The organism is Ensifer sp. 38_S197 (assembly GCF_056924495.1).
This window is the reverse complement of sequence record NZ_JBXOVZ010000002.1, coordinates 3810314-3993600: the sequence shown is the minus strand read 5'-3', so window position 1 is coordinate 3993600 and position 183287 is coordinate 3810314. Positions and strand designations below refer to the sequence as shown.

The window sequence follows — 183287 nt, the reverse complement described above, 5'->3', positions numbered from 1 at the left end:
AAATCTTCTAAAAACACCCGCCGTCATGGCGGGTTTTTTGTTGCCAACAAAGCAAAACAGAAACAAAGCCCGCAAGGTGAAAACCTGCGGGCTTTTCCGCGTTTTAGGGATCAAACGCCAGCGGATATCATCCACGCGAAATTCTCCGAGGCTCAGCTCGGGCCCCGTCGACCGATCTTGCCTGGCCGCGGCCGCAATCTTTGCGCGGCCTTAGGTAAACAGCGCGCCACGCTAACCAAAGCTACCATCCAGTACAAAAGCCCCTTACGTAATGCACCGGGCTTTAGGCGTTCTAAGGGGCAGAACGGGAGAGGGGAGAACACCGAGTATCAGGCGATCTCGGCCGCCTCAGTTGCTCGGTGATCCTGGGGCGAAAGCCAGGTGCTGGTCTCCTTGAGGATTTCGTTCGACAGATCCGGATCGTCGGTCATTCGTGCCAGGATCAGGGCGCCGACCATGGTCGACCACGTTCCGATCGCGGCGCGGCGCCGATGCGCTTCGTCTGGGCCGGGCGCTACTTTGCTGAGGCGCTCGAATTGCCGCCTGAGACCCGCTGTCATTTCGGCGCGCGCTTCCGCTGGTTGACGGATGACTTCCGATGCCAGAGCGGCAACCGGACAGCCATGGCCGAAATCGTCTCGATGTTCCGGCGAAAGATAACGGCTCGCCACAGTCGCCAGGTCCACGGACAGAGGTTCGCTTCCCCCCTGCAGTTCGGCAAGCGTCTGGGCAATCAGATCGTCCTTGGATTTGAAATAGCCGTAGAAACCGCCATGCGTAAGGCCGGCCGATTTCATCACATCCGTCACCGTGACGGACTCGAAACCACGCTCCCGGAATAGCCGGCCGGCGGCCTCCAGGATGGTTCGCTTGTTCTCTTCAACCTGTTGGCGGCTCACGCGCATCATCGTCTCCCAAATTTCTATTGACATTATACATGATGTCTATCATATATCCAAATACATGATGATCATCATGTATAAATCAAAGGAGCACACCCGATGAGCAAGAAGCCTGCAGTCCTCGTAACCGGTGCTTCCACCGGTATCGGCGCCGTCTATGCGGAGCGATTTGCGCGCCGCGGTCACGATCTCATTCTCGTCGCCCGCAATGCGGAGCGCATGGCAGCGCTTGCCGAGCGCTTGCGGAGCGAAACCGGTGTCAATGTGGACGTCGTCCCCGCCGACCTGACGGACGAGCAGGATCTAGCCAAGGTCGAGCAGCGCCTGAGAGAAGACGAGCATATTGGCGTTCTGGTCAACAATGCCGGGACATCGATCCCGCGCGGCTTCCTTCAGCAGAAGAGCGAGGACATCTCGAAACTGATCGCGCTCAACATCACGGCCGTCACCAGGCTCGCGCATGCTGCAGCACCTCGTTTTGCCGAGAAGGGGGACGGGGCGATCATCAACATCGCCTCGGTCGTTGGTCTTGCTCCGGAGATGGGCGCCACCGTCTATGGCGCCACCAAGGCCTTCGTGCTGTTTCTTTCCCAGGGGTTGAACGTCGAGCTGGCAGCCAAGGGCGTCTATGTGCAGGCGGTACTGCCGGCTGCGACGCGCACCGAAATCTGGGATCACGCGGGCGTCGATGTCGAGACGCTTGCCGGCGTGATGGAGGTCGGTGATCTCGTCGACGCAGCCTTGGTCGGCTTTGATCGTCGCGAGTTGGTGACGATCCCGCCGCTGCCGGACGCGAGCCAGTGGAACGGGTTCGACGCCGCGCGCCAGGCAATGCTTCCGAATTTCGCACAGTCCGAACCGGCTCAGCGTTATCGCTCTGCTGCGTGATCAGATGGCGGACTGGAAGCCGACGACCCGTCGGCTCCCACGACGATAGGACAGCAAGGCGCTGGCCGGTCGGCCCAGCGCTTGGCTTGTCTTGCCACCCGCCGTTACCACCGTCGACCATGTCCGGGCGTTTGCCAAGCGCCCCCGGACTGGTAGAGATTGAGGGGCAAGAATCGCCATTGCAGGCTGCTTGTGGCTGCCGGCGGGAAATCCTCTTTCGAAACGACGTTGATGATGATGCGAGCGTAAACCGATGAAAAAGTTCAACCTGGGAACAACCGATCTCTCCGTTTCATCCGCCGTTCTCGGCCTCATGCGGATCGCCGATCTCAGCGACGATGCCATTCGCCGGCTCTATGGCAAGGCGCGCGACGTCGGCATCAACGTCTTCGATCACGCCGACATCTACGGCGGTGAATTGCACGCCTGCGAGCGTCGCTTCGGCGACGCGCTCCAACTAAAGCCGGCCGAGCGCGAACAGATCGTCGTCCAGAGCAAATGCGGGATCCGGCGCGGTTACTTCGATTTCTCCCGCGATCATATTCTCCAGTCGGTCGACCGGTCGCTCACGGCACTGAAGACCGATTATCTCGATCTTCTGCTGCTGCATCGCCCGGATGCGCTGGTTGAGCCCGAAGAGGTGGCGGACGCCTTCGACAAGCTACAGGCGGCCGGCAAGGTCCGGCATTTCGGCGTGTCCAACCATACGCCACGGCAGATCGATCTTTTGAAGACGGCCGTGCGCCAGCCGCTCGTCGCCAACCAGATCCAGCTCAGCATCGCGCATGCTCCGTCTGTTGCCTTCGGGATTGCCGCGAACATGGCGGGCCTGGAGCAGTCGATCGATCGCGACGGCGAGGTCGTGGTCTATTCGCGGATCAACCGCATGACGCTGCAGGCCTGGTCGCCGTTCCAGCAGGGCTTTTTCGGCGGCGTCTTCGTCGGCGACGAGACCAATTACCCGGAGCTCAACCGTGCGCTGGACGAACTCTCCGGGAAATATGCGGTGTCACCGTCGGCGATCGCCTATGCCTGGATAGCCCGGCATCCCGCCAACATCCAGGTGGTCTTGGGAACGACGAGCCCTGAGCGTCTGGCAGACATCGCGCCCGGAGCAGACATCACCCTGTCGCGCGAGGACTGGTATCGCCTTTTCACCGCCGCGGGCCACGTGCTCCCCTGACATCCATCTTGCTGTGCAGAACATACGAAAGGCCCGCTCGGAAGTGAGCGGGCCTTTGGCTTTTTGGCGCAGTACGCTGGTGGATCAGGTGCGCGGCTTCAGGTTCTCGGGATCGTAGAGCGGCTTGTAGCCGACACCGACGACTTCGACCGGATAGGTCTCGGCGAAATACTCGACATTCAGCTTGCGGCCTACCTGGCAATGGGACCAGGGCAGGTAGGCAAGCGCGATGTTCTTGCCGATCGTAGGCCCGAAAGCGATGGAGGTGGTGTAGGAGCGGCGGCCGAGTTCGTCGATCAGAACCTTGCCGGTTTCCGGATCCATCACCGGCAGGTTGCCGACCGGGTAGCGCTTCACGCCGTTCCTGTCGGTATTCTCCGTCATGACCAGCGTGCAGAGCATAGCGGGCTGGTGCTCGCGCGCCTTGTACTCCAGATGCTTTGCCTTGCCGCGGAAGTCCACGTCCTTGACCTTCGGACGGGCAAGGTCGGCCTCGATGAGGTTGTACTGGGTGAGGAGGTCGGCGTTCTGCAGGCGCAGGCTCTTTTCCATGCGGCGCGAGTTCGCATAGGTTTCGACGCCGAAGGCCATGACGCCGGTTGCGCGCAGCGCGTCCCAGACGGCAAGACCATCCTCGTACTTCATGTGCAGTTCCCAGCCCTGCTCGCCGACATAGGAAATGCGGAAGGCCGTGACCTTCTTGCCGGCGATCTCGATCGGCTTGATCGCGGCGAAGGGGAAGTTCTCGATATCGAGGCCGGCCGGATCGGCAACCACCTTCTTCAGCGTTTCGCGGGCGTTGGGGCCCCAGATACCGATGGTGATGAACTTCTCCGAGACGTCCGTGATGGTGACGTCGAGGCCCCGGTCTTCGGCGACACGGCGCATGTAATGGAAGTCGCGCGGCCCGGCATCGGCGCCGTTTACCAGGCGGCAGCGGTCGGCCATGCGGAAGACGGTGAAGTCAGCCCGCACCATGCCCTCGTCATCGAGGAAGTGCGTGTAGATGCCCTTGCCGATGTTGCCGTCGCCGCCGATCTTGGCGGCGCAAAGCCATTCGAGCAGCTCGACATGGTCAGGGCCTTCGATATCGACCATATGGAAATGCGAGAGGTTGACGATGCCGCAATCTTCGCTCATCGCCAGATGTTCGGCGTTGGAAACGCGCCAGAAATGGCGGCTGTCCCACTCGTTCTCGCGCACCGGGACGCGGTCACCGTATTTTTCGAGCAGATGCTCGTTGGCGGCGTAGCCGTGGGCGCGCTCCCAGCCGCCGAGCTCCATGAAGTAGCCGCCGAGCTCCTTCTCGCGCTCGTAGAAGGGCGAGCGCTTGACGTCGCGGCCGGTCGCATAGGGCTCGCGCGTGTGCACGGCCGGGAAGTAGATCTTCTGCGCCGCCTCGAAGCAGCGGCCTTCGATGAAGTTCTCCTCGAGCTGGTGCGGATAGAAGCGGGAATAGTCGATCGAGGCGTGGTCGATCTCGGTGCGGCCGTCGGTCATCCAGTCGGCGATCAGCTTGCCGTAGCCGGGGCCGTCCTTCACCCAGATGGCAACGCAGTACCAGAGGCCGCGCACCTTCTGGCTTTCGCCGCAGGAAGGGCCGCCGGCGGCCGACACCTGCAGGAGGCCGTTGAAGGAGTGGCTCTCGTTATAGCCGAGTTCGCCGAGGATCGGCGTCAGTTCCATGGCGCGCTCGAGCGGCTCGATGATCTGCTCCATCTCGAGGTCGCGCTGCGAGGGCGAAAGCCGTGCCTCGTGCTTTTCGAGGATGTCGCGCGGATGGCAGAGGCGGGGATTGGTGGTCTCGTAATAGCCCCACTCGATCTGGCCGCCTTCGGTGGTCTTCGGGTCGCCGGTGTCGCGCATATAGGCCGAGTTGCCCTGGTCGCGCAGCAGCGGGAAGCCGATTTCCTTGCCGGTGCCTTCGAATTCGTTGTACGGGCCGAAGAAGGTGAGCGGATGGTCGACCGGCATGACCGGAAGGTCTTCGCCGACCATTTCGGCAATGAGCCGGCCCCAGATGCCCGCGCAGACGACGACATGGTCGGCCATGATCGTGCCGCGATGGGTGACGACACCCTTGATGCGGCCGTTCTCGACGATGAGCGACTTTGCCGGCGTATTGCCGAAGACCTGCAGCTTGCCGGACTTCTCCGCCGCATCGACGAGCTTGCCCGCAACCGTCTGCGAGCGCGGGATGACGAGGCCGGCATCCGGGTCGAACATGCCGCCCATCACCTGGTCTTCCTCGATCAGGGGGAACATCTTCTTGATCTCGGCCGGCGAGACATAGTGTGCGCGGGTGCCGAAGGCCTTAGCGGAAGAAAGCTTGCGTTTGATCTCTTCCATCCACACGTCGTCGCCGGTGCGGACGACTTCCAGGCCGCCGATGCGGGCGTAATGGCCCATCTTCTCGAAGAAGTCGATCGAATACTGCGTCGTCCAAACCGACAGATAATCGTGGCTGGTCGTGTAGCAGAAGTCGGAGGCGTGTGCCGTCGAACCGATATCGGTCGGGACGCCGGATTTGTCGATACCGACGATATCATCCCAGCCGCGCTCGATCAGGTGGTGCGCGATCGAGGCACCCACGATGCCACCCAGCCCGATGATTACGACCTTCGCCTTTTGCGGAAACTCTGCCATTGATTGCGACCCTAGTTGGATTGGATGCCGGATTTTAGGGCTTGATCCGCCATGACTAGAGCCTGTCTACGACATTATCATCAAACTGCACGACCAGAGCCGGGCAATCTGTGGATGGCGAAACGAGAGCTGTTGAGACGGTCATGCCACTGATTTCGTGAGAAAAAGCGCCTGATAGTAGCGAAGCGATTTTCCTTAGCATACGGAAGAAGCGGCCGCACTCGAATGCGTCATTGCTCAGGGCAGGAAATGTCGGCTTTACGGCTTCGCTATCCAGGCGATCCGCGAAAGCAGGTGCGCGGTAATCAAGGCGCAGCGCCGAAGAAGGCGAGGCGCGTGAACAGCACATAGTGCGATTCCGAAACCATGAGCGCCACAAGCACGAGCACCAGCAGGGGCGGCAGAAGGATCGCATAGATCAGCGCCAGCCGCTCCCAGGCCATGTGCATGAAGATCGCCACGATGAGCCCGGCCTTCAGCACCATGAAGATCAGGATCAGAGACCATCTGAGATAGCCCTGCAGCCCGAGATAGTCGACGAGATAGGAGAAAGTGCTGAGCACGAAGAGTAGCAGCCAGACGACCAGGTAGAGCCCGATCGGGTGCTGCTGGTGTTCATGCGCTGGCGCCTGCACCTGCGTCTGAGCTTGCGGTACCGTGCCGGTGTGTGCCGTCGTCTCTGCCATGGCCATGCCTCACCACAGATAGAAGAACGCGAAGATGAAGACCCAGACGAGGTCGACGAAGTGCCAGTAGAGGCCGGTGATCTCGACGATCTCGTATTGTCCCTTGCGGCTCGTGAAGAAGCCACGCTTGCCGGTGTCGAAGTCGCCGCGCCAGACCTTGCGGGCGATGATCAGCAGGAAGATGACGCCGATCGTGACGTGCGTGCCGTGGAACCCGGTGATCATGAAGAAGGTCGAGCCGAACTGGGCCGCGCCCCAGGGGTTGCCCCAGGGCCGCACACCCTCGGTGATCAGCTTTGTCCATTCGAAAGCCTGCATGCCGACGAAGGTGGCGCCGAAGAGGGCGGTCAGCAGCATGAGAAGCGCGGTCTTCTTGCGGTCCCGGCGATAGCCGAAGTTGACGGCCATCGCCATGGTTCCGCTGGAGGAGATCAGGACGAAGGTCATGATGGCGATGAGGATCAGCGGCACGTCGGTACCGCCGATGTGCAGCGCGAACACCTCGCTCGGATTGGGCCAGGGAACGGCGGTCGACATGCGCGCCGACATGTAAGCGATGAGGAAGCAGCCGAAGATGAAGGTGTCGCTGAGGAGAAAGATCCACATCATGGCCTTGCCCCAGGAGACGTTCTTGAACGCCCGCTGATCGGAGGCCCAGTCCGCGGCAAAGCCGGCAAGGCCCGTCGGGCGATGGAGCGATTGTCTCACAGGCGAATGTGTCTCGGCGGACATGCCACGGCTCCTCAGGTCACGAGTTGCCGGCAGAGCTCGACGAAATCATTGGCCCAGCCGGAAAAGAACGCGAAAAGCACCAGCCAAACGGCCAGCATGAAATGCCAGTAGGTGGCGCAAAGCGTGATCGACAGCACGGCCCTTTCGTCCATCGGGCCGGTGCGCGTCTTAACGATCACCCGGGTCAGCGCGAACAGGCCACCGAGGATATGGAGGCCATGCATGCCAGATATCATGTAGAAAAAGCTGTTGGCCGGATTGTCGGCGAGCAGATAGCCGGCATCGGTGAGCTCGCGCCATGCGAAGACCTGGCCGGCGAGGAAGGCCAGCCCCGCGGCGAGGGCGGCGATCAGTGCCGTGCGGCTCGTGTCGTCCTGGCGACGCTCGGCCGTCACCCGCGCCGCGTGGAGCAGCAGGCTGCCGAGCCCGAGGATGGCGGTGTTGAGCCAAAGGATCCGGGGCATCGGCGTCGACCACCAGTCGGTGGACGCCATGCGCATGAAGTAGGCGCTCATGAAGAGGGAGAAAAGGGCTGCGACGACCGCGAGGAAAACGCCAAGGCCGATCTTCGCGGGCGGGATCGAAGGCCGATCGTGCGGGCGGGGGTCGTGGGCATGGCCGACCTCCAGCCACGGCTTGGAGAAGAGCCGCTGTCGGCTGAGCCACCAGCCGGCGATCGCGAGGATCACCGCCAGGAAGATGAAGGCGACGGTCATGAGGCCCCCTCCGGCGCAAGGCCGATCGAACCCGGCTGGTTCTGCGGAATGAAGTCTTCAGGCGCTCCGGGCACGCTGTAGTCATAGGCCCAGCGATAGACGACCGGCAGTTCCTTGCCCCAGTTGCCGTGACGCGGCGGCGTTTCCGGCGTCTGCCATTCGAGCGTCGTTGCCCGCCAGGGATTGCCGCCGGCCTCGCGGCCATGGCGGATGCTCCAGACGAGATTGAACAGGAAGACGATCTGCGCGGCCCCGACAACCAACGCCATGATGGTGATGAATTCGTTGAGCGTATGGGCCGAGGCCGGGACGAAGGCGGTCTCGCCCATTTCATAGTAGCGACGAGGCACACCGATCAGGCCAAGATAGTGCATCGGAAAGAAGATCAGGTAGGCGCCGATGAAGGTGATCCAGAAATGGATCTGCCCGAGCGTTTCGTTGAGCATCCGGCCGGTGATTTTCGGGTACCAGTGATAGATCGCGCCGAAGATGACGAGGATCGGTGCGACGCCCATGACCATGTGGAAATGGGCGACGACGAACATCGTGTCGGAGAGCGGCACGTCGACGACGACGTTGCCGAGGAACAGGCCTGTCAGCCCGCCATTGACGAAGGTGACGATGAAGGCGAGTGCAAAGAGCATTGGCAGGGTCAGGTGGATGTCACCGCGCCAAAGCGTCAGCACCCAGTTGTAGACCTTGATCGCCGTCGGCACGGCGATGATCAGGGTGGTCGTGGCGAAGAAGAAACCGAAATAGGGGTTCATGCCGCTGACATACATGTGGTGCGCCCAGACGATGAAGGAGAGCGCGCCGATGATGACGATCGCCCAGACCATCATACGGTAGCCGAAGATGTTCTTGCGGGCATGGGTGCTGATGAGGTCGGAGACGATGCCGAAGGCAGGCAGCGCGACGATATAGACCTCCGGATGGCCGAAGAACCAGAAGAGGTGCTGGAACAGGATCGGGCTGCCGCCGCCGTGTTGCAACTGCTCGCCCATCTCGACGATCGCCGGCATGAAGAAGCTGGTGCCGAGCACGCGGTCGAAGAGCATCATGACGCAGGCGACGAAGAGGGCGGGAAAGGCAAGCAAGGCCATCACCGTCGCAGTGAAGATGCCCCAGACGGTGAGCGGCATGCGCATCAGCGTCATGCCGCGCGCGCGTCCCTGGAGCACGGTTACGACATAGTTGAGGCCGCCCATGGTGAAGCCGATGATGAAGAGAATGAGGGATGAAAGCATCAGGATGATGCCCCAGTCCTTGCCGCCGGGCGTGCCCGAAAGTACCGCCTGTGGTGGATAGAGCGTCCAGCCGGCGCCGGTCGGTCCACCGGGCGCGAAGAAGCTCGTGACGAGCACGATCACGGCGAGCAGATAGAGCCAGTAGCTCAGCATGTTGGCATAGGGAAAGACCATGTCGCGCGCGCCGAGCATCAGCGGGATCAGGTAGTTGCCGAAGCCGCCGAGGAAAAGCGCGGTCAGAAGGTAGATCACCATGATCATGCCGTGCATGGTGATGAACTGATAGTAGCGGTCCGCGTCGATGAAGGCGAAGGCACCGGGAAAACCGAGCTGCAGCCGCATCAGCCACGACAGGACCAGCGCGACCATGCCGATGGCGATCGCGGTCGAGGCATATTGCACGGCGATGATCTTGGCATCCTGGCTGAAGACATAGCGCGTCCACCAGCTATGGGGATGGTAGAGCTCGACATCCTCCACTTCCGCTGGGCCTATCGGTTCGCCCGTACCTGACCGGATGTCGACCATCTGCGAGAACCTCCTGACACCGGATCATTTCGGTGAATGATCCAACGCTTTGAAACTACGCAATTCCGAAACGCCGAACGTCGGAATCGCCTTCGCTCACGAGCGGGATGCGGGGTCGAAATCCGCAATTACTTTTCCTCATCCCGCTTGGCCGCCGGGGCGCCTCCTATTGCGCCGGGGCGGCATTTGCTGCCTGTACCGTCTGTTTCGGCTCCGCCGCTGCCATCAGTTGCGAAAAGGTCTGTTGCTGCGAAAGCCACGCCTGGTAGTCGGCGGCGGTATCGACGACGACGGTGCCGCGCATCTGTGGGTGTCCGACGCCGCAGAGCTCGGCGCAGAGAACCTCGAAAGTGCCGGTGCGTGTCGGCGTCAGCCAGAAATAGGTGACCATGCCCGGGACCATGTCCATCTTGGCGCGGAACTCCGGCACGTAGAAATCATGGAGCACGTCGATCGAGCGCAGGAGGATCTTCACCGGCTTTCCGACTTCCAGATGCAGCTCGCCGCCTTCGATGACGACGTCGTCAAGGGCTGCGGCATCGTTGCGGTTGAGGCCGAGCGAATTCTCCGGGGTGACGTCGCGCGTTTCGGAGGTTCCAAGCTTGCCGTCGGCGCCGGGCAGGCGGAAGCTCCAAAGCCATTGCTGGCCGACGACCTCAACCTCTGCAGCACCGTTTGGCACGGTGACGAACTGATGCCAGACGAAAAGGCCGGGTGTCAGCATGGCGGCGACGCCAAGCGTCGTGCCGCCGGCGAGCCATCCCTCGAGCCTTCGGTTTTCCGGTTCATAGGCCGCCCGGTTCCCCGGGCGATGGCGAAAACGGAGAACGCAATAGGCCATGAACAGCACCACGGCGACGAAGACGACGCCGGTGATCCAGAAGGTGATGATCAGCGTATTGTCGATGTAATTCCAGTTGGACGCGATCGGCGTCCACCACCACGGGCTCAACAGATGGAACAACACCGATCCGACAGCCAGCAATACCAGAATAACTACCACGGCCATTTCTTGTCCCTCCTCGCCGCGAGCGGCTGTGGGCATGAATACGCAATCCGTAGAGCTCCAACTGCAATTATTGCACGAACGTCAAATAGTCGCAATTCGCCGTCTCGTCTCTGACGGCGCCTGCTTCTAATCTTTCTCGGCTACTGCGAATACTGCTTGAGGTAGGCGAGGAGGTTGGAGATGTCCGTGTCGTCTTTCAAGCCGGGAAAGGCCATCTTCGTGCCCTTCACCTTGGCCTTGGGATTGTGGAGATAGTCGCGTAGCGTCGTCTCGTTCCAGACCAGGCCACCCTTGCCGGCATCGACCATTGCCGAGGAGTAGCTGAAGTTGGGATGGGTGCCGGCAGTTCGCCCCAACACATGGTTGAGCGAGGGGCCAACCTTGTTGGTATCGCTCTCGGCGATATGACAAGTGGCGCATTTCTTGAAGACCGTGGCGCCGGCGGCGGCATCGCCCTCTTGCGCGAAGGCTGCGAACGGACAGAGCATGGTTGTCGAAAAGGCAAGGGCAACAACAAAATTTCGCATGACACTTCCTCATAATCGCCGGGCGCAGGCAAGGAAGGCTATCGTCAGTTCGTCGTCTTGGCGGTGCTTGCTTCTCTCAATTGGCGCCACGGGCGGTTGATACTTGCGACAGTGAAACGGTACGCCTCGCTTTGTGGAAGTCAACCGCCGCAGCCGACCGTTCGCCGGCTGCGCCTAAATTTTCACCAGAGGAACCGGCAATCAGACGCGATTGCCGGCGGCGTTGAAGAAATGCAATCGCTCAACCGGCAGCCGTACGGGAAGCGAACCCGAGGCATTCAGGAACCTGCGGTCGTTGGTGAACGCCTTGAATCCGGAGCGGCCGAAGGAGAGATGCAGGATGATGCCGAAGCCGGTCGGCTCGACCAGGTCGACGGTGGCCTTGAGCGCATCCGGTCCTTCAGCGCCGATTTCCACATGCTCCGGGCGGATGCCGAGGGTCGCCTGGGCCCCGTCGGTCAAGGCGGGATGGGGCTGTGCCGGGATGACAATGCCGCCTTCCGTTTCGAAGCGCGGGGCGGAGCCATTGCGGTAGGTACCCTCGAAGAAATTCATTCCGGGCGAACCGATGAAGCCGGCGACGAAGAGGTTGGCCGGCCGGTCATAAAGATCGAGCGGGCTGCCGACCTGCTGCACGAAGCCGCCGTTCATGGCAACGATCCGGTCCGCAAGCGTCATCGCCTCGATCTGGTCATGGGTGACGTAGATCGAGGTCGCGCCGAGATCCTTGTGCAGTTTCTTGATCTCGGCGCGCATCTGCTCGCGCAGGCGGGCATCAAGGTTCGAGAGCGGCTCGTCGAACAGGAACGCCTTCGGCTCGCGCACGATGGCGCGCCCCATGGCGACGCGCTGGCGCTGGCCGCCGGAAAGCGCGCGGGGCCGGCGTTCGAGCAGCGGATCGAGGCCGAGCTTGGCGGCCGCACTGGAGACGACGTTCGCGATCTTCTCCTTGGCGGTCTTTCGGAGCCTCAGGCTGTAGCTCATGTTCTTGGCGACCGACATGTGCGGATAGAGCGCATAGGACTGGAACACCATGGCGATGTCGCGGTCTTTCGGCGCCAGCTCGTTGACGCGTTTGCCCGCGATGCGGATCTCGCCCGAGGTCACGCTCTCAAGGCCGGCGATCATGCGCAACAGCGTGGACTTGCCGCAGCCGGACGGGCCGACCAGCACGACGAATTCGCCGTCGCCGATCTTCAGGTCGACATCGTGCAAGACCGGGTGGATGCCGTAGGATTTCTGGATGTTGGCGATATCGATGGAAGCCATTGGTACAATCCTCAGCCTTTGACCGCGCCGGCCGTGAGGCCCTGGACGAGATAACGTTGAATGAGCAGGAAGAAGAGGCAGGCGGGGATGAGCGCGAGCACGCCGGCGGCCATCATCTGCCCGAAGTCGACGGAGAACTTCGACACGAACGACAGTAGTCCGACGGGGAAGGTTGCCTGGTCGTTGCCGGAGATCAGCATCAGCGAGAACAGGAGCTCGCTCCAGGCGGCGGTGAAGACGAAGCCGAGCGTCGCGGCGATGCCGGGCAGCGTCAGCGGCAGGATGATCTGGCGGAAGGCGACGAACTGCGTTGCGCCATCGATCATCGCCGCCTCTTCCAGATCCTTCGGAATGCCGTCGAAGAAGGACTGCATCAGGAAGGTGGCGAAGGGTACGTTGAAGGCGGTGTAGACGATGACGAGGCCGGTCAGGCTGTTCGTCAAACCGAGCGGCGACAGGATCTTGAAGATCGGCGCCACCAGCATCACCAGCGGGAACATCTGCGTCAGAAGCATCAGCGCCACCAGCCAGTATTTGCCGCGGAAGTTGAAGCGCGACAGGGCATAGCCGGAGAGCGAGGCGAGGATGGTGACGATGACGGCCGTCGAGCCGGAGACGATCAGGCTGTTCCTGAAAAACACCGGAAAGGCGCTATGGCGCAGGACGAAATCGAAATGTTCGAGGCTGGCGTGCGACGGCCAGAGCCTGATGCCTTCGGAATAGAGCAGGTCGTTCGGGGTGACTGCGACCTTCAGCAGCCAATAGAGCGGGAAGAGCGCGAAGGCGATATAGGCGAGGATGGCCAGCCGGTGCGTGATCGTGAGGAACAGAGGTTTGGCGCGCATCGGTCTCAATCCTTGCTCAAGAGCCATTGCCGCAGGATGACGATCAGCATCGAATAGCCGAGCAGCAGCGCCAGAAGCACGAGCGCGATCGCCGAGGCATAACCGAAATCCAGCCGCTTGAAGGCCTGGGTGAAGATATAGCTGGCGACGATCTGGGTGCGGTCGGCGGGTCCGCCATTGGTCATGACGATGATCAGGTCGGCGAAATTCGAGATCCAGACGGTGCGGAGCAAAATGGTGATGGCGATCGTTGGTGCCAGGAACGGCAGGGTGATCGACATGAAGCGCTGGACCGGCCCGGCGCCGTCGATGCTCGCGGCCTCATAGAGATCGCGCGGGATCGCCTGCAGCGCGGCCAGCAACGTGATCGCGAAGAAGGGAATGCCCCACCAGACATTGGCGACGATCGGGCCCCACATGGCAAGCTGCGGATCGGAGAGGATGTTGCTCGGCTCGTTCATGATGCCGAGGCTAAAGAGCCAGTGCGGCAGCGGACCGACGACCGGATTGAACAGCCAGGCCCAGTTGAGGCCGGCGAGGAAGCTCGGAACCGCCCAGGGCAGGAAGACGAGGGCCTGTGCCAGACCGCGGCCATAGAAGGGCTTATCGAGCAGCAACGCCAGAATCAGGCCGAAGACGAACTGGAGGAGAACCGAGGCGCCTGTCCACCAGAGCGTGTTGCGTAATGCCCGGTAGAAGGCCTGGTCCTCGGAGAGTGCGCGGAAATGATCGAGGCCGACATAGGCACCGGAGAACGGATTCAGGAGCTGGATGTCGCGAAAGGCGTAGGAGACACCGAGCACCAGCGGCACCAGCATGACCGTGACGATCAGGATCAGCGCCGGCGCGCTATAGAGATAGGGCGCGGCGCCTTCGGCGATGCGCTTCATCAACGGCGTCCTGCTTTTGGGCAGGCCGCTTTGGCGGGCGACATAGTCCATCGATCGAGTTTTCCCCTGTGCGGCCGCCGGTTGTTCGGGCGTGCCTGTTTTCACGAATGAAGGGCCGGCGGCGGCAAGCCGCCGCCGGCCGAAGGCTTACTTCTTGCTGGCCAGGAACTTCTGCTGCGCCTTGGTCAGGTAGTCAGCCCACTGGTTGGCGAGTTCCTCCGGCGTGATGTCACCGAGCAGGGCTTCCTGGGTGGTCTTGATGGCGAGCGAATCCTTGAAGAAGGCGAATTCTTCGAGGTAGGTCGGCATGACCGTCAGCACGACGTCCTTGTCGGCGAGCTCGTCGAACCAGCCCTTGAACTGCGGGCTTGCATAGAAGGGATCCTTCTCGGCCGACTTGTGCACCGGCAGCGCGCCGGTGCGCTTGTTCCACTCGATGTTACCTTCCGGCCCTTCGAGCGTCTCGATCAGCTTCCAGGAAAGGTCCTTGTTCTGGCTGGCGGAGAGCATCGACCAGCCGGCGAAGCCGATGGTGGTGAAGGCCTTGCCGCTCGGGCCCTTCGGCATGGTCGTGACGCCGAAGTCGTCGGACTTCATGCGCTCGGCAATGGCGATCAGCGCGTCCGGATCCTGGTCGAGGAAGGCGCAGGTGCCGCTGTAGAAGCCGGCGACGATCTCGTTGAAGCCCCAGTTGACGCTGTCCTTCGGTGCCAGCCCCTTCTTGTAGAGGTCGACCACCCAGGTCAGGCCCTTGACCCAGCCTTCGCTGTTCATGGTCGAGGTGCCGTCCTCGTTGAAGAAGGTGTTGCTGCCGGCCATGGTGGCGCCGAACATCACCCAGCCGTTGAGGCCACCCGGACCGCCGCGCAGGCAGTAGCCGGATTTGCCCGGAAGCTTGGAGACGGCTTCGGATGCCTTGACGAAATCGTCCATGGTCTTCGGCGGCTCGCTGACGCCGGCCTCCGACAGCAGCTTCTTGTTGTAGAACATCGCCCGCAGATAGAAGCCGTAGGGCAGCATATAGGCGGTGTCGTTGATGTCGCGGCCGAGTTCGAGCGCGCGTTCGGTCAGGCCGCCGGTGTGTTCCCACTTGGCGAGGTAGGGCTCAAGGCTTTCGAGCATGCCATTGTTGGCATAGAGCGACAGCCAGGTGTCGGGCATTTCCATCACGTCGGGCAGTTCGCCGGCCGAGACCATGGTGGCGAACTTCTGGAAGGCTTCGCCCCAGGGCAGCGAGATGATCTCGACCGTCGTGCCGGGATTGGCCGCCTCGAACTTGGCGACGATCGACTTCAGCGTCTCGGTGCGCTCGGGGCTGGTGATGACCTCGACGAGCTTCAGCTTGGTGTCGGCGAGTGCGCTTCCGGCCATCAGGCTGGCGAGAAGCGTGGCAGTGATCAGTTTCTTCATTTCTGTTCCCTCTTTTCTTCGTTGGTTTTGGTTCAAAGTGGGCAGAGCGGGATCTGCATCCCGCTCCTGTCAGCCAGTCGAAGCGACGGCGAGCGCCGCCTCGAGATCGCTCCAGAGGGCCTCCGTTCCCTCCAGGCCGACATGGAGCCGTACCGACCGCGGCGAGATGCCGAAGGCGGCTGCGGAATTGGGCTGGGCTTTCTGCGACAGCACGACTTCGCCCGGCACGATGAGGCTTTCATGTCCGCCCCAGGAAACGCCGAGCTTGAAGAGTTCGAGATGATCCGCGAAGCGCCTGACGTCGACGCCCTCGCGGAAGATGAAGGAGAACAGGCCCGAGGTGCCGGAAAGGCCCGGCGGCAGCGTATTGCCGAGGCCGGGATGGCAGACCGTTTCGACCAGCGGATGGGCCTGCAGCCGCCGCGCGACTTCAAGCGCCGAGCGCTCATGCGATCTCATGCGGATCGGCAGGGTGCGCAGGCCCCGGATCAAGAGCCAGGCGTCGAAGGGCGAGAGCTTGCCGCCGAGATAGGGATAGGCTTCGGAGCGGATACGGCCGATCAGTTCCTTCGATCCGGTGACGACACCGGCGACGACGTCCGAGTGGCCACTGAGATATTTGGACGCCGAATGGATGACGAGGTCGACGCCGAGCGAGATGGGCCGCTGGAAGATCGGGCTCGCCCAACTGTTGTCGATCGCGGTGATGATGCCCTGGTCCTTGGCGAGGCGGGTAAGTGCGGCGACGTCATGGGTATCCATCACCCAGCTCGTCGGGCTCTCCATGTAGAAGAGCTTGGCGCCCGGCAGCGCTTTCGCGACCGCTTCCTCGTCGCGGCCGTCGACATAGGTTACCTCGATCTTCATGCGCTTCAGATGCGTACCGAACAGGCGGAAGGCATCGGGATAGACGTGGTTGACGGCGACGATGCGGTCGCCCGGCTCGACGAAGGAAAGCACGGTGGAGGAGATCGCCGACATGCCGCTGGCAAAACCGATCGCGTCTTCGCCGCCTTCGAGTTTCGCCAGCATCTCCTCGAACATGCGTACCGTCGGATTGAGGCCGCGGGTATAGATCGGCCGCACGCGCTCGCCCCGGTAGGAGGCGACCATGTCGTCGTAGTCCTTGAAGGTGAAGAGCGAGGTCTGCACGATCGGCGGCACGACGGCATCGAAGGCGTTGCCTTCGTCATGCGCGACGATCAGCGAGGCGTGGTCGAACGGATCGAGGCCGTAGGTCATTTGGACATTTCCTTGATGTCTTCCTCAACGATCGCGAGGATTTTCAGCGTTTCTTCGCGCGCGGTGTCAGGATCCTGAGCCGCAATCGCGTTGAAGAGGGTGCGGTGGAACGGGAAGGAGCGGCGGGCGAAGTCCGACCGGTCGAACGGTTCGTCCCAGAAGCGCTCGAAGGCCTCGCGCATCTGTTCGAGAAGCTGGCGGAAGAGCGGATTGTGCGTGGCGTCGTAGATCGCCAGGTGGAAGGCGAGGTCTTCCGGACCCGACGTGCCCTTGGCGATATGCACCCGCTCCATCTCGTCGAGCTTCGTTTCGATGATCTTCAGGTCTTCGTCGGTGCGCCGGCGGGCCGCGAGCATGTTGGCCTCGACCTCGATGCCGCGGCGGACCTCGAGCGTCATCAAGAGCACGTCGCGCAGATGCGCGGCGTCGAGGGTGAGCGGCATATGGACGGTGGCACCGGAGATTGTGCGCAGGAGATAGGTGCCGCTGCCCTTGCGCGCCTCGACAACGCCGAGCGCCTGGAAGTGGCGGATGACTTCGCGGATGGTGGAGCGGCCGACGGCCAGAGCCGTCATCAGCTCGCGCTCCGCCGGCAGGCGTTCGCCGGGTTTCAGGCCCGATTGTTCGATGTAGTCAGCCAACGCAGCAATCACCTGCTGGGCCCGGTCGGCCGGGGGCAGGGGCATCAGCGCCACTCTTGCCGGTTCACTCATTCGGCTTCCTCCCAGAGGCCAAATTGGTCTGACATCTGAGCACTATGACCACGGCGGCGGAGATCGTCAAGCAGGAACTGATGGACGCGCAGGTGTTGACCGCGTGCGCTCCCGGCGTAGACATGGAGGTAAGGAGTTTGGTGATGATGAAATCGGAATGTCTGTTCGTGATGGCAGCCGTGTTCGGCGCGTTCTTCATCGTGGTGACGGTCGCGGGCGAGGCCGAAGCGCAGATGCGCACCAGAAAGGGCGAGTATTACGAGGGAATCCGGCGCAAGCCCTATGGCTATTACTGGATCTGGCCGCCCGTCGAGCAGCGCGAACCAGTCTCTAGTCCTCGCCGCGGCAAGGAGGGTGCCGGGAGCGCGATGCCGAAGCCGCGCAAGCGACCGACCCAATAGCCAGGCCGGTAAGGGAATGGCAAAGAAGAGCGGCGCCCGAAGGCGCCGCGAATTTCATGTTTCGTCGAAACAGTGAAGTGAAATGAGCTGACTTTCCGAAACGTCGCAATTCCAGGCGGAAAACCGTTTCACACTTTTCCTGGAAGAGCCTTAGACCTTGGCGACGTGAACTTCGCGGGAGAGCGAGGAAAGGACCTCCGGCCCGTCTTCGCGCAGGATGACGATATCCTCCAGGCGGATGCCGAAGCGGCCGGGCAGGTAGATGCCGGGCTCGATCGAGAAGACCATGCCCTCTTCCAGCACCGTTTCCGAGGTTGCGGTGATGTAGGGCGGCTCGTGGCCGTCGATGCCCATGCCGTGACCGGTGCGGTGCACGAAGTATTCGCCATAGCCGGCATCGCTGATTACTTTCCGGGCGGCGGCATCCACGTCCTTGGCGGGCACGCCAGGGCGTGCGGCTTTCATCGCGGCCTGCACGGCCTTTTCAACGATGGTGTGGATCTGGCCGTATCCCTCGGGCGCGCGGCCGACGATCGCCATGCGGGTGATGTCGCTCGGGAAGCCCTGCTTGCGGCCGCCGATGTCGATCACGACCGCATCGCCTTCCTCGATCACCCGCTCGCTTGCCGAGTGATGCGGGAAAGCGCCGTTGCCGCCGGCGCCGACGATCCAGAAGGCCGGTGCCGCGCCTTCGGAGGAGAAATGTCTGCGGATTTCGGCGGCCAGTTCCTTCTCGGTCATGCCGGGGCGGATCTTCGAAAACGCCGTCTGCATGGCGCGGTCGGCAATGCCGGCGTTCATCTTCAGGAGTTCGTATTCGGTTTTGTCCTTGCGCATGCGAAGGCTGCCAAGCGTTGCCGGCGTGAACTCGCGAGCGGTATCTTCCGGCAGGGCATCGATCAGCAGCAGTGCGAAATCGGCGCGCATGGTTTCGTCGAGCACGACGCGGCCGGGCCTTTCGGCGCCGATATCGGCGAGTGCCGCCGTCAGGGCAGCGGCCGGGCCTTCGTCATCGGCCCAGTTGTGGAAGGCGATGTCGGTGTGTTCGCGCGTGCCTTCGGCGTTGAGCGCCGGCATCAGGAAAGCCTCCTTTTCCGGGCCGATCAAGAGCAGGCAGGGCCGCTCGTCCGGATGCGGATGGTAGCCGATCAGCCAATCCATGTGCGATCCGGGCGCGAGTGCGATGAGGCCGACATCGCTTTCGGCCATCTTGCGGCGGAGTGCGGCAAAACGGGTCTTGGTGAGTTCCGTCATGGGGTTTCCTGTCTTGTTGGAGGCAATGGGATGCCGAACGTCATTCACGTAGCTGGTTGACGGGCGGATGGAGGACAGCGCCGAACGGTTCGGCGCGAAGTGTCTATGGGGAATGCTTGAGGCCGGCGCAGGTGTTGCCCCGGGTTACGGATCTCTGGCTCTTCAAGCGGTCTCCTCCCCCTCGAATGCGCGCGCACAGGCTCGGAAAGTCGGGCTCTTTCCGGCGCTATGCATTTGTATTTGCAAGACTTTGGTGCGGTGCACCGGCATTGTCAATATAGAATTTTAGTCACACTAAAATTTGTGGGTCAGCGATGCCGGCGGCAAGTCAGGCGGCCAATCGCAGGAGACGCGCGACCGCCTGCTGGTCGAAGCCGCCGATGCCCTCCCTGATGTCGGCGGCGATCGCATCGGCGACGGCCTCTTCGTCGCGCCGCCGAAGCGCCTCGATCGCCTCACGATGCCGGTCCACCACATAGAGTTCGGTGACGTGTTCCATGGCAATCCCGAGGATGGGGCCGAGCTGTAGCCAAACACTCTCGATCAGCGGCATGGCCACCGGATCGGGATTGGCCGTGTAGATCTTGCGGTGAAACGCCTGATTGGCGATCAGGGCGGCCACCTTGTCGCCCCTGCGGATTTCCGTCTCGATGCTATCGTCGATCGCCGTGATATTTTCGATCTGGCGCTCGGAAAGATGGGCGACAGCCCGGCGGGCGGCATGGCTTTCGAGCGCGATGCGCAGCGAGATCAGCTCCTCGAAACGGGCGGGTGTAATGTGCGGCACGACGATGCGGCGGTTTTCCAGGAACTGCAGCGCGCCGATCGAGGTCAACTGGCGCAGCGCCTCGCGCACGGGCGTCGGGCTGCTTTCGAGCGCTTCGGCAAGGCCACGGATGGTGACAGAGGTGCCGGGGCGGAAAGCGCCAACCATGATCGCCTGGCGCAACCGGTTGAAGGCGTAGTCGTGTGTCGTCATGCCGTCGGGTCGCGCAAGTGGCGGCAAAACAAGCGGTTTCAAATGCACATGTCCTTCTGCCTGGTCCACGGTGGGAGCGGGATGCGAGCCGCATACACTTTCCGGCGCCCCGCTCTACGTCACATGCCTGATAGCATCGCTCATGCTTGACTCCAATTCCTGAATTATGTCAACTTTCTGATAATGTGATCACAAAAAGAGATTTGCGATATGTCGCTCGACGCGGAAGATCCCAGCGCATTCAAGGCATGGCTCGAGCAGAACGGGCCGATCGAAAGCATTCAAGCCGTCGTTTGCGACCTCAACGGCATTATGCGTGGCAAACGCGTACCCGTGGAGCAGGCGGCGAAGGTGTTGGGCGGCGGCATCCGCATGCCGCTCTCGATCGTTGGCGTCGACGTCTGGGGTGAGGACATAATCAACAGCGAGCAGGTGTTTGCGAGCGGTGACCGCGACGGCATCTGCGGCGTCACCGGCCGCGGCGCGCTGCCGGTCAACTGGACGTCACGGCCGAGCGCACTGGTGCCGCTCTGGCTGCAACTCGAGGACGGCAAGCCGTTCCTTGCCGATCCGCGCCAGGCGCTGGCGGCGGTCGTGCGCGAATACCAGGAACTCGGCCTTCGCCCCGTCGTCGCGACTGAGCTTGAATTCTATCTGATCGATCCGGAGCCGGACAGCGCGGTGCCGCCGATCTCGCCCTATACCGGCAAGCGGCTCGATTCCGACGCGATCCTCTCGATCGACGAACTCGACGATTTCGGCGAGTTCTTCTCCGATGTCTACAAGGAATGCGCCCGGCAGAACGTACCGGCGGACGCGGCGATCGCCGAGAATGGCATCGGCCAGTTCGAGATCAACCTGTTGCACACCGACGATCCCCTGAAAGCGGCCGACGACGCCATCTTCTTCAAGCGCATCGTCAAGGGTGTGGCGCGCAAGCACGGACTCGCCGCCACCTTCATGGCCAAGCCCTACGGCACCCGTTCGGGCAACGGCATGCACATCCATTTCAGCCTGCTCGACGCGGAGGGCAACAACGTCTTCAACGACGGAAGTGACGAAGGTTCTCCGGTGCTGAAGCACGCCGTTGCCGGCCTTCTGCGCGGCATGGCAGAGACGACCCTGCTCTTTGCGCCGCATTTCAATTCCTACCGGCGGCTCCGGCCGGACACGCATGCGCCGACGGCCGTCTGCTGGGGTTACGAGAACCGCACGTCGGCGATCCGTATTCCCGGCGGCAACCCCAATGCGCGCCGCATCGAACATCGCGTCGCCGGCGCAGACGCCAATCCCTATCTCGTCATCGCCGCGATCCTCGGCGCCGCACTCGTCGGCATCCGCAACAAGTGGAAGCCGCCGGCGCCGGTTTCGGGTCGGGCCTATGCAGCGGAGAAACTGCCCAAAATTCCCTCGGAATGGGGGCAGGCGGTCGATAGCTTCGAGGCAGGACCGATCGCCGCCGACATCTTCGACCCCGTGCTGCGTTCGATGCTGATCGCCTGCAAACGCCAGGAGATCGCAGGCTTTGCCGAGCAGGTCACGGATTACGAATTCAGCGCCTATCTGGAAATCGTCTGATGCTTACCAAACAGAAATCCTATGCCGGCGACGGCAGTTACCCGACCAGCTACTACGCCGCCTCCCGCAACATCATCCGCACGCCCGTCCGGCTTCAGGGCCGGGTCGAGACCGACATCTGCGTCGTCGGTGCCGGTTACTCCGGCCTGTCGACGGCGATCCATCTTGCCGAGAAGGGCTACAAGGTGGTCGTCGTCGAGGGTGCGCAGGTCGGCTGGGGCGCATCGGGGCGCAATGGCGGCCAGGTCGTCAACGGCCTCAATGCCAGCCTGTCGACCATCCAGCGCCGCTATGGCGAGGATGCGGCGCGCTTCATCGGCGGGCTGGTGCAGGAGGGCGGCAAGATCATCCGCCGCCTCGTCAGCCAGTATCAGATCGACTGCGACCTGAAGCCGGGCAACATATATGCCGCCTATACGCCTGCGCATATGAAGGAGCTCGAAGCCAAGCAGGCGCTCTGGCGCAAATACGGCATGGACGACCACCAGCTTCTCGACCGCGAAGCGCTCCGCAAGCTGGTCAGATCGGATGCCTATTGCGGCGGCATGCTCGATACGACCGGCGGTCACATGCATCCGCTCAATCTGGTGCTCGGTGAGGCGCGCGCGTTCGAAAGTATTGGCGGGACCATCTATGAACAATCACCCGTGACGCGGGTTGATCACGAGGCAGCGCGGCCGGTCGTCTATACCGACGCCGGCGAGGTTTCGGCGCGCATCGTCGTGCTCTGCGGCAATGCCTATCTCGGCGACGCGGTGCCGAAGCTCGTCTCGCGCGTCATGCCTGTCTCGACGCAGATGATCACCACGGCGCCGCTCGGCGAGGAGCTTGCCCATTCGCTGATCCCGAGCGACATGTGCGTCGAGGACGTGCGCTATATCCTCGACTATTTCCGGCTCTCGGCCGACAAGCGGATGATCTTCGGCGGCGGCACTGTCTATGGCGGCACCGATCCGGCCGATGTGGTTGCGAAGCTCAAACCCAACCTCGAAAAGGTCTTCCCAGAGCTCAAGGGGGTTAAGATCGACTACGCCTGGAGCGGCAACTTCGCGCTCTCCTTCACGCGCGTGCCGCAGATGGGCCGGATCGGTTCTAATACCTACTTCGCCCACGGTTACAGCGGCCACGGCGTCACCGGTTCACACCTCTTCGGCCGCACGCTCGCCGAGGCGATCGATGGCGACACCACACGCTACGACGTCTTCGCGAAGCTGCCCTGGTATCCATTCCCGGGCGGGCGCATGTTCCGCGCGCAATATTCGACGATCGGCTCCTGGTGGTACCAGTTCAAGGATGCGGTCGGATTGTAGGGCGAAAGACCGACGCTCCGTGAAGGGGCGGCTTGCCATGAAGGTGGGCCGCGCCCCTTGCGCGCGAGTCGGAAAATCGATTTCCCGCGGAGCGCAATTCCGCCTCGCCGGCCGTTGCGCTACTATCAAGCCTCTACTGCATGTTTCCTTAAATCGTCGCCGATTTAAGGATAATGACATGCAGCGATTCAAAGTGCTACAGCGACCTGCGCGTCTGAGAAGACGCGCAGCGCTGTAGGGCATCGGCTCGCCCGCTAGAAGGGCCCGTTGCATCTTTGGCATGCGGCCAGCCTGTGGGGTGGCCGCATGCCAACGGATACCAAGGAGGGCCCGCATTCCCGCGGGCAAGACCGGCGGGGAGCATTTGACTCCCGGTTGATCCTGGGAGGTCTCAGATGTTCGTGCGCTTTGGTTATGAGATCGGCATACGCTGTCCGCAACCGACTCCGATGATGACCTATCTTTCCGTGGTGCCCGAGCGGCGAGAGACCCTTCGCCGCGAGCATGGCCCGGTGTCTTCGCCGCTGGTGAAGATGGAGCAGATTACCGATCCGCATGGCAACAACTGTCTGCGGATGACGGTGCCTGAAGGCGATTTCAAGCTGTCCTATGATGCGGTCATCGAGGACGATGGCAGGCTCGATGCCTCAGACCCGCTGGCAGAAGCGGTGCCGGTCGAAAATCTTCCTGCGGCGTGGCTACCCTATCTCGCCGCCAGCCGTTACTGCGAAACGGACCGGCTGGGGGCGCTTGCCTGGCGCTTGTTCGGCGACGTGCCGGCCGGCTGGGAGCGCGTTCAGGCAATCTCGGACTATGTCCACGAGCGGCTCGTCTTCAGCTACGGCTATGCCCAGGCGATGCGTACGGCGCTCGAAGCCCATGAGGATCGCGTCGGCGTCAGTCGCGACTATGCGCATCTGGCGATAACCTTCTGCCGCTGCATGAACATGCCGGCGCGATATGTGAACGGCTACATGGCCGACATACCGAAGAGCGACAATCCGGCGCCGATGGACTTCAACGCCTGGTTCGAGGTCTTTCTTGGTGATCGCTGGCATGTGTTCGACGCCAAGAACAACCAGCGACGGGCAGGGCGCATCGCGGTCGCCCGCGGCCGTGACGCCGCGGATATTCCGCTGATCCAGACCTTCGGCAAACACGAATTGACCGCCTTCACCGTCTGGACCTGTGTCGAAACCGACAGTGCGCTGACGCGCTCGCACCGCGCTTCCGACGTTTCGCTGCTGACGCCGTGGTTCAGCGAGAGCTGGTCCAAGCACCTGAAGGAGCGCAATCGAAACCGGCATTGATGGCTTCTGCTGCGCCGAACCGATTTTTTACGATCCGGGCAATTTGCGAAAAATGATATCTATAAACTCAATGGAGAATATAGGAAAAGAGGATAGTCGAGAGGCTAAAACCCTCGCAGGAACGGAGAGACGCGATGAACGCTGCGAAACCGATGATCCAATCCCGCTACGGTCTTTCCGGGACGACACCGCAACGCCGCTCGCATGTTCACCTGGTTCCCCACGCAATCGCCATCGTTGCCGCCTTTTCCTTCGTCAGCGCCGTGGTCATCGGCGCATTCTGAGGCTGGTCTTCAGCCATGCCGTGACAGATGTTCGTGCACGGCGAGCCATTTTCCTGATGCTATCCGCTCGAACACGATCGTTTCCCGTTCATCCGCGGTCGTCGGCTCTCCATTGAATTCCAGTTCGGTCTCGACGCGGTGGGTGAAGACCGCGACATTGTCCATCACCTGGACGTGCCGCTCGCTCGATCGGCAGGCGCGTACGAGAAAACCGTCGCGTTCCTCCCAAAGCGACCATTCCGCTTCATATTCGGCGCGGCTCGTCAGCGGCCGGTCGAGCGTATGGAAAATGAAGCTGGCGTTTGGTGCAAAGGCAGAGAAGTAGGCGGTCCGGTCGTGCCGTGCGAAGGCTTCGACCAGGTGATCGGCAGCCGCAAGCACCGACTGTTCGAGATCTGACATGGGTTCCCCTTTTGATATCGAGCGAAGCTCGTTCCGGCTTGTCTTTTTTGATGGTCAGCGTGCCGCGATCAGCGTCGCCAGCGGCCGGTTCTGGCGGGAAACGCGCGCCTTCAGGTCGTCGAGCGACATCGTCTCGCGCTTGGCGAACTCGGTGAACATCATGTTGAGATTGTTGAAGAACATCTCGCCGACCGCTTCGACATCGACGTCGATGGCGACGACTCCCTTGGCCTTCAGCTTGAGGATCAGGGTCGAGATCTGTTCGCAGAGCCGGCGATCGAGGTCTGTGTAGCGTTTGCTGAACGGGCTTTCCGGCTGCTGGATGGCGATCGCCATGGCCGTGCGCCACATCTCCTTGCTGAGATAATAGAGCGAGTGGTCGTAATATTCGCCGATCAACGCATCGAGCGCGCCCATGACGGAGGCGGGCGGATTGTCGACGATCGAGCGTCCGGCGGCGAGCACTTCCTCGACTTCCATCGACACGGTGGCAAGCAAGATGTCGCCCTTGTTTTCGTAGTAGTTGTAGAAGGTTCCGACCGAGATCTCGGCGCGTTCGGCAATGTCCTCGATGCGCGCGCTGTCATAACCGACTTCGCGAAAAAGCGCGGCGGCAGCGTCGAGAATACGCCGGTTCCGATCGGCCTTTTGCCGTGCGCGCAGTCCCGTCATCTGATGTTTCCCCGAATTATGAATTGGTTCAAAATTGAGATTGACTTAAAAAATGAATTCATTCAATCTTTTTTTGAAGACGCCGGAACGAGCGTCAAAACAAGAGGGCAACAGCATGATGCAGTCAGTTCGTGACGGTGCGCGCCTGCGCCGTTTTTTCTCCTCCACGGCGGCAATCGCGATCGCGGCCCTGTCGACGGCCGCAGCGCCCGCGCCGGTTTTTGCCCAGGAAGAGCTCAATGCGCTCGTCTGGTGCGACCACACCGATCCGGCACTGCTGGAGCCGTTCGAGAAGGCCAACGACGTCAAGGTGAACGTCAAGGTTTACGAGGGCACCGGGGCAGGGCTCTCGATCCTCGATCAGTCGCAGCCGGGCGACTGGGATGTGCTCGTCATCGACGGCGTCGATGTTCATCGTGCGATCGATCTCGACCTGCTCGCCGAAATGCCTGCCGATGCGCTGCCGACCACTGACATCTTCCCGGAAGTGCGCATGGAGGCGAACAACACTAAGGACGGCAAGATCTACGCCGTCACCGAGAAGTTCGGCTACAACACGATTTCCTACGACAAGACCAAGGTCGATCCGAAGGACATGCAGGACCTGTCGATCATCTGGTCGGACAAGTACAAGGGCCGCATCGCGCTCTATGATTATTACCTGCCGATGATCGGTCTCGTTGGGCTTGGCCTCGGCAAGAAGACCGCAGAGCTCAGCGAAGCGGACATGCCGGCGATCAAGGAAAAGCTCGCGGCGATGCGCGCCGTGTCGAAGCAGGTGAGCGACGTCGTCTCCTCGCAGACGGCGCTTGCGACCGGCGAGGTCGACATTCTCGTCGGCGGCGGCGAGTGGATCACCGCCGTCCTTTCTGCCGACAAGCCGAGCCTCGACTGGACCATTCCCGAACAGGGCGCGGTACGCTGGGCGCAGTCGATCGGCGTGATGAAGGATTCGACCAAGCAGGACCTGGCGCTGAAGTTCGTGCAGTACATCCTGAGCCCGGAGGGCCAGGCACGGCTTGCCACCTCTTCCTGCTACTGGGCCATGCCGGCCAATGCCAAGGCGGGCGAGCACCTCACCGACCAGCAGAAGACGGCGCTACGCTTCGACCAGCAGGCGGAGTACCTGAAGAAGACCCAGCTCTATCCGATCCCGTCGGCCGAACTCGACCAGCAGTTCCAGGACGCCTGGACGGAGATGCTGCAGCAGTAATCATGGACGCGGGCGTGGTTAGCGCCGCGCTCGCCTGATCTTCGTTTTTGAGCCGCTGCGGCGGCCGGGGGCCAAACGTGCCCGCAACCCTTGAGCCCGGGATAGCCATGGCAGACGCCGGAACCTTGACATCAGCGACAGCGCTCGAAGACGCGGACCGGCGCAAGGCCTGGAGTTTCGTCGCGCCGGCGCTTTTGTGGACTATCGCCTTCTTCGTCGTCCCTTTTGCCTTCATGGCCGCGATGAGCCTCTGGAAGCGAGAAGGGCGGGATCTCGTCCGCGTTTGGAACTTCGACAACTATACGCGTTTCTTCTCCGAGAACGCGCTCTTCCAGGGCCTCGTCAATTCGCTGGAAATCACCGTCATCGTCACGGCGATTTCGGTGCTGCTTGCCTATCCGCTGGCCTGGATCATCGCCGAGCGCGTGCCGAAGCGGCTGCAGCGCATGGCACTGATCCTGGCGATCCTGCCGTTCTGGACGTCTTACGTGGTGCGCTCCTATTCCTGGCTGCTGGTCTTGTCGAAAAACGGCGTCATCAACCAGATGTTCATGAGCATCGGCCTGATTTCCGAGCCGCTGGAGCTTGCCAGCACCCGTACGGCCACCGTCATCGGTTTCGTGCATTTCTTCGTCATGCTCTTGACGCTGACGATCTACTCCAACCTGATCCAGCTTTCGCCGAACTATCGCCGCGCGGCAGCCGATCTCGGTGCCAATGCTTTCCAGACCTTCTGGCATGTGGTGCTGCCGCTGACGCTCCCCGGCATCATGACCGGCGCCTTCCTCACCTTCGTTCTCTGCATTGGCGACTACGTCACGCCGCAGATCCTCGGCGGCAACAACGAGCTGGTGCTGCCGCAGATCATTATGCTGCAGCTCGGGCGCCGCGCGGATTTCCCGATGGCAGCGGCGCTGTCGATCGTCTTGATGCTGGCTGTTACCATTGCCTATCTCGCCTGCGCCCGCTGGCTGAAGATCGAGAGGGCCTGACGATGGTGCGCCAGATCTTCGCAAGTGCCCTGTCCTGGACCTATCTCGTCCTCGTCTATGCCTTCATATTCCTGCCTGTCGCTGTACTGGTGCTCTTCTCCTTCCAGGATGGCCGCCTGCCGGTGCCGCCGTTCAACGGCTTTTCGCTGCAGTGGTACGGGGCGGTTTTCGCCGACCGCAAGCTGATGGCGGCGCTCGGCAATTCGCTTGCCGTGGCGCTCGTCTCCTCCGTCATCTCGGTGCTGCTCGGGTTTCTCGCCGCCTATGCGCTGGCGCGCTACAAGCTGCCGGGCTCGGCCCTGCAACGGGGGCTGCTGATCGCGCCGATGACGGTGAGCTACCTGATCATCGCGCTCGGCCTGCTGTCGCTCATGAATGCGCTGCATATCCCGCTGTCACTGATGACGGTCGGCATCGGTCACGTGGTGATCAACCTGCCGCTCTGCTTTGCCATCATCTACGCCTCGATGGGCGACCATCACATCAACATCGAGCGGGCGGCGCGCGACCTCGGCGCCAGCGATTTCCAGGTGATGGCGCTGGTAACGGCGCCGATGCTGATGCCGTCGATCCTTGCTGCATTCTTCCTCTCCGTCACCTTCAGCTGGGACGAATTCATCATCGCCTTCCTGCTGTCGCGCTTCGACGTGACGCTGCCCGTCGAGATCTGGAGCATGCTGCGTTCCGGCCTCAACCCCAAGACCAATGCCATCGGCTCGCTGGTATTTCTCGCCTCGGTGGCCGTGCTGCTCATCCTCGAGCTTTCCCTGTTCGGAAGGACGAAAAAACAATGACCGCTCCCGTCTCGATCGACAACGTCAGCAAGGTCTTCGGTGCCTTCACGGCCCTTGACGCGGTCTCGCTCGATATCCGCGCCGGTGAGTTCATCGTGCTGCTCGGGCCTTCCGGCTGTGGCAAGACCACACTGCTCTCGATCCTCGGAGGCTTCCTGTCGCCGACTTCCGGTCGCGTGACGATCGGCGGACAGGACATGACCTACGTCGTTCCGTCGAAGCGTCCGACGACGACGATGTTCCAGGACTATGCGCTGTTTCCGCATATGCGCCTCGCCGACAACGTCGGCTTCGGGCTCAGGATGCGTGGCCTTGCCAGGGCCGAGCGTGACGAAAAGGCGCTCGGCTTTCTCGATCTCGTCGGGCTGAAGGCGTCCGCCGGCAAGAGGCCGCACGAGCTTTCCGGCGGTCAACGCCAGCGCGTGGCGCTTGCCCGCGCGCTCGCTGTCGACCCGGGCGTACTTTTGCTCGACGAGCCGCTCGGCGCGCTGGACCTGAAACTTCGCCGCCAGATGCAGGACGAGTTGAAGGCGATCCAAAAGCGCGTCGGCACCACCTTCGTGCATGTAACCCATGATCAGGAGGAGGCGATGGCGATTGCCGACCGCATCGTGGTGATGAACCAGGGGCGGATCGAGGATTTCGGCCCGCCGTCGCAGATCTACATGCGCCCGCGCTCGCTGTTTTCGGCGGGCTTCATGGGCGAGGTCAATTTCGTTTCGGGGCGCGTCGCGGCGGCGGATGCGAGTTCCGCCCGGGTCGAAACCGCGCTCGGCAACCTGGCGCTTCCGGCTGATAATTTCACCGCATCCGCGCCGAAGGCCGGCGACCGCATTACGCTCACAATTCGGCCGGAACATTTCCGCGCCGACGATCGGGCGGAAGGGCCGACCGTGACGCTCGGCGAAGCCCGCGTTGCGGGCAGCGCCTTTTTCGGCACGCATTATCGCTGCCATCTGCAGCCGTGCGCCACGGATACCGGAGCCCTGGTCGCTCATCTGCCGCAATCGGCAAGCGTGCGCGAGGGCGAAATTGTGCCGCTTGCGGTGCGCGCCGCCGACGTCGTAGCCTTGCCTGCCACAGGACATGCGTAGCGCGATGCGGAGAATTGCCCATCAGGACTGGTATCGGGTGAGACGGCTCGACGACGACGTCACCGCCATTGACGAGCCCTACATCCAGGAATTCTATCGCTGCAACATCTGGCATGTGCGTGGCCGCGACCGGGACATGCTCGTCGACAGCGGCATGGGCGTCGTGTCGCTCAGAGAATGGGTGCCGCTCGTCACCGAGCGTGCTCTGACCGCCGTCGCCAGTCACACCCATTTCGATCACATCGGCTGCCATCACGAATTCGACTGCCGCTGCGTGCACGCTGCCGAGGCGGATCTTCTCGCCCATCCGACCCGCAAGAACACGCTCGCCGATCCCTATGTGGCCGACGAGATCTTCGACGCGCTGCCGCCCGAGCCCTATGCCTCCACCACCTATGCGGTGAAGGCGGCGCCGGCGACGCGGTTCTTGGAAGACGGCGACCATATCGATCTCGGCGATCGGGTCTTCGAGGTGATCCACACGCCCGGCCATTCGCCCGGTGGCATTGCGCTCTTCGAGGCGAAAACCGGCGTGCTCTTCTCGGGCGACATCCTCTACGACGGCCCGCTGATCGAGGATACCTATCATTCCAACGCCGACGACTACCTGGCGTCGATGGAACGGCTGCTCGCGATCCCCGCGCGTATCGTTCATGGCGGACATTTTCCGAGCTTTTCCGGCGAACGCTATAGAATGCTGATCCGGGACTGGCTGGAGCGCCGTGCGTTCAAATGAACAAAGGCCGCCCCGGTTGTTAGATTCCAGAGCATCTTCTCCGCTCGCGAGCGGGATGCTCAAGTGAAAAACAAAAGACAAACTGACGGGAAGGAGGAGCGAATGCTCGACAAATGCAAGTTCTACATCAACGGCGCCTGGGTGGATCCGGTCGTTGCCAACGATCTGGAGGTCTTGAACCCGGCGACCGAAAAGCCCGTTGCCGTGATCTCGATGGGCACGGCCGAGGATATCGACCGCGCCGTTGCCGCCGCCAAGAAGGCCTTTGCAACCTATAGCCAAACAAGCGTCGAAGAGCGGCTGGCGCTGCTCGAAAAACTGCTCGCCGTCTACAAGCGCCGCTATGACGAGATGGTCGACACGATCACCATGGAACTCGGTGCGCCGAAGACCATGACGCGCGAACAGCAGGCCGATGTCGGCGTCGGCCATCTCCAGGGCTTCATCGACGCGCTGAAGCGTCTGAAGACCCGCGACCGGCTGCCGAACGGCGACGTGATCCTGCGCGAGCCGATCGGTGTCTGCGGCCTGATCACGCCTTGGAACTGGCCGATCAACCAGATCGCGCTGAAGGTGGTGCCGGCGCTGGCGACCGGTTCGACCTGCGTTTTGAAGCCGAGCGAGTTCACGCCGCTGAACGCGATGCTCTATGCCGAGATGGTGCATGAAGCAGGCTTCCCGGCCGGCGTCTTCAACCTCGTCAATGGCGACGGTATCCATGCCGGCGCCGCGCTCTCGAAGCACCGCGACATCGACATGATGTCGTTCACCGGCTCGACCCGCGCCGGCATCGCCGTCAGCAAGGATGCGGCCGAGACCGTCAAGCGTGTGACGCTCGAGCTTGGCGGCAAGTCGCCGAACATCGTCTTTGCCGACGCCGATCTCGAAGACCGCGTCACCGGCAGCGTGCTGGAATGCTTCAACAATTCCGGCCAGTCCTGCGATGCGCCGACCCGTATGCTGGTCGAGCGCAGCGTCTACGACCAGGCGGTCGAGATCGCCAAGCGCGTCGGCCGCGAGGCGAAGGTGGGTGACCCGACGCAGGAAGGCAGCCATATCGGCCCGCTCGTCAGCCATATCCAGTTCGGCCGGGTGCAGGCGCTGATCGAGGCGGGTATTGCCGAAGGCGCGCGTCTTCTCGTCGGCGGTGCCGGCAAGCCCGAAGGCTTCGAGACCGGCTACTTCGTCAAGCCGACGATCTTTGCCGACGTCAACAACGACATGCGCATCGCCCGCGAAGAAGTGTTCGGACCGGTGCTTGCGATCATTCCCTTCGACACCGAGGAAGAAGCGATCGCGATCGCCAACGACACCAACTACGGCCTCGCGGCCTATGTACAGACGGGCGATCCGAAAAGGGCCGAGCGCGTCGCCGCGCGCCTGCGCGCCGGCATGGTGCATATCAATGGCGGACCGCATCGCTACGGCAGCCCGTTCGGTGGTTACAAGCAGTCGGGCAATGGCCGCGAAGGCGGTATCTTCGGCCTCGAGGACTTCCTCGAAGTGAAGACCATCCATGTTCCCGACGCCGCCTGAGCAAGGCATAACGCCCCTTGAAAGACGGCCGTCGCAACCCGCGGCGGCCGTTTTTCTTTCAGGCTTCGGCGCACAAGGACTGTCACCGCAAGCCGCCATCTGATAGCTCGTCTGCTACCCACCTCAGACGACCGCTCCTTTCCGGATGCCTCCCGTGACCCACGCACATCATTCCTCGGCCCAAAATCGCGTCGCCATGGCGGCCCTTCTCATCGGCGGCGCTGCGATCGGTGGCTCGCCGATCTTCGTGCGGCTGTCGGAGGTGGGGCCGATGGCGACCGCCTTCTGGCGCGTGGCGCTGGCCCTGATTCCACTTCTCGCCTGGATCTGGTTTCGCGAGGAGGGCGCCGGAGGGCGGCGTCCGGAAAAGCTGTCGGAATATGCGCTCTTGATCCTGCCCGGCGTATTTCTCGCGATCGATCTCGGTGCCTGGCACTATGCGCTGACCAAGACATCCGTCGCCAACGCCACGCTTCTCGCCAATCTCGCGCCTGTTTTCGTGACGCTTGCGAGCTGGCTTCTGTTCCGCGCGCGGATCAGCGCCATTTTCGCGATCGGCCTCGTAACGGCGGTCGCGGGCGTGGTGATCCTCAAGGGCGGACCGATGGCGCTCGGCGACGGCAATCTGCTGGGTGACGGCATCGCCGTCGTCGCGGCGATGTTCTATGCCGGCTACATCCTGGCGATCGGGCGGCTGCGCAGCCTGTTCAGCACCGTGCGCATCATGATCTGGAGCACGGCCTCGGCGGCGATCTGCATGCTGCCGATGGCGGTGCTCTTCGAGCCGTCGCTCTTGCCGCCGACCGCCTTCGGCTGGGCGATGCTGTTCGGTCTCGCCTTCGTCAGCCATGCCGGCGGGCAAGTCGCGATCACCTATGCGCTCGCCTATTTGCCGCCTGCCTTTTCTTCGCTGACCCTGCTCTTGCAGCCGGTCGTGGCGGCGATCCTGGCCTGGGTCCTGCTTGCCGAGCCGGTCGGGCTGATGCAGGCGATCGGCGGGGCGATCGTTCTTCTCGGCATCCTGATCGCGCGGCGCGGATAACGCCGCGCGCTTTCTTCAGAGCAATTCCAGGAAAGATGTGAAACGGTTTTCCGTCCGGAATTGCGTTACTTCAAAGTCTTAAAGGCCCGGCGGCGTGAAGTTCGCCAGCCGCTCTTCGAGCTTGCGGATCGTTTCGGCATCCGCATTGGCGAAGGCGAAGCGCAGGTAGTTCTCCTGGCCTTCGCCGAAATAATCGCCCGGCAGGCAGACGACGCCGGCGAGCTTGGCGAGCTTCTCCGCGATGAACTGGGAATCGATGTCCGGGAAGGGGTGGCGGACATAGGCGAAATAGGCGCCGACCGCCTGCAGCTTCCACTTCGGCAGGCGGCTCATCACGTCCCTCAACGCGTCGGCGCGCGCGGCGATCTCGGCGCGGTTGCCCTGGCGCCAGTCGGCAAGCGCGGGAAGCGCCTTGGCAACGGCGGCCTGGGCGGAGCGCGGCGCGCAGATCTGCAAGTTGTCCATGATCTTCGCCACCTGTTCGATGACGGCCGGACCGGCGGTAATCGCGCCCAGGCGATGGCCTGGGATGCAGAAGGACTTGGAGAAGCTGTAGAGGCCGATGAAGCTCTCCTGCCAGGCTTCGCCCGCAAGCAGGCCATGCGGCGCGGCAGAGGCATCCGGCAGGAAGTCACGATAGGTCTCGTCGAGGATCAGCCAGACGCCCTTGGCGCGGCAGGCCGCGTGGATACGGTTAAGCAGTTCCGGCGGATAGACGGCGCCGGTCGGGTTGTTGGGCGAAACGAGTGCGAGCGCTCGGATGCCGGGGCGAAGCGCTGCGGCAATCGCGTCGACCTCGGGCAGGAAGCCGGCGCCGGCGTCGCAGGGCACGAGTTCGACGTTGATGCCGAGCATCGCCAGCGTCGTTTCCTGGTTGAAGTAATAGGGGTTGGTCATCAGGACCGTATCGCCCGCGCCGGCGATCGCCATCGCCGCGCAGATGAACGCCTGGTTGCAGCCCGAGGTGATGTGGATGTTGTCGGCCGTGACCGCTGCGCCGTAAAGCCCGGCGACATGGGCGGCATAGGCGTCACGCAGGACCGCTTCGCCCTCGATCGCGCCGTAGCCGGTATAGGCGGTGGAGGCGGCGGCCTCGCCGAGCCAGGCCAGCATGTCCGGATGGGCAGGATAGCCGGGCACCGCCTGCGACAGGTCGATCAATGGGCCACGGGAGCCGTCGTAGGATTTCGCCCAGGCCAGCACGGAGGGCACGGGCGGCGGCGAGAGCTTTTCGACGAGCGGGTTGAAATGCGGCATGGCGGGTGTTCCTGCGTTAGATAGATTCAAGCGGGATGCGGAAAACCGTATACACTTTTCCTCATCCCGCTTTAGGTCTTGGCTTTACGTTTCTGTGGGCGATCGGGGCGGCGGGCACGGCTCGGCGCCGAGACCGGCTGAAAGCCGTCGGTCCTCGATTTACGATCTGTCGGCTCGGATTTCGAGGTGCGGCTGCGAATAATCGTGCGCGCCGAGGTCTGGAGTTCGGGCATCGGGTCGTTTTCGAGCGCCGCGAACATCCAGTCGATGAAGATGCGCACGATCGGGGCTGCCAGCACTTCGTTGCGGCAGGCGACGAAAAAGGCGTCGTTGGCAGGCACGGTCAGGTCGAAGGGGGCGATCAGTTCGCCGCGGGCGATCAGGCTGCCGGCGGTGATCGTATCGCCGAGCGCCACGCCCTGGTTGTGCAGCGCCGCCTCGGTCGAAAGCCGCGCGTCGCTCATGAAATGCTGCTGGCCGCGTTGCAGGTCGCTGGCGTCGGCCGCAGCGAGCCAGGTGTTCCACTCGCGACCGTCGTCGCCATGCAGCATCACGTGATCGCGCAGGTCCCGCACCGAACGCAGTGGCCGCATGTTGAGGAGCGTCGGGCTGACGACCGGGAAAAGTTCCAGCCGGCTCCAGAGCTTGGCCCAGGCGCCCGACCAATTGCCGTCGCCGTAGATCACGCAGACGTCGACATCGGGCGAATGCAGATAGGCTTCGTCGTTGGAGGCGATCAGCGTCAGGCGCACATCCGGATACTGCTCGGTGAAGAGGTGCAGCCGCGGGATCAGCCAGAAGGAAAGGAGTGCGGGGACGCAGGTTATCCGGAGTTCGCCGCTCGTCGTCGGCCGCGTCATTGCTGCGGTCGCCGCGGCGATCTCGGCGAAGGCATGGGTCACGGCCGGCAGCAGCAATGCGCCCTGTGGCGTGAGCTTCAGCCGCTTGCCGCCGCGCTCGAAAAGGGCTGCCTTCACCGAGAGTTCCAGCGCGCGGATCTGGTGGCTGATCGCGCCGTGGGTGACGTTCAGTTCGCGTGCGGCCGCCGACACGGAACCCCGCCGCGCCGTCGCTTCGAAGGCGCGCAAGGGGTTGAGCGGTGGCAGGCGGCTGGACAAAGCGGCGGGTTCCGGCGAGGTTTCGTTATGTGAATTTTTCTCACACGAAACGCTATAACAATGTCAATTGATTTTCCAGAGGAATTGCCGCCTAATATTCGTCAACAAAGGCGAAAAAGCCTGGGGAACATGATCGCGCCGGACGAACCGGCTTCATCCGCAGTGAGATATCTGTGGCGCTTTTCAGCGCATGCCCGGGCTATGGATGACGGAGGACTGCACCAATGGCCTGGGACGACAACAAGCTTGCCGAACTGAAGGCGAAATACGGCGAAAGCCATGGCGGCGAACTGTTCGACCCGACCTTCCGCAAGGTTGCCGACAAGATCTTCAACAAGAGCGGCACGCGCCTTGCGCCCTATTCCGGCATCCCGACCTTCCTGACCGCGCCGCACATGCCTGTCGATGCGGAAAACCCGGATTTCGGCAATCTGCAGGTCGCGATCGTCGGCATCCCCATGGATCTCGGCGTCACCAACCGCCCGGGCTCGCGTTTCGGACCGCGGGCGCTGCGTGCAATCGAGCGTATCGGCCCTTACAACCACGTGCTCGGCTGCACCCCGGTGCAGGAACTCCGTGTTGCCGATATCGGCGACGTGCCGTTCCAGAGCCGCTACCGGCTGGAGCTCAGCCATGAGGATATCGAGAAGCGCATCAACCAGATCGTCGATGCCGGCGTGCTGCCGCTCTCGGTCGGCGGTGACCATTCGATCACGCATCCGATCCTGAAGGCGGTCGGCAAGACGCGTCCGGTCGGCATGATCCACATCGATGCGCACTGCGACACAGGCGGCGCCTACGACCTGACCAAGTTCCACCACGGCGGCCCGTTCCGCAATGCCGTGCTCGACGGCGTGCTCGACCCGACCCGCGTGGTCCAGATCGGCATCCGCGGCTCGGCCGAATATCTCTGGGAGTTCTCCTACGAGTCCGGCATGACCGTCATCCACGCCGAAGATGTGACCGGCCTCGGCATTCCCGCGATCATCGAAAAGGCGAAGAAGATCGTCGGCGATGGCCCGACCTATCTCTCCTTCGATATCGACAGCCTCGATCCGTCCTTCGCGCCGGGCACCGGCACGCCGGAAGTGGGCGGCCTTACAACCCGCGAAGTGCTGGAGCTGATCCGTGGCCTCAAGGGCATCAACCTCGTCGGCGGCGACGTCGTCGAAGTGGCGCCGCAGTATGACTCGACCACCAACACGGCCCATGCTGGCGCCCAGGTGCTCTTCGAAATCCTCAGCCTCATGGTCTTCAGCCCGGCGATCACGGGCAAGTCCGCCTGAGGCCTGGCAAATCTTCGTCGGCTGCCGGACCGGAAACGGCAGCCGACCACCAGACGTCACAATCACAAAGCTTCCGGGTAGGGGAATAACCATGACGATCCAGACAAAACTAAAGACAGTATTGGCCGCCGCCCTGATGCTGGGTGCCGCCGCCGGCATCGCCAAGGCCGATGCGCTCGCCGACATCAAGTCCGCCGGCCAGATCAATGTCGGCATCTTCTCCGACTTCCCGCCCTTCTCCTCGGCCAGCGCCGACATGAGCATCAAGGGCTACGACGTCGACGTCGCCCAGCGGATTGCCGACGATCTCGGTGTCAAACTGAACCTGGTCAGCGTCACCGGCCAGAACCGCATTCCCTATCTCAACGACAAGCGCGTCGATATCCTGATGAGCGTCGGCTTCTCCAAGGAGCGCGCCGAGGTGATCGACTTCGCGGCTGCCTATGCACCGTACTACATCGCCGTCATCGGCCCGGCGGAACTGAAGGTCGCCGGCAAGGAAGACCTTGCGGAGAAGACCATCGCCGTCAACCGTGGCACGCTGGAGGATACCTCGCTCACCGAGGCGGCGCCCACCAATGCCGATATCCAGCGTTTCGACAACTACAATGCGGTGATCCAGGCCTTTATCTCCGGCCAGACGCAGCTGATGGTCGTCGGCAACGACGTCGGCGCCCAGGTGCTGGCCCGCCAGGAGGCGCTGAAGCCGGAGCAGAAGTTCCAGCTCTTGACCTCGCCGTCGCATATCGGCCTCAACAAGAACGAAGAGGGCCTGAAGAAGGCGGTCAACGACACGGTCGCCAAGATGCTCGCCGACGGCAAGCTGAACGCGAGCTCCGAGGCCTGGCTGAAGACGCCGCTCAACCCCGAGAACCTCAAGGACTAACAGAGCTTGACGGAGGCGGGGAGCGACGCTCTCCGCTTCTCTCTTGAGGAAGGTTGCGACGATGGGTTACGGCCTCAGCTTCGGTTGGCTCAAGGACGCCGCGGGTGCGATCGCCCATGGCGCGGCCATGACCGTGTTCCTGATTGCCTGCACGACGGTGCTCGGCATCCTGATCAGCATTCTCTTTGCCGCCGCCCGCCGCAGCCGCTACGGTATGCTGCGCAAGGCAGTGGCCGTTTATGTCGAGGTCGTCAGGAACACGCCGTTCCTGGTGCAATTGTTCTTCATCTTTTTCGGCCTGCCGAGCCTCGGCATCCGGCTCGATCCGATCCTTGCGGCGATCCTGGCGATGACGCTCAACATGGCCGCCTACACGACGGAGATCGTCGGCGCCGGGCTCGACGCGGTGCCGAAGGGGCAGAGCGAGGCGGCCTTCGCGCTCGGGCTCAAACCCCGCCAGGTCTTCGTCAAGATCATCCTGCCGCAGGCGCTGAAGGTGATCTTTCCGGCGCTCACCAGCCAGGTCATCATCATGATGCTGGAATCGGCCGTCGTCTCGCAGATCGCGGTGCGGGAGCTTGCGCACGAGGCGGATCTTCTGCAGGCGCGCACCTTCCGGTCCTTCGAGACCTATTTCGTCGTCACGCTGATCTATCTTGGCCTGTCGATGGCGATGCGACGGCTCTTCGTTGCCGGTGGTCGGCGAGTACTCGGAGCCGGCGTGTCATGATCGAATTCACCTTCTGGGACATCCTGCGCAACCTGATCTTCGCCACACGCTGGACGGTGCTTTTGTCGATCGTCGCCTTCGCCGGCGGAGCGGCGGTGGGACTCGCCATCCTGGCGGCCCGCATCGCCGAACGCCCGTGGCTGCGCCGTTTCGGCTCCGGCTACATCGCGCTCTTCCAGGGCACGCCGCTTTTGATGCAGCTCTTCCTGATGTTCTTCGGCCTGCCGATGCTCGGCTTCCGCATCGAACCCTGGACGGCGGCGGCACTCGGGCTCACTTTCTATGCCAGCGCCTACCTCGCCGAGATCTGGCGGGGCGGCGTGGAGGCACTGCCGCGCGGCCAATGGGATGCGGGCGCGAGCCTCGGTCTGCACCGGTTTCAGGAACTGCGCCTCGTCATCCTGCCGCAGGCCTTCGCCATCACCCGGCCAGCGGCGGTCGGGTTCCTCGTGCAACTGATCAAGAGCACGGCGCTCACCTCGATCATCGGCTTCGAAGAGCTTCTCAGAACCGCCAATGCGATCAATAATGCGACCTTCGAACCTTTCACGGTCTATGGGCTGGTCGCGGTCATCTTCTTCGTGCTGTGTTATCCGCTGACGCAATATGCACGGATGCTGGAACGCAAAACACCCGCGCACTGAGACTGAAAATATGCAAGAAATCAAACAGAACAGGGAACAAGGCGGATCACCGCCGAAACAAAGGAGACTGATGATGATCACCACTTCCATCAAGCGGCGGACGCTGCTAGGCGCCGGTCTTGCCGGCGCCTCCATGCTGGCGATGCCGTCGATCCTCAGGGCGCAGGACAAGTCGCTGAAGGTCGGCGTCTATGGCGGCTACTTCAAGGATTCCTTCGACAAGAACATCTTCCCGGAATTCACCAAGGCGACCGGCATTGCGATCGAATCGATCGCCGAACCGACCGGCGAAGCCTGGCTCGTCCAGCTCGAACAGGCCGCTCGCGCCGGTCAGGCACCGGCCGACGTCTCGATGATGTCGCAGGTCGCGATGCTGAAAGGCCAGGCGACGGACCTCTGGACGCCGATCGACACGGCGAAGATCAAGAACGCATCGAACCTGCTCGATCGTTTCGTCAACAAGTACCCCGATGGCCGCATCGCCGGCATTGGAGCAGTTTCCTGGTACATCACGCTGGTGACCAACACCGACGTCTACAAGGAAGCACCGACCTCCTGGTCCGCCTTCTGGGATCCGGCAAACGCCGACAAGCTCGGCCTGCTGGCCCTCGTTTCCAACTCGTTCCTGCTCGAAGTGACGGCCAAGACCTTCATGGGCGGCACCAACGCGCTCGACACGGAAGAGGGTCTGTTGAAGGCGTTCGAGAAGCTTGCCGAAGTCAAGCCGAACGTCCGCCTGTGGTACCGCGACGAGGCGCAGTTCGAGCAGTCGCTGAAGTCGGGCGAAATCCCGATGGGCCAATATTATCACGATGTGACCGGCCTTGCCGCCGCCGACGGCCATCCTGTTCGTTCGACCTTCCCGAAGGAAGGCGGCATCCAGGATTCCGGTTGCTGGGCGCTGTCGCGCGCCTCGCAGAAGTCGGAAGAGGCCCATATCTTCATCGACTACATGTGCCAGCCCTCGATCCAGGCGACGCTGTCGCGTAAGGTCGGCACGTCGCCGACCGTCAAGCGCGAGGTTACGGATCTGACCGACAAGGAATTCGCAGCCGTTTCGTCCGACATCGAGCCGATCATTCCGCGCTACGATCTCTACCAGACGAAGTCGGATTGGCTGAACCAGAAGTGGACCGAACTGATCGTCGGCTGAGCTTGACCGACACCCTTCCTTGATCTTCAGGGAAGGAGTGAACCCAACGACGGGGAGGGGCTGCCGGCCGCTTCCCGCCTCAACCCCTCCCATGAGGAGGAGGGGACCATCCTCGCGGAGAAACAATGTCCGGACTTGCCCTTCAAAACGTCGTCAAGGAATTCGGAGCCTTCAGGGCCGTCAACAATGTCGACCTGACTGTGCCGCACGGCACCTTCGTCTGCATGCTCGGACCTTCCGGCTGCGGCAAGACCACGCTGCTCCGGATGATCGCCGGCCTCGACCTGCCGACGGACGGCGCGATCCGGCTCGACGGCGAGGACATCACTCGCGTCCCGACGCATAAGCGCAATCTCGGCATGGTCTTCCAGTCGCTGGCGCTATTTCCGCATCTGACCGTCGGCGAGAACATCGCCTATCCCTTGCGCATCCGCGGGAAAGCCAAGGAAGAACAGAAAAAGCGCGTCGACGAGCTTCTGTCGATGATCCATCTCTCCGGCTACGCCGACCGTCCCGTCGCCAAGCTCTCCGGCGGCCAGCGTCAGCGCGTGGCGATTGCGCGGGCGCTTTCGATCTCGCCAAAACTCTTCCTGCTCGACGAGCCGCTTTCGGCGCTCGATGCGAAGCTGCGTGAGGCGATGCAGGTGGAACTGCGCCAGCTTCAGCAGAAGCTCGGCATCACCACCATCGTCGTCACCCACGACCAGCGCGAAGCAATGACCATGGCCGACACCGTCGTCGTCATGAACGGCGGCGAGATTCGCCAGGCCGCGTCGCCGATCGAGATCTATCGCCGACCGGCCGACAGTTTCGTCGCCGACTTTATCGGCCAGACGAACCTGCTCGACGTCCAGGCCGACAGCGCTGGCCGCGCCGAAGTGCTCGGCCACGTGGTGCCCGGCCTCGTCCTGCCGGCAGGGGCCAGCAAGGGCACGCTTTCGGTGCGCCCGGAAGACGTGCATCTGACCGCGCCCGGCGCCGGTGCGCTCACCGGCAAGGTCACTTTCGTGCGCGATCTCGGCGGCACGATCGAGACCTTCGTCGACATTGCCGGCCGCCAGATCGTCGCCGTCTCCACGCCGCGCGAGCGGCCGGAGGTCACCGTCGGCCAAGAAGTCGGCATCGCGCTCACCCCTGACGTCTGCGTGGTGCTGAAGAAATGAGACGCGAACCGCCCCAGACCCTTGGCGATCACGCGCCGCTTCTCTTTCCGGCGGGGATGCTCATCATCTTCTTCGTCGTGCCCTTCGGCACGATGATCGCCGTCAGCTTCTTCCAGCGCCAGCAGGGCGGCTTCTATACGCCGGCCTTCGTCTTCGACAACTACGCCCGCTTCCTCTCGGCCTTCTTCGGCGGGGTGCTCGGCTTCTCGCTGATGCTCGCGATCACCGTTGCGATCTGCTGCGTCGTGCTTGCCTTGCCCTTCACCTACATGCTGACGCGCATGGCGCGGAAGGTGCAGGTGGTCTGGCTGGTGGCACTGCTCTCGATCTTGTCGCTCTCGGAAGTCATCATCGGCTTTGCCTGGTCGACGCTGTTTTCGCGCACCGCCGGCATCACCAACATCCTCGTCGCACTCGGCATCATGGCGGAAGCCAAGGCCCTGACGCCGAGTTTTGGGGCCGTTTTGACCGGCATGGTCTATCAGGCCTTCCCCTATACGGTGCTGGTGCTCTTCCCGGCGCTTGTCCGTCTCGATCCGACCTTGACGGAAGCGGCCCGCACGCTCGGCGCCTCGCCGCTGAAGGCGTTTTTCACCGTGGTCGTGCCGGCGCTTCGCAACACCATCACCGCCACCTTGATCATGGTCTTCATCTTCGCGCTCGGCTCCTATCTGTTGCCGCAGCTTCTCGGTCGACCGCAGCACTGGACGCTGTCGGTGTTGATTACCGACCAGGCGATCTACCAGTCGAACATGCCGTTCGCCGCGGCCATGGCCGTGTTCCTCGTGCTCGTGACCTTGGGCCTCGTGGCGCTCACCGTGATCGCCGGACGCAAGGGAGAAGCGGCATGACCTCGATCTTCCGCAAGGCCTATTTCTTCCTGATCGGCCTGTTCCTGTCATTGCCGCTGATCGTCGTTGCCGGCGTCTCGGTCAACCAGAAGCAGACGCTCGCGTTTCCGCCGCAGGGCTTTTCACTCTCCTGGTATGGCGAGATCTTCCTCAATCCGGAATGGCGCAACGCCCTCTTTGCGTCGGTGACGCTGGCCGTGCTCTCGGCAGCACTTGCCGTTGCGATCGCGCTGCCGCTCTCCTGGTTCCTGTGGCGGCGTATCGCGCCCTGGGCAAACATCTTCCAGCTTCTCGGCGTCGCACCCTTCACGCTGCCGCCGGTCATCACCGCGCTCGGCATGCTCACCTTCTGGGCGACGGTCGGCTTCTATGGCCAGCCCTGGACGGCGGTGGTCAGCCACGCGATCTTTTTCGTGACGCTGCCGCTGGTGACGCTCTCGCTTGGCTTCACGTCGATCGACCGTTCCCTCGTTGAGGCAGCCTCGACCATGGGCGCCGACGAGCGCACCATCTTCCGCACCGTCGTGCTGCCGCTGATCCTGCCTTACATCGTTTCCGGTTATGCCTTCGCCTTCGTGCTCTCGCTCAACGAATATATCGTTGCCTACATGACGGTCGGCTTCACCGTGGAAACGCTGCCGATCAAGATCTTCAATGCGCTTCGCTACGGCTACACACCGACCATGGCGTCTGTGACGGTTCTCTTCGTCACGACAGCGGCGGTGATCTTCGGCCTCGTCGCCCGCTTCGGCGACCTGCCGAAGCTGCTTGGCGCCATGTCAACGGACGGAAAATGATGAAGCTCGCCGCCCTTCAGATGCAATCGGCGCCGGGAGACGTCGCCGCCAATCTCGATCGCATCGCGCGCGCCGCGGCTGAAGCCGCGACCCAAGGGGCAACGCTGTTGCTGACGCCCGAACTCGGCATCACCGGCTACGGCGCCGGTGATGCACTGGCGACGGTCGCCGAAGCGCCGGATGGTGCGATCGTGGCGCGTCTCAAGGCGATCTCGTCTGAGGCCGGCATCGCGCTGATTGCGGGTTTCGCCGAGCGGGACGGCGGCGATGTCTATAACAGCGCCGTCTATGTCGATGGCGATGCGGCGCCGGTCGTCTACCGCAAGTCTCACCTCTATGGCGATTACGAGCGCTCGATCTTCAAGGCGCCCGCACCCGAGACCAGGCTGTTCCTGCATCGCGGCGTCACCTGCGGCATGCTGATCTGCTACGACGTCGAGTTTCCGGAGAACGTCCGGCGGTTGGCGCTGGCCGGTGCCGAGGCCGTGCTGGTGCCGACGGCGCTACCGGCCGGCTGGTCCGGTTCCTTCATCGCCGAGCACATGATCCAGACGCGGGCCTTCGAGAACCAGGTTTTCGTCGCCTATATAAACCATCACGGTTCGGATCCGCTGTTCTCGTTCGCCGGGCTGTCGCGCATCGCCGCTCCCGACGGCCAGCTTCTCGCCAAGGCCGATGCCGGTCACGAGACCTTGCTGATCGCAGATATCGACCCCCAAGCCTATGCGATCTCCCGCCTCGAGAACACCTATCTCGGCGATCTGAACCGGCGCTGAAATCTGCGCCGGTCGGCCGTGCGGCCCTGGCCGCGGCCACATCTAGATCGCTGCAGGTTCAGGAACAAAGTCGCCTGGCGATTGTTCACTTCGCGGGAACGTTCCGTTCTTTATTGATCCACTGTCGGAAACGATACGACATCCCATATTGTGCTCAAGAGTAATGCCACGCATTGGAGGCAATCATGAGCTTGCAACTGACCGGGATCCATCACCTGACGGCGATCACCGCCAACGCCCCGGAGAACCTGCGTTTCTACACCGAGACGCTCGGGCTGCGGCTGGTCAAGGAAGCGTCGCTTCGACGACCTCAAGGTCACGGCCGGTGAGATCGCGGAAATCGATGGGCGCGTCTCGCTCGACTTCGAAGACAGCGAAGGCCAGCGCTTCCGGCTGGTCGACGACGGTGGGCTTGAGCCCTCGCATCCGTGGGAAAGGAGCCCGGTTCCGGCCGAGCACCAGATCAAGGGCCTCGGGCCGATCACCATCAGCGTGCCCGATATCACCAACACCCAGTTGGTCCTGACCCATGTGATGAACATGAACGAGGCCCGCACCTATCCATCACCGGATGGTCAGGGACAGGTCCATGTCTTCACGATGGGCGAGGGCGGTCCCGCGGCGGAACTGCACGTTGCGGTCCAGCCGGGCCTGCCGATTACCCGGCAGGGCGCCGGTGCCGTGCACCACGTCGCCTTCCGGGCGCCCGACAACGCGGCACTGACGGAATGGACGGAGCGGCTCAACGGTTTCCGCCTGCCGTCGAGTGGCGAAGTCGAACGCTACTACTTCCGCTCGCTCTATTTCCGCGAGCCGAATGGCGTTCTCTTCGAGATCGCGACAGACGGGCCCGGTTTCGCGGTTGATGAACCGATGGAAACGCTGGGTGAAAGCCTGTCGCTGCCGCCGTTCCTGGAGCCGAAGCGGGCCCAGATCGAAGCGCGGTTGAAGCCGCTGGTCTAACAATTGGGCTCGATCGACAAGCCGGGGATTCTTCCCCGGCTTATTTTTGTCTATCCCTCTGACCCTGTTGGACATCTTCTTCGAGCGGACCCATCATGGCGGCTGTTGCGTTATGCGTCTGAGCGCGAGGAGGAAAAACATGTGCGGATTTCAGCCCGTATTCCGCCCTCACGTATCGAGGCGCACCCGCAAGGTCCCTGCAGAGTAGGAAGGATCAAATCTCATGACGAAAATCCTCGGCATATCCGGGAGCCTGCGCAAGGCGTCGTTCAACACCGGCCTGATGCGGGCGGCTGCGGAGAACGTGCCGGATGGCGTCGACTTCGACGCCGCGACCCTGCACGGGATTCCGCTCTATGACGGTGATATCGAGAAGGAAAGCGGCATTCCCGACGCCGTGACGGCGCTCAAGCAGAAGGTGATGGCCGCCGACGGCGTCATCCTGTTCACGCCGGAATACAATAACTCCATCCCCGGCGTGTTCAAGAACGCGATCGACTGGCTGAGCCGGCCCTCTGCCGATATCGCCAAGGTGTTTCGCGACCGGCCGTTTGCGCTCGCCGGCGCGTCGCCCGGCAATTTCGGCACCATCCTCAGCCAAAACGCCTGGCTGCCTGTCATGCGTACGCTCGGTGCCGAGCTCTGGTCGGGCAAGCGGCTGATGTTGCCCAGGGCGGAGACGCTTTTCGACGCGAACGGGATGCTGACAGATGAGGGCGCGCGCGATCGGCTCACCGCCTTCGTCAAGGCTTTCGCGGATTTTGCGGCGGCTCAGAGCAAGGATTGAGGCGAACGGCGGGCGACGGCAAAGCTCCGGCCGGTTCGCTTCCTCCATCATCGCCACACAAGCGAACTCTCGACGCTCTTCATCGCAACACCTTTCGTCAGGGCATGGACCGATCGCCTCAAGACCAAATCCAGCCTCTGATGTGTCAGCTATCTCCCCGAACACCTGTCTCCACGGACTGAACACCTGACCCGAGGATGACGGAGAGAGGAGCGGCCGCGGGCTGAAGGAGACCCCTCAGAGCCCCTTGTCCTCCAGCCATTGTTGAATGGCCGCAATATCCGGAGCGCCGATTTCATGCCCCATGTCGAGTTCGGCCGCCGTCAGGTCCGCACCCGTGCGTGACAGCTCCGCCTTCAGCCGGGGCGCGAATTCTCCATAGCTGTCGTGCTGGCCCGTGAGCAACAGCACCTTCGTGCCGGTCAAATTCGGCGGCGGCACGTCGTCGATGACGAGCATCGAGCGCATCAGCACGACGTTGCGGATGAGGCCCGGATGTAACAGCATCAGTGCCACCAGCAGGTTGGCGCCATTGGAATAGCCGATGAAGACGGTCTTATCGAGGTCGATCCGGTAGCCGTCCGCAGCCCCTTCGACGAAGGCGGCGAAGGCGTCGGCCTCCGCGCGCACGTCCTTCTGGTCGAAGGTCGTCGGCGAATAGCGCCGGAACCAGCGCGGCATGCCTTCTTCGTTCGCCCGGCCGCGGATGCCGATGAGCGTCGCTTGCCTGTTGACCTGGTGGGCGAGGTGGAGAAGTTGTGTCTCGTTGGCGCCGCTGCCGTGAAGCAGCATGAAGGTGCGGTCATCCAGCACGTCAGGATGATAGAAGCGGTGCACGAAGGGCAGGTCGCGCTCCGTCAGCCGCGGTTCTCCCGGGAGCGCGAATTGCGGCATGGCGAGCAGCATCTCTTCCCTCGCGGCGCTGAAATGCGCGGGGACGAAAAGCTCGGTGCCGAGCGTTTCCTTGGGCTCGTCGACCGTGAAGCCGGGCACGTCGCTTGCCAGTTCGTAGAGCGAGCCGCCCGGCTCGCGCACATAGAGCGAATAGAAGTATTTGCGGTCATGCGCATTGATGGCGCCGGCGCCATCGCGTTGCAGGTCGTCGCGCACCCGTTCCACCGCTGCCCGATCGGGAGCGCGGAAGGCGATGTGATCGATCGTTCCGGTTCCGGGCGCGGACGTCCAGAAGCCGGTCGCGTCGCGCACGTCGATGACGTCGCCGGAGGCGGAGGTGAGGCGACGGATCGTGTCGCTGGAGGCCGTTTCGCTGTAACCGAAATGCGTTTTCAGGAAGCGAACGGACTCTTCCGGCTTCTCGGTGAGGATCGTGGCGCCGCGCAGGCGTCGGATCGCATCTTCCTCCGGGATGTCGCGCGTGCTCCAGGGCGCCGTGGCGGAAACCGCCTCAGTGCCGACGAGCTTGACGATGACGCCGTCCGGATCCTTGAGCCGCAGCACCGGTTCGCCGAACTCCTGCGACGGCCCCGAGGTGGCGATGTTGAATTGCAGCGCGCGGGTCAGCCAGAAGCCGATGCTCTCCGGCCGGATGGCGAAGGCGATTTCGCTTGGCTGGCTGTGACCGACCCGTCCGCGGCCGCCATCCTCCCACATCAGGAAAGTGACGAGCGATCCGGGTGAGCCCTCGGCGTCGCCATAGAAGAGGTGCAACTGGTTGGCATCCTCGTAGCCGCCCGTCCGCTTGACGAGCCGCAAGCCCAGGAAGCCGACATAGAAATCGACGTTTGCCTGGACCTTGCGGGCGATCAGGGTGATGTGGTGGATGCCGCTCGTCATTGTCGGTCCCTCGTTGGTATGTGCTCACAAAACACGAGACGGAGCGTTGGCGCCAGAAGCGCTGCGGAGAACGCTGCGTTTACGCGCGAAGATCAGTCGCGGCTCTTTTCCAGGAATGCCTTGAAGGCATCCGCGTGGTCCGGATGCCAGCGCGACAGCGGCGGCCGGTTCTCGACGATATCGCGGGCGGCCCACAGAATACGGCGCTCGTCGGTGGGGCGGGGGACGTCGTTGTCGGGGCAGAGAATGTAGAAGTCGCCGCGCGCCAGGCTTTCCATCATGAAGTCGACGGTCTGCTCCGGCGTCCAGGCGCCGGCCGGCTTTTCGCTGCGGCCCTGGGCCGTCAGCCCGGTATAGACGAAGCCGGGGATGAGGAGATGCGCGTGGACCTGGCTTCCGGCAGTGTTGCGCAACTCATGCTCGAGCGCTTCGGTGAAGACCTTCACGCCTGCCTTCGAGACATTGTAGGCCGGGTCGCCCGGCGGCGTGGTGATGCCTTGCTTCGAGCCGGTGTTGATGATGACGGCCGGTTTGCCGTGCGCGATCATGCGTGCCGCGAAAACGCGAGAACCGTTGATGACGCCCCAAAGGTTGACGCCAAGCGTCGCTTCCCAGGCAGCCAATGGACCGAGGATCGTGCTGCCGGGCTGGATGCCGGCATTGTTCATCAGCACATGCACCTCGCCGAACCGCTGATGCACGCCGCGTTCGAGCGCTTCCAGGTCTTCGAGCCGCGACACGTCGGTCGGTATTGCCACGATTTGTTGCGCTCGACCGGGCGCGGCGGCGGCGACTTCGGCCGCTGCCTTGTCCAGCTTCTCGCCGGCAAGGTCGGTGAGCACGACGCGCAAGCCGAGCGAGGCGAAGTGGCGAGCGGCGGCCAGACCGATGCCGGAGGCGGCGCCGGTGATGACGGCAAGATTGTCGGGGGCGAAGGCAGGATGTGACATGACGGAACTCCTGTGGCGGGATCGCGTGCAAGACATAGGGCGCCGAAGACGGCCTGTCCATTGGGGTTCCCGGGAACTGCTCCTGAAAACCATGTGTTTTCAAGGCTGTCCCTACAGCGCCATGCGTCTTGTCAGACGCGCAAAGGCCGCAGTAGGATTTTGATTTGCTGCGTGTCTTCGTCCTTGAATCGATGTCGATTTAAGGAGACATGCAGTAGCGCCAGCTCGACCATTTCCGCGCCTTCACAAAGGAGGAACTTGCGTTCGTATCGCATTCAAGACCGACGAGCTCGCAGTCGATGGCGGCGAAACCATCGTCGCCGACGGCGCGCACGGTGCCCACCTGCCGAAGGACGCCGCGAATATTTCTTTCCGATGCGGCGCCGCCGCCGCATCGATGCCAGGTGCCGAAAGGATCAGGCTGCAACGATAGCCCGCAGCATCCATAGCGCTTTTTCGTGGAAATCGAGGCGCTCAGTCAGCATGTCGGTGGTGACGAGGTCGCCGTTCTCGTCGGCCTTGGTGCCGGCCTCGCGCATGCGGCGCGCCGCCGCCTCGTGATCGGCAATCAGGTCCGCCACCATTTCGGCCGCGGTCGTATGACTGACCGAGGCCGCACTGGGCGCGAAAGTCTTTGCTTCGGCAAGTTTCGCCGGGGCGAGATGGCCAAGGGCACGGATGCGTTCGGCGATGATGTCGGTTGCCTTGAACAACGCATTGTAGTGTTCTTCGGTCAGTTCGTGCAGCGGCTTGAACAGAGGGCCAACCACATTCCAATGGTAGATGTGGCTTTTGATCACCAGCTTGTAAGTTTCGGCCAGGATGTCGGAAAGCGCTACGGCCATGTGTTGGCGATAGGCCTTGGTCAGACCGATGTCGAATTCCTCGTCCCTGACCTTGGGCTTCAGCACGGCGGCTGTCTGTTTCATTCTCCTGCTCCAGTTCTGTCTTTGAAAACGTCGAGCGAATGCGGCGGTGGCCGGTCGCCTGTGTTGAACGCCGCGGTGGGGCGGTTGTTCCGGCCGCATAGGCGGCCGTCACATGCCCTTTAAACGCCAGGGTAGGCCAGGGAGACGGCCTGTCGGCTCAGCGCGCGTGCGGGAAAAGGTCCCGACCATGTCACTGTTCCAGCCGGACGCGGAGAGGACCGGGGTTACCCCAAAGTGAAAATATGGTGTGGCCGCAGAACTGCGACGCGTAGATAGCGGCTCCGCCGTAAAGAAAGGAGCAATCAGGGCTTGCCGCGCGAGACGAACCAGGGGTTGGCGAAGTCGCTATCGTCCTTCTGGTTGCGCTTGCCGTAGGTGAGCGGCGCGCCGTCCATCGTCAGGGTTTCACCGCCGGCCGCCCGAAGGATGGCGTCGCCCGCGGCCGTGTCCCATTCCATCGTGCGGCTGAAGCGTGGATAGACGTCGGCAAGCCCCTCGGCGAGAAGGCAGAACTTGAGGGACGAACCGACCGCCCTGTAGTCGACGATGCCGTGCTCGGCGAGGTAGGCGGTCGTTTCGGCGCTGTTATGCGAACGGCTGGCAAGTCCCACCATGCGATCGCCGCAACTGCGGCAGCCAATGACAGTTTCATTGTCGAGGTGGAAGGTCTCGTCGATGACCGCCTTTACTGCCTTGCCGTGGTGGGCGGCATAGAGGATGCCGAGTGCGGGCGCGTAGACGACGCCGGCCACGGGCGCGCCGTTCTCGATCAACGCGATATTGACGGTAAAGTCGTCATGCCGGCCGATGAATTCCTTCGTGCCATCGAGGGGGTCGACCAGGAAGAAGGATCTGCCGGATATATCAGGCACGAAACCGGCGGCGACCGCTTCCTCGGCGACAACCGGAATCTCCGGAAAGGCGCGGGCGAGGTCCGCGAGGATGATGCGCTCGGCGCAGGCGTCGGCGTCGGTGACCGGCGAACAGTCCGGCTTGTAGGTGACCTCCGGGCCAGCGTTATAGATGTCGAGAATGGCCCGACCCGCTGAAATCGCCGATTGTTGCAGTATCTCCAGCATTCGCCCTTACTTTCCGTCCGTCATCAGCCTCATAACATATCGAGAATAGGAAGGTAGTCATGCTTTGGCGGTAGGCGCATTCCGTTCGCGACAATCATCGATTCGTTCCGTCGGCCAGCCAGCTGCATGATGAGCCGGCGAAGGGTTTTTTGCAGCTGCGAGGCGCATGTGTCTTTGCTTCCGCCGCGCGGCTGTGCAAATGTGCCGATGCAACTGAACTGGATGCCTTCATGCGTTATTCCGCCTTCTCGCTCGTCAGGAACGCCCTTTCCGGAAACCTGAATTGGAAGCCGCAATGGCGCCAGCCGCAACCGAAGCCGCACTATGACGTGATCATCGTCGGCGGCGGTGGGCACGGGCTTTCGACGGCCTATTACCTTGCCAAGGAATTCGGCGTGAAGAACGTCGCCGTTCTGGAGAAAGGCTATCTCGGTTCGGGCAATGTCGGCCGCAACACAACGATCGTGCGCTCCAACTACATGCTGCCCGGCAACGAACCATTCTACGAGTTCTCGATGAAGCTCTGGGAAGGGCTGGAGCAGGATCTCAACTACAATGTGATGCTGTCGCAGCGCGGCGTCATCATGCTTTACCACAGTGACGGCCAGCGCGACGCCTATGTCCGGCGCGGCAACGCGATGTGGATGGAGGGGGTGGCCGCCGAACTCATCGAGCGTGAGCAGTTGAAGAAGATGATCCCCTTCCTCAATTACGATCACGCCCGCTATCCAATCCTTGGCGGCCTGTTGCAGCGGCGCGCCGGCACCGCGAGACATGATGCGGTCGCCTGGGGCTACGCCCGTGGCGCCGACCGGCACGGCGTCGACATCATCGAACATTGCGAGGTGACCGGCATCCGCCGCGAAAACGGCGTCGTCACCGGCGTCGAGACCACCAGAGGCTTCATCGGCTGCGGCAAGCTGGCATTGGCGGCGGCCGGGAATTCGTCGCGGGTCGGCGAGATGGCGGGTCTCAAGCTGCCGCTCGAAAGCCATGTGCTGCAGGCCTTCGTCACCGAGGGGCTGAAGCCCTGCATCGACCACGTGATCGTCTATGGCGGCGGCCACTTCTACATCTCGCAATCGGACAAGGGCGGCCTCGTCTTTGGTGCCGAGATCGACGGCTATTCTTCCTACGCCCAGCGCGGCAACCTCGCGACCGCCGAGCACGTAATGGAGGAGGGGGTGGCGATGATCCCAGGCCTGTCGCGGGTGCGGGTGCTGCGCGCCTGGGGCGGCGTCATGGACATGAGCATGGACGGATCGCCGATCATCGACCGCACCTCGATCGACAATCTCTACCTGAACTGCGGCTGGTGCTATGGCGGCTTCAAGGCGACACCGGCTTCCGGCTATTGCTTCGCCCACCTGATCGCCAGGAACGACACGCATCCCGCGGCAAGAGCTCTCAGGCTCGACCGTTTTGCACGCGGCTATGCCGTCGACGAGGCCGGCGCCGGCCCGCAACCCAATCTCCATTGACAGCACGTGGCCGACCTGTCGGCCCGCACGGAATGAACAGGAAGCCGCAACACGGCTTCAGGACACGGAAGACGATGGCAAGCCTGATTACCTGCCCGCACTGCGGGGTCCGACCGAAGGAAGAGTTTGCGATCCGCGGCGACGCGTCGCGCGGCCGCCCGGAACCGATGGATTCGGACGAAGCCTGGCACGATTATGTCTATGTGCGTGCCAATCCGCGCGGCCGCACCTTCGAGCATTGGCATCACATCGCCGGCTGTCGACGCTTCCTCGTGGTCGCGCGCGATACGGGCACCCACGAGGTCTATTCCGTCATCGATGCGGTGGAGTTTCTGCGGAGGACCGAGCGATGACCGGCTATCGTCTTTCCTCCGGCGGCCTCGTCGATCGCAGCCAGGCGCTGAGCTTCACCTTCGACGGCCGACCGCTACGCGGCTTTGCCGGCGATACGCTCGCCTCGGCGCTGCTTGCCAATGACCAGCTGCTCGTCGGTCGCAGCTTCAAGTACCATCGGCCGCGCGGCATCGTCAGTGCCGGGCCTTCCGAGCCGAACGCACTCGTCACCATCGGTTCCGGTGCGCGCACCGACGCAAACACCAAGGTGACGGTCGCCGAACTTTATGGTGGGCTGACCGCCAAGAGCCAGAACCGCTGGCCCTCGCTCGGCTTCGATGTTGGTGCCGCCAACGGCCTGCTGTCGCCGTTCCTCGGCGCCGGCTTCTACTACAAGACCTTCATGTGGCCGAAGCAATTCTGGGAGCGCGTCTACGAGCCCTTTATCCGCCGCGCCGCCGGCCTCGGACGGGCCGTGCTGGAGCGTGACCCGGAGAGCTACGAGAAGTCCTGGGCGTTCTGTGATCTGCTCGTCGTCGGTGCCGGTCCTGCCGGCCTGATGGCGGCGCTGACGGCCGGCCGTGCCGGGCTGCGCGTCATCGTCGCGGACGAGGATTTCCGGTTCGGCGGCTCCCTGCTTTCGACCACCGAGACCATTGACGGCGGCGCGGCTTCGGTCTTCGCGGATCGTGCAGTTGCAGAGTTGCAATCGCTGCCGAACGTCACGCTGCTTCCGCGCGCCACCGTTTTCGGCTGGTACGACGACAATGTCTTCGGGGCGGTCGAACGCGTCCAGAAACACGTCGCCGAACCGTCGTCGAAGCTTGTGAGCGAGCGCGTCTGGCGCATCGTTGCCAAGCGCGCTCTGCTTGCGACCGGCGCAGAGGAACGGCCGCTGGTCTTCGGTGGAAACGATCGCCCCGGCGTAATGATGGCCGGTGCCATGACGACCTATGCCGAACGCTACGGTGTCGCAGCCGGCAAGTCGGTCGCGATCTTCACCAGCGGTAGCGCCGGCTATCGCACGGCGCGCGCGCTTTCTGCCAAAGGCGTCGCCATAGCGGCGATCGTCGATGCCCGGGCGGAATCCGGCGATCGGGCGCCCGATGGCGTCAGGGTCATCCGTTCTGCCTCGATCGTCGATACCAAGGGCCGGCAACGCCTCAAAGGCATCGTCGTCGAACGCTCCGGTTTCGAGGAGCTGATCGCCTGCGACGCGCTCGGCATGTCCGGCGGCTGGAGCCCGGTCGTGCATCTTGCGTGCCAGCGCGGTGCAAGACCGGTCTGGTCGGAGGAATTGAAGGCGTTCGCTGCCCCCGATGTCGGTGCTGGCCTTCGTCCCGTCGGTGCTGCCAATGGCGTCTATGCGCTCGCCGGCTGCCTATCCGATGGCGTGGCAAAGGCCGCAGCAGTGGCGGTGGAACTCGGTTTCAACGTCACACCGGCGGCGCCACCCGTCGTCGATGGCGAGGAAGCCTCTTCCTTTGCGGCGCTCTGGTACGTACCGGGCGCCAAGTCGAAGGCGTTCGTCGACTTTCAGAACGACGTGCATGCGAAGGATCTCGGCCTCGCTCTTCGCGAAGGCTTCGGCCACGTGGAGCATGCCAAGCGCTACACGACCAACGGCATGGCGACCGACCAGGGCAAGCTTTCCAACATCAATGCCGTCGGCATTCTCGCGGGCATGCGCGGCGTCAGCCCGGCCGAGGTCGGCACAACGACCTTCCGGCCCTTCTACACGCCGGTTTCCTTCGGCGCACTTGCGGGCGCGGCGCGCGACGAACATGCGGTGCCGGCACGGAAATCGCCACTGCATGGCTGGGCGACGAAAAACGGTGCGACCTTCGTCGAGGCGGGGCTCTGGTACCGCTCCGCCTGGTTCCCGCGCGCCGGCGAGAAGACCTGGCGCGAATGCGTCGATCGCGAAGTGCTGAACGTACGCGCCAATGTCGGCCTCTGCGACGTCTCGACGCTCGGCAAGATCGAGGTTTTCGGTCCGGACGCCGCGGAGTTCCTCAACCGGCTCTATTGCAACCCGGTCCTGAAACTGCCCGTCGGCAAGGCGCGCTATGGCCTGATGCTGCGCGAAGACGGCTTCGTCTTCGACGACGGCACGGTGAGCCGGTTCGACGAGGAGCATTTCTTCGTGACGACGACAACGGCGATGGCCGGGCCGGTGATGGCCCACATGGAATATTGTGCCCAGGCGCTCTGGCCGGAACTTGAGGTCCGGTTCACCTCGTCTACGGACCAATGGGCGCAGATGGCGGTCGCCGGTCCGAAGGCGCGCGCGGTATTGCAGCAGATCGTCGACGGCGACATTTCCGATGACGCATTTCCGTTCCTTTCCGCCCGGAAGATTGTTCTGAAAAACGGTGTTTCCGCGCGGCTCTTCCGCATCTCCTTCTCCGGGGAACTCGCCTTCGAGCTGGCAGTGCCGGCGGGTTACGGCGAAGCGGTTGCGGACCAGATCATGGAGACCGGCCGGCCGCACGACATCTGTGCCTATGGTGTCGAAGCGCTCAATGTGCTGCGCCTGGAGAAGGGGTTGCTGACGCATGCCGAATTCGATGGTCGCGTCACGCCCGACGACGCCGGCCTCGGTCGCATGCTGTCGATGCAGAAGGCCGATTTCATCGGCAAGCGCCTGTCGACGCGCTACGGATTGACGGCGGCCGACCGCATGCAGCTCGTCGGCCTGAAGCCGGTCGACGCCGATAAGGACATGCGCGCCGGTGCCCATCTCCTGAAGGAGGGAACGAAGCCCTCGACGCTGAACGACCAGGGTTGGGTGAGCTCGGCCGGCTTCTCGCCGGTCCTGGGGCACGCCATCGCGCTTGCCTTCCTGAAGTCCGGGCGCGAGCGCTATGGCGAGAAGGTCATCGTCTTTGACAAGCTGCGCGATCAGGAGATCGTCGCCGAGGTCTGTGATCCGGTCTTCGTCGATCCGCAAAACATGAAACTGAAGGCCTGAGGAGGCGGTGATGGTTCGCGACTACAACAACCGCCACGCATTGGAGCAGAAGTTGCGCTCTGCGCCGACGCCTCCGGCAGCCGATCACCTGATGGTCGGCCATTGGCGCACGATCGCGACGGTTCTCGCTCGCGCCGGGCAGGAAGAGGCGGTTCGGCAGGCGATCGCTTCGGTATCCGAGCTGTCGCTCCGGTTCTCAGGCCCCGGGGAATGGCTGGTGGTTTCGGAGGTGGAGGCGCCGAGTGGACTGATGCGGCACCTTGAAGAGCTTTGCGGTGGGCGGGCCTATGTCGTCGACCAAAGCGACGGACGCGCCGTCTTCCGCCTTGCCGGCCCGAATGCGCGCACCATCCTCGCCAAGGGCGTCGGCCTCGATCTGCATCCTGCCGTTTTCCCACTCGGGGGCAGTGCCAACGTGCTGTGCGGCCACATCCCGGTCAATCTCGCCCGGACGGAGGAAGACGCGTTCGAACTGATCGTGGCGCGAAGCTACGCGGAATCGCTCTTCGACGACCTGATGCGGATGGGACGGGCGTTCGATCTCACGGCCGCCTTTTCGGACTGAACCGGCCTCCGGCGATAGGCTGAAAACAAATGCGGCATGAAATGCCGCAAACGGGTCGCCCATCCGCCAGCAAACGGCGGAAATGGACAAGCGTCCTTCGCAGCCGTGTCTTTATCGCCGCCGCCTTTCTGACTAGGCTGTCATCATTCGCCGCCTGAGCTTCCATGGCGGAAGGCAAGCGGTCGCCGTGCCTGATTTTTTCCTGACAATTTTGGCCATGCCTCCGGCAGGAGCATGGAAAGACGGAGTGTACGCATGAAAAGCCATGCCAAGGTCGTCGTTATCGGAGGCGGTGTCGTCGGTTGTTCGGTGCTTTATCACCTGACGAAGTTCGGCTGGACCGATGCTGTCTTGCTCGAACGATCGGAGTTGACCTCCGGCTCCACCTGGCACGCGGCCGGCGGCATGCACACGATCAACGGCGACCCGAACGTCGCCAAGCTGCAGAAATACACGGTCGAGCTCTATAAGGAGATCCAGGAATTCTCCGGCCAGGATGTCGGCTTGCACATGACGTCTGGCATGATGCTGGCAGCCACCAAGGAGCGCTTCGACTGGATGAAGTCGATCCTCGCCAAGGGCCGCTATATGGGGCTCGAGGCCGAGCTGCTGACGCCCAAGGAAGCGCATGACCTGATGCCGTTGCTCGACCCTGATCAGTTCGTCGGCGCGGTCTTCGATCCGGTCGAGGGCCATCTCGATCCCTACGGCACGACCCATGCCTATGCCAAATCGGCGAAGAAGAACGGCGCGGAGATCTATCTGCACACCAAGGTCGAGGACCTGGTGCAGCGCGAGGACGGCTCCTGGCGCGTGATCACCAATCAGGGCGAGATCATCGCCGAGCATGTCGTCAATGCCGCCGGGCTCTGGGCGCGTGAAGTGGGCCGCATGGTCGGCCTCGAGCTGCCTGTGCTCGCCATGGAGCACATGTATCTCATCACCGAAGACATGCCCGAAGTCATCGAGTTCAACCGGACGCGTGGCAAGGAACTGATGCATTGCGTCGATTTCGACGGCGAGATCTATCTGCGCCAGGAACGCAACGGCATGCTGATGGGTACCTATGAGAAGGCATGCCGCCCGTGGTCGCCGGTGACGACGCCCTGGGACTTCGGCCATGAACTGCTGGCCGAGGATATCGATCGCATTTCGCCGGAACTCGAAGTCGGCTTCCGGCATTTTCCGGCCTTCAACCGGGCCGGCATCAAGAAGATCATCAACGGCCCCTTCACCTTCTCGCCGGATGGCAATCCGCTGGTCGGCCCCGTGCGGGGCTTGCGGAACTTCTGGTCGGCCTGCGCCGTCATGGCCGGTTTCAGCCAGGGCGGCGGTGTCGGCCTGGCGCTTGCCAACTGGATGATCCATGGCGATCCCGGTTTCGACGTCTTTGCCATGGACGTCGCCCGCTACGGCGACTTTGCCACACTCGCCTATACCAATGCCAAGGTGCGCGAAAACTATTCGCGCCGTTTCTCGATCCGCTATCCGAACGAGGAGTTGCCGGGCGCGCGGCCGCTGCTGACGACGCCGATTTACGACAGGCTGAAGGCAGCCGGCGCCGTTTTCGGCGCGTCCTACGGCCTCGAAACGCCGCTGTGGTTCGCGCCCGAAGGAGTGACGGACGCCTTTTCCTGGCGGCGCTCGACGGATTTCGAGACGGTTGGCGCGGAAGCGCGCGCCGTGCGTGCGGGCGTCGGCCTGATGGAGACTTCGGGCTTTGCCAAATATGCGATCACCGGCAACGGCGCCGAGGCCTGGCTCGACCGCATGCTTGCCTGCCGCATCCCGCAGGCCGGACGCATGACGCTGGCGCCGATGCTGAAGGACGACGGCAAGCTGATCGGCGACTTCACGCTTGCCAAGCTCGGGGAGGGGGATTTCCTGCTCATCGGCTCCGGCATCGCCGAGGACTACCACATGCGCTGGTTCGAGGCGCATCTACCCGGGGACGGCTCGGTTTCGCTGAGGCCGCTGAAGCTGGAACTGGTCGGCCTGTCGATCGCAGGGCCGAAGGCGCGCGAGGTGCTTGCCGGCCTCACCCATCTCGACGTCTCGGACGCCGCCTTTCCGTTCCTGGATATCCGCCGAATGGACCTCGGCATGGCACCGGTCATCGTCGGCCGCGTCAGCTACACCGGCGATCTCGGCTACGAGATCTGGATGAAGCCGGAGTATCAGCGTTATCTCTTCGAGCTCCTGATGGAGAAGGGGGCGTCGTCCGGGATCAGACTGTTCGGCCTCAGGGCGCTGAATGCGTTGCGGGTCGAGAAATCCTTCGGTAGCTGGGCGCGCGAGTATCGACCGCTTTACGGCCCGGTCGAGGCCGGACTTGGTCGCTTCGTCGCAACCGGCAAGGAGGCCGATTTCATCGGCAAGGCGGCGGCGATCCAGGAGAAGGCCGACGGCGGCGCGCTGCGTCTCAGGACCTTCGTCCTTGAGGCAAGGGACGCCGACGTCATCGGCGACGAGCCGATCTATCTCGACGGCACCGTGCGCGGCTGGGTGACGTCGGGCGGCTATGCGCATACGAGCGGCGTCTCGGTGGCCATGGGTTACGTGCCGAAGGAGATCGCCGACCGCAGCGATGGCTGGTCGATCGAGCTCCTGGGCGAGATCCTGCCGGCGCGCCTGCAGCCGACCCCCTTGTTCGACGCGAGCGGTCAACGGATGCGCACCTGAGCGCCGAGACGGGCCACTGGTCTGGCCGGTCGGTGGCCGGACCTCCGCAAGTCTCACGGCATTTACGACTAAAGTTGATGATTTTGCGGGCGAAAGCTGCCGAAGTTTCGATTTTTCTGGCTTTAAAAGCGTCAAATCGATTTTATCGAGGAAGATTTTGCCGAAGCCGCGTTTTTTAGCTTTCCTTTTCGTTTGAAAGAGGTATGGAATCGAACAAACACAGCGCTCACAAGAGCTCAAAAAACAAAGAGACCAGACCTTAGGGATCTGGTCCAGGGGAAGATTGATGGAGTATTTCGTCCAGCAGCTCGTCAACGGGCTGACTCTTGGGTCTATTTATGGTATGATCGCAATTGGTTATACCATGGTCTACGGCATCATTGGCATGATCAACTTCGCCCACGGCGATATCTTCATGCTTGGCGGTTTCGCCGCATTGATTGTCTTTCTGATTCTCACAACATTCATCGGGGGCGTCCCGGTTGTACTTGCTCTCTTGCTGATGATGATCGTCGGCATGCTGACGGCAGGGCTGTGGAACTGGACGATCGAGAAGGTGGCTTATCGGCCGCTGCGCGGTTCGTTCCGGCTTGCGCCGCTGATCACGGCAATCGGCATGTCGATTGCATTGTCGAACTTCATCCAGGTGACGCAGGGCCCGCGCAACAAGCCGATCCCGCCGCTCGTCTCCTCGGTCTACGACATTTTCGGCATCACCATCTCGCTGAAGCAGATCATCATCATCATCATCACGGCGATCCTGCTTTCCATCTTCTGGTACATCGTCAACAGGACGCCGCTCGGTCGTGCGCAGCGTGCGACCGAACAGGATCGCAAGATGGCGGCCTTGCTCGGCGTTGACGTCGACCGCACCATCTCGGTGACCTTCATCATGGGCGCGGCACTGGCCGCCGTCGCAGGCACGATGTATCTCATGTATTATGGCGTCGTCGTCTTCACCGACGGTTTCGTTCCTGGCGTCAAGGCGTTCACCGCGGCCGTTCTCGGCGGCATCGGATCGCTGCCGGGCGCCGTTCTCGGCGGACTGCTGATCGGGCTCATCGAGTCCCTCTGGTCTGCCTACTTCACCATCGACTACAAGGACGTCGCGACCTTCTCCATTCTCGCCATCGTCCTGATCTTCAAGCCGTCTGGCATTCTCGGACGACCGGAAGTCGAGAAGGTATAATTCCATGGCAAACATTGCTTCTACGACTGCAAGCGCCGGCACTGACGTGACGGCGCGGGCCCTGCGCGAGGCTGTCTTCGCGGGCCTGATTTCGCTTGGCCTTTTTGTGCTGTTCGTCGGTCTCAAGTCCGACCAGAACATCCGCAACGAGCTCATCCTCAACCAGCGCTGGGGGCTGCTTGCGATCTTCGTGATCGTCGCCGCCGTCGGCCGCTTCTTGATGGTTGCCTATGTCCAGCCGGCCATGGCCCGCCGCAAGGCTGCCAAGGCCGCGGCTGAGGAGGTGTTGAAGGAGGAGGGCTTCTTCAGCCGCAACTTCTCGAAGCTCGCCATTTTGTTCCTGGTCGTCTATCCGCCGATCATCGTCGCGATCTTCGGCGTGCAGGGCTCGCTGAAGTGGGTCGACAATTTCGGCATCCAGATCCTGATCTATGTGATGCTGGCCTGGGGTTTGAACATCGTCGTCGGCCTCGCCGGCCTTCTGGACCTGGGTTACGTCGCCTTCTACGCGGTCGGCGCCTATTCTTACGCGCTGTTGTCGACCTATTTCGGTCTGTCGTTCTGGATCCTCCTGCCGGTCGCCGGCATCCTCTCCGCGTGCTGGGGCACAATCCTCGGCTTCCCTGTCCTGCGCCTGCGCGGTGACTATCTGGCGATCGTGACGCTTGCCTTCGGGGAAATCATCCGCCTCGTGCTGATCAACTGGACCGAGGTAACGAAGGGCACGTTCGGTGTCTCCGGCATCGCCAAGGCAACGCTGTTCGGCATCAAGTTCGATGCGTCGAAGGATGGCTTCGCAGCGCTGATGGGCTTGCCGATCTCGTCGGCCTATTACAAGATCTTCCTGTTCTACCTGATCCTCGGGCTCTGCATGCTGACGGCCTTCGTCACGATCCGGCTGCGCCGCATGCCGATCGGCCGTGCCTGGGAAGCACTGCGCGAGGACGAGATCGCCTGCAAGTCGCTTGGCATCAACACGGTCACGACCAAGCTGACGGCCTTTGCAACGGGCGCGATGTTCGGCGGTATTGCCGGCTCGTTCTTCGCCGTGCGCCAGGGCTTCGTGTCGCCTGAATCCTTCGTCTTCCTGGAATCCGCGGTCATTCTGGCGATCGTGGTTCTCGGCGGCATGGGCTCGCTGACCGGTATCGCAATCGCCGCAGTGGTGATGATCGGTGGCACCGAAATCTTGCGTGAACTGTCCTTCCTGAAGATGGTCTTCGGGCCGGACTTCACCCCTGAACTCTACCGCATGCTGATCTTTGGCCTGGCCATGGTCGTCGTCATGGTCTGGAAGCCGCGCGGCTTCGTCGGATCGCGCGAACCGACAGCCTTCCTGCACCAGCGCAAGGCCGTCTCCGGCAGCTTCACCAAGGAAGGGCACGGCTGATGGCCCGCGAGACAACGACAATGACAAAAGACCCCATTCTCAAGGTTGAGCACCTGTCGATGCGCTTCGGCGGTCTCATGGCCATCAACGACTTTTCCTTCGAAGCCTATCGCGGCGACATCACCGCGCTGATCGGCCCGAACGGCGCAGGCAAGACCACGGTGTTCAACTGCATCACCGGCTTCTACAAGCCGACGATGGGCATGATCACGATGAAGCAGAAGGCCGGTAAAGAATATCTGCTGGAACGGCTGCCGGACTTCGCGATCACCAAGCATGCCAAGGTGGCGCGTACCTTTCAGAACATCCGGATGTTCTCCGGCCTGACCGTGCTCGAAAACCTCTTGGTCGCGCAGCACAACAAGCTGATGCAGGCATCGGGTTACACGTTCCTCGGGCTCCTGGGCTTCCCCGCCTACCGGCAGGCATCGCGCGAAGCGATCGATCTTGCTAAGCATTGGCTCGAAAAAGCGTCGCTGATCGACCGTGCGGACGATCCGGCCGGCGACCTCTCCTATGGCGCGCAGCGTCGTCTCGAGATCGCCCGCGCCATGTGCACGGGACCTGAGCTTCTTTGCCTGGACGAGCCGGCCGCCGGTCTCAACCCGCGCGAATCGCTGGCGCTCAACGAGTTGTTGCAGGGCATCCGCGCCGAGACCGGCACGTCGATCCTATTGATCGAGCACGACATGTCCGTGGTCATGGAGATTTCCGATCACGTGGTGGTCCTGGAATACGGACAGAAGATTTCCGACGGCACACCGGATTTCGTCAAGAGCGATCCGAAGGTCATCGCGGCCTATCTGGGTGTCGAGGATGAAGAGGTTGAAGAGGTGATCGAACAAATCGAGGAAATCGAAGGCGGACAGGGAGGCACCAACTGATGACGGCGCCTCTTCTCCAAGTCAAAGCCGTCGAGACCTATTACGGCAACATCCGGGCGCTCAGCGGCGTCGACGTCGAGGTTCACCGCGGCGAGATCGTCTGCCTGATCGGCGCCAACGGCGCCGGCAAGTCGACCCTGATGATGACCATCTGCGGCAGCCCGCAGGCGCGCACCGGTTCGGTCTTCTTCGAAGGCCAGGACATCACCCGCATGCCGACGCACGAGATCGCACGGATGCGTATCGCCCAGTCTCCCGAGGGACGGCGCATCTTCCCGCGCATGACGGTGTTCGAGAACCTGCAGATGGGTGCGAGCCTCGACAACCTGAAGCACTTCGATCAGGACGTGGAGAAGGTGTTTACCCTTTTCCCGCGTCTGAAGGAGCGCCAGGCACAGCGCGGGGGTACGCTTTCGGGCGGCGAACAGCAGATGCTGTCGATCGGCCGCGCGCTGATGGCCCGGCCGAAGCTCCTGCTTCTCGACGAGCCGTCGCTCGGTCTCGCGCCGCTGATCGTCAAGGGCATCTTCGAAGCGATCAAGAAACTCAACAAGGACGAGGGGCTGACAGTCTTCCTCGTCGAGCAGAACGCCTTCGGGGCGCTTAAGCTTTCGGACCGCGGCTACGTGATGGTCAACGGCCGGGTGACGATGAGCGGTTCCGGCAAGGATCTGCTCGCCAATCCGGAAGTTCGCGCGGCCTATCTCGAAGGCGGCCGTCATTGATCGGCCGCATCTGGAGCAAGTGACATGCAGGGAATTCTCTACGAAGAAACGTCGATCTGGCAGTTTCTTTTCATAAGCTGCGTGCTTGGCGGCTGGACCGCCTGGCGTACGGGCAAGAGCGTGGCCGAAACCTGGGAAGGCATGCCACGGCTGCTGCTCTACGTGGCATTGCTGGGGCTGGGTATCCGTTTCATCCACCATGCCCTCTTCGCGGGCACGATGTTCAACCTGCAATACTATATCGTGGACACGATCGTACTTTTGTTGTTTGCTACCGCAGGTTTCCGGTACTACCGGACCAAGCAAATGACCAATAACTACTATTGGCTCTATGAGAAGGTTTCGCCTTTCTCCTGGAAAGCCAAATAAAGGGAACAGCGCGTGCCGGTCCGCCGCGGCCGGTGCGAAAGAAACACCGGCGCAACTATGGTGGGTGTTGCGCAGGTTGGTAACGAGACCCGCTCGAATAATTGGGAGTAACAAGATGAAAAAGTCTCTTCTGTCGGCGGTCGCGCTGACGGCTATGGTTGCCTTCAGCGGCAGCGCCTGGGCTGATGTTCTCGTTGGTGTCGCCGGCCCGCTGACTGGCCCGAACGCCGCATTCGGTGCACAGCTCCAGAAAGGTGCAGAACAGGCCGCCGCCGACATCAACGCTGCTGGCGGTATCAATGGGGAACAGATCAAGGTTGTCCTGGGCGACGACGTTTCGGACGCCAAGCAGGGCGTTTCGGTCGCCAACAAGTTCGTTGCTGACGGTGTGAAGTTCGTTGTCGGCCACTTCAACTCGGGCGTGTCCATCCCGGCTTCCGAAGTCTACGCCGAAAACGGCATCCTGCAGATCACCCCGGCCTCTACCAACCCGCAGTTCACCGAGCGCGGCCTGTGGAACACCTTCCGCACCTGCGGCCGTGACGACCAGCAGGGCGCCGTAGCCGGTGCCTACCTCGCCGCCAACTTCAAGGACGCGAAGATTGCCGTCGTTCACGACAAGACCCCCTATGGTCAGGGCCTTGCCGACGAAACCAAGAAGGCGATGAACGAAGCCGGCCTAACCGAAGCCCTCTACGAAGGCATCAACACCGGCGACAAGGACTTCTCGGCGCTGATCGCCAAGATGAAGGAAGCCGGCGTCTCGATTGTCTATTACGGCGGTCTGCACACCGAAGCCGGCCTGATCATGCGCCAGATGAAGGACCAGGGCCTCAAGGCAACCGTGATGTCGGGCGACGGTATCGTTTCGAACGAACTGGCCTCGATCGCCGGCGACGCCGTTGATGGCACGCTGATGACCTTCGCTCCGGATCCGCGCAAGAATCCGGCTGCCAAGGAACTCGTCGAGAAGTTCCGCGCTGCCGGCTTCGAACCGGAAGCCTACACGCTCTACGCTTACGCCGCTCTCCAGGTCATCGCCGAAGGCGCGAAGGCTTCGGGCGGCAACGACCCGCAGGCTGTTGCCGAAGCCATCAAGGCAAAGGGTCCGTTCAAGACCGCGATCGGCGAACTCGGCTATGACGAGAAGGGCGACATCACCCGTCCGGACTACGTCATGTACACCTGGAAGAAGGGTGAAGACGGCAAGTACAGCTACTTCCAGAACGAGTAGTTCTGATTTCGGACGTTGCGTCTGATTTGTCAGGCCCGGCGAGCGATCGCCGGGCCTTTCTTTAAGCAAAGCGACCCCCCTCTGGTCGAGGTCATGGCTTTTCGTGATAAGTGTTTCGCCTGTCGAGATGGCTGTCGCGTCGCGCCGTTTCGTGCACTCTCTCCCGAATTCTGTTCCGGAGGCGGTATGAGCTCGAAACCTCGCATTCTCTTCACCCATCGGTCGACAACATCACCGCCTTCTTCGCGGGCGCGAGCCGCTGGATCGGATAGCGTAAGCGATTGCCTGTTTTTCGCGCAGCGCTTGCACGGAAATGCAGCGACTTGACGATTTTCTTTGCAAAACAATAACTTGACTTGTCGTGCCGCGATGCGGACGATAGCGCGAAGGCAAGGCGAGCGGCCCAACGGGTGCGGCGCCAAGGATTGAAGGACACCGCTCGGCGGTCGAGGATGAACAAGGCAGCAAGCATCGCCCCGCAACGGGCCTGGGGTAAGGGCCGGCTGGTCGCCAAGACGGCGCTCGGCCAGAGCCGCATTGCGGAACTCTATCAGGAAGGCTGCGCCAAGATCCGCCTGCCGAAGACCTTCGATGCCTCCATGGAAGCCGTACTCATTAATTCCTCCGGCGGTCTCACCGGCGGCGACCGCATGGTTTGGGAAGTGGTGGCAGGGGCCGGAACCGACCTGACGGTGACGACGCAGGCCTGTGAGAAGATCTACAAGGCGAGCGCCGATACGGTCGCGGTGGCCACGCGTATCGAGGTTGCCGCCGGCGCGCGCGTCGACTGGCTGCCGCAGGAAACGATCCTTTTCGACCATGCCTCGCTGTCGCGTTCTTTGGACGTGGAGCTTGCCGCCGACGCGACGTTCCTGGCGGTGGAGGCGGTTCTGCTTGGTCGCAAGGCGATGGGCGAGGTGGTGCATGCCGGGCTCTTCCGTGATCGCTGGCGCATCCGCGCCGACGGCAAGCTGCTGCATGCGGACAATCTGGCGCTTGCCGGAGAGATCGCCAGCCTCGGTCAGCGACGGGCGGTGCTCGACGGCGCGGCCGCCTTTGCCACGCTCCTCTATGTCGGTCCCGATTGCGAGCCCTTGTTGCCGCGTCTTCGATCGCTCCTTGACGGCGAGGCTGGTGTCGGCATCAGCCATTTTCAGGTCGATGGCCGCGACAAGCTGGTTGCCCGCTTGGTCGCGCCGGATGGGTTCGCGCTCAGAAAAATCCTCATCCCCATCATTTCGCACTTGCGCAAGCAGAAGACAGTGCCGAAAGTCTGGGTTCTCTAGGTCATTTCATATTTTTATTGAAACTGTGAAATGATCTAACACATTGAAACTCTGTAATTCCTGACGGAAAAACGCTCCGCAGACTTCCTGGGAATTGCTTCACGAACAATCGGTGGCGACGCATGAATCTTACCCCGCGCGAAAAGGACAAATTGCTGATTTCCATGGCGGCGATGGTCGCGCGCCGGCGCCTGGAGCGCGGCGTGAAACTCAACCATCCGGAGGCGATCGCGCTGATCACCGATTTCGTCGTTGAAGGCGCGCGCGACGGGCGCTCGGTTGCCGAACTGATGGAGGCGGGCGCCCAGGTGCTGACGCGCGATCAGGTGATGGAGGGCATTCCCGAGATGATCCACGACATCCAGATCGAAGCGACATTTCCCGACGGTACGAAGCTCGTCACCGTTCACGAACCGATCCGCTAGACGAAGGAAACAAGGCCCTTCCGGCCGTCTCGTCCAACCCATGATTTCAGGAGGCAAGCATGCTGGCTTTGCGCCCCAATTGCGAGTGCTGCGACAAGGACCTGCCGCCGGATAGCCGCGAGGCGATGATCTGTACTTTCGAGTGCACCTTCTGCGCGGATTGTGTCGACGCAAAGCTCGGCGGCACCTGCCCGAATTGCGGCGGCGAGTTCACGCGGCGGCCGGTGCGCCCGGCAGCGCTGCTTGAAAAATACCCGGCGTCGACCGAGCGGGTGCTGAAGCCTGGGGGCTGCGCCGGCACCAAGGCGGCTTGAGGAGAGAACCATGATCCCAGGAGAAATCATCGCGGCTGCCGGAGAGATCGAACTCAACGCCGGCCTCGACACGACAACCATCGAGGTTGCCAATACCGGTGACCGCCCGATCCAGGTCGGCAGCCACTACCATTTCGCCGAAACCAACGCCGGACTGCAGTTTGACCGGGAGGCCGCCTACGGTCGGCGACTGGACATTCCGGCCGGCACGGCCGTTCGTTTCGAGCCGGGACAGACGCGCCAGGTGACGCTGATCCCCCTTTCCGGCAAGCGCGAGGTCTACGGCTTCCGTCAGCAGGTGATGGGCAAGCTATGAGCCGCTTCGCTGTCCTTGCCATTGCTCTCGTTCTGCCTCTTGCGCCGGCTCTGGCGCAAGAGGACAAAGTCGACTGCCAGAATGCCGTCACGCAGATGGACATGAACATTTGCGCCAACAAGGACTACGAGGCGGCGGATGTCGAGTTGAACAAGGTCTACAAGCTGGCCTTGGCAGCGACGAAGGCGCAGGACAAGGAGCTTGCCGCGATCGATGCGAACTATGTCGGCGCCGAAGAGGCCCTGAAGAAGGCGCAGCGCGCCTGGATCGCTTACCGTGACGGCCAATGCGAGCTTTCGGGCTTCGAAGCGCGCGGGGGCTCGATGGAGCCGATGCTCGTCTCCGGTTGCCTCGCCGAGTTGACGAGGGCCCGGACGAAGGAACTCCAAGCCATTGTCGAGCCTGACGGAAACTAGACCTTGAGCGGCGGCCGCACCATCATGATCGTGGGCAATGGCGAAGTGCCTGATGTCGCGGGCGCGTCGATCGACTCCGCCGATATCGTCGTCCGTTTCAACGATTGCCGTTCCGTCGGTTCCGGTGGCCACAAGACCGATATCGTCGCCGTCTGCAACACCGGGCGCCCCGGGCTTGCCATGCTCGGCGGCGGCCGCTGGAAAAGGAGTTCGGCGGTGCGCGAGGCGCGAGAAATCTGGTGCGTCCGCTCCGGTGCGAAGTTTGCCGCGATGCGAGGCAGCCTGGCGAAAACGCATCCGGACCTCGACGATTTCTGTGACGACTACACCGTCGGTTTCGAGAGTTTCAGCCGCTCGACCAACCGCCGTTTTCGCATCGTGCCGGCCGCGGTGCATGAGCAACTGGACCATGATCTCGCCAGCTTCTCACCGGATCCCTACGTCGTTCCGTCCAGCGGCCTGATCGTCATTGCCGATATCCTGTCCAATATCGCGACAGCCGATGACGACGTCGTGCTCGCCGGCTTCGGCCATGTCGGGTGGCAATGGCATCCCTTTGCCGCCGAGCGCCGCTATGTCGATGCCCTGGCAGCAAGAGGCCGCCTTCGCCGCCTTCATCCACTTTCTACTTCGTCCCAAGGAGCCTGAACCATGCCCTACAAGATGTCGCGCGCGGCCTATGCCAACATGTTCGGTCCGACGGTCGGTGACAAGGTGCGGCTTGCGGACACCGAACTCTTCATCGAGGTCGAGAAGGACTTCACCACCTATGGCGAGGAGGTGAAGTTCGGGGGCGGCAAGGTCATTCGCGACGGCATGGGGCAGAGCCAGTTGACCCGTGCGGAGGGCGCCGTCGATACGGTCATCACCAATGCGCTGATCGTCGACCACTGGGGCATCGTCAAGGCCGATATCGGCCTCAAGGACGGCCGTATCGCCGGGATCGGCAAGGCCGGCAATCCAGATACCCAACCGGGCGTGACCATCATCGTCGGTCCCGGGACCGAGGTGATTGCGGGCGAAGGCAAGATCGTCACCGCCGGCGGCATGGACAGCCACATCCATTATATCTGCCCGCAGCAGATCGAGGAGGCGCTGGTCAGCGGGCTTACCTGCATGCTGGGCGGCGGTGCGGGGCCGGGACATGGCACGCTTGCCACCACCTGCACCTCGGGGCCGTGGCATCTTGCCCGCATGATCGAGGCGGCCGATGGTTTTCCGATGAACATCGCTTTTGCCGGCAAGGGCAATGCCTCGCGGCCGGGCGCACTGGTCGAGATGGTGCTTGCCGGGGCCACCTCGCTGAAGCTGCACGAGGACTGGGGCTCGACGCCCGCGGCGATCGATTGCTGCCTGGGCGTGGCCGACGAATACGACGTGCAGGTGATGATCCACACCGATACGCTGAACGAGAGCGGCTTCGTCGAGGATACGATCGCGGCGATCAAGGGCCGCACGATCCATGCCTTCCACACGGAAGGCGCCGGCGGCGGCCACGCGCCCGATATCATCAAGATCTGCGGCCAGCCGAACGTCATTCCGTCGTCCACCAACCCGACGCGGCCCTACACCAGGAACACGCTGGCCGAGCACCTGGACATGCTGATGGTCTGCCATCACCTGTCGCCGTCGATCCCCGAGGACATCGCCTTTGCCGAGAGCCGCATCCGTAAGGAAACGATCGCGGCGGAAGACATCCTGCACGACATCGGCGCGTTTTCGATCATTTCCTCCGACAGCCAGGCGATGGGCCGCGTCGGCGAGGTGGCGATCCGCACCTGGCAGACGGCCGACAAGATGAAGCGCCAGCGCGGGCCCTTGCCGCAGGAAACCGGCGACAACGACAATTTCCGGGTGAAGCGTTATATCGCCAAATACACGATCAACCCGGCGATCGCCCATGGGCTCAGCCACGAGATCGGTTCGCTGGAGGTCGGCAAGCGCGCCGATCTCGTCATCTGGAACCCGGCCTTCTTCGGCGTGAAGCCGGACTTCGTGCTGCTCGGCGGTTCGATCGCCATCGCCCCGATGGGCGACCCGAACGCCTCCATCCCGACGCCGCAGCCGGTGCACTACCGGCCGATGTTTGCAGCCTACGGCAAGAACCGCACGAGCTCCTCCGTCACCTTCGTGTCGCAGGCTTCGCTCGATGCCGGGCTTGCCGCCAAGCTCGGCGTTGCCAAGCAGCTCGTGGCCGTCAGGAACACCCGCGGCGGCATCGGCAAGGCGTCGATGATCCATAACAGCCTGACGCCGCATATCGAGGTCGATCCGGAGACCTATGAAGTGCGCGCCGACGGCGAGCTGCTGACCTGTGAGCCGGCGACGATCGTGCCGATGGCGCAGCGCTACTTCCTGTTCTGAGCGAGCAAGAGCCGAGCATGAAGCGCGGCCTGAAATGGGCTTTCTTCGGCCTGCTGGCGGCGGTGCTGGCGGTCGTTCTCGGAACGCTTCTGCCGCGGCCGCTTTTACCAGCGTCCGCCGCCGCGATGGGCGCGGGGGGTACGCGCATCCTGGTGCTCTCAGGCCCGATCCACACGGATATCGCCGTGCCCTTGACGGAGGAAACGAGGGCCCGGTTCGGTTTCATCGAGCCGGCCGGCGTACCGATTGCCGATCCACAGGCACAATGGTTGATCTTCGGCTGGGGCGGGCGCTCCTTCTATCTGGAAACCCCGACCTGGTCGGAGCTGAAGGCCATGCCGGTCTTCAAGGCGCTGACGCTCGACCGCTCGGTGATGCATGTGGATGTCGCCGGCCGGATCGCCGAACCGCAAGCGTCCGTCGCCGGCTTCGAGCTGGACGCGGCAGGCTATGAGCGGCTGCTCGCTTTCATTGCCGAGAGCTTTACGCGTGACGGCGGGGCTGTCGTTCCGATCGATGGCTATTCCTACAATGGCAACGACCGCTTCTTCGAAGCGGAGGGCAGTTTCAATGCGCTTTTCGGCTGCAACACCTGGACGGCGCGGGCACTGCGCGAAGCAGGTTTGAGAACAGGCTTGTGGAACCCGATCCCGCCGAGCCTCGGACTGTCCTTGCGCATCCATAATTGAGGCCCTCGTGGAATGAACAGAAGCCATGCGACTCTTGCATGGCTGCCATGCCCGCATGTGAATCGGGCCGTTTCGTGCTGCGCCGCAGCGCAAGATCAGATAGGAAAGCGGCTGACCTTTTCTCGGTTGCCAGCAATCCTCCCAAGACCTGCCGACCGAGAGCCGCTGGAGCGGGATGAGGAAAAGTGCATGCGGTTTCCGCCCCCATCCCGCTCTGACTTATGAGAAGCGATCACGTCGATGATTTGGGTCGATCCGAACCAAATCATTGTGATCTAAAGGAGATGACGATGCTTGGCAGAAAAGTACCCGCTGTAACGTTCCGCACCCGCGTTCGCGACGAAGCCGTTGGCGGCCCCAACCCGTTCCGCTGGGAGGACGTGTCCACCGACGATTACTTCGCCGGCAAGCGCGTCGTGCTGTTCTCGCTGCCCGGCGCCTTCACGCCGACCTGCTCGACCTATCAGCTGCCGGACTTCGAAAAGCTGACCGCCGATTTCCGCGCCGAAGGCATCGACGAGATCTACTGCATCTCGGTCAATGACGCCTTCGTCATGAATGCCTGGGGCAAGTCCCAGAACCTCGAAAACGTCAAGCTGATCCCGGACGGTTCGGGTGAATTCACCCGCAAGATGGGCATGCTGGTCGCCAAGGACAATCTCGGCTTCGGCATGCGCTCCTGGCGCTACGCCGCCGTCGTCAACAACGGCGTCGTCGAGCAGTGGTTCGAGGAAGAGGGCTACTCCGACAATTGCGACAGCGACCCCTATGGCGTTTCCTCGCCCCAGAACATTCTGGAGACGTTGAAATCTCAGAAGCTTGCTGCCTGATGGCAAGGACATACCGTCCCTGATTTGAGAAAGCCCGAAGATCGGATCCGGTCTTCGGGCTTTTTCTTGCTCGATGCGGGGCAGGCAGACCTTGAAAAGCGGTTCCACGACTGGCGTCGAGGCTTTTTCTTGCTAGACTGGCGGATAGAAAAGATATCGAGGGTTCAATGGTTTACATTATCGCCTACCTGACCGCGCATCCGGGCAAGGGAGATGAGGTCGTGTCGCTGGCAGCACCGCTGATCGAGGCTACGCGGCGCGAGGCCGGTTGCATCACCTATGACCTTTATCGCAAGCCGGCCGATCCCGATGCCCTGGTGTTCGTTGAGACCTGGCAGAGCAAGGCGGCCGTCGATGCACATTTCGAGGAGCCGCATCTGAAAGCCTTCCAGGCGGCGATGGCGGACCTGCTGATCGAGGCGCGCATCGAGCTCGTGACCCCGGAGAAGGTCGAGGTGCTCTGAGATGCCGTACCGCTCGACTGAAGTTCTCTCGCCAGGGCCGGGCGACAAGACGCCGCTCCACAGCGTGACGCTGGCGCACGACGCACGGCACCTGCGGCGCAAGCTCCTGCATCTCGAAAACGACGACGTGGTGATGCTGGACCTCAGGGAACCGGTGATGCTCGCCGACGGCGATCTCCTGGTGCTCGACGGTGGCGGCTATATCCGGATCGTTGCCGCGCCAGAGGCGCTTTACGAAATCCGCCCGCGCGACCCGCTGCATCTCATCGAGCTCGCCTGGCATCTCGGCAATCGCCATCTGTCGGCGCAGATCGAGGCGAAACGCATTCTGATTGCCCGTGATCCGGTCATCCGCCAGATGCTCGAAGGTTTGGGCGCAGAGGTGAGCGAGGTTTCGGAACCCTTCCAGCCGATGCGCGGCGCCTACCACGCCGGCGGTCACAACCATGGCCACGGCCATCACCATGGCTGAACGGGCCGATACGCAGGCGCTGCTGCGGCTTGCGACCTGGCTGTCCCCGGCCTTCCCGGTCGGTGCTTTCTCCTATTCCAGCGGGCTCGAACAGGCGATTCATGATCGTTTGGTCACGGACGCGGCGGAGCTTCGCTCCTGGCTGGAGACGGTCATCTGCCACGGCTCCGGCTGGAACGATGCCCTGCTTCTTGCCGAAAGCTATCGAGCCTGCGGTGATGCTACGCGGCTGGCTGCGGCCGCGGAACTTGCCGAAGCCCTGGCGGGAAGTCGAGAGCGGCATGCGGAAACCATGCTGCAGGGCCAGGCGTTTCTGGCGGCTGCGCGGTCGTGGCCGCATCCGGTCTTCGATGCACTCGGCGAGACTGTCGCCTATCCGGTGGCCGTCGGTGCCGTTGCCGGTGGCCATGAGACCGGTCTCGAGCCGGCGCTTGCCGCCTTTCTCAACGCTTCCGTTTCAAACGGCGCTTCGGTGGCGATCCGCTGCGGCGTCATCGGCCAGCGCGATGGCATGGGCGTCATCGCAGCGCTCGAGCCGGTCATCGCGGCGACGGCGAGCAAAGCCGCAACCGCCTCGCTGGACGATCTCGGCTCGGCCACGATCATCGCCGACATTTCGGCCTTGAGACACGAAACCCTGCATTCGCGGCTCTTCCGTTCCTAGATCATTTCACTGTTTCGGTGAAATGATCTAACCTTTTGAAATTACGCAATTCCGGACGGGAAACCGTTTCACACTTTTCCTGGAATTGCTCTAGGAAGAGATCGCCTCGAAAGGACATCCAGATGGTATCGAAGAACGGTCCCCTTCGCGTCGGCATCGGCGGGCCGGTGGGGTCGGGCAAGACGGCGCTGACCGACAAGCTCTGCAAGGCGATGCGGGAGAAGTACTCCGTCGCCGTTGTCACCAACGACATCTATACCAAGGAAGACGCAGAGGCTCTGGTGCGCATGCAGGCGCTGCCGTCCGAGCGCATCGTCGGCGTGGAAACCGGGGGCTGCCCGCATACGGCGATCCGCGAGGACGCCACGATCAATCTGCAGGCAATCGCTGATCTCAATCGGCGCATACCCGATCTTGACGTCGTCTTCATCGAATCCGGCGGCGACAATCTCGCGGCGACCTTTTCGCCCGATCTTGCCGATCTGACGATCTATGTCATCTCCGTCTGCCAGGGCGAGGAGATCCCGCGAAAGGGCGGGCCGGGCATCACCAAGTCGGATCTGCTTGTCATCAACAAGAAGGACCTTGCTCCCTATGTCGGGGCCGATCTCGACGTCATGCAGCGGGATGCGACGCGGATGCGGGCGGAAAAACCCTTCGTCTTCACCGACATGAAACGCGGCGACGGCGTCAACCGGATCGTTGATTTCCTGGCGCTGCACGGCGGACTGTGACGCTCGCAGGCTACTGACAGCCGAACCTTGTCGGCGCGTCAGAAGCGTTCGAGCGCCTGCCTGTCATGGATCTCGATGACGCGGCCCTTGACTGTAACGCCCGAGCGGCGAAGTGCGGAGAAGGCGCGCGAGAGCGCTTCCGGCGCCAGGCCCAGCTTGCCGGCCAGCACATTTTTCTGGAAGGGCAGGCGGAAGGAAAAGTTCGTGATGCCGTCCGGGCAGTTGCCGAGAATATAGCTTGCCACCCGTTGCGGCGCCGTCAGCAGTCGGTCTTCGGCCAGGCAATCCTCGGCCATCTGCGCGTGCCGGCACAGGAGCTGCATCAGCGCGTCGGCGATTTCGGGTGTCTGCTCGGCGAGCTTGCGCAGCTTGCGGCTGTCGATCCGCGCAAGCATCGTCGTTTCGATCGTCTGGGCGTTGGCGGTGGCGCGGTTTCCGAGGAACATGGCGCTCTCGCCGAAGAGCTCACCTTTCGGAAACACGGCGATATCCGCCTCGCGTCCGTCCTTGCCCAGACGGTAGAGACGGACCAGGCCGGAAAGGACGAAGAAGACGTGATCGAGCGGCTCGCCATGGCCAAAGAGGATGTCGTGCTCTTCATGGGTGGAAACGACCACATCGTCCAGAATTGCGTTCGTTGCCGCCAAGGGCAGCTTCTCGAAGAAGCAAGAACCGAGCAGCACCGCCCTATCGTTCGAGTTCAATCGCAACGTCTTCATCACACCCGTCCTGAGCAAGATCCAGCTGCATGTCTCCTTAAATCGACCTCGATTTAAGGACGAGGACATGCAGCAAATCAAAGTGCTACAGCGACCTTTGCGCGCCTGATCAGACGCGCGGCGCTGTAGGTGCAAGGTAATAAAGCCTGGCGGAAGGCGGTTTGACCTCGATCAAATAATATCAACAAAAAGCCCGCGCTTGCAGGGCGCGGGCTCGTACTTGAATTGTGACAGTTGCGGGCGAAGCGCCGCTTCGGCCGCTACAGCGCCGCGCGTCTTATGAGACGCGCAAAGGTCGCTGTCGCACTTTGATTTGCTGCATGTCTTTGTCCTTAAATCGAGGTCGATTTAAGGAGACAGGCAGTAGCCTATTCGGCGGCGAGCGCCGGATGGTTGATGACCTTGCCGCCGGATCGTCCTTTGGTCTGGTCCGACTCGAGCGTCTTCAGGCGATCTTCCAGGCCTTCGATCGTCTTGCTCTGCTCCTGGACCAGGTCCGTCAGGGTGCCGCGGTCGAGCGGCAGGTTCTCCTCGTCCTTCTGGCCGACGAAACGGCCGAAGATGCGGGCGAGCAGCCGCGAGAGGTCGTCCATGATCAGGAAGAACGACGGGACGATCACAAGGCTCAGCACCGTCGAGACGATGATGCCGCCGATCACCGCGATTGCCATCGGGGCGCGGAACGAGCCGCCTTCGCCGACCCCCAGCGCGGAGGGCAGCATGCCCGCCGACATGGCGATCGAGGTCATGATGATCGGACGGGCGCGCTTGCGGCCGGCCTCGATCATCGCGACCTGACGGTCCATGCCGTGGTGCATCATCTCGATGCCGAAGTCGACGAGCAGGATCGCGTTCTTGGTGACGATGCCCATCAGCATCAGGATACCGATCAGCACCGGCATCGACAGCGCGTTCTGCGTCAGGATCAGAGCGGCGGCGACGCCGCCGATGGCAAGCGGCAGCGAGAACAGGATGGTGAACGGCTGGATCACGTCCTTGAAGAGCAGGATCAGCACCACCAGCACCAGCATCAGGCCAAGCAGCATGGCATTGCCGAAGCTCTGCTGCATCTCCGCCTGGACCTCGGCGTCGCCGCTTTCGAGGAACTGTACGGACTTGGGCAGTTCGGCCTGACCGGCGATCTGCTTGAAGCGGTCCGAGGCAGTGTTGAGCGCAACGCCGACCGGCAGGTCCGCACCGAGCGAGACGACGCGGTTGCGGTCGTAGCGCTTGATCGAGCTCGGGCCTTCCGAATAGTTGATGTCGGCAACGCTCGACAGCGGCACGGTGGCACCCGCTGCCGTCGTGATCTTGAGGTTGCGGATCGCCGCGATATCGGTGCGGAAGTCGCGGTTGATCTGCACGCGGATCGGGATCAGCCGTCCGTCGAGCGCGATCTTGGTCAGCGCCGCGTCGATATCGCCGATGGTGGCGACGCGGATGACCTCCGAGATCTGCGCCGTGGTGATGCCGAGGCGCGACATCTGTTCGTCACGCGGACGGATCTGCAGTTCCGGGCGGGGGAGCGCCCCATCCGGGCTGACATTGGCGAGCAGCGGATCGCTGCGCAGCTTCGCTTCCAGGATCGCGACACCCTGGTCGAGATCGGCCTCGTTGTTGGAGAGCAGGTTGAACGCAAGATCGCGCTGGCCGCGGTCGTTGAGCTTGATGACCCGCACGTCCGGTATGTCGCGAACGCGGGCGAAGATTTCCTTCTCGATCTCCGACTGCGGGACGATGCGGCCGGCGGGGGCCATCTTCGGCAGGTAAGGGCCGATCAGCGGCGTACGGCCGATGACGTCGTTGACGACCTTGTTCACGAGCGAATGGTCGAGCTTTTTCAGAAGCACCGTGACGGTGGCGCGGCGCAGCTCCAGATCGCCTTTCGGCGAGGCTCCGCCGAGGACGAAAATGTTGTCGACCCCATCGATACCCTTGATCCGGTTGTAGATCTCCGTCGTGGTCCGGTCGGTGTCCTCGAGCATGGCATCCGGCGGCAGCTCGATCGACAGGCTGACGCGCGAGGCGTCTTCCGGCGGCAGGAAGCTACCGGGCACATAGAGGATCAGCGCAAAGACGGAGCCGACCGAGAAGGCGATTGCGGCAAGCAGCGTCAGGTAACGTGTGTACCAATGTTTGGTCGTGACCTGCACGAGGCGCGTGTAGTTGCGCATCATGAAGCCGTCTTTGTTGTGGTGGTCGGCGCCCGCGTCCGAAGCACGCATCAGATAGGCGGCCATGACAGGCGTGATCAGGCGGGCGACGAGCAGCGAGAAGAACACTGCGACGGCAACCGTCAAACCGAACTGGATGAAGTACTGGCCAGGAATGCCCGGCATGAAGGACACGGGCACGAAGACCGCGATGATCGTGAAGGTCGTCGCGATAACCGCCAGGCCGATCTCATCCGCCGCCTCGATCGCGGCCCGATAGGGCGACTTGCCCATATGGATGTGCCGCTCGATGTTCTCGATCTCGACGATCGCGTCGTCGACGAGGATACCGGTCGCGAGCGTCATCGCGAGGAAGCTGACGAGGTTCAGCGAGAAGCCGAGCAGGTCCATGATCCAGAAGGTCGGGATGGCCGACAGCGGCAGTGCGACGGCCGAGATCAGGGTGGCGCGCCAGTTGCGCAGAAAGAGCATGACGACGATGACGGCGAGCAGCGCGCCTTCCATCAGCGTGTGCAGTGCCGCTTCGTAGTTGCCGTAGGTGAAGTAGACGGAATCGTCGACCATCTCGATGGTGACGTCGGGGTTCGCCGCACGGATCTTTTCGAGCGACTTGGCGACCGTCTCGGCGACGCTGACCTCGCTGGCGCCCTTGGCGCGGAAGACCGCGAAGGTCACGCCGGGATTGCCGTTGAAGCGCGAGAAGGAGCGCGGCTCCTCATAGGTGTCGGTGACCGTGCCGAGATCGGAGAGGCGCACGAAGCGACCGCTCGGCACCGAGATCATCGTGTTGGCGAGCTGGTTGACGTTGCGGGTGTCGCCGAGGGTGCGGATCGCCTGCTCGCTGCCGCCGACCTGGCCGCGGCCGGAGCCGAGATCCATGTTCATGCGGCGAAGCTGGCCGTTGACGTCGGCGGCGGTGATGCCGAGCGAATTCAGCTTGTCGTCGTTGAGTTCGATCCGAACCTCGCGGTCGGCGCCGCCATAGCGGTCGACACGGCCGATGCCCTTCTTGCCCTGGATTTCGCGCTTGATGACGTCATCGACGAACCAGGAGAGCTCTTCCAGCGACATGCCGGGCGCGGAGACGGAGAAGGTCTGGATCGCCTGGCCTTCGACGTCGACCTTGGAGACGATCGGTTCCTCGATCGAGGTGGGGAGATCGCTGCGGATGCGGTCGATTGCGTCCTTGACGTCCTGCACCGCCTGGGCCGTCGGCACTTCCATGCGGAAGATGACCGCGGTCGTCGACGTGCCGTCGTTGATCGTCGATTCGATGTGGTCGACGCCGGTGACGCTCGCGACCGCGTCCTCGATTTCCTTGGTGACCTGCGTCTCGAGCTCGGCCGGTGAAGCACCGCTCTGCGTCACGTTGATCGAGACGATCGGCACGTCGATATTGGGGAAGCGGGTGATCGGCAGCGATTCGAAGGACTGATAGCCGAGCACCATCAGAACGACGAAGGCAAGGATCGGCGCGATCGGATTGCGTATGGACCAGGCTGAGAAGTTCATGGTCACGGTTCCTGTCAGTTGGTCGCTGATGCAGCGGACTTGACGGGGTTGATGCGGTCGCCGTCGCGGACATAGGCTCCGGCCCTCGCCACCACTTCTTCGCCGGCCTTCAGGCCTTCGAGGACTTCGATGAACTTGCCGTCGGAAATCCCTGTCTTGACGGGCAGGATGCGGATGACGCCGTTTTCGACTTTGCGGACGATGGTGCGGCCGTTCTCATTGGTAACGGCCGTTTGCGGCAGGACCACTGCCTGCTTCTGCTCGGCGGTGATCAGCGCGCTCGCATACATGCCGGCGCGTGCCTTCTCGGTGGCCGTCAGGCTGATGAAAACGGTTCCGAGGCGGCTGACGGGATCGACCGTCGGCGCGATCAGGCGGATCGTGCCCTCGACCTTGGTGTTGCCGCCGGCGAGCGTCACGGTTGCCGGCTGGCCGACAGCGAGCTTGATGATATCGGCTTCGGCAACGTCGGCCTTCATCTCGATCGCGCCATCGCGGATCATGGCGAAGAGCGGTTCGCTATTGCCGGTGGCGATCGCGCCGACCTTGGCGTTCTTGGCGGAGATCACGCCGGCGACAGGCGCCTTGACCTCGGTACGGGCGAGGCGAAGGTCGATGTCGTCGATCTGCGCTTCGGCCACCTTGATGTCGGCATTGGCCACGGCGACGGCCTGCTCGGCGGAAAGGACGCGCGCCTGCGTCGCGATCGCGAGGGCTCGGACGCGGTCGGCCTCGGCCGTCGATACGGTGCCGTTCTTGGAGAGTTCGGCGGCGCGGTCGCTGACCCGCTTGGCCTCGTCCGCGTTCGCCCTGGTTTCGCTGAGCTGTGCATTCAACTGAGCAAGCCCGGCTTCCGCCTTGGCAAGAGAGGCTTCGAGTTCGCTTTTCTGCAGGCGAAGCGCGTCGTCGTTCAGGACCACGAGCACACTGCCGGCTTCGACCTCGTCGCCGACATCGACATTGAGTGTGCGGATGGAGAGGCCGTCGACCATCGGGGCGACATAGACCTGCTCGACGGCCTGAATGGTGCCGGTCGCGACGACGCGGTCGCTGATCGACTGGTCGACCGCCGAGGTCACGACGATGGACGGCAAGCTTTGTGTCTGCTTCGGTTCTGTCGCTTCCTGGGCCCCGGCAACCGGAAGCGAACCAAAGGTCATCGCAGCGCATACGCTGAGAATAGGCAGTACTTTTTGAGCCATCGGCTTCATAATCCCGGCAATGAAAACAACTTAGAGCGGATCACAGCTCGAGGCAGGATCCACGGGCAATCAGGCGATTTTATCACGCCGACATCGCGCCCCGGCTGATCGCGCGGGGACAGGAGACTGCGCTTTTCCTCATTTCGCGCTCCGCGTGCACGGTATCAGACCGTAGACGCCGGCGGAACTGAGACCGGTTACCGCAGGCAATGCATCGGGAAAAGAATGTCCTCCGCCATGCCTGCCTCCAACAAACATCGGGGCCTATGTAATCTCGGCTCTTGACGCTTACAAGAGCGCACGAAGCGATGGTGCCTCAATATTCAACTTGTTCTGCGGTTATGGTTGCGATCTTGACACGATCTTGACAATGGCAAGCAAGGGTAGTGCCGTTGTCAGCCGGGTTACCACCCCCACGCCCGGTATCCGGCGGCAACATGGCGGATGCGAACGGCCGCCTGCTGCATGTTTCCTTAAATCCTGAACGATCTAAGGAGAAAAACATGCAGTAGCGACCTTTGTGCGTCTGAGAGGACGCGCGGCGCTGCAGAAACGGAAGAGGGCCGCACGATCGTGCGACCCTCTTCTGATGTTTTGGCGATCGCCTACTTCAGTGCGGCATCGGTGATCTCATGCGTCCAGGCGCCTTCCGGCTCCTTGGAAATCACGGGATCGGAACCGCCGGCAAGCAGCGACTGCACCGTGCGCTTGTAGTCGGCCTCGTCGAGCGCGCCGTTGGAGCCCGACGTCAGTTTCGCCACTTCGCCCATCATGCGCTTCTGGTGCTTTTCCGTCTGCGCGCCGGTGGAGTCGTTTTCGAGAACGATATCCGCAGCTTCGTCCGGGTTCTCCTCGGCGTACTTCCAGCCCTTCATCGAGGCGCGCACGAACTTGACCATCTTCTCCTTGAAGGCGGCGTCCTTGAGCTTGTCTTCGAGCACATAGAGGCCGTCTTCGAGCGTCGCCACGCCCTGGTCTTCATACTTGAAGGTGACCAGGTCGTCCGGCTTGATGCCGGCATCGATGACCTGCCAATATTCGTTATAGGTCATGGTTGAGATGCAGGCGGCCTGCTTCTGGATCAGCGGGTCGACGTTGAAGCCCTGTTTCAGGACCGTGACCCCGTTCGGGCCGCCATCGGTCGGGATCTTCAGGTGTGACATCCAGGAGAGGAACGGATATTCGTTGCCGAAGAACCAGACGCCGAGCGTCTGCCCCTTGAACTTGTCAGGGCTGGTGACGCCGGTTTCCTTGAGGCAGGTCAGCATCATGCCCGATTTCTTGAAGGGCTGGGCGATGTTGACGAGCGGCACGCCTTTCTCACGGGTGGCAAGCGCCGAGGGCATCCAGTCGACGATCACATCGGCGCCACCGCCGGCGATCACCTGTGCCGGGGCGATATCAGGACCGCCGGGCTTGATGTCGACGTCAAGGCCTTCCTCCTCGTAGAAGCCCTTGTCCTTGGCGACATAGTAGCCAGCGAACTGCGCCTGGGTCACCCATTTCAGCTGCAGCGTCACCTTGTCGGCGGCCTCGGCCTGGAACGCTGCGAGCGAAAAGACGCCTGCGGCGAGAAGCGATGCAAGTCTTTTGTTCATGTCAGTTCCCTCTTGTTTTTACTTCATTTTCTTTCAACTGCGCAGTTCCGGACGGAAAACCGTTTCGCACTTTTCCTGGAATTGCTCAGGCAGTATGCCTCAGGCGCGCCCTCCGCGGATGGAAGGATGCCAGAAGGTGACGGCACGCTCGACGAGCGCGACCACCCCGTAGAAGACGGAGCCGGCGACGGCCGCAACGGCGATCTCGGCCCAGACCATGTCGACATTCATGCGTCCCACTTCCGTGGAAATCCGGAACCCCATGCCGACGATGGGGGTCCCGAAGAACTCGGCGACGATGGCGCCGATCAGCGCCAGCGTCGAATTGATCTTCAGCGCGTTGAAGATGAACGGCCAGGCGGCCGGCAGACGCAGCTTGACGAGCGTCTGCCACCAGGACGCCGCATAGGTCCGCATCAGGTCGCGCTCCATGTGGCTGGCGGCGGCAAGGCCGGCAACGGTGTTCACCAGCATCGGGAAGAAGGTCATGATGACGACGACCGCGACCTTCGATTGCCAGTCGAAGCCGAACCACATGACCATGATCGGCGCCACGCCGATGACGGGGAGGGCGGAGACGAAATTGCCGAGCGGCAGCAGGCCCTTCTGCAGGAAGGGCGAGCGGTCGATCAGGATTGCGACGGCGAAGCCGAGGCCGCAGCCGAGCGCATAGCCTGACAGCACCGCCTTCAGGAAGGTCTGGCGGAAATCGGCACCGAGCGTCGGCAGCGAGTTGATCAGCTTGTGCCAGATCATCGAGGGCGCCGGCAGCAACACCGATGGCACGGAGAAGCCGCGCACGATGCCTTCCCAGAGGACCAGGATGGTGACGCCGAAGATCAGCGGCACGGCAAAGCGCGCTGCGCCCCTGGCGGCTTCGCTCTGGAAGGTCTGGCGCACCAGCCATTCGTTGAAGGCCCAGGCGGCGAGCCAGAAGATGATCGCGGCCGCAAGGATGGGAAGGTTCATGGCTTGGCTCCCATGCGCTTCAGGACGGCCGTGTGGGCGAAGCCGACGATCATGACGAGGACTGCGGCGAGTGCTGCCGCCATGAACAGCGCCGCCCAGATCTGCACCGTCTGTCCGTAGTAGGAGCCGGCGAGCAGGCGGGCGCCGAGGCCCGCGACCGCGCCGGTCGGCAGTTCGCCGACGATGGCGCCGACCAGCGAGATGGCGACGGCAACCTTCAGTGAGGTGAAGAGGTAGGGCATCGACGACGGCCAGCGCAGCTTCCAGAAGGTCTGCGCCGAGGAGGCGTTGTAGGTGTGCATCAGGTCGAGCTGGATCGTCTCCGGGCTCCTTAGACCCTTCACCATGCCGACGACGACGGGGAAGAAAGAGAGGTAGGTGGAGATCAGCGCCTTCGGCAGCAGGCCTGAGATGCCGACGGCATTGAGCACGACGATGATCATCGGCGCCACGGCGAGGATCGGGATCGTCTGACTGGCGATCACCCAGGGCATCAGCGAACGGTCCATCGCGCGGTTGTGCACGATGCCGACCGCCAGCAATATGCCAAGCGCCGCACCGATACCGAAGCCGAGCAGGGTCGCCGAGAGCGTGATCCAGGCATGGTAGACGAGGCTGCGCTTGGACGTGATCGCCTTGTTGACGGTGGTGTCCCAAATCTCGGCGATCACCTGATGCGGTGCCGGCAGTACCGGACGCTCCTGCGCCATGGTGTTGCGCACGATCTCGGAGAAGGCGATCTCGGTGCCGTCGCGTGCCGCCGTGTCACGCTCGAAGGGCGCGTTCAGGAACACCGCGGCGACGTACCAGAGTGCGATCAGCAGCACGATGACGGTGCCAACCGGCAGCAGTTTGTCCCTGAGGAAGCTTGGTTCCTGCATCGTTACGCCTTTCCGCTCGCCGGGATCATCATCAGGCCCATTGCGGCGATGCCGAGAGCGACACCGGCCGCCTGTGTGAGGCTCAGTCTTTCACCGAAGACGGCGAAGGCGATGATGTTGACGAGTACGAGCTGCACCACGGCCGACAGGGAGATCGCAAGGCCGAGGCCGCCATCGCGCATCAGTTTCACCATGATGATGTTGCCGATCATGTAGAGGCCGAGCGCAAGGCTGAGCATGCCGAGATGGTCGTTCGAGACATAGGCGCGAGAGGCCGTCGCGCCGCCGAGGAAGATCGTCGTTGCGAGCAGCAGCCAGAGGCCATAGGCGAGGTTCATGCCTGCATCTCCTTGGTTCGCCAGCGATAGAGGATATCCGGCAGTTGCTCTTCGTTGTCGCCATCGGTGCGGCTCACCGCCTGAAAACCCTGGTGCTCGTAGAAGCGCTGGGCTTCGCGATTGTGTTCGAAGGTCCAGAGACTGAGCTCGTCAGGAGACAGAGCCTTCGCGGCTTCGATCAGTTGGGAGCCAATGCCCGAGCCCCGATGTGATGCATCGATATAGAGCGCGGTGACGTGACCGTCCGAGGAGAGCGAAAGGAAGCCGGCAATGGTGCCGTCATTTTCCGCCAGCAGCACCGTGCGTTCGGCAAAGACCGTATCAGCGTAGAACCGCTCGACGTCGGCATGATCGTGCACGCGCGGCATCCACGGCGTTGCGTCGATCCAGCGGTTGAAGATGCCGGCGCAGGCAGTCATGTCGTCCCGCTCGGCCCGGCGGATCTCGACGCTATTCGTCATAGCTGTGTCCTGCGCGCAGGCCCTCGCGAACGCGGTGGGCGATTTCCAGAAACTCCGGCGTTTCGCGGATGCCGAGTGGTCGTTCGCGCGGCAGCGGCGACTCGATCACGTCGGTCACCCGGCCGGGGCGCGGGCTCATCACCACGATCTTGGTGGAGAGATAGACCGCCTCGGGGATAGAATGGGTGACGAAACAGATCGTCTTGTTGGTGCGGGCCCAGAGCTTCAGCAGCTGTTCGTTCAGGTGGTCGCGCACGATCTCGTCCAGCGCGCCGAAGGGCTCGTCCATCAGCAGGAGGTCGGCGTCAAACGCCAGCGCGCGGGCGATCGAGGCGCGCTGCTGCATGCCGCCGGAGAGCTGCCAGGGATATTTCTTGCCGAAGCCCGAGAGATTGACGAGTTCGAGCGTGCGCTCGATGCGCGCCTTCTTCTCTTCCTTCGAATAGCCCATGATCTCCAGCGGCAGGGCGATGTTGTTCTCGATCGTGCGCCAGGGATAAAGTGCGGCCGCCTGGAAGACGTAGCCATAGGCCCGTTGCTTGCGCGCTTCTTCCGGTGTCATGCCGTTGACGCTGATCTTGCCGGAGGTCGCCTTTTCGAGATCGGCGATCACCCTCAGAAACGTCGTCTTGCCGCAGCCGGACGGGCCGATGAAGGAAACGAAATCGCCCTTGGCAACGTCCAGGTTGACGCCGGTCAGCGCATGGACCGGCCCGTCGGCGGTTTCGAAAGTCAGGCAGAGGTCCCGGGCCGAAACCACGGATGCGGTATTGGACGTCATCGGCGAATACTCATTCTGGCTGGTCTGTGTCAGACTGCTATCCGGACCGGCAACATGCAATCGCGGATTTGGGTGCGGAGCCGTTTGTTGCTGGTTTTTCAGGGAATTCTGGAGAACGTTCATGTCTCGATCATCCAATCCGGGCTGTCGCGTGGTTCGTCCTGAAGGCATCACGGCCGGCCAGCAGGGGCTCAACTATTTCGAGGGCATCGCAGCCGAGACCGTCGGCGCGACCGGGCTCTGCATGCATATCGTCACGATCCCGCCCGGCGCACGCGCCAAGGCGCACCTGCATGAGAGCCACGAGACGGCGATCTACGTGCTTTCGGGCGAGGCCTGGACTTGGTTCGGCGAACGGTTGGAGGAGCACGTCGTCGCGCGCGCCGGCGACATGGTCTACATCCCCGCCGGCATGCCGCACCTGCCGGAGAACCGGTCGAGCGAAGCCTGCACGGCGGTCATCGCGCGAACGGACCCCAAGCAGCGGGAAAGCCTCGTGCTGCTGCCCGAGCTGGACGCGCTCGTTCCCACCTGACGCAACCCGTGCCGAAGCGCCCCGCCGGCCTGGCGGGACATGTCCGATGGGACAGAGCGGCGCGAAGAAATGCAAGCCGCGAAACATGAGACCTCAGACGCCGGTGGCCGGAATGCCGGTGCGCTGGACGGCGCGGGGCGCGGTGACTTCCTTCCAGGTGGAAAGGGCGGAACTGACCGCCGGGAACGGATCGCGGCGGACGAATTCGCCGTGGCCTTCGCGGGTCTTGATCGTGCCTTCCTCGATCGCGACGACGCCGCGGGTCAACGTAAAGCGCGGCAGCCCCTTCACCTCCTTGCCCTCGAAGACGTTGTAATCGATCGCCGATTGCTGGCTCTTGGCGGAGATCGTCTTCGTGCGCTTCGGATCCCAGACGACGAGGTCGGCATCGGCGCCGACGAGGATCGCGCCCTTCTTCGGGTAGATGTTGAGGATCTTGGCGATGTTGGTCGAGGTGACGGCCACGAACTCGTTCATGGTGATGCGGCCAGTGTTGACGCCATGGGTCCAGAGCATCGGCATGCGGTCTTCAAGGCCGCCGGTGCCGTTCGGGATCTTGGTGAAGTCGCCGACGCCGAAACGCTTCTGCTCCGAGGTGAAGGCGCAATGGTCGGTCGCCACCACTTGCAGCGAGCCCGAGGCAAGGCCGGCCCAGAGACTGTCCTGATGCAGCTTGTTGCGGAAGGGCGGCGACATCACGCGGCGAGCCGCATGGTCCCAGTCCTTGTTGAAATATTCGCTTTCGTCGAGTGTCAGGTGCTGGATCAGCGGCTCGCCGAAGACGCGCATGCCCTTGGAGCGGGCGCGGCGGATCGCCTCGTGCGCCTGTTCGCAGGACGTGTGCACGATGTAGACGGGGCAGCCCGCCATGTCGGCGATCATGATCGCGCGGTTGGTGGCTTCGCCCTCGACTTCGGCCGGGCGCGAATAGGCGTGTGCCTCGGGCCCGTTGTTGCCTTCGGCCAGCAGCTTTGCCTGGAGCTGGGCAACGACGTCGCCGTTTTCGGCATGCACCAGCGGCAGCGCGCCGAGTGCCGCGCAGCGCTGGAAGGACGAGAACATCTCGTCGTCATCGACCATCAACGCGCCCTTGTAGGCCATGAAGTGCTTGAAGGTGTTGATGCCCTTGTCCTTGACGATGGTCTCCATCTCGTTGAAGACCTGTTCGCTCCACCAGGTGATCGCCATGTGGAAGGAATAGTCGCAATTGGCGCGGGTGGACTTGTTGTCCCACATGGTCAGCGCTTCGAGCAGCGACTGGTTGGGCGAGGGGAGCGCGAAATCGACCACCATGGTCGTGCCGCCGGCAAGGGCCGCGCGCGTGCCGCTTTCGAAATCGTCCGAGGAGTAGGTGCCCATGAAGGGCATTTCGAGATGCGTATGCGGGTCGATGCCGCCGGGCATGACGTAACAGCCGCTCGCATCCAGCGTTTCGTCGCCCGCGAGGTTCGGCCCGATCTCGACGATCCTGCCGCCCTCGATCTTGACGTCCGCCTTGTAGGTCAGGTCGGCCGTGACGATGGTTCCACCCTTGATGACAGTGCTCATGGTTCTTGATCCTCGCGATTGCGCTTCCGGCGCCTACAGCGCCGCGCGTGTTTCAATATGCGCTAAGGTCGCTGTAGCATTTTAGATTTGCTGCATAATTTGCCCTTAAATCGATCCCGATTTAAGGAATTACGCAGTAGGCGGTCGCCACGAAAAAGGGCGGAACTTACGTCCCGCCCGCAAACTCATTCGACGATTTCGGCCGTTTCGACGACGGCGTGGAAGAGGACGTCGGCGCCGGCGCTGGCCCACTCCTTGGAGATGTCCTCCGCCTCGTTGTGGCTCAAGCCTCCGACGCAGGGGCACATGATCATCGTCGTCGGCGCCACCTTGGCGGCCCAGCAGGCATCGTGGCCGGCGCCCGAGATAATGTTCATATGGCTGTAGCCGAGATGTTCGGCGGCGTTGCGCACGGCGCTCACCAGCTTCGGGTCGAAGGTCACCGGCTCGAAATGGCCGATCGCCTCGATGGAACAGCCAACGCCGAGCGGTTCTGTGATCTTTGGCGCCTCAGCCTCGATCTTGGCCCGCATGCGGTCGAGCTTGGCCTTGTCGGGCGAACGGATATCGACGGTGAAGACCACCTTGCCCGGCAGCACGTTGCGGGAATTGGGCGAGAAGAACACCTGGCCGACGCCGCCGACGGCGCCCGGCTGGTTCTCCATCGCAACGCCCTGGACCATTTCCAGGATGCGGGCCATGGCAAGGCCGGCATTGACGCGCATGTTCATCGGGGTAGAGCCCGTATGGGCCTCGCGACCTGTCAGCGTGAACTCCAGCCACCAGAGGCCCTGACAGTGGGTGACGACGCCGATATCCTTGCCCTCGGCCTCGAGGATCGGGCCCTGTTCGATGTGGTATTCGAAATAGGCGTGCATCTTGCGGGCGCCGACCTCCTCGTCGCCGACCCAGCCGATGCGCTTCAATTCATCGCCGAAGGTTTTTCCTTCCGGATCCTTGCGGCCATAGGCGAAATCTTGGGTGTGGACGCCGGCAAAGACGCCGGAGGCGAGCATGGCCGGCGCGAAGCGCGCGCCTTCTTCATTCGTCCAGTTGGTGACGACGATCGGGTGCTTGGTCTTGATGCCGAGGTCGTTCATCGAGCGCACGACTTCGAGGCCGGAGAGTACGCCGAGCACGCCGTCATATTTGCCGCCGGTCGGTTGGGTATCGAGGTGCGAACCGACATAGACGGGCAGTGCATCCGGGTCGGTGCCGGGCCGGGTAAAGAACATGTTGCCCATGGTGTCGACGCCCATGGTGAGTCCGGCCTCGTCGCACCAGGACTTGAACAGCCGGCGCCCTTCGGCATCCTCGTCAGTCAGTGTCTGGCGATTGTTGCCGCCGGCGACACCAGGGCCGATCTTGGCCATTTCCATAAGTGAATTCCACAGGCGGTCGGCATTGACGCGCATGTTCTCGCCAGGTGCAGCCACGGCGGTCTCCTCATCTTTTCAGGGCTTTGCCTCGATCGGCGCGCCCTCCTGTTCCCGTGGTCAAATCCAGGCTTGGTTTTTTCTGGTGCCCTTCGATCAGCCGTTGCCTTTGGCGGCGAACTGGCTGATAATTTGACCGGTTGGTAAACATTACAACTTCCGTTGCGGCACTCAAGCCGGAAAAACAAAAAAACGAAGTTGTTGCCCAAGAAGATGGCGAGGCCAGAAATTGGGCAGACCGGTTCCTGCGCTACGAATGCGCGGGTATCGCCAGGGGGACAGATGGTATTACCGAGAGCGGCGAAGACCCAGAGGCGGACACGCATCCAGGAGGAGAAGGAAGAGCGCATCCTGGAAGCCGCGCTCGAAGTCTTCTCGGCCAATGGTTTCCGCGGCGCGACGGTCGACCAGATCGCCGAAGTCGCGGGCATGTCGAAGCCGAACCTGCTCTATTATTTCCGCACCAAGGAAGCGATGCACCGGGCGTTGATCGACCGGGTGCTCGATACCTGGCTCGATCCCTTGCGCGAGTTCAACGCGGAGGGAAATCCGGTCGCCGAAATCCGCAGCTATATCCGGCGCAAGCTCGAAATGGCGCGCGACTATCCGCGTGAAAGCCGGCTCTTCGCCAACGAGGTGCTGCAGGGCGCGCCGCATATCGAGGACGAACTCAAGGGGCCGTTGAAGGCGCTGGTCGACGAGAAGGCGGAGGTGATCCGCGCCTGGGCCAAGGCCGGCAAGATCGCCAAATGCGACCCCTACCACCTGATCTTCGCGATCTGGTCGACCACCCAGCACTATGCCGACTTCGACGTGCAGGTGCGCGCCGTGCTTGGCCAGGGCAATGCCGGCGAGGGACGGTTCGAAGATGCGGCCCGCTTTCTCGAACGGTTGTTCGTCGACGGGCTGCAGGTGAGCGAGCAGCCGGCGGCCTGAGCCGCTCCTCCTATTTTAATCGGGCAGCAGCGCCATCAACAGCAGGCCGCAGGCGGTGGTGAGCGCGCCGGCGAGAACCGGCAGGCTGGTCCAGCCGTGGCCGAGCAGGCCTTCGAGCAGAATGATGAAGCTCGGCGTCAAATAGCCGTAGCCGAGTACTTTGGACGCCGGCAGCCGCATCGAGGCGTATTGCAGGAGCAGGAAGGTGATTGCGGTGGTGACCACCGCGAGATAGAGGACGGCGATCCAGACGACCGCAGGCAGGCTTGCAAAGTCCGTGGTGACGAGGCCGACGCCGCCGGGAACCAGCAGCCAGGGCACGGTGAAGACCGCAACCCAGAAGCCGAAGGCGAAGGGGCTTTCCTCGCGGCCGAATTTGCGGATCAGCGGCACATAGACCGCATGGCAGACGACCCCGACGAAGAAGATCAGTTCACCCCGGCCGACGTCGAAGGCAAGGATCGCCTGGAAATTGGCGCGGAAGATTACCCAGACGGCGCCGAGTGCCGCAATGATGAGGCCTGCAAGCACGCCCGGGCGCGTGCGCTGGCCGAGGAGCACATAGGCGAAACCGGCGCTGAGCAACGGCATCAGCGTGAAGACCGCGCCGGTCGAAACCGGATTGGTGAACTCCAGCGCCTTGAACATCGTCAGCATGTAGACGGCGATCAGGCCGCCGAGGATGAGGAAGCGCCACCATTGCTTGGGGAAATGGAAGGGAACCCGCGCATAGCCGAAGGTCATCAGCCCCAGCACGACGACGGTGAGCAGATAGCGCCAGAGCGTCAGCGGGCCGGCGCCCATGTGCTGGGTCGCGAGGCCGCCGAAAGAGAAGGAACCGGCAATCAGAATGGCGAAGGTCAGCATCGCCAGATGTGCCCGGAGCTTCTCGATGCCCCTGGCGTGAACCTGATGAGCCGTTTTCGGGGACACGTCCTGCTTCATTCGAGCTTCCGGGGAGTGTGAGGGCGGGGATCCCAACCTAATCGTTCGATAGCGTTGGTTGCAAGGCCGCGGAGATGCGCGCGGCGTCCGCAACGATCCAGGTTTCGAGCGTTGCCTGCCGGCCGCGCAGGCTGATGTCGAGCCGTTCGTGCCCTTCGATCACGAGACCGGCGCGGTTGACGAGTTCGGCGGAAACGGCGAGTTGCACGTCGTGCTCCTTGGCGAGGCCTTCGAGCCGGCTGGCGGTGTTGATCGTGTCGCCGACAGCCGTCAGCGAGGTTGCCTGGCCGTAACCGATCTCGCCGATGATGGCGGGGCCGGCATGCAGCCCCATGGCGATGCGCAGCGGCTCGTCGAGTTCGCCGCGGAAGGTCTGGTTGAGCGTCTCGATGCCCTTGGATATGCGAACGGCGGCGGCGAGCGACTGCCGGCAGGCCTCGGTGTAGGAACTCTTGAGACCGAAGATCGCAAGCGCGCCGTCGCCGATGAACTTGTCGACGACCCCGCCGGAATCCTCGACCGCTTCGCCGACCATTTCGAAGTAGCGGTTGAGCAGGAACACGGTGTCGAAGGGCAGCTTGTGTTCGGCAATGCTGGTGAAGCCGCGCAGATCGCAGAACAGCACGGCAATCCGCCGTTCCCGGCCTTCGCCGCCCTCGCGCCCGAGCTGCTTCTTGATGCCGAGGCTGTCACTGTCGAGGATCGGCACGACTGTCACGTTGTGGACAGGGCGGAACTGGCAGGCGAGACGGACATTGTCGGGCGCGCCGATACGCGTCAGCGTCGCAAGCTCGGCGTCCTCAGGGGCAGGCTGGTCTTCCAATCCCTGGATGACGCGCACACGGCAGGTCGAGCAACGCCCGCGGCCGCCGCAGACCGAGACGTGCGAGATTCCTGCGGCGCGGCTCGCTTCGAGCACGCTGAAACCGAGATTGACGGTTGCGACCCGGCCATCGGGATAGCGGACGCGTATGCGGCCGCCCTTCGGCATGGCGCGCAACAGGAAGGTGCCGCCGATCAGCCCGCTGAAGCCGAGATAGAGGCCGAGGCGGATATCCTCGAGAAGCGTGAGATCGACAGCCGGCCTGGTGTAGGCCCTGTCGCCGTAGCCGCCATGTTCAGCGTAATCGCTCTCGATCGATCGGGCGCCGCTGACGAAGCCGAGCAGCGCGAAGATCGGCACGAGGATCGCGACGGTGTAGAGCAGGATTTCATAGCGCGGGAACCAGGTCCGGCCGCGCATCCAGAACCAGGCACCGAGGCAGCCATGACCCCAGACGAGCAGCAGGGCGATCGATTGCCTGGCGGCATTGACCGAGTTCGACCAGAGCAACTGCAGCATCTTCGGGTAATCGGCCTCGACACCGGTCAGCAGCGGTTCGATGCGCGCGGCGCTGACGTGGCCGATCAGCAGGAAGGGCAGGCAGAGACCGAAGACGATCTTCAGCGCTTCGCGCGCAGGCATCCTCAACGTCTGGCGGCGATAGATGCTTTCGAGCGCCATGGCGAAATGCAGCAGCAGGGCGCCGTAGAGCAGCACCGTGCCGGGAACGCTGTGCCAGATCAAATTGAAGCCCTTGCGGGCGGACTCCATCGCCTCGATGGAGATCAGGCCGAGCGAATGATTGAAGAAGTGGGCCACCACGAACGAACCGAGTATGGCCCCGGAGACGAGGTGGATTCGCTTGCGTCGGTTGGCCGAAATGATCGTCAAACAGCAGGTCCGGCTCTGCCGGAGCGCCGTCCGGCCGCAGTGTCAAAACTATCGGTGACTGCGCAACGCGTCGCGCACTCCGTATGAGTTCTCCCTTATTATCCAGATCGTGCGAGCCGACAACTTACCATTTTTACACAATCTGTTTCGTTTTCGTGTCCTGTACGTTATCGGCGGGGAACGCTATTCAGCGGGATTCGGCTGCCGGGGTTCGAGCGGGTTGCTGTCATGATCGTAGAGGCGGCCTTGGCGTCGGGAATCGATAACCACGCCCATGCCTGCCGCCCTCGGCATGCCGAACGCCTTTCGGCGGTAGCGGCGGCAATGTCGGAACGAGTCGCACTCGTTTCGTTGCCGTCATTCCATCATGGTAGGCAAGCGCGCGGCAAGCGTATCGATGAGCAGGCGCAGCTTCGGCGGCATGTATTGGGTTTTCGGCCAGACGGCATAGGTGCCGTAGGACAACGCCGGCGCGTCGGTGAGGATCCGCAACAGCGAGCCGGAGGCGATGCGGTTGCCGACGAGCCAGCACGGCAGCCAGGCGATGCCGAAGCCGTCAGCCGCCGCATCGGCGATCGACGTCAGGTCGTCGAGCCGCAGCCGCGCCGGCGGCGTGATGGTCCGCACCTGACCGGCCTTCACCGGAAAGGACCAGGCGAGCGGCTGCCCGCTGCGCCGATAGAGGATCGCCTGAAGCGACATCAGGTCATCGATCGTCTTGGGCGTGCCGTATGCTTCAAGATAGGCCGGTGAGGCGCACACGGTCATGCTCTGGTCGGCAAGCTTGCGCATCATCAATTCCGGTTCGCCACGCAGTGGACCGGTGCGGATGGCAAGATCGAAACCGTCCTCGACAAGATCAACGTTGCGATCGCTGAAGTTGAGGTCGAATTCCAGGCGCGGGTGTAGCCGCAGCAGTTCCGACAGCAGCGGCATGATGCATTGGCGGCCGAAATGCACGGGCATCGACAGGCGCAGACGGCCCTGGATCTCCTGCTTGCCGGATTCCAGCAGCGCCTCGCCGGCCCGGATCTCGCTGAGCGCCCTCAGGCAGTTTTCATAGAACAGTTGCCCCTCGTCGGTGAGGCTCTGCGTCCGGGTCGTGCGATGAAACAGGCGAACGCCCAGCCTCTGTTCCAGCTTGGCAACGGTCTTGCCGACCGCCGAACGCGACAGGTTGAGCCTTTCGGCGGCGGCAGAAAATCCACCGGCGTCGGCCGCTTCCACGAACACGGAGACCCCACTCAGGTAGCTCATTTTTGTATCTCATATGGAACCAATATGGCGAAATCTTATCGCAACTGGAGAGATAATTTCAACGCTATGGTTTCTTCATCAGATCAAACCGATGAAAGGAAAGACCATGGCAAGACTGATGAAGGCGTGGACCATCGACGCGTTCGGCGCATCAAACCTGAAGGTCACCGAGCAGCGTGTTCCGGAGGCCGGTCCGGGCGAGGTGCTGGTTCGAACGACCGCCCTGTCGCTCAACTACCGTGACAAGCTGGTGCTGGAGAACGGCATGGGCATGCCGCTCGTCTTCCCCTTCGTGCCGGGATCCGACATGGCCGGCGTGGTCGAGGCGGTTGGCCGGGGTGTGACCCGCTTCCAGCCGGGCGATCGCGTGATTTCCGTCTTCGATCCCACCTGGATCGACGGTCAGAAGCCGGGGACTGCACGTCATCCGACCTCGTTTGCGCTCGGCGGCCTCAACCCGGGCGTCGCTTCCGAATATGTCGCCTTCCCGGAAAACTGGTTCGTGAAGGCACCCGAGAGCCTCGACGATGGCGAGGCGAGCACCTTGCCCTGCGCCGGTGTGACCGCCTGGTTCGCGCTGGTCGAGAAGGGCCACCTGAAGGTCGGCGATCGCGTCGTGGTGCAGGGGACCGGCGGCGTTTCGCTGTTCGGCCTACAGATCGCCAAGGCGCATGGGGCCGAAGTCATCGTGACCTCAGCCAGTCAGGACAAGCTCGAGCGCGCCCTTGCTCTCGGCGCCGACCATGGCATTGATCGCGTGAAAGAGGACTGGGCGGAGCGTGTTCTGGAAATCACCGGCGACTACGGCGCCGACCACATTCTGGAGCTTGCCGGCGGCGCCAATCTCGGCAAGTCGCTGCAGGCGGTGGCCGTGCAGGGGCGGATATCGGTGATCGGCGTGCTCGAAGGCGGCGAGATCTCGGCGCCAGCACCGTTCGTGCTGCTGAAATCGCCGGTCATTCAGGGCATCGGCGTCGGCCATCGCCGGGCGTTGGAAGATCTGGTCGGCGCCATCGACCGGACGGGCATCAAGCCGGTCATCGATGCCCGCTACCGGTTCGCAGAGTTGCGGGAGGCGCTGGCGCATCTTGATCGCGGGCCGTTCGGGAAGGTGGTCGTCGAGTTCTAGAACCGAACGACAACGCCGCCGGATTGCGGATCCGGCGGCGTTTTCACTGGTTGAGGCGCGATCCGAGCGGATCGCGCGCTGGCTTCCTCACTCCGCGGCCTGGCGGGCCATGGGGTTGTTCGGGTGGGTCGTCCAGTTGGCGTAGTTCGGGTCAACCGGCTTGCCGGTGCGCTGGTCGATCGTGCCCGCCGGCAGCTCTTCCATGGTGATGCAGTTCTCGACGGGACAGACGTTGACGCAGAGATTGCAGCCGACGCACTCGTCTTCCATCACCTCGAAGTGGCGCACGCCGTTGACGAACTGGGTGATCGCCTGGTGCGAGGTATCCTCGCAAGCGATGTGACAGCGACCGCACTTGATACAGGCATCCTGGTCGATCTTCGCCTTGGCGATGTAGTTGAGGTTCAGATACTGCCAGTCGGTGACATTCGGAACCGCGCGGCCGGTGATATCGTCGAGCGTGCGGTGGCCGTTGGCATCCATCCAGTCGGAAAGACCCGAGATCATCTCCTGGACGATCTTGAAGCCGTAGGTCATGGCGGCAGTGCAAACCTGGACGTTGCCGGCGCCAAGCACCAGGAATTCGGCCGCGTCGCGCCAGGTGGTGACCCCGCCGATGCCAGAGATCGGCAGACCGTAGGTTTCCGGATCGCGGGCGATCTCGGCGACCATGTTGAGCGCGATCGGCTTGACCGCCGGGCCGCAATAGCCGCCGTGGGTCCCCTTGCCGCCGACCGTCGGGTTCGGGGCGAAGTTGTCGAGATCGACGGAGACGATCGAGTTGATCGTGTTGATCAGTGACACGGCATCGGTGCCACCAGCCTTGGCGGCGCGCGCGGGCTTGCGGATGTCCGTGATATTCGGCGTCAGCTTGGTGATGACGGGCATGCGGGTGTACTGCTTGCACCAGCGCACGACCATCTCGATGTACTCAGGCACCTGTCCGACCGCCGAGCCCATGCCGCGCTCGGACATGCCGTGCGGACAGCCGAAGTTGAGTTCGATGCCGTCGGCGCCGGTTTCCTCGACGAGCGGCAGGATCGCCTTCCACGCCTCTTCCTCACAGGGCACCATGATCGAGGCGATCAATGCCCGGTCCGGCCAGTTCATCTTCACCTGCTTCATCTCGCGCAGGTTCACATAGAGGTCGCGGTCGGTGATGAGCTCGATGTTGTTCAAGCCCAGCAGCCGGCGGTCGGCGCCCCAGATTGCGCCATAGCGCGGTCCGTTGACGTTGACGACCGGCGGTCCTTCCTCGCCGAGCGTCTTCCAGACGACGCCGCCCCAGCCCGCCTTGAAGGCGCGCTCGACATTATAGGCCTTGTCCGTGGGCGGGGCGGATGCCAGCCAGAACGGGTTCGGGGATTTGATACCGACGAAATTGTTGCGAAGATCAGCCATTGGTTTCTCCTCCCGATCCTTAGGCAACCGCGCTCGCGCGCGGCGCGGCCGCGGCGAAGGCCCGGTTGATCGATTCAGCGGCATCGCGGCCCATGGCAACGGCCGAGACCGTGAGGTCTTCGCCGCCCAGCACGCAGTCGCCGCCGGCCCAGACGTTGTCGATCGAGGTTCGCCCTTCGGCATCAGTGACGATACGGCCGCCTTCGAGCTTCAGGGCGCCGAGGCCACTTCCGAGGAAGCTCTGGCCGATCGCCTTGAAGATCTGGTCGGCTGCAATGATACCTGTTTCGCCCGTCGCCGTCAGCTTTCCGTCTTCGAGCGTCGTGTATTCCAGCTCGATGCCGGCGACCTTGCCGTCCTTCTCGGCAATGCGCTTCGGCTGCAGCCAGTGGCGGATGGTGACGCCCTTGGAAGCCGCCAGATCCTGCTCGAACTCGGAAGCATTCATGTGCTCCTTGCCGCGGCGGTAGCAGATCGTCACCTCTTCGGCGCCGAGCAGCTTTGCCTGAACCGCCGCGTCGATCGCGGTCATGCCGCCGCCGAGAACGACAACCCGGCGTCCGACCGGGATATCGGCCTTGGTCTTCGACTGGCGGAGCGCCGCGATGAAATCGACGGCGTCCTCGACGCCCTCGGCATTTTCGCCTTCGAGGCGCAGCGCGTTGACGCCGGCAAGGCCAAGGCCGAGAAACACGGCGTCATATTGTTCCTGAAGTTCGGCGAGGGTGAAATCGCGGCCGAGTGCCTGGCCGTTGCGCACCTCGATGCCGCCGATCGACAGCACGTAGTCGACTTCCTTCTGGGCGAAGTCGTCGACCGACTTATAGGCGGCGATGCCGTATTCGTTGAGGCCGCCCGATTTCGGGCGGGCGTCGTAGATCACGACGTCGTGGCCCTTGACGGCGAGCCGGTGGGCGGCAGCAAGTCCTGCCGGGCCGGCGCCGACGACGGCAACCTTGCGGCCGGAGGCGGCGGCGCGGGTGTAGAACTGCTTGTTCTCCTTCATCGCCACGTCTGTCGCATAGCGTTGCAGGCGGCCGATCTCGACCGGGCGCTCCTCGGCGGTGTTGCGAACGCAGGCCTGTTCGCAGAGCGTTTCGGTGGGACAGACGCGGGCGCACATGCCGCCGAGGATGTTCTGATCGAAGATCGTCTTCGCCGATCCGATCGGGTTTCCGGTCGATATCTGCCGAATGAACAGCGGGATATCGATGGAGGTGGGACAGGCCGTCATGCACGGCGCGTCATGACAGAAGTAACAGCGGTCGGAAGCGACGAGGGCCTCGTGCTTGTCGAGCGGCGGATGGAGGTCGGAGAAATTGCTCTCGTACTCCCCGAGCGGCAGGCGGCCGCCGAGGATCCCAGATTGTGTCGTTCCCATTTTTAGCTCCCAATGTTTTCTCAGGATGATGGAACGGTAACACGCTTTATTTTTTTATCAAACGGTAAAAGTTTGAGGTCGAACGGGCTCGAATCCCTTGTGATCCCGGCCCTCGGGCAGGTTTGCCAGCCCGTGTTGTTCCGAGGCTCCGTTTGACAGGGCAGGGCAAATAGTGGCAGCAAACTGGAGCGGGATGAGGAAAAGTGTGTGTGGCTTTCCGCCCGCGTCCCGCTCTACTTATGAGGATCGGTAGAATAGGCATGGCACGCAGGGGCGAGGCGAACAACAGGCTTGATGATGCTGCCCGTGCGGGCTGGCTATATTATGTCGCCGGCCGCACCCAGGACGAGATTGCGACCGTCATGGGTATCTCGCGCCAATCGGCGCAGCGGCTCGTTTCGCTCGCCATGTCCGAGCGGCTGATCAAGGTTCGGCTCGACCATCCGATCGCCGCCTGCCTGGAGGCGGCGGCGGGCCTGCGCGACAAATACGGGCTGAAACATGTGGAGGTGGTGCCGAGCGACCCCGGCTCGACCTCGACGATCGTCGGCATCGCCGAGGCGGGCGCCGCCGAAATCGAGCGCTGGCTGAAGTCGCCCGAGCCGCAGGTGCTGGCAATCGGCACCGGCCGCACATTGAAGGCAGCCGTCGACCAGTTGCCACCGATGGAATGTCCGCAACACCGCATCGTGTCGCTCACCGGCAATATCGGCCTCGACGGTTCGGCCGCCTACTACAACGTCATCTTCAGCATGGCCGATGCGGTCAAGGCGCGGCACTTTCCCATGCCGTTGCCGGTTCTTGCCTCCTCGCCGGAGGAGCGGGAAGTGCTGCACAGCCAGAGCCTCGTGCAGGTGGCGCTGAGGCTCGGGGCAGAAGCCAATGTCGCCTTCGTCGGCGTCGGCGAACTCGGCCCGGACGCACCGCTCTGCCAGGACGGGTTCCTGGCGCAGGACGAAATGGCCGAGCTCACCAAGGCCGGCGCCGCCGGCGAGATCTGCGGCTGGATGTTCGACCATGACGGTGCATTGCTTTCGGGACGCTTCAACGAGCGCGTCGCATCGGTGCCGCTTCCATCGCGGGACAAGGCGTCGGTCATCGGCCTCGCCAAGGGCCGGCGTAAATACGAAGCGCTGAGAGCGGCCGTGAAAGGTGGAATCATCAACGGTCTCATCACCGATGAGGCGACGGCGATCTATCTACTCAACGCCTGATCGCAATACGAAACGTTTGAAAAGGCCGGCCGATGCGCCGGCCTTTCGCATGTGCGTAAGGAAAAAATCAGCAATCAAAACAATCATCTAATGTTTCTGTGTGCAACGCAGCGACGATTGCACATTGACATTTTGTCACGAGAAGTGAGTAATTGCTCATGAGCGAGGCAAATGCTCAATTCTTCTGGGAGGAAGTCGATGAACTTGAGAACTTTCCTGCTGGGCACGTGCTCGGCAGTCGCACTGTCGGGTCTGGCCCAAGCAGAAACCCTGACGATCGCGACCGTGAACAACGGTGACATGATCCGGATGCAGAAGCTGACGGGGGATTTCACGTCAAAGAATCCGGACATTCAGGTCGAGTGGGTAACGCTCGAGGAAAACGTGCTGCGCCAGCGCGTGACGACCGATATCGCCACCAAGGGCGGCCAGTACGACATCATGACGATCGGCACCTATGAAGTGCCGATCTGGGCGAAGCAGGGTTGGCTGCTGCCGCTCGACAATCTCGGCGCCGACTACGATGTCGACGATCTCCTGCCGGCGATCCGCTCCGGTCTCACCATCGACGGCAAGCTCTATGCCGCGCCGTTCTACGGTGAGAGCTCGATGGTGATGTATCGCAAGGACCTGTTCGAGAAGGCGGGGCTCACAATGCCCGACGCGCCGACCTGGGACTTCATCGCCGATGCCGCGCGCAAGATCACCGACAAAGGCAACGAGGTCTACGGCATCTGCCTGCGCGGCAAGGCAGGCTGGGGCGAGAACATGGCCTTCCTGACGGCGACCGCGAACGCTTTCGGCGCCCGCTGGTTCGACGAGAACTGGAAGCCGCAGTTCGACCAGCCGGAATGGAAGAAGGCACTCGACTTCTACGTCAAGCTGATGAACGACGCTGGCCCGCCCGGCGCCTCCTCCAACGGCTTCAACGAGAACCTGTCGCTGTTCCAGACCGGCAAGTGCGGCATGTGGATTGATGCGACCGTGGCCGCGTCCTTCGTCACCAACCCGAAGGAATTGACGGTTGCCGACAAGGTCGGCTTCGCGCTCGCTCCGGACACCGGGCTCGGCAAGCGCGGCAACTGGCTCTGGGCCTGGAACCTCGCAATCCCCGCAGGCTCGCAGAAGGCCGCTTCGGCCGAGAAGTTCATCGCCTGGGCCACCAGCAAGGATTATCTGAAGCTGGTGGCCGACAAGGAAGGCTGGGCCAACGTACCTCCGGGCACGCGCACCTCGCTCTACGCAAACCCCGAGTACCAGAAGGCGGCGCCGTTCGCGAAGATGACGCTCGACTCGATCAACGCGGCTGACCCGAAGAACCCGGCTGTAAAGCCCGTTCCCTATGTCGGCGTGCAGTTCGTGGCGATCCCGGAATTCCAGGGTCTCGGTACGGCGGTCGGCCAGCAGTTCTCGGCAGCGCTTGCCGGGCAGATGAGCGTCGACCAGGCGCTTGCCAGTGCCCAGCAGCTCACCGAGCGTGAGATGACGAAGGCCGGCTACATCAAATAGGGCTCCCAAGGGCCCGGGGTGCTGGCCGCAAATGGCCGGCGCCCCGGTAATTCTCCTTCGGGCCTGTGCCTGGAGGCAGGCGCGCGGCAAGCCCGCGCCTGGTCCAAGCTCTCGAAACCGCGTTGAATTCCATCATTGGGGGACGCCATGGCGACCTTGCACACCCGCTCCGCCGCGCGGCTGATGATCGCGCCCTCGGTGCTTTTGCTTCTGGCCTGGATGATCGTTCCCCTGGCCATGACGATCTACTTCTCGTTCCTGCGCTACAATCTTCTGATGCCGGGAATGGAAGAGTTCGCCGGCTTCTCGAACTACAAATACTTCCTGACCGATCCCGCCTTCTTCCAGGCGATCTTCAACACGCTCGCAATCGTGCTCGGCGTGCTGTTCATCACGGTCGTTGGCGGCATCGCGCTGGCGCTGCTGCTAGACCAGCCGATGTTCGGGCAGGGGATCGTGCGCATCCTGGTGATCGCACCCTTCCTGATCATGCCCACCGTGGCGGCCCTCGTCTGGAAGAACATGTTCATGAACCCGGTCAACGGGCTCTTTGCCTGGATCGCCAAGCTCTTCGGGCTGCAGCCCTTCGACTTCCTTGCCAATGCGCCGCTGCTGTCGGTGATCCTCATCGTCGCCTGGCAATGGCTGCCCTTTGCGACGCTGATCCTGTTGACGGCGCTGCAGTCGCTCGACGAGGAGCAGAAGGAAGCGGCGCAGATGGACGGTGCCGGCGCCTGGAGCCGTTTCATCTATCTTGTGCTGCCGCATCTTTCCCGCGCGATTACGGTCGTCATCCTCATCCAGACGATCTTCCTGCTCTCGGTCTTCGCCGAGATCCTGGTGACCACCAATGGCGGGCCGGGCACGCAGAGCACCAATTTGACATTCCTCGTCTATGCGCAGGCACTGCTGCAATTCGACGTGGGCGGCGCATCAGCCGGCGGCATCATCGCGGTCATCCTCGCCAACATTGTCGCATTCTTCCTGATGCGCATGATCGGCAAGACGCTGGAGGCTTGAGAACCATGGCACGCAACGTCTCCACCCAACGAAAGATCGTCATAACGGTCGTCGCCTGGACGATCGGCATCCTGATCTTCTTCCCGATCCTCTGGACGTTCCTGACGAGCTTCAAGACCGAGGCCGAAGCGATCGCTTCGCCGCCGTCACTCCTGTTCTTCGACTGGACGACGGAGAACTATCACGAGGTGCAGAGCCGCTCGAACTATTTCCTGCACTTCATGAACTCGGTCGTCGTCTCCTTTGGTTCGACGCTGATCGGCCTGGTCATCGCCATTCCGTCCGCCTGGGCGATGGCGTTCTCGCCGACCAAGCGCACCAAGGACGTGCTGATGTGGATGCTCTCCACGAAGATGATGCCGTCGGTCGGCGTGCTGGTGCCGATGTATCTGATGTTCCGCAACACCGGCCTGCTCGATACCCGCACCGGCCTGGTGATCGTGCTGACGCTGATCAACCTGCCGATCATCATCTGGATGCTCTACACCTATTTCAAGGAGATCCCCGGCGAGATCCTGGAGGCCGCCCGCATGGACGGCGCCTCGCTCTCCAAGGAGATCATCTACGTGCTGACGCCGATGGCGATTCCCGGCATCGCCTCGACGCTGCTGCTCAACATCATCCTCTCCTGGAACGAGGCGTTCTGGACGCTGAACCTCAGTGCCGCGAAAGCCGCGCCACTGACGGCCTTCATCGCCTCCTATTCGAGCCCAGAAGGCCTGTTCTACGCCAAGCTCTCGGCCGCCTCGACCATGGCGATCGCCCCCATCCTCATACTCGGCTGGTTCTCGCAGAAGCAGCTCGTACGCGGCCTCACCTTCGGCGCGGTCAAATAAGGGATACGACAATGGGAAGCATTACACTCAGCAAGGTTTCGAAGGTTTTCGGCGCCCATGCCGTCATCCCCTCGATCGACCTCGACATCAACAATGGCGAATTCGTCGTCTTCGTCGGACCGTCGGGTTGCGGAAAGTCGACGCTGCTCAGGCTGATCGCCGGGCTCGAAGACGTCAGTGATGGCGACATCGTCATCGACGGCAAAAACGCCACCGAACTGCCGCCGGCGCAGCGGGGTCTCTCAATGGTGTTCCAGTCCTATGCGCTCTATCCCCATATGAGCGTGCGCTCGAACATCGCCTTTCCCCTGAAGATGGCGGGCGAGGACAAGGCCGTCATCGACAAGAAGGTGTCGGAGGCGGCCCGGGTGCTGAATCTCTCCGATTATCTCGACCGCAAGCCGCGCCAGCTTTCCGGCGGCCAGCGCCAGCGTGTCGCGATCGGCCGGGCGATCGTGCGCCAGCCGAAGGCCTTCCTGTTCGACGAGCCGCTGTCGAACCTCGATGCGGCGCTGCGCGTCAACATGCGGCTGGAAATCAGCCAGCTGCACCAGGACCTGAAGACGACGATGATCTACGTCACCCACGACCAGGTGGAGGCCATGACCATGGCCGACAAGATCGTGGTGCTGAATCGCGGCCGCATCGAGCAGGTCGGCTCGCCGCTCGAGCTTTACCACAGACCGGACAACCTGTTCGTCGCCGGCTTCATCGGCTCGCCGCGCATGAACTTCGTAGGCGGTGCCCCAGCGTCCGCCTATCAGGCGCACACGATGGGCGTCCGCCCCGAGCACCTGGCGCTCTCCAAGGACAGTGGCACCTGGCAGGGCACGGTCGGCGTCGCCGAACATCTCGGCTCCGACACTTTCCTGCATGTCAACGTCGACGGCATCGGCACGGTGACGGCGCGCGTCAGCGGTGATTTCGCCGTGACCCATGGCGATCGCGTGTTCCTGACGCCGGATCCGCAGCGCGTCCACAGATTCGATGACAAGGGCCTGGCAATCCGATGAGACGGCTCGAAGGAAAAAGCGCGCTGATCACCGGGTCTGCGCGGGGGATCGGCCGTGCCTTCGCCGAGGCCTATATCCGCGAAGGCGCCACGGTCGCGATCGCCGACATCAACATCGATCGGGCGCGGCAGACGGCCTCCGAGATCGGTGCGGGCGCCTATGCGGTCGAGATGGACGTGACGCAGCAGGCATCGATCGATGCGGCGATCGCGGCGGTCGTCAAGCATGCCGGCGGGCTCGACATCCTCGTCAACAATGCCGCGCTCTTCGATCTCGCGCCGATCGTCGAGATCACCCGCGAAAGCTATGACCGGCTGTTTTCGATCAACGTCGCCGGCACCTTGTTCACCCTGCAGGCGGCAGCAAAGCAGATGATTGCCCAGGGCCGGGGCGGCAAGATCATCAACATGGCGAGCCAGGCGGGGCGCCGCGGCGAAGCGCTGGTCGCGATCTATTGCGCCACCAAGGCGGCGGTCATCAGCCTTACCCAGTCGGCCGGCCTCAACCTCATCAAGCATGGCATCAACGTCAACGCGATCGCGCCCGGCGTGGTCGATGGCGAGCACTGGGACGGCGTCGATGCGCTGTTTGCCAAATACGAGAACCGCCCGCTCGGCGAAAAGAAGAAACTGGTCGGCGCCGAGGTGCCCTTCGGCCGAATGGGAACGGCCGAGGACCTGACCGGAATGGCGATCTTCCTCGCCTCGGCGGAGAGCGACTACGTCGTTTCGCAGACCTATAACGTCGACGGCGGCAACTGGATGAGCTGAGCCTGTGAACGCAGGCAAGGCCTCGAAAGGATACGAGACCATGACGACCAAACTCTCACTTGCCGCCCTCGACACGATCAAGGCCAAGGCCGGCGTGCCGAACTACGACCGGTCGCAACTGACGGCGGGTATCGTGCATTTCGGCGTCGGCAACTTCCACAGGGCGCACCAGGCCGTCTATCTCGATGATCTCTTCAATGCCGGACACGACCTGGACTGGGCCATCATCGGGGCCGGCGTGCTTGCCTCTGATGCAGCGATGCGCGCCAAGCTTGCGGCGCAGGATTTCCTGACGACCGTCGTGGAGCAGGACAACAACCGCACCGGCGCCCATGTCACCGGCGCGATGATCGACTATCTCGAGCCCGGCGACATCCAGGCGATCGTTGCGAAGCTCACCGATCCGGCGATCCGCATCGTGTCGCTGACGATCACCGAAGGCGGCTATTTCATCGATCCGGCCTCAGGCGTGTTCAACCCGACCCATCCGGCAATCGTTGCCGACGCGCAGAACCCGGCGGCCCCGAAGACGGTGTTCGGGCTGATCGTCGCCGGGATGAAAGCGCGCAAGGACAAGAACGTTCCGCCCTTCACCGTGATGTCCTGTGACAATATTCCGGGCAATGGCGAGGTCACGCATGCGGCGGTCGCCGGTCTCGCGCGGCTCTTCGACCCGGCCTTCGCCGATTGGATCGACGCCAATGTCGCTTTCCCGAACGGCATGGTGGACCGGATCACGCCGGCAACCGGCGCACGCGAGATCGGCATCGTCGCCGACGAATACGGCATCGAGGATGCCTGGCCGGTGTTCTGCGAGGAATTCAAGCAATGGGTGCTGGAGGATCATTTCCCGCTCGGCCGCCCGGCGCTGGAGAAGGTGGGCGTCCAGTTCGTGCCTGACGTTGCGCCCTACGAGCACATGAAGATCCGCATCCTCAATGGCGGCCATGCGGCGATCGCCTATCCGGCCGCTCTTCTCGACATTCATTTCGTCCACGAGGCGATGGAGGAGCCGCTGATTCGTGCCTTCCTTGCCAAGCTCGAACACGATGAGATCATTCCGGTCATCCCGCCGGTGCCGAACACCGATCTCGGCGATTACTACAAGCTGATCGAGACGCGCTTCTCCAATCCGAAGATCGGCGACACGATCCCCCGCCTGGCGCAGGACGGCTCCAACCGGCAGCCGAAATTCATCCTGCCTTCGACCGCCGATCGGCTGGCGCGCGGCGAGGACGTCGTCGGGCTGTCGCTGGTTTCGGCGCTCTGGTGCCGCTATTTCGCCGGCACGTCCGACAGCGGCAGGGCGATCGTCTTCAACGACCAGAGCGCCGACCGGCTGAACAAGGCGGCGCTGGCCGCCAAGGACGATCCGATGGCCTTCCTGGCGCTCGGCGATATCTTCGGCGATGTCGCGGGCTCCGATCTCTTCCGCCGCCGTTTCGCTCATGCATTGAAAACGCTCTGGGAAAAGGGTACGCGCGCTACGCTCCAGCTTTATCTGGACGGGAAGCTTACCGCATAATTCCTTGGATCGGATTCGATGCAAGGGCGAATTATGCGCCAATTCAAAGCGTTACGGCGGCCCTTGCGTAATGCGCGTCGCTGTAAGGGGTAGGGTGTTATGGCGGATGCGGCGTCCGGGCTGGTGATCTTCGATTGCGACGGGGTGCTCGTCGATAGCGAGCCGATCTCGCTGGAAGTGCTGGTGGACGTGCTCTCGGCCGCCGGCGTTTCGATGACCACCGAGGAGGCGACGGAACGCTTTCTCGGGCGCAGCCTGAAAAGCATGTCGGCGATCCTGCACGACGAATACGGGCTCGCCACCGACGACGCGTTCCTCGAGGGCATGCGCCTTCGTCTCTACGATCGCTTTCGTTCGGAACTGCAGCCGATTGCAGGCATTCGCGAAGCGGTCGAGGGCCTCGAAGGCGCGTGCTGCGTCGCCTCGTCCAGCCAGCCGGAACGCATCCGCCTGTCGCTGACCGTCACCGGCCTCATCGATCTCTTCGAGCCCAACATCTTCTCCGCTACCATGGTCAAACATGGCAAGCCGGCACCTGATCTCTTCCTGCATGCGAGCCGCGAAATGGGTTTCGCGCCCAAGGATTGCGTCGTCGTCGAGGACAGTCCGGCGGGCATCGAAGCGGCGAAGGCGGCGGGCATGCGGGTCTTCGCCTTTGCCGGCGGCAGCCACGCGCGCACCGACAAGCATCGGCAAAGTCTCTCCGACCTCAGCCCCGACGTGCTGTTTGACGACATGGGCGAATTGTTACAATTTGTCGGCCGATAGCAGGGATGGAACTACAGCGCCGCACGTCTTATCAGACGCGCAAAGGTCGCTGTAGCATTTTGAAGTGCCGCATGTTTTTGTCCATAATCGGAGACGACCAAAGGAAACATGCAGGAGAGCGGGGTGAGGAGAATGTGTGCGGATTTCCGCCCGCATCCCGCTCGAACGAATGACAATCGATCACGGTTTTGATTTTGGGTCGATCCAACCGAAAATCACCGTGATCCAGGGGGCGGGGCATTCATTGATGCGTGAATTCGTCGTTGCGGTCGATGTCGGCACCGGCAGTGCGCGCGCCGGTATCTTTGACCGAAGGGGTACGCTGCTGGCGCGTGCCGACCTGCCGATCGCCATGAACCGGCCGGAAGAAAACCACGCCGAGCATGACTCCGAGGATATCTGGCGCGCCGTCTGCGGCGCGGTCAAGGCGGCCAAGGATAAGGCTGGCATCGCTGCGCAAGACATTGCGGCGATCGGTTTCGACGCCACTTGCTCATTGGTGGTGCGCGACCGGGACGGCAAGCCGCTTTCCGTCAACCGCAAGGGCGAGGCGCGCTGGGACACGATCGTGTGGCTCGACCATCGGGCGCTGGCAGAGGCTGACTTCTGCACGGCCACCGGTCACCCGGTGCTCGATTTTTCCGGCCGTGTCATGTCGCCGGAAATGGAAATGCCGAAGCTGATGTGGCTGAAGCGCAACCTGCCGGGACAGTGGAACAAGGCCGGCTTCTTCTTCGATCTCGCGGATTATCTCTCCTGGCGGGCGACGGGAAGCGCCGCACGCTCGCGCTGCACTTTGACGGCAAAATGGAACTATCTGGCGCATGAGAAGCGTGGCTGGCAGCCCGACTATCTCTCAAGGATCGGGCTCGAGGATCTTATCGAGCGCGGCGGTCTGCCCGAGGAAAGCCTGCCGATCGGAAGCTCGGTCGGCCATTTGAGTGCAGCGGCGGCGGCCGAGCTCGGACTGGACGAAGGCTGCCAGGTGGCGCCGGGTCTGATCGACGCCTATGCCGGTGCGCTCGGCGTCGTTGGCGGGTTCATCGGTGCGCCGGAGAAGCTCGAAAGGCAACTGGCGCTGATTGCCGGCACGTCGAGCTGCATCGTCGCCTTCTCCAAGGACATGAAGCCCGGCTTCGGCATGTGGGGCCCCTATTACGAAGCGGTTCTTCCCGGCGCCTGGCTGATCGAAGGCGGGCAGTCGGCGACCGGTGCGCTGCTCGACCATATCGTGCGGCTGCACGGCGGCGGTCTCGAGCCGACCGCCGAGACGCATGGCCGGATCATCGCCCGGGTGCAGGAACTGCGGGCGGAGCAGGGGACCGCTTTTGCCGATCGCCTGCATGTGCTTCCCGACTTCCATGGCAACCGCTCGCCGCTTGCCGATCCGCACGGGCTCGGCGTTATCAGTGGCTTGCCGCTCGATTCCTCCTTCGATGCGCTCTGCCGGCTTTATTGGCGCACCTGTGTCGCGATCGCGCTCGGCATTCGCCACATCCTCGAGATGATGCGCGAGGTCGGCTATCAGCTCGACACGCTGCACGTTACCGGCGGCCACGTGCGCAACGCACTTCTGATGGAGCTCTATTGCGATGTGACCGGCTGCCGCGTGGTGGCGCCACAGGCGCCGGACGCGGTGCTGCTCGGTACGGCGATGGCGGCGGCGGTTGCCGGCGGCATTCACCAGGACCTCGCAGCCGCGGGCATGGCAATGGCGTCGGACGGACATGAGCGCCTGCCGGATGCAAGCGTTCGTGCCACCTATGATCGCGATTACCGTCGGTTCCTGGCGCTCTACCGTCACCGTGACGAACTCGACAAGATGCTATGAATTGGTAGGCGAAAACAGCCATTGCAAGCGCATGGAACCTTTTGCCGCGTCGCGCATTTTGCTTGCGACCGGACGGTGGCGCGCATAGCCCCCAATGCCGCGCCGGAGGCAGACCGCCGGCCTACAACTCACACTCCCCGAGTGAGTTGCACATACCAGCCAGTGCCTTCCCTCGGCACTGGCTGTCGTGTGTTTGGGGGTAATCGAAAAACGGCTGTCCACCCAAGTACGCTGCGCCGATGCTGCCAGCAGAGTCGGGTGCGTGCGGGCGCCGCTGCCAGGGTCGATTGCGGGAAAATTTGAGATGTTGTCTCGAAGGGTACCGTCCAGCAAAGGTGGTCATTTCGCCGTTTCGGAAACGGCGAAATGACCCGTTGCTCAGGCCGCCGCCTTGGTCGATTCGTTGAAGAACAGCGCTTGGCTGATCAGTGCCTTGACCATGTCCGGGTTGAACGGCTTGGTGACGAGGAAGGTCGGTTCCGGCCGTTCGCCGGTCAGGAGCCGTTCCGGGAAGGCGGTGATGAAGATCACCGGAATGGCGCTTGTCTTCAGGATGTCGTTGACGGCGTCGATACCCGAGCTGCCGTCGGCGAGCTGGATGTCGGCAAGCACCATGCTTGGCCGGGTCTGCTTGTAGAGGGCAATCGCTTCGTCGCGGGTCCGGGCGATGCCGGTGACGCGATGGCCGAGGCTCTCGACCATCTGCTCGATGTCGATGGCGATCAGCGGTTCGTCCTCGATGATCATGATATCGGTTGCGACCTGACGCGAGATTTCCTGCGAGGCGCGGTCGAGCAGGCCGCCGACCTTTTCGGTGGAGACGTCGAGGACTTCGGCGGCTTCCTCGGGACGGAAACCTTCGACCGAGACCAGCAGGAAGGCCTGGCGGGCTAGGGGCGAGACCGTCGCGAGATTGATCGACGCGCGCTGTTCCCAGGCGAAAGGCGAGATCGGCTCCGGCACAAGGACGGATGAGGAGCCGAAAAGTGAGGTGAAGAGTCTGAACAGGCCGACGCGGTCATTGCTTGCTTCCGGGAAAATCGACGTGTCGGCGATCAGCGCTTCGAGAACGGCAGCAACATAGGCGTCGCCGGATGTCTGCGAGCCGGTCAGCGCGCGTGAGTAACGGCGCAGATACGGCAGAAGCGGTGCGATCCGCGTGGACAATGTCATAGGGGGAACTCCCTCGAATATCTTTCTACGGTGACGTTGCGAGAACGCCGGACGTAAAAAAAGGTTCCCCAAGGGAACATTTCAATTTTCTGCCGCGTTATCGCGGCTATGGACACTCGAAGGCGACAGTTTGACAATGAAATATAAAACAGGGGCAGGGCGGACTACCGGCACGACCTTATGGACAGAAGACCCAAACGCGCAAATCGCAGCAAAGCTGAAAGCGCTTTATCAGTCCGTGCAGGAAGAGGCGATACCCGCGCGTTTTCTCGATCTTCTGGAAAAACTCGACGCGGCCGAGCAGAGGTCGGCACTGCAGGGCAGGGAGTAAGTGCCAGAATGTCGTCCGAAAAGAATGATTTCAAGCGAGAGATGCTTGCCGCCTTGCCGAGCCTGCGCGCCTTCGCGATGTCGTTGATCGGTCGCCACGACCGTGCCGACGACCTCGTCCAGGACACGATCATGAAGGCCTGGGCGAAGCAGGACCATTTCGAGATGGGCACCAATATGAAAGCCTGGCTCTTCACGATCCTGCGCAACGAGCTCTACAGCCAGATGCGCAAGCGCGGGCGCGAGGTGCAGGACACCGATGGGCACTTCACCGAGTCGCTGGCCCATCACCCCGAGCAATACGGGTCGCTCGACCTGCAAGATTTCCGGCGCGCGCTCGATATGCTGCCGCCGGACCAGCGCGAAGCGATCATCCTAGTCGGCGCTTCCGGCTTCTCCTACGAAGAGGCGGCGACGATCTGCGGCTGCGCTCTCGGCACGATCAAGAGCCGGGTGAACCGCGCGCGCCAGCGGCTGCAGGACATCCTGCAGGTGAAGGGTGAAAACGACTACGGGCCGGACGAAACCTCGGCTCCGATCACGTCGCGCGCCTTCGTCTCCTGAGGGAAGAATTTCCGGCCGGATACCGTTGCAAAAGTGGCGGTGTCCTGCTTTCACTGACGGCTGGGGCCCGAGGGGATAGGCGGTGACGGCCGACATCGACTGACGAAAGCGCAGTCGTGACGACATTGGGTCGAGACGCTCCAAACCGAGCGGGATGCGGTTGATCCCGGCGGCTTCCTCATCTCGTTCAGATTGAGAATTGAGACCGTATGCACGTGAGGACAGAGAAAACGGATCCGCCTGTGACGAGGCTGCTCGACGCGCCCGAGCGTCTTGGCGTCCTGCACGCGACCGTGCCTGACATGGCCGTCCCGGACCGGGATTTCGACGGGATCGCCGAAATCGCTGCCGGGCTTTTTGACGCTCAGGTCGCACTGGTGACCCTGATCGACCGCCAATGGCAGTGGTTCAAGGCAGCCGTCGGTACCGATGAGACCCGTGCCCCGGCCGAAGACGCATTTTGCACGCATGTAGCCGCTGCGGCCGATGCAAGCCTCGTCGTCCTCGACGCCTCGGCCGATCCGCGGTTCGCGCGCCATCGGCAGGTCAAGGGGCCGCCATTTCTGCGCTTCTATGCCGGCGCGCCGATCATGCTGGAAGGGCAGGCGGTGGGCACGGTTTGCGTGTTCGACGACAAGCCGCGCGCTGACGTATCGCAATCGCTCATCCACCAATTGTGCCGACTTGCCGCGCTCGCAGCCTCGCTTTTCAAGGTCAAGGACGAGGCCCGTCGACGCGCGCTGAAGGAGGCGGCCTTGTCGCGCGAGGAGCAGCGGCACGCGATGGCGCTCGAGGCGGCCAACATCGGTAGCTGGCTTTGGGATATCCGCTCGGGTGCGATCGCCGGCAACAGCGCCTTGAAACGCATGTTCGGACTTTCGGCCGATAGTTCGGTCGGCGCCCGGGACATCTTCGGCGCGATCCACGTCGACGATCGCGGCGCGACTTTCGCCAAGCTTCGCCAGGCGATGAAGGCCGACGACGAATATGACGGCATGTTCCGTATCGGCGACACGGGGCGCTGGCTGCTCGGCCGCGGCCGCGTGCATGACCGGGACGGCAAGGGCAATCCGCTGACATTCATCGGCGTGACGATCGATGTCACCGACCAGCAGGCTTCGGCGCAGCGCACCCGGCTCCTGCTGAAGGAGCTCAATCACCGGGTCAAGAACACGCTCGCCATGCTGCAATCGCTTGCGCGCCAGACGCTTCGCCAGACGAGCGACCCGGCCGAGTTCATGACCGCGTTTGCCGGTCGCTTGCAGGCGATCTCCGAGGCGCATGGTCTGCTGTCCGATCACGAGTGGGGCACGATCCGGCTTGCCGACCTGATCGCCAAGCAACTGCTGCCGCATGTGAGCGCCTATGCGGACCAGATCGAACTGCATAAGGACGAAGTGTCGCTCGGTCCCGACCAGGCCGTCGGCCTGGGGCTTGTGCTGCACGAGCTTGCAACCAACGCCGTGAAATACGGATCGCTTTCGGTGCCGAAAGGCAAGGTTGTGTTGACGGCGCGAAACGTCGTCGAAGACGGCGACACCGTCCTTCATCTTACGTGGAGCGAAGTTGGCGGGCCGCCGGTGCGCGAGCCGAAGCGGCGCGGCTTCGGCTCCATCCTCATCGAGCGCAGCCTCGACAAGGTGCTGGGCAGTTCGGTGAAGGTCGAGTATCTCCCAGCCGGTGTCACGGCGCTTATCCGGTTGCCGCTCTGACGGGACCGCACCCGCCCATCAATCGTCGTGTTTGCGTCCGCGTCGCTTGCCGGTCCCCAAGAGAGCGCCGACCGCGAGAGCCATGGCAACGGCAAGAAGCGGCTGTTTGCGCAGGATGCCGGCTGCTGCGAGCAGCGTCAGATTGGTTTGCATCTGCGTGCGGCGGCGGCGTTCTTCCTGAAGCCGGCGGTCTCGGCTCTGCAGGGCGATGAGGATGGCAATAAGCACCAGGGCTGTGACGACCAGCGCCCCGGCGATTGCCGCTGCAGCCGCGACGGGCGAGTAGCGAACACTAAGAAACAGAAAGGCGGCTGCGAGGGTGAAGACATAGGCGGTGAGGAGCAACAGCCCTATGATGCTCCATAGGGCTGCATTGCGCTTCACGCGAGAGGCAGTGGCGCTGATGTCGGCGGCCAAGAGGCTGGCGAGGGCGGCCGTCAATGGTCCCATGCGTTACTCCCGTCGTGCTCGACGCTTATAGGTTTGGAGGCGAAATACCGGCGGAAAAGCTCCATGCCTTTCCTCATCTCGGCCGGAACCGCGAGCCATTGCGCGCCGGTCCAGCTTGACGGATCGCAAGTCAGCGACGAAGCAGCGCCGCCACGGCGAGCCCGATCAGGGCGGCCGCGCCGAGCGTGGCGACGGGATGCTCGCGAACCGCGTGGCGGACCTGCTTTTCCGTGCCGGCATAGCGGTCGCGAAGCTCGGCCAGCAGGTCTTCGCCGCTTGCCAGCAATTCGCTGATGCCGGCTTCCGCCTGTTCACGGGCATCCTGCACTTTGCCGCGCGCCTGCTTCGAGGCGGCAGATCCGCGATCGGCTAGCAAGGCGACGAGCGTTGCCACATCGCTCCGCAGCTCGCCCAGTTGTTCCTCAATGGAGAGATCGGCGAGCTTGCCATTGCTTTTTGTCGATCGCGATCCCGAACCGGAGAAGAGGCCTGGCGCCATGACGGATACTCCCTTTCACGCATGCGCCGGCCGCAAGCGGTCGGCGCTGTCTGACGGAACCGGCGGGCACAACTAGAGGCCCTTTCCGGCGCTTCGGGAGAACAACGCACAAGTGCAGAAATTGTTTCGTGAAAACTTGACCTTGGCCAGTCAAGCGAATTGCGGCGACAAGGGCTGTTTCGCCCGCGACGCCCCAAGGGTCGGTCAGAGCGATGCTGTCTGCGGCAGGACGAAGGGCACGTGCGGTGCCGGTGCGACACCCACCTGCATGCGGCAGCCGAAAACGGCTTCCATCGTCTCGTCGGTCAGAACCTCGCGGGGGGCACCACTGGCGCGGACCTTGCCGGTCTTCATCATCACCATATGGTCCGCGAACATAGCCGTGAGATTGAGGTCATGCATCACGGCGACGACCCCACCGCCGCGTTCGCAGAACTTGCGGGCGAGCTGCATGATCCCGAGCTGATGACGGATATCGAGGCTCGACACGGGTTCGTCGAGAAGCAGGTAGCGCGGCTCGCCGTCGATTACCGGATCGGTGATCTGGCAGAGGACGCGGGCAAGCTGCACGCGCTGCTGCTCGCCGCCCGACAGTTCCTGGTAGAAACGTCCGGCAAAGCCCGCGAGATCCACTGCTTCCAGCGCCTCGGCCGTGACCCGGTCGTGCGCGGCGGGGTCCGCATTGGCACCGGCGGCAAGGCCCAACCTCACGACCTCGCGCACGGTGAAGGGGAAGGAGATGACCGTCGACTGGGGCAGAACACCGCGCATCAGCGCGAGTTCCCACGGCTTCAGCCCGCTGAGGTCGCGACCATTGATGCGGATCGCTCCGCTCGACGGCGAAAGCTCGCCGGAGATCGCCTTCAGCGTCGTGGTCTTGCCGGAGCCGTTCGGTCCAACGATGGCGGTCAATGCGCCCGGCAAAGCCTTGAGGGATACGCCGTGGATGACAGGTCGCCCGCCGAGTCGGACGGAGAGATTGGAGACGTTGATCATGGCCTTCAGAGTCCCATGTTCGAACGGCCGCGCAGCAGGATCCAGAGGAAGAACGGCGCGCCGATAAAGGCGGTGACGATGCCGATCGGCAGTTCCGCCGGAGATACGATGGTACGGGCGATCATGTCGGCAAGGATCAACAGCGTGCCACCGAGCAGCGCCGAGGCGGGCAGCAGGTAGCGATGGTCGGGGCCGATGACGAGGCGCAGCAGGTGCGGAACGACGATGCCGACGAAGCCGATGCCGCCGCTGACGGCAACGGATGCGCCGGTCGCCGCGGCGACGCTGACGATCGCGATGTTCTTCAGCCGCTGGACGGGAATGCCCATGTGGAAGGCCGTCGCTTCGCCGAGGGTGATGGCGTTCAATCCGCGCGCCAGGAAGGGGGTCACCGCGAGCGACGCGAGGATGATCGGCGCTGCGGCCAGGATCTTCGTCCAGTTGGCGCCTGCGAGCGAGCCGAGCCCCCAGAAGGTGAGGTCACGCAGTTGTTTGTCGTCGGCCCTGAAGACGAGAACGCCGGTGACCGCGCCGGTCAGCGCGCCGAGCGCGATACCGGCAAGCAGCAGGGTGGCAACCGATGTCTGGCCGCTGCGGGTGGCGATACGGTAGAGCAGCAGGGTCGTGGCGAGGCCGCCGACGAAGGCTGCGACCGGCAACGCATAGAAACCGAACAGCGCGAAAAGCGGCCCGAAGGCGGCGGTTCCGAGCACGATCAGCAGCACGGCGCCGAGGCTCGCGCCCGAGGAGACGCCGACGAGGCCGGGATCTGCCAGGGGGTTGCGGAAAAGACCCTGCATGACGACGCCGGAAACGGCGAGCGAAGCGCCGACGAGCATCCCGAGCACGGCGCGCGGCAGGCGGATATCGAGGATAATGATGCGGTCGCGGATGCTTAAGCCCTGATCGGCCTCACCGATCAACCAGTGCCAGACATTGGCGAGCGACGCATCGGCAGCACCAGTCATGATCGAGCCGACGAAGGTCGCGACGGCAAACGCGATCAAGGCGGCGATGACGAGACGCGCCAGCCGCGAGCGGTTGCCCGCGCGCCATTCGTTGCGGATATCGGCGGCGAAAGCGGTCGGGCGCATGCCGCGGTCCACCGCCTCACTGCGCGGCATTGGCCTTCTTCCCGTAAATGGCGGCATTCAGTCCACGCACGGCGCTTGCCGTGCGTGGACCGAAACCGAGCAGGTGCAGGCCGTCCATGCGGATCAGCGCCTTGTTCTTGGCGGCAGGCGTAAGGCTGAGCGCCGGCAGGGCGAAGAGTTCGTCCGCCTTGGCGGAATGTTCGCCGCCACGGTCCATCATCAGGACGACATCGGGTTTGGCCTCGATGATGGCCTCGTCGGTCAGCGCCTTGTAGCCGGGGAAAGTTCCGACCGCGTTTACGGCGCCCGCGAGCTCGATGATGCCGTTGGCCGCGGTGCCCTGTCCCGAGGCCATGACCTTTCCGCCCTGCGTGCTCAGGATGAAGAGCACGCGCTTGCGTTCGGCTTCCGGACGGGCGGCACTCTCGGCGACTGCCGCATCGAGATCGGCTTCCACGCTCTTTGCCAGGGTTTCGGCCTTTTCCTCGACGCCGAGGAAAGTGCCGACGGTGCGGATCTTCGCGGGGATGCCGGCCTTGTCGAAGGTCTCAGGCACGCTGGTGAAGGCGATGTTCGCCTCCTTCAGCACCGCCAGCGCTTCTGGCGGGCCGCTGCCTTCGATGGCGATGATGGCAATCGGGTTGGCGGCGATGATGCCTTCCGGTGCGAGCTGGCGCATGTAGCCGACATCCGGCAGCGCCTTTGCCGCTTCGGGATAGGTGCTCGTGGAATCGCGGCCGACGAGGCGGCCTTCCTCGCCGAGCGCATAGATGATCTCGGTGATCGCTCCGCCGACCGAAACGACGCGCGAGACGTCGGCCTTTTGTATCTCCTCGGCCATCGCCGGCCGGATGAAAGAGGACGCACCGGGTGCCACCGCCGGCAGCAGGAAGGGCGCCGAAAGGGCAAAGGCGGCAAGCGCCAGTTCCCGGGGGCGAAGGCGACGGAAGTCGAGACCGTTGATCATCGAAGTGTTCCTTATCCTGTCCTCAGGCGGCGACAGTCGTTTCGAGACGCGGCAGGCCCTCGGCGATCGCGCGCCATTCCGGACGTTCCGCGAGGCCCTCTTTCCGCTTGCCGAAGAACTGGATGATCATCTCGCCCTTGGCGTCGAGCGCCTCGATCGAAGTGACGTGGCCGTCGGCCGTCGGCTTGCGCACGGCCCAGAGTTCGGCGATGTGGTCGGTGCGCAGGTGCAGGTGGAAGGTCGGGTCCATGACGTTGAGCCAGGGGCCCATCGGCGCGATCCTGGCGATCGGGCCGGAATGGATCTGGATCATGCCGCGGTTGCCGACGAAGCACATGATCGGCAGTTCGATCTCGGCGCTGGAACGCATCATGGTTTCGATGCTGGACGGGTCGAGCTGCCAGGCGAAATCTTCGCCGATGTTGCTGAGCGCCTGGCGGCGGCCGATCTTCAGTTTGCGCAGCATGCCGTGGAACTGATGGGTGTCCGTCATTTTCGTCCAGCGGTCGCGCAGCTCGGCAACATCGACGACGGTCTCTGGCCTGTCGTCGGCGGCGGGCACGCTGGCGTCGGCGGCGAATTCCTGCGTCTGGTCGTCAAGGCGGAAATCCGCGACGATCTTGTCATAGGCCGCCACATTCGATTCCGGGCGCAGGTGCACCTTGTGCACGGCATTGCCCCACTTGTCGAAAAACTGCAGGCTCTTGCGGGTTTCACCCTGGTCGTCGGTCTTCGTCACGGCGAAGGCGTGCGCCCAGGCGCTCGGGAAAACCCGGAGGTCGATCTCACCGCCGAGCACGATGCTTGCCATCTCACCTGTGGTGATCTTTTCATAGACGCCGATCTTTTCGTGGACCGCGCTTTCGTTGCGGGTCAGGGCCATGACTTCGCCGAGTTCCTCGACGCGCGACAGGAAACGGTTGGCATCGGCATCGATACGCACGGTGGTCAGCCCGCATTCGGCAGCGACGAGAGCGGCTTCGGAAACACCGAGCTGGGCTGCGATATCACGCTCGCGCATCTTCGGGTTCTCGGCGCGGTAGGCGCGGATTTCGGAAGGAGTGGGACGGAGGCTCTCGGTCATTTTCATCTGCCTATTTGTTCAGGATCAGTTTGCCTTGGCGGGTGATCTTCATGCGGTAGATCGCGCCGTCGTGGGAAATGAGGATCTCGTTTTCGCTGCCGAAAAGTTCGCGACTTTCAATTATCCGTTGCGCGCGCCCGGCCTGGATCGGCGGCTCGGATGGGCGTGCAAGGTCATTGTCGTTGGTCACTGGGTTGGCCGTTTCGAGAGGGCAGGCCGCGCTGTTTTTCCAGCATTTCCTGCCGTGCAATTCGTTTACTATCTTGACTTCATTACTCATATTTATTTATGGACGCAATACCGGACTTAAAAACTCAAGTTAGTTATTGCCGGCTTGTGGACAAGGGCGTGCGGGCCTCGTTCGGTGGCTCGCTGCAACCCTCTGGAGTGATGTCGTTATGCAGTTTTCCAGCCTTCCGATTGCTTCCGTTGCTCTTGCGACCCTTATCGCGGGGACCAGTGTCAACGCCCAGGAGGCTGTGCCCGCCGGTGGGCTGACGATCGAGTTGAACGATGTCGCGCCGTCGCAGAAGGGCTGCAAGCTCACTTTCGTTGCTGGCAACGCCTTGGCGCAGTCGCTGAGCAAGGTGTCTTTCGAGTTCGTGATCTTCGACCAGAAGGGTCTCGTCGAGCGCATGGCCGTCCTCGACTTCCGCGATCTGCCCGCCGGCAAGACCAAGGTTCGTCAGTTTGATCTCCCCGGCACCAATTGCGATGCGGTGAAGAGCCTGCTGATCAACGATGCGCCGGCCTGTGTCGGCGACGGCGTGCAGCCGGGCACCTGCATGAGCGGGATCAAGACCGGCTCGAAATCGGCGGTGGAACTCAAGGGCTGAGGGAACAGGGGCTGATTGAGACCATAGGGAGCGTGGGTTTGCGCCACCCGGTGCGGCGAAGGTAAGGCAGTAATGAAGCGTATCGTCATCTGGGCTGGGGCCGCCATCATCTCGCTTGCAACGCACGGCGTTGTTCTTGCTACCCTGTTCGCATCTTCGCCGCCGGAGGACGAATCGACGCTCATGATCGGCGGTACGGCGACAGAAGTTGCCGTTCTCGGCGACGCGTTCAATGAAACGCTGCAGGCGGGTGATCCCTCCGAGATCGTCGAGCCGATTGATGATGTCCCTGACGAGGTGAAGCCGGAGGAGCTTGCGCCGGTCGAGGAGCAGACTTCGACCACACCGGAAATCGCCGCGGAAGAGCCGCACGATCTGACGGCGACCGAGCCCGACGTCATTCTGCCGGCCGAAGAGATGCCGCCCCTTGAGGTTGCCGAAGCTGTGGTCACCGCAAGCGTCGCGCCGGTCGAATCCGTCGTGCCGGAAGTAAAGCCCGAGATCGTGGAGCCGAAGAAGGAGCAGGTGGAAAAACCTGAACCGAAGAAGGAACCGGTCAAGAAAAAGAAGGTCACCCGCAAGAAGGCTGGCGACAAGGGTGAGCAGAAACAGACCCAGGTCAAAGGCCAGGCGGACGGCGATGTCAATGGTGCTTCCACGGCCGCCACCGGTCAGGGACGGGCAGCGTCGGTGATCGGCAACGCTGGAGAGGAAAACTACAAGGGCAAGGTCCGCTCAAAGGTCCAGCGCGCTTTCCTCAGGAAGACCCGCGGGATCCGTAGTGGCGAAGGCGATACGGCGACGGTTACGTTCGTCATCGCCGCGAATGGAGGCCTGGCAGGGGTCAATCTCGTTCGCAGCTCCGGATCAGACCGTCTCGACAAGGCGGCCCTGGATTCGGTTCGCAGCGCAGCACCTTTCGCGGCCATCCCGGCCGGTTCCGGCAAGAGCAGTTGGACCTTTACCGTCCCGATGTCCGTAAACTGACGGGCGGACGCACCGCTTTCCGGCCTGCGAGCGAAGAGCTGATTTTTTCTCGAAAAATATGATTATAAAACTCATGTTTATACTTTACTCGGATTATCAAGTTTAATAGGTTGCGTTCGTCACGCAGCCGAAGGGCGTGTGTCGAGAGGATGTCCCGATGCGACCGGCTGCCCCTTGAAGGCCCTTGTCGCGCGATCAGGCGGAGAGGATTGCATGCGCGGCAAGCGTCACCAGAATGCGGCGAAGAATGGCAAGGGTCGTTCGGGTTCGGAAGCGACCGAGGCACGCCAGGAGGTCGGCAAGGCAACGCTTGAAGGACGCAGTTTCCTCTATGTCGGCGGCCGCGATTGTCAGGTGGCGCATCTGCGTGAAATCGCCAGCTCCTTTGGCGCCGAGCTGCTGCACCACGATGGCGGCCTGCGCGAGGCCGTCTCGCGGATCGACCGGGTGCTGCCGTCCGTCGACTGCGTCTTCTGCCCGATCGACTGCATCAGCCATGACGCATGTCTTCGCGTGAAGACCGGCTGCAAGAAGTGGGGCAAGGCCTTCGTACCGCTGCGCAACGGCTCGAAATCGAGCCTGGAGCGCGCGCTTCAGGACCTGACCACCAGCCGCGACGAGCGCTAATCCCCCAAGCAAGACGAGAGTTTGCAATGAACGAAGAACGTCCTGACCTCGCCATGATGCTCGGTCTGCACAAGCTGGCGGTACAGAATGGCGATGGCCTGGTGCCGGAGCTCTACGAGATCCTGACCCGCCGCGCGCGCATGCTGGAAGACACCACCAACGTCGCGGAGTTCCCAAGCTGGCAGGCGCGACCGCTGGTTCGCGATCCTCTCGGCCTTGCGGAGCCGAAAGAAGGAACTATCCTCGCCTTTCCGCGCGCGGCCAGCGATGCCGGTCGCAAGAAAGAAAGTGCCTGAGAGCAAGTCCAGGAAAAGTGCGAAGCGGTTTTCCGCCCGGGATTGCGTAGGCTAAGGAAGCAAGTCCAGGAAAAGTGCGAAGCGGTTTTCCGTCCGGAATTGCGTAGGCTAGGGAAGCAAGTCCAGGAAAAGTGCGAAGCGGTTTTCCGTCCGGGATTGCGCCGTTTCAAAGAGCCGGATTGTTTCGCAGTTTGGCGAAAGAACCTACGGAGACCAAGATGTACGTTGCCATGAACCGTTTTCGTATCGCCATCGGCCAGGAAGAGGCTTTCGAGGCCGTGTGGAAGGGCCGCGATTCGAGTCTTTCTGAAATGCCGGGCTTCGTTTCCTTCCATCTGCTTCGTGGCGACAGCGTGCCGGAGGAGGGCTATACGCTCTTCGTCTCGAACTCGGTCTGGAAGGACAGGGATTCGTTCTCGGCCTGGACGAAATCGGAAAACTTCCGGGCCGCGCACCGGAGTGCCGGCGACAACAAGGCGATGTATCTCGGTCCGCCGAAGTTCGAAGGTTTCACCGCCGTCGAAGGTGCCTGATCCGCGTAGCGCCGGCGTGGGCATAGTCCCTGATGTTGCCTGTCATTCGCCTCCTGGGATGGCCCCATCCGGGAGGCGAATTGTTTCTGGGCTAGGCCTTTCGCGACAGGAAGGCGCCGAGCGAGACGGCGAGCCAGCCCGCCATGATCGTTGTGCCGCCTAGCGGCGCCGACATCGGGAACAGGCCGTGGCCGGAGGCATGGCGCATGGCGAGATCCGCCGAGAATAGCGCCGTTCCCACGGCGATCAGCAAGGCCGCAGCAGGGGCCGTGCGAAAGCTTGGCCAGGCTGCGTAGAGCGCGACCAGTGCAGGCGCGTGCGCCAGACACATCGCGGAAATGCCGGCGAGAAGTCTCGGATCGTCGCCATGCGAGGCCGCGGCCGCGCTGACAACGCCGGTCAGACCCATCAAGCCGGCAACAAAAAGCGTCGTTGCGCGAAATCCGCTCTGCGACATATCACGTCATTCCTTGTTCTGCATATGAAGGGCGAGGCGGGTGATCGGCTCGAGAATGATCTGCCTGAGCTGCGGATGGGCGATCGTTTCCTCAAGCGCGCGGGTGAAACAGAGCAGCCATTCGTCCCGTTCCTCCGGGCCGATTTCGGCGACGAAATGGCGACGGCGCAGCATCGGGTGTCCGCGCTTCTCGACATAGATTGGCGGTCCGCCAAGCCAGCCGGTCAGGTACTCGTAGAATTTCTCCTCGCTGCCCGAAAGGTCGGGCGGATGCACGGCGCGGCATCGTGCCGCTTCCGGCAGCGTGTCCATCAACTCATAGAAGCGGCGCGTCAGCGCACGAACCGTCGGCTCGCCGCCGATCGCTTCATAGAGGGTGGTGGTTTCCGTTTCCGCCATGCTCGCGTCCTTCGTTCCTTCGGTCCTAGCGCGCGGCATCCGGTCCGACAACGGTTTTCCTGGCAACGGCTTTGCGGCGTTTCATCGCGGCCGGCCCGTGTCCCTTACGTCCGTCCGCGCCCGGGTCTCATCGAGTCCGTCTTTGATTGAGGCTGTCAAAGACGGTTCTCACGCATCCTCGGGTGGTGGCGCCGTGGATTCCCGCAGGATCAGTTCGACCGGCCAGAGTTCATGAACCTCTTCGGTTGGTCTGCCTGAGAGAAGCTGCAGCACGAGGTCGGCCGAGCGTGCGCCGGCAGCGCGCATCGAAGACCGTGTCGCCGAGAGCGACGGCACCATGTTTTCCGCGGTCAGGTAGGGAAAGACGTCGTCATGGGCGATCACCGAAACCTCGCGGCCGATCTCCAGACCCATGGACCGGGCCGCTCTGTAGATGCCTAGGGCGGTCATCATCGAGCCGGCGACGAAGGCGGTTGGGCGCGGCGCCTGCTCCAGGAAGGAGCGTGCGAAGCGAAAGCCCAGTTCATCGGTGAAGTTGCCGTGGGCGACGAGACGCGGATCAAACGGAATGCCGCGTGCCTGCAGTGCGTCGCGGTAGCCCTTGTCGCGGTGGAGCGAGAAGGTGCGCCCCTTTCGTCCATTGATCATGGCGATGCGGCGATGGCCGAGATCGATGAGATGCGAGGTCGCCCGGCGGATCGCGCCTTCGTTGTCGATGTCGAGCCAGGCATGCGGCACGTCGATGTCGGATCGACCGTGGACGAGGAAGGGCATGCCGAGCTTGTGGAGGAGTGCTATGCGTTCGTCGTTCGGTTCGGGCGAATGCACGATCACCGCATCGACACGGCCGCTGACGGCGAGCCGGCTATAGAGCTGGATTTCGCCCTTGGGATCCTTATCGTCCATCGGGCTGACGAGGATGTCGATGTCCTCCGTGCCGAGCCGCTCGGCCAGTCCGCCCATGAACTCGGAGAAGTGAAATTCACCCGATCGCCCCATGACGACACCGATGGCGCCGGCGCGACCGGTGGCGAGCCTCACGGCATTGATGTTTGGACGATAGCCAAGGCGCGATGCCTCTTCGGCCACGCGTTTGCGTGTCTTTTCGCTGACCTCTGGGTAACCGCTCAGCGCCCGGCTGACGGTGGTTGGCGAAAGGCCCAGTTGCTGTGCGAACTCCCTCAGTTTCATTCGGTATGCGTTTCCTCAGCCTAACCCCGGTCCCAGAAATATACACCTTCCCCGCCGGTAACAATCAGTTTGTCGGGCCCGTCCCCTGCCTTGCATCCGAAGGGAGTTTTACCAAACCGTTTTAAATTTCTGCATCTCCCCTTGGATTTTATGGGTCGCCGCGCCTTGTGCACGAATTTCGGTCTCTTTTTGTAAGTAATTGAAAATAAATAGATATGCTTGGTAATTCACCGCCGCTCGACTTTTTCCGAGGGATGGATTGACAGTTTTTCCGTCTTCTGCCAACTTTTTCTAAGCCAAACCGCTTTCGATTTTGCTGAGGAGCTTTCGGGCGGTGGAGGGGAACAGGAGGAGTTGACCATCATGAGAACCATGCTCAATGCCCTGAGTTTTTGCGCCGCGATCGTTGCAGCCGGGACGGCCAGCGCCGCCGAGCTTTCGCTCGCCGCCAACACGACCGGCAAGAACGTCAATTTCATCCGCGAGCAGCTCGACATCTTCGAGAAGCAGACGGGACACAAGGTGAGCCTGGTCACCATGCCGCCGTCGAGCAGCGAGCAGTTCAGCCAGTACCGGCTGTGGCTTGCCGCCGGAAACAAGGATGTCGACGTCTACCAGACCGATGTCGTCTGGGCGCCGCAGTTGGCCGACCAGTTCATCGATCTGACGGAAGCAACCAAGGACGTCGTCGGTCAGCACTTCCCGTCGATCATTGCCTCGCAGACGGTCAACGGCCGTCTCGTGGCCCTGCCGGCCTTCACCGATGCGCCGGCACTGTATTACCGCAAGGACCTCCTGGAAAAGTACGGCAAGACGCCGCCGAAGACCTGGGACGAGCTGGCGGCGACCGCCAAGGAAATCCAGGAGAAGGAGCGTGCCGCTGGCCAGGGTGATCTTTGGGGCTACGTCTTCCAGGGCAACGCCTATGAAGGGCTGACCTGCAACGCGCTCGAATGGATCAAGTCCTCAGGCGGCGGCCAGATCGTCGAGCCCGACGGCACGATCTCGATCAACAACGAGAAGGCGGCGGCTGCGATCGACCGCGTCAAGGAATGGATCGGCGCGATTTCTCCGCAGGGCGTGCTCGCCTACCAGGAGGAAGAGTCGCGCGGGGTCTGGCAGACGGGCAATGCCGTCTTCATGCGCAACTGGCCCTATGCCTACGCGCTCGGCAATGGTGACGACAGCGCGGTAAAGGGCAAGTTCGCCGTGGCGCCGCTGCCGACGGCGACCGATGGCGACCAGCCGTCCTCGACGCTCGGTGGCTGGAACCTTGCCGTCTCCAAATATTCCGACGACCAGGAAGCGGCGATCGCGCTCGTCAAGTTCCTCGCGTCCCCCGAGGTGCAGAAGCAGCGGGCCATCCAGCTCTCCAACCTTCCGACCGTTGCCGCTCTCTACGACGATGCGGAGGTCGCCAAGGCGCAGCCGTTCATGCCGGCCTGGAAGCCGATCTTCGAAAGCGCCGTACCGCGGCCGTCGGCTGTCACCAAGGTCAAATATAACGAGGTTTCGGCCAAGTTCTGGAATGCCGTCCACAACACGCTGTCTGGCAACGGCACGGCCACGGAAAACCTCGAACTGCTCGAAGTCGAACTCACGGAGATGAAAGGCGATAGCTGGTGATCCTCCCGGGGGCGAGGGGAGTGCCTTCGGGTCTTCCCTCGCTCCACCGAGCCACCGCCGCCGCCGCGCTCTTCGAACCAGGCAATTCCGGACACGATACCGCGTCACGCCGTGATTTGCCGAGGGCCGCATCGTTCCTCTCGGGCCAACCGTCCGGCCGCACGCCGAACGGCAAGGGTGAACATAGACATGACCGATCTTTCACTCGCAGATCCCCCTTCCGCACTCGAACAGCAGGCAGGGATCCGTTCCGATCTCAACGCCAGCCGCGTTCGCTCCGCCTGGATCTTTCTCGCGCCGACCTTGCTGGTGCTCGCGCTCGTCGCCGGCTGGCCGCTGCTGCGCACCGTCTATTTCAGCTTCACCAACGCGTCGCTGACCAACCTCGAAGGTGCCGAGTTCGTCGGCTTCAAGAACTATCTGAGCTGGATCACGCTGAAGAGCGGGCGCACGATCTATAACGGCCTGCTCGCCGATCCCGCCTGGTGGAACGCCGTCTGGAACACGCTGAAGTTCTCGGCGATCTCCGTCACCATCGAGACGGTGCTGGGCCTCGTCGTCGCCCTGGTGCTGAATGCCAATTTTCCGGGGCGCGGGCTGGTGCGCGCGGCGATCCTCATCCCCTGGGCCATTCCGACCATCGTTTCCGCCAAGATGTGGGCCTGGATGCTCAACGACCAGTTCGGCATCTTGAACGACCTCCTGCTCGGCCTCGGGCTGATCAGCCAGAAGATCGCCTGGACCGCCAATCCGGAGACGGCGATGGTTGCGGTGCTGATCGTCGACGTCTGGAAGACGACGCCCTTCATGGCGCTCTTGATCCTTGCCGGCCTACAGATGGTGCCCTCCGATATCTACGAGGCGGCCAAGATCGACGGGGTCCATCCGCTGAAGGTGTTCTGGCGGCTGACGCTGCCTCTGATCCGGCCGGCGCTGATGGTCGCAGTGATCTTCCGCATGCTCGATGCCCTGCGCATCTTCGATCTCATCTATGTGCTGACGCCCAACAACGCCCAGACGAAGACCATGTCGGTGCTGGCCCGCGAGAACCTGTTCGACTTCGACAAGTTCGCCTACGGCGCAACCGCCTCGACGATGCTGTTCCTGATCATTGCAGCGATCACCGTCGCCTATATGTGGTTCGGCCGCGTCAATCTCGAAGGAGGAGAACGCTGATGGTCGCCACCCTTGCCAAGCGCACGGCGTTCTACGCCCTCGTCGCCGCCATCATCGTCATGGCCGTCTTTCCGTTCTATTACGCCGTGCTGACGAGCTTCAAATCCGGAACGGCGCTCTTCCAGGTCGATTACTGGCCGACGGAGATTTCCTTCGAGAACTATGCCGGAGTCGTGTCGAGCAGTGGATTCCTGCGCAACCTCGCCAATTCGCTGCTGGTTGCAACGATCGTGGTCGCCGTGTCGCTGCTGCTGGCCGTCACCGCTGCCTACGCGTTGGCGCGGGTGCGGTTCCGCGGACGAGGGCTCTTGCTTCTGACGATCCTGTCGGTGTCGATGTTTCCGCAGATCGCCGTGCTTGCCGGCCTGTTCGAGCTCATCCGCAGTGTCGGGATCTTCAACACGCCCTTGGCGCTGATCTTCTCCTACATGATCTTTACGCTGCCCTTCACGGTGTGGGTGCTCACCACCTTCATGCGCGATCTGCCGGTGGAGATCGAGGAGGCGGCGATCGTCGACGGCGCCACACCCTGGGTGATCATCACGCGCGTGTTCATGCCGCTGATGTGGCCGGCGCTGGTGACGACGGGGCTGCTCGCCTTCATCGCCGCCTGGAACGAGTTCCTGTTCGCGCTGACCTTCACGTCGTCCGACAGCCAGCGCACCGTCCCGGTCGCGATCGCGCTGCTCTCGGGGAGCAGCCAATACGAAATCCCGTGGGGCAACATCATGGCCGCATCGATCATCGTCACCGTGCCGCTGGTGATCCTCGTGCTGATCTTTCAGCGGCGGATCATTTCCGGGCTCACGGCCGGTGGCGTCAAAGGATAGAGCGGGATGAGGAAAAGAGTGTGCGGTTTTCCGCCCGCATCCCGCTCTAACCCATTGGAATCGATCACGTTTATTGTTGTGGGTCGGCCTGACCCAAAACAATCGTGATCTGAGGAGGAAAACATGGCAGAACTTCAATTGCGCAACATCCGCAAGTCCTTCGGCGCCTTCGAGGTCATCAAGGGCGTCAGCATGGATATCCGGGCCGGCGAGTTCATGGTCTTCGTCGGGCCGTCCGGCTGCGGCAAGTCCACGCTGCTGCGCCTGATCGCCGGGCTTGAAGACATTTCTTCGGGGACACTCTCGTTCGACGGGCAGGTGGTCAACCAGTTGACGCCGTCGAAGCGCGGCATCGCGATGGTGTTCCAGTCCTATGCGCTCTATCCGCACATGACCGTCTTCGAGAACATGTCCTTCGGCATGCAGCTTGCGGGCAAGGACAAGGAGCAATGCAAGAAGCGCGTGGAAGCGGCAGCGGAGATGCTGCAACTGACGCCCTATCTCAAGCGGCTTCCCCGGCAGCTCTCCGGTGGCCAGCGGCAGCGCGTCGCGATCGGCCGGGCGATCGTGCGCGACCCCAAGGTCTTCCTGTTCGACGAACCGCTCTCCAATCTCGATGCAGCACTCCGGGTGGCGACCCGGATCGAGATCGCCAAACTGCATCGCAGCATGCACAAGACGACAATGATCTATGTCACCCACGACCAGGTCGAGGCGATGACACTGGCCGATCGCATTTGCGTGCTACGGGATGGTCGGGTCGAACAGATCGGCACGCCGCTCGAGCTCTACGAGAGCCCGAACTCGGTGTTCGTTGCCGGCTTCATCGGCTCGCCGAAGATGAACTTCCTCACCGGCGCCCTTGCCGCTCCCTACGATGCGCACACGATCGGCATCCGTGCCGAACATCTGGAGATCAGGGCAGGGGACGGCACGTGGTCGGGCTCGGTGGTGCATTCGGAAATGCTGGGATCCGACAGCTATATCTATCTCGACATCGGCGCTGCAGAACCGGTCATCGTCCGGGAAGGCGGCACCTCGCTTCACCGGCCAGGCGAGACGGTGCAGATCTCGCCGGTCGGCGACAACATCCACCGCTTCGATGCGGAGGGGCAGGCCTTGGGTCGCGTGCCGATGAAAGGAGCGGCCTGACAAAGCCTGATGAACAGCGAGGCAGTCTTGAGCTTCGGGGTCGCCCATTGCCGGCGGCCCCACCTATCGTACGACGACAGGCCCGAAACGGGCAAAACGCAAGGAGAATGAACGTGCCTATCAGAACAGTCGTTTGGGGCGAAAACATCCACGAGCAGACCAACGAGGTGGTCCGCAGCATCTATCCGAACGGGATGCACAACACGATCGCAGCGGCGCTGAACACGGAAAGCGCGATCGAAGCGACGACCGCGACGCTGCAGGAACCGGAGCACGGACTTAGCGTCGAGCGTCTGGCCAATACCGACGTGCTCCTGTGGTGGGGCCATAAGGACCACGGCGCCGTCAGCGACGAGGTGGTCGAGCGGGTCGCCAAGCGTGTCTGGGAGGGCATGGGCCTGATCGTGCTGCATTCCGGCCATTTCTCCAAGATCTTCAAGCGCCTGATGGGAACACCCTGCGCGCTGAAGTGGCGCGAGGCCGGCGAACGCGAACGCGTCTGGGCGATCAACCCGCGCCATCCGATCGCCGAGGGGCTCGAAGAGAATTTCGTGCTCGAGAACGAAGAAATGTATGGCGAGCAGTTCTCGGTTCCCGAGCCGCTCGAAACCGTGTTCATCTCATGGTTCGCCGGCGGTGAAGTGTTCCGTTCGGGTCTCACCTGGCGTCGCGGCGCCGGTAACATCTTCTATTTCCGCCCCGGCCATGAGACCTATCCGACCTATCACGACGCCAATGTGCAGAAGGTGCTGCGCAATTCGGTGAAGTGGGCCTACAACCCCGACAATCGCTACACGGCGATCCATGACGCGCCGAACGTGCCGGTCGAAAAGGCGCTGGAGCCGATCGTCGAACGTGGACCGAAGCTGCACCAGGCCGGCGAAGCAGGATATAGGTGAGAACGATGCGTCTTCTTGTTGTTGGAACCGGCGGCATGGCGAACAGCCATGCCCAGGCCTTTGCCAAGATCGACGGCGTCGAAATGGTCGGCGCCGTCGATGTCGATCCGTCGCGCGCCCGTGCCTTCGCCGAGAAGCACGGCATTGCCGAGGCCTTCACGTCGCTCGACGAGGCGATCGCTTGGGGCAAGTTCGATGCGGCGACGAACGTGACGCCGGATAAGGCGCATCACCCGACGACGCTGGCACTGCTGGCGGCCGGCAAGCACGTGCTCTGCGAGAAACCGCTCGCCGAGAACTACGCCAAGGCGGCGGAGATGGCGGAAGCCGCCGAGCGCTCCGGCCTGGTGACGATGGTCAACCTCACCTATCGCAATGTCGCGCCGCTGCAGAAGGCGCGGGCGATGGTGCTCGCCGGCGAGGTCGGCCAGTTGCGTCATCTCGAGGCCTCCTATCTGCAGAGCTGGCTCGTCTCCAAGGCCTGGGGCGACTGGGCGACGGAATCGCAGTGGCTGTGGCGGCTCTCGACCAAACACGGCTCGAACGGCGTGCTCGGCGATGTCGGCATCCATATCCTCGACTTTGCGGGTTACGGGGCCGGCACGGATGCCGCCCGGATCTTCGCGCGCCTCAAGACCTTCGACAAGGCGCCCGGCAACCGCATCGGTGAGTATGATCTCGACGCCAACGACAGCTTCGTCATGACGGCGGAATTCGGCAATGGCGCCATGGGCGTCATCCATGCCAGCCGCTGGGCGACAGGACATCTGAACGAACTGCGGCTGAGGTTACACGGCGACAAGGGCGCGCTCGAAGTGGTGCACACGCCCGATGGTTCCACGCTGCGCGCCTGCCTTGGCACCGATGTCGAGACCGCCACCTGGCGCGACGTCGATGCAGGCACCGTTCCTACCAACTACCAGCGGTTCGTCGCGGCCGTTCGCGAGGGCAAGACCGAAGATCCGGGCTTCCGCCATGCGGCAAACCTGCAGAAGGTGCTCGACCTGGCGATGGAGACGGAAGCCGGACGGCGCGAACTCGCGGTTTGACGCACTGGCCGGGCCGGCGGCGTAGCCATTGCCGCCCGCCGCCTCGTTCAAGGGCTGATTTCAGCTCCCCCGAAAGCCCATTCGGCGATCCGTGTTTCACAGCACGGACCGCCGAATGCGGTACTGGACCCCGCGTCTTCTAGGGCACGCTAGGGCCGTTGTAACACCCTGAACTGCTGCATAATTTGCCCTCGATTGACGCCAAGGGTCTATGCAACAGGGTCCGCGCGTCAGGGTGTTACCGTTGCGCCGACGGTGTTTTCCACCGACTGGCCGAGACGTCGTACTTGCTCGTTGTAGTTCTTGCGGGTGTTGGGGTCGAAAATCATGATCGGCGTCGAGACCGCGAGGCTCGCCGCGTTGCCGACGGTCTGTGTGGCGCCGAGCGTGACGGCGCCCAGGCGTTCGCCAAGTCCGACGTCGGAATCGGTCACGGTCTGGCCCGCGATCAGGCGGTTGCCGAGCAGGCGCACGACCTCCGGGCTTTCGGCGAACTTGCCATGGTTCAGCTTGTCGCCGCCCTTCAGCGCGGTCAGGTCGATGACGCTGATGCCGGCCTTTTCCAGTTGCGTACGGTAAGGCTCGGCGGTCGGGTCGATCTGCCCAAGGCGGTCGACATTGCCGGAAATGCGCCTGGACAAGGTCAGCGCCCGGTCGTCGCGCGACACGAACAGTGTGAACTTCGGCCGCTTGTCGCCCATGGCGCGGATCTGCTGGCCGAAGACATCGACGTCGAGATCGGGCGACGCCAGGATGACGTCGGTGATCTTGGGCGCGATGCGCTTGTCGCGGATCGCCATCTGGCGCAGGGCCTCGACCGTCAGCCACGAGCCCATGGAGTGGGCCATGACGGTGATTTCGCTGACCTGGGGGTTGCTCGAGGCGCGTCGAAGCAGTTCCTCCAGCGCATCACGCGAATAGTTGGTGCTTTCCTTGTCGTAATTGTAGTCGAAGATGCTGGCGCGCGAGGGCCAGGTGAAGATGACCGGAGCGACGTCCGTGCCGGAATCGTGCACGATCTGGGCAAACCGGTAGACGGCATCTTCGTAGCGGTTGTTGAAGCCGTGCACGAAGATCAGCACACGACGGCTCTTCGGCAGATTTCCCTTCAGCCAGCTTTGGACGTCGTTGCCCTGATGCAGCGGCGTGACGCTGACCGTGGAGAAGTCGCGCTCCGGATTGGCCGGGAGCTTCTTCGGCCATTGCACCTGGCCGACTTCGCGGTTCTTTTCCGGCGGGATGGAAACGACGATTTCCGTCAGGGAAAGCTGGTCCGACCGTTCGCCGCTGAAAAGCACGCCCGGTTCCGCCGTGGGGGCGCGTGTTGTCGCGACCATCAGGTCGACCTCGGAGGCGCCACCCGTCGTGCCCGAAGGAACGAGTACACCCACCGGACGGCCGGCACAGGCAGCGAGGGATACGGCGAGGAGGAGCGTGGCGGCGACGCGGCTCCAATGCCCTTCCGAACCTGCGAGTGAAAACAGACGCAGCAACCAAACCCCCAGTACCGCATCATGCGGTGCGACATCCCGGCCATCGGGACCAAGCTATTTCCTTGCATTAGAAACGGCAGATTTTCATCCCTTGATCGGCATTGCGCACCTGTTGCCGCTGTGTTTGACGGCGAGATTGCGGCAATCATGCAACATTTCGCTACAGGCAGGCCTGGGTAAAACCCCCTGATATTCATTGAAAAGGCTTTGGCCTTTCAATAGCATCGCCACGACTTTCTCCCGGACACGGCGGTAAACGGCCTGTTCGATCTCCCTGAAATGATGAAGGAATTCAGGAATGCAGGCGGTTTTCGATGGCCATAACGACGTGCTTCTGCGCCTGTGGCAGAACGCCCGGAAGGGTTCTGACCCGATCCGCGAATTCGTCGACGGTATCGGCGAGGGCCATATCGATGCGCCGCGCGCCAAGGCGGGCGGCCTCATTGGCGGTCTCTCTGCAATCTATGTGCCCTCAGGCGATCTGATCCTGCAGCCGCCGGATGAAAACGGCCACTATGAAACGCCGCTTTCGGCGCCCCTCGAACACTTGCCGTCGCTGGCCATCGCCATGGAGCTCGCAGACATCGCCGTTCGGCTCGACCGGGCAGGAGCATGGAAACTCTGCCGTTCGACCGGCGAGATCCGCCGTGCGGTCGAGGCCGGCGTCTTCGCTTCCGTCCTGCATATGGAAGGCTGCGAGGCGATTGGTGCTGATCTCTCGGCACTTGAGACCTTCCATGCCGCCGGACTGCGTTCGCTCGGGCCGGTCTGGAGCCGCCACAACGTTTTCGGCCATGGCGTGCCGTTCTCCTATCCGAAGTCGCCGGACACGGCGCCGGGCTTGACCGAGGCGGGTTTTGAACTGGTGCGCGCCTGCAATCGCCTTGGCATCCTGATCGATCTCGCGCACATCACCGAGCAGGGGTTCTGGGACGTCGCAAAGACCACGGACCAGCCGCTGGTCGCCAGCCATTCGAACGCGCATGCGCTGACGCCGGTTGCGCGCAACCTCACCGACAGGCAGCTCGACGCCGTCAAGGAAAGCAAGGGCCTCGTCGGGCTCAACTATGCGACGACGATGCTGCGTGCCGATGGCCAGGAGAATGCGGCGACACCGCTTTCCGACATGGTTCGCCATGTCGACTACATGGTCGAGCGCATGGGCATCGAATGCGTGGCGCTCGGATCGGATTTCGATGGTGCGACGATCCCCGAGGGGATCTCCGACGCAGCCGGTAACCAGGCGCTCGTTGCTGCACTGAGAGGTGCCGGATATGGTGACGCCGAACTGGCAAAGATATGCCGGGAGAACTGGTGGAGAGTTCTGGGGCAGGCTTGGCACGAGGCCGCCTGAACCATGAAGAAGGGGCCCAAAAGGGCGCAAACGAGGGAACTGCAAAAATGATGCACAAGCTCAACGGACGTTTTCGTCTTCTGACCGCTTCGGCGGCGCTGGCCATGGTCATGGCCGCGACCGCGCCGGCCTTCGCCGAAACGCCGAAGGACACGCTGGTCGAAGCCTTTGCGATCGACGACGTCATTTCCATGGATCCGGGCGAAGCCTTCGAGCTGACCGCCGCCGAAATCACCGGCAACACCTACAGCATGCTGGTGCGCCTCGACATCAACGATACCTCCAAGGTCGTCGGCGATCTCGCCGATAGCTGGACCGTGTCCGACGATGGCCTGACCTACACCTTCAAACTCAAGTCCGGCCTGAAGTTTGCCTCCGGCAATCCAGTGACCGCTGAGGACGTCGCATGGTCGTTCGAACGCGCCGTGAAGCTCGACAAGAGCCCGGCCTTCATCCTTACCCAGTTCGGCCTTACCGGCGACAACGTGACGGAAAAGGCGAAGGCTACGGACGAACAGACCTTCGTCTTCACCGTTGACCAGCCCTATGCGCCGAGCTTCGTCTTGAACTGCCTGACGGCGACCGTTGCCGCCGTGCTCGACAAGAAGCTCGTTCTCGAACACGCCAAGGCTGTAACCCCAAGCGACGATTTCAAGTACGACAACGACTTCGGTAACGAATGGCTGAAGACCGGCTATGCCGGCTCCGGTCCGTTCAAACTGCGCGAATGGCGCGCCAACGAGGTCATCGTTCTCGAGCGCAACGGCAATTATTATGGCGAACAGGCAAAGCTCGCCCGCGTCATCTATCGCCACATGAAGGAAAGCTCCGGCCAGCGCCTGGCGCTTGAAGCCGGCGATATCGACGTTGCCCGCAACCTCGAGCCCGGCGATCTCGATGCCGTCTCGAAGAACGCGGATCTGGCCGCCACCAGTGCGCCCAAGGGCACGGTCTACTACATCAGCCTCAACCAGAAGAACGCGAACCTTGCCAAGCCCGAGGTACGCGAGGCCTTCAAGTATCTGGTCGACTATGATGCGCTCGGCTCGACGATCATCAAGGGAATCGGCGAAATCCACCAGAGCTTCCTGCCGAAGGGCGTGCTCGGTGCTCTCGACGAAAACCCCTACAAGCTCGACGTCGCCAAGGCGAAGGAACTGCTCGCAAAGGCCGGCCTGGCCGACGGCTTCACCGTCACCATGGACGTTCGCAACGGCCAGCCGGTCACCGGCATTGCCGAATCCTTCCAGCAGACGCTCGGCCAAGCCGGCGTGAAGCTCGAAATCATCCCCGGCGACGGCAAGCAGACGCTGACGAAGTATCGTGCCCGTAACCACGACATGTACATCGGTCAGTGGGGCATGGATTACTTCGATCCGAACTCCAACGCGGAAACTTTCACCAGCAACCCGGACAATTCGGACGAGGGCAAGAACAAGACGCTTGCCTGGCGCAATGCCTGGGACGTTCCGGAGCTGACGAAGAAGACCAAGGAAGCGCTGCTCGAGCGTGACAGTGCCAAGCGTGCCGAGACCTACAAGGAACTGCAGAAGACGGTGCTCAACGAAAGCCCCTTCGTCATCATCTTCCAGCAGACCGAAGTCGCCGGCTACCGCGGCAACGTCAAAGGCCTGAAGCTCGGTCCGAGCTTCGACACCAACTTCGTTGCCGGTATCACAAAAGAATAAGCCGTCTCGAAGGAGTAAACCGAAAGGATCGTTCCCTTGAGCATGAGCGGAACAGGGACCGTGGACGGGCGCAAACGCGCCCGTCCCGGCAAGATCGCGGCAGCCGTGCTGCGCTTTTTCGTCGTCGTCGTCACGACCTATCTCGGTCTTCTGGCCGTCACCTTCTTCATCGGCCGGGTGATCCCGATCGACCCGGTTCTCGCCGTCCTCGGCGACCGGGCGCCGACGCACGTCGTCGAAAGGACGCGCGAGGCGATGGGGCTGAACCTGCCCCTCTACCAACAGTTCTTCATCTATGTCCGCCAGGCGCTGACCGGTGATTTCGGCGTTTCGGTGCTGACGACCAATCCGGTCATGACCGACATTCGCCGTGTGTTTCCCGCGACGATGGAGCTTGCGACGCTCGGTACGCTCATCGGCGCGCTGATCGGCGTGCCGCTCGGAGTGCTTGCCGCCGTGAAGCGCGGCAGCATCGCCGACCAGATCGTGCGCGTCATCGGCCTCGTCGGCTATTCCGTGCCGATCTTCTGGCTGGCGCTCCTGTCGCTGCTGGTCTTCTATGCGCGGCTGAAGTGGGTCGCCTATCCGGGCCGTATCGACATCGTGTTCGAATACACCTTCACGCCCATCACCGGCTTTTATCTGCTGGATTCGCTCTGGCAGCGGCAGTGGGACGTCTTTTGGGACGTGTTCCGCCACATCATCCTGCCGGCCTCGCTGCTCGGCTATTTCTCGCTTGCCTATATCAGCCGCATGACGCGCAGCTTCATGCTCAACGAGCTGCAGCAGGAGTACATTGTCGCGGCACGCGCCAAGGGATTGTCCGAGACCCGGATCATCTGGGGGCATGCGCTTCGAAACGCGGCGGTGCCGCTCGTGACCGTGATTGCGCTCTCCTATGCCGGCCTGCTCGAAGGCTCGGTGCTGACCGAAACCGTCTTCGCCTGGCCGGGCCTCGGCCTTTACATCACCAACTCGCTGCAGAACGCCGACATGAACGCCGTCCTCGGTGGCACCATCGTCATCGGCTCGGTCTTCATCGGTATCAATCTGCTGTCCGATCTTCTCTACCGGACACTCGACCCGAGGACGCGTCAGCGATGAGCACCATTACCGAAACACGTCCGATGACGCGCCGCGAATGGCTGTTGTCCGATCGCCCGCAGTCGCGCACCCAGGCCCGTCTCGGCCGCGCCTACATGACCTGGCAGCGCTTTGCCGCCAACAGGCTCGCCGTTCTCGGCCTCGTCATCCTGTTGGCGCTGGTCTTTGTTGCGGCCTTCGCCGATTTCCTGGCGCCGCATTCCCCCTATCTCGGCGATCTCGCCAATGCCCGGCTGCTGCCGCCCGGAAGCCCCGGCTACCTGCTCGGCACCGACGATCTCGGCCGCGACATCCTCTCGCGGCTGATCCACGGGTCGCGGCTGACGCTCGCCGTCGTGTTGCTCGTTGCAATCATCGCGGCACCCATTGGCCTGATCGTCGGCGCGGTCGCCGGCTATGCGGGCGGTTGGGTCGATGCGGTGCTGATGCGTATCACCGACATCTTCCTGGCCTTCCCTAAGCTGGTCCTGGCGCTCGCTTTCGTCGCGGCACTCGGCCCGGGCATCGAGAATGCCGTCATCGCGATCGCTATCACCTCCTGGCCACCCTATGCGCGTATCGCTCGCGCCGAGACATTGACGGTGCGCAACTCCGACTATATTGCCGCGGTGCAACTGATGGGCGCGTCGCCCGTTCGCATCGTCTTCCGTCACGTGATGCCGATGTGCATGTCGTCGCTGATCGTGCGCGTCACGCTCGACATGGCCGGCATCATCCTGACCGCGGCGGGCCTCGGCTTCCTCGGCCTCGGCGCACAGCCGCCGCTGCCGGAATGGGGCGCGATGATTGCTTCGGGCCGGCGCTTCATCCTCGACCAATGGTGGGTGGCGACCATGCCCGGCATCGCGATCCTGATCGTCAGCCTCGGCTTCAACCTTCTTGGCGACGGCCTGCGCGATGCCCTCGATCCCCGGGAGAGCGGCCAATGAGTGCGCTTCTGACCGTTGAAGACCTCAAGGTTTCGTTCCCGACCCGCACCGGCCTCGTTGAGGCCGTGCGCGGCGTCTCCTTCACGCTCGGCCGCGAACGCCTCGGCATCGTCGGCGAAAGCGGTTCCGGCAAGTCGCAAACGGGCCGCGCCATCATGGGGCTGACGCCTGGTCATGCGCAGGTAACGGCCAAGCAGTTGTCCTTTGACGGCACCGATCTGCTCTCCGCATCGCCGAAGGTCCGCCGGGATCTCAGGGGCAAGCGCATCGCCATGATCCTGCAGGACCCGAAGTACTCGCTGAACCCGGTCATGAGCATCGGCCGGCAGATCGTCGAGACGCTCAGGCAGCACGAAAACGTCAGCCGGGCGGAAGCCCGGGAGCGGGCGCTCGACATGCTCGCGGCCGTGCAGATTCGCGATCCGAGGCGCGTCTACGATCTCTATCCGCACGAGGTTTCGGGCGGCATGGGGCAGCGTGCGATGATCGCCATGATGCTGGTTGCGGGGCCGGAGCTCCTGATTGCCGACGAACCGACATCGGCGCTCGACGTGACGGTACAGCTCGAAGTGCTTGGTATCCTCGACAAGCTGGTTGCCGAGCGCGGCATGGGTCTGATCTTCGTGTCGCACGACCTGCGCCTGGTCTCGTCCTTCTGCGACCGGGTGATCGTCATGTATGCCGGCAGGATCGTCGAGGAACTGGCAGCCTCCGAACTTGCCAACGCCAAGCATCCCTATACCCAGGGGCTGCTGAACTGCATGCCGGCGATCGGGTCCGATCGTCATCCCCTGCCGGTTCTCGACCGCAAGCCGGAGTGGGCTCAATGACATCAGCCGTTTCCGTTTCCAACCTCTCCGTCACTTATGACGACTTCAAGGCGCTGAACGACGTCAGCGTCGAGATCGCGCCGGGCGAATCCTTCGGGCTCGTCGGAGAATCCGGCTCGGGCAAGTCGACGCTGCTGCGGGCAATCGCCGGTCTGGCACCCGTCACGGGCGGCTCTATCCGAGTCCATGACCGCGTTCTGCGTGGGGCAAAGCGCGACAAGGCCTTCTATCGCGCCGTGCAGATGGTCTTCCAGGATCCCTACGGTTCGCTGCACCCGCGCCAGACGATCGACCGGCAATTGCTGGAACCCCTGGCGATCCACGGCGTGGCCGACGGCGAACGCCGCATTCTGAAGGCGCTTGACGAGGTCGGTCTCGGATCCGGGTTCCGGTTCCGCTATCCGCATCAGCTCTCGGGTGGCCAGCGTCAGCGCGTTGCGATCGCCCGCGCGCTGATCCTCGAGCCATCGATCCTGTTGCTCGACGAGCCGACCTCGGCCCTCGACGCCTCGGTTCAGGCCGAGGTCCTGAACCTGCTGGAACAGGTCAGGCGCAACCACAAGCTCACCTTTATCATGGTCAGCCACGACCTCGGCGTCGTCACCCATATGTGCGACCGGCTGGCGGTCATGCAGGGTGGACGTGTCGTGGAGCGCCTGTCCTCGGCGGATCTCGTCGCCGGGCGGATCGGCGAGGACTACACGCGCAGCCTGATGGTGGCGAGCAAGGGCTTCCAGCGCAAGGACGCTGCAGCGACTGCGTGACGAGACCGCGACAAGCGGGGCAGCCGTCCCGCTTGTATGCTGTTTGTCGCAAGGAACGGCGCCTAAGTCCGGTCCATTTAAGCGCTTTGCCGCCAGACCGAGGTCGAGTCGGTGATCACCTTTTGGATGCGGCGCTGCTCACGCCATTCTCGTCCCATGTCCTTGATGACAGGGCGCGCCTCGGGCGAGAAGATATAGTTGCGGGAGCGGGCGACGTAGGCTTCCATTGCCGGGTTCACGCCCGAATAGAACTGCTTCTCCGGATCGCGGGAGAGATCCATCAGGCCGGCGCAGTGCCGCGCAAACCCGCCACGCAGGATCGACGGAGACGTCGTGAATTTCGGGAAGGTGCGGAAGAGTGGGACCTTGATCCCGAGCAGATGCGCATACTCGTTTCGCCGATGGAAATGACCCTTGCGTCGGATGTCCCAATTCTGGTCCGCCGTATGGAACGACACCTGGGTGACTGCCTGATCGGCGAAGGGCGCCAGCAATTCCTCGCCCATGTCCCTCAAGGCAATCCAATCGTCTTCGAGATGAAAGACATAGTCGCCGCTCGCCGACGACCAGAGTCTCGCGACGGCCGCGCAGAAGCCGGGGCTTTCCGGCTGGAAGACGACCCCGTCGGGGAAGTGGCTGCGGAAGATCTCGACGCAGGCGCCGTGATCGTCCGTCGATCCGAAGATCGGGTCAAGATTGAGAAAGGCGCCGCGCAGCTCGAGTCTGAGAAAGATCTTTTCCCGGAAGCTCGCCAGCGTCTGGGCGAGCAGATCCGGTCGCCGGGTGGCGACAAGGCATAGGTCAATAGTGGACATTGCACCTCCTTGGGGTGCTGATTTGCAACTGTTGGAACCCACGCCGTCGCCGAATTTCAATCCGAAGACGTCAAATTTGGGGCAAACCAACCCAAGGCGATAAACGTTATGGATTTTCGCTGCCCGGTGTACTGTCCGGGCGGAAGGACGTCCATGTTTTCTCCGCCCGGCGCCGGGAAATCAGAAGATTTTCAGCTCCGGAATTGCAACGACGAATTGGCCGCCCCAAGCCCGGATCGCGGCATTGTCGGCGACGATTTCGTCCGTGAGATTCCACGGCAGGATCACGAGATAATCGGGCTTCGCAACCTGCAGATGGGCCGGTGCGTGCACCGGAATGTGGGTGCCCGGCAAGAGCTTGCCCTGCTTCAAGTCATTGCGGTCGACTGCGAAGGCAATGTCGCCCGGCTTCACGCCGCAGACATTGAGAAAGGTGTTTCCCTTGGCCGCGGCGCCATAGGCGGCCACGGTCTTGCCTTCGGCCTTGGCACGCGCCAGGAATTCCTGAAACCCTCTGCAGACGGCGGCGATCCGGTCGTCGAAGGCGGCATAGGTTTCCATCCGCATCAGGCCGGCAGCAGCTTCCTTCTCGCGCACGGCCGCGAGCCTTTCGGTCGCTTCACGCTTACCCGAGGCAAGCTGGGCAAAGACGCGCAGCGAGCCGCCGTGGGTGGTGAGTTCCTCGACGTCGAACACCTTCAGCCCGGAGCTTTCGAAGATGCGTTCGACGGCAGCCAGGGACAGGTAGGAATAGTGCTCGTGGTAGATCGTGTCGAACTGTATGCCTTCCATGAGGCGCAGCAGGTGCGGGAACTCGAACGTCGCCACGCCATCGGGCTTCAGCAGGATCGCGAAGCCGCCGACGAAATCGGCGATATCCGGCACATGCGCCAGCACGTTGTTGGCCGCCGTCAAATCAGCGCGGATGCCGCGGTTGACGAGGGCAGTCGCAGTTTCCCGGCCGAAGAAGGCGACCTCGGTCGGAACCTTGCGTTCCTCAGCGATGCGCGCCGCATTGGCAGCGGGCTCGACGCCGAGAACGGGTACGCCCTTGGCAACGAAATATTGCAGCAGGTAGCCGTCGTTCGAGGCGATTTCGACGACCTGCGACGTGCTGTTAAGCCCGAAGCGCTCGGTCATGGCGTCGGCGTAACGGCGTGCGTGTTCCAGCCAGCTCGTCGAGAACGAGGAGAGGTAGGCGTAGCCGTCGGTGAAGATCTCGTCGGCCGGCACGGTTTCCGTCGTCTGCACCAGCAGGCATTCGGAGCAGACCATCGCCTTCAGCGGAAACGAGCGTTCGCGCGCGATCGCTTCTTCGGTCGGCTCCAGGAACGAATTCGACCAGGGGGTCGATCCCAGGTCGGCGACGACAGTCGCGAGCGGCGTCGAGCAGAAACGGCAGTTGTGGGACATCGAAGTCGTTAGCCTCTCATGAATGCGTCGATTTGGCCGAGCGTCAGGTCGCGGGCGGAGCCGCCGCGACGCCAGCCGTCATACCAGTGCGCGGTCCAGGCGATCGCCTGATCCTGCGAGAGCCTGGCGGTCCAGGACAAGGTCTTCAGCGCGAGTGCGGGATCGAGGCCGAGCGCCTGCATCTCGCGGGGTTGATCCTCCGACGAGCTGTCGCGCCATTGCGCCGGCAGGCCCATGGCGGCCTGGATCGCGCCGGCGACATCGCGCACGGGAATCTGCCGTTCTGCCGGGGAGGGGCCGAAATTCAGCGCCGCAGCATCGGTTCGGCCCTCGTGCAGTGCTTCGGCATAGACGAAATAGCCGTTGAGGCAATCGAGTACATGCTGCCAGGGCCGCGTCGCCATCGGGCTGCGGATATCGAGCATCTCGCCCGACAGTGCGGCACGGACGATGTCGGGGACAAGTCGGTCGACCGAGAAGTCTCCACCGCCCAGCACGTTACCGCCGCGGGCGGTCGCTACCCGGATGCCGCGTTCGCGCAGGAACGAATCCCGCCAGGTCGAAACGACCAGCTCGCAAGCGGCCTTCGAGCCGGAATAGGGGTCATGGCCGCCGAGCACGGCCTCCTCCGGAAAATGCCGGCCGCTTTCGTCGTTGCGGTAGACCTTGTCGGTGGTCACGACGACGATCGTCTTCAGAGCGGGCGCCGCGCGTGCGGCCTCCAGCAGTCGCACGGTTCCCATGACGTTGACGTCGAAGGTTTCGGCCGGTGTCCGATAGCTTTCGCGCACCAGCGGCTGCGCCGCCATATGCAGGACGATTTCCGGGTCGAACTGTCGCATGGCCGTCGCGAGCGTATCGCCGTCGCGGATATCGCTCAGATGTTCGTCGGCGGTTTCGCCGGGCCCGAGCAGCGCGTGCAGGGACGGCTCAGCGGCAGGCGGCAAGGCGTAGCCGGCAACGCGAGCACCCATTCGCGCCAGCCAGAGCCGCGCCCAGCTTCCCTTGAAACCGGTGTGCCCCGTCAGAAGCACGCGCTTGCCGGCCCAGAAGGCGGGATTGGCCAGCCGGCTCATGACCAGACTTTCCAGGGTGCCGAGCCGTTTTGCCAGAGCTCTTCGAGCTGGTTCTTGTCGCGCAATGTGTCCATCGGTCGCCAGAAGCCGTCATGCGGGAAGGCCATCAACTGACCATCGCGGGCCAGGCCTTCGAGCGGCGTTGTTTCGAACGAGGTGTGGTCACCCTCGATGCGATCGAGCACGGCCCTGTTGAGGACGAAGAAGCCGCCATTGATGCGGTTGTTGTCGCCGGCGGGCTTCTCGATGAAACTTTGAACGCGTCCGTCGCTGACGGCGAGCGCGCCGTAACGGCCCGGCGGAACCACACTGGTCACGGTCGCTTCGCGGCCGTGGCTGCGATGGAAATCGGTAAGCGCCTTGATGTCGATGTCGGCAACGCCATCGCCATAGGTGAGGCAGAAAGTATCCCCCAGATGATCGGCGACGCGCTTCAGGCGCCCGCCGGTCATGGAATCCGTGCCGGTGTCGACGAGCGTCACGCGCCACGGCTCGGCCTTGTTGGAATGAAAGAGCGTCTCGCCGGTCGCCATGTCATAGGTGACGTCGGAAGAATGCAGGATGTAGTTGGAGAAGTATTCCTTGATCATATAGCCGCGGTAGCCGAGGCAGATCACGAAATCCGAGAAGCCATAGTGGCTGTAGATCTTCATGATATGCCAGAGGATCGGCCGCCCGCCGATTTCGATCATCGGCTTGGGTCTCAGATGGCTCTCTTCCGAGATGCGCGTGCCGTAACCACCGGCAAGTATGACGACTTTCATGCAGCTACCTCATAGTGACGCGCGTTCGGCGCGCGACGCATTCCTCCCATCGAGATAACCCATGCTACCTTGCGCGTGGATCGCTCGTGCGATGTGGACAATCCAGGCGGTCGAATATCACGGCCGGAACGCGGTTTTCGGGGCGGGCGCACGGTTCTTTGCACGATTTGCCGGCTCAATCAATTGCCGGGACGGACAGGGAACGGCGCTGGCAGGTATCGGGCTGCCGACACATGACGGCGCGGATCTCATCGCTGCGTGCCTCGCGCTCGGGCAGAAGTTCCGGTTCGCCTTGTCGCTTCTCTGGTTTCGCCCATCAATGCGCGACGCAGTCGCGCAACACCTGCACGACCCGGCCGATCTCTTCGGTCGTCATGTCGTGATAGCTCGGCAGATTGATCGCCCGACCGGGGAGGTCATAGGCGACGGTGTTTTCCGGCACGCCTTCGAAGGGTGGCAGCGAGCTCAGCGGCCAGAAGAAGACGCGGGCGTCGATGTTCTCAGCGGCGAAAGCGCCCTGCAGTTTTTCGCGCGTGACGTCGGTTTCCGGCGCGAAAACGACCGTCGGCATCCAGAAGCCGTTCTTCGTATTCGCCGGTTCCGGGTTCATGGAAATGGCGTTCACGCCCGCGAGTTGTTCCTGATAGGCGTAGAAGATCTCGCGCTTGCGCTCGACCAGTTCGTTCACGCGTTCGATCTGGGCGAGACCCACGGCCGCCTGCAGGTTCGACATCTTGTATTTGAAACCGACCTCGTCCGGCCAGAACTGTTTCTTCTGTCCGCGCGCCCGGCCGTGGTTGGAAAGAGTCAGCACCTTTTCGTAGAGCTTGCTGTCACTGGTGACGAACATGCCGCCTTCGCCCGTCGTCACGGTCTTGGTGCCATGGAACGAAAATGCACCGAAGGCGCCGAGCGAGCCGGCCTTGCGTCCGCGCCATTCCGATCCGAGTGCTTCGGCTGCGTCTTCGACAACGGGAATGTTGTGCCGCGCGCCGATCGCGAGCAGGCGGTCCATGTCGCAGAGATTGCCGTAGATGTGCACGGCCATGATCGCCTTGGTCTTCGGGGTGATTGCCGCTGCCGCTTTCTCGGGATCGATGCACCAGCTGTCGGGCAGCACGTCGACAAAAACGGGCTTTGCTCCGAGGTGGACGATCGGGGCGGCGGATGCGGTCCAGTTCGTGTCGGCGAGAATGACTTCATCACCCGGCCCGACGCCGAGGGCGGCAAGGCCCATGTGCAACGCGCCGGTGCAGCTTGATGTCGAGATCGCATGGGTGACGCCGAGATGAGCGGCAAAGGCGGCCTCGAAGCGGTTGATGTAGTCGTAGCAGCGCTCGCCCCAGCCGTTCGCGGCTGCGTCGGTGGCATAGGCGACTTCGCGTTCGGTGATTGAGGGCTTGGTGTAGAGAATACGAGGTTTCGTCATGTGGGCTGCCTGTGCTCAAGCCGATCGGTCGTTGGTTGCCTCTGCGGCAACGATCTTGTCAATCCGGCCGCCGATCTGCGCGCCGAGATAGAGGTTCTCGTAATAGCGGTCCGGGAAGCCGGCCTGCCGCATATGATAGGCCGTCCTGTCGATATCATAGGCGATACGATGGAGCTCGATACCTGCCTCGGAAAGCGTCGCGAAAGCGGCGCGCGGGTCGCCGTCGCGCGGTTGCCCGACCGAGCCCGGATTGCAGAAAGACTTGCCACCGATCTCCAGACGAACCTGCACATGGGTGTGCCCGGCGAAAAGCCGTTCGCACCCGTCGGGAAAATGCGCCTCCGAGATCCTGTAGAGATATTCGTCAACCGGATCCTGCCAGCTGCCATGGACGAAGTAGGTCGATCCGTCGATGACATAGGATCGCGATCCGGCGAGCCAGGCGCGTTGATCGGCCGAGATGATGCCTCTCTGGTACTCGATGATGTCGTTGACCATCTTCGATCGCGGGCAGCCTTCACCGCTGACGATGTAATGGTCGTGATTGCCCAGGATATTCGCAATGCCGCGTGCTTTCAGCGCGTCGATGCACTCGCCCGGTTGGGCGTAGTATCCGACGACGTCACCAAGCGAAAGGACCGAGCTGCAGCCGAGTTCATCGATGCGCGCGAGCACTGCCTCCAGGGCAGGAAGATTGCCGTGAATGTCGGAAATGATGGCGATCATAGGACGACCAGATCTTCTGAGTAGCGCCAGGCACGGCCGGTTTTGATCTCCGGTGCCTCGGGATTTTTTCCGTATACGTAATAGTCGAGGGCCATCGCCGCCTCGTTGTAGCCGAAGGCTGCACGCAGTGACGTGCTGCTCGAGAAGCGGGGATTGATTTCGAGCAGGTAGGGTGTCGTGCCCTCTAGCCGGAACTGATAGTTCGTCGGCCCGAGCGGCTTGAAGTGTTCGGCAAGTTGCTGAACCGCTTTGGTGATAACGGGAGCATCGACGACCTCGGCATATTGCGTGTTGCCGGCGACCGACAATCTCCGCCGGAAGACGATCGGCGGCAGCATCGTGCCGTCGCCGAGGCCGAATGCGCCGACGGTGTATTCTTGATCGTCCGTGCCGACACGTTTTTGAATGAGGAAATCGTCGGCGCTCTTGTGCGTCCAGTAGTCGAAATCCGCCTTGTCACGAAGCAGCACGATGCCGCGTGAGCCATTTCCGCGGCGGGGCTTCAAGAGCAATGGCAAGGGGCCCAGTTCGCGTTCGCAGTCGGCCAGATTGCGGTTGAGCGTGCTCGGGATTGCCGGAAGTCCGGCCTGCAACAGCGCCGTCCCCATGTCCCATTTGTCCTGAGCGAGGGCAATCAGATGGGCCGTGTTCAACGCTATCCGTGTCGCTATCGTGTCGAACAGAGCGCGGTGTTCGTTGAAAAACAGAACATCGTGCTCCAGGCCAGGCAGCACCACCGCGACGTCTTCGCGCTGCAGCAGATCCAGCCAGAAATCGAGATACTCCGGTGAAGCCTCGTCGCAGGCCGGCTTGGCGACGAAATGGTCGCACCAATGCCGGCCGATGCCATCGGCGTCGCGATCGACGCCGACGATGCGGATCGGGCTATCCAGCTTTCGCAGCGATGCGGCGATACCTTGGCCGATGATCGCGCCGACTGCCGTTACGACAACCGTGATCGTCCGCTGCGGCTGCTTATCGGCTGTGTCCATCATTTCACGTCCATTGGTCCGAAAGCGCCGGCCGTACCGGCATCCCGGATGCCGCTGATGCCTTCGTACATGGTGATCAAGGAGAGCTTCCCCAACGTCGCCAGCGTCTCCTCCGCAGCGGGGGTGTCAACAGGCCGGAAGGGCGTCTTTTCCGGTGCGACTTCGACCGCTCCGCCTCGGCCGAACACGGCATAGGCGATATCGGCGATATCACGGTAGCTCAAGGGGGAGGGGTTAACTGCCGCATGGACACCCGACAGCCCTTTTTCCGCCGCACGTATCATCAGATCTGCGGCATCGCGTACATGGAGGAAATTTTGAGAACCCCGCGAACCCGGCATCCGGATGGTTGCACCGCGAGAGGCGTAGGCGATGATCCGGCCGAACCACGGTTGATGGGCGCAGCAGCGACCCTCGGTATCGTACAGTTGTGACAGTCGAAGACTGCAGAAGAGCTTGCCCTGCTTGTGCAACTGCCAGTTCAACATCCGCTCGGCCAGAGCTTTGGTGAGCCCGTAGGATGTGAACCTGTCTCGGTTCAGGTCCTCATAGGACCAGATCGAGCCGGCATAGACCAAGGCTCTTGCATTCAGCCGAAGGACGAGTTCGGCAACGCCCAGGGAACTCGTGGTGTTCGTTGCGTAGTTCTGCCTTAGGCCGGCGTCGCTATCGTCGCCAAAGCTCGAGGCGCAATGGAAGACGATATCGGCGGACGCGCCGGAGGTGCCGGCGGGAGCGCCTTCCAGGTCAAAGAAGAGATCGTCTTCGGACGAGCGCCCGACGCTTAGCGTTTCAACGCCGCACGCCTGAAGCTGTGCAACCACATGACTGCCAAGCATCGATCGTGCGCCGATGACGGCCGCCTTCTTCATGTCGGCTCGGCTTCCATCAACAGACCGACGCATAGATCCGGGAATTCGATGCCGACCTGCAGCATGGCCTGCAAATTGGCCTGGAAGTCGGGAAGTGTCTGTAGCACCGGTAGCGGCAGCGGTTTCAGGTAGATGCCTTCCTCATGCACGACCCGGAACCCATGGTTTTGCAACTCGCTGCGGAACGTGTCGCGGCAGTATTGGCGCTTGTGTCCAAGGGCGAGATCGTTGGCGTTCAGGCTGTAGATGTCATCGATCTTGCCGAGTTCCAGGCCGAGCCGACGGTTCAGGGACTTTGCATTTGGCACGGCAGCAAACAGCCGGCCGCCGGGCTTGAGGAAGCGCTTGAAGCGATCCAGCACGTAGCCGGGATCGTCCACATGCTCGAGGATGAAGCCCATCACGATGACGTCAAAGCGCTCGTCGGTGTCGAAGTTCTCGAAATAGGAGAAGACGATTTCGCCGGCGAAATCGGGGCTCTTCTCCTTGAAGAGGTCGATCACCAGCTGCGATCCTTCGACGATCACATGACGCTCGCAAACCGCATTGAAGAGATGCGGGGTGTAGCCGTGGCCGATGCCGAGATCCAGCAATGAATGGCAGGACCCGAAGCGCTTGACCACACGCTGCGGATACCAGTTGAGGATCAGGTCGTTTTCAATCGCAGTCGGCGCATTCGGAAGGTATTCCGATGCGACGGCATCCAGATTCTCGGAGGTCATTGCGTAAATTCCTTCCAATCAATCGCTCCCGACCGCACGACACTTGCACCTTCCGGCCCGCAATTGGCAACAAGATCCAGCCCGGTGACATAAGGGGTGAACTCGCCATAGAGTTGCGGATAGGGGGTAAGCTCGTAGCTCATGTAGCGCACATTGACGCCGTTGCGCTCGAAGAGTTCGTGGTCGAGATAGTTTTTTGCCCCGTGGCCCGTGACATAGATGGTCCCGTCGAGCCGGGTGACGATATCGTAAAGCCGCTGGCTACCCGAGCCGCCGATGCCGAGCGCGCGCGCGTTCAAGAATTCCGGGGCCGGGAGATCGAAATAGCGCACGAGCTCGAGGATCGAATGACGGGCAAGCTCGGCCAATGTCGGTGCATTCCGATTAAAGACCTTGTCCACGATCTTCAGCATGTCGTCGCGGAATGGGGCCTTCTGGTAGGCGTGCTGCAGGATCTTTCGGTGCTTGCTTCGCCAGTCCTCCCGGTCATCGATGACCACCTCGTCGATCAGGTCGCCCTGGTGATGATCCCGCAACGGAACCGTGATCCAATTCCGACCGCCGCTGGTCTTCACCTGCACCCTATTGAAGAAGCCCCGGGCAAATTGAACGTCGTCGTAGTGCACGAAGACATCCGCCAGGCGGACTTGTTCGAGCAGCCCAACCCAAGGGAAATACATAGATTGCGAGACAACGATGGTGCGGTCCATGAGCTGTTCGTTCGTTACCTTGCCGTGGTGATGGTTTCCTTGGCCCTGGTTGCCGGCGTTAGGCGCCGACGCATTTCAGATAGCCGCGCGGCGAGCTTGAAAGCACAAGCTTGCCGTTCAAAACCTCGTCGGCCTCAAAGCGGGTCGTCTCTGCCATGTAAGCCGTGAGCGCCGCGTAGGGCTCGTCGCCGGCGCGCCAGATTTTCGAGCGCTTGGTGGGGGTCTGCGATGCGTCGGCCCAGCCGAGAACCGTATCCGCCACGACCATGTACTGGCCTTCGGTGACGAGCGGGCCGTAGGCGCGCAATTCGTCCAGCACGTGGTCGCGGCTGTGATCGCTGTCGAGCACGACCATGACCGAAGCGCCCTCCGGGATTTCGGCCTTCACCTTCGCCAGCGTTTCGGCCGTCGTCGACGGGCCTTCGATCAGCGTGATGCGCGAGGACATCGGGTGCTTTTCGATCGAGGCGCGATTGTGGGCGCGGATGTCGATGTCGACGCCGATGACCTTGCCCTTGCCGATCAGTTGCAGCATCGCGGCCATGAAGATCACCGAACCGCCGCGGGCGACGCCCGTTTCGATGATGACGTCCGGCTTGGCGTTCCAGATGACTTCCTGGGTTGCCATGACATCGGCCGGCATCTGGATGATCGGCACGCCCATGAACGACCAGAGGTAGGAATAGTCATATTTGTCGAGCGTCACCAGCGTGTCGAGAGACTGGCGAAAGGCGTCGTCGTCCTTGCCGAGCGCGAGCGACATTTCCTTCTTGTGAGCCTCGAATGCGAGACGATCGTCTGCTACTGCCATAACTGCTGATACCCTTTTCGGATACAATCCACCAATACGCCGGAGGTCGCGATTCGCGGTCTGGCAACCTCGTCGATTCGTAATCGCTTTCCTGTGAACGCTTTCATGTCGGCAATTGCAAATACGGTCAAGGCCGGTTTCTTAAGGGGGGAAAAGAGGGGGCGTCTCGCTCGCTCGTGGAAGTTTCAAATGTCGCGCTTCAACCGAGTTCCTACACCCCTCGCGGGTCTCATTGTCGTCGAACGTCAGCGCTTTGGCGATGATCGCGGCTTCTTTTCACGCTTCTTCTGCCGCGAGGAACTCGCCGATTTTGGCGCAGACGGTTCGATCGCGCAGATCAATCACACATTGACGCAGGCGGCAGGCACGGTTCGCGGCATGCATTTCCAGCGGGCGCCGCACGACGAGACGAAGTTTGTCTCTTGTCTCGCCGGCACGGTCTTCGATGTTGCCGTCGACATGCGGCCGGACTCCCCGACTTACCTCCAATGGCATGGCGAAGTGCTGAGCGCAGAAAACGGGAGGTCGATGATGATCCCCGGGGGGTTCGCGCATGGATTCCAGACGCTTTCCGCCGACTGCGAGCTGATCTACCTGCACGACAAGCCCTATGCGCCGCAGGCCGAGGGCGGGCTCAATGCCCTGGATCCAAGGCTGGGGATCGCCTGGCCCTTGCCGGTCGCGCAGATGTCGACACGCGACCAGGCCTTCCCCATGTTCAGGGCCGAGTGCTGACTGCCGCACGCTGACCGTCGTTGACTTCATGGTGGATGGGTGGACAATGACCTTTCCGCGCCACCACGAGAGAGAAGGGGTGTCGACGATGACGATCGCCAGAAAACTTCAGGACTATATCGATGGTGCGGGTGTCGCCTATGACACCGTCGCCCATCACCGGACAGCCACCACCAGCCAGACGGCGAGAGCGGCACATGTACCCGGCAGCAGGCTTGCCAAATCCGTGGTCGTCCACCACGAGATGGGCTATGTGCTCGCCGTTGTGCCGAGCACGCACCGGGTTGAACTCTCCACCTTGCAGGACGTGATGGACCGGCGCCTCGGTCTCGCTTCGGAGGAGGAGGTCTGCAACCTCTTCGCCGATTGCGATATCGGCGCGGTGCCGCCCATCGGTTCAGCCTATGACGTGCCGGTGTTGCTCGACGAAAGTCTGGGCGACGTAAACGACGTCTACTTCGAGGGCGGCGACCACAAAACGCTGGTGCACATGAGCGGATCGAACTTCCGCAACCTGATGAAGGGTGCGCAGATCGCCCGCTTCAGCCACCCGGCGTAATGGCCGCTCAATGGCGAATTTGCCAAACCGGCGGTTCGCCGGGGCAATGGTTGCGCGCGACTTTCGCCTGGCCCTAAGGTGATAGCCGACCGGTGGTCGGGCTCTGGCGCTCGGATACAACCTCGGGCTTTGCCAAAGCGGCGGCAGGGGCAACTCGCGTGGCCATCGAGCCCGTGATTGGCGGCCGTTGGCTCGGTCCCACAAAGCCGCGACGGCTATCTTCGCCTAAAGGTAATCACCCAATGTCGTGAAATTCGACAATAACCGGCGTGCCGTTATTGCGAATACTGAGTAGAGCCAATCGACCCCGGCGCATTCGCAAGCGTCACGTGCCGCTGTTGCTCACGGGAGGAGCGCTCCGGTGATGAATCTCATGTTCTAACCTGCGGAACATGCAAAAACGTCCGCTGGTCTGCGGCTATCGGCAAAACAATCCTTGCGAAACAGTCACCGAAAGAATCGGTATCCGATAAATTTCCGTTGTGACAAATGAAAAATCTGATTTACTGCACCTCGCTGCTTGGCTTTTCGGGGGATATTGCCGATGGAGTGCACCCGCAGGGATATTATGCTTGGTGGTTTGGCGCTGCTCGGCGCCGGCGCGGTTCAGAGACCGGCCTTTGCCGCAGCGACGTCCTATTTTTCCGACCCGGCAGTCGACAATGGCGTGACCTATCGAAGCACGAATTTCGCCAAGATCGACAGGAAATGGCAGCGCCAGGTTGTCAAGTATTTCAGCAGCGAGCCGATCGGCACCGTCGTCGTCGATACCAGGCACCATTTTCTCTACCTGATCATGGAGAACAAGACGGCCATCCGCTATGGCGTCGGCGTCGGGCGCGAGGGCTTCAAATGGTATGGCCGCGCCACGATCGACCGCAAATCGCTCTGGCCGCGCTGGACCCCGCCGCCGGAGATGCGTGAGCGTCACCCCGAACTGCCCGAGTTCGTCGAGGGCGGTTCGCCGAAGAACCCGCTCGGCCCGCGCGCCATGTACCTGCTTCGCGATGGCGTCGATACCGGCTATCGCTTCCACGGTACGCTGGAGCCAGGCAGCATCGGCAAGGATGCTTCCAGCGGTTGCATCCGCATGTTCAACGAGGATGCGATCGATCTTTATCAGCGATGCCCGATCGGCACCGCCGTGCAGGTCCTGCCGCATATCGCCGACAAGGCCCCCGAGGTCAGCCAAGCAACCCCGGTCGCAACTCCGGTCGAATGAGGAATATCACCCTGATGCCCGCTATGCCCGGATATACGAGGCTGCTTTCTGTTGCGGCCATTTTGCTGACGCTGACCGCCTGCAGCACCACCGAGATTGCCGCGGTCGAAGAACCGTCCGTGGCGCCGATGACCGGACAGACCGACGATCCGGCGCCCGGCTTCGAAACTGTCGCCGCTGGCAGCGAAGAGGATTTCATCCTCAATGTCGGCCGACGGACCTACTTCACGCAGGACTCGGCCACGCTCGATTCCGTCGCCAAGGCAACGTTGGACAAGCAGGCCATCTGGCTCAACAGCAATCCGCGCTGGCTCGTCAAGCTGCAGGGCTTTTCCGACGATTCCGGTTCCGCGTCGAAGATGGCGACCCTGTCGCAGCAACGCGCCGATGCGGTCATGGCCTATCTCAGCTCGAAAGGCGTGGACCCGAACCGCATGTGGGCCAAGGGCTACGGCAACGATCGCGAGGTTCGCGACTGCACGGAGCGCTCCTGCAAGGTGCAGAACCGCCGCGTCGTCTCCAATCTACGCACCGAGCGCGACGCGATCTGATCGCACGTCGCCTGCACGTCTTTCGGAGAGCGCAAGCGGATTTCAGCCGTTGCGCTTCTCGCAAGGAGGACGACCTCTCATCGCGAGTTCGTGACATAGTGGTGGACCCGTCCTTGCTGAACGGGAGCTGCCTGCGACCAGACCACCATCCACTGCCCGCCTCTGCATTCGTCGGTATTCATGTGGCCCCGGAAAATTACTTCGAGTTGCGCGCGGCAGCGGATGACCGCGCAGTCTCCCTGCCTCCGGGCGGCGACAATGTCCCGAACCGGGGTCCGATCTTCCAGAACATCGAGGCTGCAAGTTTCGTGTGTCACATTCGCCGGTGACGCCGATCCATGGTTTTCCTGCAAGCCACGCGAAATCAATCCCCGCTATGCCGCATAGAAACGTTGCACACGAGGGACGTTCTTGGCCACCGCAGACACCCGAATATCCCGCGTCGGACAAACGCTCATCAACATAGCCTTGCGTGCCGCAGTCCCTGCTTTTGGCTTCCTCGCAATGATTGCTCTATGGGCGGCGGGTGTGACGCTATCGGGGGTTCCTCCGTATATTCTTCCGGGCCCGTTGACGGTGGCCGCGACGATGATCGGCGATTGGCACATCTTGGGACCGGCGCTTTGGGCGACGACAAAAACGACGCTGCTTGCCCTGCTTTTCGCCCTGTTCGGCGGATGGGGCATCGCCGTGTCACTGGCGCAGGCACGGTGGATGGAAGCGTTTTTTGCTCCGCTTGCCGTGGCGATCCAGGTGACGCCTATCGTCGCGATTGCACCGCTGATCGCCATCTACGCGCCGACCCCGCTTGTGGCGCAATTGATCTGCGCGTTCATTGTCGCCTTCTTCCCGATCATGCTGAGCACATTGCAGGGGCTGAAAAGTGCCGAGCGCCATCACGCCGACTTGCTCCGCACCTATGGCGCGTCCCGGTGGCAGACATTTCGCTATCTGCAAATTCCTTCCGCCCTGCCGGGCATTTTCGGGGGCGTCAAAATCGGCGCAGGCCTTGCGTTGGTCGGGGCCGTCGTCGCGGAATTTTCCGTAGGACAGGCGGGTGAGCATGCTGGCTTGGCCTTCCGGCTGTTGGAAGCACAAAGCCGACTGTTCACGCCCCGTGTCTTTGCGGCGCTGGTGCTGCTTGCAGGACTCGGGGCCTTGCTTTTTTCCGCGACGGCATTTCTCTCATGGCTAGTTCTTCGGCGCTGGCATGAGAGCGAACGCGCCTCGAAGGGCTAAGGCTGGCAATAGGTTCGGCCGTCGCAGAAGGTTCATCTTTTCAGGTTCAGCCCGACGCCCTTGCAGGAAAAGCGTGTATCGAATGCCCGGGTGTAATCGGTGTCGGCCTTGAGCAGCTTCACCTTTACCAGTTCGTCGGCAAGCTGCTTGTAGCGTTCTGCGGTGAGGCAACCGATGCCCTTGTCCAGCGCATCGCCGCTATCGACGATCCCGTACTGCCTGATCTTCTCGATGGCATATTCGATCTGGCCATCCGTCATCTCGGGGTTGGTGGCCTTGATCAGCGCGTTGGCCGCCGCGTTGTCCCCATAGAGATAGTTGTACCAGCCCTCGATCGAAGCATCGACAAATCGCTGCACGAGATCGGGATTGCCGTCGACGAGGCTTTGCGGCACGGTGATCGTCGTCGCGTAGGGCTTGTAGCCGCTGTCAGCGAGAAGAAAGATCTTCGGTTCCGTGCCGGTCTGCTTTCGCACTTCATAGGGCTCGGCGGTGATCAGTCCCTGTTGGGCCGATTGTCTGTTGGCGAGAAACGGCGCGGGGCTGAAATTATAGGGCTTGAATTGCCCGTCTTGGAAACCGCCGAAGTTGGCCTTCATCCATTCGAAATACGCTCCGAACCCGCCCTGCGTCATGTAGATCGTTTCGAGCTTGGCCAGATCCTGGAATGTCTCGATGCCGCTGTCTGGATGAGCCAAAATGACCTGCGCGTTCTTCTGATAAAACGCTGCGACATCGATAAGGGGAATGCCCTGTTCGATGCCGACGAGTTGCTCCTGCTGGGTTCCGAGATAGAAATCGAGCTTGCCCGCCAACAGCAAGGCACGGTTCTGCGCTCCCGGCCCGCCCTGCAAGATTTCGACATCGAGGCCGTATCTGGCATATGTGCCATCAGCGACCGCCTGATAGAAGCCGCCATGATCGGCCTCGGCGAGCCAGTCGGTGCCGAAGCGGACCTTGTCGAGCGAATAGGCGGGGGAGGCGGCCGAGATTGCTGCGAGTGCAATCATTGCCGCCTTGCCGGAAGCGGTATGCGTGATCATGGGACGTTCCTGATGGGGAGATATGAAACGCAGGGGATTGTCGCTCTTGGTTACTGCCCAGATTCGACCCAGCGGCTCGAAAAGCTGCATCATTTTTCCCCTGCGTCAGCATGCTGCTATATATCTGCCATTCTCTACGGGCTCTCAACATTCCGGCGGCATGGCGTCGCCGGAAATCCTGCGCCCGCTCTCATTTGAACAGCATCATGATGTTGCCGGCGTCGGAATTCGCGATCTGCAGGGCTTGAATGGCAAGCTGCTGTTGCGCCTGAAGGGCTTTGAGCCGGGTTGATGCTTCGTTCATATCGGCGTCGACGAGGCGGCCAATGCCCTTGTCGAGGGTGTGCACAAGGGTTTGCGTAAAGTTGGTCTGCATATCGATGCGGGTCTTGGCCGAGCCGAGCGTGCTTGCGGCGGACGTAACCTTCTGCAACATGACGTTGAGCCCGGACATGTAGTTGTCGAGGCTGTTTGCGGGACCTGTGATATCCACATCGGCTATATCAAAATCGGCAATGGGGCCGATGTTGTCTTTGACCTTGTCGATGGCGATGATCGAACGCGTTCCTTTCTGGGGGTGCATGTTCGGATCGGTATCCAGAACGACATTGCCCGCGTTGGCGCTGACTTTGACTCCATGGTTGGCCAGCGCTGCATTGAGAACCTGTGCCATCTGCGGGGCCGTGTTGATGAAACCATCTGTGGTACCGAGTGTGGCATCGACCAGATTGCGGTCGATGCTGATCTGCTCGACGGTGTTGTTCACCTTCAACTCGAACTGAAATGCGACCTCGCGATAAATTCTGAACGGCGATGTGAATGCAAACTGCGTTTTGGCATGGTCGCCAATGTTGGCACTCGCGACACCTGCTGTCGTTGTGGGGGCGCTGGCAAGTCCAGTTGCGCCGGCCGGCGAGCGGGTAATGCCGCTGATCCCGACGCTGGCCCCGCTCGACACTCCAGAGGTCTGGAACTGCAGGCTGGCCCCGATTATGGTTACGGCGACATTGCTGTTGATCCCGGCAGCGGAAAACGCCTGCGTCAGAACCGCCGCATAGTCGGCCGCGCTGGTAATCGTGCCCGTGGAAACGCCGAGCGTCGAATTGATCAAGGCTTCATCGACCGTCAGCGTCTGCGAAATCACGCCATCCACATCGATATGAAGGCTGACGGCTTCACCTGCGGCGAGCGTAACAGGCAAACCCGTCGTCTGCCATGTCTGCGTGGTGGAGGAAATAAATCCTGTTGCTCCATTCGGGCTACGCGCTACGCTCCCGACCGTAACGCTGGCTTCCGTGCTGCCCGAAGTCTCCTGGCTGCGGAATTGCAGATTGGAGCCGACCGCGTTGACGGTGACATTGTTATCAACCCCTGCTGCGACCAACGCTTGCGCCACGACCGCCCTATAATCGGCCGCGCTGCCGATCGAGCCGGTGGAGACACCGAGCACCGAATCGATGAGGGACTTATCGATGACGAGCGTCCGGGAGATCGCCCCATCGACATTGATGTCCAAGGTTATCGTGTCGCCGCTCGCAAGCGTGATGGGCAGACCTGTCAGCTGCCGTGTCTGAGTTCCTGGCAGTCCGGCATCGCTGAGCAAAGCTGAGCGGAATCCGCCGATATCGCCCAGGCTGCGAATATCTCTCTGTAACGCGCCGCCGCCGCCGACATTGAATAGACTGACATCCGCGAGATTGACCTCGGTCGTGCCGACTTGCACCAGGCCGTCGGCGGACCTGATGAACGACGAGGTGAGGCTCGTCGGCAATGAAGACAGCTCCCACAGGTTTTGCGGCGCATCGGTCTTCAGCCAGTTGACACCGTTGAAGCTTGCCGAGGAGGCCGTCGACAGAAGTTGCTGCTTGAGTTGATCCAGTTCCTTCTGGACCTTCGTCTTGTCAACGCCAGGTTCTTTCGCAGCAACTAGCTTCGCCTGAAACTCGCTGAGAATATGCACCGTCGTATCGAGGCCGGCATAGCTGACATCGATCTTCGCCGCTCCGAGGCCAAGGGCATCGGTAACGGCGGAAATGGCCATGTTATCGGAGCGCATGGTGGTGGAGATCGACCAATAGGCGGCGTTGTCCGTCGCCGTCTGCACGCGCAAGCCAGAGCTGATTTGGTCCTGTGTCCGTGAGAGCTCGCTTCCGACGCTGCGAAGAGTCTGCAACGCGGCCATAGCGGCCGTATTCGTCAAAATGCTGGTCATGTTAAAAGGCCCGTGAGCACAGGCTAACCCCCGGACCTCGAGACCAGTCCGGCACAAAGAGTTAGCAATGGTGGGAACACTTTTAACGGTTAACCACTGGGGTGCCCGCCATCATGGCGAGACCGTCACCCTAAAAACCAGGTAGCTGGGTGGTTTAGGGTTGCTCGGCGGGATGCTCATTCCGCAATCCAGCCGAACACTTTCGTTAACGTTTTTGCAACAGGATAGGTTAACAAAAGGTTAACGGCGCCGCCGCCCGGATACCAATTTTAAACGAATCATCCCTGTATCGGGAATAATGCTCGAAGCTAGGACACCATCCGGCGCCAGCATCAGCGCTATAGCCTATCGTGGGGGACGTGCGAATTGCGGTATGACGGTCGCGACGAGTTCGAACTCCGTTTCGAAGTCAGCTACAAGCTGAACGAATTTCGTCTCAACTTCGTCGGTGTCGCGGATATCGTTCACAGCGACGGAGTTTTTCCGCAGGAAGCGCGAATAGAGGCGCCCTTCGTCGGAAGCCTCGGCTGGGAAATGGACGCGTTCCAGCTCTTTCACATATGCTGCCGCGGTGATCGCCTCGATGATGCCTTTGCGGGCTTGATGATTTGAGATCGGGCCAACTTCGGCATTCAGTTTGAGGTATCCCTTGACACCATCGTCGCCTGCCCGGACTTCGACCCAAGCGATGAGCGGATAGCCTGCCCACCAATTTTGGCAACCGGGCCAGGCAATCCCGGTCCTTTCGAATTCCTCGTGCCATCGTACGGGCAGAAAGCTCACGAGGTGCTTCTGCAGCCCAAAACAGACGAACCTGCTGTTGCCGATCCTGATCAATTTTCCGCGCTCGGGATTGTCGCCAAACAATCGACCGATGGCGGGGCCGAACCCCGTGTCGGTGCTGCGTTCCGCGATGAGCCCCATCACCTTCCTATGATCCCGATAAAACTGGCGTGCCAGTCTTTGCATTTCGGAAGGGTCCTTACTCAAGTCGCTCAGTTCCTCAGGACTATCGAAATGATGGATCGATCATTGCAATCCAAGGATGATTGGTAAGTCAATTATTTCAAGGAGAAAAGTGGCGCACCCGACAGGATTCGAACCTGTGACCTTTGGAATCGGAATCCAACACTCTATCCAGCTGAGCTACGGGTGCATCCGTTGGCGGCAGGGCCGCCGAAGCAGGCTGTGAAGCGGTTCATAGCTTAGCTTTAGCGCCGCATCAATGGTGAAAAGGCGGAGTTCGCAGGGGAATTTGCCGTTGTTGGTGAAAATGCAACTGCTTGCCCTGCCTCTGCCGGTCGGCAAATGGTGTCTGGCGGCGGGCCATTGAGGCGCGCCGCCGAGGATTGCTTCAGGCCATCTGCATGGCGCCGGGGCCGGGGATCGCCTTCGGCGGCACCTTGCCCATGATGATCATGCCGAGCACTTCATCCTTGGTGACGTCCTCGGTGCGGGCCTGGCCGACGACCTGGCCGTTCTTCATCACTGACACGCGGTCGGCGAGGTCGAAGACGTCGTGAATGTCGTGGCTGATCAGGAAGATGCCGATGCCTTCGCGCTTCAACTGCTTGATGAGGTCGCCGACCTGGGCGGTTTCCTGGGGCCCGAGGGCTGCCGTCGGCTCGTCCATGATCAGGATGCGGGCGTCGAAGAGGATCGCGCGCGCGATCGCCACCGATTGCCGCTGGCCGCCGGAGAGTGCCTTCACCGGTTCCTTGAAGCGTTGGAAGTTGGGATTGAGGCGTCCCATGACTTCGCGGGCCTTCGCCTCCATCGCCACGTCGTCAAGCGTGCCCCAGGGGGTCCTGAGCTCTCGGCCGAGATAGAGATTGGCGGCGGCGTCGACATTGTCGGCGACAGCGAGCGTCTGGTAGATCGTCTCGATGCCGTATTTCTTGGCGTCGCGCGGGTTGTTGATGTCGGCGGGCTCGCCATTGATCAGGATTTCGCCGGCATCGCGCTTGTAGGCGCCGGAGAGGATCTTGATCAGGGTCGACTTGCCGGCGCCGTTGTGGCCGAGCAGGGCCACGACCTCCCCGGGGTAGAGATCGACGGAAGCGTTGTCCACGGCATGGATGCCGCCAAAGGAGATGGAGATGTTCTTCATTTCCACGAGCGGAGTGCGTTGGTCTTTCATGGATCGTACTCCTTACTTGGCGCGGGCGCGGTAGATGGTGTCGAGCCAGACGGCAACGACCAGAACCACACCGACGACGATGCGCTGGAATGGCGAGTCGATCCCCAGGAGCACCATGCCCGACTGTAGTGATTGCATGACGAGCGCGCCGATCATGGCGCCGGCGATCGTGCCGACACCGCCGGCGAGCGAGGTGCCGCCGATGACCGCGGCGGCGATCGTGTAGAGTTCGTCGAGTTCGCCCTGGGCGTTGGTTGCCGCATTGAGGCGGGCGGTCGAGATCGCCGCGGCGATGGCGCAGAGGATGCCCATCAGCGTGAAGATCTTGACGGTGACCCAGCGGGTCTTGATGCCGGCGAGTTCCGCAGCCTCAGGGTTGCCGCCGAGCGCGAAGACATAGCGGCCGAAGCGGAGCCGCGTGGCGATGAAGGTCATGATGATGCCGACGGCGATGGCGACGAGCACGGGGATAGCGATACCGTGCGAGATCTGCAGGCCGCCTTCGGGCCAGGCGATGCCGTTGGCGTCGGCATATTTGCGGGCGATGTTGGTCGGCCAGTAGTAGCTGTTGGCGACAGCGATCGCGCCGAGCACCAGGATACAGCCGAGGATCGCCAGGAAATACTCCGCCCAGACCGGACGCAGCGGGAAGCGGAAGCGCTTGCGCTGCTTGCGCGAATTGAGGATGGCGGCGACGATGGCGATGCAGGCGAGGATGCCGACGATCCAGCTTGCCGTTGCGCCGATCGACCCTTCGGTGCCGCCCCCCATGAGGCGGAAGGTGGCGTTCATCGGCGCGACCGTCTGGCCGCTGGTCACGAACCAGGTGGCACCGCGCCAGACGAGCAGGCCGCCGAGCGTGACGATGAAGGCGGGCACGTTGAGGAAGGCGATGATCGAGCCCTGGAGCGCGCCGATGGCTGCGCCGACGGCGATGCCGCTCAACAGCGTGATGATCCAGATGGCCGGATGCTCGAGGCCGAGATATTGCGGCAGGAATTTCACCTGCATGACGCCCATCACCATGCCGCAGAAGCCGAGCACGGAGCCGACGGAGAGGTCGATGTTGCGAGTGACGATGATCAGCACCATGCCGGTCGCCATCACGGCGACGGAGGAGGTCTGGACCGTCAGGTTCCACAGGTTGCGCGGCGTCAGGAACAGGCCGCCGGTCATGATCTGAAAACCGATCCAGATGATAACGAGCGCGCCGACCATGCCGAGCAGCCGGGTGTCGATTTCGGTGGCGCGGAAGAAGCGCTTCACCGGGTTTTCGTCCGCTGTGCGGGCGCGATTTGCTTGTGCGCCCTGCGTGTTGCCTTGTGTGATGTCGGCCATGGACGTGCCTTCCCCCACTTTTCGTGTTGATGTCGTCGCGTCAGGTGGCACCAGGAGCCGGGATCGACGCGACAAGTCCGGTGCGACGGCAGAGATCGAGCGTTTTCGTTGGGCTGCGCGGTCGCGGAAGCGGCATTGTCCGCCGGGCTCGTACCTTGCGCAAGCGCCGCAACGGGTTGCGTTGCGGCGCTTGTCTGACGTCAGCGCTCAGTTCTGCTGATGCGGTTTACTCGCAAGCCGCGACGTCGCCCTTGACGCCTTGGCAGGCTTCCGCCTTGGAGATCCAGCCCGCGTCGATGACGACGTTCAAGTTGTCCTTGGTGATCGGCAGCGGTGCGAGGAAGACCGACTGCATGGCCACGCCCTTCGGTCCGCCGTTGAAGGTGGTGACGCCGGCGATTTCTTCCATCTTCTTGCCGCCGGCCAGTTCGACCGCGACTTCCGCCGCGCGCTTGCCGAGTTCACGGGAGTCCTTCCAGACCGACACGGTCTGCGTGCCGAGCGCCACGCGGTTCAGTGCCGCCTTGTCGGCGTCCTGGCCGGAGACCGGGACCGAGCCGGCGAGGCCCTGCGCATCGAGGGCTGCGATCGCGCCGCCCGCCGTACCGTCGTTCGAGGCGACGACCGCATCGACCTTGTTGTCGTTGGCGGTCAGGAACTGCTCCATGTTCTTCTGGGCGTTCTCCGGCTTCCAGCCGTCCGTGTAGGCTTCGCCGACGTTCTTGATCTTGCCGGCGTCGACGGCTTCCTTCAGCACTTCCATCTGTCCGGAGAAGAGGAAGTCGGCGTTCGGGTCGGCCGAGGAACCCTTGATGAAGACGTAGTTGCCTTCCGGCTTCACCTTGAACACTTCGCGGGCCTGCATGCGGCCGACTTCCTTGTTGTCGAAGGTGATGTAGAAGGCGGCAGGGTTTTCGATCAGGCGGTCGTAGCCGACGACCGGAATGCCTTCGGCGGCGGCCTTTTCGATGGCCGGGCCGATGGCGTCGCTGTCCTGGGCGAGCACGATCAGTGCATTGGCGCCCTGGGCGATCAGCGACTCGACGTCAGTCAGTTGCTTGGCTGCGGACGACTGCGCGTCGGCAGAGATGTACTTGTCACCGGACGCTTCCAGTGCGGCCTTGATGGCGGCTTCGTCGGTTTTCCAGCGCTCTTCCTGGAAGTTGGACCAGGAAACGCCGACGACCAGGTCCTTCGCCTGGGCGACCGAATGCAGGGAAACGATGACGGCAACCCCTGCCATCAGCTTCAAAACGGATTTCATTTCATCCTCCCGAGTGAGGGCCGGCCGAGCGTGCGAACCTCCCGCACCATCCCCCGCCAGCCTTGAATGCTGTCGGAGATCGCGCCGCCACATCGTGCGGAATTATTTTCTCGACAGTCGAGAAAATGAATGTCATGGATTTTGGAGGCTGTCAACACGGCGCGAATGCGGTGATTGCGGCGTCAACAAGGTGCTTCGCGAGCGGTCTCGTGCGTTGTTTCTCGACCGTCGAGAAAATCGGTGCGACAAGGCGGTCGGCGCCTTGTCTTGCCGTTCAACAGATGCTTTGGGAGGGGCATGTGTTCGAAGGATCCGCCACTGACAGGGACGTCTCATGCTGACCAAGTCCAGCACTGAGCTCGTGCGTCAGCAGAACAGCGCGCTGGTCCTTGCGGCGCTCAGGCGTGCCGGCAATCTCTCCCATACGGAAATCTCGGCTGAGACGGGGCTTGCCTCGGCGACCGTTTCCGTGATCACCGCGGAACTGGAGAAGGCCGGGGTGCTCGCGAAGGCGGAGCAACAGGTTCAGGGTGGGCGAGGGCGGCCTCGTGTCCTCTTCACGCCGCGGCGCGACTACGGCCATCTCGTGGTCGTCAGGATCTCCTCCGACATCGTGCAATATTCGCTGGTCGATTACGACGGCACGCTTCTCGACCGTTTCGACGAAACGCGAAACCACGGCGAGCGCGGCACGGTTCCTTTCGCCCGCGCATTCGTGGATGCGCTCGAACGCCTGCTGCAGCGTTCGAGGCTGGAGCGGGATCGGGTGCTCGCCGTTTCGATCAGCAGCAAGGGCCTAGTCGACAGCGAGGCCGCGCGGCTTTTATGGTCGCCGGTCTTCGGCCGGGAAGAGCTGGATTTCGCTGCGTTGCTTGCGCCGCAGTGGCGCGCGAAAGTCATGCTCAGCAACGAGACGCTGCTGGTCGCGCAGGCGCTCGCCGCCCAGGCCGAGCGCAAGCCTGAGGGCGGGTTCAGGGCGCTTGCGGCGATCTCGCTCGGCCACAGCATCGGCCTCGGCGTCGCCCGCAAGAACCAGAGCGGGGAGATGGACGTCAGCGCACCCAACTTCGGCCATATGCTGCATGCGCCGTCGGCCGGCCTGTGCCGTTGCGGCGCCTATGGCTGCATCGAGGCGGCTGCGGGCTTCTATGGGATTCTGCGTGCGGCGTTCGAGGTGCCGGCGGATACCATCCCCGCCAAATTCGTTCCCGTCGCCGAGCTCGACAAGATCGCCGTCAGTGCGCGGCAGGGGCATCGCATGGCCGGCTATGCGTTCCGCCAGGCGGGCATCGCGCTCGGCAACGGCATCTCGCGCATGCTGAGCCTCTACGAACGCATGCCCGTCCACGTCACCGGCCCCGGCATCCGCTACTTCGATCTCATGTTGCCGGGCATCGAGGAGGGACTTGCCCAATCGATGCAGGTTCGTCTCCAGGGCGCTCCCGAAATATTGGTCGTGCCCGACGAGCAACGCCTCGTCTTCGAGGGGCATCTGGAGCGGGCGCTGGGCGCGATCGATGCCGATATCGCCACCACCGGCCTTTCGTGATGCTCGGCTGACGTTGGATCGCCAGGCGCGACCATTTTTGGGGTTGTGTCGAAAGCGAACACCCTTGGTAATACAATTTACAGTTATTTAGCGACTCCTTGTCAATGTGGCCGTGACGCGGGAGACGTCTATGTTTTCAGTGATTGCATGCATACGCGACGATCATGACTGGCGGCTCATCGTGGCCGCCGCGATCGTCTGCCTGGCAGGCAGCGTCGCAACGATGTTGCTGCTGTTGCGTGCCCAGCGAAGCGAAGGCGGCCAGCGCAGCCTCTGGGTTGCCGCCAGCGGCCTTGCCTGCGGTTTCGGCGTCTGGTCGACGCACTTCATCGCGATGCTGGCCTATGACGGTGGCGTGCCGGTTGCTTACGGCCTCTGGGGTACCGCCCTGTCGATGGTCGTAGCCATAGCCGCGTCGTGTATCGCCTTTGCAATCTGCCTCGGCGGTGGTTCGCGTCTGTCGATGGGCTGCGGCGGTTTCGTGCTTGGTGCCGGTGTTGCGGCGATGCATTTCACCGGCATGCAGGCGATCGAGATTCACGGGCACATAGCCTACGATCTGCGAGCGACTGCTTCGGCGGTCGTCGCGGGAATGCTGCTGGCGGGTGCTGCGCTCTACGCCTTTCATGTCCTGCGCAGCATGCGGCGGTTGGTCGTCTCCTCACTGCTGCTGGTGCTGGCGATCTGTGCCATGCACTTCACATCGATGAGCGGCGTGACGCTGGTGCCGGAGGCCAGTGTCGCCGTCGCCGATACCATTCATCCCGCCTGGCTCGCCGGTGGGGTCATCGCCGCCTCGACCACTTTGATCGTCCTTGCCTTCGGCGCGCTCTTCGTCGATCGGCACCTGACCGATCTGCGGGGGCTCGCCAACGCCTCGCTCGAAGGCATGGCGATCGTTTTCGATGGCGTCATCGTCGAAGCCAATGAGCGGTTTTCCGGCCTCACCGGCCGGTCGCTTGCGGGACTGTCCGGGCGTCGCCCGTCCGAGATCTTCGTCTTCGGCGAGGAGGGGCTCGAGGGGCACAGGCGCGGGGATGGTCCGGGCGAGATCGACCTTCTGAATGCCGATGGGCGCACCATCCCCGTGGAATTCATGTGTCGGACGATCGAGTATCGTGGACGCGAATGCGAGGTGATCTTCGTGCGCGACTTGAGGGCAAGGAAGGAAGCCGAGCGCACGATCGAGCATCTGGCCCATCACGATGCGCTCACCGACTTGCCGAACCGCGCCTTCTTCGACCGAAGGCTGGCCCAGACGCTGGCGGCGGCCTCCGTGCGAGGCGAGGAACTGGCGATCCTCTGCCTCGATCTCGATCGCTTCAAGGCGGTCAACGACATCTTCGGCCACGGCGAAGGCGACCGCATCCTGCGCAAGGTCGCCGACATCCTGCGCGAGGCTGCCGGAGAGCAGGACACGATCGCCCGTCTCGGCGGTGACGAATTCGCAATCATCCAGGTGGGCGGCAAGCAGCCGCAGGCGGCGCGCCTGGTGACGGACCGCATCCTGGCGCTGTTTGCCGCGGAAATGGATACCAATCGCGACCCGACCGCCGTCGGCGTCAGCATCGGCGCCGCGCTTTATCCGACCGACGGGCAGACGGCAGATCAGCTGCGCAACAACGCCGACACGGCGCTCTACCGCGCCAAGCAGAGCGGCAAGGGTATCGCCTGTTTCTTCGACCGGGAGATGGATGAAGCGGTTCGCACCCGCCGGCAGATCGAAAACGACCTGCGCCATGCGGTGCTTCGCCGCCAGTTCTTTCTCGAATACCAGCCGCTGGTCGAGGTTCAGAGCGACAGGATCATCGGCTACGAGGCGCTTCTGCGCTGGAGCCATCCGCAGCGCGGGCTGATCGGGCCCGACGTGTTCATTCCGATCGCAGAGGAAAGCGGCTCGATCATCCAGATCGGCGAGTGGGTGCTGGAGCAGGCCTGCACGGAAGCGGCAAAATGGAATGAGCCGCTGCCGATTTCCGTCAACATCTCGCCGGTCCAGTTCCTGCTGCCCAATCTCTTCGACCAGGTCGCCAGCATCTTGCGCCGGACTGGCCTCGATCCCTGGCGACTGGAACTCGAAATCACCGAGGCGGCGTTGATGCACAATCGCGAGGATGTGCTGGCGGTGCTGGTGCGCCTGCGCATCCTCGGCGTCAGGATCGTCATGGACGATTTCGGCACCGGACATTCGTCGTTGAGCAACCTGCAGACTTTCCCCTTCGACAAGCTGAAGATCGATTGCAGCTTCACTGCCGCTCTCGAAAGGGATCCTTCGGCGCAGGCGATCGTCCGGGCGATCATCGCGCTCGGCCACAGCCTCAAGCTGGCGGTCGTGACCGAAGGCGTCGAGACCGAACGACAACGGCAGATCCTGGCGGAGGAAGGCTGCCTGCAGATCCAAGGCTTTCTTTCCGGTCGGCCGGGTGCTGCGCCCAGCACCGGCCGGGAAGCGCCGCGGTGGGAGAAGATGCCGGCTTGCGCCGAGGGCTGAGATGCCTCGGGCAACGGCTTGCAGAGTGTGGCTGTAAAAAAAGGCCGGGCATGTGGCGCCCGGCCTGCACGTTTCCTTGGCGCGCGGTGTTACGCCACGCTGATCTGGCGCTTTTCGACAACCGACTTTACGGCTGCGTCGGCGAGCGCCAGTGCGGCAAGGCCGTCCTTGCCGGAAGGCGTGATCTCGGCGCCCTTTTCGATCGTGGCGATGAAGCTCTCAATCTCGTTGGCATAGGCTTCGGTATAGCGGGTCATGAAGAAGTCGTGCAGCGGCGGGCGGGTGTAGCCATCGCCGTTGGCGATCTCGATCGACACCGGCCGCTGGTTCTCAGCCGAAACGACGCCCTTTGAGCCGTGCACTTCGATGCGCTGGTCATAGCCATAGGTGGCGCGGCGGGAGTTGGAGATGATGGCCTGCTTGCCGGATGCCGTCTGCAGAATTACCGAGACGCTGTCATAATCGCCGGCTTCGCCGATCGCCTTGTCGACGAGAACGGCGGCGGTCGCCGTCACCGAGACCGGCTCCTCGCCGAGCAGGAAGCGGGCCATGTCGAAGTCGTGGATGGTCATGTCGCGGAAGATGCCGCCCGAACGCTTGATGTAGTCGACCGGCGGGGCGCCCGGATCGCGCGAGGTGATCGTCACCATCTCGACGTCGCCGATCTTGCCGGCGTCGATCGCCTTGCGCACGGCCATGAAATGCGGGTCGAAGCGACGGTTGAAGCCGACCATCAGCTTGGCCTTGGTTTCGGTGACCACCTTGAGGCAGGCCTTGACGCGCTCGACGTCGAGATCGACAGGCTTTTCGCAGAAGATCGCCTTGCCGGCGCGGGCGAAACGCTCGATCAGGTCGGCATGGGTGTCGGTCGGGGTGCAGATGACGACGGCGTCGATGTCCTTGGCGGCTTCGATCGCTTCGATGGTGCGCACGTCGCAGCCATACTGCTTGGCGATGGCTTCGGCAGCGGCGGGGAAGGCATCGGCAACGGCAACAAGCACCGCGTCCGGATTGCCGCTGACGGCTTTCGCGTGAACCTTGCCGATGCGTCCGGCGCCCAGAAGACCAAATCTGACTGTCATCTCTGTTTCTCTCGAAGTCCGGTTCGCGACCGGGAAGGGGCGTGATGATCGGCGCTCATCGCGCAAAGGCGCCGCGGAATAGCGTTTCCGCGAATGGGTCGAAAAGTTGCCACGAAAGATCGCGCGTTGGAACGCTGCGCCGGCGCCTCTCCCTTGGTACCTCCGCTGTCCGGTCAGCCACCCAATCCCGCATGATCGGAATGAAACGGCCGATAAGTACATTTTCGGAATTTTTATTCTATTTTTGCGCTTCCCGTCAAGGGGCGTTCGTGGTCCGAGGCTTGCCGTTGTGGACGAACTTCTCGTAAATGGAGCACTTAAGATAAAGTTGCCAGAGGACAGAATGATCAAGTTCATCGACCCGGATCACCCCTTTTACCGCCCGCTGTGGATCCGTCTGCTGATCGTTCTCTTCTGCGCCGTGTGGACGGTGGTCGAGTTCGTTGGCGAGCAGACACTTTGGGGCATGATCTTCCTGGCGATCACCGCCTACGCCTCGGCGGCGCTGTTGATCTTCTACAGACCGAGCGAAAAGGGCGAGGCAAAGGCCGAGGACGAGGAGCAGGACAAGGGCGACGAAGGCGGCACCACCGGCTGAGGATTACGGGGCCGGGCTGTTCGCACGCACCTGTCGAGAGGCTTCGTCGATCAGCATGTTGGCGAGTTTCATCCGCGCGGTCGCATTGGTGCGGAAGGCGGCCGGTAGCCGGTCCGGGTGGTTCAGGCCAGCGAATGCCCGCCGCTTCGCAGCAAGCGTCGCTTGCGTTTCGTCGTCCGCAAGCGCCAGTTCCTCGGCTATCTCCGCAAGGCTCGTACGGGTGAGAAAGTCGGGCATGACGGGCGCGGGCGGCGGCTCCACGAAAGATGCATCAAGATAGGCGCGCTCGACCGCACCGAAGGAAGCCAGGCCAACGCTTTCGGCGGTAAAGGTGCTGTCGAACGCGGGGGCATAGGGCGTAGCGACACGTGTCGCTTCGGCCGGTGCCGGTTCGCTATCCTTTTCCGTTTTCAGTCGCTCGAGCACCGACTGAAAGACTGACATTCCAAACATGGCGCCTCCAATGGAGGCGCACCATGGCAGGCGGAGATTATCCCGGGCTGATCATTCGATCATGCCGGGCTGATCATCCGATCATGCCGGGCGGGTCATGCCCGTCCCTGCTTCAGGATGAGGTCGTAGAGCAGCTTGGCGCTCGGCGGCAGTGCGCGTCCCTCCGCCGTGATCAGCCCGTAGGGCTTGATGCGGATCGGGATTTCGGTCTTGAGGATGCGGATTTCTCCGGCCGGCGTGCGGTTGCCGGCAATCAGGTTGGCGACGTCGAGCGCCACCGGCGCGATCGCGTTGGTGTTGCGCACGATGGAGAGCGTCAGGATGATCGACGAGGTGTTGATCACGGTCGCCGGCAGCCTGACCCCGGCGGACATGAAGCTGTCCTCGACGGCGCGTCTGAGCAGCGTGCCCGGCGGCTGGAACACCCAGTCATAGGAGGGCAGGTCCTCGGCGCCGACCACGGGCTTGTCGAGCAGCGGATGGCCATCACGCACGATCAGGCAGACCTCCTCGTAACCGATTTCCACCATGTTGAAGAGCCGCGGCGGCTGGTCGTCGGGGATGCGCCCGATGATGAAGTCGTGCCGCGCGGCGAGCAGTTCCCTCGCCAGCACGTTGCTGTTTTCGATCTGGACGTTGATTTCGATGCCGGGATAGGCGGTGATCACCTGGCGAATGGCGGGGACTGCGAGGTTGAGTGCCGGGCCGGTGACGGAGCCCAGCGAGACCGAGCCACCGCTGCCGGTCTTGAGTTCGCTGATTTCGCGAGAGGCCTCCCGAAGCTCCAGAAAGATCGTCCGCGCGCGCCGCGCCAGCGCCTCGCCATAGGGTGTCAGTTCAACGCCACGGGCCACGCGTTCGCAGACCGGCGCCTTCAGCATGGTCTCGATTTCCGACAGCATGCGCGAGGCGGCCGGCTGCGAGATTCCGAGGGCTTCGGCGGCGGCGCTGATGCGCCTGTGATCGTCGATCGCGAGAATCAGCCGGAGGTGGCTGATCTTCAGGCCGGAGCGGAAGAGCGCCGAATCGAAGAGTTCACCGGTCGTGCCGGCGGCACCGGGCTTCTGGTCGCGCATTCTCCGCCTCCTTCATTTTCCCCTTGGTTTTCAAGGATTTTCAAAAATCACACTGTTTGCAAGTGCTATATCATTTTTGGTATGCATTCAAAGCGATATTGTATTTGACAGTTATATGTTTTGATTCCAGTTTTTACTCATGTGCCAGCGCATGTGGGAGCATGCGAGGCGGGGAGGCCTCTCCTTCACCTTGATCCGCAGCCAGGGACGAAGATCTCGGGCGGCGGATTACTGCGCATAGACGGGAAGGCTTTGCCTGCCGGCTTCAACTTTTTTGGGAGAGAACTGATGAAATTGATGACTTCGCTTCTCGCAGCCGCTGCGATTTCGATCGCGTCCTTCGCTGCGCCGGTATTTGCGCAGGACAAGGGCACGGTCGGCATTTCCATGCCGACGAAGACGTCGACCCGCTGGATTTCCGACGGCGAGACGATGGAGAAGCTGTTCAAGGAAGCCGGCTACACCCCGGACCTGCAGTTCGCTGACGACGACATTCCGAACCAGCTCGCACAGATCGAGAACATGGTGACCAAGGGTGCCAAGGTTCTCGTCATCGGCGCCATCGACGGCACGACGCTCTCCGACATCCTGCAGAAGGCTCATGACGCAGGCGTCAAGGTTATTGCCTATGACCGCCTGATCCGCGACTCGGGCAACGTCGACTACTACGCCACCTTCGACAACTTCCAGGTCGGCGTGCAGCAGGCGACGTCGCTGGTCCAGGGCCTCAAGCTCGACGGTGCGACCGAGCCCAAGAACATCGAGCTCTTCGGTGGTTCGCCGGACGACAACAACGCCTTCTTCTTCTATGACGGCGCGATGTCGGTGCTGCAGCCGCTGATCGACAGCGGCAAGATCGTCGTCAAGTCCGGCCAGAAGGGCATGGACCAGGTCGGCACGCTGCGTTGGGACGGTGCGGTTGCCCAGGCCCGCATGGAAAACCTGCTGTCGTCGAACTACACCGACGCCAAGGTCGATGGCGTGCTGTCGCCCTATGACGGCCTCTCGATCGGCATTATCTCGGCGCTGAAGGGCGTCGGCTACGGCTCGGGCGACATGCCGATGCCTGTTGTCACCGGTCAGGACGCGGAACTGCCGTCGGTCAAGTCGATCCTCGCCGGCGAACAATATTCGTCGATCTTCAAGGATACGCGCGAACTGGCAAAGGTCACCGTCGGCATGGTCAATGCGATCATGGACGGCAAGGAGCCGGAAGTGAACGACACCAAGACCTATGAAAACGGCGTCAAGGTCGTTCCGTCCTACCTGCTGAAGCCGGTTGCCGTCGACAAGTCCAACGTCAAGGACGTGCTCGTCAGCTCGGGCTACTACACCGAAGACCAGATCAACAACTGATCTTTTTGAGCGCGGGGGCCCGTGCCACGGCACGGACCCCTTTTATCCAGGTGACGGAGCCGGTACTCTCTCGCAGACTGCCGCTGGAATGACTGAAAATGGACAATATCATTCTTGAAATGCGGGGCATCACCAAGACGTTTCCGGGCGTCAAGGCGCTGGACAATGTCAGCTTCAAGGTCCGCGAAGGTGAAATTCACGCACTCGTCGGCGAGAACGGCGCCGGCAAGTCGACGCTGATGAAGGTGCTGAGCGGCGTCTATCCCGCCGGCACCTATGACGGCGAGATCCACTATGACGGCGAAGCCCGACGCTTCTCGACGATTTCCGACAGCGAAGACCTCGGTATCATCATCATTCACCAGGAACTGGCGCTGGTGCCGCTGCTCTCGATCGCCGAGAACATCTTCCTCGGCAACGAGATCGCCAGCAACGGCGTGATCCACTGGCCGCAGACCTTCGCCCGCACGCAGGAACTCCTGAAGAAGGTGGGCCTGAGCGAATCCCCGGCAACGCTCATCACCGACATTGGCGTCGGCAAGCAGCAGCTGGTCGAGATCGCCAAGGCGCTATCGAAGAAGGTGCGGCTCCTGATCCTCGACGAGCCGACCGCCTCGCTCAACGAGACCGATTCCGATGCGCTGCTGAAGCTCCTGATGGAGTTTCGCACGCAGGGCATGACCTCGATCATCATTTCGCACAAGCTGAACGAGATCCGGAAGGTCGCCGACCAGATCACCATCCTGCGCGACGGCGGCACGGTCGAGACGCTCGACTGTCACAGCGAAGACATCGGCGAAGACCGGATCATCAAGGGCATGGTCGGCCGCGCCATGGAAGACCGCTATCCGCCGCGCGAGCCGAATATCGGCGAGACGCTGCTGGAGGTGAAGAACTGGAACGTCTTCCACCAGCATCACCGCGACCGGCAGTTCCTGCACGACGTCAATTTCACCGTGCGCGCCGGCGAGGTCGTCGGCATCGCCGGGCTGATGGGCGCCGGGCGCACCGAAACGGCCATGAGCCTCTTCGGCAAGTCCTGGGGCCACAAGATCACCGGTGAGGTGACGATGCGCGGGAAGCCCGTCGATGTCAGCACCATTTCGCGGGCGATCGACGCGGGTCTCGCTTACGTTACCGAGGACCGCAAGCAACTCGGCCTCGTGCTGATCAACAACATCAAGGAGAACACGACGCTCTCCAACCTGAAGGCGGTTGCGGCAAACGGCGTCATCGACGACCGCAAGGAAGCGAAGGTCGCCTCCGACTATCGCTCGAAGCTGCGCATCCGTTCGCACTCGATCTATCAGGAAACGGTCAACCTTTCGGGCGGCAACCAGCAGAAGGTCGTGCTGTCCAAATGGCTGTTCACCAATCCGGAAGTTCTCATTCTCGACGAGCCGACACGCGGTATCGATATCGGCGCGAAGTATGAGATCTACACCATCATCAACCAGCTTGCCGCCGAGGGCAAAGGCATCCTGATGATTTCATCGGAAATGCCGGAGCTGCTTGGAACCTGCGATCGCATCTACGTCATGAACGAGGGCCGCATCGTCGCCGAGCTCTCGAAGGCGGAAGCGAGCCAGGAATCCATCATGCGTGCCATCATGCGTTCAGGGGAGAAACACTAATGGTCGCCGATACGAGCACCCAAACCAACAAACCCTCGATCGGGGATTATCTTCGGAACAACATCCGCGAATACGGCCTGCTCGTCGCACTCGTCGTGATCATGCTGTTCTTCCAGTTCGTGACCAGCGGCGTGTTGTTCAAGCCGGTCAACATCACCAACCTGGTGCTGCAGAACTCGTTCATCGTCATCATGGCGCTCGGCATGCTGCTGATCATCGTCGCCGGCCATATCGACCTGTCGGTCGGTTCGATCGTCGCCTTTATCGGTGCGATCTCGGCGATCATGCTGGTCAAATGGGGTCTGCCGGCCATTGTCGTCATCCCGGCCTGTCTGATCGTCGGCGGCATCATGGGGGCGGCCCAGGGCTACTGGGTGGCCTACCAGAAGATCCCGTCCTTCATCGTGACGCTTGCCGGCATGCTGGTCTTCCGCGGGCTCACCTATGTGGTGCTCGGCGGCCGCCCGATCGGCCCGTTCCCGAAAGAATTCCAGCTGCTGTCGACCGGCTTCGTTCCGGACTTCCTCTATTTCCTCAATCCGGCACCCGAGACCATTCAGAACGTGGTGGCACTCATCGCCGTTATCGCGCTCGTCGGCTACGCGATCTATGCGGGCCTTCGCGACCGCAAGATCAACGAGCAGCACGGCACGGAGAACGAGCCCTTCGTCTTCTTCGCGGTGCAGATGGCGGTGATCGCCGCCGTGGCGCTGTTCATCGGTTTCCAGCTTGCGACCTATCGCGGCCTTCCGAACGTGCTGATCGCCATGGCCGTTCTCATTGCGCTCTATACCTTCATCACCACGCGCTCGACGATCGGCCGCCGCATCTATGCCATGGGCGGCAACGTCAAGGCGACCAAGCTCTCGGGCATCAATACCGAGCGGCTGACCTTCTATACCTTCGTCAACATGGGCGTGCTGGCGGCACTCGCCGGCATGATCATCACCGCCCGCCTCAATTCGGCGACGCCCAAGGCCGGCGTCGGCTTCGAGCTCGACGTCATCGCGGCCTGCTTCATCGGCGGCGCCTCGGCATCCGGCGGTGTCGGCAAGATCATCGGCGCGGTGATCGGCGCCTTCATCATGGGCGTGATGAACAACGGCATGTCGATCATGGGCATCGGCATCGACTACCAGCAGCTGATCAAGGGTCTCGTCCTGCTCGCTGCCGTCTTCTTCGATGTCTACAACAAGAACAAGGGTTGAGCCGAAAGCCATAAGACCCGACGCGAACCAGTAACATTCACCGGCAGCCGCGGTTGCCAGGATCGGCGGATTGGCCCGCTGGAATTGGGTGGCGAAAGTCACCCACGGGGACGCTTTTGCCTTGAGAAGGCGAAGACTGCGACCCGAACGACGACAGGAAGGACAGGATCGTGCTGATTTCGCAGATCAGGAACGAAGACGGATCGATAACGGTCGCGGTGCGCTTGCCCGGCGAAACCGCGCATGCGGTCAAGGGCGCTGCAAGCGTCTATGCCCTGGCGATGGAAGCGGCCAATGCCGGGCGCAGCCTGAAGGAGACGATCGAGGCCAAGGGTCTCGGGGCCGCCGTCGACCTCGACAAGGCCTATGCGGAGGGACGCTTCCTGCCGCCGATCACCCATCCGGATCCGGCGCACCTGCACCTGACCGGCACGGGCCTCACCCATCTTGGCTCCGCCGCGACCCGCGACGCCATGCACAAGAAGGCGAGCGAGGCGGTCGAGGAAACGCTGACGGACTCGATGAAGATGTTCCGCATGGGCCTCGAAGGCGGCAAGCCGAAGGCCGGCGAAATCGGCGTGCAGCCGGAATGGTTCTACAAGGGCAACGGCACCAGCGCCGTGGCCCCCGGTGCTGCGCTCGGCTCGCCTTCCTTTGCCGAGGACGGCGGCGAAGAGCCGGAAATGGCCGGCATCTACGTAATCTCCGACAAGGGGGTGCCGTGCCGCATCGGCTTTGCCGTCGCCAACGAGTTCTCCGACCACAAGACCGAGCGGGTCAACTATCTCTGGCTGGCGCATTCGAAGCTGCGGCAGGCGAGCTTCGGTCCGGAAATCCGCATCGGCGCAGCGCCGGAAGATATCCGCGGCATGTCGCGGATCCTGCGTGGCGGCAAGGTACTGTGGGAGAAACCGTTCCTGTCTGGCGAAGCCAACATGTCGCACAGTTTCGCCAATCTTGAGCATCATCATTTCAAGTACGAACTGTTCCGCCAGCCGGGCGACATCCACGTTCACATGTTCGGGACGGCGACGCTCTCCTTCGGCGATGGCATCCGCACCGAGGAAGGCGACGTGTTCGAGATCGAGGCGTCGGGCTTCGGCCTTCCGCTTCGCAACGCCCTTGCCATCGCCGCGGAAGAACAGGTCGCCATAAGCCAGCTCTGACACATCTCCTAAGCGCGACCGTTCACCCGGAGCGGTCATGCGCCTTTATCAAGGAGGCTCGAAGCCTATGACATTGCACCAGAACCTGATTGCCGGCGAATGGGTCGGCGGCGACGGGGTTGCCAACATCAACCCGTCGAACACCAATGACGTGGTGGGCGAATATGCCCGCGCCTCGGCTGACGATGCGCGGGCGGCGATCGCGGCCGCCAAGGCGGCATTTCCCGCCTGGTCGCGCTCCGGCATCCTCGAGCGCCATGCGATCCTGAGGAAGGCCGCCGACGAGATCCTCGCCCGCAAGGACGAGCTCGGAAAGCTCCTGTCGCGCGAGGAAGGCAAGACGCTGGTCGAAGGCATCGGCGAGACCGTGCGTGCCGGCCAGATCTTCGATTTCTTCGCCGGCGAGTGCCTGCGCCTGGCTGGCGAAGTGCTGCCGTCGGCGCGGCCCAATATCGGCGTCGAGATCACCCGCGAGCCGGTCGGCGTCGTCGGCATCATCACCCCCTGGAACTTCCCGATCGCCATTCCCGCCTGGAAGATCGCCCCGGCGCTCTGCTACGGCAACACCGTCGTCTTCAAGCCGGCCGAACTGGTACCCGGCAGTTCCTGGGCGATCGTCGACATCCTGCACCGCGCCGGCCTGCCGAAGGGTGTCTTGAACCTTGTCATGGGCAAGGGCTCGGTCGTCGGCCAGGCGATGCTCGACAGTCCCGACATCCACGCCATCACCTTCACCGGCTCGGTCGGCACCGGCAAGCGGGTCGCTGCCGCCTCCGTCGAGCACAATCGCAAGTACCAGCTGGAGATGGGCGGCAAGAACCCCTTCGTCGTGCTCGACGACGCCGATCTTTCTGTGGCGGTCGAGGCGGCGGTCAATTCCGCCTTCTTCTCCACCGGCCAGCGCTGCACCGCGTCCTCGCGCATCATCGTCACCGAGGGCATTCATGATCGTTTCGTGGCGGCCATGGGCGAACGGATGAAGGGGCTGACGATCGATGACGCCTTGAAGGCCGGCACCCATATCGGCCCGGTGGTCGACGAGAGCCAGCTCAACCAGGACACCGACTACATCGCCATCGGCAAGCAGGAAGGCGCCAAGCTGGCCTTTGGCGGCGAGCTTCTGAAGCGCGACACGCCCGGCTTCTACCTGCAGCCGGCGCTGTTCACCGAGGCGACGAATGCGATGCGCATCAGCCGGGAAGAGATCTTCGGGCCGGTCGCCGCCGTCATCCGCGTCCGCGACTACGACGAAGCGCTCGCCGTCGCCAACGACACACCCTTCGGCCTGTCCTCCGGCATCGCCACCACCAGCCTCAAGCACGCGACCCATTTCAAACGCAATGCCGAAGCCGGCATGGTGATGGTCAACCTGCCGACGGCGGGCGTCGATTTCCACGTGCCCTTCGGCGGCCGCAAGGGCTCGTCCTACGGCTCGCGCGAGCAGGGACGCTACGCTGCCGAGTTCTACACCACCGTCAAGACGGCCTACACCCTGGCCTAAGGGAAGCCGTGCAGGGCCCGCGTGATCTGCGCGGGCCGCTCAAGGAAGGAAAAGATGAAGAAGAAAGCTGAGTGGCCGCGCAAGCTCCGTTCCCAGGAGTGGTTCGGCGGTACGGGCAAGAATGCCATCATGCATCGCTCCTGGATGAAGAACCAGGGTCTGCCCGCCGACACGTTCGACGGGCGGCCGATCATCGGCATCTGTAACACCTGGTCGGAGCTGACGCCATGCAACGCGCATTTGCGCGACCTTGCCGAGCGGGTGAAGCGTGGCGTCTACGAGGCGGGCGGCTTTCCGGTCGAGTTTCCGGTCTTCTCCGTCGGCGAAAGCACGCTGCGCCCGACGGCGATGATGTTCCGCAATCTTGCGGCGATGGACGTGGAAGAGGCGATCCGCGGCAATCCGGTCGATGGCGTCGTGTTGCTCGGCGGCTGTGACAAGACCACGCCGAGCCTGCTGATGGGGGCTGCCAGCGTCGATATCCCGGTCATCCTCGTCTCCGGCGGCCCGATGCTGAACGGCAAGTGGCGCGGCAAGGACGTCGGCTCCGGCACGGCGATCTGGCAATTCTCGGAAATGGTGAAATCCGGCGAGATGTCGCTGGCCGAGTTCATGGATGCAGAGCAGGGCATGGCCCGCTCGGCGGGAAGCTGCATGACCATGGGCACCGCTTCCACCATGGCCTCGATGGCGGAAGCCTTGGGAATGACGCTGCCCGGCAATGCGGCAATCCCCGCGGTCGACGCACGTCGGCGGGTGATCTCGCAGCTTTCCGGCCGCCGCATCGTCGAGATGGTCAAGGAGGACCTGAAGCCCTCGGACATCCTGACGAAAGAGGCCTTCGAGAATGCCATCCGCGTCAACGGTGCCGTCGGCGGCTCGACCAACGCCGTGCTCCACCTCCTGGCGCTTGCCGGCCGCATCGGCGTCGACCTGACGCTCGACGATTGGGATCGCCTCGGCCGCGACGTACCGACGATCGTCAACCTGCAGCCGTCGGGCAAATACCTGATGGAGGAGTTCTATTACGCCGGTGGCCTTCCGGTCGTGATCAAGGCCGTCGGCGAAATGGGCCTCTTGCATAAGGAGGCGCTGACGGTCACCGGCGATACGATCTGGACCGACGTCAAGGATGCGGTGAACTACAACGACGACGTCATCGTGCCGCGCGACAAGGCGCTGACCAAGTCCGGCGGCATCGCGGTGCTGCGCGGCAACCTGGCGCCGAAGGGCTGCGTCCTGAAGCCATCCGCCGCTTCGCCGCACCTGATGCAGCACAAGGGCCGCGCCGTCGTGTTCGAGAGCATCGAGGACTACCACGCCCGCATCAATCGCGACGATCTCGATATCGACGAGACTTGCATCATGGTGCTGAAATATTGCGGCCCGAAGGGTTATCCCGGCATGGCCGAGGTCGGTAATATGGGCCTGCCGCCGAAAGTCCTGAAGAAGGGCATCACCGACATGATCCGCATTTCCGATGCGCGCATGTCCGGCACGGCCTATGGCACGGTTATTCTGCACACCGCACCGGAGGCGGCCGATGGCGGTCCGCTGGCGCTCGTGGAGAATGGCGACATGATCGCCGTCGACGTGCCGGCTCGCACCATCCACCTCGAGGTTTCGGATGAGGAACTGGCCCGCCGTCGCGCGGCCTGGGTGTCGCCGGTGAAGCCGCTTGCCGGTGGCTATGGCGGCCTCTACGTCAAGACGGTCATGCAGGCCGATACCGGCGCGGATCTGGACTTCCTCGTCGGTCCGCGCGGCGCGGACATTCCGATGAACCGCGACAGCCACTGATTTTTCTGGCTGTTGGAATGCAATGCCGCACCGCTTGTCGGTGCGGCATTTCCATTTTTGATCCGATCGATCGAAAGAGTGCGCAAGCTTTGCGCGCCATCGCGAAAGTTACCGGTCTTATGACTGGCTCTGACTCTGGCTTTGCTGTTGTTCGACCGTCACCGATACTTTGAGCGTCTCCTTGGCTTCGCCATGGATCAGGCCCGATATAGGTGCGGCGTCGCGGTAGCAGAGGCCAGAGGCGATCCGGACATAGCGGTCGTTGGGGCAAATCTTGTTGGCGGCGTCGAAGCCGACCCAGCCCAGTCCGTTCAGATGAATTTCCGCCCAGGCGTGGCTCGCCGTTTGGTCAGGCTGACCCTCCATCATCAGATAGCCTGAGATGTAACGGGCCGGCAGGTCGAGCGAGCGCGCCGCCGCGATCAGGATATGGGCGTGGTCCTGGCAGACGCCGCGGCCGCTTTCCAGCGCATCCTCGGCCGTCGTCTCCGCATGGGTCTCGCCGGGCTTGTACTCCACCGCCTCGTGGATCGTCGCCATCAGCGCATGCATGCGGGCAAGATCGGTATCGCCCTCGGCGGATTTCGCAAGCTCGCGGATCAATTTGCCGGCCTTGGTCAGAGGCGTCTCGCGGGCATAGAGCCACAGCGGCACGTAGGACTGATGCGGGCCGAAGACGCCGGCGCGGTCCTCCGTATGGACCTCGCCCGAGGCGGTGATGCGGATCGCCTCGCGGTCGCCGTCGACGCTGACCAGGTGAACCCGGTTGCCGAAGTGATCGTCGTAGCTCACTTCGATCGCGGCGCCGTCAACCAGCGTCTGCCAGCCGAGCACGGTCTGGCCAGGCTGGGTCAACGGCGTCAGCCGCAGGCGCTGCAGCGCGTATTGCACGGGCTCGTCATAGTGGTATTCGGTCGTGTGGCTGATCTTCAGGTGCATGCCATCCTCCCGAACTCAATAGAACCGGTAACCGTCGGAGATTTCCTGTCCCAGACGGTTGTTGTGGCTGATGAAGCCTTCGAGATATTCGTGCAGACCCTGGTCCATGATGTCCTTGATGGACTCGCTGCGCAGCGATGCGAGCGTGCGGTCGGCCGTGTCGTGGGCGGCGTGGCGCTCGCCATATTCCCGCTCGAGATAGCCGAGGTTGCTGGCGATCTTCTCGTAGCAATAGGCTAGCGAACGCGGCATGCGGCCGTTGGAAATCAGGAAGTCCGCGATATTGGCGGGGCGAAGCTCGGCATCATAGACCCAGCCGTAGGCGCGGTGCGCCGAGACCGACCGCAGGATCGATTCCCACTGCACATTGTCCATGGACGAGCCGACGGCGGCGACCGCCGGCAAGAGCACGTAGTATTTCACGTCGAGGATCCGGGCGGTATTGTCGGCCCGCTCGATGAAGGTGCCGATGCGCGAGAAGTTGAAAATCTCGTTTCTGAGCATCGTGCCGTGGAATGCGCCGCGGATGAGACCGGCGCGGCGCTTGATCATGTCGATGATCTCCGGCATGTCGGTCGGACGCGCCTTCTTGGAAAGCATCGCCTTCATCTCGATCCAGCATTCGTTGGTCGCTTCCCAGGTCTCACGGGTCAGCGCCGTGCGCACCATGCGGGCATTGTGGCGGCCTGCCTCGATGCAGGACATCACACTCGACGGATTGGCGCGGTCGCGCAGCAGGAAGTCGATCGCGTCGATGCTCGTCAGCTTGTCGTGCACCTCGTCATAGTTTTCGCGTACGCCGGCGCTTTGCAGCACGCCGTCCCAATCGTCTTCGCTCGCTTCGCTGCGCGTCAGCGACATGCGCAGTCCGGCATCGATCAGCCGGGCGCCGTTTTCCGCGCGCTCGATGTAGCGGAACATCCAGTAGAGGCCGTTTGCAGTTCTTCCCAGCATCTCTCAGTCCTCCAGCACCCAGGTGTCCTTGGTCCCGCCGCCCTGGCTGGAATTCACGACGAGCGAACCGGCCTTGAGCGCCACGCGCGTCAGGCCGCCGGGGATGATCTGCACCTTGTCGGAGACGAGGACATAGGGGCGAAGGTCGACGTGCCGGGGCGCAATGCCCTTGTTGACGAGGATCGGTACGGTGGAGAGGGAAAGCGTCGGCTGGGCGATGTAGTTGTTGGGGCGGCTCTTCAGCTTTTCCGCAAAGACGGCGCGCTCCTTCCTGGTCGCCGTCGGTCCAACCAGCATGCCGTAGCCGCCGGAACCGTGCACTTCCTTGACCACCAGCTCTTCCAGATGTTCGAGCACGTATTTCAGGCTCTGCGGCTCGGAACAGCGCCAGGTGGGCACGTTTTCGAGCAGCGGCTTACGACCGGTGTAGAACTCGACGATCTCGGGCATGTAGGAATAGATCGCCTTGTCATCGGAAATCCCGGTGCCGGGGGCGTTGGCGATCGTGATGTTGCCGGCGCGGTAGACATCCATGATGCCGGGAATGCCGAGCGCCGAATCCGGCCGGAATGTCAGCGGATCGAGGAAGTCGTCGTCGACGCGGCGGTAGAGCACATCGATCGCCTCGTAGCCGCGGGTCGTGCGCATCTTCACCTTGCCGTCGATGACCCGCAGATCCGAGCCCTCGACGAGTTCCACGCCCATCATGTCGGCGAGGAAGGCGTGTTCGTAGAAGGCGGAGTTGTAGATGCCGGGCGTCAGCACCGCGACGCGCGGCTTGCCGCTGCAGCCGGGAGGGGCGAGCGAAGCAAGGCTCTGGCGCAGCAGATAGGGGTAGTTCTCGACCGGGCGCACGCGGTTTTGATGGAAGAGTTCCGGGAACATCTGCATCATCGTTTCGCGGTTTTCCAGCATGTAGCTGACGCCGGAAGGTGTGCGCGCATTGTCCTCCAGCACATAGAACTGGTCTTCGCCGGTGCGCACGATGTCGGTGCCGACGATGTGGGTGTAGACGCCGCCCGGCGGCCTGAAGCCGATCATCTGCGGCAGAAAGGCTTCGTTCTTCTCGATCAGTTCGCGCGGGATGCGGCCGGCGCGGATGATTTCCTGCTTGTGGTAGATGTCGTCGAGGAAGGCGTTGAGGGCGATGACCCGCTGTTCGATGCCTTGCGCGAGCTTGCGCCATTCGCGGCCGGAGATGATGCGGGGGATGAGGTCGAAGGGGATGAGCTTTTCGGAGGAGTCCGCGTGTCCGTATACTGCGAAGGTGATGCCGGTTTTGCGGAATATGTTCTCGGCGTCCTTGGATTTCGCTATGAGCCGATTTCTGTCCTGGCTGGCATACCATTCATGATAGGTCGAATATGGCTGGCGCGGACTGCTGTCCGCATTCATCATTTCGTCAAATGCCAAAGGCGTGGTCCCCTTATTTTTGACCATTTGAGTACAACGCTGGTTGCAATGCAAGAAGCGTGCTCAGTCGCCTGAAAAGAAAATTGACGCCTGTTTGCGGGGGAAACTGCCCAACATCCGGGCAGCGGGATCCATCCGCCGAAAAGCTGTGGCGGCTGCGCGGCTACAAAATATGCACATGCTCTAAAATTGGGCTCTGTTCTCGAGGCTAATCGAGCCCCAGGCAGGCGATTGCGAGCGCCGACAGTATGCAGAGAACGAGGAGTGAGAGCAGGGCGGCGGCACTGGCGCGCGGGCCGGCATTGGCGAGCGTGCGGATGTCGACCTCGAGGCCGAGCGCGGCCATGGCGATGACGGTCAGCCAGGTGGAGGCCTTCACGGCGCCTGTCGCGAGCGGATCGGAGATTACACCGCTGTTGCGGGCGATGGCGACGGCGAGGAAACCGAGGATGAACCAGGGAACGAAGTGGGCGACGGTGGCGAGGCGCGAACCCGTTTTACGGCGCTCGCCCGGCACGGATTCAGGCTCGGCATCGCGGCCGCCAATCAGCGAGAAACAGAAGACGACGGGGCCGAGCATCAGCACGCGCACGAGCTTGACGAGCGTGCCGACCTGAACCGAGAGTGAACTGAAAGGACTGGCAGCGGCCAGCACCTGCGGCACGGCATAGACCGTCATGCCGGCAAAGACGCCGTAGCCCTGCGGCGTCATGCCGAGCCAGCCGCCGACGAAGGGCAGCGACAGGACGACGGCGATGCCGAGAATGGCGGTGAACGAGATGGCGGCTGCCACCTCTTCGCCGCGAGCGCCGATCGCGGGAGCAACGGCCGCGATGGCGGAGTTGCCGCAGATGGCGTTGCCGCAGGCGATCAGCGTCGCCAGGCGTTTCGGCAGGCCGAGCAGCCTTGCGATCAGGTAACCGGTCGAGATCGACAGCAACACCATGGAGACGATGGTGGCGAGCAGCGTCGGCCCCCTCGCGACGATCGCGTCGAAGCTCAGCATGGCTCCGATCAGGACGATCGCCGTCTCCAGCAGAACCTTGGCGGAGAAATGGATGCCGGAGAGGAAGCGGGCGCCGGGGGTCCAGATGGTGCGGACGATGGCGCCAAGAAGAATGGCAAGAACGAGGGCCTCCAGCCAGGCCCGACCTGTCCAGCGCCACTCGATCCATTCGAGGCCGATGGCCGCGAGCGCTACGAGACAGCAGAGGAAAAGTCCCGGAAGAATACACGTCAGGCGGGAAATGGAGGATGAAAGAGCGAAGCGGGATGTGGGATGCAATCTGGACATGCCGCGCAACCTACGCCGATCCATGAATCAGTCTAACGGATTATTCTTGTCATTCTGATCGATTTTTGAGATTGATCTGCCATGACACTCGATCAGCTTAGAATCTTCGTCGCGGTCGCCGAGCGCTTGCACATGACCAAAGCCGCCGAGGCGATGAACGTTACCCAGTCGGCGGCAAGCGCCGCAATCGCCGCGCTTGAAACCCAGCACGACGTGCGGTTGTTCGATCGGGTCGGCCGCGGCTTGGCGCTGACGGACGCCGGCAAGGCGTTCCTGCCGGAGGCGAGGGCGGTCCTCGCCCGGGCGACAGCAGCGACTGCCTGTCTCAACGATCTCTCGCAGCTTCGCCGCGGCGAACTCTCGATTGCCGCAAGCCAGACGGTTGCGAGCTATTGGCTGCCGGCGCGTCTCGCCCGCTTCACCCACGATTATCCGCAGGTCGACGTGAAGCTGACCGTGCGCAATACGGCCGTCGTTGCCGAAGCGGTGGAGGAGGGGACCGCACAGCTCGGCTTCGTCGAAGGGCGGGTCGATGGTGCCAAGCTCGACCATCGCCGCGTCGCGATCGATCGCATCGCGGTCTATGCTTCACCCGCTCATCCGCTCGTCGGCGCCCCGGTCAATCTGGCGATGCTGCTTGCGGCGCGTTGGGTTCTGCGCGAAGAGGGGTCCGGTACGCGGGCAATGTTCCTGCAATCGATGGCTGATCATGGAGCGGACCTCGAGGGGTTGAAGATCGAGCTCGAGCTGCCTTCCAACGAAGCGGTGCTAACGGCTGTCGAAAGCGGTCCATTCGTGACGGCCGTTTCCCGGCTTGCCGCCCAGCCCTTCGTCGACAGTGGCCGCCTGGTTGAGCTGCCGTTCGAACTGGCGGAGCGCAGCTTCGAACTGCTGACCCATCGTGAAAGACAGTTCAGTCATGCGGCGCGCGCCTTCGTGGAACTGCTTTGAGGCAAATTTCGTTTTGCTCGCGCGGCTGCACCGCGGGAAAATGGGCAATCCTTGTAGGGTCTTTCGCTTGAAGAGGTGACCATGGCATTCGAAATCGTCGAGAGACCCGCACAGCGTATTGCCGGTGCCTTCTGGGAAGGGACTTTCGTCGAGGCGGCCGATGGCGCCGTGCGCCGGCTGATCGCCGAGATGCAGGAGCATCACAGGCGCCTTCACCCCAGGGATCATGCCGCCTTGGTCGGCCTTTCCTGGAACGGCCGACCGGACGGTTTCCGCTATCTCGTCGGTTATGTCTCGGACGAGGCCGAGGCGACGGTTCACCCTGGGCATGTCGACCTGCCGCAGATGCGCTTCGCCACGGCCTTGCATCATCCGGAGAGCGGCGACGTTTTCGCGCACTACCAGAAAATGTTCGATTGGATTGCGGCCGAGGGGTACGCGGTCGACACGGCCCTGCTGCACTATCGCGAAGAGTACGAACCCGGGTTCGTCTCGCTGTCGCTTTCCCCCCTGCGGCTGATGGTTCCGATTGGCTGATGCTTGCCATCAGAAAAATTGTTTTGACCATCAATGGGGTCACGGATACTTGCATGAGTGCTCAAATCAGAGGGTTTGAGCAGAAATCAACGGCAGATCAAAGTGTTATAGCGGCTTCGAGCCATTCCGGAAGGCGCGTTGTATTGCTTTGCCCTTCCCCCACCGTCACCCCGATAGGCTCATCATGCTTGCCCGCCTGGCCCCCGCCATCTTCGTTCTGCTCTGGTCGACCGGCTGGGTCGTCGCGAAATATGCGGCGGTTTATGCCGATCCGCTGACCTTTCTGGTGCTTCGCTACGCACTGGCGATCGCGCTCTTCATCCTGTTCTGTGTCGCGACCGGCGCCCGATGGCCGAGATCGTGGGCGATAGCCGGCCACGCCGTGGTGTCGGGCATGTTCCTGCATGGACTCTATCTCGGGGCGGTCTGGTGGGCGATCGGCGAGGGCGTGCCCGCTGGCATTTCCGGCATCATTGCCGGCCTGCAGCCGCTGATGACGGCGGTCGCCGCCGCCTTCGTCATCGACGAAAAACTGACGATCCAACAAAAGCTCGGGCTGGTGCTCGGCTTCTTCGGCATTGCTCTTGCGGTGCTGCCGAAGGTGCTGGCGATCGATACCGGTGCGACGCCGATCCATCTCCTGCCCGTCATCGTCAACGTGCTCGGAATGGGCGCCGTCACCTACGGCACGCTCTACCAGAAGCGCCATCTGCAGAGCGGCGATATCCGCACCATCGCGGCCCTTCAATATCTCGGCGCGCTGATCGTCACAGTTCCGCTGGCGCTGCTGCTGGAGGACCTGCATGTCACCTGGAATCTTCAGGTCGTTGCGGCGCTCGCCTGGTCGGTGCTGGGGCTTTCGATGGGGGCGATCGCGCTGCTGCTCTATCTCATTCGGCGTGGCCAGGTGTCGCGCGCGGCATCGCTGATCTATCTCGTGCCGCCACTTGCGGCGGTGCAGGCGGCTATTTTCTTCGGTGAGGCGCTGACCCTGCCGATGGTCATCGGAACGGTGATCGCCGTTGCCGGGGTCTATCTCACCAACCGCAAGCAGCGGGCATAAAGCATGTCGCGCAAAAGTGTGCGGCGGTTTTGCGATAACGACATGCGAGTAACCAAAAACTCAAACGGCGGGCCGAAACGACCCGCCGTCCGTATCGACGATTTTTAGGGATCAGCCCTGGTGGCCGCGGCCGCCGCCGGCACCACGGCGCATGCCCTGGCCACCGTCGCGGCGCTCGCCGCCACTGCGGTTTTCGTTGCGGCCGCCATGGTTGCGGTCGCGCCGTTCGCCCTGCTTCTGGCCGGGGCGACCATGGTGCTTCTTGCCTTCGTGGTTGCGGTTACCCTCGCCACGGCCGTCGTTCTGCGGATGGCCATGGTCACGGCGCTCCTGCTTCTGCGGGCGGCGTTCGTCGCGCAGCAGGTCATCGCCGGTGAAGCCGCTGGTGACGGCAATCGGTTCGCCGGCCGGGCGTTCACGACGCGGGCGACCGCCGTTCTGGTGCTGGCCGCCGCCGTTGCCCTTGCGATGGCCATTGCCGCGGCCGCTGCGGCTTTTGGCGGCGCGTGCCTGGTCGGCCGGCGCTTCGCCGCTGGCAACGGCGATAGAGATGCCCATCAGCTTCTCGATGTCACGCAGCAGGCGGATTTCGTCCGGGGCGCAGAAAGCGATCGCGATGCCGTCGCGGCCGGCACGGGCGGTGCGGCCGATGCGGTGAACATAGGCGTCGGGCACTTCCGGCAGGTCGTAGTTGTAGACGTGGGTGACACCGGGAATGTCGATGCCGCGGGCGGCGACGTCGGTCGCGACCAGCACGCGGATTTCGCCGTCACGGAACGCCTTCAGCGCGCGCTCGCGCTGGCCCTGGCTCTTGTTGCCATGGATCGAAGCGGCCTTGAAGCCGACGTGGTCGAGATGCTTCATCAGCTTCTCGGCGCCATGCTTGGTGCGGCTGAAGATCAGCGACAGGCCGTCCGGATTGTCGGTCAGCGACTGCTTGAGGATCTGCGTCTTCAGGTCCTTGCCGGGCACGAAGTGCACGTACTGCTCGACCTTGTCGGCGGCCTTGCCCGGAGGCGTCACTTCGACCTTGACCGGGTTGGTCAGATATTCACCCGCGAGATCCGCGATCTGCTTCGGCATGGTCGCCGAGAACAGCAGCGTCTGGCGGGTCTTCGGCACGAGCTTGGAAATCTTGCGCAGGTCGTGGATGAAGCCGAGGTCGAGCATCTGGTCGGCTTCGTCGAGCACGAGGTAGCGCCCTTGCGTCAGCGTCACGGCCTTGCGGGCGACGAGATCGAGCAGGCGGCCCGGCGTTGCGACCAGGATATCGACGCCGCGGGCGAGCTGTTCGGTCTGCTTGTTGATCGAGACGCCACCGACGACGACGCCGATCTTCAGCGGAGACTTCTTGACGAAGAGCTTGAGGTTGGCAGCGATCTGGTTGACCAGTTCGCGGGTCGGAGCGAGCACGAGGGCGCGGATGTTGCGGGGGTCAGGACGTCTGCCTTCGGCAACGAGCTTTTCGATCATTGGCAGGCCGAAGGCGGCTGTCTTGCCGGTGCCGGTCTGGGCGAGACCGATGAGATCGTTGCCCTTCAGCACCTGCGGAATGGCCTGCGCCTGGATCGGCGTCGGTTTTTCGAAGCCGTTGGCGGACAGGGTGTCCAGAATGTGCTGGGAGAGGCCGAGATCTTTAAAGGTGGACAAATGCATATACCTTTTGGGGGCGCCAAACGCATTCGCCGGAACCGCATCCTTGCTGTTCCGGTGTCGTTCGGCGTCAAGAACCCCGCGTGAATTGGGAACTTGTGGGTTAAAGAAAGTCGTCAAGCGCCTGTGCTATGCCGCCTAGTGCGGCGATGGGTGCGCTATACCTTCTTCTCGGCTTTCAGTGCTTGCCGAGGGCGCGCTCACGCGGCGGCCGGAAGGTGACGCTGGGCACCATGTCGTTGGTTTGGACGAAAAAGTCAAGGTGCATCTTTTCGCAGGTGCGAAATGAGATCTACTCCAGCGCGAGTTCAAAACCGGCTTCCGCCGCTTCCTGTCCGTTGACGAGGATGACGATGCGGTGCGTGCCGGCATAGTAGCGGCGGGTCGTGATCGGCCGGATCGCATGGCGTTTCTCGATCTCGATCGAGCCGCCGGGCGCAAGCGTCGCCGA

At 62.6% G+C, this 183287-nt stretch carries 176 protein-coding genes, 1 tRNA gene and 1 pseudogene (1 of these 178 cut by a window edge); 98 read left to right on the top strand and 80 right to left on the bottom strand.

What is annotated here, in order from left to right; genetic code table 11:
• Positions 1-329 precede the first annotated feature (329 nt).
• The gene (locus AC1Z3V_RS32405) at positions 330-905 is read right to left on the bottom strand and encodes a TetR/AcrR family transcriptional regulator (protein WP_483504081.1); all 576 of its coding nucleotides are present in this window, start codon (positions 903-905) and stop codon (positions 330-332) included.
• A gap of 96 nt (positions 906-1001) precedes the next feature.
• On the opposite strand from AC1Z3V_RS32405, the gene AC1Z3V_RS32400 reads away from it, so the two are divergent.
• On the top strand, positions 1002-1790 hold the full coding sequence (locus AC1Z3V_RS32400) for an SDR family NAD(P)-dependent oxidoreductase (protein WP_483504080.1): 789 nt from the start codon (positions 1002-1004) through the stop codon (positions 1788-1790).
• A gap of 253 nt (positions 1791-2043) precedes the next feature.
• Entirely contained in the window at positions 2044-2973 is a 930-nt protein-coding gene (locus AC1Z3V_RS32395; protein WP_483504079.1) for an aldo/keto reductase, read from the top strand.
• A gap of 84 nt (positions 2974-3057) precedes the next feature.
• On the opposite strand, the gene AC1Z3V_RS32390 is transcribed toward AC1Z3V_RS32395, so the two are convergent.
• The 13 genes from AC1Z3V_RS32390 to AC1Z3V_RS32330 all read right to left on the bottom strand — a co-directional run bounded on the left by AC1Z3V_RS32390 (position 3058) and on the right by AC1Z3V_RS32330 (position 17433).
• Positions 3058-5619 (bottom strand): GcvT family protein, encoded by a 2562-nt coding sequence (locus AC1Z3V_RS32390; protein WP_483504078.1) that lies wholly within the window; start codon positions 5617-5619, stop codon positions 3058-3060.
• A gap of 305 nt (positions 5620-5924) precedes the next feature.
• The gene (locus AC1Z3V_RS32385; protein ID WP_429820435.1) at positions 5925-6305 is read right to left on the bottom strand and encodes a cytochrome C oxidase subunit IV family protein; all 381 of its coding nucleotides are present in this window, start codon (positions 6303-6305) and stop codon (positions 5925-5927) included.
• A 9-nt stretch (positions 6306-6314) separates the two neighbouring features.
• On the bottom strand, positions 6315-7037 hold the full coding sequence (locus AC1Z3V_RS32380) for a heme-copper oxidase subunit III family protein (RefSeq protein ID WP_483504077.1): 723 nt from the start codon (positions 7035-7037) through the stop codon (positions 6315-6317).
• An 11-nt stretch (positions 7038-7048) separates the two neighbouring features.
• On the bottom strand, positions 7049-7753 hold the full coding sequence (locus AC1Z3V_RS32375; protein ID WP_483504076.1) for a cytochrome c oxidase subunit 3: 705 nt from the start codon (positions 7751-7753) through the stop codon (positions 7049-7051).
• Entirely contained in the window at positions 7750-9528 is a 1779-nt protein-coding gene (gene ctaD, locus AC1Z3V_RS32370; RefSeq protein ID WP_483504075.1) for a cytochrome c oxidase subunit I, read from the bottom strand. Before ctaD ends, AC1Z3V_RS32375 begins: the two co-directional genes overlap by 4 nt.
• A gap of 166 nt (positions 9529-9694) precedes the next feature.
• Positions 9695-10537 (bottom strand): cytochrome c oxidase subunit II, encoded by an 843-nt coding sequence (locus AC1Z3V_RS32365; protein WP_483504074.1) that lies wholly within the window; start codon positions 10535-10537, stop codon positions 9695-9697.
• Positions 10538-10677: 140 nt separating this feature from the next.
• Positions 10678-11064, bottom strand: a complete 387-nt coding sequence (locus AC1Z3V_RS32360) for a c-type cytochrome (RefSeq protein ID WP_483504073.1) — start codon at positions 11062-11064, stop codon at positions 10678-10680.
• 201 nt (positions 11065-11265) lie between these two features.
• The gene (locus AC1Z3V_RS32355) at positions 11266-12333 is read right to left on the bottom strand and encodes an ABC transporter ATP-binding protein (protein WP_483504072.1); all 1068 of its coding nucleotides are present in this window, start codon (positions 12331-12333) and stop codon (positions 11266-11268) included.
• 11 nt (positions 12334-12344) lie between these two features.
• On the bottom strand, positions 12345-13178 hold the full coding sequence (locus tag AC1Z3V_RS32350) for a carbohydrate ABC transporter permease (protein WP_483504071.1): 834 nt from the start codon (positions 13176-13178) through the stop codon (positions 12345-12347).
• A 5-nt stretch (positions 13179-13183) separates the two neighbouring features.
• Positions 13184-14119 carry a carbohydrate ABC transporter permease gene (locus tag AC1Z3V_RS32345; protein ID WP_483504070.1) on the bottom strand — a complete coding sequence of 312 codons (936 nt, stop codon included), beginning with the start codon at positions 14117-14119 and terminating at the stop codon, positions 13184-13186.
• A gap of 96 nt (positions 14120-14215) precedes the next feature.
• A complete protein-coding gene (locus tag AC1Z3V_RS32340; RefSeq protein ID WP_483504069.1) occupies positions 14216-15478 on the bottom strand; it encodes an ABC transporter substrate-binding protein in 1263 nt (420 codons plus the stop codon).
• A 69-nt stretch (positions 15479-15547) separates the two neighbouring features.
• Positions 15548-16720 carry a PLP-dependent transferase gene (locus AC1Z3V_RS32335; RefSeq protein WP_483504068.1) on the bottom strand — a complete coding sequence of 391 codons (1173 nt, stop codon included), beginning with the start codon at positions 16718-16720 and terminating at the stop codon, positions 15548-15550.
• On the bottom strand, positions 16717-17433 hold the full coding sequence (locus AC1Z3V_RS32330) for a FadR/GntR family transcriptional regulator (protein ID WP_483504067.1): 717 nt from the start codon (positions 17431-17433) through the stop codon (positions 16717-16719). The genes AC1Z3V_RS32335 and AC1Z3V_RS32330 overlap by 4 nt, the downstream gene beginning before the upstream one ends.
• A 44-nt stretch (positions 17434-17477) precedes the next feature.
• Between AC1Z3V_RS32330 and AC1Z3V_RS32325 the strand changes: the two genes are divergently transcribed.
• On the top strand, positions 17478-17834 hold the full coding sequence (locus tag AC1Z3V_RS32325; RefSeq protein WP_483504066.1) for a hypothetical protein: 357 nt from the start codon (positions 17478-17480) through the stop codon (positions 17832-17834).
• Between the two features lie 150 nt (positions 17835-17984).
• Here AC1Z3V_RS32325 and AC1Z3V_RS32320 read toward each other — a convergent pair whose 3' ends face one another.
• Positions 17985-19088 carry a M24 family metallopeptidase gene (locus AC1Z3V_RS32320; RefSeq protein ID WP_483504065.1) on the bottom strand — a complete coding sequence of 368 codons (1104 nt, stop codon included), beginning with the start codon at positions 19086-19088 and terminating at the stop codon, positions 17985-17987.
• 328 nt (positions 19089-19416) lie between these two features.
• Positions 19417-20109: a GntR family transcriptional regulator gene (locus tag AC1Z3V_RS32315; protein WP_173517644.1), complete on the bottom strand. Its 693-nt coding sequence runs from the start codon at positions 20107-20109 to the stop codon at positions 19417-19419.
• A gap of 168 nt (positions 20110-20277) precedes the next feature.
• Between AC1Z3V_RS32315 and AC1Z3V_RS32310 the strand changes: the two genes are divergently transcribed.
• The 4 genes from AC1Z3V_RS32310 (at position 20278) to AC1Z3V_RS32295 (ending at position 24549) form a co-directional block, all read left to right on the top strand.
• Positions 20278-21645, top strand: a complete 1368-nt coding sequence (locus AC1Z3V_RS32310; protein WP_429820404.1) for a glutamine synthetase family protein — start codon at positions 20278-20280, stop codon at positions 21643-21645.
• A complete protein-coding gene (locus AC1Z3V_RS32305) occupies positions 21642-22955 on the top strand; it encodes an NAD(P)/FAD-dependent oxidoreductase (RefSeq protein ID WP_483504194.1) in 1314 nt (437 codons plus the stop codon). The genes AC1Z3V_RS32310 and AC1Z3V_RS32305 overlap by 4 nt, the downstream gene beginning before the upstream one ends.
• Positions 22956-23350: 395 nt before the next feature.
• The gene (locus AC1Z3V_RS32300; RefSeq protein ID WP_483504064.1) at positions 23351-24265 is read left to right on the top strand and encodes a transglutaminase-like domain-containing protein; all 915 of its coding nucleotides are present in this window, start codon (positions 23351-23353) and stop codon (positions 24263-24265) included.
• A 134-nt stretch (positions 24266-24399) separates the two neighbouring features.
• Complete coding sequence (locus AC1Z3V_RS32295) at positions 24400-24549, top strand: hypothetical protein (RefSeq protein ID WP_429820400.1); 150 nt, start codon at positions 24400-24402, stop codon at positions 24547-24549.
• Positions 24550-24558: 9 nt separating this feature from the next.
• Here the strand turns inward: AC1Z3V_RS32295 and AC1Z3V_RS32290 are convergent, their stop codons facing one another.
• The gene (locus AC1Z3V_RS32290; RefSeq protein WP_429820397.1) at positions 24559-24951 is read right to left on the bottom strand and encodes a YybH family protein; all 393 of its coding nucleotides are present in this window, start codon (positions 24949-24951) and stop codon (positions 24559-24561) included.
• A gap of 54 nt (positions 24952-25005) precedes the next feature.
• Positions 25006-25623 carry a TetR/AcrR family transcriptional regulator gene (locus AC1Z3V_RS32285; protein ID WP_483504063.1) on the bottom strand — a complete coding sequence of 206 codons (618 nt, stop codon included), beginning with the start codon at positions 25621-25623 and terminating at the stop codon, positions 25006-25008.
• 115 nt (positions 25624-25738) lie between these two features.
• Here AC1Z3V_RS32285 and AC1Z3V_RS32280 point away from each other — a divergent pair, with 115 nt between their 5' ends.
• From AC1Z3V_RS32280 to AC1Z3V_RS32250, 7 genes are all read left to right on the top strand, one after another.
• Positions 25739-26836: an ABC transporter substrate-binding protein gene (locus AC1Z3V_RS32280; RefSeq protein WP_483504062.1), complete on the top strand. Its 1098-nt coding sequence runs from the start codon at positions 25739-25741 to the stop codon at positions 26834-26836.
• A 107-nt stretch (positions 26837-26943) separates the two neighbouring features.
• Positions 26944-27828, top strand: coding sequence for an ABC transporter permease (locus tag AC1Z3V_RS32275; protein ID WP_483504061.1), 885 nt, complete (start codon positions 26944-26946; stop codon positions 27826-27828).
• A gap of 2 nt (positions 27829-27830) precedes the next feature.
• Positions 27831-28622 carry an ABC transporter permease gene (locus tag AC1Z3V_RS32270; protein WP_483504060.1) on the top strand — a complete coding sequence of 264 codons (792 nt, stop codon included), beginning with the start codon at positions 27831-27833 and terminating at the stop codon, positions 28620-28622.
• On the top strand, positions 28619-29716 hold the full coding sequence (locus AC1Z3V_RS32265) for an ABC transporter ATP-binding protein (protein ID WP_483504059.1): 1098 nt from the start codon (positions 28619-28621) through the stop codon (positions 29714-29716). The genes AC1Z3V_RS32270 and AC1Z3V_RS32265 overlap by 4 nt, the downstream gene beginning before the upstream one ends.
• Before the next feature lie 4 nt (positions 29717-29720).
• Complete coding sequence (locus AC1Z3V_RS32260; protein WP_483504058.1) at positions 29721-30452, top strand: MBL fold metallo-hydrolase; 732 nt, start codon at positions 29721-29723, stop codon at positions 30450-30452.
• A gap of 102 nt (positions 30453-30554) precedes the next feature.
• Positions 30555-31988, top strand: a complete 1434-nt coding sequence (locus tag AC1Z3V_RS32255; RefSeq protein WP_483504057.1) for an aldehyde dehydrogenase family protein — start codon at positions 30555-30557, stop codon at positions 31986-31988.
• A 196-nt stretch (positions 31989-32184) separates the two neighbouring features.
• On the top strand, positions 32185-33030 hold the full coding sequence (locus AC1Z3V_RS32250; RefSeq protein ID WP_483504193.1) for a DMT family transporter: 846 nt from the start codon (positions 32185-32187) through the stop codon (positions 33028-33030).
• A 78-nt stretch (positions 33031-33108) separates the two neighbouring features.
• Here the strand turns inward: AC1Z3V_RS32250 and AC1Z3V_RS32245 are convergent, their stop codons facing one another.
• A complete protein-coding gene (locus AC1Z3V_RS32245; RefSeq protein ID WP_483504056.1) occupies positions 33109-34287 on the bottom strand; it encodes an aminotransferase in 1179 nt (392 codons plus the stop codon).
• A gap of 71 nt (positions 34288-34358) precedes the next feature.
• Positions 34359-35405 carry a LysR substrate-binding domain-containing protein gene (locus AC1Z3V_RS32240; RefSeq protein ID WP_483504055.1) on the bottom strand — a complete coding sequence of 349 codons (1047 nt, stop codon included), beginning with the start codon at positions 35403-35405 and terminating at the stop codon, positions 34359-34361.
• 224 nt (positions 35406-35629) lie between these two features.
• On the opposite strand from AC1Z3V_RS32240, the gene speB reads away from it, so the two are divergent.
• The 11 genes and pseudogenes from speB (at position 35630) to AC1Z3V_RS32185 (ending at position 45441) form a co-directional block, all read left to right on the top strand.
• Complete coding sequence (gene speB / locus AC1Z3V_RS32235; protein WP_483504054.1) at positions 35630-36691, top strand: agmatinase; 1062 nt, start codon at positions 35630-35632, stop codon at positions 36689-36691.
• A 91-nt stretch (positions 36692-36782) separates the two neighbouring features.
• A complete protein-coding gene (locus tag AC1Z3V_RS32230; RefSeq protein WP_429820378.1) occupies positions 36783-37577 on the top strand; it encodes a transporter substrate-binding domain-containing protein in 795 nt (264 codons plus the stop codon).
• Positions 37578-37638: 61 nt separating this feature from the next.
• Positions 37639-38307 carry an amino acid ABC transporter permease gene (locus tag AC1Z3V_RS32225; RefSeq protein WP_429820376.1) on the top strand — a complete coding sequence of 223 codons (669 nt, stop codon included), beginning with the start codon at positions 37639-37641 and terminating at the stop codon, positions 38305-38307.
• Positions 38304-38951 carry an amino acid ABC transporter permease gene (locus AC1Z3V_RS32220; RefSeq protein ID WP_429820374.1) on the top strand — a complete coding sequence of 216 codons (648 nt, stop codon included), beginning with the start codon at positions 38304-38306 and terminating at the stop codon, positions 38949-38951. Before AC1Z3V_RS32225 ends, AC1Z3V_RS32220 begins: the two co-directional genes overlap by 4 nt.
• A 73-nt stretch (positions 38952-39024) precedes the next feature.
• Positions 39025-40104, top strand: coding sequence for an ABC transporter substrate-binding protein (locus tag AC1Z3V_RS32215; RefSeq protein WP_429820372.1), 1080 nt, complete (start codon positions 39025-39027; stop codon positions 40102-40104).
• Between the two features lie 125 nt (positions 40105-40229).
• Positions 40230-41267, top strand: a complete 1038-nt coding sequence (locus tag AC1Z3V_RS32210) for an ABC transporter ATP-binding protein (protein ID WP_483504053.1) — start codon at positions 40230-40232, stop codon at positions 41265-41267.
• Complete coding sequence (locus AC1Z3V_RS32205) at positions 41264-42118, top strand: ABC transporter permease (protein ID WP_483504052.1); 855 nt, start codon at positions 41264-41266, stop codon at positions 42116-42118. The genes AC1Z3V_RS32210 and AC1Z3V_RS32205 overlap by 4 nt, the downstream gene beginning before the upstream one ends.
• Positions 42115-42915, top strand: coding sequence for an ABC transporter permease (locus AC1Z3V_RS32200; protein WP_483504051.1), 801 nt, complete (start codon positions 42115-42117; stop codon positions 42913-42915). Before AC1Z3V_RS32205 ends, AC1Z3V_RS32200 begins: the two co-directional genes overlap by 4 nt.
• Complete coding sequence (locus tag AC1Z3V_RS32195; protein ID WP_483504050.1) at positions 42912-43691, top strand: carbon-nitrogen hydrolase family protein; 780 nt, start codon at positions 42912-42914, stop codon at positions 43689-43691. Before AC1Z3V_RS32200 ends, AC1Z3V_RS32195 begins: the two co-directional genes overlap by 4 nt.
• A 185-nt stretch (positions 43692-43876) precedes the next feature.
• Positions 43877-44654 (top strand): annotated as a pseudogene (locus tag AC1Z3V_RS32190) (VOC family protein).
• Positions 44655-44877: 223 nt separating this feature from the next.
• A complete protein-coding gene (locus tag AC1Z3V_RS32185; protein ID WP_483504049.1) occupies positions 44878-45441 on the top strand; it encodes an NADPH-dependent FMN reductase in 564 nt (187 codons plus the stop codon).
• A gap of 237 nt (positions 45442-45678) precedes the next feature.
• Here the strand turns inward: AC1Z3V_RS32185 and AC1Z3V_RS32180 are convergent, their stop codons facing one another.
• The 4 genes from AC1Z3V_RS32180 to cysQ all read right to left on the bottom strand — a co-directional run bounded on the left by AC1Z3V_RS32180 (position 45679) and on the right by cysQ (position 50193).
• Complete coding sequence (locus AC1Z3V_RS32180) at positions 45679-47235, bottom strand: VOC family protein (RefSeq protein ID WP_483504048.1); 1557 nt, start codon at positions 47233-47235, stop codon at positions 45679-45681.
• 92 nt (positions 47236-47327) lie between these two features.
• Positions 47328-48185 (bottom strand): SDR family NAD(P)-dependent oxidoreductase, encoded by an 858-nt coding sequence (locus AC1Z3V_RS32175; RefSeq protein ID WP_483504047.1) that lies wholly within the window; start codon positions 48183-48185, stop codon positions 47328-47330.
• A 416-nt stretch (positions 48186-48601) separates the two neighbouring features.
• Entirely contained in the window at positions 48602-49114 is a 513-nt protein-coding gene (locus AC1Z3V_RS32170; protein ID WP_429820355.1) for a Dps family protein, read from the bottom strand.
• A 302-nt stretch (positions 49115-49416) separates the two neighbouring features.
• The gene (gene cysQ, locus AC1Z3V_RS32165) at positions 49417-50193 is read right to left on the bottom strand and encodes a 3'(2'),5'-bisphosphate nucleotidase CysQ (RefSeq protein WP_483504046.1); all 777 of its coding nucleotides are present in this window, start codon (positions 50191-50193) and stop codon (positions 49417-49419) included.
• 230 nt (positions 50194-50423) lie between these two features.
• Between cysQ and AC1Z3V_RS32160 the strand changes: the two genes are divergently transcribed.
• The 11 genes from AC1Z3V_RS32160 to AC1Z3V_RS32110 all read left to right on the top strand — a co-directional run bounded on the left by AC1Z3V_RS32160 (position 50424) and on the right by AC1Z3V_RS32110 (position 64019).
• Positions 50424-51674 carry a sarcosine oxidase subunit beta family protein gene (locus AC1Z3V_RS32160; protein WP_483504045.1) on the top strand — a complete coding sequence of 417 codons (1251 nt, stop codon included), beginning with the start codon at positions 50424-50426 and terminating at the stop codon, positions 51672-51674.
• 74 nt (positions 51675-51748) lie between these two features.
• The gene (locus AC1Z3V_RS32155; RefSeq protein WP_483504044.1) at positions 51749-52027 is read left to right on the top strand and encodes a sarcosine oxidase subunit delta; all 279 of its coding nucleotides are present in this window, start codon (positions 51749-51751) and stop codon (positions 52025-52027) included.
• A complete protein-coding gene (locus tag AC1Z3V_RS32150) occupies positions 52024-54981 on the top strand; it encodes a sarcosine oxidase subunit alpha family protein (protein WP_483504043.1) in 2958 nt (985 codons plus the stop codon). The genes AC1Z3V_RS32155 and AC1Z3V_RS32150 overlap by 4 nt, the downstream gene beginning before the upstream one ends.
• A 10-nt stretch (positions 54982-54991) precedes the next feature.
• A complete protein-coding gene (locus AC1Z3V_RS32145; RefSeq protein WP_483504042.1) occupies positions 54992-55546 on the top strand; it encodes a sarcosine oxidase subunit gamma in 555 nt (184 codons plus the stop codon).
• A gap of 255 nt (positions 55547-55801) precedes the next feature.
• A complete protein-coding gene (locus AC1Z3V_RS32140; protein WP_483504041.1) occupies positions 55802-58228 on the top strand; it encodes a GcvT family protein in 2427 nt (808 codons plus the stop codon).
• A 286-nt stretch (positions 58229-58514) separates the two neighbouring features.
• Positions 58515-59417, top strand: a complete 903-nt coding sequence (locus AC1Z3V_RS32135; RefSeq protein ID WP_429820831.1) for a branched-chain amino acid ABC transporter permease — start codon at positions 58515-58517, stop codon at positions 59415-59417.
• Positions 59418-59421: 4 nt separating this feature from the next.
• Positions 59422-60807, top strand: a complete 1386-nt coding sequence (livM, locus tag AC1Z3V_RS32130; protein WP_483504040.1) for a high-affinity branched-chain amino acid ABC transporter permease LivM — start codon at positions 59422-59424, stop codon at positions 60805-60807.
• Positions 60807-61691, top strand: coding sequence for an ABC transporter ATP-binding protein (locus AC1Z3V_RS32125; protein WP_429820827.1), 885 nt, complete (start codon positions 60807-60809; stop codon positions 61689-61691). The genes livM and AC1Z3V_RS32125 overlap by 1 nt, the downstream gene beginning before the upstream one ends.
• Entirely contained in the window at positions 61691-62416 is a 726-nt protein-coding gene (locus AC1Z3V_RS32120; protein WP_483504039.1) for an ABC transporter ATP-binding protein, read from the top strand. The genes AC1Z3V_RS32125 and AC1Z3V_RS32120 overlap by 1 nt, the downstream gene beginning before the upstream one ends.
• A 24-nt stretch (positions 62417-62440) precedes the next feature.
• Entirely contained in the window at positions 62441-62785 is a 345-nt protein-coding gene (locus AC1Z3V_RS32115) for a DUF6867 family protein (protein ID WP_429816634.1), read from the top strand.
• Between the two features lie 115 nt (positions 62786-62900).
• Positions 62901-64019, top strand: a complete 1119-nt coding sequence (locus tag AC1Z3V_RS32110; RefSeq protein WP_429816632.1) for a branched-chain amino acid ABC transporter substrate-binding protein — start codon at positions 62901-62903, stop codon at positions 64017-64019.
• Between the two features lie 211 nt (positions 64020-64230).
• On the opposite strand, the gene AC1Z3V_RS32105 is transcribed toward AC1Z3V_RS32110, so the two are convergent.
• Positions 64231-64479, bottom strand: a complete 249-nt coding sequence (locus AC1Z3V_RS32105) for a hypothetical protein (RefSeq protein ID WP_483504038.1) — start codon at positions 64477-64479, stop codon at positions 64231-64233.
• Between AC1Z3V_RS32105 and AC1Z3V_RS32100 the strand changes: the two genes are divergently transcribed.
• From AC1Z3V_RS32100 to ureG, 13 genes are all read left to right on the top strand, one after another.
• Positions 64472-65305: an urease accessory protein UreD gene (locus tag AC1Z3V_RS32100; RefSeq protein ID WP_483504037.1), complete on the top strand. Its 834-nt coding sequence runs from the start codon at positions 64472-64474 to the stop codon at positions 65303-65305. The two genes, AC1Z3V_RS32105 and AC1Z3V_RS32100, sit on opposite strands and share 8 nt — an antisense overlap.
• A gap of 122 nt (positions 65306-65427) precedes the next feature.
• The gene (locus tag AC1Z3V_RS32095) at positions 65428-65730 is read left to right on the top strand and encodes an urease subunit gamma (RefSeq protein WP_034794185.1); all 303 of its coding nucleotides are present in this window, start codon (positions 65428-65430) and stop codon (positions 65728-65730) included.
• 59 nt (positions 65731-65789) lie between these two features.
• A complete protein-coding gene (locus tag AC1Z3V_RS32090; RefSeq protein ID WP_483504036.1) occupies positions 65790-66044 on the top strand; it encodes a DUF1272 domain-containing protein in 255 nt (84 codons plus the stop codon).
• Positions 66045-66054: 10 nt separating this feature from the next.
• Complete coding sequence (locus AC1Z3V_RS32085) at positions 66055-66360, top strand: urease subunit beta (protein WP_429816623.1); 306 nt, start codon at positions 66055-66057, stop codon at positions 66358-66360.
• Entirely contained in the window at positions 66357-66776 is a 420-nt protein-coding gene (locus AC1Z3V_RS32080; RefSeq protein ID WP_483504035.1) for a lysozyme inhibitor LprI family protein, read from the top strand. Before AC1Z3V_RS32085 ends, AC1Z3V_RS32080 begins: the two co-directional genes overlap by 4 nt.
• 3 nt (positions 66777-66779) lie before the next feature.
• Positions 66780-67424 carry a Urease operon accessory protein gene (locus AC1Z3V_RS32075; protein WP_483504034.1) on the top strand — a complete coding sequence of 215 codons (645 nt, stop codon included), beginning with the start codon at positions 66780-66782 and terminating at the stop codon, positions 67422-67424.
• A gap of 3 nt (positions 67425-67427) precedes the next feature.
• Entirely contained in the window at positions 67428-69140 is a 1713-nt protein-coding gene (ureC, locus tag AC1Z3V_RS32070; protein WP_429816615.1) for an urease subunit alpha, read from the top strand.
• A gap of 17 nt (positions 69141-69157) precedes the next feature.
• Positions 69158-69829 (top strand): TIGR02117 family protein, encoded by a 672-nt coding sequence (locus AC1Z3V_RS32065; RefSeq protein WP_483504033.1) that lies wholly within the window; start codon positions 69158-69160, stop codon positions 69827-69829.
• A 290-nt stretch (positions 69830-70119) separates the two neighbouring features.
• Complete coding sequence (locus AC1Z3V_RS32060) at positions 70120-70659, top strand: peroxiredoxin (RefSeq protein ID WP_429816612.1); 540 nt, start codon at positions 70120-70122, stop codon at positions 70657-70659.
• Between the two features lie 167 nt (positions 70660-70826).
• Positions 70827-71123, top strand: a complete 297-nt coding sequence (locus AC1Z3V_RS32055) for a putative quinol monooxygenase (RefSeq protein ID WP_291156869.1) — start codon at positions 70827-70829, stop codon at positions 71121-71123.
• Between the two features lies 1 nt (position 71124).
• Positions 71125-71595 carry an urease accessory protein UreE gene (gene ureE / locus AC1Z3V_RS32050; RefSeq protein WP_483504032.1) on the top strand — a complete coding sequence of 157 codons (471 nt, stop codon included), beginning with the start codon at positions 71125-71127 and terminating at the stop codon, positions 71593-71595.
• Positions 71588-72259: an urease accessory protein UreF gene (locus AC1Z3V_RS32045; protein ID WP_483504192.1), complete on the top strand. Its 672-nt coding sequence runs from the start codon at positions 71588-71590 to the stop codon at positions 72257-72259. The genes ureE and AC1Z3V_RS32045 overlap by 8 nt, the downstream gene beginning before the upstream one ends.
• Before the next feature lie 122 nt (positions 72260-72381).
• Positions 72382-72993 (top strand): urease accessory protein UreG, encoded by a 612-nt coding sequence (gene ureG, locus AC1Z3V_RS32040; protein ID WP_483504031.1) that lies wholly within the window; start codon positions 72382-72384, stop codon positions 72991-72993.
• Between the two features lie 38 nt (positions 72994-73031).
• Here the strand turns inward: ureG and AC1Z3V_RS32035 are convergent, their stop codons facing one another.
• The 9 genes from AC1Z3V_RS32035 to AC1Z3V_RS31995 all read right to left on the bottom strand — a co-directional run bounded on the left by AC1Z3V_RS32035 (position 73032) and on the right by AC1Z3V_RS31995 (position 83628).
• Positions 73032-73712, bottom strand: coding sequence for a Crp/Fnr family transcriptional regulator (locus tag AC1Z3V_RS32035; protein ID WP_173517591.1), 681 nt, complete (start codon positions 73710-73712; stop codon positions 73032-73034).
• 368 nt (positions 73713-74080) lie between these two features.
• A complete protein-coding gene (locus AC1Z3V_RS32030) occupies positions 74081-77398 on the bottom strand; it encodes an efflux RND transporter permease subunit (RefSeq protein WP_483504030.1) in 3318 nt (1105 codons plus the stop codon).
• A gap of 14 nt (positions 77399-77412) precedes the next feature.
• Positions 77413-78600: an efflux RND transporter periplasmic adaptor subunit gene (locus AC1Z3V_RS32025; protein ID WP_483504029.1), complete on the bottom strand. Its 1188-nt coding sequence runs from the start codon at positions 78598-78600 to the stop codon at positions 77413-77415.
• Positions 78601-79205: 605 nt separating this feature from the next.
• On the bottom strand, positions 79206-80198 hold the full coding sequence (locus AC1Z3V_RS32020; RefSeq protein ID WP_429816596.1) for an ABC transporter substrate-binding protein: 993 nt from the start codon (positions 80196-80198) through the stop codon (positions 79206-79208).
• A gap of 99 nt (positions 80199-80297) precedes the next feature.
• Positions 80298-81167 (bottom strand): ABC transporter permease, encoded by an 870-nt coding sequence (locus tag AC1Z3V_RS32015; protein WP_483504028.1) that lies wholly within the window; start codon positions 81165-81167, stop codon positions 80298-80300.
• Positions 81164-82048 carry an ABC transporter permease gene (locus AC1Z3V_RS32010; protein ID WP_483504027.1) on the bottom strand — a complete coding sequence of 295 codons (885 nt, stop codon included), beginning with the start codon at positions 82046-82048 and terminating at the stop codon, positions 81164-81166. The genes AC1Z3V_RS32015 and AC1Z3V_RS32010 overlap by 4 nt, the downstream gene beginning before the upstream one ends.
• Before the next feature lie 2 nt (positions 82049-82050).
• Positions 82051-82386 carry a hypothetical protein gene (locus AC1Z3V_RS32005; RefSeq protein ID WP_429816587.1) on the bottom strand — a complete coding sequence of 112 codons (336 nt, stop codon included), beginning with the start codon at positions 82384-82386 and terminating at the stop codon, positions 82051-82053.
• Positions 82383-82847: an N-acetyltransferase family protein gene (locus AC1Z3V_RS32000; protein ID WP_483504026.1), complete on the bottom strand. Its 465-nt coding sequence runs from the start codon at positions 82845-82847 to the stop codon at positions 82383-82385. The genes AC1Z3V_RS32005 and AC1Z3V_RS32000 overlap by 4 nt, the downstream gene beginning before the upstream one ends.
• Positions 82837-83628, bottom strand: a complete 792-nt coding sequence (locus tag AC1Z3V_RS31995) for an ABC transporter ATP-binding protein (protein ID WP_429816581.1) — start codon at positions 83626-83628, stop codon at positions 82837-82839. Before AC1Z3V_RS31995 ends, AC1Z3V_RS32000 begins: the two co-directional genes overlap by 11 nt.
• A 121-nt stretch (positions 83629-83749) precedes the next feature.
• On the opposite strand from AC1Z3V_RS31995, the gene AC1Z3V_RS31990 reads away from it, so the two are divergent.
• The gene (locus tag AC1Z3V_RS31990) at positions 83750-84163 is read left to right on the top strand and encodes a cupin domain-containing protein (protein WP_483504025.1); all 414 of its coding nucleotides are present in this window, start codon (positions 83750-83752) and stop codon (positions 84161-84163) included.
• 93 nt (positions 84164-84256) lie between these two features.
• On the opposite strand, the gene hydA is transcribed toward AC1Z3V_RS31990, so the two are convergent.
• Both hydA and AC1Z3V_RS31980 read right to left on the bottom strand, forming a co-directional pair.
• Positions 84257-85711: a dihydropyrimidinase gene (hydA, locus tag AC1Z3V_RS31985; protein ID WP_429816573.1), complete on the bottom strand. Its 1455-nt coding sequence runs from the start codon at positions 85709-85711 to the stop codon at positions 84257-84259.
• 185 nt (positions 85712-85896) lie between these two features.
• On the bottom strand, positions 85897-87147 hold the full coding sequence (locus AC1Z3V_RS31980; protein ID WP_483504024.1) for a Zn-dependent hydrolase: 1251 nt from the start codon (positions 87145-87147) through the stop codon (positions 85897-85899).
• Positions 87148-87429: 282 nt separating this feature from the next.
• Between AC1Z3V_RS31980 and rutR the strand changes: the two genes are divergently transcribed.
• Positions 87430-88083 (top strand): HTH-type transcriptional regulator RutR, encoded by a 654-nt coding sequence (gene rutR / locus AC1Z3V_RS31975; protein WP_173517579.1) that lies wholly within the window; start codon positions 87430-87432, stop codon positions 88081-88083.
• Positions 88084-88098: 15 nt separating this feature from the next.
• Here rutR and AC1Z3V_RS31970 read toward each other — a convergent pair whose 3' ends face one another.
• The 3 genes from AC1Z3V_RS31970 to AC1Z3V_RS31960 all read right to left on the bottom strand — a co-directional run bounded on the left by AC1Z3V_RS31970 (position 88099) and on the right by AC1Z3V_RS31960 (position 91999).
• Positions 88099-89028, bottom strand: a complete 930-nt coding sequence (locus AC1Z3V_RS31970) for a DMT family transporter (protein WP_483504023.1) — start codon at positions 89026-89028, stop codon at positions 88099-88101.
• Positions 89029-89065: 37 nt separating this feature from the next.
• A complete protein-coding gene (locus AC1Z3V_RS31965) occupies positions 89066-90742 on the bottom strand; it encodes an adenylate/guanylate cyclase domain-containing protein (protein ID WP_483504022.1) in 1677 nt (558 codons plus the stop codon).
• Between the two features lie 357 nt (positions 90743-91099).
• Positions 91100-91999, bottom strand: a complete 900-nt coding sequence (locus AC1Z3V_RS31960; protein WP_483504021.1) for a LysR family transcriptional regulator — start codon at positions 91997-91999, stop codon at positions 91100-91102.
• Between the two features lie 106 nt (positions 92000-92105).
• Here AC1Z3V_RS31960 and AC1Z3V_RS31955 point away from each other — a divergent pair, with 106 nt between their 5' ends.
• Complete coding sequence (locus AC1Z3V_RS31955) at positions 92106-93128, top strand: zinc-dependent alcohol dehydrogenase family protein (protein WP_483504020.1); 1023 nt, start codon at positions 92106-92108, stop codon at positions 93126-93128.
• An 87-nt stretch (positions 93129-93215) separates the two neighbouring features.
• Here the strand turns inward: AC1Z3V_RS31955 and preA are convergent, their stop codons facing one another.
• Both preA and AC1Z3V_RS31945 read right to left on the bottom strand, forming a co-directional pair.
• Positions 93216-94529, bottom strand: a complete 1314-nt coding sequence (preA, locus tag AC1Z3V_RS31950) for an NAD-dependent dihydropyrimidine dehydrogenase subunit PreA (RefSeq protein ID WP_483504019.1) — start codon at positions 94527-94529, stop codon at positions 93216-93218.
• 19 nt (positions 94530-94548) lie between these two features.
• Entirely contained in the window at positions 94549-95910 is a 1362-nt protein-coding gene (locus AC1Z3V_RS31945; protein ID WP_483504018.1) for an NAD(P)-dependent oxidoreductase, read from the bottom strand.
• A gap of 260 nt (positions 95911-96170) precedes the next feature.
• Between AC1Z3V_RS31945 and AC1Z3V_RS31940 the strand changes: the two genes are divergently transcribed.
• The 9 genes from AC1Z3V_RS31940 (at position 96171) to AC1Z3V_RS31900 (ending at position 106396) form a co-directional block, all read left to right on the top strand.
• A complete protein-coding gene (locus AC1Z3V_RS31940; RefSeq protein WP_483504017.1) occupies positions 96171-97124 on the top strand; it encodes a sugar-binding transcriptional regulator in 954 nt (317 codons plus the stop codon).
• A 198-nt stretch (positions 97125-97322) separates the two neighbouring features.
• Entirely contained in the window at positions 97323-98633 is a 1311-nt protein-coding gene (locus tag AC1Z3V_RS31935) for an ABC transporter substrate-binding protein (protein WP_483504016.1), read from the top strand.
• Positions 98634-98780: 147 nt separating this feature from the next.
• On the top strand, positions 98781-99653 hold the full coding sequence (locus AC1Z3V_RS31930; RefSeq protein ID WP_429816547.1) for a carbohydrate ABC transporter permease: 873 nt from the start codon (positions 98781-98783) through the stop codon (positions 99651-99653).
• 5 nt (positions 99654-99658) lie between these two features.
• Positions 99659-100489, top strand: coding sequence for a carbohydrate ABC transporter permease (locus AC1Z3V_RS31925; RefSeq protein WP_429816544.1), 831 nt, complete (start codon positions 99659-99661; stop codon positions 100487-100489).
• Between the two features lie 11 nt (positions 100490-100500).
• A complete protein-coding gene (locus AC1Z3V_RS31920; protein WP_429816541.1) occupies positions 100501-101502 on the top strand; it encodes an ABC transporter ATP-binding protein in 1002 nt (333 codons plus the stop codon).
• On the top strand, positions 101499-102272 hold the full coding sequence (locus tag AC1Z3V_RS31915) for an L-iditol 2-dehydrogenase (protein WP_483504015.1): 774 nt from the start codon (positions 101499-101501) through the stop codon (positions 102270-102272). The genes AC1Z3V_RS31920 and AC1Z3V_RS31915 overlap by 4 nt, the downstream gene beginning before the upstream one ends.
• A gap of 40 nt (positions 102273-102312) precedes the next feature.
• Positions 102313-103797: a mannitol dehydrogenase family protein gene (locus tag AC1Z3V_RS31910; RefSeq protein WP_483504014.1), complete on the top strand. Its 1485-nt coding sequence runs from the start codon at positions 102313-102315 to the stop codon at positions 103795-103797.
• Between the two features lie 99 nt (positions 103798-103896).
• Entirely contained in the window at positions 103897-104565 is a 669-nt protein-coding gene (locus AC1Z3V_RS31905; RefSeq protein WP_429816534.1) for an HAD family hydrolase, read from the top strand.
• Positions 104566-104812: 247 nt separating this feature from the next.
• Positions 104813-106396, top strand: a complete 1584-nt coding sequence (locus tag AC1Z3V_RS31900) for an FGGY-family carbohydrate kinase (RefSeq protein WP_429816531.1) — start codon at positions 104813-104815, stop codon at positions 106394-106396.
• 378 nt (positions 106397-106774) lie between these two features.
• On the opposite strand, the gene AC1Z3V_RS31895 is transcribed toward AC1Z3V_RS31900, so the two are convergent.
• Positions 106775-107569 (bottom strand): response regulator, encoded by a 795-nt coding sequence (locus tag AC1Z3V_RS31895; RefSeq protein ID WP_429816528.1) that lies wholly within the window; start codon positions 107567-107569, stop codon positions 106775-106777.
• A gap of 136 nt (positions 107570-107705) precedes the next feature.
• On the opposite strand from AC1Z3V_RS31895, the gene AC1Z3V_RS31890 reads away from it, so the two are divergent.
• From AC1Z3V_RS31890 to AC1Z3V_RS31880, 3 genes are all read left to right on the top strand, one after another.
• A complete protein-coding gene (locus AC1Z3V_RS31890; RefSeq protein ID WP_429816525.1) occupies positions 107706-107900 on the top strand; it encodes a NepR family anti-sigma factor in 195 nt (64 codons plus the stop codon).
• Between the two features lie 8 nt (positions 107901-107908).
• Positions 107909-108463, top strand: a complete 555-nt coding sequence (locus tag AC1Z3V_RS31885; RefSeq protein ID WP_113535624.1) for an RNA polymerase sigma factor — start codon at positions 107909-107911, stop codon at positions 108461-108463.
• Between the two features lie 209 nt (positions 108464-108672).
• The gene (locus AC1Z3V_RS31880) at positions 108673-110175 is read left to right on the top strand and encodes a sensor histidine kinase (protein ID WP_483504013.1); all 1503 of its coding nucleotides are present in this window, start codon (positions 108673-108675) and stop codon (positions 110173-110175) included.
• A gap of 18 nt (positions 110176-110193) precedes the next feature.
• Here the strand turns inward: AC1Z3V_RS31880 and AC1Z3V_RS31875 are convergent, their stop codons facing one another.
• From AC1Z3V_RS31875 to hemP, 7 genes are all read right to left on the bottom strand, one after another.
• Positions 110194-110625, bottom strand: coding sequence for a hypothetical protein (locus AC1Z3V_RS31875; RefSeq protein WP_483504012.1), 432 nt, complete (start codon positions 110623-110625; stop codon positions 110194-110196).
• Positions 110626-110755: 130 nt separating this feature from the next.
• Positions 110756-111124 (bottom strand): ElaB/YgaM/YqjD family protein, encoded by a 369-nt coding sequence (locus AC1Z3V_RS31870; protein WP_429816518.1) that lies wholly within the window; start codon positions 111122-111124, stop codon positions 110756-110758.
• A gap of 204 nt (positions 111125-111328) precedes the next feature.
• The gene (locus AC1Z3V_RS31865; RefSeq protein ID WP_483504011.1) at positions 111329-112120 is read right to left on the bottom strand and encodes a heme ABC transporter ATP-binding protein; all 792 of its coding nucleotides are present in this window, start codon (positions 112118-112120) and stop codon (positions 111329-111331) included.
• Positions 112121-112125: 5 nt separating this feature from the next.
• Positions 112126-113244, bottom strand: a complete 1119-nt coding sequence (locus AC1Z3V_RS31860) for a FecCD family ABC transporter permease (RefSeq protein ID WP_483504010.1) — start codon at positions 113242-113244, stop codon at positions 112126-112128.
• Positions 113231-114181, bottom strand: a complete 951-nt coding sequence (locus tag AC1Z3V_RS31855; RefSeq protein ID WP_483504009.1) for a heme/hemin ABC transporter substrate-binding protein — start codon at positions 114179-114181, stop codon at positions 113231-113233. Before AC1Z3V_RS31855 ends, AC1Z3V_RS31860 begins: the two co-directional genes overlap by 14 nt.
• 22 nt (positions 114182-114203) lie before the next feature.
• Entirely contained in the window at positions 114204-115265 is a 1062-nt protein-coding gene (locus AC1Z3V_RS31850) for a hemin-degrading factor (protein ID WP_483504008.1), read from the bottom strand.
• Between the two features lie 10 nt (positions 115266-115275).
• Positions 115276-115545: a hemin uptake protein HemP gene (gene hemP / locus AC1Z3V_RS31845; RefSeq protein ID WP_429816504.1), complete on the bottom strand. Its 270-nt coding sequence runs from the start codon at positions 115543-115545 to the stop codon at positions 115276-115278.
• Between the two features lie 118 nt (positions 115546-115663).
• Between hemP and AC1Z3V_RS31840 the strand changes: the two genes are divergently transcribed.
• The 5 genes from AC1Z3V_RS31840 to hmuQ all read left to right on the top strand — a co-directional run bounded on the left by AC1Z3V_RS31840 (position 115664) and on the right by hmuQ (position 118544).
• Complete coding sequence (locus AC1Z3V_RS31840; protein ID WP_483504007.1) at positions 115664-116101, top strand: hypothetical protein; 438 nt, start codon at positions 115664-115666, stop codon at positions 116099-116101.
• A 72-nt stretch (positions 116102-116173) separates the two neighbouring features.
• Positions 116174-117088: an energy transducer TonB family protein gene (locus tag AC1Z3V_RS31835; RefSeq protein WP_483504006.1), complete on the top strand. Its 915-nt coding sequence runs from the start codon at positions 116174-116176 to the stop codon at positions 117086-117088.
• A gap of 213 nt (positions 117089-117301) precedes the next feature.
• A complete protein-coding gene (locus tag AC1Z3V_RS31830; protein WP_483504005.1) occupies positions 117302-117715 on the top strand; it encodes a DUF2325 domain-containing protein in 414 nt (137 codons plus the stop codon).
• 26 nt (positions 117716-117741) lie between these two features.
• On the top strand, positions 117742-118011 hold the full coding sequence (locus AC1Z3V_RS31825; RefSeq protein WP_483504004.1) for a hypothetical protein: 270 nt from the start codon (positions 117742-117744) through the stop codon (positions 118009-118011).
• Positions 118012-118229: 218 nt separating this feature from the next.
• Positions 118230-118544 carry a heme-degrading protein HmuQ gene (hmuQ, locus tag AC1Z3V_RS31820; protein WP_483504003.1) on the top strand — a complete coding sequence of 105 codons (315 nt, stop codon included), beginning with the start codon at positions 118230-118232 and terminating at the stop codon, positions 118542-118544.
• Between the two features lie 91 nt (positions 118545-118635).
• Here the strand turns inward: hmuQ and AC1Z3V_RS31815 are convergent, their stop codons facing one another.
• From AC1Z3V_RS31815 to AC1Z3V_RS31805, 3 genes are all read right to left on the bottom strand, one after another.
• On the bottom strand, positions 118636-119001 hold the full coding sequence (locus tag AC1Z3V_RS31815; protein WP_483504002.1) for a DUF423 domain-containing protein: 366 nt from the start codon (positions 118999-119001) through the stop codon (positions 118636-118638).
• 6 nt (positions 119002-119007) lie between these two features.
• Positions 119008-119400, bottom strand: a complete 393-nt coding sequence (locus AC1Z3V_RS31810; protein ID WP_483504001.1) for a group II truncated hemoglobin — start codon at positions 119398-119400, stop codon at positions 119008-119010.
• 168 nt (positions 119401-119568) lie between these two features.
• Complete coding sequence (locus AC1Z3V_RS31805) at positions 119569-120591, bottom strand: substrate-binding domain-containing protein (protein WP_483504000.1); 1023 nt, start codon at positions 120589-120591, stop codon at positions 119569-119571.
• 363 nt (positions 120592-120954) lie between these two features.
• Here AC1Z3V_RS31805 and AC1Z3V_RS31800 point away from each other — a divergent pair, with 363 nt between their 5' ends.
• From AC1Z3V_RS31800 to AC1Z3V_RS31775, 6 genes are all read left to right on the top strand, one after another.
• Entirely contained in the window at positions 120955-122217 is a 1263-nt protein-coding gene (locus AC1Z3V_RS31800) for an ABC transporter substrate-binding protein (protein ID WP_483503999.1), read from the top strand.
• Positions 122218-122406: 189 nt separating this feature from the next.
• The gene (locus tag AC1Z3V_RS31795; RefSeq protein WP_483503998.1) at positions 122407-123393 is read left to right on the top strand and encodes a carbohydrate ABC transporter permease; all 987 of its coding nucleotides are present in this window, start codon (positions 122407-122409) and stop codon (positions 123391-123393) included.
• Positions 123393-124223, top strand: coding sequence for a carbohydrate ABC transporter permease (locus AC1Z3V_RS31790; RefSeq protein ID WP_247958626.1), 831 nt, complete (start codon positions 123393-123395; stop codon positions 124221-124223). Before AC1Z3V_RS31795 ends, AC1Z3V_RS31790 begins: the two co-directional genes overlap by 1 nt.
• A gap of 123 nt (positions 124224-124346) precedes the next feature.
• Complete coding sequence (locus tag AC1Z3V_RS31785; protein WP_483503997.1) at positions 124347-125375, top strand: ABC transporter ATP-binding protein; 1029 nt, start codon at positions 124347-124349, stop codon at positions 125373-125375.
• 107 nt (positions 125376-125482) lie between these two features.
• On the top strand, positions 125483-126274 hold the full coding sequence (locus AC1Z3V_RS31780; protein WP_429816471.1) for a ThuA domain-containing protein: 792 nt from the start codon (positions 125483-125485) through the stop codon (positions 126272-126274).
• A 5-nt stretch (positions 126275-126279) separates the two neighbouring features.
• Positions 126280-127323: a Gfo/Idh/MocA family protein gene (locus tag AC1Z3V_RS31775; RefSeq protein WP_483503996.1), complete on the top strand. Its 1044-nt coding sequence runs from the start codon at positions 126280-126282 to the stop codon at positions 127321-127323.
• Positions 127324-127553: 230 nt separating this feature from the next.
• Here the strand turns inward: AC1Z3V_RS31775 and AC1Z3V_RS31770 are convergent, their stop codons facing one another.
• A complete protein-coding gene (locus tag AC1Z3V_RS31770) occupies positions 127554-128807 on the bottom strand; it encodes an alpha/beta hydrolase (protein ID WP_483504191.1) in 1254 nt (417 codons plus the stop codon).
• Between the two features lie 307 nt (positions 128808-129114).
• Between AC1Z3V_RS31770 and AC1Z3V_RS31765 the strand changes: the two genes are divergently transcribed.
• Genes AC1Z3V_RS31765 through AC1Z3V_RS31740 form a run of 6 tightly spaced genes read left to right on the top strand, consistent with a single transcriptional unit; the run spans position 129115 to position 135485 of the window.
• Positions 129115-130170 (top strand): dipeptidase, encoded by a 1056-nt coding sequence (locus AC1Z3V_RS31765; RefSeq protein ID WP_483503995.1) that lies wholly within the window; start codon positions 129115-129117, stop codon positions 130168-130170.
• A 47-nt stretch (positions 130171-130217) separates the two neighbouring features.
• Positions 130218-131858: an ABC transporter substrate-binding protein gene (locus AC1Z3V_RS31760; protein WP_483503994.1), complete on the top strand. Its 1641-nt coding sequence runs from the start codon at positions 130218-130220 to the stop codon at positions 131856-131858.
• A gap of 60 nt (positions 131859-131918) precedes the next feature.
• Positions 131919-132962 carry an ABC transporter permease gene (locus tag AC1Z3V_RS31755; protein ID WP_483504190.1) on the top strand — a complete coding sequence of 348 codons (1044 nt, stop codon included), beginning with the start codon at positions 131919-131921 and terminating at the stop codon, positions 132960-132962.
• Entirely contained in the window at positions 132959-133891 is a 933-nt protein-coding gene (nikC, locus tag AC1Z3V_RS31750; protein WP_483503993.1) for a nickel transporter permease, read from the top strand. The genes AC1Z3V_RS31755 and nikC overlap by 4 nt, the downstream gene beginning before the upstream one ends.
• On the top strand, positions 133888-134721 hold the full coding sequence (locus AC1Z3V_RS31745; protein ID WP_483503992.1) for an ABC transporter ATP-binding protein: 834 nt from the start codon (positions 133888-133890) through the stop codon (positions 134719-134721). The genes nikC and AC1Z3V_RS31745 overlap by 4 nt, the downstream gene beginning before the upstream one ends.
• Positions 134718-135485: an ABC transporter ATP-binding protein gene (locus AC1Z3V_RS31740; protein ID WP_483503991.1), complete on the top strand. Its 768-nt coding sequence runs from the start codon at positions 134718-134720 to the stop codon at positions 135483-135485. Before AC1Z3V_RS31745 ends, AC1Z3V_RS31740 begins: the two co-directional genes overlap by 4 nt.
• A gap of 77 nt (positions 135486-135562) precedes the next feature.
• On the opposite strand, the gene AC1Z3V_RS31735 is transcribed toward AC1Z3V_RS31740, so the two are convergent.
• From AC1Z3V_RS31735 to AC1Z3V_RS31685, 11 genes are all read right to left on the bottom strand, one after another.
• Positions 135563-136300: a glycosyltransferase family 2 protein gene (locus AC1Z3V_RS31735; protein WP_483503990.1), complete on the bottom strand. Its 738-nt coding sequence runs from the start codon at positions 136298-136300 to the stop codon at positions 135563-135565.
• 180 nt (positions 136301-136480) lie between these two features.
• Positions 136481-137713 carry a class I SAM-dependent methyltransferase gene (locus AC1Z3V_RS31730; protein ID WP_483503989.1) on the bottom strand — a complete coding sequence of 411 codons (1233 nt, stop codon included), beginning with the start codon at positions 137711-137713 and terminating at the stop codon, positions 136481-136483.
• 8 nt (positions 137714-137721) lie between these two features.
• The gene (gene rfbG, locus AC1Z3V_RS31725; RefSeq protein ID WP_483503988.1) at positions 137722-138789 is read right to left on the bottom strand and encodes a CDP-glucose 4,6-dehydratase; all 1068 of its coding nucleotides are present in this window, start codon (positions 138787-138789) and stop codon (positions 137722-137724) included.
• On the bottom strand, positions 138786-139553 hold the full coding sequence (rfbF, locus tag AC1Z3V_RS31720) for a glucose-1-phosphate cytidylyltransferase (protein ID WP_429816442.1): 768 nt from the start codon (positions 139551-139553) through the stop codon (positions 138786-138788). The genes rfbG and rfbF overlap by 4 nt, the downstream gene beginning before the upstream one ends.
• Positions 139554-139869: 316 nt before the next feature.
• Positions 139870-140982 (bottom strand): DegT/DnrJ/EryC1/StrS family aminotransferase, encoded by a 1113-nt coding sequence (locus AC1Z3V_RS31715; protein ID WP_483503987.1) that lies wholly within the window; start codon positions 140980-140982, stop codon positions 139870-139872.
• 15 nt (positions 140983-140997) lie between these two features.
• A complete protein-coding gene (locus tag AC1Z3V_RS31710) occupies positions 140998-141708 on the bottom strand; it encodes a metallophosphoesterase family protein (protein WP_483503986.1) in 711 nt (236 codons plus the stop codon).
• Positions 141705-142700, bottom strand: a complete 996-nt coding sequence (locus AC1Z3V_RS31705) for an ATP-grasp domain-containing protein (protein ID WP_483503985.1) — start codon at positions 142698-142700, stop codon at positions 141705-141707. Before AC1Z3V_RS31705 ends, AC1Z3V_RS31710 begins: the two co-directional genes overlap by 4 nt.
• Positions 142700-143572 (bottom strand): NAD-dependent epimerase/dehydratase family protein, encoded by an 873-nt coding sequence (locus tag AC1Z3V_RS31700; RefSeq protein WP_483503984.1) that lies wholly within the window; start codon positions 143570-143572, stop codon positions 142700-142702. Before AC1Z3V_RS31700 ends, AC1Z3V_RS31705 begins: the two co-directional genes overlap by 1 nt.
• Positions 143569-144294 (bottom strand): class I SAM-dependent methyltransferase, encoded by a 726-nt coding sequence (locus AC1Z3V_RS31695; protein WP_173517526.1) that lies wholly within the window; start codon positions 144292-144294, stop codon positions 143569-143571. Before AC1Z3V_RS31695 ends, AC1Z3V_RS31700 begins: the two co-directional genes overlap by 4 nt.
• Positions 144291-145004: a WbqC family protein gene (locus AC1Z3V_RS31690; protein WP_483503983.1), complete on the bottom strand. Its 714-nt coding sequence runs from the start codon at positions 145002-145004 to the stop codon at positions 144291-144293. Before AC1Z3V_RS31690 ends, AC1Z3V_RS31695 begins: the two co-directional genes overlap by 4 nt.
• A 58-nt stretch (positions 145005-145062) precedes the next feature.
• Positions 145063-145815: a cephalosporin hydroxylase family protein gene (locus tag AC1Z3V_RS31685; RefSeq protein WP_483503982.1), complete on the bottom strand. Its 753-nt coding sequence runs from the start codon at positions 145813-145815 to the stop codon at positions 145063-145065.
• A 189-nt stretch (positions 145816-146004) separates the two neighbouring features.
• On the opposite strand from AC1Z3V_RS31685, the gene rfbC reads away from it, so the two are divergent.
• The 5 genes from rfbC (at position 146005) to AC1Z3V_RS31660 (ending at position 150121) form a co-directional block, all read left to right on the top strand.
• Positions 146005-146550: a dTDP-4-dehydrorhamnose 3,5-epimerase gene (gene rfbC, locus AC1Z3V_RS31680; protein ID WP_483503981.1), complete on the top strand. Its 546-nt coding sequence runs from the start codon at positions 146005-146007 to the stop codon at positions 146548-146550.
• Positions 146551-146638: 88 nt separating this feature from the next.
• Entirely contained in the window at positions 146639-147109 is a 471-nt protein-coding gene (locus tag AC1Z3V_RS31675) for an aminoacyl-tRNA deacylase (protein WP_429816656.1), read from the top strand.
• Positions 147110-147653: 544 nt separating this feature from the next.
• Complete coding sequence (locus AC1Z3V_RS31670) at positions 147654-148331, top strand: L,D-transpeptidase (RefSeq protein ID WP_483503980.1); 678 nt, start codon at positions 147654-147656, stop codon at positions 148329-148331.
• On the top strand, positions 148328-148882 hold the full coding sequence (locus AC1Z3V_RS31665; protein WP_429816420.1) for an OmpA family protein: 555 nt from the start codon (positions 148328-148330) through the stop codon (positions 148880-148882). The genes AC1Z3V_RS31670 and AC1Z3V_RS31665 overlap by 4 nt, the downstream gene beginning before the upstream one ends.
• Before the next feature lie 411 nt (positions 148883-149293).
• Positions 149294-150121 (top strand): ABC transporter permease, encoded by an 828-nt coding sequence (locus AC1Z3V_RS31660; protein ID WP_429816417.1) that lies wholly within the window; start codon positions 149294-149296, stop codon positions 150119-150121.
• Between the two features lie 32 nt (positions 150122-150153).
• Here AC1Z3V_RS31660 and AC1Z3V_RS31655 read toward each other — a convergent pair whose 3' ends face one another.
• The 7 genes from AC1Z3V_RS31655 to xylF all read right to left on the bottom strand — a co-directional run bounded on the left by AC1Z3V_RS31655 (position 150154) and on the right by xylF (position 158118).
• A complete protein-coding gene (locus AC1Z3V_RS31655; RefSeq protein WP_483503979.1) occupies positions 150154-151164 on the bottom strand; it encodes an ABC transporter substrate-binding protein in 1011 nt (336 codons plus the stop codon).
• Positions 151165-151354: 190 nt separating this feature from the next.
• Positions 151355-153376, bottom strand: a complete 2022-nt coding sequence (locus AC1Z3V_RS31650) for a flagellin N-terminal helical domain-containing protein (protein ID WP_483503978.1) — start codon at positions 153374-153376, stop codon at positions 151355-151357.
• A 345-nt stretch (positions 153377-153721) separates the two neighbouring features.
• Complete coding sequence (locus AC1Z3V_RS31645) at positions 153722-154300, bottom strand: hypothetical protein (RefSeq protein WP_483503977.1); 579 nt, start codon at positions 154298-154300, stop codon at positions 153722-153724.
• 155 nt (positions 154301-154455) lie between these two features.
• Positions 154456-154532: transfer RNA gene (locus tag AC1Z3V_RS31640), tRNA-Arg, on the bottom strand.
• 198 nt (positions 154533-154730) lie between these two features.
• Entirely contained in the window at positions 154731-155516 is a 786-nt protein-coding gene (locus AC1Z3V_RS31635) for an ATP-binding cassette domain-containing protein (protein ID WP_483503976.1), read from the bottom strand.
• 12 nt (positions 155517-155528) lie between these two features.
• Positions 155529-156854 (bottom strand): sugar ABC transporter permease, encoded by a 1326-nt coding sequence (locus AC1Z3V_RS31630; RefSeq protein WP_483503975.1) that lies wholly within the window; start codon positions 156852-156854, stop codon positions 155529-155531.
• A gap of 226 nt (positions 156855-157080) precedes the next feature.
• A complete protein-coding gene (gene xylF, locus AC1Z3V_RS31625) occupies positions 157081-158118 on the bottom strand; it encodes a D-xylose ABC transporter substrate-binding protein (protein ID WP_429816374.1) in 1038 nt (345 codons plus the stop codon).
• Between the two features lie 334 nt (positions 158119-158452).
• Here xylF and AC1Z3V_RS31620 point away from each other — a divergent pair, with 334 nt between their 5' ends.
• Both AC1Z3V_RS31620 and AC1Z3V_RS31615 read left to right on the top strand, forming a co-directional pair.
• Positions 158453-159667, top strand: a complete 1215-nt coding sequence (locus tag AC1Z3V_RS31620; RefSeq protein WP_483503974.1) for an ROK family transcriptional regulator — start codon at positions 158453-158455, stop codon at positions 159665-159667.
• A gap of 130 nt (positions 159668-159797) precedes the next feature.
• The gene (locus AC1Z3V_RS31615) at positions 159798-162158 is read left to right on the top strand and encodes a bifunctional diguanylate cyclase/phosphodiesterase (RefSeq protein ID WP_483503973.1); all 2361 of its coding nucleotides are present in this window, start codon (positions 159798-159800) and stop codon (positions 162156-162158) included.
• A gap of 89 nt (positions 162159-162247) precedes the next feature.
• Here AC1Z3V_RS31615 and iolG read toward each other — a convergent pair whose 3' ends face one another.
• A complete protein-coding gene (gene iolG / locus AC1Z3V_RS31610) occupies positions 162248-163240 on the bottom strand; it encodes an inositol 2-dehydrogenase (protein ID WP_483503972.1) in 993 nt (330 codons plus the stop codon).
• Positions 163241-163583: 343 nt separating this feature from the next.
• Between iolG and AC1Z3V_RS31605 the strand changes: the two genes are divergently transcribed.
• A complete protein-coding gene (locus AC1Z3V_RS31605; protein WP_483503971.1) occupies positions 163584-163838 on the top strand; it encodes a hypothetical protein in 255 nt (84 codons plus the stop codon).
• Between the two features lie 3 nt (positions 163839-163841).
• Here AC1Z3V_RS31605 and AC1Z3V_RS31600 read toward each other — a convergent pair whose 3' ends face one another.
• Positions 163842-164291, bottom strand: coding sequence for a hypothetical protein (locus AC1Z3V_RS31600; RefSeq protein ID WP_483503970.1), 450 nt, complete (start codon positions 164289-164291; stop codon positions 163842-163844).
• A gap of 95 nt (positions 164292-164386) precedes the next feature.
• Positions 164387-165367: a LysR family transcriptional regulator gene (locus AC1Z3V_RS31595; RefSeq protein WP_483503969.1), complete on the bottom strand. Its 981-nt coding sequence runs from the start codon at positions 165365-165367 to the stop codon at positions 164387-164389.
• A gap of 288 nt (positions 165368-165655) precedes the next feature.
• Between AC1Z3V_RS31595 and chvE the strand changes: the two genes are divergently transcribed.
• From chvE to araD, 6 genes are all read left to right on the top strand, one after another.
• Positions 165656-166723 carry a multiple monosaccharide ABC transporter substrate-binding protein gene (gene chvE / locus AC1Z3V_RS31590; protein ID WP_173517495.1) on the top strand — a complete coding sequence of 356 codons (1068 nt, stop codon included), beginning with the start codon at positions 165656-165658 and terminating at the stop codon, positions 166721-166723.
• Positions 166724-166821: 98 nt separating this feature from the next.
• Positions 166822-168357 (top strand): multiple monosaccharide ABC transporter ATP-binding protein, encoded by a 1536-nt coding sequence (gene mmsA / locus AC1Z3V_RS31585; protein WP_429816358.1) that lies wholly within the window; start codon positions 166822-166824, stop codon positions 168355-168357.
• Positions 168357-169565 (top strand): multiple monosaccharide ABC transporter permease, encoded by a 1209-nt coding sequence (gene mmsB / locus AC1Z3V_RS31580; protein WP_483503968.1) that lies wholly within the window; start codon positions 168357-168359, stop codon positions 169563-169565. Before mmsA ends, mmsB begins: the two co-directional genes overlap by 1 nt.
• A gap of 170 nt (positions 169566-169735) precedes the next feature.
• Positions 169736-170731: an AraD1 family protein gene (gene araD1 / locus AC1Z3V_RS31575; protein WP_483503967.1), complete on the top strand. Its 996-nt coding sequence runs from the start codon at positions 169736-169738 to the stop codon at positions 170729-170731.
• A gap of 67 nt (positions 170732-170798) precedes the next feature.
• Positions 170799-172232 (top strand): aldehyde dehydrogenase family protein, encoded by a 1434-nt coding sequence (locus AC1Z3V_RS31570; RefSeq protein ID WP_483503966.1) that lies wholly within the window; start codon positions 170799-170801, stop codon positions 172230-172232.
• Between the two features lie 54 nt (positions 172233-172286).
• Positions 172287-174032: an L-arabinonate dehydratase gene (gene araD, locus AC1Z3V_RS31565; RefSeq protein ID WP_483503965.1), complete on the top strand. Its 1746-nt coding sequence runs from the start codon at positions 172287-172289 to the stop codon at positions 174030-174032.
• Between the two features lie 117 nt (positions 174033-174149).
• Here the strand turns inward: araD and AC1Z3V_RS31560 are convergent, their stop codons facing one another.
• The 4 genes from AC1Z3V_RS31560 to AC1Z3V_RS31545 all read right to left on the bottom strand — a co-directional run bounded on the left by AC1Z3V_RS31560 (position 174150) and on the right by AC1Z3V_RS31545 (position 178632).
• Positions 174150-174971 carry a transglutaminase family protein gene (locus AC1Z3V_RS31560; protein ID WP_429816347.1) on the bottom strand — a complete coding sequence of 274 codons (822 nt, stop codon included), beginning with the start codon at positions 174969-174971 and terminating at the stop codon, positions 174150-174152.
• Between the two features lie 15 nt (positions 174972-174986).
• The gene (locus AC1Z3V_RS31555; protein ID WP_483503964.1) at positions 174987-175925 is read right to left on the bottom strand and encodes an alpha-E domain-containing protein; all 939 of its coding nucleotides are present in this window, start codon (positions 175923-175925) and stop codon (positions 174987-174989) included.
• Positions 175926-175928: 3 nt separating this feature from the next.
• On the bottom strand, positions 175929-177323 hold the full coding sequence (locus tag AC1Z3V_RS31550) for a circularly permuted type 2 ATP-grasp protein (protein WP_483504189.1): 1395 nt from the start codon (positions 177321-177323) through the stop codon (positions 175929-175931).
• Between the two features lie 223 nt (positions 177324-177546).
• A complete protein-coding gene (locus AC1Z3V_RS31545; RefSeq protein ID WP_483503963.1) occupies positions 177547-178632 on the bottom strand; it encodes a YeiH family protein in 1086 nt (361 codons plus the stop codon).
• 81 nt (positions 178633-178713) lie between these two features.
• Between AC1Z3V_RS31545 and AC1Z3V_RS31540 the strand changes: the two genes are divergently transcribed.
• From AC1Z3V_RS31540 to AC1Z3V_RS31530, 3 genes are all read left to right on the top strand, one after another.
• Positions 178714-179583, top strand: a complete 870-nt coding sequence (locus AC1Z3V_RS31540; protein ID WP_483503962.1) for a LysR substrate-binding domain-containing protein — start codon at positions 178714-178716, stop codon at positions 179581-179583.
• A gap of 81 nt (positions 179584-179664) precedes the next feature.
• The gene (locus AC1Z3V_RS31535; protein ID WP_429816338.1) at positions 179665-180120 is read left to right on the top strand and encodes a GyrI-like domain-containing protein; all 456 of its coding nucleotides are present in this window, start codon (positions 179665-179667) and stop codon (positions 180118-180120) included.
• A gap of 184 nt (positions 180121-180304) precedes the next feature.
• Complete coding sequence (locus AC1Z3V_RS31530; RefSeq protein ID WP_483503961.1) at positions 180305-181183, top strand: DMT family transporter; 879 nt, start codon at positions 180305-180307, stop codon at positions 181181-181183.
• Positions 181184-181294: 111 nt separating this feature from the next.
• Here the strand turns inward: AC1Z3V_RS31530 and AC1Z3V_RS31525 are convergent, their stop codons facing one another.
• Positions 181295-182833, bottom strand: a complete 1539-nt coding sequence (locus AC1Z3V_RS31525; RefSeq protein ID WP_483503960.1) for a DEAD/DEAH box helicase — start codon at positions 182831-182833, stop codon at positions 181295-181297.
• Between the two features lie 295 nt (positions 182834-183128).
• On the bottom strand, positions 183129-183287 hold the 3' portion of the coding sequence (locus AC1Z3V_RS31520) for a DNA alkylation repair protein (RefSeq protein ID WP_483503959.1). The gene runs 942 nt beyond the window's last position; 159 of the gene's 1101 nt are visible here — the last part of the coding sequence; its start codon lies off the right edge, out of view — the gene reads right to left on this strand; its stop codon occupies positions 183129-183131.

Excerpts from the sequence above, each read along its gene's own strand:
- AC1Z3V_RS32120 (WP_483504039.1), top strand. The coding sequence starts at position 61,691 with ATGACGGCGCCTCTTCTCCAAGTCAAAGCCGTCGAGACCTATTACGGC.
- AC1Z3V_RS32350 (WP_483504071.1), bottom strand. The coding sequence starts at position 13,178 with ATGCGCGCCAAACCTCTGTTCCTCACGATCACGCACCGGCTGGCCATC.
- chvE (WP_173517495.1), top strand. The coding sequence starts at position 165,656 with ATGAAATTGATGACTTCGCTTCTCGCAGCCGCTGCGATTTCGATCGCG.
- AC1Z3V_RS32100 (WP_483504037.1), top strand. The coding sequence starts at position 64,472 with ATGAACAAGGCAGCAAGCATCGCCCCGCAACGGGCCTGGGGTAAGGGC.
- AC1Z3V_RS32245 (WP_483504056.1), bottom strand. The coding sequence starts at position 34,287 with ATGCCGCATTTCAACCCGCTCGTCGAAAAGCTCTCGCCGCCGCCCGTG.
- AC1Z3V_RS32145 (WP_483504042.1), top strand. The coding sequence starts at position 54,992 with ATGGTTCGCGACTACAACAACCGCCACGCATTGGAGCAGAAGTTGCGC.
- rfbG (WP_483503988.1), bottom strand. The coding sequence starts at position 138,789 with ATGAGCCGGCTGGCCAATCCCGCCTTCTGGGCCGGCAAGCGCGTGCTT.
- AC1Z3V_RS32010 (WP_483504027.1), bottom strand. The coding sequence starts at position 82,048 with ATGCAGGAACCAAGCTTCCTCAGGGACAAACTGCTGCCGGTTGGCACC.
- hmuQ (WP_483504003.1), top strand. The coding sequence starts at position 118,230 with ATGTACGTTGCCATGAACCGTTTTCGTATCGCCATCGGCCAGGAAGAG.
- AC1Z3V_RS32115 (WP_429816634.1), top strand. The coding sequence starts at position 62,441 with ATGCAGGGAATTCTCTACGAAGAAACGTCGATCTGGCAGTTTCTTTTC.
- AC1Z3V_RS31740 (WP_483503991.1), top strand. The coding sequence starts at position 134,718 with ATGACATCAGCCGTTTCCGTTTCCAACCTCTCCGTCACTTATGACGAC.
- AC1Z3V_RS32195 (WP_483504050.1), top strand. The coding sequence starts at position 42,912 with ATGATGAAGCTCGCCGCCCTTCAGATGCAATCGGCGCCGGGAGACGTC.
- AC1Z3V_RS31745 (WP_483503992.1), top strand. The coding sequence starts at position 133,888 with ATGAGTGCGCTTCTGACCGTTGAAGACCTCAAGGTTTCGTTCCCGACC.
- AC1Z3V_RS31930 (WP_429816547.1), top strand. The coding sequence starts at position 98,781 with ATGGCGACCTTGCACACCCGCTCCGCCGCGCGGCTGATGATCGCGCCC.
- AC1Z3V_RS32290 (WP_429820397.1), bottom strand. The coding sequence starts at position 24,951 with ATGTCAGATCTCGAACAGTCGGTGCTTGCGGCTGCCGATCACCTGGTC.
- AC1Z3V_RS32065 (WP_483504033.1), top strand. The coding sequence starts at position 69,158 with ATGAAGCGCGGCCTGAAATGGGCTTTCTTCGGCCTGCTGGCGGCGGTG.
- AC1Z3V_RS32090 (WP_483504036.1), top strand. The coding sequence starts at position 65,790 with ATGCTGGCTTTGCGCCCCAATTGCGAGTGCTGCGACAAGGACCTGCCG.
- AC1Z3V_RS32045 (WP_483504192.1), top strand. The coding sequence starts at position 71,588 with ATGGCTGAACGGGCCGATACGCAGGCGCTGCTGCGGCTTGCGACCTGG.
- AC1Z3V_RS31670 (WP_483503980.1), top strand. The coding sequence starts at position 147,654 with ATGGAGTGCACCCGCAGGGATATTATGCTTGGTGGTTTGGCGCTGCTC.
- AC1Z3V_RS31655 (WP_483503979.1), bottom strand. The coding sequence starts at position 151,164 with ATGATCACGCATACCGCTTCCGGCAAGGCGGCAATGATTGCACTCGCA.
- AC1Z3V_RS31645 (WP_483503977.1), bottom strand. The coding sequence starts at position 154,300 with ATGGGGCTCATCGCGGAACGCAGCACCGACACGGGGTTCGGCCCCGCC.
- AC1Z3V_RS32340 (WP_483504069.1), bottom strand. The coding sequence starts at position 15,478 with ATGAAGAAACTGATCACTGCCACGCTTCTCGCCAGCCTGATGGCCGGA.
- AC1Z3V_RS31945 (WP_483504018.1), bottom strand. The coding sequence starts at position 95,910 with ATGGGAACGACACAATCTGGGATCCTCGGCGGCCGCCTGCCGCTCGGG.
- AC1Z3V_RS32175 (WP_483504047.1), bottom strand. The coding sequence starts at position 48,185 with ATGTCACATCCTGCCTTCGCCCCCGACAATCTTGCCGTCATCACCGGC.
- AC1Z3V_RS32225 (WP_429820376.1), top strand. The coding sequence starts at position 37,639 with ATGGGTTACGGCCTCAGCTTCGGTTGGCTCAAGGACGCCGCGGGTGCG.
- AC1Z3V_RS32140 (WP_483504041.1), top strand. The coding sequence starts at position 55,802 with ATGAAAAGCCATGCCAAGGTCGTCGTTATCGGAGGCGGTGTCGTCGGT.
- AC1Z3V_RS32220 (WP_429820374.1), top strand. The coding sequence starts at position 38,304 with ATGATCGAATTCACCTTCTGGGACATCCTGCGCAACCTGATCTTCGCC.
- AC1Z3V_RS31860 (WP_483504010.1), bottom strand. The coding sequence starts at position 113,244 with ATGCCGCGCAGTGAGGCGGTGGACCGCGGCATGCGCCCGACCGCTTTC.
- AC1Z3V_RS31825 (WP_483504004.1), top strand. The coding sequence starts at position 117,742 with ATGAACGAAGAACGTCCTGACCTCGCCATGATGCTCGGTCTGCACAAG.
- AC1Z3V_RS31730 (WP_483503989.1), bottom strand. The coding sequence starts at position 137,713 with ATGTCCCACAACTGCCGTTTCTGCTCGACGCCGCTCGCGACTGTCGTC.
- AC1Z3V_RS31910 (WP_483504014.1), top strand. The coding sequence starts at position 102,313 with ATGACGACCAAACTCTCACTTGCCGCCCTCGACACGATCAAGGCCAAG.
- araD (WP_483503965.1), top strand. The coding sequence starts at position 172,287 with ATGAAGAAGAAAGCTGAGTGGCCGCGCAAGCTCCGTTCCCAGGAGTGG.
- AC1Z3V_RS31595 (WP_483503969.1), bottom strand. The coding sequence starts at position 165,367 with ATGCGCGACCAGAAGCCCGGTGCCGCCGGCACGACCGGTGAACTCTTC.
- AC1Z3V_RS32275 (WP_483504061.1), top strand. The coding sequence starts at position 26,944 with ATGGCAGACGCCGGAACCTTGACATCAGCGACAGCGCTCGAAGACGCG.
- speB (WP_483504054.1), top strand. The coding sequence starts at position 35,630 with ATGGCCTGGGACGACAACAAGCTTGCCGAACTGAAGGCGAAATACGGC.
- AC1Z3V_RS31790 (WP_247958626.1), top strand. The coding sequence starts at position 123,393 with ATGGTCGCCACCCTTGCCAAGCGCACGGCGTTCTACGCCCTCGTCGCC.
- AC1Z3V_RS31710 (WP_483503986.1), bottom strand. The coding sequence starts at position 141,708 with ATGATCGCCATCATTTCCGACATTCACGGCAATCTTCCTGCCCTGGAG.
- AC1Z3V_RS32185 (WP_483504049.1), top strand. The coding sequence starts at position 44,878 with ATGACGAAAATCCTCGGCATATCCGGGAGCCTGCGCAAGGCGTCGTTC.
- AC1Z3V_RS31760 (WP_483503994.1), top strand. The coding sequence starts at position 130,218 with ATGATGCACAAGCTCAACGGACGTTTTCGTCTTCTGACCGCTTCGGCG.
- AC1Z3V_RS32270 (WP_483504060.1), top strand. The coding sequence starts at position 27,831 with ATGGTGCGCCAGATCTTCGCAAGTGCCCTGTCCTGGACCTATCTCGTC.
- AC1Z3V_RS31840 (WP_483504007.1), top strand. The coding sequence starts at position 115,664 with ATGCAGTTTTCCAGCCTTCCGATTGCTTCCGTTGCTCTTGCGACCCTT.
- AC1Z3V_RS31890 (WP_429816525.1), top strand. The coding sequence starts at position 107,706 with ATGAAATATAAAACAGGGGCAGGGCGGACTACCGGCACGACCTTATGG.
- AC1Z3V_RS31815 (WP_483504002.1), bottom strand. The coding sequence starts at position 119,001 with ATGTCGCAGAGCGGATTTCGCGCAACGACGCTTTTTGTTGCCGGCTTG.
- AC1Z3V_RS32380 (WP_483504077.1), bottom strand. The coding sequence starts at position 7,037 with ATGTCCGCCGAGACACATTCGCCTGTGAGACAATCGCTCCATCGCCCG.
- AC1Z3V_RS31675 (WP_429816656.1), top strand. The coding sequence starts at position 146,639 with ATGACGATCGCCAGAAAACTTCAGGACTATATCGATGGTGCGGGTGTC.
- xylF (WP_429816374.1), bottom strand. The coding sequence starts at position 158,118 with ATGAAATCCGTTTTGAAGCTGATGGCAGGGGTTGCCGTCATCGTTTCC.
- ureG (WP_483504031.1), top strand. The coding sequence starts at position 72,382 with ATGGTATCGAAGAACGGTCCCCTTCGCGTCGGCATCGGCGGGCCGGTG.
- AC1Z3V_RS32365 (WP_483504074.1), bottom strand. The coding sequence starts at position 10,537 with ATGGCCGTGGTAGTTATTCTGGTATTGCTGGCTGTCGGATCGGTGTTG.
- AC1Z3V_RS31995 (WP_429816581.1), bottom strand. The coding sequence starts at position 83,628 with ATGACGTCCAATACCGCATCCGTGGTTTCGGCCCGGGACCTCTGCCTG.
- AC1Z3V_RS32335 (WP_483504068.1), bottom strand. The coding sequence starts at position 16,720 with ATGACCTACGGCCTCGATCCGTTCGACCACGCCTCGCTGATCGTCGCG.
- AC1Z3V_RS31735 (WP_483503990.1), bottom strand. The coding sequence starts at position 136,300 with ATGTCCACTATTGACCTATGCCTTGTCGCCACCCGGCGACCGGATCTG.
- AC1Z3V_RS31835 (WP_483504006.1), top strand. The coding sequence starts at position 116,174 with ATGAAGCGTATCGTCATCTGGGCTGGGGCCGCCATCATCTCGCTTGCA.
- AC1Z3V_RS31935 (WP_483504016.1), top strand. The coding sequence starts at position 97,323 with ATGAACTTGAGAACTTTCCTGCTGGGCACGTGCTCGGCAGTCGCACTG.
- AC1Z3V_RS31715 (WP_483503987.1), bottom strand. The coding sequence starts at position 140,982 with ATGACGAAACCTCGTATTCTCTACACCAAGCCCTCAATCACCGAACGC.
- AC1Z3V_RS32405 (WP_483504081.1), bottom strand. The coding sequence starts at position 905 with ATGCGCGTGAGCCGCCAACAGGTTGAAGAGAACAAGCGAACCATCCTG.
- AC1Z3V_RS31800 (WP_483503999.1), top strand. The coding sequence starts at position 120,955 with ATGAGAACCATGCTCAATGCCCTGAGTTTTTGCGCCGCGATCGTTGCA.
- AC1Z3V_RS32260 (WP_483504058.1), top strand. The coding sequence starts at position 29,721 with ATGCGGAGAATTGCCCATCAGGACTGGTATCGGGTGAGACGGCTCGAC.
- AC1Z3V_RS32080 (WP_483504035.1), top strand. The coding sequence starts at position 66,357 with ATGAGCCGCTTCGCTGTCCTTGCCATTGCTCTCGTTCTGCCTCTTGCG.
- iolG (WP_483503972.1), bottom strand. The coding sequence starts at position 163,240 with ATGACAGTCAGATTTGGTCTTCTGGGCGCCGGACGCATCGGCAAGGTT.
- hemP (WP_429816504.1), bottom strand. The coding sequence starts at position 115,545 with ATGAGTAATGAAGTCAAGATAGTAAACGAATTGCACGGCAGGAAATGC.
- AC1Z3V_RS31905 (WP_429816534.1), top strand. The coding sequence starts at position 103,897 with ATGGCGGATGCGGCGTCCGGGCTGGTGATCTTCGATTGCGACGGGGTG.
- AC1Z3V_RS32295 (WP_429820400.1), top strand. The coding sequence starts at position 24,400 with ATGAACGCTGCGAAACCGATGATCCAATCCCGCTACGGTCTTTCCGGG.
- AC1Z3V_RS31705 (WP_483503985.1), bottom strand. The coding sequence starts at position 142,700 with ATGGACACAGCCGATAAGCAGCCGCAGCGGACGATCACGGTTGTCGTA.
- AC1Z3V_RS32215 (WP_429820372.1), top strand. The coding sequence starts at position 39,025 with ATGATCACCACTTCCATCAAGCGGCGGACGCTGCTAGGCGCCGGTCTT.
- AC1Z3V_RS31855 (WP_483504009.1), bottom strand. The coding sequence starts at position 114,181 with ATGATCAACGGTCTCGACTTCCGTCGCCTTCGCCCCCGGGAACTGGCG.
- AC1Z3V_RS31630 (WP_483503975.1), bottom strand. The coding sequence starts at position 156,854 with ATGGCCGACATCACACAAGGCAACACGCAGGGCGCACAAGCAAATCGC.
- AC1Z3V_RS32375 (WP_483504076.1), bottom strand. The coding sequence starts at position 7,753 with ATGACCGTCGCCTTCATCTTCCTGGCGGTGATCCTCGCGATCGCCGGC.
- AC1Z3V_RS32330 (WP_483504067.1), bottom strand. The coding sequence starts at position 17,433 with ATGAGTGAACCGGCAAGAGTGGCGCTGATGCCCCTGCCCCCGGCCGAC.
- AC1Z3V_RS32030 (WP_483504030.1), bottom strand. The coding sequence starts at position 77,398 with ATGAACTTCTCAGCCTGGTCCATACGCAATCCGATCGCGCCGATCCTT.
- AC1Z3V_RS32000 (WP_483504026.1), bottom strand. The coding sequence starts at position 82,847 with ATGACGAATAGCGTCGAGATCCGCCGGGCCGAGCGGGACGACATGACT.
- AC1Z3V_RS32255 (WP_483504057.1), top strand. The coding sequence starts at position 30,555 with ATGCTCGACAAATGCAAGTTCTACATCAACGGCGCCTGGGTGGATCCG.
- rfbC (WP_483503981.1), top strand. The coding sequence starts at position 146,005 with ATGTCGCGCTTCAACCGAGTTCCTACACCCCTCGCGGGTCTCATTGTC.
- AC1Z3V_RS32155 (WP_483504044.1), top strand. The coding sequence starts at position 51,749 with ATGGCAAGCCTGATTACCTGCCCGCACTGCGGGGTCCGACCGAAGGAA.
- mmsA (WP_429816358.1), top strand. The coding sequence starts at position 166,822 with ATGGACAATATCATTCTTGAAATGCGGGGCATCACCAAGACGTTTCCG.
- AC1Z3V_RS32280 (WP_483504062.1), top strand. The coding sequence starts at position 25,739 with ATGATGCAGTCAGTTCGTGACGGTGCGCGCCTGCGCCGTTTTTTCTCC.
- AC1Z3V_RS31570 (WP_483503966.1), top strand. The coding sequence starts at position 170,799 with ATGACATTGCACCAGAACCTGATTGCCGGCGAATGGGTCGGCGGCGAC.
- AC1Z3V_RS32035 (WP_173517591.1), bottom strand. The coding sequence starts at position 73,712 with ATGAAGACGTTGCGATTGAACTCGAACGATAGGGCGGTGCTGCTCGGT.
- AC1Z3V_RS31850 (WP_483504008.1), bottom strand. The coding sequence starts at position 115,265 with ATGACCGAGAGCCTCCGTCCCACTCCTTCCGAAATCCGCGCCTACCGC.
- AC1Z3V_RS31925 (WP_429816544.1), top strand. The coding sequence starts at position 99,659 with ATGGCACGCAACGTCTCCACCCAACGAAAGATCGTCATAACGGTCGTC.
- AC1Z3V_RS31700 (WP_483503984.1), bottom strand. The coding sequence starts at position 143,572 with ATGAAGAAGGCGGCCGTCATCGGCGCACGATCGATGCTTGGCAGTCAT.
- AC1Z3V_RS31960 (WP_483504021.1), bottom strand. The coding sequence starts at position 91,999 with ATGAGCTACCTGAGTGGGGTCTCCGTGTTCGTGGAAGCGGCCGACGCC.
- AC1Z3V_RS31990 (WP_483504025.1), top strand. The coding sequence starts at position 83,750 with ATGTCTCGATCATCCAATCCGGGCTGTCGCGTGGTTCGTCCTGAAGGC.
- AC1Z3V_RS31685 (WP_483503982.1), bottom strand. The coding sequence starts at position 145,815 with ATGGCAGTAGCAGACGATCGTCTCGCATTCGAGGCTCACAAGAAGGAA.
- AC1Z3V_RS31915 (WP_483504015.1), top strand. The coding sequence starts at position 101,499 with ATGAGACGGCTCGAAGGAAAAAGCGCGCTGATCACCGGGTCTGCGCGG.
- AC1Z3V_RS31780 (WP_429816471.1), top strand. The coding sequence starts at position 125,483 with ATGAACGTGCCTATCAGAACAGTCGTTTGGGGCGAAAACATCCACGAG.
- AC1Z3V_RS31620 (WP_483503974.1), top strand. The coding sequence starts at position 158,453 with ATGCTGACCAAGTCCAGCACTGAGCTCGTGCGTCAGCAGAACAGCGCG.
- AC1Z3V_RS31830 (WP_483504005.1), top strand. The coding sequence starts at position 117,302 with ATGCGCGGCAAGCGTCACCAGAATGCGGCGAAGAATGGCAAGGGTCGT.
- AC1Z3V_RS32135 (WP_429820831.1), top strand. The coding sequence starts at position 58,515 with ATGGAGTATTTCGTCCAGCAGCTCGTCAACGGGCTGACTCTTGGGTCT.
- AC1Z3V_RS31600 (WP_483503970.1), bottom strand. The coding sequence starts at position 164,291 with ATGTTTGGAATGTCAGTCTTTCAGTCGGTGCTCGAGCGACTGAAAACG.
- AC1Z3V_RS32320 (WP_483504065.1), bottom strand. The coding sequence starts at position 19,088 with ATGACGGAACTCACCAAGACCCGTTTTGCCGCACTCCGCCGCAAGATG.
- AC1Z3V_RS31865 (WP_483504011.1), bottom strand. The coding sequence starts at position 112,120 with ATGATCAACGTCTCCAATCTCTCCGTCCGACTCGGCGGGCGACCTGTC.
- AC1Z3V_RS31665 (WP_429816420.1), top strand. The coding sequence starts at position 148,328 with ATGAGGAATATCACCCTGATGCCCGCTATGCCCGGATATACGAGGCTG.
- AC1Z3V_RS31765 (WP_483503995.1), top strand. The coding sequence starts at position 129,115 with ATGCAGGCGGTTTTCGATGGCCATAACGACGTGCTTCTGCGCCTGTGG.
- AC1Z3V_RS31955 (WP_483504020.1), top strand. The coding sequence starts at position 92,106 with ATGGCAAGACTGATGAAGGCGTGGACCATCGACGCGTTCGGCGCATCA.
- AC1Z3V_RS32210 (WP_483504053.1), top strand. The coding sequence starts at position 40,230 with ATGTCCGGACTTGCCCTTCAAAACGTCGTCAAGGAATTCGGAGCCTTC.
- AC1Z3V_RS32400 (WP_483504080.1), top strand. The coding sequence starts at position 1,002 with ATGAGCAAGAAGCCTGCAGTCCTCGTAACCGGTGCTTCCACCGGTATC.
- AC1Z3V_RS31695 (WP_173517526.1), bottom strand. The coding sequence starts at position 144,294 with ATGACCTCCGAGAATCTGGATGCCGTCGCATCGGAATACCTTCCGAAT.
- AC1Z3V_RS31940 (WP_483504017.1), top strand. The coding sequence starts at position 96,171 with ATGGCACGCAGGGGCGAGGCGAACAACAGGCTTGATGATGCTGCCCGT.
- AC1Z3V_RS31875 (WP_483504012.1), bottom strand. The coding sequence starts at position 110,625 with ATGGGACCATTGACGGCCGCCCTCGCCAGCCTCTTGGCCGCCGACATC.
- AC1Z3V_RS32395 (WP_483504079.1), top strand. The coding sequence starts at position 2,044 with ATGAAAAAGTTCAACCTGGGAACAACCGATCTCTCCGTTTCATCCGCC.
- AC1Z3V_RS31545 (WP_483503963.1), bottom strand. The coding sequence starts at position 178,632 with ATGTCCAGATTGCATCCCACATCCCGCTTCGCTCTTTCATCCTCCATT.
- AC1Z3V_RS32180 (WP_483504048.1), bottom strand. The coding sequence starts at position 47,235 with ATGACGAGCGGCATCCACCACATCACCCTGATCGCCCGCAAGGTCCAG.
- AC1Z3V_RS31615 (WP_483503973.1), top strand. The coding sequence starts at position 159,798 with ATGTTTTCAGTGATTGCATGCATACGCGACGATCATGACTGGCGGCTC.
- AC1Z3V_RS31810 (WP_483504001.1), bottom strand. The coding sequence starts at position 119,400 with ATGGCGGAAACGGAAACCACCACCCTCTATGAAGCGATCGGCGGCGAG.
- AC1Z3V_RS31535 (WP_429816338.1), top strand. The coding sequence starts at position 179,665 with ATGGCATTCGAAATCGTCGAGAGACCCGCACAGCGTATTGCCGGTGCC.
- AC1Z3V_RS31555 (WP_483503964.1), bottom strand. The coding sequence starts at position 175,925 with ATGCTGGGAAGAACTGCAAACGGCCTCTACTGGATGTTCCGCTACATC.
- AC1Z3V_RS32025 (WP_483504029.1), bottom strand. The coding sequence starts at position 78,600 with ATGGCTCAAAAAGTACTGCCTATTCTCAGCGTATGCGCTGCGATGACC.
- hydA (WP_429816573.1), bottom strand. The coding sequence starts at position 85,711 with ATGAGCACTGTCATCAAGGGTGGAACCATCGTCACGGCCGACCTGACC.
- AC1Z3V_RS31805 (WP_483504000.1), bottom strand. The coding sequence starts at position 120,591 with ATGAAACTGAGGGAGTTCGCACAGCAACTGGGCCTTTCGCCAACCACC.
- mmsB (WP_483503968.1), top strand. The coding sequence starts at position 168,357 with ATGGTCGCCGATACGAGCACCCAAACCAACAAACCCTCGATCGGGGAT.
- AC1Z3V_RS31540 (WP_483503962.1), top strand. The coding sequence starts at position 178,714 with ATGACACTCGATCAGCTTAGAATCTTCGTCGCGGTCGCCGAGCGCTTG.
- livM (WP_483504040.1), top strand. The coding sequence starts at position 59,422 with ATGGCAAACATTGCTTCTACGACTGCAAGCGCCGGCACTGACGTGACG.
- AC1Z3V_RS31530 (WP_483503961.1), top strand. The coding sequence starts at position 180,305 with ATGCTTGCCCGCCTGGCCCCCGCCATCTTCGTTCTGCTCTGGTCGACC.
- AC1Z3V_RS32265 (WP_483504059.1), top strand. The coding sequence starts at position 28,619 with ATGACCGCTCCCGTCTCGATCGACAACGTCAGCAAGGTCTTCGGTGCC.
- rutR (WP_173517579.1), top strand. The coding sequence starts at position 87,430 with ATGGTATTACCGAGAGCGGCGAAGACCCAGAGGCGGACACGCATCCAG.
- AC1Z3V_RS32060 (WP_429816612.1), top strand. The coding sequence starts at position 70,120 with ATGCTTGGCAGAAAAGTACCCGCTGTAACGTTCCGCACCCGCGTTCGC.
- AC1Z3V_RS31970 (WP_483504023.1), bottom strand. The coding sequence starts at position 89,028 with ATGAAGCAGGACGTGTCCCCGAAAACGGCTCATCAGGTTCACGCCAGG.
- AC1Z3V_RS32355 (WP_483504072.1), bottom strand. The coding sequence starts at position 12,333 with ATGGCTTCCATCGATATCGCCAACATCCAGAAATCCTACGGCATCCAC.
- AC1Z3V_RS31920 (WP_429816541.1), top strand. The coding sequence starts at position 100,501 with ATGGGAAGCATTACACTCAGCAAGGTTTCGAAGGTTTTCGGCGCCCAT.
- AC1Z3V_RS31605 (WP_483503971.1), top strand. The coding sequence starts at position 163,584 with ATGATCAAGTTCATCGACCCGGATCACCCCTTTTACCGCCCGCTGTGG.
- AC1Z3V_RS31775 (WP_483503996.1), top strand. The coding sequence starts at position 126,280 with ATGCGTCTTCTTGTTGTTGGAACCGGCGGCATGGCGAACAGCCATGCC.
- preA (WP_483504019.1), bottom strand. The coding sequence starts at position 94,529 with ATGGCTGATCTTCGCAACAATTTCGTCGGTATCAAATCCCCGAACCCG.
- AC1Z3V_RS32385 (WP_429820435.1), bottom strand. The coding sequence starts at position 6,305 with ATGGCAGAGACGACGGCACACACCGGCACGGTACCGCAAGCTCAGACG.
- AC1Z3V_RS32300 (WP_483504064.1), top strand. The coding sequence starts at position 23,351 with ATGTTCGTGCGCTTTGGTTATGAGATCGGCATACGCTGTCCGCAACCG.
- rfbF (WP_429816442.1), bottom strand. The coding sequence starts at position 139,553 with ATGAAAGTCGTCATACTTGCCGGTGGTTACGGCACGCGCATCTCGGAA.
- ctaD (WP_483504075.1), bottom strand. The coding sequence starts at position 9,528 with ATGGTCGACATCCGGTCAGGTACGGGCGAACCGATAGGCCCAGCGGAA.
- AC1Z3V_RS32125 (WP_429820827.1), top strand. The coding sequence starts at position 60,807 with ATGGCCCGCGAGACAACGACAATGACAAAAGACCCCATTCTCAAGGTT.
- AC1Z3V_RS32160 (WP_483504045.1), top strand. The coding sequence starts at position 50,424 with ATGCGTTATTCCGCCTTCTCGCTCGTCAGGAACGCCCTTTCCGGAAAC.
- AC1Z3V_RS32230 (WP_429820378.1), top strand. The coding sequence starts at position 36,783 with ATGACGATCCAGACAAAACTAAAGACAGTATTGGCCGCCGCCCTGATG.
- AC1Z3V_RS32055 (WP_291156869.1), top strand. The coding sequence starts at position 70,827 with ATGGTTTACATTATCGCCTACCTGACCGCGCATCCGGGCAAGGGAGAT.
- cysQ (WP_483504046.1), bottom strand. The coding sequence starts at position 50,193 with ATGCTGGAGATACTGCAACAATCGGCGATTTCAGCGGGTCGGGCCATT.
- AC1Z3V_RS31560 (WP_429816347.1), bottom strand. The coding sequence starts at position 174,971 with ATGCACCTGAAGATCAGCCACACGACCGAATACCACTATGACGAGCCC.
- AC1Z3V_RS32310 (WP_429820404.1), top strand. The coding sequence starts at position 20,278 with ATGTCGCTCGACGCGGAAGATCCCAGCGCATTCAAGGCATGGCTCGAG.
- AC1Z3V_RS32285 (WP_483504063.1), bottom strand. The coding sequence starts at position 25,623 with ATGACGGGACTGCGCGCACGGCAAAAGGCCGATCGGAACCGGCGTATT.
- AC1Z3V_RS31635 (WP_483503976.1), bottom strand. The coding sequence starts at position 155,516 with ATGAAAGACCAACGCACTCCGCTCGTGGAAATGAAGAACATCTCCATC.
- nikC (WP_483503993.1), top strand. The coding sequence starts at position 132,959 with ATGAGCACCATTACCGAAACACGTCCGATGACGCGCCGCGAATGGCTG.
- AC1Z3V_RS32015 (WP_483504028.1), bottom strand. The coding sequence starts at position 81,167 with ATGAACCTTCCCATCCTTGCGGCCGCGATCATCTTCTGGCTCGCCGCC.
- AC1Z3V_RS31870 (WP_429816518.1), bottom strand. The coding sequence starts at position 111,124 with ATGGCGCCAGGCCTCTTCTCCGGTTCGGGATCGCGATCGACAAAAAGC.
- AC1Z3V_RS31785 (WP_483503997.1), top strand. The coding sequence starts at position 124,347 with ATGGCAGAACTTCAATTGCGCAACATCCGCAAGTCCTTCGGCGCCTTC.
- AC1Z3V_RS32085 (WP_429816623.1), top strand. The coding sequence starts at position 66,055 with ATGATCCCAGGAGAAATCATCGCGGCTGCCGGAGAGATCGAACTCAAC.
- AC1Z3V_RS31880 (WP_483504013.1), top strand. The coding sequence starts at position 108,673 with ATGCACGTGAGGACAGAGAAAACGGATCCGCCTGTGACGAGGCTGCTC.
- AC1Z3V_RS32345 (WP_483504070.1), bottom strand. The coding sequence starts at position 14,119 with ATGGACTATGTCGCCCGCCAAAGCGGCCTGCCCAAAAGCAGGACGCCG.
- AC1Z3V_RS32005 (WP_429816587.1), bottom strand. The coding sequence starts at position 82,386 with ATGAACCTCGCCTATGGCCTCTGGCTGCTGCTCGCAACGACGATCTTC.
- AC1Z3V_RS31690 (WP_483503983.1), bottom strand. The coding sequence starts at position 145,004 with ATGGACCGCACCATCGTTGTCTCGCAATCTATGTATTTCCCTTGGGTT.
- AC1Z3V_RS32325 (WP_483504066.1), top strand. The coding sequence starts at position 17,478 with ATGACCACGGCGGCGGAGATCGTCAAGCAGGAACTGATGGACGCGCAG.
- AC1Z3V_RS32170 (WP_429820355.1), bottom strand. The coding sequence starts at position 49,114 with ATGAAACAGACAGCCGCCGTGCTGAAGCCCAAGGTCAGGGACGAGGAA.
- AC1Z3V_RS32020 (WP_429816596.1), bottom strand. The coding sequence starts at position 80,198 with ATGAACAAAAGACTTGCATCGCTTCTCGCCGCAGGCGTCTTTTCGCTC.
- AC1Z3V_RS31650 (WP_483503978.1), bottom strand. The coding sequence starts at position 153,376 with ATGACCAGCATTTTGACGAATACGGCCGCTATGGCCGCGTTGCAGACT.
- AC1Z3V_RS32360 (WP_483504073.1), bottom strand. The coding sequence starts at position 11,064 with ATGCGAAATTTTGTTGTTGCCCTTGCCTTTTCGACAACCATGCTCTGT.
- ureC (WP_429816615.1), top strand. The coding sequence starts at position 67,428 with ATGCCCTACAAGATGTCGCGCGCGGCCTATGCCAACATGTTCGGTCCG.
- AC1Z3V_RS31895 (WP_429816528.1), bottom strand. The coding sequence starts at position 107,569 with ATGACATTGTCCACGCGGATCGCACCGCTTCTGCCGTATCTGCGCCGT.
- AC1Z3V_RS32205 (WP_483504052.1), top strand. The coding sequence starts at position 41,264 with ATGAGACGCGAACCGCCCCAGACCCTTGGCGATCACGCGCCGCTTCTC.
- AC1Z3V_RS31900 (WP_429816531.1), top strand. The coding sequence starts at position 104,813 with ATGCGTGAATTCGTCGTTGCGGTCGATGTCGGCACCGGCAGTGCGCGC.
- AC1Z3V_RS31885 (WP_113535624.1), top strand. The coding sequence starts at position 107,909 with ATGTCGTCCGAAAAGAATGATTTCAAGCGAGAGATGCTTGCCGCCTTG.
- AC1Z3V_RS32390 (WP_483504078.1), bottom strand. The coding sequence starts at position 5,619 with ATGGCAGAGTTTCCGCAAAAGGCGAAGGTCGTAATCATCGGGCTGGGT.
- AC1Z3V_RS31550 (WP_483504189.1), bottom strand. The coding sequence starts at position 177,323 with ATGATGAATGCGGACAGCAGTCCGCGCCAGCCATATTCGACCTATCAT.
- AC1Z3V_RS32250 (WP_483504193.1), top strand. The coding sequence starts at position 32,185 with ATGGCGGCCCTTCTCATCGGCGGCGCTGCGATCGGTGGCTCGCCGATC.
- AC1Z3V_RS32200 (WP_483504051.1), top strand. The coding sequence starts at position 42,115 with ATGACCTCGATCTTCCGCAAGGCCTATTTCTTCCTGATCGGCCTGTTC.
- AC1Z3V_RS32110 (WP_429816632.1), top strand. The coding sequence starts at position 62,901 with ATGAAAAAGTCTCTTCTGTCGGCGGTCGCGCTGACGGCTATGGTTGCC.
- AC1Z3V_RS32095 (WP_034794185.1), top strand. The coding sequence starts at position 65,428 with ATGAATCTTACCCCGCGCGAAAAGGACAAATTGCTGATTTCCATGGCG.
- ureE (WP_483504032.1), top strand. The coding sequence starts at position 71,125 with ATGCCGTACCGCTCGACTGAAGTTCTCTCGCCAGGGCCGGGCGACAAG.
- AC1Z3V_RS31795 (WP_483503998.1), top strand. The coding sequence starts at position 122,407 with ATGACCGATCTTTCACTCGCAGATCCCCCTTCCGCACTCGAACAGCAG.
- AC1Z3V_RS32150 (WP_483504043.1), top strand. The coding sequence starts at position 52,024 with ATGACCGGCTATCGTCTTTCCTCCGGCGGCCTCGTCGATCGCAGCCAG.